We start from the raw sequence: 230686 nt of genomic DNA, 5'->3' as shown, positions 1-230686 counted from the left end.
TCATTGCCCGTGCCGATATATTCCGCCACCTGAAACAGCTGATCGACCAGATGCTGGATTTCGCGGTTTTTACAGCGAATCTGCTGAATCAGTAACAGCATCTGCTGCTGATCGGAAGTGTCCAGCAGCTGCTGGTTCAACTGATCCACCTGATAAATCCGCTGGATAATAAACTCCACCTGCTCGGCGCTGGCAAAAGCATAGGCTGCTTTATGGATGAACCACAGGCCAAATTCAGATTTGGAAAGTGGCGGATGAAACAGCGGTGACTGATCAGAAAAGGCCTTAAACATCAGCTCATTTTCCCAGTCCAGCAGACAACCGCGCTGGCGGTCTTTTTGCACGGCCACATCCTGCATGGCAGAAAACAGACGGTAGGTGTGTTTCATATCATTATGAATTTCTACCTTGGCCTCATAAGTGCGGCACATGATTTCTGCGGCCAGGCTCAGCACCTGAGTCATATAATCGGCAGCAGCCAGTACATCGGCCTGCGGGGTTTGCAGAAAAAAGACAAAACTTTTGCGCTGGATTTCGCGGATGCCGCGAATAATCAGCCAGGAGGGAACGCCAATACGCGCATGCACTTCCCCGACTTTCAGCTGCTTGGCGACAATGGCTTTAAAATCCTGCTTGAACGGAACCGCAAAACTGTCCAGCAGCCATTGCTGCAAGGCATTTTTCAGGCGGCTACGCACCAGTTCATCAGACAGGAAATAGGAGGCTTCCTGCTCCTGCATCATCTGTCGATAAAATTCGGCCACCAGCACCGTGACATGCTGTTGAATGAACTCGAAGCTATAGCTTAAATCGGTTTCAGAAAATTGCCCGCAAATCGCCTGCCACTGCGCTGCAAGTTCCTCTATACGCTCTTGGTTCATACAATCGGCTCACACAGATGAATTACAGCGCAGATTTTAACGCAGCTGTCACATAAGACAATTCTTTTGTGAATTAAATGAATATTCACTTAATAACAATCTGGATTTTCAAGCCTGACTTCACGACTTCAGCTTAAAAGAACCAGGCATAACCAAGACTGGTCTGATGCCAGTCCTGTTGATCCTGCTGCTGATATTCCCAGCCCAGACGAATCGCATGCTGCGGATTCAGCACATATTGCAGCTGGCTGTGTAGTCTCAAATTCCATTGCTGGGCATCTTCCCAGTATGGCAATTCCACTTGCAGCACACTATTCAGCTGCGGACTCCAGATATTCTGGCAGCCCAAGGTGGGTCCGACACCCACGCGCCAGCCACGACCCAGTGCTTTACCGGCCTGTAGATGGTTTTGTAGCTGGGCATAGCAAATATGCTCACGGTCGGCACTGGCCCAGCTATAGCCCATCTGGACCTGTAAATTGGCTACACCATGCTGTTCCTGAGTGCTGAACTGACCATGCTGATCGAGCGCTTCCTGGGTCCAGCCCAGATTAAAACCCCAGGACAATGGTGTTTTAAACGGCGTAATCGGGTTATAGGAGTTCACCGCCAGCACATCGAGCTGACTCAGTTTTAGGGTTTCATCCCGATATTGCAGCGCACCCTGTAAAAATAGCAATTGAGTCCCGGTACGAAAACCACCTTGCGGATCGAGCAGATCATGATAGGCTTGCCGATGCCCCAGTTCGATAAAGGACTGTCCCTGTACTTCACCGGTACTTAGCGTCAGGTTACGCGCATGATGGCCCTGGCTTGGATCAACGTTTGGGACGTCCGGCGCGCGGCGCTGCTTGTCGACCTGAAGCTGGCTTCGCAGGCTGAGTAATTGGCGTAAACGTGGCTGGGCAAAACCGGTTTCGACCTTGCGGGCTAAAAACTGCAGGTACAGATCATCGTAGGCCATTTCCAGTATTTTGGCCTGCTCTAATGCGGTATAAGACTGTAATAACGTATTTAAATCGGCAGATTCGGCAAAAGCCAGCTGATGTGCCGCTTGCGCCAGGTCTGTACCATGCTGGCGGGCTTGAGCCAGTAACTGGGTTTCTAGCGCCGGGCGATACACGGTGTCTTTGACCAGATCTGAATCTGCCAGCGCCTTGATGGTTTCAACTGGAATCGACGCCACTTTAAACTGTTGCTGTAAATTCAGCTCTGGACGGACCAGATCAATCAGGCCCAATAAACGATAGGCACAGTTATCACTGACAAAATAATAGGGAAAGCTGACGTGCTTCATTTCCCAGATATGTTCCACCAGAAAACGGGTTTCATCCGGGCTTAAATCCAGCTCATATTCCCATAAATCGCGGCTTTCCAGATCACCATATTCCTTAACCTTGCGGTAATACGGCATGAGGGAATATTCACCCGGATACTGTCCGGTCAGACCTTTCCAAGCATAGGACCAGCTTTGCTCACCCGGCACTGTGGCCGCATAATTTACCGCATAGGAAATCAGGTTCAGTTCCTGCTGATCTTTCGGATCCAGTCGCAGCAAGGTATGCCCGAACATGGAGCTGGGATTGCCCATAAAATCGGTGGCATAAATTAAAGTGGTTTTGTATGGACGAATCTGGCCAATCCATTCATCCAGTTCCGGACAGGCCACGGCAGCCAGTTCCGTCTGTGGAATATTCAGTTGTTGCACCAGCCAGCGGCTACGTGCCGGAAAACGGCATTGTACCGATTGATTTGGCTCGGCCTGCTGAAACAGCGCTGCAATATGCGCCTGTAATTCCTGATTTAAATCGGGTGTTTTGGCCTCTGTTAAAAAATAGCCGGCATAGCTGACAGTACTCTGCCCGGAAGTATTGGCATACATTAAGCGTTGCCAGGTATTTTGCTGTGCCAGTTGCTGCTGTTCAGCACGCTGGATATACAACTGTGCCGGCGTTGAAGATTCAGGAGAAGACGTCGCGGCATACGCCACAGGAGATAACAAAGCAGCACATACAAAAGCAAGAGGTTTCATTCAGCAGATCAATTCTTATTCGGTTCTTATATAGAGAAAAACCCTGCCAGAAGACAGGGTTTTATGGGATGCTTAATTAGACGTAGGCTTTTAAGATGTCGTCTTGTGCCATCACTGACTGTAAAGAAGCCAGCACTTCAACAGAAGTCTGGTTGTCAGCTGAATAAATTTCAGAGAAGTTTTGTTTGGTCACTGCAAAGAAACGTGCTTTGTCTTCTGCTTTAATGCTCAGTAATTCAGCCAGTACGTTCAGGCTTTCACCCTTGCCTACAGCCATATCACGCGCCAGCGTTTCGGCATTTTCATTGGTAAATGTCACCACTTGCGCAGTTACAGTACCAGTACCGCTACAGCCTAAAGTACCGAAGGTAATACCGAACAACTGGTTTGCAAAAATACCATTGGTTGTAGCAGCTAAAATTTTAGGCACTTTACCAGACTGACCTGCCCAAACTTGAGAACCAATACCACAGCCGGCATCAGCGTCTGCAAATGCTGCTGTTGAACCTGCTGCCAATACTGCTGCCAAAGCTAATTTTTTTAACATAAAAGTCTCCAGAATTTATTATCTGAGTTTGTTATTGTTTCACAATGTGTAATTTTTATTACACTGTTTAAAGATAACGCATCCGCCAGCGAACACAAAACACTTTATACCAAAGTGGAAAAATTATTTTTCTGTATCCTTTAAGTGCGCAGGTTTCAGTTGCCAGATGCCATTTGGCTGACGATCACCCAGAATTTTCAAGACCAGCACCAGACTCAGCAATAACAGCAGATACCAGGACCCCAACTTGCCCCAGCCAACCATATGCCAGCTGTCGACCTGACTTGGATACAGCCAGATCTGGTAAAAGGTGCTGATATTTTCTGCAATCCAGATAATAAAGGCCAGTAACAACAAGACCGGTAACATCGGCAGCTGCATCCGGTGATGCTGCAATTCAAACTGGATACGGGTTTTCCAGAATATCAGTACGCTCCAGGCAAACAGCACATAGCGGATATCCGGCACAAAAAACTTGCTCATAAAATTAATATAAGACAGCACCGCCAGACTCAGCATATTGGCAAAACCCGGCAAGCGAGTAAAAGATACCCGATACAAACGCAAGGACCGGGCAAAGAAACTGCCGACAGCCGAATACATAAACCCGGCAAACAGTGGTACGGTCATAATTTTAAATACGGCCGGCTGCGGATACTGCCAGGACGCAATCGCCGGATGGGTCAGAAAAATTTCCATAATCATCGCCAGCAGATGAAACAGTGCAATGACTTTGGCTTCGGCCCAGGATTCTAGCTTGAGATACAGCAGTAAAATCTGGATAAGGACCGCATAAAACAGCAAATAGTCATAACGGAAAAAACCGTAATAGTCCTGGCTACCCAGACTGGCGGTAAAAGCAAAAGCAATCAGCAATAAAATTCCAAATAAGGCAGCCGAAGCTGCCTTATAAGTGAATTCAAAACCTGATTTTAAAATTGTGATCAAGGTTGAATCCTAATATTGTTGCATCTTCTTAAAGGTACTTGGCACTGTATTCATGTACCGTATCAATAAAGACTTTCGGATTGGCCGGATCAACCCATTGGGTAATACCATGTCCTAGGTTGGCAATATAGCCGGTTTTTTCACCATGCGCATAGGCATCATCCAGCATGGCTTTGGTCGCCTTGGCGATTGAGTCCGGGCTTCCATATAACGTGGCTGGATCAAGGTTGCCCTGTAACGCAGCACGGCCATTCACGGTTTGGCGCGCCACATTTAATGGCGTGGTCCAGTCCAGACCAAAGGCATCGGCACCGGTGGCCACCATTGGCTCCAGCCATTGACCTCCGCCTTTGGTAAATAGAATGACCGGAATTTTACGGCCATCTTTTTCGCGTTGCAGACCCGCTACAATTTTTTGCATATAGTTCAGCGAGAACTCGATATATTCACGATGCGCCAGTGCCCCACCCCAACTGTCAAAAATCTGCACCGCTTGTGCACCAGCATCAATTTGCGCATTCAAATAGTCAATCACGGCGACTGCCAGACGGTCGAGCAAGGCATGCAGCACTTCCGGCTGGGCATACATCATCTGCTTGGTAAAGCGGAAATCCTTGCTTGAACCACCTTCAACCATATAAGTCGCCAGCGTCCACGGACTGCCAGAAAAACCAATTAACGGCACCTGTCCTCCCAGAGCCGAACGAATGGTCGACACCGCATTCATGACATAGTCCAGATCTGACTTGGCATTAAAATTCGGCAGATTGGCGACATCCTGCTCGGTACGCACGGTTTTATGAAACTTCGGACCTTCACCAGCTTCAAAGTACAAACCTAAGCCCAAAGCATCCGGTACGGTTAAAATATCGGAGAATAGAATGGCTGCATCCAGCTCATAACGGCGCAAAGGCTGTAAGGTCACTTCACAGGCAAATTCGGTATTTTTGCACAAGGAAAGAAAATCTCCGGCCTTGGCACGGGTTTCACGATACTCAGGCAGATAACGTCCTGCTTGACGCATCATCCATACCGGCGTGGTATCTACGGGTTCACGCAACAAGGCACGTAGAAAACGATCATTTTTTAAGGCCGTCATTTACTTTCCTAACTTCGACTGAATCTTGCATCCATCATATCAAAAAGGCAGAAATTTTAATAACTTCTTTAGTCTTTTAAAAATGCCGGACTGTAAAAGATAAAAGTGATATTTACACAAAACAGATACTGCATCTCCTCATTTTTTCTGTAATACTTGTGTAGTTTTTAAAATGTAAATGAATAATTCTTAAGGTTGACTTACATGTTCGTTCGCACAGTACTCGCCATGAGTTTAAGTTGCATGTTTGCTGGTACAGCCCTGGCTGCAACCACTGCTGAACAGCCGTTGAATCCTCAATTAATTAGCGATACAGCGGTTGAAGATCCGATTGATCCGCTTGCAACAGACGCATCAGCGGCAGTCGTACCTTCAGAAGTTGAAACGCAAATTACGCAACAAGAAGAACAAGATTTAAACAAGGCTTCAGCGACCCTTGAAGACCTGCAAAATGCCGAAGATACCCAGGCTGATATCGGCAGCGCACCGACAACTGCTGCGCCTGCAACGACTTCAGCCAGCACAGCGCCAGCCAAAGCCTCCTGGACTTTAGATGGCCTGAACAATGCCAGCTGGTATGAAAATATTGGCAAAGGCCAGTTCCCGGTCTATGCGCGCGCGCATGTGATGCTCAATAATGCTCATGCTTCTCCGGGTGCGATTGATGGAACCAGCGGTAAAAATACCCTGAAAGCGATTGCCTCTTTCCAGCAGATGAACGGGATTAAACCGACCGGTGTGCTAACGCAGGAAACCTGGGATGCTTTAATTGCCCGTCAGGGTTCAAAACCGGCTTTCGTGGAATACACCATTACTGAAGATGACCTGAAAGGTCCGTATGTCAAATCAATTCCGGGCGATTATGCACTGCAAGCCAAAATGAAAGGCCTGCACTACACCAGTGTCACTGAAATGCTGGGTGAAAAGTTCCATATGGATGAAAACTTCCTGAAAAAGCTCAATCCAAATGCCAACTTTAACAAAGCCGGTCAGAAACTGATTGTGGCCAATGTACGTAATGACCTGCCAGAAGATATCCACCTGATTGTGGCGCACAAAGGCGCTAAACAGCTGTATCTATTTAACAGCCGCAACCAGATGATCGCATCATTCCCGGCCAGTATTGGGAATACCAACACCCCTTCACCAACCGGTACCTATAAAGTGACTGGCGTGGCACCAAACCCGTGGTACAGCTACTCACCAAGTAACTTTATCCAGGGCAAAAACATGAAGCCGCTGTCCTTACCACCAGGTCCAAACGGTCCAGTGGGGAATATCTGGATTGGTCTGAGCAAAAAATCCTTTGGTATTCACGGTACGCCAAACCCGTCGATGATTTCTAAATCCTATTCGCATGGCTGTATCCGTCTGACCAACTGGGATGCCAACGACCTGGGCCGTAAAGTCCGTTCAGGGGTTACGGTTAAATTCCTCGAATAATCTACTTATACTCCATAAAAAGCCTGCCGATGCAGGCTTTTTTTGATTACGGAGGTTTGAATCTATGACGTTGCGAATCTGGAACGATATGTTGCATTCCATGCCTAGAACAGGCACCAGGTAAAACACTAAGATAGCCTCAAGCTCAAAAAGAATTAGAGGATTATCTGATGAACGCCTACTTACATCGTAGTGAAGAACGTGGTCATGTTAAAGCCGGCTGGTTAGACACCAAACACAGCTTTTCATTTGGCAGCTGGTACAACCCGAAATACATGGGTGTGAGTGTGCTTCGTGTGATTAATGATGACCGGATTGCTGCCCACAATGGTTTTGGTACCCATCCGCATGACAACATGGAAATTTTAACCTGTGTACTGGATGGCACCATTTCACATAAAGACAGCATGGGCAATGAACGGCATATCAGTGCGGGTGAATGGCAGCTGATGAGCGCCGGAACCGGGGTTCAGCACAGTGAAATCAACCAGGGCGATGTACCAGTGCATATGCTGCAAATCTGGATTCATCCAAATGTGCGTGATGCAGAGCCAAATTATCAGCAAATTAAACTCGACCCACGTGAACAGCCGAACCAATGGCACCTGATTGTTGGCCCGAACGAACAGGCTCCAATGCATATTCGCCAGCAGGCTGAAGTGAAAACCGCGGTACTTGAAGCCGGCCAAAGCCTAAACGTACAGGCGACCCAGCAGCTCAACTATGTGCATGTGATTCATGGTGAAGTGCAGATTGGTGAACATACGGTTAAAGCTGGTGATGCACTGTTATTCGCGGAACATGCGGATATTCAGGCAACCGAAGAAAGCCAGATGATCTGGTTTGACTTACCGGGCAAATAAGCCAATTTTTCTCTCCCATGGGTCATAATGATTTTGGCCCAATAGCCGTTCCATCGAGCGGCTATTTTTATATCTTAAAACTGGCCTTGATTGACTTTTACCTGAGTGTGAACAGCCTGTTTAAGCTGAACGCGTTACAACAAATAAAAAACCCTCTCTCTGAAAATAAACTGAAGAAAATCGGCCGATTGCCTGCAATCCGATAAAACCAGAAAAAACTGAAACTATTTACATTCTCATTGGTAAAAATACTCTACATGAGAAAAATTCTCAGTTATAATAACTGCATAAAAATCATCCTGTGAATTGACCATGAATGCTTACACTGCAGCTCAGGCCAATGTCTTGACCATTCGGCAACTGAGCAAACAATTCGGCTCTCGTTTTGCGGTGCATCAGGCCAGCTGGTCTGCACAGCGCGGACAAATTATCTGCCTGCTGGGCCATTCTGGCTGTGGCAAAACCACCATGTTACGTCTGATTGCCGGATTAGAAACCCCAAGCAGTGGCTCAATCCAGCTTGAACAGCAAATCCTGTGGAACGAACAGCAGCAGATTCCAGCCGAAGCGCGCAATATTGGCCTGGTGTTTCAGGACTATGCCCTGTTTCCGCATTTAAGCGTACTGGACAATGTCATGTTTGGCCTGAAAAAACTGCCCAAAGCACAGCGTCAGGCGGTGGCCGAACAGGCGCTACAGCATGTTTCGATGCAGCATCATCTGCACAGTTATCCCTATACCCTGTCTGGTGGCGAGCAGCAGCGCGTGGCCCTGGCCCGTGCCCTGGCACCTAAACCGCAGGTGCTCTTGATGGATGAACCTTTTTCCAATCTCGATCATCGCCTGCGTGACCAGATCCGGCAAAATACCATCGAAATTCTGAAGCAGACCGGCACCACCACAGTTATTGTTACCCATGATCCGGAAGAGGCGCTGCAAATTGCCGATCAGATTATCCTGATGCATCAGGGTGAAATTATTCAGATCGGTACGCCGAAAGCCCTATACCGGCAGCCAGCCACCTTATTTGCCGCCCGTTATTTTTCTGCCCTGAATGAAATTCCGGCGCAGCGTGTCGCGCAGCAATTACAGACCTGTTTTGGCGCACATCCCATCAGTGAAGCGCTGGCGCATCACCAAGAGCCAATCCGCTGCTGTTTCCGTCCACATCAGGTGCAGGTGTTTAGCCAGCCGACTACCGGTGCAATCCCGGCGACCGTGCTGTCCTCCAGCTTTATGGGGCATGCCGAACAGCTACGCCTGCAACTGGACCCCGAGACTATTATTCTGGCGCAGGTCAGCCCGGCACAGACCGCTTATCAGGAACAGGTTTATGTGCGCCTCGATCTGCAGCAGTGTTTTTTCTTCGCTCAAGATTCACAGCCGAAAGCCCATACAACCACCACGGCTGAAGTGGCCAACGCTTTTTAAATTGACAATAAGGAATGAAAAACGATGAAAGTAACAATCAAAATTCCACTGCTGGCCAGCGGCCTGCTGGCGCTGAGCGGTCTGGCGCAAGCCGCGCAGGTAAACCTGTATACCACGCGTGAACCGGTGCTGATTCAGCCCTTATTGAAAGAATTTACCGAAAGCAGCGGCATTAAGGTCAATACCGTATTTATTAAAGATGGTCTGCTGGAGCGAGTGAAAGCTGAAGGACGCCGTTCACCGGCCGATGTGATGCTGACCGTCGATTTTGGCAATCTGGTGGATCTGGTCGAAGCGGACCTCACCCAGCGCGTGAATTCCAAAGTATTAAATAATGCCATTCCGGCCAATTTACGTGCAGCCAATGGCCACTGGTATGCCCTGTCAATGCGTGCCCGTGCAGTCTATGCCTCCAAAGAACGTACCCCACTGAACGCCATTCATTATGAAGATCTGGCCAATCCGCAATGGAAAGGTAAAATCTGTATCCGTTCGGGTAGCCATCCCTACAATACCGCGTTAATTGCCGCCTATATTGCCCATCATGGTGAAAAAGCGGCAGAAACCTGGTTACGCGGCGTTAAAGCCAATCTGGCGCGTCCAGCCAGTGGCGGTGACCGCGATGTGGCGCGCGATATTCTGGGTAAAATCTGTGATATTGGTGTGGCCAATACCTATTATGTGGGCACCATGCGCAATGGCAATGCTGAACAGCAGCGCTGGGGCAATGCCATTAATGTGGTGTTACCGCGCTTTAAAAATGGCGGCACCCATGTCAATGTCTCTGGTGCAGTTGTAGCCAAACATGCGCCAAACCGCAAAGAAGCGGTACAGTTACTGGAGTTCCTGGCCTCAGATCAGGCCCAGGCCATGTATGCACAAAGTGGTTATGAATATCCGGTCAAACCAGGCGTGAAGATTGATCCGATTATCGCCAGTTTCGGCAAGTTAGATATTGATTCACTGCGTTTAAGTGAGATTGCTCGCCATCGTAAGGCAGCCAATCTGCTGGTTGATAAAGTCCAGTTTAATCACTAAACCTGAATCATCAGATAGCGCGGGCAGACTGCTGCTCGTGCTATCAGTCTTGTGTCCATGTCCAGCCTGTTGATCCCCCGATGACCCAGAAAAAATCTCCTGTAACTGCACTTTTTTCACTCAGTGGCCTGTTTAGCCTGCTGGCCTGTCTGCCTGTTCTGGCTTTGCTCTGGACGGCCTTACAGGGCAATAGCGAGATTTGGGACCATCTGCTGCAATATGTGATTCCTCCCACCCTGATTGAAACCGGCCTGTTGCTGTTTGGTGTCGGGATTCTGACGATTCTGATTGGTACCGGCAGTGCCTGGCTGGTCACGGCCTATCAATTCCGTGGCCGTGGTTTTCTGGACTGGGCACTGTTACTGCCCTTGGCCGTACCGACCTATATTATTGCCTATAGCTATATTGATATTTTGCATCCGATTGGTCCTGTGCAGACCCTGCTGCGGGACTGGCTTCAGCTAGAAATGCAGCAGCTCTGGTTTCCGAATATCCGCTCGCTATGGGGCGCGATTTTTCTGCTTAGTTTTGTGCTGTATCCCTATGTCTATTTAAGCACCCGTGCCATGTTCCTGATGCAGTCAGCCAGCCTGATTGAAGTAGCGCGCAGTCTGGGATTAAAACCGGAACAGGTATTTTTCCGGGTTGCGATTCCGCTGGCTCGCCCGGCCATTGCGGTTGGTGCCAGTCTGGCCCTGATGGAAACCATCAATGATATTGGTGCCACCGAATTTCTGGGCATTAAAACCCTGACCCTGTCAATTTATTCGACCTGGACCAACCAGTCCGATCTGGCCAGTGCCGCCCAGATTGCAATTTTTATGTTGCTGATCATTAGCCTGCTGGTACTGGTAGAACGGCTGGGGCGACGCAAACAGCGCTATATGAACTCGGCCCAGCGTAGCCGGCTGATGCCCGCCCAGCCAGTGACCGGCGCCAAAGCCTGGCTGCTATTCGGCCTAGGGCTGATTCCGGTGATTATTGGTTTTCTAATTCCGATCAGTCATTTACTGGTCGAATCTTATCAGCGTTTACAATATGCCGGTTTCTCTGAATATCTGCTGCAAGCCTCAATCAATACGCTTACCTTAGCCTGTATTGCCACTTTTGTGACCATGCTGATTGGCTTTATGATTGTGAGTACCGCACGGTTTAGCCGAAGCAGCTGGCTAAGCCGGGTTGCCAGTTTGGGCTATGCCATTCCGGGCACCGTACTGGCCATTGGCCTGATGCTGTCTTTGGGCGCGATTGATCACGCCGTAGCGGATTTTCTGGAATTCCAGCTTGGTCTGGATACCGGCCTGCTGTTTTTAGGCACCAGTTTCACCTTAATTTACGCCTATGCGGTACGCTTTCTAGCCATTTCAATTGGCGGGATTGAATCGGGGTATAACCGGATTCATGGTGTTTTTGATGATGCCGCACGTAATCTGGGCCAGAGCAAAGGCGGGATTCTGACCCGTATCCATTTGCCTTTATTACGTCCTGCACTGATTTCAGCAGCCTTACTGATTTTTGTGGATTGTATGAAAGAGCTGCCGGCCACATTGTTGCTACGTCCGCTGAATATGGAAACCCTGGCCACGCAGTTATATGCCGAAGCCTCACGTGGTACCTATGAAGAAGGCGCAATTGCAGCCTTATTGATTGTTCTGGTCGGACTGATTCCAGTGATTTTACTGGCACGGTTGGGGAAAACTGTACGTTAATCTGAACTAGATGAACTGGCTAAACTCTGCTTCAACATTGAGTGCAAGTTTAGCCTTCTCTCTTTTTATAGTGAAAATCGTTTAAAGAGAATAGCCTTATAAAATAGAGATCCACTTTTGATTTTCAATAAGCTTGGGATAAAGAATTTTATTCAGAAATAGTTTAGGCAGATAGTGCTTAGAATATTATCCTTAAATCCAATTATTTTTTTTATTATTCAATAATAACTAAGAATCAAGAATTAAAAACCAATTATTCATCCGTTTAAAAAAATAAAACGGACAATAAAATACTTGGATTGTTAAGAGAAAATGCACGTATCTCAATTACAGAAATTGCGCAGAAAACCCGAAATTCCCGGGCCACGGTTCAAAAGCGAATCGAGTACATGGAAGCGACTAGCATCATTACCGGCTATACGGTACGCATTAAACCGAACCTGAATCCGCAGCTTATTCAGGCCTGGATGAGTATTATGGTGGAAGGCAACAAGGCACAGGCCGTCATCAAGGAGCTACGTCTCGATCCGGCTATTCAGACCTTACATACGACGAATGGCAAATGGGATTTACTGGTAGAAATCCAGTCCGACAATTTGGTGAATTTTGATTTAATTTTAAGTCGGATCAGAAGTATTTCAGGGATTTATAACAGTGAAACCAATATATTACTGTCAACCTATAAAATTTAAATAATTGATTTTAATCTTCCTCTGTCGCATATACATTGCGACAGGTGAAAGATTATCGATGATTATTTTATAGAAAAGCAATCTATATAAATATTCGTTTTTCATATTTTATGGATTTTTATTTTTAGATATTCGAAGCAAAATAATATATCTTAAAGGTATTTATATAATACCTATAAAATATGTTTAGCTCTCCTCTTTAAAATAAATCAGCTCCATATAAAGAATATAAAAATAAAACGGAGCGCAATAAAAAAAGCCCTGACAATGTCAGGGCTTTTTGAATTTGGCGGAAGCGGTGAGATTCGAACTCACGGAGGACTCACACCCTCGTCGGTTTTCAAGACCGGTGCATTAAACCACTCTGCCACGCTTCCAATGGCGGCTATCATATAAAGAAAATTTTAACTTGGCAAATATTTTTCCAGATTTTCGCAACCGACTGTACAAAATAAAATCAAAATCGTTTAATTTGCTGAATTTTCAAACTTTTCATAGCGAATGTCGACAATATACCAGTGTTTTGCACCTGATGGCGTCTGCACTACTGCTTCATCATCCACACTTTTGCCCAGCAAGGCGCGCGCCATTGGCGAGTCAATTGAAATATGTTGTGGATGATGATCATAAATTTCATCAACCCCGACAATTCTTAGGGTTTTCTGCTCGCCATCATCATTTTCAATATCGACCCAGGCGCCAAAATAGACCTTGCCTTCCTGTTCAGGTGAAAAATCAATAATTCGCAGCTCTTCCAGTCGCTTGCCAAGGTAACGCACCCGGCGGTCAATCTTGCGCAGCAGCTGCTTGTTATATTGGTAATCAGCGTTCTCCGAACGATCGCCGAGACTGGCCGCCCAGTTCACTTTTTTGGTAATTTCAGGGCGTTCTTCATGCCACAAATGCTGAAGTTCCGCGACCAGTTTGTCATGTCCACCACGGGTAATTAAGCTCGATTTCATGGCCTTTAACAGCAGAAAAATATGCCTGTAGCTTACCAAAAACTGCTGCCTTCTCCCCAATTACTCCACTTTTAAAGTTTATAAAATATTTTTCCTAAATAGAATCATTTATTTATGAAACAGTTTTTTATTTTTTTATGGACAAAATTTGACAACTCAAATTTTGGTCTTTATTATGCGCACATCTTTTAATTGTGATCATTTTTTAACCTGTGTGGCGTAGCCACATTTTTTATCTTTCATCCCATGTCATTTTGAATGACGTCATGAGTGCCCACCCTCTTATTGAATTTATCAAACTTGAAAAAGTCTGAGGCCTTTTGCCTCCTGCTTTGTAGGGCATAAATTACTTGTAGCGGAGACAACATGCACAGTAGTTCAACTTCTGGGTCGAGGCTTGGCCTTCACTCCTTTTTCAACTCTCTCCCTTTAAAAGTCTTAGTATTAAGCAGTGCGTTAATTCCGTTTCATAGTATTAATGCAAGTAAAGCAGCGTATCAGTTTGATCGCGTGGTCAATCACAATAAATTGACCGTGGTTTCTGTTTCGAATCCGACCACCGTGTTTCAGAACAGTCAGCATCTGCATGGCTTTGGTTATGACCTGGTGCGCAACTATGCGCATAGCCTGAATGTCAAACTCGAGTTTAAAACCGTACCGGACAATGCGACAGCGTTGCAATGGGTGGCGTCAGGTAAAGCCAACTTTGCCATGACCACTGCCAGTATTCAGAGCATTGAAAACAAGCATCTGACCGGTTTTTCGGCCACCTGTGGCGATTTAAACACCTTGCAGAAAAATGGCCTAAACAGCAATTTAAACTGGGTATTTAAACATGCCGATGATCCGCTGAGCCAGACCGCCAGTGCCTTTGTCTGCCGTGGCAAACAAAGCGGTGCCATCAACCAGCTGGCCTCGTTCTATAACCAGAATGTGGTTAAGCAGGAATCCTGGAATACTATCCAGCGTGACTTAAGCAATCGCATGCCTTTATATAAGGCCAGCTTCCAGCGCACTGCGCAGCAGTATGATCTGGACTGGCATTTACTGGCGGCCATTGGTTATCAGGAATCGTACTTAAAGCCGAACTCTGTTTCACCAACCGGTGTTCGTGGTTTGATGATGCTGACCAACAGCACAGCCAAAGCCATGGGCGTCAGTAACCGTACCGATCCAACCCAGAGCATTCAGGGCGGTGCCAAGTATTACAACCTGATGCTGAACCGTTATAAGCATATTCCGTTTCCAGACCGTAACTGGTATGCACTGGTGGCCTATAACATGGGTCCGGGTGCCGTGAGCCAGATTCAGAAGCGTATTCAGGCCACCGGTAAAAACCCGAACAACTGGGTCAACCTGTATGCTTACTTAGACGGCAATAAAGCCAAGAACGGACGTTATCGTCAGGCCTTACAATACGTGACCCGTATCCGTGCCTATCTGGAACACATCAAGACCACGCCGCAGCTGGTGAATATTTAAATGCTTCACCGTTGATCTTCAAGGCAAAAAAAAGCTTACCTTCGGGTAAGCTTTTTTGTGTCGGGTCACAATCAGGTGGTTTGCGCCAAAACGTTTTTGAACAGGTCTTTTTGCTCTTGGCTTGGTTTTGCAGTTTGCAATGCCATTAATTGAGACATATCGCCTTGTACTTTGATTTTACCGGTCATGAAGGCTTGCATGGCTGCAGCCATATCAAACTCCAGGAACACTTTACGTAAGGTCTCAGCATCCATATTCAGGGTTGTTTTTGCATTTGCAGACAATCCTTTCTGGATTTTGCCACCGTCTAAAGCTAATTCTGTATTGCCTGAAGCATCCGTAACAACCAAATTAATTGCAAGATTCGCAAGCGCAGGTGGTAAATTTAAGTCACCAGCTTGAGCCGTCAGGTTCTCTACGGTTGCAAACCAATCATCAGATAAAAAAGCAGGCATGATTATTCCTCAATTTATTTGTTCATTTGTGTCGCCTGTCCAGACAACATTTTTGTGAAGCAATGATGCTTGTGACCTGTTATAGCATGTAATCATAAAAGATGGCTAAGATTTTTTGTACGATGCGTTCAAATTTTATATTTTTAATACAATATTGAAATAATTCAAATATATAAAAAAAGCACTGAACTGAAGTTCAATGCTTTTTTTGACTATTTAGTCAGCTGCATAGCCTAAATTGACCATGTTGATGCGGTTGGACTGACCATCTTCATTCTCGTGCGAATAACTGCCTTTAAAGTCAAACTCGCGCTCGCTATCGAGTGCTTCAAAGTCAAACAGCTCGCGGTCTGCCAGTTGCGATGGTGATACATTTTGCAATGCACCAAAAATACTGTGCAGACGTTTTGGATGGGCATTATCCCATTCACGCAGCATGTCATTGATAATCGCACGTTGCAGATTTTCCTGCGAACCACACAGGTTACATGGAATAATCGGGAACTGGCGCATTTGCGCGTATTTGATGATGTCTTTTTCTTCCACATAAGCCAGTGGACGAATCAGCATATTCTTCTTGTCGGAAGATAACAGCTTCGGTGGCATCGCCTTTAAGCTGCCGCCATGGAACAGGTTCAGGAAGAAAGTCGCCAGAATATCATCACGATGATGCCCCAGTGCCACCTTGGTTGCCCCAATTTCCTGGGCAAAGCCGTACAGTGAACCACGACGCAGACGCGAACACACTGCACAGTAGGTTTTGCCTTCCGGGGTCAGACGCTTGGTAATACTGTAGGTATCTTTTTCCAGAATATAATACGGGATATTATTTTCTTCCAGATAACGCGGCAGCACATCTTCAGGGAAGCCCGGCTGTTTCTGGTCCAGATTCACCGCCACCACATCAAAATGAATCGGGGCAATACGTTTAAACTGCAACAGAATATCCAGTAAGGTATAACTGTCTTTACCACCCGAAATACACACCATGACCTTGTCACCGTCTTCGATCATCTTGTAATCACGAATGGCATGACCCACCTGGCGACGCAGCTTTTTCAGCAAACGGTAATACGCAGAGCTGGTTGGCAGTTCTGGTTTAAAATTAAATCCTTGATCGGACTCAACTGGCGAGAACATAGACGAGATTTACCCATAAAAAAAATACCGCGCAATTTTAGCCGATTCAGTCCCGGCACGCATCAAAAGAATGTAATTTCCTGCTTGTCATTTTTTGTCATCTCGCTGTCTTTATTTTTATGCTAATTTGAACGTTTGCGTTCATCTTTTAAGCAAGATGCTTATCTTTTGGACTTTTCCACAGTTTTCCACAAAAGCTGTGGATAACTTTGTGGATTTAAAACAACTTGACAAGGTCACTTGCCTGCAATTGAAGGCTTCTATTTAAATTGATCATTTTTTAATCAATTTTATTTATAATTAAAATCAATGGTTTAAGTGTGTCAAGCAGACCAGAATAAAAAAAAATAAATATTTTTTTTGATTGTTCTGTCAGCAAACAGGGCTTGATTTTTACAAAGTAAACGGGGAAATAAATGTAAAGACTCTTTTCATCAATGTTTTTTTTGTTAAACTCAAACCACCTGTTTGGGAACAGTATGAACTTCGTTACCATAATGAATACGATAATGTATAAAAGATTACATTTTAAACAACTGGCTTTTTGGGGATGTGTGACGCTGCTTGCGGTTGCATCGCACAGTCATGCCGGACAGATTTATGTCTATAAAGACAATAATGGCTCTACCCTGCTGACCAATCGTAAAAGTTCAGACCAGTCCCTGAAAAAAGTCAAAGTGACGTATTATCCCGACAGCAATATTCATCGTTATAGCAACTGGGGCAGCTCTGAAGCATCGGTCTTACCAAGCTATAGCCGCAATAAAAATGCCTTTGACCATATTATCCAGCAGGCCGCGCAGCGCCACGGTATTTCGTCTGGGCTGATTAAAGCCGTCATGCACACCGAGTCCGGCTTTAATGTCAATGCTCGCTCTCCGGTCGGAGCCCAAGGCTTAATGCAGCTGATGCCGGCCACTGCCAAACGTTTTCAGGTTTCTAATGCCTACGATCCTTATGAAAATATTATGGCCGGGGCCAAATATCTGGCCTGGTTACTAAAACGTTTTAACGGTAATACATCCTTAGCATTGGCCGGTTATAATGCCGGTGAAGGCAATGTCGCCAAATACGGTGGCATTCCGCCCTTCCGTGAAACTCAGGACTATGTGCGCCGCGTGACCAGCCGTTATCACAATCTGTATGCCGGTGGTGTCAGCAGTAGCGATCAGGGACCGTTACTGGCCCAATCCAATACGCTTTCTTCTGGTTCGCATTTAACTGCAGCCCAGCCTGCACGCCCATCGCGTGAAATTATTGTTGCCGCAGATGGCAGCTTTACCGATGCACCGGTCCGCTCCTATGCCACGGCACATGCCTCTGCTGCAGCCCGAATCACCATTTCGGACTAAGACGATTTTTTGTTGATTTTCACGATTTTTTCTTGAATTTTTAATACATTCACCGCATATTTACTTGCATGATTTATGAATCAGATTACATTTTCATTTTAAGAGGATTTACTCAATGATGCGGATTGGTTTGTTCTTGCTAACCAACCTCGCGGTACTGGTTGTAGCTGGCATTATTTTGTCACTCTTCGGTGTCGGTAGTTACCATGGCGCGGGTGGCTTAAATCTAGGCAACCTGTTGGTCATCTGTTTTGTCTTCGGTATGGTCGGTTCTTTAATTTCCCTGTTCATGTCTAAATGGATGGCGAAAAAAACCACCGGTACAGAGCTGATTGACCCGAATGCCCCACGTAACCAGGCTGAAGCGTGGTTATTAAATGAAGTTGCACAATTGTCGCAACGTGCTGGCATTAAAATGCCAGAAGTGGGTATCTTCCCTTCTTATCAGTCGAATGCCTTTGCAACCGGCTGGAACAAGAATGATGCTTTGGTGGCGGTTTCAACCGGTCTGCTGGAGCGTATGAACAAAGATGAATTACGTGCCGTACTGGCGCACGAAATTGGTCACGTGGCCAATGGTGACATGGTTACGCTGGCGTTAATCCAGGGTGTGGTCAACGCCTTCGTGATGTTCTTTGCCCGTGTTGCCGGTGATTTCATTGATCGTAACGTATTTGGCCGTGAAGATGGCGAAGCACCAGGCATTGCCTACTTCGTGATTACCATTGTGCTGGATATCGTGTTTGGTATTCTGGCTTCGGCCATTGTGATGTGGTTCTCGCGTCAACGTGAATACCGCGCCGATGAAGCGGGTGCCCGTCTGGCTGGCAAACAGGCCATGATTTCTGCCCTGTTACGCTTACAGGCCGAATCTGAAATGCCAGATGCAATGCCAAAAGAAATGAAAGCCTTCGCGATTTCTGCCGGTCAGGAACAAGGGTTTAGTCTGGCAGCGTTATTCCAGACCCACCCGACCATTGAACAGCGTGTGGCGGCATTACAGCAGTTAAACCTGCCTTAATAATAATGCCCAACCGTTAAATAGACAAAAGCCTCCATATGGAGGCTTTTGTTTTTATGTGTGATAGATACTGGTTGGAATGATGACAGCTTACTTAAAGATTTAAACCCTGCATCCACTGCCAGACCCATTGCAGCCCGGCCAAGGTCGCCACCACCAGAATGATCAGGAACAACAGGCCTAATAAATCAGGAAGATGAATCCACAGCCAGGCCACCACAGGATTACGCCAGAATGCCGAATATTGCTGCTTCTGCTCCAGTTTTTCATGCAAGAAAGGATGCACCACATGATGGTCACTCTGGATATCATATTCCTGCCGGATATGATCATGCACAATATCCAGCGCCTTACGGCTAGGACGAATAAAAATATCAAAAATCGTCCCGGCAATCGGAATAAAGCCCACCACCGCATCCATAACCGCCAGCTTCATGACCGGATTCAGTTTGGCTTGTGGCACGCCGACCTGTTTGGCTTTATAAATTGCATAACAGGTCAGCACAAAACCGGCCAGATCGCCGGCCACCGGAATGGTACTTAAAGCCGCATCAGCGCCCACGCCCTGTTTGGTAAACGGAATCCGCACCACCGAATCCATCATATTGGCAAATTTGGCCAGATCACGCTCCAGGCGAATCACCTCTTGCCGGGAAAGTTTGGGTTTGGTGCTGTGCAGCTCTGTCATGAATCAACCTGATTTTTATCTATTTATGTCATGTTTTTACTATACTCGAGCGCACTGCTCAATCGTTTTACTGCTTTGTAAATACAGGCTAAAACAGCAGCTGTGAGGCAATAAACAGATAGACCACCACCCCGCTGGCATCGCAAATTGAGGTCACCAGGGGCGCCGACGCACTGGCTGGGTCCAGTTTCAGCTTATTGAGAATAAACGGCAGGCTCATGCCAACAAGACAGCCCATCAGCACGATGCCCAGCATACTTAAGGCCAACACCACCGCCACCATCAAATCGCCACGTACATAGCCCAGCACCGATACGGCCAGTGCCATGGTGCCACCCAGACAAAGCGCCACCAGACTTTCCCGCCCCAGCAGATAGAACCAGTCACGAAAATGCACATCGCCGGTGGCTAAAGCACGCACCATTAAGGTCGCCGATTGTGCCCCGGCATTCCCGCCGCTACCGACCAGCAAGGGCAAGAAGAACACCAGCACAATATGCGCGGCAATAATCTCTTCAAAATGGGCAATGCCAAAACCGGACAGCAAACTGCCAAATACCAGAAATACCAGCCAGAACACGCGCTGGCGATATAAAGACAGAATAGGTGCATTTTTCAGGCTTAGATTGGGCAAGGATTCAATCGCACCGGATTTTAAAATATCTTCGGTGGTTTCAGCCTCGACAATATCCATGGCATCATCATAGGTGACAATCCCGACCAGACGCTGCGCCTGATCAACAATCGGCAAAGCCAGAAAGTCATAATGCGCCAGCTTCCAGGCAATCTGTTCCTGGTCCTCATCGACCTGGCCCATCACCAGATCTGTGGTCATGAGGTTCTTCAGCTGTACCTCTGGCGCGGCCTGAATAATCTGCCGCAATGACACCACACCAAGTAAATGCTGCAGCGCATCGACAATATAAATCAGGTACAGGGTTTCCCGGTCTGCGGCCACCTGGCGCAACTGTTCAATCGCCTGCTGGATCGTCAGCTCAGGCGACAAGGTCACAAAATCCGAACTCATGATTGCCCCGGCAGATTCTTCCGGGTAAGCTGCCAGCTGCTGAATTTGATGACGTTTTTCCGGCGCCAGCTCGGCCAGAATCCACGGCTGTAGCGTCGGACTCAAACCTTTAAACAGATCGGTCCGGTCATCCGAATGCATGGCACTCATCAGCTGCAATAAGTCAGCCGGGTCCAGCTGTTCGGCAATTTGCGCCTGTACAGTTTTTGGTAAAAACTCAAAGATCAGCGCGGCCTGCTCCAGAGTGGGAATCAATCGGACCTGCGCTTCTAGCGACAGCTGTTCAATCCATCCCGCCAGATCGGCCGGATTCATATGCGCAATCAGGGTTTGTACCCGCTCTGGATGCTGCTGCAAAATGGCCTGTTCCAGTGCCTGAAGTTCAAAAGGATTCAGCATAAACTCTCATCATTATTCTTGGTTATTTTTTAAAACGTAAAGTGATTCACACCGCATCTGCGTGCTGCCGCAGTGTCCCTGAAGCAGCAGCATTTTTTTATGTAAGCCTGGTGGATCAGGCCTGTTTCAGTTTAAAGATCGAACGTACCAGCACATACATAAATGGAATAAAGATCAGCACCAGAACCGTACCGAAAATCACCCCACCCAGCACACTCACGCCAATTTCCTGACGGCTGACCGCACCGGCACCAAAGGCAAATACCAGTGGAATGACCCCGGCACCAAAGGCCAGCGAGGTCATCAGAATAGGACGTAAACGCAGACTCGCTCCTTCCAGTGCGGCTTCTACGGCACTGCGCCCCTGCTGCTGCGCCATCGAAGCAAACTCGACAATCAGAATCGCATTTTTACAGGACAGGCCGATGGTGGTCAGCAGCGCAATCTGGAAATAAATATCATTCGGGAAACCGGCCAGGTAGCTGAACAGGATATTACCACCAATACCCAGTGGAATCGCGCTCATCACTGCGGTTGGAATGGTCCAGCTTTCATACAGCGCTGCCAGACACAGGAAGATAAAACCAATTGATACCAGATACAGCAATAAAGCCTGATTGCTGGACTGCTTTTCTTCAAAGGACAAGCCACTCCAGGCCAGATCGACACCGTCCTGCTGGTCAACCAGCTGCTGAATATCCTGCATGGCCTGACCGGAGTTGGCACCGGCTGCGGTATCGGCTTCCATTTCCAGTGCGGTATAGCCCATAAACCGGTTCACCACTTCTGGTCCGCCACCCCAGCTCAGGGTAGAGAAATTACCAAATGGCACCATCTGCCCGTTGGCATTACGCACCGACCAGGCCTGCAAATCTTCCGGGGTGGCACGGAACTCGGCATCACCCTGCATAATCACCCGTTTAATCCGGCCACGATCAATAAAGTCATTGATATAACTGCCGCCCCATGCCGCCGACAAGGTACTGTTAATCGCACCTTGGCTCAGACCATTGGCCATGGCCTGCTTCTGATGAATATTGACATTCAGCTCGGCTTTTTCCGGATTGGATTTTTTATCCAGATTGGCAAAGCTGGAATAACGGTCTGCCTGACTGCGCAGGCTCTGGAATTGCTGCTCCAGATAATCACGGCCCTGCCCATTTAAATCCCGCAGCCAGAACTGCAGGCCATCGGTCTGGCCTAAACCGCGTACCGAGGCCGGCATCCCAATCATAATCTGCGCATCCGGATGACGCTGGAAATGCTGCATGGCCCGCTCACGAATTGCCTGCGCAGCATTGTCACTGCCCGGACGATCATCCCAGTGCTTTAAAGCAATAAAGCCCTGCCCCAAGTTCTGACCAGTACCGGAGAAGTTACGGCCATAGCGAATCATTACCAGATCAACATTGGCCTGTTCCTGCTCAATAAAATAGGCACGAATCGTTTCACCAACTTCACGGCTTTTTGACAGTGGTGCGCCTTCTTGCAACTTAAATTGCACCGTGAGCATGCCCTGATCTTCACTTGGAATAAAACTGGTTGGCAAGGCCCGATAAAACAAGGCAAATACCCCGATTAAAGCCACAAAAACCACCAGACAGATGGCGCGATGTTGCAGGGTCCAGCTTGAAGAACGCAGATAATGCTGTTTCAGATTTTCCAGTTTCTGATTGAACCAGGCGGCCCATCGGGCAGTTTTCTGCTTTGGCTTTAAAATTAAGGCGCATAAGGCCGGGGTTAGAATCAGCGCTACCAGCAGAGACAAGGACATCGCGGCCACCAGGGTGATGGAAAACTGACGGTAGATGACCCCGGTCGAGCCACCAAAAAATGCCATCGGAATAAACACCGCGGTCAGCACCAAGGTAATCCCGACCAGAGCCCCGCTAATTTCCTGCATCGACTGGATTGCCGCTTGTTTGGCTGAAAGCTGCTGCTCATGCATCAAACGCTCGACGTTTTCCACCACCACAATCGCATCATCGACCAGCAGACCAATCGCCAGTACCAATGCAAAAAGAGTTAAGGTATTGATGGTCATGCCCAGCACATACAGCACTGTCAGGGTACCTAAAATCACCACCGGTACAGTGATGGTCGGAATTAAGGTGGCACGCCAGTTCTGTAAAAACAGGAACATCACGATCACCACCAGAATAATCGCCTCGATAAGGGTTTTGACCACCTCTTTCATCGACTCTTTCACAAACGGCGTGTTATCGCGTGGATAGACGATCTTGTAGCCTTCAGGCAACTGTTTGGAGAGATGATCAATTTCCTGCTGGATTAACGCCGAGGTCGCCAGTGCATTGGCACCAGAGGCCAGGGAGATGCCCAGCGCAGCGGAAGGATAGCCGTTAATGGTATTAAAGGACTGATAATTTTCTGCCCCCAGCTCGACCCGCGCCACATCTTTTAAATAAATAAAACTGCCGTCCTGGGCCGACTTTAAAATTACATTTTCAAATTCTTCGACAGTTTTTAAACGTGAACCGGAGGTGACTTTGGCATTTAAATACTGATCGGTTGCGGTGGGTAAATCGCCAATACTGCCGGCTGCCACCTGGGTATTCTGGGCTTCAACAGCGGCCCGAATATCGCTTGGCATTAAGGCATACTGTTTCAGTTTTAAAGGATTCAACCAGATTCGCATGGCATATTGCGAACCGAAGACATCCACCTCACCCACGCCTTCAATACGCGCCAGATCCTGTTCCAGATGGGTCATCATATAATCGGACAGTTCAATATTGGAACTGTGACCAGAGCTGTCATACAACCCGATGACCATATGGGTATCACCCAGAGATTTAAACACATTCACGCCTTGGCGCTGTACATCTTCAGGCAAACGGTTAATGGCGCTATTAATCGCATTTTGCACCTGTACCTGTGCAGTATCTGGGTCTGTGCCATTTTCAAAACTGATGCTGATACGGCTGCGCCCCGAAGAATCACTGCTCGAGCTAAAATACAGCAGATGATCCAGCCCTCGAATCTGCTGCTCCAGCACCTGGGTCACGCTCTCCTCCACTGTTTCTGCCGAAGCCCCGGTATAAGTGATGCTCACGGTAATGCGCGGCGGGGCAATATCCGGATAACGCTCGACCGGCAAACCTAAAGTGGAAAAAATACCAAACGCCATGACAATAATGGCCAGGACTCCAGCAAAAATAGGACGTTCAATAAAAAATTTTGACAGCATAGATTTGGTCACATGATGGGGTTGAGCCAAGATTTGGTTGAGCACTTCTGAAGGCGCTTTACCCTAGCAAATTTATATTGATATTCAGTGACTAAAGCCCAAAATACAAGAAAATATTACATAAAGATGTGCTGAACGAAAAATAAGGAGAAAATGTGGAGATAAAAGATTTATCTCGCTCTAGCATCATTTACATTGTCGCTCTTTTGCAACCTGTCATGAGAATGCAAGTTTTTCCTTCAACACTACGCATGCGTCAAATAAAATAACAGCATCATCAGAGGACCGCATGCTAAGAAAAACACTGATACTGACCAGCATTCTCACTTTAACTGCTTGTAATAGTGATGATCGTGATAATCAAACGCATAATCCCACTCCAACGCCGACACCACCGGCCTATGTTGAACCTGAAATTATTATTGTCGGACATCGAGGCGCTAGCGCCTTGCGTCCTGAACATACCTTGGAGGCTTATCAAAAAGCCATTGAGGATGGTGCAGATTTTATTGAGCCTGATCTGGTTCCAACCAAAGATGGTTATTTGGTTGCTCGTCATGAAAATGAAATTGGCAGTACGACCAATGTCAGTGAACTGCCACAATTTGCAGATCGTAAAACCACCAAAATCATTGATGGAGTCAGCTTAACAGGCTGGTTTACCGAAGACTTCACCTTAAGTGAACTGAAGCAGCTGAAAGCCCGCGAACGTATTCCAGATATTCGCCCACAAAACACTCAATATAATGATCAGTTTTTAGTGCCGACGATAGAAGAAATTATTGAACTGGCTGATCAGCACTATCAAAAAACAGGAAAAATTATTGGGCTGTATATTGAGACTAAACACCCAACCTATTTCCAGGATTTAAATCTGGCCATGGAAGACCGTTTATTGAGTAGCTTGGCGAAATATGAATATTCGCGAAGTATTGCCCCGGTCTATCTACAATCTTTTGAAGTTAAAAATCTGCAATATCTACGCAGTCAGCTAGATCGTTTAAACACCTTGCAACATGCAAAAATCATTCAGCTCTACAGCGGACAGAGTTCTCAGCCTGCTGATGCACTAAAAGCAGGTCTGGGGACTACTTATGGTCAATTGGCCAGTGCAGAAGGACTTAAAACGGTTGCGCAATATGCTGATGGTGTGGGACCAAGTAAAACCTATATCGTCAGTAATCAGGGAGTAATCACCAATTTTGTGAGTCTGGCACATGCACAGGGCCTGAAAGTACATCCTTATACCTTGCGCCCAGAAAATGAATTTTTACCTGATCGCCTCGATTGTAGTCCAAATCCTGCTGAGAAGTGTGAAACAGGGGCGTTGGCCGAGTTTGAAATCTTCTTTAAAGCCGGTGTTGATGGTGTCTTTACAGATGATCCTGGACTAGGACGTCAGGCTGCAGACCTGTTTTTAAAACAGTAAAAATTCTCATATATTAAAAAAGACGCGGCATGCGTCTTTTTTCTACTCTCAAACAAAACAGCCTATACGATATGCTCAAAATTTACGGTAATGCCCATCAGTAAATGAATTAACTCGGCCTGTGAATTACACTGGGTTTTTGCATAAATATTCTTAAAATAGGTACGCACCGAGCTTAACGTCAGCTTGCAATGCTCTGCAATCTCTTCAAATTTATAACCATTAATCAGCACCTCACATAACTCAACTTCCCGATTCGACAAGTGATACTGCTGCTTTAAATAATCTTTGGCTAAATAATATTTCTGCCCGGTTTCAGTCACAAAAACCGCGACATAGGCCTGTTCTGGTAGTCCTTCAGTATTTTTTAGCTGGCTTAAATTAAAAGGAATCACCGTTAGCATTAAGGTACTCTGATCAGCTGCTGTCAGCTCAATCACCCCGCCTGGTTCTTTATTCCATTGACTTAAGTCCGAACCAGCCCCCTCAATGAGCTGATCGAGTTTGGCCTGAAAACCGCGTCCTACCTTTAAACGATTATAACGGTCCAGCTCAATCAGACTGGAGCGATTGAGTGTTTCCTGAGCTTTACTGTTGGCATAAATTAAACAGGACTGCTGATCGAGTAGCAGCACGCCTGTTTTTAAGTGATCTAGAATATGACCTAAAGCCAGTTTCTGCTGCTTGGCCTGACAAAGCTGCCGATGAATTTGTAGTGCCCGGCGTAAATGCTTACCGATCCGCTTAAGAAATTCATGCTCTTCCGGACTATAAGGCTGAGCATCGGGCGCCCGGTGAATACCCAAGACCGCCCAACGATGTTGCCCCTGATCAAGTAAAACAGCTGCGATATGACAAATCCCGGTTGGTTCCAGACAGCGCTCATAAAAGATATATTCATCTGTGCCTGGCATCTGGCCATAGGACTGCAAGTTTTGTTCAATAGTATCCCCCACCCCGATTTGCTGCCATAACGGCGCATGCAGTTTCATATCAATGACTTTAATCCGTTCGTCCTGATAGGCATCAATACAGGCTTGCGGAATATGATAAGTATGCACAAAGTCATAACTTGGACTCAATTGGTCCAAAGCGGTAAAAATCGCGGTTTTACTGTTGGTGTAGTGCACAATGGCTTCAATTACTTGCGGCCATAAACGTGTATCCATCGCGGCATCATAAATTAACCCAATGATCTGGTGTTCTTGTTCTTTCATCTCTCCCCCAGCTTAATCATTAAGCCCTACCAATTTAATACAAAAGCTCATCATACATTTAATTATTTTTGAACCATTTATCTATTTCTTACTTTTTTATGCATTAAGTTTAGTTTTACTGCATTGTGTTTTTTATTGACCTGCATATAAAAAAATCCCCGCAATTGCGGGGATTTTTATGATCGAATGACCAGCAGATGTATTACATCATGCCGCCCATACCACCCATGCCGCCCATGTCAGGCATTGCTGGTTTTTCTTCTGGGATTTCAGTGATCATGCACTCAGTTGTGAGCATTAAGCCCGCAACAGATGCAGCATGCTCAAGTGCAGAACGGGTTACTTTCGCTGGGTCAAGAATACCCATTTCAAGCATGTCGCCGTATTCACCAGTTGCAGCGTTATAACCGAAGTTACCTTCACCATTTTTCACAGCGTTGATCACAACAGATGGTTCATCACCTGCGTTTGCCACGATTTGACGAAGCGGCGCTTCGATTGCACGGCGCAGGATGTTGATCCCTACGTTTTGGTCATCGTTGGCACCTGTTACACCGTCAAGTGCTTTGGCAGCACGTACCAGTGCAACACCACCACCAGCAACCACACCTTCTTCAACTGCAGCGCGAGTTGCATGAAGCGCGTCGTCTACGCGGTCTTTTTTCTCTTTCATTTCAACTTCAGTTGCAGCACCGATCTTGATCACTGCTACACCGCCTGCCAATTTAGCAACGCGTTCTTGAAGTTTTTCTTTATCGTATTCAGAAGTCGATTCTTCGATTTGCGCACGGATTTGTTGAACACGCTCAGCGATTTGGCCTGTGTTACCCGCACCATCCACAATCACGGTGTTTTCTTTAGATACAGTTACTTTGTGTGCCGTACCTAAGTGTTCAAGCGTTGTTTGGTCTAACTGCATACCGATTTCTTCAGAAATCACAGTACCGCCAGTCAAGATCGCGATGTCTTGCAGCATTGCTTTACGACGGTCACCGAAACCAGGTGCTTTCACCGCACATACTTTGATGATGCCGCGCATGTTGTTGACAACAAGCGTTGCAAGCGCTTCACCTTCAACATCTTCAGCGATAATTAATAGTGGCTTACCTGTTTTTGCAACCGCTTCAAGAACCGTAATCAGTTCACGGATGTTGCTGACTTTCTTGTCTACCAGCAGGATGAACGGGTTTTCAAGTTCAGCAGTCAATGTATCTTGTTTGTTGGCGAAGTATGGAGAGATATAACCACGGTCAAACTGCATACCCTCTACAACGTCAAGCGCATCTTCAAAGCCTGAACCTTCTTCAACAGTGATTACGCCTTCTTTGCCCACTTTTTCCATTGCTTGTGCAATTAAAGCACCTACAGTGGTGTCAGAGTTTGCAGAGATCGAACCGACTTGTTCAATTGCTTTCGAATCAGATGCAGGTTGTGCAGTTGATTTGATTTCAGCCACTAAAGTTTTCACCGCGATGTCGATACCGCGTTTCAAGTCCATTGGGTTCATACCCGCAGTCACTGACTTGATGCCTTCGTTCAGGATGGCTTGCGCCAATACAGTTGCAGTTGTGGTACCGTCACCTGCAATGTCATTGGTTTTAGAAGACACTTCACGAACCAGTTGCGCCCCCATGTTCTCGAACTTGTCTTTTAACGTGATTTCTTTCGCAACAGAAACACCATCTTTAGTGATGTGCGGTGCGCCGAAAGAACGGTCGATCACCACGTTACGGCCTTTAGGACCTAACGTTACTTTCACTGCATCTGCAAGAATGTTGACACCCGCAATCATTTTGCTACGAGCTGAATCACCAAATTTTACGTCTTTAGCTGACATGATTTACTCCAATTTTAAATCTTAACTAAATCTGATAACCATTGAGTTAGTGAGAAATTAGCCTTCTAAAACAGCTAAAATGTCAGACTCTTTCATAATAAGCAGTTCTTCACCGTCTACTTTTACAGTGGTGCCGGCATAGGTACCAAACAATACTTTATCGCCAACTTTCACATCTAATGCACGTACGCCATTGTCTGTGATTTGACCATTACCAACTGCAATGATTTCACCCTGAGCAGGTTTTTCAGCAGCAGAACCTGGCAATAAAATGCCGCCAGCAGTTTTTGTTTCTTCTTCGACACGACGAATTACTACACGGTCATGTAATGGACGAATGTTGCTCATAAATAACTCCATCAGACTAAGTCTTCGTTAGATAACTGATGACGACTTATTTATTCCTTTGGTCATCATCAAAATGAATTTTAGATGTCACTTTTGTGGGGATGGAAAAAAACGCTTCAAGGGGAAAAATGAAAAAAAATCTGTTTTTTGTCTTTTTTTTCGCCAGCCATCAGACCACTGTCGCTTTATTCCCCATATTTCTAATACGGTTCAAATTTTTGTGTGCGTTCATTAAAAAAATAGGCCTGAATTTCACCGCTGTCATGAATCACATTAAAGCTGTTATTAAAACGATGATGCAGACGATAAGACAGCGCCGTGCCGGCATGAATATCCAGCACCGGATGACTGGCCTGCAAATGATAAATCTGGTTTAAATCATAGACTGCGGACTGATGCAGATGACCATGCAACAGCCCGAACAGGCCATGCTGACTCCAGCTTTCCAGCGCCATTTTGCCAAGCATTGGACAGTCTTTTACCCCATGCGGATCATCCGGCGGGGTATAAAACGGTTGATGCGCAGCAATCAGCTTGATTTTATGCGCCGGCGCCGCGGCCAGAATCTGATCGACCAGCTGGATTTGCGCCAGCGAAATATGCCCGCGGGTATGGTAACGCCGCCGGATACTGTTTAAACCAATCAGAAAAAAATGCTCGGTTTCCAGCACAGTTTCCATCTTGCCAAAAAACAGCTGATAACGCGCAAATGGATTGACAAAACGGGTCCATAAATCGAATAGCGGAATATCATGATTGCCCGGCACCACCAGATACGGCCGCTCCAGGCTGTCGAGAAACTGCTTACAGTCATAAAACTGTTTAAAACGCGCACGCTGGGTTAAATCACCACTGACCACTATCGCTTCAGCCTGATGCTCCAGGCAAAATTGCCGGATGGCTGCCATGCAGGCCGGCTTTTCGGTGCCAAAATGCAAATCAGACAGATGCAGAATCATAAGGCACCATCATATTTAAGGCATTTTTTTCCACTGTGACTTTTAGCGGTGGTCGCATCCGGACAATTTCACCATCAATGGCCACCTGCATGGTTTTTAGTTGTGCATGAATCACCACCTGATCTGCAGCAAAAGTATATACATCGGGTGCTTGTTCAATTTCCCCTTTCACCAGCTGCCATAAAATTTTAAACAAGGTCAACTTATCGCTTTTCGCCACCACAATGCCGGCCACCTTGCCCTGTGCCACCGCTGCAGCAATACGCAAATTCATCTCCGACAATTGCAGCTGGTTATTGCCAAAAAATACCAACGGAGTTTTCACCGGAAACAGCTTGCCATCGACTTCAACTTTTAATTTCAGCTCCTTGCGATGGCGAATCAGCACATCCAGACCGGAGGTATAGGCATGTAAAGGAAAGCGACCCAAATAGCGGTTATACAGCTCCCGTTTCTGGATAAATAAAGGATATAGCCCCAGGCTGGCATTGTTTAAATAGATGTGTTCATTGATCCGCGCGAGATGTGCCTTGCGTGGCCGGCCGGTTGCAATCACATGCGCCGCCTGAATAATATCCACCGGAATATCAAATACGCGGGCCACATAGTTAAAGGTACCTAAAGGTAAAATGCCCATGGGAATATCGGTATGAATCAGTTTGGCCGCCACGGCATTCAAGGTGCCATCTCCCCCTGCGGCCACCACCACGCCATAATTGTCCGGGTCCTGATGACGTAAAAATACCTGCGCCATTAACTCATCAAAACTGGCATACTGTTCAATATCAAAGGACTGGATTTCAAAACCGTATTGGGAAAAAATCTGGATCAGCTCTTCATACACCTCGGTTTTATGGGTCGCATGAAAGCCTGATTTTTTGTTATACACAATAGACAATGGCTTGAATTGTTCAGACATTTTGTCCACATCTTTAAAGCATTTGTTCTAATTTCAGCCAATTAAGTAGAAATTTAAAGCACCTTTATGTAAAAATCGAATTACCACCATTTATTTAATCAATAATGATTCTCAGAAAAAATTTAGATATAAATTATTGTTTTTAGAAGAAATAAATAAATTAAATAATATACATAAATATAAAAAATAAATAAGACCACCTTTTATTTAAAAATTATCTTATTGTTTTTTATAAACTTATTATTTAGATTGCATTAACTACCAAAATAATCCCTTTAGTCCTTTAGTCTTATTTTTTTCGTCATTTTGTGCTTTAATACAGCCACTTTTTTTTCATATTTCATCTGAGCGGTTCATTTCGTCTCTCAGATTGTACTTTGTACAACAGTTTGTACACATTTTAGATAGGCCTCACCATGACCCAAGTGAACGCACCAGAATTCGTTCGTCACCCTAAGCTTATTGCTTGGGTGGAAGAGATTGCTAAATTAACAAAACCAGCAAAAATTGAATGGTGTGACGGTAGCGCAGAAGAATATCAACGTTATATCGACTTGATGATCGCTAACGGCACAATGCAAGCGCTTAACCAAGAAACTCACCCTGGTTCTTATCTTGCAAACTCTGATCCTTCTGACGTAGCTCGTGTTGAAGACCGTACTTACATCTGCTCTGAAAACCAGGAAGATGCCGGTGCGACCAACAACTGGGAAGCGCCTGCAGTAATGCGCGAAAAATTGAACGGTTTATTTGACGGTTCAATGGCAGGTCGTACGCTGTATGTGGTTCCATTCTCAATGGGTCCACTCGGTTCACACATTGCACACATCGGGATCGAGTTAACTGACTCTCCTTATGTTGCAGTCAGCATGTCTAAAATGGCTCGTATGGGTAAAGCTGTTTATGACGTATTAGGTACAGATGGCGAATTCGTTCCATGTGTACACACTGTAGGCGCTCCACTTGCCGAAGGTGAAAAAGATGTTGCATGGCCTTGCAACAAAGAAAAATACATCGTGCACTATCCAGAAACACGTGAAATCTGGTCTTACGGTTCAGGTTACGGCGGCAACGCATTGTTAGGTAAAAAATGCCTGGCGTTACGTATTGCATCGTTCATGGGTCGTCAACAAGGCTGGTTAGCTGAACACATGCTGATTCTTGGCGTGACCAATCCTCAAGGCGAAAAACACTACATCGCAGCGGCATTCCCATCTGCATGTGGTAAAACCAACTTCGCGATGCTGATTCCACCAGCTGGTTATGAAGGCTGGAAGATTGAAACTGTAGGTGACGATATTGCCTGGATCAAACCAGGTGAAGATGGTCGTCTATACGCAATCAACCCTGAAGCTGGTTTCTTCGGTGTAGCACCTGGTACAAACACCAAAACTAACCCGAACTGTATGGCGACGCTGCACAAAGACGTGATCTATACCAACGTTGCTGTGACTGACAATGGCGAAGTATGGTGGGAAGGTCTTTCTAAAGAAGCACCTGCCAACCTGACCAACTGGAAAGGTCAACCACATACTGGCGAAGAAAAAGCAGCGCATCCAAACGCGCGTTTCACCGTATCTGCAGGTCAATGTCCTTCAATTGATGCTGACTGGGAAAATCCAGCAGGTGTTCCAATCTCTGCATTCATCTTCGGTGGTCGTCGTGCAGACACAGTGCCTCTAATTTCAGAAGCATTTGACTGGGTTGATGGCGTGTATAAAGCGGCAACCATGGGTTCTGAAACCACTGCTGCTGCGGTTGGTCAACAAGGTATCGTTCGTCGTGACCCATTCGCAATGCTGCCATTCGCGGGTTACAACATGGCGGACTACTTCTCTCACTGGTTAGAAATGGGTGAGAAAGTGGGTGCGAAAGCTGAAGCTGCAGGTAACAAACTGCCTGGTATCTACAACGTGAACTGGTTCCGTCGTGATGCTGAAGGCAACTTCGTATGGCCTGGTTTCGGTCAAAACATGCGTGTACTTGAGTGGATCATTGACCGTTGTGAAGGTCGTGCAGATGCTGTAGACACTCCAATTGGCCGCGTTCCAACTTACGAACAGCTGAACTGGACTGGTTTAGATTTCTCTAAAGAGCAATTTGAAACTGTGACAGCACAAGACAAAGATCAATGGATCAAAGAACTGGAAAGCCACACTGAGTTATTCAACAAACTGGGTGAGCGTTTACCAGAAGCGTTGAAAAAACGTCAAGCTGAGCTTTTAGAAGCGGTTAAATCTGCTTAATTGCTGATTAACATGAAAGAGGTCGCGAAAGCGGCCTTTTTTATTGCCTGCCTATACACGCTACATTTTACCGGCAATAAATTTCAACACATCATTGAGGAAAGCAGTCGTCCCCAGGTCGGGCTTTTATGGCATACTTGAAAGCATAAATTAGAGATCATGAGCCATAATAGCAATGCACAATACTTATAAACTTTTAGGTCTTGCCTGTACGGTTACCCTGCTCACTGCCTGCCAGAGTGGGCCACGCGAATTTAATGGTAATGTCGGTTATCAGATCGAAAGCCGCACTGACAGCACGGCCACCCTGGCTTACACCCTTGCAACACGCAATAATCAGCAATTAGATGAACAGCGCCTACAACGTGCCTGCCAGAAAGTGCTGGCCAGCAATAAAGTATTTAAATTAAATATTCTCAGCGTCAATGAAATTGCCAACCCGGCAGCTGGTAATAATCTTGCTGCTCCAGGACGTCAAATTGGCGATACCCGTGCCACCTTTAGCCTGTCGAATACACCTGGCCTGCACAGCAGCGAAAATCCAGCCACACGTGATGCCCTCACTGCCCGCCCAAGCACTTTAACTGTGGTGCGCTATACCTGCTCTTAAGCCTGCAAGCCAATAAAAAAGACGCTGTTTACAGCGTCTTATAAAAACTGACATTACGAAATTCGGGCGACTCATCTAAATCGGGCCAAGTGGTGGCACTAAGCTCATCCAGCTTTTCATATTTGGGATGGCTAAAGTTTTTCACCCGGCTGTCTGCCACCCACACCTCCGGGGCAAATTTTAAAAACTCATCCAGGAAAAAACGGTTGCATTGATCGTACAGCACATCCGCTGCGAGTAGTACATCAACCTGCTCGGCTTTGTAGAGATCATCCAGATATTCCAGTTCGACATCATTGAGTTCGGCATTGACTCGACAGGCATCCAGACTGACCTGATCAATATCACAGCAGATCACCCGCTTGGCACCTGCCATTTTCGCAGCAATCGCCACCACACCTGAACCTGCGCCAAAATCCAGCACCACTTTATTTTTCACATGATGTGGTTCAGCCAGCAACCACTGCGCCATCGCCAATCCTGAGGCCCAGCAGAAAATCCAGTACGGCGTATCATTCCAGATCCGGCGGATGACTTCATCATCGAGTTTATCGGTGGGAAAAACCGGCGGAATCAACCAAAGTGAAATCGGTGTTTCAGGCAATTGCTGTGCCTGCAGTTCACAATGTGGAATCACATCATGCAAAGCACTTAATAGATGTTCAGGGGCTTTAGGAAATTGAAAGGTGCAGCTCATTGGGTTTTTATTCTTTATGTATTTCAGCAAAAATCTGATTTAGAGGTTTTACCCTCATCCCAACCTTCTCCCTGAGCCGTATACGGCGCAAGAGAAGGAGTATCCATTATTTTTACAATGAATTTTCCCTCTCCTGAGCAAGATTTAAAGCACTGCTTTTAAATCGAAGCGCAAGAGAGGGTCAGGGAGAGGTCAATTTATTAACCCAAAGCCTTCTCAGCCGCTTCTACGGTTTGACGAATCAAGGTTGTAATCGTCATCGGACCAACACCACCTGGCACTGGTGTGTAAGCAGAAGCGATGTCTTCGATACCAACGAGTTGGATATCACCAACACCGCCGCCTTCACGTAGGTGGAAGCCCGCATCAACGACCACTGCACCTGGCTTAATCCAGTCTTTCTGAATCAGTTCAGCTTTACCAACTGCGCCCACAATAATGTCTGCCTGCTTCACGAATTCAGCCAGGTTTTGTGTGCGTGAGTGACAGGTGGTTACAGTTGCATTGGCTACTAGCAGCATCGCCGACATTGGTTTACCCAGAATAGCCGAACGACCAACCACCACTGCATGTTTACCCGCGATTTCGATGTTGTTTTCTTTCAGAATAGTCATGATGCCCGCTGGTGTTGCCGAACCATAGGCCGCTTCACCCATCGCCATACGACCATAACCCAAACAAGTCACACCATCGACATCTTTTTCAAGTGAAATGGCATCGAAGCAGGCACGCTCATCAATTTGTGCCGGTACCGGATGCTGTAACAGGATACCGTGTACATCAGGATTGGCATTGAGTTTTTCAATTTCAGCCAGTAACTGCTCAGTGGTGGTTTCCTGTGGAAGCTCGATTTTTAAAGAGTCCATACCGACACGGCGGCAGGCATTCCCTTTCATACGTACATAAGTTGCAGATGCACCGTCGTCACCTACCAAAATAGTCGCCAGAATTGGGGTACGACCTGTTTTCGCCTTTAATGCTTCTACGCGTGTTAACAAGTCAGCTTCAATTTGCTTTGCTAATGCACGACCATCCAAAACTAATGCCACGGCACATCTCCAAATGTTGATAGGAATCAATTTTGCAAATAATACATGATAATTTAGGCAATTTTCTTTCATATGCCGAATTTATGTGCATATGCGCGATTTATAGTATTGTTTTTTTTCCAGAGCTTGCTAATATGTGCATCACCAAGACGTGGCGGGGTGGCAGAGTGGTCATGCAGCGGACTGCAACTCCGTGGACGCCGGTTCGATTCCGACCTCCGCCTCCAATCTTGGTAAAAATGCCCGAGTGGTGAAATCGGTAGACACAGGGGATTTAAAATCCCCCGCCCTCAAAGCGTGCCAGTTCGAGTCTGGCCTCGGGCACCATTTTAACAGATCTTAAAATGGTGCAGTAAAGAATCCAGCGTCAAGCTGGTTTTTTTATGCCTGCAATTTAGCTTCTGCGTTGACCCTGTCCATGACCCCACAACAGCCCCTGCTTTTTCTACAACAGCTACAACAACACCATCCGGCTGCATTTAAACGCAATTTTCTGCTGTATGGCGCAATAAAAATCAAAGGCATGCTGGATGAGTGGAAAGAAATCCTCCCCTGGGTGCTGGCCCTGCTGATTTTTATTCCGCTGTCGATGGTCCTTGCAGATGTGATTCAGCAGCACTTGCCACAGTTTGATGCCGCACAAAGCAAAAGTATGGCAATTTTAGCGCTCATGTTGCTGTTGATGCTCACGACACCCTATGTGATTTATCAACTCAAACACAGTGCAGCGGCCTTATATCGCATGCTCCGCCATACCCCAATCAAACTGGCGATCGTGATTTTAGTGCAGGCGCTAAATGTCTATTACTGGCAAAGCGTGCTATTGCAAGGGATACTGTTCTTTTTTGCCCTGAGTTTTGGCTTTGTACGTTTTTATAAAGAAAACCTGCTTCGTCATGAGGCTACACCAGAACAGCAATACTGTTTGCAGCAGATTCGCCGTGCAGCGTACTGGTCATATCGTCAGCTTCGTAATACCCACCTAAAAATGTACTTTTATCCCAAAAGTTCGGCACGCTATGCAGACCTGGCGGTACAGCGGATGAAATATGCCAATCTGCATCAGCAAATCATGCAGGTTGAACACAAGTTTGCGCAGCAGATTAAATTTATTGATCTGGACAGTTATCTCAACGAAATTAGCCAATAAAAAAACCGGGACAATCCCGGTTTTTTATAGAAACAGGGTTTAAGCACTGGCCGGCAGGTCTTTAATTTCCACCAGAGCCGGCGTGTATTGCAGACGGTGATAACGCGCATCATCCAGTTGATAATCTGCTGCTTTGACCGTGTTCACGAATTTCCACTCGGCCAGCATCTCATCTGCCGTAAAGCTGACGGTCAGATAACCTCGCTGATTCAGGTTGCAATAACTCAGCTCATCAATCAGGGTATTAAAGGCAAATTCAAATTCGTATAGCTTGGCCGCCGGAATCTGCAGATATTTTTCCATCCCCGGAGAGGACACCGAACTGGTGGCCAGCTCCACCCCGACAAAGTTCTGCTGGGCATCATACAGCTGTGCAGACCAGGCATTATGAGTATCGCCCGCCAGCACCACCACTTTTTTACCCAGTTGACCCAATATGCTATACAGTGCTTCACGCTCGTAAGCATAGCCATCCCAAGCATCCAGATTATACGGCACCACGGTCAAAATACGGGCCTTTTCCTGTGCGGTTAAAGTGGGATCGCCCTGTAAATAACGGCTTTTCAATGTGACCAGTTCTACCAGCATCCGCTCGACATTGGCCAAGGTCTCTACGGTTGCCTGACCACTGGTGATTTCCCCGAGCACCTGCAAGATTTCCGCCGGAATCAGCATTTTCGCCATCAGCACCTGTTGCCCCAGCACATTCCAGGTGGCCTGAGATTGAGTCAGCTGCTGGGCCAGCCAGGCAAACTGAGTACGTCCAAGCAAGGTACGGTTACTGTCAGTTAAATCTGCGCTAAATCGGGCGGCATCCAGACCGGTCGCGGTTAAATAATTGGCATAATCCAGCTGCTTGTGACGTGCTAGTACCCGCGTATCCAGCATATTCAACTGCACCAGCTGACCGAAATTAAACTGGCGATAAATATTCAGATGGTCATTTTCAGAGACCGGACGAATTGGCATCCACTCAAAATAGGCCTGCAATGCAGCCAACTTGCGTGCAAAGAAATCACCTTCGTTGTCCTGATGATTCTCCGCCCCTTCCATCCAGATGTCATTGGTTAGCTCGTGGTCATCCCAGATTACAATAAACGGATAGCGCTGATGCACCGCCTGTAAGTCGGTATCCCCACGATATAAGGCATAACGCTTGCGATAATCATCTAAACGGATAATTTCCTTATTGTTATCTGCGGCCAGGGTACGTCCCAGTTTTTCCGCATCTTCAGTGGCATAACCATCGGCGCCATATTCATAAATATAATCACCCAGATGGATGACCACATCCAGATTTTCCTTGGCCATTTCCTTATAGACATGGAAATAACCGGCCGGATAGTTGGAGCAGGAACAGACCGCAAACTTTACAGCAGCAGTATCAAGCGGCAAGGTTTTGGTCTGGCCCACCGGTGAGCTTTGCGCGCCATAGCGGAAACGGTAGAAATAGGTCTGATTGGCTTGCAAACCGTCTGCATCAACTTTGACGGTAAAGTCCTGCGCCTGTGTGGTTAGCACTTTGCCCGTATTTACAATGTGCTGAAACGCCTGATCGGTCGCGATTTCCCATTGTACTTCCAGACGCATGGCCGTATCTTCGGGGCTAAGACGGGTCCATAGAATCACCCGGTCTGCCAATGGGTCACCACTGGCCACACCATGTAAAAATTGTATTTGTGGCGCATCAGGAGATGAATGCTCTGGATCATCATCGCCACAGGCAGTTAAGCTGAGTGGCAAAGACAGTGCCCCAAAACCTGCAATGGTTTTTTGAATCAGTTCGCGACGGTTCATGTGCGTTGTCATACGGTTTTCCTGTTGTTTTTATTTGCACTACCTTAGAAAACCGAGGTTTAGCTTTGATCTCATTTTGATGAATAAATGATGACAGTCGACATCCAGCCTGCTTCGAGTTTAGGCTAATACAATGATTTGCTTAAAAAGAAAGCAATTGTAAGCAAATTTACTTGCCAAGTTTTCCATCCTCCTCTATTATTGCGCACATGCCCGAGTGGTGAAATCGGTAGACACAGGGGATTTAAAATCCCCCGCCCTCAAAGCGTGCCAGTTCGAGTCTGGCCTCGGGCACCATTTTAATAGATCTTAAAATGGTGCAATAAATTACCCAGCGTCAAGCTGGTTTTTTTATGCCCGAAATTTAATAAAACAGATTGAATAGAAAGAGAAGAAATATAAAAAGAAGAATGAAATATCAGGTCACCCTACTCACCTTGCCAAGCTGTTTTTCAAGCATTTATGCCGCCGATGAATCAAGCATTTAATATGATCAAGAAACGCCCGTACAGCAAAGCAACCTGCTGAGTAGGTCTTGCAGGTAGATGAGAGGACTAAAGCATATCCGAAACAGAGCTGCTATTTACTGTACACCCTGTAAGATTGAGCGATAGAATCATCTCAAACCCAGATCACCCCATTATAAAAAAAGAGAGCGGCTTACCACTCTCGATTCGATACCAGCTCTTCCATTTCCAGCTCAAAATAGCCAGCATCTTGCAGCACCATCATCATCGCTTCGGCAATATAATCTGCCGCAGTATCATCCAGTGAGGAATCCAGATCTTCAAATTGTGGTTTCATCTTGTTGATGACACTTACCGTTTCATGGGCGAAGTGATAAATATCCGCCTCGGACAAATTCGGCTTGGCGACTTTTTTCGCAAACTGTTCAATGGACTGTTTGATTTCAGCGACCAGAATATCGGGATAATAGTCATCGTCAAACATGGGGAGAAGTAAATCTGTAAACATACAGGCACTCAAAACTACAAAAGGTCAAATTCAAGACAGGCTATATAGCACAAAGCCCCTGAAAAGCCAAACTGAGCGAGATTTGAATACCTATATGATATAAAGCAGGCTGGTATAGAGCAGCCCTTAAGCCAATTGCATCGCCTGCCAGATTTTAATGGCATCGGCGGTAGCTTTCACATCATGCGCGCGCACCATACAGGCACCCTGCTGAATACTCAGCAAATGCGCAGTAGCTGAACCAACTGCACGTTGCTGTGGCTCTGCGGCATCCAGCACACTGCCAATAAAACGTTTACGCGACAAGGCAGATAAAATTGGATAACCCATGTCAGTCAGTTTATGGAACTCATTTAGCAATTGCAGATTTTGCTGGGCATTTTTGGCAAAACCAAAGCCCGGATCAATCATAATGTTTTCAGCCTTGACCCCGGCATCCAGTGCATCCTGAACCCGTTGCGAAAGCTCACGAATGACATCTGTGGTGACATCCTCATATTGATCCAGATTATTCATAGTGGTTGGCTCACCGCGCATATGCATGATGATCACCGGAATATCTAATTCTGCCGCAGTTTCCAGCGCCTGAGGACGGGTTAAAGCCCGCACATCATTCCAGATATGCGCACCGGCCGCTACTGCCGCACGAATCACCTCTGGCTGTGAAGTATCAATTGAAATCACCACATTTAGTTTGGCCAGCTCCTCGACCACAGGCACCACCCGGCGGATTTCTTCCTCAATTTCCACCACCGCTGCGCCGGGACGGGTCGATTCACCCCCCACATCAATGACGGTGGCACCTTCAGCAATCATCTGTTTGGCACGGGCAATCGCCTGCTCTTTTTCATTGTGCTGCCCCCCGTCACTAAACGAGTCGGGGGTTACATTCAAGATTCCCATCACATGCGGCTGAGACAGATCCAAAGTTAAAGCTCCAAAGCTCCATTGACGCTGGGGTAATGGCATCAGCTGCATGTTTTTCTCCTCATTCACAATAAGGCAAATATTGTCTTATGGATAATTTAGTAAAGTAAAGCCTTAGATGTCAAACTGCGGCTTATTTGCATATTGCAACAGCTTGGACAGTCGGCTTAATTTCACAAAAGGGATCATTTTTTTCGTCCGACAAAACAGCTGATAGATCCCCTATTAAAGACAGGAGATTATGACTGGCCTTGATAACGCCCCGGCCGATGATTGAGGGCCAAAAAGATACCCATAATCACCGCTGCCAAGATAGACCACAACACCTGCTGATATGGCATCACCCCAAAAGCCAATGCAACGACCACACAATCAATGGCCATTTGTACCTTACCGGCACTGATGCCAGCTTTATCTTGCAAATACAGCGACAAGATGGTGGCGCCACCCAAACTCGATTGATGCCGGGCCAAAAACAGAATACCGGTTCCCAGCATTAAGCCGCCAGCAATGGCGGCAAAAAGTGGATGCAAATAATGAATGTCCAGATATTGCGGCACAATATAGGTCAATAAAGAAAGTAAGGCCACACAAATAAAGGTTTTCAGCGTGAAGCTTTTGCCCAGTCTGCGCCACGCAAACCAGTAAAACGGCAGATTAATCAGAAAATACAGCAAACTAAACGACCAGCCAGTTGCATAGTGCAGCACAAAAGCAATCCCTGCGGTACTCCCGGTCAGCAGACCTGCCTGTTCATACAGAATCAGGGTAATTCCGACAAACAGCGTTCCTGAGAACAGTGCTAGGCTGTCATCCATATAACTATGTTTAAGCGGATGCATCGATGGTAGAGGCGCAGCTTTTAGCGCGCTTGGATTAGATTGGTTATTCATGTTGAGAATCCCCTGTTCACCCTGTACTTGTGGTCTGTGGTGAATAGCATGTGTGTGCTTGTGGCACGTGGTATTTTTATTGCGTTTTTAATATGACAAAGGATAAAAATTTCTACAATCTTTAATTGTTGTCTTTTCTCCTGTCCGGGTTTATGGCTTGCATAGACCTTTCATCTAACCAATTGGGTCAGGTACCCATAAATACATGCAAATTTCATGCATAAAAAAACCACCCCAAGGTGGTTTTCTTAAAATATTCTTAGTTGGCTGGCAATGGTGGTGGTGTGCTTGGACCATTGCTTGGAGTTACATCAATCACCGGATTTTCTGCAACATATACTTTTGGTGGCTGTGGTTCACGACCTTCCATAATGTCACGAATCTGCTCACGATCAATGGTTTCCCAATCCATCAGCGCTTTTACCATAGCATGGGCAATATCTTTGTTGTTTTCCAGGATATCCCAGGCCACTTTATATTGCTCATCCAGAATGCGGCGCACTTCACGGTCCACTTCCAGCTGCGTCGCTTCAGAAATGGTCCGGCTACCCAGGCTGCCCATGAAGGATTGCTGTGAATCATCTTCATAAACCATCACACCTAGTTTGTCCGACATACCGTATTTGGTCACCATGGCACGCGCCATTTTGGTTGCACGCTCAAAGTCGTTCGATGCACCGGTAGATTGCTGATTAATGAAAATTTCTTCAGCAATACGACCACCAAACAGGATTGAAATTTCTTTCAGCATCTTGTCTTTGTAATGGCTGGTCTGGTCAAACTCAGGCAACTGCCAGGTTACACCCAGTGCCCAACCGCGCGGCATAATAGTGACTTTATGCACAGGATCCGTACCCGGCAGCATTTCCGCCACAATAGCATGACCTGCTTCATGATAAGCCGTCGCACGACGCTCTTCTTCACGAATCACCATCGATTTACGTTCAGGACCCATATACAACTTGTCTTTAGCATCTTCAAAGTCATGCATGTCGACCGTGTTCTTGTTACGGCGGGCAGCAAACAGTGCCGCTTCGTTCACCAGGTTGGCCAACTGCGCACCCGAGAAGCCTGGTGTACCACGTGCAAGGACTTTTACATCCACACCTGTGGTTGAAGGCAATTTTTTCAGGTGAACATTCAAAATTTGCTCACGACCTTTAATATCGGGTAAGCCCACCATCACCTGACGGTCAAAACGACCTGGACGCAGTAAAGCTTTATCTAATACATCAGCACGGTTGGTGGCGGCAATGACAATAATACCTTCATTACCTTCAAAACCATCCATTTCGACCAGCATCTGGTTTAAGGTCTGCTCACGCTCGTCATGACCACCACCTGTACCTGAACCACGGTGACGACCGACCGCATCAATCTCATCAATAAAGATAATACATGGCGCGTGGCGTTTCGCCTGCTCAAACATGTCACGGACACGAGAAGCACCCACACCCACGAACATTTCTACGAAGTCAGAGCCTGAAATACTGAAGAATGGCACTTTGGCTTCGCCAGCAATGGCTTTTGCCAGCAAAGTTTTACCAGTACCCGGAGGACCAACCATTAACACGCCTTTCGGAATGGTTGCACCCAAACGTTTAAATTTGGCCGGATCTTTCAGGAAGTCAACAATTTCAACCACTTCCTGTTTGGCTTCATCACAACCTGCAACATCGGCAAAGGTTACTTTAATCTGGTCTTCAGACAGCATTTTCGCTTTGGACTTACCAAAGCTCATTGGGCCGTTTTTACCACCTGCACCGCCACCCATGTTGCGCATAAAGAACATGAATAACAAAATGATTAAAAGTACAGGGAAACTAGCAATGAGTAGTTGCATCAACAAACCTTGACGTTGAGGTGCAGTACCTTCAACAACAACGTTGTTTTCAATGAGGCTCGGCATGAGTTCAGGATCTTGAACCGCCGGACGAATACTTTCAAATGGTGAGCCATTCGCTTTTTCACCACTAATTCTTTCGCCATCAATTGTAACTTTTTTAATTTGACCAGCATCCACCGCCGCAACGAACTCGGAATAGTTCATTGACGTTGGCTTATCACTGCCATTGATGTTACTGAAAATCAGAATCAGTACACCAAGTATAATTAGCCACAATACGGCATTCTTGAAGAGATCGCTCAAAGCTTTATTCCCATATCAATCTAATTTGATCATGCCCTTTACAGGGTGACCTTAATGTTAAAGCTGAAGATCAGCCTACAAAACTCTTAAAAACGTACAAAATGCACAATTTTTAACGGCTTGGCAAGTAAACTTTATTTGAATGCCTTCTTCCGGCCCTGTCCGATCAAAAACACTTCTTTCGAACGTGCACGAGAAGCTGCCGGTTTTGCAGTCTTTAATACATCGAAGCTGTCGACGACCTGCTTGCGAAATTCATCGAAGCCAGAACCCTGGAACACCTTCACGACAAACTGTCCGTTTGGCCCCAGCACTTTTTGCGCAAAGTCCAAAGCCAGTTCACATAAATAGATTTGTCGTGGCTGATCTACCGCTCTATTACCTGATGTATTGGGGGCCATATCGGAAATTACAACGTCTACAGTCCGGCCATTTAAAATATTTAACAATTTTTCAAAAACTTCTTCCTCTCGGAAGTCACCTTGCAGGAAGGTCACATCTGGTAAGGCATCCATCGCTAAAATATCCGATGCAATCACCAGCCCTTTGTCACCGACCAGTTTGCCGGCAATTTGCGACCAGCTGCCGGGCGCAGCACCCAGATCGACCACCGTCATGCCTGGTTTGATAATTTTATATTTTTCCTGAATCTCTAGCAGTTTATACGCAGCACGTGCACGATAACCTTCCTTCTGAGCTTTTTTCACGAAAGGGTCATCCAGGTGCTCTCTCATCCACGCACGACTACTTTTGGATAATTTCTGGTTGGTAATGCGTGTTGCCATAACTCTCTAAATATTAAAAACCTTCTAATTTATAATTGTACGTGAAAATTGCCGCGCTTGCAGTACAGATGTGTATTTAAATGGATGTAGAGGGTGCGATTTTTTCTATTATTTGCATCGATTATTTGCGCAGATTTTACAGCGTTTCAAATTGGGATTTGCTATACTAAGCCGTTTTTAAAATCAGGTTATTTTTATGGCGGCTTTATCTATTCAGGAACGCAAGCGTTTACGTCAAATCGGTCATGCACTCAATCCGGTTGTGATGATTGGCGGACAAGGGCTTACTGAAAATGTCATTGAAGAAACCACGCGTGCGTTAAATGACCACGAACTGATTAAAGTTAAAATTAGCGGTGAAGACCGTGAAGCACGTGCAGCTATAATTGAAGCAATTGCAGAAGCGACCGGTGCAGAAGTGGTACAGACTATTGGTAAAATTGCCCTGCTGTATAAAAAAGCCAAACCGCAAAATCCTAAATTATCGAACCTGGTTCGTCACGCGCATCTGGCAAAATAATTTTTCCTTATGGCAAGTTATGAACTGAGTGCTTTTGATCGCCGTTTTCAGGCCATCTCCCTGGTCGGGGCGATTGAGCAGCAAAGCCCGTTTAACCTGAATATTGGTTACTGGCTGCGTGATCCGAACCAGTATGTGCAGTGGCCCGATTTGGTGTCTGCGCATCCGCGTCAGGATTTTCTCTGGCAGAACACCTGTTTTGAGGTGTTTATTGGCGTTCATGGGGAAGATTTTTATCGTGAAATTAATCTTTCTCCCTCTCAAGCCTGGCAGGCCTATCAGTTTGAGGAATATCGCTATCCGGAAGACATGCCGCCGCAAGCCGCCTATGATATTGAGCTCAACCAGCTAAAACGCACCCATTATGGGCTGAATGTCTGTCTGGACTTGGGCGAATTCATGGCCAAGCATAAATTAAAGTGGTCGGATCTGTTTATTGGTTTAACTGCCGTGTTAAACACCTCTGAAGGTGAACACTATTACGCCATGCAGCACAGCAGCCCACAGGCCGATTTTCATAACAAGCGCGATTGGCTGCATCAGTTCTAGACATTATGTCAGGACTGAAACGCAGTATAAAAAAAGTGAGGCACATGACCTCACTTTTTTTATTGCCTGCATCGCACGCACCCGCTACAACACGCCTTAGCTTTTAAGGGTGGTGTCGGTTTCAGAAGCAGGTGCCGCCTCTTTTGCTGGTACAACTTTTTTCCAGGTTTCCAAGGTATGTTCTTTGGAACGCTTGAAGGTTTCGGTTAACTGATCTTTATGCTTGACTGAAATCTGGCTGACATCGGCTTTAAGCTCTTTGCCAATTTTATTCAAATCTTCAATCACCGCATTAAACTCGGTTTTCACAAACTCTTTCAGTTCACCAAGATCTTTTTGTGAGCTGCCAAAATGCTCCTTGAGCGATTCAATTTTCTGCAGCAGCTCTTTCTTGAGCTGACCGAGCTGCTCCTGCACGCTGCCATTAAATTTTTTCGCTTCAGTCTGCAGTTTTTCCTGGGTCTCCCCGACTGCTTCAGTAACCTGCTGTTTGGCCTCTTGTGCTGCCTGTTCAAGCTTTTCAGTGCCTTCTGCCACCACGTCTTTTAAGGAGTTTTTAGCCGCTGGCTGTTTTTGTTCTGCTGTCATTGCCGTTCACCCGCCTGTTATTAGGAAAGACCACAGCATAGTAGAAACAGATAAAATTTAAGTTTTGATTTGTTAGACAATTATTAAATGCTTACATTTCTGTGACATTGCGTGACAAACATGCTTTTGCACCAAAAGAATACTTTTTTATTGAATATTCCGCTTCAATAACGTGGACTTTTTCAGAGTTGGTGCGTATAATGCGCTGTTAAGTTCAAGCGAGCAGATGTGAGGAGGGTAGGTTGTATAGTAGCCTTCCTTTTTTTTCGTCTACTCGCTTTTTTACAGCCTAAATTTCAGGAGCTTTGGTTTGAGCACCCCCGCCATTTTAGCCCTTGCCGACGGTACGATCTTCAAAGGAACGTCAATCGGTGCATCGGGTAGTACGACTGGTGAAGTCGTTTTTAACACTGCCATGACTGGCTATCAAGAAATTTTGACTGACCCGAGTTATGCACAGCAACTTGTGACTTTAACTTACCCGCATATTGGTAACACAGGTTGTAATGAAGAAGACGCAGAATCTGGTCGTATTCATAAAGTATGGGCCACCGGATTAATCATTCGTGATTTGCCTTTATTGCATAGCAACTTCCGTTCTACACAGTCTTTAGCGGATTACCTGAAGCAACACAATGTGGTTGCCATTGCCGATATCGACACGCGTAAACTGACTCGTATTTTACGTGCAAAAGGTGCGCAAAACGGTTGTATTCTGGCTGGTGAAAATATCACTGAAGAAGAAGCAATTGCAAAAGCACGTGCATTTGGCGGCTTAAACGGTTTAGACCTTGCAAAAGAATGCTGTGACCCGAACGGTTTTGAATGGACCGAAGGCTCATGGGAGCTTGGCAAAGGCTTTACTCAACCTGAACTTAAATTCCATGTGGTTGCATACGACTACGGTGTCAAAACCAACATCCTGCGTATGCTGGCAGACCGCGGCTGTAAACTGACCGTTGTGCCTGCACAAACCCCTGCTGCTGACGTACTTGCGTTAAATCCAGATGGCGTGTTCCTGTCGAACGGCCCTGGCGACCCAGCTGCTTGTGATTATGCAATTGAAGCTGTAAAAACTATTGTTGAAACCACCAATCTCCCTGTGTTTGGTATCTGTTTAGGTCACCAGATTCTTGCTCTGGCTTCTGGCGCAAAAACCATGAAAATGGCGCACGGTCACCACGGTGCGAACCATCCTGTACAAAACATCGAAGATGGTACAGTGATGATCACCTCGCAAAACCACGGCTTCGCAGTTGACGAAAGCAATCTGCCAGCGGTCTTGCGTGTTACCCACCGTTCATTGTTCGATGGTACTAACCAAGGTATCCACCGTACAGACAAGCCGGCATTTAGCTTCCAGGGTCACCCTGAAGCCAGCCCAGGTCCACACGACTGTGCCCCACTGTTCGATCATTTCATCGAACTTCTTGAAGCAGCTAAGAAGTAATTAAGGAGCAAATAATGCCAAAGCGTACGGATATTAAAAGCATCTTAATTATTGGTGCTGGTCCTATTGTTATCGGTCAGGCCTGTGAGTTTGACTACTCGGGTGCTCAAGCCTGTAAAGCGCTGCGTGAAGAAGGTTACCGCGTCATTCTGGTAAACTCGAACCCAGCGACCATTATGACTGACCCGGCAATGGCGGATGCAACCTACATCGAGCCAATCACCTGGCAAACCGTTGCAGCGATCATTGAAAAAGAACGTCCAGATGCAGTACTTCCGACCATGGGCGGTCAAACTGCGTTGAACTGTGCGCTTGCACTTGATGCCAACGGTATTTTAGAAAAATACAATGTTGAGCTGATTGGCGCGACCAAAGAAGCGATTGAAAAAGCAGAAGACCGTAAACTGTTTGACGAAGCAATGCGTAAAATTGGTCTGGAATGTCCAAAAGCTGCGATTGCGGAATCTATGGAAGAAGCGCTGGACATTCAGGCGCGCTTCGGTTTCCCTGTGATTATTCGTCCATCATTCACCATGGGTGGTTCTGGTGGCGGTATCGCGTACAACCGCGAAGAATTCCTTGAAATCTGTGAACGTGGTTTCGACCTGTCTCCGACTCACCAGTTATTGATTGATGAATCACTCATTGGCTGGAAAGAATACGAGATGGAAGTTGTTCGTGACAAAAACGACAACTGTATTATCGTCTGTTCAATCGAAAACTTTGACCCAATGGGCGTGCATACTGGTGACTCCATCACAGTTGCTCCGGCACAAACATTGACCGACAAAGAATATCAACTCATGCGTAACGCGTCTTTAGCGGTACTGCGTGAAATTGGTGTAGAAACCGGTGGTTCTAACGTTCAGTTCGGTATTAACCCGAAAGATGGCCGTATGGTTATCATTGAAATGAACCCACGTGTATCGCGTTCATCTGCCCTTGCGTCTAAAGCAACAGGTTTCCCGATTGCGAAAATCGCAGCGAAACTGGCAGTGGGTTATACCCTGGATGAGCTGAAAAACGACATCACTGGCGGTACAACTCCTGCATCGTTCGAGCCATCAATTGACTACGTTGTAACCAAGGTTCCACGTTTCAACTTCGAAAAATTCCCGCAAGCAGATGCAACACTGACGACTCAGATGAAATCTGTGGGTGAAGTAATGGCAATTGGCCGTAACTTCCAGGAATCTGTCAACAAAGCCCTTCGTGGTCTAGAAGTCGGTGCTTCTGGTTTTGATGAAAAAATCGAAGTGGGTACTGAAGGCGCACGCGAGAAAATCCTGCAAGAACTTAAAGTTCCAGGCCCAGAGCGTATCTGGTACGTGGCCGATGCCTTCCGTCATGGCTTCACTTTAGACGAAGTATTTGAAGCGACCAAAATTGACCGCTGGTTCCTGATTCAGATTGAAGACATTATCAATACTGAAAACCAGATCAAAACTTTAGGTTTCGGCGACTTAAACGCAGACAATATCCGTGCGTTCAAACGCAAAGGTTTATCGGATCTGCGTATCGCCAACCTGATGGGTATTTCACAAAAACAATTCCGTAAACACCGCTGGAACCTGGGCGTGACTCCGGTTTACAAACGTGTGGATACATGTGCGGCAGAATTCGAATCTGATACCGCTTATATGTATTCAACTTACGATGAAGAATGTGAATCGAATCCATCTGCGAAAGACAAGATCATGGTCATCGGTGGTGGTCCTAACCGTATTGGTCAGGGTATCGAATTCGATTACTGCTGTGTACACGCGGCGCTTGCGATGCGTGAAGACGGTTATGAAACCATCATGGTGAACTGTAACCCTGAAACGGTTTCTACTGACTATGACACCTCAGATCGTCTGTACTTCGAACCAATTACTTTGGAAGATGTGCTTGAAATCGTGCGTACCGAGAAGCCTAAAGGCATTATCGTACAGTACGGTGGTCAAACACCGCTGAAACTGGCGCGTGCGTTAGAAGAGGCTGGTGCACCAATCATTGGTACATCTCCAGATGCGATTGACCGTGCCGAAGACCGTGAACGTTTCCAGCAAATGATTCAACGTCTGCAACTGCGTCAACCAAACAACAGCATCGTAAAATCTGCTGAAGAAGGTATTGCTGAAGCGGCGAAAGTGGGCTATCCACTGGTGGTACGTCCATCATACGTACTAGGTGGTCGTGCGATGGAAATCGTGTACAACGAAGAAGAATTGAAGCGTTACTTACGTGATGCCGTTCAAGCGTCGAATGATGCCCCTGTTCTTCTTGACCGCTTCCTGGATGATGCGATTGAAGTTGACGTAGACTGCGTATCTGACGGTAAAGATGTGGTGATCGGCGGGATCATGCAGCACATTGAACAGGCGGGTATTCACTCAGGTGACTCTGCATGTTCGATTCCACCTTACTCGTTATCAAACGAAGTACAGGACGAAATGCGTCGTCAAACCGTAGCGATGGCCAAAGAGCTGGGCGTTATCGGTTTAATGAACGTACAGTTCGCGGTAAAAGGCGATGACGTTTACATTCTGGAAGTGAACCCACGTGCTTCTCGTACCGTGCCGTTCGTATCTAAGTGTATCGGTGAATCATTAGCGAAAATTGCTGCACGTTGTATGGCGGGTCAATCTCTGGAGTCACAAGGCTTCACAACCGAGATTATTCCTGAGCACTTCTCTGTTAAAGAAGCGGTGTTCCCATTCAACAAGTTCCCGGGTGTTGACCCAATCCTTGGCCCTGAAATGAAATCTACAGGCGAAGTAATGGGTGTGGGTAAAACTTTTGGTGAAGCATTCTACAAAGCTGTGTTAGGCTCGAATGAACGCTTACCAGGTTTGCCAACCGAAGGCGAAATCAAGCATGCATTCATTTCAGTACGTGATTCTGATAAACCACGTGCAGCAGGTATTGCCAAACAGCTTGCAGACTTTGGCTTCAAAATTATCGCTACCGGCGGTACTTATGATGTGATCAAAGCCGCAGGAATTGAATGTGAACGTGTGAATAAAGTAACTGAAGGTCGTCCGAATATTGTGGACCGCTTGAAAAATGGCGAAATTCACCTCATTATCAATACCACTGAAGGCAAACAAGCGCAGCAGGATTCATTCTCAATCCGCCGTTCTGCCCTGCAAGGTAAGGTCTATCATACGACTACCCTGAATGGTGCCGATGCGGTATGCCAAGCGTTAGCCATTAAATTGCCGATGGATGTTTATCGTTTGCAAGATTTAAGCAAAGGTTAATTGTCTACCGAGAAGTCCCGTCACCTCTCGGTGGCGGGCTTTTTTTCATTTATAGAGCTGTATTTTTCTAATATTCAACTTGAGGGACAACAATGCAACGTTATCCTATGACTCCTGAAGGCAAAGTCGCCTTAGAGAAAGAATTACACCAGTTAAAAACTGTTGAACGCCCACGTATTACTGCTGCGATTGCAGAAGCACGTGAACACGGCGACCTAAAAGAAAATGCAGAGTATCATGCAGCACGTGAGCAGCAAGGTTTCTGTGAGGGGCGTATTCAAGACATCGAAGGTAAACTCGGTGCTTGCCAAGTCATTGATGTAAAAGAACTTGAGCAAAATGGTCGTGTTGTATTTGGGGTAACAGTAACCATTGAAAACCTTGACACAGAAGAACGTAAAACTTACAAAATTGTAGGTGATGATGAAGCAGATTTTAAAATTAATAAAATCTCTGTGAACTCTCCTATTGCTCGTGGTCTTTTAGGTAAAAATGAAGGCGATGAAGCAAAAATTGTAACACCACAAGGTGAAGTTGAGTACGAAATCGTCAGCGTTGAATACATCTAATCCTTAGATGGTTTGACATCCCAAAGCCCCTCTTCTGAGGGGTTTTTTTATTATCTTTCAAACAAAAGTTCACAAAAAAATTACAGCAAATGTATATGCTTTAATAGTCAATATTTTTCTATAAATTTTAAAATGCAGCTTATTTGGTTCCGTCAAGATTTAAGAATTCATGATCATGCAGCTCTTTGGCATACTCGCGAAGCTGGCCCTTGCATTGCCTTAGTCGTGCTATCGCCAAAACAATGGCAAGTGCACAATGATGCGCTAATTAAAATTGACTTCTATTTAAGACAACTGAATCATCTAAAAAATGAACTTGCCACGTTAAATATTCCACTTGTTATTTTAACTATTCCATTATGGAAAGACCTGCCAAATCAATTATTAAGCTTATGCCAAAATCATAATATTCAAGCTGTTCATGCCGATATAGAATTGGGTGTAAATGAATTAAAACGCGATGCTCAAACTCAACAGCTATTAGAAAAGAATAATATTCGTTTTGAGTTGTATCATGACCGAACTATTTTCCCTGTTGGAAGCATTCGTAATAAAACTGGTCATCCATATCAAGTATTTGGTGCATTTAAAAAGCAATGCTATGAGAAACTCAGCATAAGCTTGCCACAATGCTACCCAACTATTGAGGTTCAAAAACCAATTCCACAGCACAATGACTTTACAAGAGAAGTTCCACAATTAAGTGATATTTACTCAGATTCAGAAGAAAAAGTAATCAGCGAAAACCTACAAAATCTTTGGCAAATTGGTGAGCATCATGCTTGGGAACTTTTAGATGAGTTTATTGAAAATCAAGTTGAGTATTATCATATTGAACGTGATTTCCCGAATTTGAATAGCACGAGTAAACTTGCAGCTTATTTAAATATTGGCATTCTTTCTATTCGCCAATGTTTACAAGCTTTGTTTCGCCACAGTCACGGCTGTATGGAATTTGAAAACAATGGGCAACAAATTTGGTTAAATGAACTCCTTTGGCGTGAGTTTTATCAGCATATTTTATTCGACTACCCTCGCGTATCGAAAAACTTACCATTTAAATTAGACACTCAACGCATTGTATGGCGCAATGCTCCTGAAGATTTACAGGCTTGGCAGCATGGGCAAACAGGTATCCCAATTGTAGATGCTGGCATGCGACAGTTACTTGCAACGGGTTGGATGCATAACCGTGTTCGTATGATTTGCGCGATGTTTTTAAGCAAAAATTTACTGATAGATTGGCGTTTAGGCGAATCATGGTTTATGCAGCATTTAATTGATAGTGATTTGGCTGCCAATAACGGTGGATGGCAGTGGTGTGCATCTACAGGAACAGATGCTGCACCGTATTTCCGTATTTTCAACCCTGTAAGTCAGTCGCAAAAGTTTGATGCAAATGGCGATTATATTCGTCAATGGGTACCTGAAATTTCACATTTAAATGCGAAACAAATTCACGAACCTTATGCGAAAAATCCACAACTAAAATTGGATTATCCAAAGCCGATTGTAGATTTAAAAAGCAGTCGTGTTCGTGCAATTGAGGCCTTTAAGCATTTGAGTTAACTTCGGCTATAATGGCGTTACGCTTGTTCTTTGATTGCTCTTATGGCTGAACCCTTAATTAATTCCCCTGTTAAGCATTGGTGTGAATTCGAATTTATTTCTAAAACTATGAAAAACCCTAATATTCACATTAAGGGAAACTATTCTTATTATTCTGCTTATTGGGATCAGGGTTTTGAGCGTTGTGTTGTGCGTTATTTGCATGACAAGCCTTCTACGCCTGAGAAGCCAATTGATCAGCTTTATATTGGCAATTTCGTGTGTTTTGGGGCGGAATGCGTGATTATGATGGGCGGTAATCAGTTACACCGAACTGACTGGATTTCTGCCTTTCCGTTTGATACGCGCAGTTTTGTACCTGCTGGCGATACTGTTATTGGTGATGGTTGCTGGATTGGCTCACGTGCCATGATTATGCAAGGCGTGACGCTGGGTGAAGGTGCAATTGTGGCAACTGGTGCGGTCGTAACAAAAGACGTTCCACCTTATGCCGTGGTGGGAGGAGTTCCTGCCAAAATTATTAAATATCGCTTTCCACAAGAAGATATAGAAAAACTGCTTTCCCTTAAAATTTACGAGATGGATGAAAAGCAGTTTTTAAAGATGCGGGAACAGTTACAGACAGAGGATGTTGCTGCTTTGGTTGATTATTTCAAAGACTGCTGATTATTCCCTTGGACTTTTGCTTAGGCCAAGCATCAGGTCAAAACTTTCATCTAATCGATATTAAAACTCAAAAAACCTGAGCTAAACACATTCTAAAGCCAGACTTAATGAAATAAGCCTTCAACTTTAGTGTAAACTGCTGATTAATTACTCAAAAACATGTTAAATTAGAAAGGCTTAAACTTCCTTAAAAAAATAATTATCCCTATGAAATTACTGGGTTTTATTATTTAAAAATAAGCGCTAAGATAAGATTAAGGCAATAGAAAGTGTTCCCTCAATTTTTTATTGTTGAATGACACAATAAGGAGAAATAACGATGGCATTTCAACACATTTTAGTTCCAGTAGACGGTTCTGAAACTTCTTACGCAGCAGTTGCCAAAGCAGTCGAGCTTGCCAAAGCTTTCGGCAGTAAAGTAACTGTTGCACAGGTGTTAACACTCGATCCATATATTGCATCAGAATACATTTCAGCAGGCCAGACCAATGACCTGATTGAACGTGCGCGTGTGTCTATTCTCAAAACACTGGATGAAGCCAAAGCAAAATTCCAGGAACAAGGTGTAGCAGTTGAGTCTCGTCTGCTTGAAGGTCAAGTGATTCATCGTGAAATTGCACGTGCTGCAACTGAAATGAATGCAGACCTGATTGTGATGGGTTCTCATGGCCGTACCGGTTTGAAAAAGTTATTCCTCGGTAGCGTCGCGCAAAGCGTACTGGGCGAAGGTAATGTTCCTGTACTCATCGTACGTTAATCTTTCCTCCAGAAAATTCCCTGTACCTGCGGGTATGGGGAATTTTTTATTTTTAGGGCTGCCATTGATACTGCTTTAAGCTCACCTTGTTATTCAGGACCACTACACCCTCCTGTATCAGTTTTAATGCCTGTATATTTTCACCGTACGTATTGATTTTGCTTAGGCTAATTTTCCCTTGCGCATTTAGCACCCGATGCCATGGCAACACATGCCCCGGTGCCAGATGTTTCAGTACATAACCCACCAGACGCGCATGTTTCGGCAAACCGGCCAGTTTTGCAATCTGACCATAGGTGGCAACTTTACCAGGTGGAATCTGGGCAATCACCGCGGTGATATAAGCGGCCAACTCCTGACTGGGACGTGCTGGAATAGACATAAAAAGAATCTTAGAGTGTTGAAATCTATTGGGATGAAAAGCTGTGCTGGTTAGAAAAGCTAGGCTTAAAAAACTAGAGGACATGCAGTTGCACATCCTCCTGTATTCACCTTGAGTTAAAAAGCGGATGCAACGCTTTAGATGGCTTGTCCAAAGGTATCGCAATCATTCATATTGCCCGACTTCAGACCAGTATTAAACCATTGCACGCGCTGGGCACTGGTACCATGGGTAAAGCTATCCGGCACTACTTGTCCACTCGAACGTTTCTGCAAATAGTCATCACCAATTTTATGTGCGGCATCCATCGCTTCCTGTACATCGCCCTGTTCCAGGAATTGAGTACGCTGATGGTTATGATGCGCCCAGACACCGGCCAGACAATCGGCCTGAAGTTCCTGACGAACCGATAACTGGTTGCCTTCGACCTGACTGGCACGCTGACGCATCTGCTGTACCTGTCCGGAAATCCCCAGAATGGTCTGAATATGATGGCCGACTTCATGTGCAATCACATAAGCCTGGGCAAAATCTCCAGCCTGATCCTGACGCGATAATTCGGTCTGGTTCTGCTCGCCGGAAATTCCCATCTGGGTGCGCATATCTTTAAAGAAACCAGTATCTAAATAGACTTTCTGATCGGCCGGGCAATAAAACGGCCCCATGGCAGCGCTGGCATTGCCACAGGCGGAACTGACCGCGCCATTAAACATCACCAGTTTGGGCGGCACATATTGCTGATTCAGCTGCTCGGCAAACACCTGCGTCCAGGTATCTTCGGTATCGGCCAGAATAGTGCCAATAAACTCCATCGATTCCTGCTGCTCCGGCGTCGGATTTTCCAGACCTCGTGTTTCCGCGCTCTGCCCCTGATTGGTCACCTGCTTGGTGGCCTGATAGGCTGTTTGCGGATCGACCCCAAAAAACTTCCAGGCCACAAAAGCCACCACCAGACCCAGAATACTGATCCCGCCGGCTTTGGCACCTCCACCACCGCGACGATCTTCTACATTGCTACTGACGCGACGACCTTTCCAACGCATAGCAATCTCCTTATTATTTTTATCTCTTGGCTAGAATTTTACATAGTTTAAGAGGCTTTGGAACGTGGCCAGACCTTTTTCACCAGACCAATTAGCGCCACCACAATCAAACCGGCAATAAAGCCCACAGCAAAATTGATCAAGGTTGGAGTAAGCGCACCAAAAATACTGCCGATATTGGGAATTTCCTGCACGTATTCCACACTGTCTTCGGTAAAGTGATGTACCAATGGAATAGCGTGGTTGATAATCCCGCCGCCCACCAGGAACATGGCCAGAGTCCCGACAATCGACAGGATTTTCATCAAGATTGGCGCAAAGGCCAGTAAGCCGCGCCCGACCGACTGTTTAAAATTAGAAGCCTGTTCCGAGAGATGCAAACCAATATCATCAATCTTGACAATAAATGCCACTAACCCATAGACCCCAATGGTCATGGCGATGGCAATAATACTCAGCACTGTGACTTTTACACTAAAGGCCGCGGTAGCTACAGTACCCAAGGAAATGACAATAATCTCTGCCGAGAGAATAAAGTCGGTCCGGACTGCCCCTTTGATTTTTTCATTTTCAAACGTGGCCAGATCGGTTTCGGTTTTAATTAATTCCTGCTGCGCTTCTTCGGCAGTTTTGGCTTTTTTCTTGTGCAAGGAATGCAGGACTTTTTCAACCCCTTCATAACATAAGAATAAACCGCCCACGACCAGTAACGGGTTAATCAGCCACGGCGCCACCACGCTAATCAGTAGAGCTAGAGGCACCAGAATCAGTTTATTGACAAAAGAACCTTTGGCCACGCGCCAGACCACCGGCAGTTCCCGCTCCGAACGTACACCGCTGACCTGCTGGGCATTCAGGGCCAGATCATCACCGAGTACACCGGCCGTTTTCTTTGCGGCCATTTTACTCATGACCGCCACATCATCTAAAACAGTGGCAATATCATCTAATAATAGTAATAAGCTACTCGCCATAATTTTTATCCTTATCGTGTTCTAGGCTTATTCTAAGGAGAAATCTTCCAAAACTCTGTATTTACTTCATTAATAAATCTTTAAAATTTCCAGACAATTGTTGATTCTGTTCGGCTTATCCCGTGACATTCAAAAATATTATGCCGTACAATGTAGCCCAATCATCGGTATAGAAATGTCGTAACAACGACTTGGAAGAGATAATGAGTAATCAAGATAATCGTCCTGTTATTTTGACTGGCGACCGTCCAACCGGACAACTTCACCTCGGTCATTTTGTAGGTTCTTTACGTTCACGTGTAGGTTTACAGGATTCTCACCATCAACATCTTTTACTTGCCGATGCTCAAGCCCTGACTGATAACGCCGACAACTTTGAAAAAGTACGTCGTAATATTATTGAAGTGGCGACCGATTACCTGGCCGTGGGCATTGACCCGACCAAAACCACCATTTGTGTTCAGTCTTGCCTGCCGGCCTTGAATGAACTGACCATGCTGTATTTAAACTTTGTCACTGTGGCACGTTTAGAGCGCAACCCGACCATTAAATCTGAAATTCAGATGCGTGGTTTTGAACGTGATATTCCAGCTGGTTTCCTGTGCTATCCAGTTGCCCAAGCGGCCGATATTACCGCGTTTAAAGCGACTGTAGTGCCCGTGGGTGAAGATCAGATTCCTATGATCGAACAGACCAACGAAATTGTACGCCGCATTAACCGTCAGGTAGGTCAGGACCTGCTGCCTGAATGTAAAGCACTGCTGTCGAATGTTGGCCGTTTACCTGGTTTTGATGGTAAAGCTAAAATGTCAAAATCATTGGGCAACACCATTGTGCTCGATGCCACTGACAAAGACATTAAAAAGGCGGTGAATGCCATGTACACCGACCCGAACCACCTCCGCATTGAAGATCCGGGTCAGGTTGAAGGCAACGTGGTATTTACCTACCTAGATGCTTTCGATCCGAACAAAGAAGAACTGGAAGAATTAAAAGCGCATTATCGCCGTGGTGGTCTGGGTGATGGTACCGTGAAAAAGCGTCTGGAAGGCATTTTAAAAGAGCTGATTGGTCCAATCCGTGAACGCCGTTTAGAACTGGCCAAAGATCCAGATTACATCATGGATATCTTAAAAACCGGTACCGATAAGTGCCGTGATATTACTCAAGCCACTTTAGATGAAGTTAAAGCCGGTTTAGGGGTGTTCCGCTTCTAACCCCCCATGCTGATCTTGAAAAGCCTTTCCTCGCGAAAGGCTTTTTTATGCCACGTTTACAATGATGGAGAAAATATGGAGAGAAGTGTCACACAATTTTTATAGAAGCAACAATCTTTAACATGAATTTACCTGAACGCTGCTGAACCTAGCCCAACGCCGGCGTATTCTAGTCAGATGTTCTAGGAGCAATCCTAATTCATAACATTTCTCCTTTACCGAAACTGTGCAAGCAGATTCGTTGTTCTACGCAATGATCACCCCAATCATTGCGTATTTTTTTGCCTAAAATATGCAGGTTTTTTAGACAAAAACGCGGCCTAATGCTATGCTAGGCGCATTCAATAATAATATATATTTTGAATATCAATAATTTAAACACAACAGAACAATAGAGTATTCAGTTATGTGGGATTTGCTCACTCACCCTTCCAATCTGATTTTTAGTGTCTGTATCTGCCTGCTGTTTTTCTTTGCCCTGCTGGAAGTGTTTCTGTTACTGGCCGGTGGCGGCAGTCAGGGCATTCTGGACCAGTTTCTGCCGGATGACTTAATTCCGCATAAAGATGTGGAAGTGAATATTGATGGTTCTAGTGGCCTGTTGATCCAGTTTTTAGACTGGCTGTACATTGGCCGGGTACCGCTGCTGATCTGGCTGATTATTTTCCTGACCTTATATGGTCTGTCTGGCCTGATTTTACAATCGGTACTGTTTCAATGGACTGGACAATATATTACCGCCTGGATAATGGCACCGGCCTGTCTGTTTCTGAGCATGCCCCTGGTGCGTTATAGCGCCATGCTGATTGCCCGCATTTTACCGCAAGATGAAACCACCGCCATTTATAGTGACGAGCTGATTGGCCGCACAGCCACCATTATTTTAGGTGTGGCTACTCCCAATTCTCCGGCAGAAGCCAAAGTGCAGGATCAGCATGGTCTGACCCACTATATTCTGGTAGAACCGGAACAGGACGAAAGTTTTCAACAGGGTCAATCCGTAATTTTAACGGGGAGAACCAAAATTGGCTTTTATGCCATGCATTTAAATTAACAACTGAAAAACACAAGAGATAACAATGTTAAGTTCAAATATGTATAACGTCTTGATTATTGCCGGAATTATTTTCCTGGCCTTATTTGTGATTGGTTTAATCCTGGCCCGCCTGTATCGCCGCTCTAGCAAGGAAATTTCCTTTGTGCGTACCGGTTTTGGCGGTGAGCATGTCATTCTCGGCGGGGGGGCGATTGTGTTACCGGTGCTGCATGAAATTATTCCGGTCAATATGAATACCCTGCGTCTGGAAGTGCGCCGTGCTGAAGATCAGGCCCTGATTACCCGCGACCGTATGCGTGTCGATGTCATGGCCGAATTTTATGTGCGGGTTAAACCGACCGCTGAATCTATTGCCACCGCAGCACAAACGCTGGGGCAAAAAACCATGTCCCCGAATGAATTAAAAAATCTGGTCGAAGGCAAATTTGTCGATTCTTTACGTGCCGTAGCCGCAGAAATGGCGATGGAAGAACTGCATGAAAAACGCGTCGACTTCGTACAGAAAGTACAGCAGGTGGTGTCGGAAGATCTGTTTAAAAACGGTCTGGAACTGGAAACTGTATCTTTAACCGGACTGGATCAGACCAGTTTCCGCTACTTTAACCCGCAACAAGCATTACAAGTAAAAATGGAAATATTTTTTAAAATATTGTTTTTATTATATTTTATACAAAATAATTCCATATTTTGAAATTTCCATTTTTTCTCCGTTTTTTCTCCATTTTTTTCTTTAAATAAACAAAAAATTCCATTTTTCCGTTATAGAGCACCGCTCTATATTACGGTATCTAAAGATAAATTTTTCAGAAAAAAATCAATATAATTATATTATATTTTTTTTGAAGGCACTTTCTGAAATAAAAAATATATTATTTTTCGATCTTGTACATGCTACATATAACTTATTCTTTGTAACGTTTGGAAGCTCATTAAGTTTTTGATTTTTGTACAGATCATAAGATTTTCGATTGAGTATAATACAAACATCATTATAACAATCTAAGCCTTTTGAATTACCCCAGTTATTTGAATAAATCGAATAAATATGATGCTCTTGATAAAATAGTTTTACTGTATTATTACATTTTATAATTTCCTTAATCTTATTATCATTATTAATTTCTAAAATTTTAGATAAATTTGTATTATTCGCAAATATTTGTATTCATAAATTATTAGTAACAAACTCACATACATTATTTGTACATCTAAAACTTTTTGACAAAGAAGTAGTATCAACAATAAAACCAGATTTAGTAAATGTAGAAATATACTTATTATAATCTAAAAACAAATTCTTATTAGTATTACCATCCACACTTGTATCAAATGTATGTTGATAAAAATCTCCAACAAATGTAACTTTTAAATTTAATCTTGAAAATGTTTTTATAAAATTAAAATCATTACCACCAAAATCCTGTACTTCATCAATATATAAATAATCAAAATACTTCTCTAATCTAGAAAATATTTCATTATTACCATCTAAAATCATTAATAATTTTGATATTCTATTTGAATATAGATAACCATTTGAAGTCACATAATGTAAAATTTTATTTTTTGGGATTTTATAATTTGGATTTTGTTTATAAACAATGCCTTTGATTTTAATATTACATTTAATTTCAATAGCCCTATAAAATAATGGTTTAAAACAAAATGAATATAAAAAGCTAAAATATGTATAAATTTTAATATTTTTTGGAATATAACCAAATTTCTGAACAATACGATTTGTAATATTTTCTATATTTGAAATTGTATAAGAAATAATAATCGTTCTTTTATTAAGATCAAGATCATTAATAATTAGAGAAGTTTTCCCAGAACCTGCGACAGAAAGAATTACTCGCTTATCCATCCAATAGCTTCCTTAATATATTGAGGAATAGTAAATTTTCCTTTAAATTCATTGTCACTATTTAAAGCATTTAGAATTTTTAAGGCTGAGCTAGACTTATTGGATAACATATGATTTTTAACACAATCTATCTTTCCATGTTGGTTAATTAAGCTATCCAAAATATCTTTGTTATCTTCATACAGGCAAACTTCAAAAGTATATAAATCTGGATTTTCTTCTGAAAAAACTTTTATATTACTTTCATTATATTCTGAATATTTTGATATAACATTTTTTTGATGGTCAGAATCATTATCAGTAATAACCACTGTCTTTATACTTAATAATTTTGCTATTTCCAAATATCGCTTAAATGATAAACCACCAACGGAAATTATATGAATATTGAATTTCTCTGGTGTATAACCTGTTAAAATTTTAAAAAACTCTTCAAATATTATATATTCAGCATCACCTTCAACCAATATAACCTTATTAGAAAGTATGAATTGTAATACATTATTATTGGGTGCCTTAGTAAAAAAATCAGCCGTTTCTTTATCTAACTTGTTTAACAACAAAACATTAGTATTATTACTATTTAACAGAATACTATTTCTTAAATTTAATCTACTAGCAATTAAATTATTATGAGTTGTTATAATAATTTGGGTATTGGTTGTAGAACTAATTTTTTCTATAAGTTTTTTCATATTAGAATGACTAAGATGATTCTCAGGCTCTTCTAGCATTACAAGATCAATAGCTTGGTTTTTATTACCTTTATTTAATATAAAATCTGCTTTAATAAAACATTGCTTACCTTTACCTCTATGTTCTAAAGGGATATTAGATTCAAGAATTGTAATATTATTTTCTAAAGAATATTTAGAACCACCTTTTAAAGAAAAATTATAATTTTCATCACCATGATTAAATAAATATTGAGAATTAAAATCATTTTTTTGACTAGAGAAGTGGTTCCTCAACTTAGTTCTATCTTTTTCTTCAATAATAGAACCATATACTTTTTTTACATATTCATTAGTAGCATATTCACTACTAATACTGGAGTGATCTAAAAGAACATAATTTAATAATTTCTTATATTTTGAATATGAACTTGCTGCAAATGTAGAAAAAGTACATTTATAAAACTCAAATGGAAAAGCACTTTTATTACTTAATGATTGTGTTATAAATTCATAATAGTCTTCATTCGGAGCACAACATAGTTTTATGCCATAAGCAGAAACATTCTGAAGATTATCCTTACCATCGAAATCTGGATTTTCATCTAACCCATCAATATACACATCAATTTGCATAATAGGTAAATCAGAGATCGTTGGATTATCTAATTGAAGAAAACTTTCAACTACATCTTTATTAAATAAAGCATCTAGTCCAATTGATTCGATCTTATTTCTGCTAGCATTGAGGACCAGGTCAATTGCAGTCAAGATGGTACTTTTTCCACTTTCATTATCACCAATGATCAAATTGGTTGACTCTGATAAATTGATACTAAAACTTTGAAATCTCTTGAAATTTTTTATTTCAATCTTACTAATATACGTCATGTTCAATAGATAAAATCTAATAATTTTAAAAATAAGATAATATTTAATTATTATTTTGTCACTACATAAGCAATTGAAAAATATAATTTAAATTTATTAAATTAAAAAAATATTAAAAATCAATTATTTAATAAAACCTATTACTTGAAAGGTAATAGGTTTTCTTTTTTTATATAATTTTTTAACTCATCCTTCAGTTTTTTATTTTCTACTATTAGAGAATTTACTTGTACTAACAATATGTTATAACGTTTTTGTAAATCAGTATACTCATCTTTAGTTTCATTCAATTTCTCTTTTAATTCTTTTTTAGGAAGGCTAGAAGGTGTATTTCCCAAACCTTTTCTTTCAATTTCAGCCTGTTTGATTTTAGACCTTAACTCATTTAGCTCTAGATTATCATTTCTAATTGAACTAGGATCTCTACCAGCTTCTATAGAAACAGTTGCCTTATTAATTTTATATTTAGTATTCTGCAACTTGGGATTTGTAGGTTTATTATGAATCAATCTTTGTAATGCAGCCTCATAATTTTCAAGCATTTTAGACATTACTTTTCTCCAAATTTGATCTTTTAGTTAAAACATTATCAATTGCTTCAATTTCTATTAAAAATTGTTTGTAAGGAATCGAATCCTTATCAAATTTTGAAAGTTGTTTCTCATAATTTGCTTTTGCTTTCTCTAAAGCTATTACTGAATTGTCATCAAAAATAGCCTCGCTACAAGTTACACAAGCTGTTGCGTAAGCAAAAGATAATTTATTGCATTTATCTGTTTTTGCACATCCACCTAAATGAGTCTTTTTATAAGAAATGCGCCCATCTTTTATATATTTTTGGGTTATTTTTCGATCAGTATAAAAGATAGGAATGTCATCAGAGCTTCTTAATATTTCATGACTCGTACCTTTTGCTCCGAATAGTATTGATTTATTGTCAATTACATTTTCACAAAAGGAGTTGAATTTTAAAATTTCTAATTCATTTTGATATGAGTTAATAAATTCTGAATCAAAATTAATATTTTTAGCATTATGATAATTATTACTATAATATAATGTCATATCAAAACTAATATGTTTTAACTGTTTTTTTAATGCTGGTAGTTTTACAATACTACTCCTACTACAATATACAGCTAAACTTCTTCTGAATTGATGATATTTAAAGTTCCAATCTTGACCAACATTAAGCTCATATTCATCTTGCCAATCTATTAATAAATTAAAATTATTCAGCTCTTCTAAATCATTTTCTTCAAAAACAATAGGCTGAATCAGTTGATAAATATTTTTAGAGAGTGTAGCTGTTGCTAAAGTTGGAAATGAATAAAGTGGATGCTTACCTACTGGATGTTTTTGTTGATTAAAAATAGGAAATAAAGGATATTCCTTAAGAGGAATATTTTTATTATTTTCCTCAATATAACCGACATCTATTAATATTTTATGAATTTGAACAATAGCTTTAAGTGCATCTATTATAGGTATAATTTGCTTAGAAGTAACCCAACTGCAAGCGACTAATCCAACTCTTGTGAGTTTATTAGTATACCCATTTAATATATAAACTTCTTTACCATCAATACTATTTTCTATAATCTCTAGACAATTATATGGTAAATTTGATAGTTCCCCTTTACGCATCCCACTAAAACAAGATATAAAAGCACTGCCTAGCGATTGAATATATAAAAAATGACTTATAATATTTGGTCTAATTTTAATAGAATACTTTGATAAGTAATCACTAAGTTTAGTCGACATTTTGAGACTACTATATGGAACACTTACCCCTCCATTTGGTGCTCTTCTATAAAATCTTTCGTTACTAACAAAATCTATAAGCTCATCCTTAATTTTATTAAAATTATCAAAAAATTCTGAAGATTTTCTTATAAAATCAGAAAGTATGTTTGAGGGTATTAGAATAGTTTGTTTTGGTAATTTTGATGACTTTTTCTCTAATAGCCTCACTCTATTCAGACTCTCATTTGAAAATCCAAAATCATCTAATTCATAAAAACTTCCCGTTAATGTAATTAATTCAAATATATTTAGATATTTTCCTACATTCATTTTACTGTCAAAACTTAATGAATCTATTATTGCATTAAGACAAAACTTATTTTTTTCAATATTACTGAAGTCTGCATTAAATTTTTCACATATTTTAACTATCTTTTTTAACAATCTATATTTAATAAGTATAGTTTTAAAAGACAAAGAAGCAGTATTTTTAGCACCAATATTAATATAATAATACAAACACAATTTTAAATAATATATTGAATTTTTACTTAGTGATTTATCAAAATTGAAATCTATAACTGTTGTTTGTGTATAGGAAGAAATATAATTTCTAAAATCCCATATATCATCAGTAAAATAACTTAATGGTATATTATCTTCTGTATATGTAACAATAATAGAATCGTCAGGTAATTTTGACTCGAATTTAACTGTATTTAAATTCATGAAATTATTTTTATGCATAAAAATCAACCCCCAAATCTATAAATAAATTCATTAAGTTTTCCCAATGCTCATCTAGATAGCCTTCGTCTACTTCTTCCTTAACCATAGAAATAAGAGGAATTAAATCTTTATTTTGATCTATTATATATTTTAGTATTTCGTCTACACGATATTTTACTATCTGCATTTCATCATTTTTATCTGGATGTAAATCAATAATTTTTCTTAATGAAATTAATTTTCTTATATCTATTTCATCTGTATGTAAAACATAATGTTCACAAAATAGGCATGATGCAGGATTAGAGCAATTTGGTAATTCTATGCTATCATTGAATCCAATAGCTCTTGTAGGTTCATTAGTCCTGCAATGACCTGCTAATGTATTGCTACATTCCACATTAGTTACAATAGGAATAACTTTTTCTGTATTACGGTTTTTAAAGATTATTTGACCATAAACCTCATCAAAGAATTCAGATAATTGTGTATAAGTTTGCTCTTTAGTCGCTTCTGAGTAGTGTTTAATACTCACTGCATTACTATGCCCCATACGTTCTGCTGCAACTTGAATCCCCTCATTTAAATTTTTAATAATATTGGAATTACTACGTCTTATATCTCTAGGGTTTATCCATGATTCTTCATCAAAAAAAGAACTATACCAACTCCTAAATAACTCTATATCTTTAATGCTAAATGGGCTTACTGTTCCTTTTAATGTAACTTTAGTATTTAATGTGAATCCAAAAAAAAGGTCATCTTTTATGAATTCTTGCTCTTCTTGCACGAATTGATTTATAACGAATTCTCTAAACTTTACATAATCCTGCAAACCTTTAACCATTTTTTTAGTTAGAGGAATTTTAATCTTTTTATATCCTGCACGACCTTTTATAGTCATTAGTTTATGGTGTGTAGTGTCATTTTTTAATGATTTCAGGTCTTTTACCTTCATTTGGAATATCGTAGATCTGTTACAACCCGAATCTAGTATTAACCACATAGCAAAGCTTGCTATAGCCAAATTAATGACTTTTAATCTTTCTTTGCTATTAGATTCATTAGCTTTTAAAATTGAATTTTCATAATTGTTGTAGCTCATTAATAGATAATAAGGTAAATCATCTTCACTTTTTTTAAAACGAATAGGTAATTGTTCAACATTTTCTATTCGCTTAGCATTTATAACTGTTTCACGTCTGGTAAGGAATCTTCTAGTTTTATTATCAAGAAAATAATTAGCGTATCTACCTTTTGGATTTTTAATCATATATTCATATTGATTAATATCATATTTATCATCTTTTATATTTAATCTGATAGGAAATAAACCATTATTAATAATAAAATCTGAGAAAATGTAGAATATCTTTTTGCAATGACTCAGAAATATACTATAGTCTAAATCATTGTATACTTTGGGTTCTATATTTGCTGCACTAAAACCTTTTATTTCCGTATATCTTTCTTTAAAAGCTTTACCATCTAAATCACAATTCGCAGCTATTAAATCAAAGCAAATTTTTTGCTTTTTTGCATATGTATACGATGAAGTAAAGCTTGGTCTACTTAATCCAGATCTAACTTTATCTACTAACTTTGCAGTATAATTTTCATAAATAATATGACAATGATCAAGATCGTTAAATTTTAATTCAATGCTTTTCTCTTCACTCAAATTATAAAGATCATCAATTGTTAATTTTAATCTACTTAATATTGTATAAGTACTATTAATCGTAAGACTTAAATAATTTTCACTTAAATAGTTTTTTAAAGCTTTTGCTATATGTTTATTAAAAGTAGACTTATCTACATATGAATAATGTTTAACTCTATTAATCCTAGTACGTCTTTTATAACACAATGCCCCTACATCAAAATATGCATCCTCATTTCCCATTTTACTAATTAATACTAAATTCTCTATAGATCCATCTTTAAAAGTGTATTCACTAAAATTCTCTATTTTAATAAATACTACATTTCTTTCTTCAAATTTAATTTGGTTTTTAATATCCATTTAATAATCGAACCTATAAGTATCTTCAGTATATTTTTCACTTACATTTGCATACGCTTGATTAAGCGCATAGTAATTAAGATAATTTTCTGTTATTAACCTACTTGAATGTCCCATTCGCTCTCTAATTTCATTCAATATACTACTTTGATCCAACTTATTAAATCTTTCTAATTGATGTAATAAGTTCAGACCAAATGTTGCTCTTAAATCATGAATACTAAATTTACCGATTTCCTCTCTATTTTTTTCCATTAACTGCCATATATCATCTAAATTTTTCCTTATAGATTCTCCTTTCCTTTCTACAAACATACCATTTGTTGGATATTTCCTTAATTTTCTATCTTGGATTTCTTTTTTACTTGTATAAAAAGAATTTCCAAATTTGCTTAAAAAAATATAGTTATTGTCTTTTTTATAATAACTTTTTGATGCTCTTTCTTCCCATTCAACTGAGTTTATATAATTTTCTAATTGTTCAATTATCCAAATTGGGAATAAGATTTTATATTGTTTATCTTGCTTATTATCTATTGTGGTTCCTTTGCCCACAATTATTCCTTTATATTTATTTTTAACAACTTTTCCTTTTTTTAATTCCTGAATATCATTAGTTCTCAATGTACAAATAGTTTGTAATCGTGCACCAGTATTTATCGCAATAATACATATTAATTGAAATACCCTGCTTCCATATTTTTTTAGATACCTTCCAAATATTTCTTGTTCTTCTGGGCTTAAAGGATGCAATTGTCTACCATCTTTTATTCCATCAGATGATTGTTCACTGCTAGGGTTTCTTTTGATTCTAAGATCTGTTGATTCTTTTTCTGTTTCTCTTATAAAGCCTTCATTTGATGTATACCAAATTCTTAAGTTAAATGTTTTAAAAAGTCTTTCCTTTAATACTTTGTAAAGTCGATTATTTATTTCTTCCTTTGTAAATAATTTATTTGCAAAGCAAAATTTATAAAAAGCAATAATTCTATTTATTCTCTGACTTTTAGTTGTTGAAGTTAGATCATCTTTATTAATTAAGTATTGTCTATAACGATACGTAACTCTGAGTTCCTTCTCACTTGGTACATGCAACATATCAATTTCATGAGCTTCTATAAATCGAAGAAAATCTAATAAATCACCTGCAGCAGTTTTTATTAGTTTTGTACTTTTATCCATGCTAAGCAAGTGATTTAGATATAAAACAGCTTTATCCCAAATAGTTCCATCACTTTTAATAATTACAGGGAAACTTGGTGCATAGCTGTCCTTTAGCTCAATAAATATTTCTTTATCGCAATCATATGTATGGAGTCTATACTCATGAATTATATTCTGAGTTGCTATGCTTCCTTTTTCATCATATTCATTATTTGAAGCTTTCAATTCACAATCCCATAATTCCATATTTAGTTTAGTATACCTTGTAGTTCCATATACTCAAGTATACCTTGCCGCAAAATGCTTTCGATGCCGAAGGTCTGACCAAATTAACCGAAACCATTGAAGACCGTCGTCGTAAACGTAACGACATTGAACAGGATGCCGACTTAGCCATTAAAGCCAAAAACCTGGAAGCCGAACAGGCGCGCCTGCAGATTCTTCGTGAAGAAGAATATGCCAAGTTACAGCAAGAACGTGAAATTTCGGTACGCCGTGCTGAACAGCTGGCGGAAATTGCAGCCCAGGAAGCAGCCAAAAAACGTGAAGCGGAAGAAGCCCGCATTGCTGCTGAACGTGAAATTGAACTGAAACGGATTGGCTCAGCACGTGATGTCGCCAATGAAAATATTTTAAAAGAACAGCTAGTCCAAAAAGCCCAAGTGGAACAGAAGAAAACCATTGAGCTGGCCGAACAGGACCGCGCCATTGCCATTGCGGAAAAATCCCGTGCCGAATCTGAAGCCAAAGCGCAGGCCGATTTAGCCCGTGCTCAAGCGGTAAAAGCAGAAGAAGAAGTGATTACCGTACGTGAAACCCAGCGCGCAGAACGTGCCAAGGCAGTCGAGCTGGTGGCTGCCAAGCAGGCCGCTGAAAAAGATGCGATTGCCATTACTGTTGCTGCTGAAGCGGGCAAACAGGCGGCGGTCGATGAAGCGGAAGCGGTGCGGATTACCGCAGAAGCCAATGCAGAACAGCTGCGTTTAAAAGCGCGTGGTGAAGCCGATGCCAAAGTCCTGCTGGCACAAGCGATGGAAAAACAGTATCAGGTTGATGCTGAAGGTACCCGTGCAGTCAACGAAGCCAATAACATCCTGTCGACGGAACAGGTCGAAATGCAGGTACGTCTGGCCATGCTGAAATACCTGCCAGAAATTATCCGTGAAAGCGTCAAGCCAATGGAAAATATTGATGACATCAAGATTCTGCACGTCAATGGTTTAAATGGGATGGGCAGCGCACATGTCGATGGCAGCGAACACGGTCATGGTCAAGTGGCCCTGTCTGATCAGGTGGTGAACAGTGCCCTGCGCTATCGTTCGCAAGCGCCGTTAATTGACAGCCTGATGAGTGAACTGGGTATTCATGGCGGTGATATTAACGGTCTGACCCAAAGCCTGAAATCTCAGCCGAAAATCAATCAGGAAACTTCATCAACTTAAATGAGGTGAATAAAAAAACGCAGCTAAAGCTGCGTTTTTTTATGGCTGTTTTTCAATGTTCTATGATGAAGACAGTGACTGATGAACTTCAAATTTTTCCAGCTGTCCATCTTGATCATAATGTAAGGTCAGATTTTTGGCCTGCTGCAAATACGCCATTTCAGTTGTGTCGACCTGAAAACTTTCCGCCAGCTGCTCAGTCTGAATATGCTCCGGAAAAGCCCGGCGCTCATTATCACGAAAACGCAGCCAGTTATACACAGCCCAGATCAGCAGAATCAGAATAAACACCATAATCGCCAGCCCCAGATAAAACAGGCTGAACGAGCTTTGCGGCGCCGACATCACAAACAGCTGCTCATATACGGTATAGCCCTGAAACAGCCACAGCAACATAGTGATCAGAGGCAGGAATAACCAGATCCAGGCCAGCCAGCCCAGAAAGAATAGTCCATAGCCTGCGGCCTTGTTACGTACATAGCGCGGCTCATCAATATATTCTGGTAGCTCCAGCTGAGCTTCATCCTCAATCATTTTAAATTTAGCCATGCTCGTGCTCCTTGGTAAAACCACGGTCCGGGCTGACCCAGCGTGCACGTTTCTGCTTTTTCAGCAAAGTTTTTGGCACAGACACCACCGTGGTCAGCGCAGTAATTAGCCAGAAAAAAAGCGGATACCAGATCACCCAGAAATAGGTTCTCAAGGTACGGTTTTTATCATATTGATGATCGATCATTAAGCTGACCAGAAACTGCAGCAAACAGGTCAGGCCCAAAATCACCCCGTACCACTGCGGCAGAATCGATTGAATTGCCCACTCGCCCGGCAAGGGGAAAAACAGCCCATAAAAATACAGCACAAAGATGCCCATAATCACATAGGCCCATAGCACGCTGATGATCGATTCAATCACAATTGGCCACATCCGCCTAAGGCGCCATTTAAACAGTTTTGGCACATAGGCAATTAGCACTTCAATCCCGCCTTGTGCCCAACGTAAGCGCTGTTTCCATAACCCTTTGAAGGTTTCCGGCATATAGATATAACACAGGGCTTTGGGGACATACTGCAAATCCCAGTGGTCAAACTGCAAACGCCACGAAACATCAATATCTTCCGTAATCATGTCATCACGCCAGTAGCCAATCCGGTCCAGCGCGGTTTTACGAAAACCGGCAATCGCACCTGATACGGTAAAAATCCGGCCATAGGTGCGCTGCGCGCGTTTAATCAATCCAATAATCGAGGAAAACTCACCAACCTGAATTTTACCGAGCACACTGGAACGGTTAATAATCCGTGGATTACCGGTAACCGCCCCGACACGCGGAAAGCTGGTCAGCTGATGCATCATCCAGAATACCGCGTGTGGATGCAGCAGCGCATCACCATCAATACAGACCAGAAATTCATAGCGACTAACCATTGCCCCGGCTCTTAAGGCATAGGCTTTGCCCTGGTTTTCTGCCAGATGGACCACCCGTAGCTTCGGATATTGCGTGGCCAGCTCATCCAGAATTGCTGCAGTCCGGTCCTGACTGCCATCATTGACTGCAATTACTTCAAATTCCGGATACTGGCTTTGCATGGCAAACTTGATGGTACGTCTGACCTGCTCTTCTTCATTGAAGCAAGGAATGATAATACTGCAGCCTTCATCGCTCGGTTCAGGGAAATGATCCTGACGGTATTCCCGTTTAAAATAAAACCAGATCCCGCCTGCAATCCACAGCCATGCCATCAGCAGAGGATATAAAAATGCAAAACCAAAATAAAAATCGTTAAAACTCAATTTCGAGAACATTTCCATCATTGCGGCTCTCCCTGTTCCAGGACATAGGGATCACGATAACTCAGCGGACTTGCATTCAGGCTCAACGCCCGGTACAGGTGCTGATGCACGGCCTGCCCATGGGTCGGCTGATAATTATCAATACCAATTTTTTGAATGCCCTGACGTCTCAGCTGCTGATACATCTGCTGATAATGTCGCCACTCTGCTGCAGTGCTGTCCGGATTGATCTGCAAGTTAATCATCAAATGCTGCTTTTCACGCTCATTTAACTGGTTTAAAGCCTGATGCAGATGTTTGATGGCTTGGGGGGATGCCAACGGATCGACAGCCAGATACAGGAAATCGGCATGATCCGGCAGTTGCTGCAGCAGTTTTTTCAGTCCGTCAAGTGGCTGATTCTGAATCTCCAGCTTTAATGCAGTCTGATAGTTATTACTGATATTGGCATAGTATTTACCCTGGCTTTTGGTCCGGTTCTTGATGCTCAACACCTGTTGCAGCTGTGCCTGACAGCTTGCATTCCATTCGACCTGAAATACGGCGCAATGTAGCGCATCGCCGGTTTCAATCATCAGCCCTTCAATCGAGCTGTTGTTTTTCACCAGATCTGCGGTCAATTCTGCCAGATCATAACCTTGCCGGGTTTCCAGACTCAGCGGCATTTCCGCATATACCCGATTAGCAATCCGGGTCCGGGCCTGCCATACCACCCGGTTCAGCAAATCCTGAGCCACCGGCAAGCTTCGATTCGGAAAATAAGCCACATCAATTTTACCATCGGCATTCTGATCGGCCACCGCATTCAAAACCAGTGTATTGGATTGAAAGGCATTAACCTGATTAAGCAGCTGACTCAGATGTGCTTCTGATGCGGTGATATTGCTCCCCGCCAGATCTGCCAGGTTAATGCGTAATAAACTTTTGCGCTGCTTATGCGGCGCCCGGCTATTCATTAAGAAGTCTTTGATTTCACCAAACACTTCTTCAGGTGATGGGTTTTCCGTAATCAGGGCACGCTGATAGGTGGTATCGGCATCGGCCAATGTCAGTACGCTGCCCAGACTAAACGACATTGGTAGACCGGCTTCACGGGCCAGCGCTTCAGTTTCCTTGGTCACCGCACCATACGGCCAGAAAATGGCACGGGTATTGATTCCCAACTCACGATCCAGAATCTGCTTTGATTGACGCAAGTCTTTTACCACTCGCTTCGCATAGGCGCGATCAGATTCATAACGCTGCTGGGCCGGGAAATATTCACGGGTAATCGCGGCTGGCTGCTGGTTTAGCTGCGGATTGGCAATAATCCCGTGATGCAAGTCATCACTGTGTGAGGCAAACTCGACCAGACCGGATTGCTGCATTTCACGCATCTGCGGCCAGTTCATCAGGTTGCCCTCTCCATAGGCTTCATAGGCATCTTTGGTATTGCCATTAATCCAGCTGGTCGGAATAGCAAAAACAGCCGGAACCTGATGCAGTTTTAATAAGGGGAAAATATGGCTATAGCTGCTGAGCGCGCCATCATCAATAGTTATTAATACTGCTTTTTCCGGTAAGGCTGTCTTATGCTGACGGGCCTGCCAGACATCTTCTAACCGAATAGGCTGCCAGCCATGTTCCCTGATCCATTGCAGGAACTGGGCAAAGTTATGGGTGCTGATGGCGTATAGATCACGGTCACCCTGTTTGGCAACGTCATCACGCACATCATGAAAAGTTAAGGTAACAAATTCATAGGCCTGCGCATCAAGCGGCGCTGTAGTTGCTGCTGGCGCTGTGCTGGTCTCGGCCTGCACGGTCAAAGGAGAATAAACACATGCAGCGATACAGGCACTCAGGAGTAAAGCGGGTTTCATTTGCATTAGAATCGTCCTTCAAAGCCGAATACTGCATAGGTTTTTTCTTCTGTTTTGCCATCGTACGGATGGCTGCCCCAACCAATGCCATAGTGCAGTTTCCAGGTTCGTGACACACGCCAGTCATGGCGATAAAACAGGTTATATATCGGCTCATTGGAATAATCTTTCTGTCCAAATGTGCCCAGCGTCAGTTCAAAATGCTGATTAAAATGTTGCTCATAACGACGCCAGGTCATCCAGTCATGTTCCAGTTTCAGCTCTAAACTATGGCTGGATTCAGGATTAAAATAATCCACGGCGACGGGCTTATTTTTTCCATAATAGCCGCTGAGCGTGGCACGACTCAGATGATGCGGGGCCTGATAAAACTGCTGGCTAAAATAGGCCTGATATTCCTGACGGGTGTTGCCATCATCAATATCGGTCAATTGAAATTGTGCACCGGCTTTACGCGACTCGTTGGCCTGCCAGTTGAGGCCAGCCCGATACGACTGTCCTTCATGTGCTTTGGCCACTGCCTGCAACGGAATATCGGCCTGGGTATTCACCGCCAGATGATATTGCCAATGATCATTTAACCAGTGTGACCAGTCCAGTGCAGCGCCCACACGGTCTTCATCTAAAGATTGAGACAGCAACAGGCTGGCATACTTGCGATCTTTGGACCAGGCCACACCCAGACCTAAACGCGGATCATCCAGGGTGCCATCTTCATAACGCCCCTGCCGATGCTGATGGTCAATAAAAACCTGATAATGTTCATTCATCCATGGACTGTTAAGACGGGTCCAATGGGTACGCTCTTCTGAACCTTTTAAACGGTTCAGTAACTGTTCCTGATCGGAACGACTTTCAGAAAAATAACTTTCATGCTGAATGCTGAAATGATCGCGATCCTTTAATTCTTTGCGGCTTAATTGCACACCGGTATCATCTGCAGCCGTCTGTAACAAGGCCTGATTCAGCTGACGCCAGCCCCTAATATCATTCAGGGCTTGGGCATTTTGCATCTGGTTAATCTGGGTGATTTGACTGACCTGATCCAGGCCATTCCACTGCTCCAGCGTTTGTTGGGAAGTCAGTGGTTTTTCACGCCAGCGCTGAATTTGTGCCAGATTGTTCTGATAGGCCAGATTATTCGGTGCAATTGAAACCAGGGTTTCAAAATACTGCTCGGCTTTGGCATGTTCATTGCGGTAAGCATAGTTCAGCCCTTTTAAAGCCAGATACTGCTCCCGGTCTTCATGAGTATTGCGGTCCACGCCTTTGGCCTCGCTATAACGATAACGCGGTAACTGACGGTCCATGTCCTGAATCAGCTGATCGGCCTGCTTGAATTTTTCCTGTTCGATATAGGCATAATACAAACCGGCATACACCGTATAGTCTGCATAGTTCTTTTCCTGAAACAGGCTTAAATACACCGGTTCAGCCAGTTCCGGTTGTCGGGTGGCCAGATAGGCATCGGCAATGGCATGGCGTACATAAGCCGGCCAGTTTGCAATTGGCTGATGCTGCTGTTGCACAATTTTCAAGACCTGCTGATGACGCTTAGGCTGTCCCAAGGCATACAGATAATCGGCATAGAATGCGCGCTGCAGTTCGGCGTCAGCTGCCACCTGTGATTCATGTGCAGCCATATCGACCAGTACCGCATCCAGCTCGGTATAGGCTGTTGCATATTCACTGCGCAGTTGTGCCGTTTTATAGGCCTGTACTGCATTCTGAATCCGGGTAGAAAACTGGTGCTGTTTGACTTGCAATAATAAACGAGGATGGCTCTGTGCTAACTGTTGTTGCAGCAGATAGTGCTCTGCTGCCTGATGCTTGCCATTAAGCATCAGCGCCAGCACATATTGTTCATGGCCTGCAATGCTGCTTTGCTTTTTTAATCCGGCTTCGGCCGCCTGCAAGGCTTGTACCGGCATATTCAGGATACGATAGGTATAAGACAACAGACTCAGGTCATCGGCACTAAGCTGTTGCCATTGCAGGTTTTTCAGCAATGTTTTAGCAGCTGCTGCCTGACCCGACTCGGCTTCCAGTACCGCGTGCCAGACTTTGCCGCTGGCTTGGGCATTTAAAGGCTGAAACCGAGCCAGATACGCTTTGGCCTGAGCGTACTGCTTGGCATCACGGAGCACCTTGATGGCGCTGACCTGGGCATAGGCAGGAAAGGTTTTAGGTTGAATCTGCTGCGTTAGGCGGTATAAATCCTGTGGATGTACCGCAGGCTGACCATAGGCCAAAACCAGATAATCCGCAATTAACTTTTGATCTGTGGGAAATTGAGCTAATAACGCCTGCAAGCGATTGAGTCCAGAAACCACCTGTCCGGACCGCACCATCTCCACCGCGTGCTCACGTTGCTGATCAAGCGTATTGGCATGAGCAGAAGAAAAAAATAAAAAAGAGCAAAGCGACAGACACTGAATCGGCATGATCGTTGTTATTTTGATCATATAAATTCTCAAGTTTCTGATAATTATTATTCGACATTCTATTAAAGTGTGATGCGAATCACAATTACCAAAACAATCATTTTATTTGTTTTGTATGCTTAACTTTTTCCTCAATAGAAGCGTCATCATTATCTATGTTCTTTGCCATAAAAAACCCCAAGAACTGGGGTTTTTTAGTCAGGTAGGTTTTACACCAAACCTTTGTCCTGCAATACTTTCAGCATGGTTGAACCGAGCTCGGCCGGGCTACGGGTATAAGCCATTCCGGCACGTTCAAAGGCAGCAAATTTCTCCTCTGCGGTTCCTTTACCGCCAGAAATAATCGCACCAGCATGGCCCATACGTTTGCCTTTTGGTGCGGTTACACCGGCAATATAGCCCACCACAGGCTTGGTCACATGCGCCTGAATGTATTCGGCTGCTTCTTCTTCGGCTGTGCCGCCAATCTCACCAATCATGATAATGGCTTCAGTTTGAGGATCGTCCTGAAACAGCTTCAGACAGTCAATCTGGTTCATGCCCGGAATCGGATCACCGCCGATGCCGATACAGGTTGACTGGCCCAGACCCAATTTGGTAGTTTGCGCAACCGCTTCATAAGTCAGCGTTCCTGAACGCGAGATAATCCCGATTTTCCCTGGCTGATGAATATGACCTGGCATAATCCCAATTTTACATTCGCCCGGGGTGATAATACCCGGACAGTTCGGGCCGATTAAGCGTGTACCATTACCATTGGTTTCTAAATAGCGTTTGGCTTTTAGCATATCTAGGGTCGGCACACCTTCGGTAATTACCACAATCAGTTCAATACCCGCATCGACCGCTTCAACAATCGAGTCAAGTACAAAAGGTGCGGGTACATAAATCACCGAAGCATCAGCCTGAGTTTCACGGACCGCCTGCTTCATGGTGTTAAATACTGGCAGGTCTAAATGGGTTTGACCACCTTTACCTGGAGTTACACCGCCGACGACACGTGTGCCATAATCCAGTGCCTGGGCCGAATGGAAGGTTCCGTTTTTACCAGTGAAACCCTGAACCAATACTTTTGTGTCTTTATTTACTAATACGCTCATGATGCATCTCCTTAAGCTTTTACTGCAGCAACAATTTTTTCTGCAGCATCGGCCAGGCCATTTGCAGAAATTAAGGTCAGGCCAGATTCATCCAGTAATTTGGCCCCCAGCTCAGCATTGTTTCCTTCCAGACGTACCACCACCGGCACGCTGACATTGACTTCCTGAACTGCTGCAATAATCGCCTCCGCAATCATGTCACAACGTACAATCCCACCAAAAATATTGATTAATACTCCCTGAACCGAATTGTCAGCCAGAATAATTTTAAATGCTTCAATCACGCGCTCTTTGGTTGCGCCGCCACCGACATCAAGGAAGTTGGCCGGTTGACCACCATACAGTTTGATGATGTCCATGGTCGCCATGGCAAGACCGGCACCATTGACCATACAGCCAATATTGCCTTCTAGCGCTACATAGTTCAGATCGAACTCAGAGGCTTTCAGTTCGCGCTCATTTTCCTGACTCTTGTCACGCAGCGCAGCCACTTCCGGCAAACGGTACAGCGCATTGGAATCAATACCAACTTTGGCATCGACGCATAAAATTTCGCCGTTTTCACGTACAGACAGCGGGTTAATTTCAAACAGGGCAAAATCATTTTCAATAAAAGCCTGATAGGCTGCAGTCATGATTTTGACAAACTGGTTGATTTGTCCATCTTTTAAGTTCAGGGCAAACGCAACTTCACGTGCCTGAAATGGTAATAAACCGACTAGAGGATCAACTTCAACTTTAATAATTTTTTCTGGGGTTTCTTCTGCGACTTTTTCAATTTCGACTCCACCTTCGGTTGAGGCCATAAAGGTCACGCGACGGCTAGAACGATCCACCACGGCACCCAAATATAATTCACGCTCTACCGGATAGACATCCTGGGCCACCAAAATACTGTTCACCGGCTGGCCATTGGCATCGGTCTGATAAGTGACCAGTCGAGTACCGATCAGCTGATTGGCATACTCTGCCGCTTCTTCAGCCGATTTCACCACTTTCACACCACCCGCTTTGCCGCGACCACCTGCATGCACCTGAGCTTTCATCACCGCAAATTTACCGCCGAGTTGCTCGAAAGCTTGCACGGCTTCTACAGCTGTAGTTGCCAAAATGCCTTCTTGCACTGGCATACCATATTTTTTTAATAGCGCTTTTGCTTGATACTCATGTAGATTCATTGACTAACCTTTAACTACTTCTTTTATTCAGTTATCACCACCAATATCAAACCGAAGTTTTAATATTGCTTTCCTTGTGTGGTGTTTTTCCTATGCTCTTTACTTTTAGATGATTATTCCCATAAATACAACCATTAAATGTAAAAAGAGCGGCCTAAGCCGCTCTTTTTAGTGTTATTTACGTTTACGCTGAATCGCGTGAATCGCACGCCCATCTACAGCTAAAGCGGCTTCATGCACCACTTCAGAGAATGTTGGATGACCGAAAGTCATCAATTGCAAGTCTTCCACAGAAGAAACAAACTCAAGCGCAATCATGCCTTGGTGTGCGATATCAGATGCATTAGGACCCACAACGTGCATACCTAAAAGACGGTCTGTTTTCGCATCAGCAACGAATTTCACAAAACCAGCCGTATCACCAGCTGCCAATGCACGACCATTCACCGCAAACGGGAATTGGCCTGCTTTCACTTCATGGCCTTTTTCTTTGGCTTGCTCTTCAGTTAAGCCCACCCAAGCTGCTTCTGGATGGGTATAGATTATGCTGATGATGGTGTCATAGTTCACTTGAGCAGCATGACCGTGGATACGCTCCACTGCCATTACACCCTCTTCCATTGCCTTATGTGCAAGCATTGGACCGCGTACCAAGTCACCAATCGCATAAACACCTTCAACAGAAGTTGCACACCAATCGTTTACTTCAACTAAGCCACGTTCAGTCAGTTTAATACCGCAATCATCTGCCAATAAACCTTCAGCATAAGCACGACGACCCACACACACGATCAGCTTGTCGAAAGTCTGTTCTTTCTCTTCGCCGCCTTGGGTGTATTTTACAGTTACTTCACGACCGTTGACTTCAGTGCCAGACACTTTCGCGCCTACACGGATATCCAGACCCTGTTTGGTCAGCAGTTTCTGGTAGTCTTTTGCCAGCGCTTTATCCGCCATTGGCAAGAAGGCATCCATTGCTTCAAATACAACAACTTCAGCACCTAGACGACGCCATACTGAACCAAGCTCCAGACCGATCACGCCGGCACCAATCACACCTAAACGCTTCGGTACTTCAGGGAACTCAAGCGCGCCAGTAGAGTCAACAATAATGTCTTGATCAACAGGAGCTACCGGAATGTTCACTGGTACAGAACCAGACGCAAGAATTACGTATTTTGGTTCTAGAACCTGAGTTTCACCTTCGTGAGGAACAAACTCAACTTTCTTACCCGCCAGTAATTTACCAGTACCTTTTAACCATTCGATACCATTGCCTTTCAGTAATTGAGCAACACCACCCGTCAATTGATCTACAACTTTGTCTTTATGTGCCAACAAAGTGTCTAGATCAAATTTAACTTCACCTGTGGTGATACCATGTTCAGCAAGTTCGTGAACGGTTGCTTCATAGCGTTGGGAAGAGTCAAGCAGTGCTTTAGATGGGATACAGCCCACATTTAGACAGGTACCACCCAAAGATGGCTTACCTTTGTGAATACGTTTTTCGATACACGCAACTTTAAAGCCAAGTTGAGCCGCACGAATTGCCGCTTCATAACCACCTGGGCCACCGCCAATAACAACAAGATCAAATTGTTGAGACATTTTTAACTCCAATCAATCTCTCTAAATCCCCCCTTTTGCTCAAGGGGGAACCTTTCCCCTCTTTTTTAGAGGGGTTAGGAGAGATTTTTAATTAATAAATTATAAGTCAAGGATAAGTTTAGCTGGCTCTTCTAACAATTCTTTGATTGTTACAAGGAAACCTACCGCTTCTTTACCATCGATTAAACGGTGGTCATAAGACAGCGCTAAATACATCATTGGCAAGATTTCAACCTGACCATTGACTGCCATAGGACGTTCCTGGATTTTGTGCATACCCAGAATAGCCGTTTGTGGCGTGTTTAGAATTGGCGTAGACAGCAGTGAACCGAAAGTACCACCGTTAGTAATGGTGAATGTACCGCCAGTCATGTCTTCAATCGCAAGTTTGCCTTCACGCGCTTTCGCAGCATAAGCACCAATGCCAGATTCAACTTCAGCGTAGTTCATACGGTCTGTATCACGTAATACAGGAACCACCAGACCACGGTCAGAAGATACAGCTACACCGATGTCATAGTAACCGTGATAAACGATATCGTCGCCATCAATTGATGCGTTTACTGCTGGGTAGCGTTTTAGCGCTTCAGTCGCTGCTTTTACGAAGAATGACATGAAGCCAAGACGCGCACCGTGGCGTTTTTCAAATGCGTCTTTATATTGCTTACGCATTTCCATGATTGGTTTCATGTTCACTTCGTTGAACGTCGTCAACATTGCAGTTTCTTGAGTCGCTGCAAGTAAACGTTCAGCTACACGCTTACGTAAACGCGTCATAGGAACACGTTTCTCGATACGCTCGCCTACTGCTGCAGTTAAAGGCGCAGCTGCTGGTTTCGCCTGGTGGTTGGCCACATCTTCTTTAGTGATGCGACCGCCACGGCCTGTACCTTGTACGTCAGCAGCGTTGATACCGGTTTCAGTCAATGCTTTACGCACTGCTGGTGCCTGGTCCGCAACAGGTTGAGCACGCTCAACTACAGGTGCTGCACCTGCTTCAGTTTTCGCAGCCGCCTGTTCAACTTTCTCTTCAGACTGAACTGCTTGAGTTTGCGCAGCGCCAGATGCAGCACCTTCTTCAAACTGTGCAATCACTTCATTTGAAAGTACAGTATCGCCTTCATTTTTAATGATTTGAGCAATCGTACCGTCTGCAGGAGCTACAACTTCCAGAACAACTTTGTCAGTTTCGATGTCACAGATCACTTCATCACGTGATACTGCTTCACCTGGTTGTTTGTGCCAAGTCGCGATTGTTCCATCTGCAACTGACTCTGGAAATACCGGTGCTTTAATTTCGGTTGCCATTACTTCGAATCTCCTGTTATTCAGCTACGATCGCAAGCGCGTCATTGATGAGCTGAGCTTGTTGTTTTGCATGCAAATATGGTGAACCACACGCTGGAGCGGCAGAAGCCTCACGACCAGCAAAGCTGATACGAACCTGTTTACCAGCTTTCATCACGTCATCATATAGACGCGGCGCGATGAACAACCAAGCACCTTGGTTCTTCGGTTCTTCCTGAGTCCAAACCAGTTCTTTCACGTTTGGATAGGCTTCAAGAATTTCCGCAATGCGTTGTTCTGGGTATGGATACAACTGTTCAATACGAACAATTGCCGTGTTGTTCAATTCTTTTTCACGACGTTTTTCAAGCAGGTCGTAATACACTTTACCACCACAAAGTACCAGACGGGTCACGTCGGCCTTGTTGATGTTGCTGTCGATTTCGTCAATCACAGTCTGGAAAGTACCAGTTGCCAGCTCATCAAGAGATGAAGTTGCCAGTTTGTGACGCAGCAATGATTTCGGTGACATCACAATCATTGGCTTACGGATTGGACGAATTGCCTGACGACGTAAAGCGTGGAAAATCTGTGCTGGTGTAGTCGGAGTAATCACTTGCATGTTATCTTCAGCACACAGCTGTAAGAAACGTTCTAAACGTGCAGATGAGTGTTCCGGACCCTGACCTTCAAAGCCGTGTGGCAGTAACATGGTTAAACCACATACACGTTCCCACTTGGTTTCACCAGAGGCGATGAACTGGTCAATCACCACTTGCGCACAGTTAGCGAAGTCACCAAATTGTGCTTCCCAAATGATCAGACCGTGTGGAATCGTGGTCGCATAACCATATTCAAATGCCAGTACCGCCATTTCAGACAATAGCGAGTCATATAAAGCAAAACGCGGCTGGTTTTCTTTCACATGGCACAGTGGAATATAAGTTTCGCCATCAACCTGGTTGTGCAGTTTGGCATGACGGTGCGAGAAGGTACCGCGACCTACGTCTTCACCAGTAATACGTACCAGGTAACCCTGATCTAGCAGTGTTGCATAGGCTAGAGTTTCAGCAGCACCCCAGTTCAGCGGCATTTCGCCGGTCTGCATTTTCAGACGTTCGTCAATCACTTTAGACACCTGACGCTGCATCACGAAACCTTCTGGAAGTTTACGCATGCCTTCACCAAGCTCTTTTAAGCGCTCAGCCGGGAAAGTGGTATCCCATACATCAGTGTATTCATGGCCCAGGTACGGCGTCCAGTCCACAAACATTTTCTTGTTCGGTTCAAGAACCAGTGCATTGGCAACGTGATTACCTGCTTCAAGATCGGCACGGTAGTCTTCAACCATTTGGTCTGCAGCAGCGCGATCTAATACGCCCTGTTGTACCAGCTGGTCTGCATACAAAGTACGTGTAGTGGCTTTCTTGTTGATGACCTGATACATCAGTGGCTGGGTTGCAGATGGCTCATCCGCTTCGTTGTGACCACGACGACGGTAACAGAACAGGTCAATCACTACGTCTTTACGGAAAGTATGACGGAAGTCGTGTGCCAATTGCGTTACGAAGATTACCGCTTCAGGATCATCACCATTCACGTGGAATACTGGCGCCTGAACCATTTTCGCGATGTCGGTACAGTATTCTGTAGAACGCGCATCACGTGGATCAGAGGTAGTGAAACCAACCTGGTTGTTAATTACGATGTGCACAGTACCACCCACGGTATAACCGCGTGTTTGTGACATCTGGAAAGTTTCCTGGTTCACGCCCTGACCTGCAAATGCAGCATCACCGTGTACGATTAATGGCAATACGTCATCGCCACCAATGTCTTTACGACGTACTTGACGGGCACGTACCGAACCTTCAACCACAGGTCCAACAATTTCAAGGTGCGACGGGTTAAACGCCAATGCCAAGTGAACTTCGCCACCTGGGGTCATTACGTTAGATGAGAAACCTTGGTGGTACTTAACGTCACCCGAACCTTTCTTGTGTAAAGATTTACCTTCAAACTCGCCAAACAGGTCAGCCGGGTTTTTACCCATGATGTTAACCAGCAAGTTCAGACGGCCACGGTGTGGCATACCAATCACGACTTCTTTACAACCAACCGCACCGGCCCGTTGAATTAGTTCGTTAACCATTGGAATGAAAGATTCACCACCTTCCACACCAAAGCGTTTTGCACCAACGTATTTATTACCTAAATATTTTTCCAGACCTTCAGCGGCAGTTAAACGCTCAAGGAAGTGTTTTTTCTGTTCTGCATTGAAGCCATACTGACCACGAGCACTTTCAAGGCGCTGTTGAATCCAGCGTTTCTCTTTGGTGTCAACAATGTGCATGTACTCTGCACCAATTGAACCGCAGTAAGTTGCTTCCATCGCTTCAACCATTTCGCCCAGCGTGGTATCTGTTTTACCAATCGCCAGGTTGCCTGTGTTGAATACGGTATCTAAATCAGATTTGGTTAAACCGTGCGCAGCAAGATCAAGATCTGGCACTTCTTCGCGTTTTGCCAAACCTAGCGGATCTAATTTTGCTTTTTGGTGACCACGATTACGATACGCTGCGATCAGTTGCAGGACGCCTATTTGACGACGTTCATGCTCAGAGCTTACCGCGCTTTGAGCCACAGACTGAATACGATTTGAGTTGCGACCCAATAAAAGGAATTGCTCACGTACATTGCTATGAGGTTGATCACCTTTTGGGAATTTATCGAAGTACACTCTCCAGTCTTCACCAACTGACTCTGGAGACGTTAAATACTGCTCATAAAGTTCTTCAATATACGCTGCACTATCAGCGGAAAGTTCAGTGTCAAGACGCAGAGCGTCAGCAACTTCTTGCATTTGTGGACCCATTTCCTATTGCAAAAACATTTTTCAGGATGCTTTTTAAGCAAAACCCATGATTGATAATGTCAAATTGGTAACATGACATTCGTCCCCATTCGACAACTGTCATGAGGCGTTATCACTACATTAGGACTACCCAATGTGAATAATGAATCATAACGCCCTGATTGGCATCATCACTCATTTTATACTCGGCCAAAACCGAGCAATTTTTTTGCAAATCGACTTAGAAAAATTAATTCGGCAAATTAGCTTTTCTAAATAGGTTTACTCTAATTTCTGGCTTTCTACATCTCTTTAAATGTTGAAAAAATGTACATAAATTCAACCTCAATTTTTAAATATAGAAGTTTATTAATCGTAACATGATCTCCAACTCTCAATTGATTTTTTTGACGTATACCTCCTATAAATTGGCGAAATACAAGAAACATATTTTGCTCTAACATATGGTGCTTTATTTAATAATTAGAAGCAATTAAGACCAAAGTCCAACGGCTTCTTTATTCCATAAAACAAAAGAGAGCACATCTTTCAATCTGCCCTCTTCAACTTGCATTATATAATAACATCTTGCACCACTTTTTGCAGTCTCATGCCCCATTTCTGGGCGTATTAAAACAAAATACCATCACTCTATTACACTTTTGTAGAGGATTGATTTAAAACTATTCACCTGCACTTTTCATACCCAGTTTGTATGCAGCAATGCATCTCATCAGACCAACCCCACTCAAGTGTTCAATAAAGCAGCATAAAAAAAGCACATCCGGAGATGTGCTTTTTTGAGTTCACCAAACTGGCGTTCAGATTAACCTGCAGTATCCAGAAGCATGTTACGGATGTGACCGATTGCTTTGGTTGGGTTCAGACCTTTCGGACAAACTGACACACAGTTCATGATGCCTTTACAACGGAACAGCGAGAACGGGTCGTCAAGACGCGCCAGACGCTCTTGAGTTGCAGTATCACGTGAATCGATGATGAAGCGGTAAGCATTCAACAGCGCTGAAGGACCCAGGAATTTGTCCGGGTTCCACCAGAATGATGGGCATGAAGTTGAACAGCATGCACATAAAATACATTCATACAGGCCATCTAGGTGCTCACGGTCTTCCTGAGACTGTAAACGCTCTTTTGGTGGCGCAGGCTGGTTGTTGATCAAGAATGGCTGAATCTTGTTGTACTGGTCGTAGAACTGATTCATATCAACAACTAGGTCTTTGATCACTGGCAGACCTGGTAATGGACGAATGGTGATTTCATTTGGTAAATCGTTCAGGTTCCAAAGACACGCCAAACCGTTTTTACCATTGATGTTTACACCATCAGAACCACAAATACCTTCGCGGCAAGAACGACGGAACGTTAAAGTTTCGTCTTGTACTTTCAACGCCAAAAGTGCGTCAAGCAACATACGATGCTTATCAGTCAATTCCAGCTTGAATGTTTGCATGTACGGTGCTTTATCCTTATCAGGATCATAGCGGTAGATATGAAATGTACGAGTACCTCTACTCATCTTGTTTCTCCTGATTAGAATGTACGTGGTTTAGGTGGAATAGCTGCAACAGAAAGCGGCTTGTAACGTACTGGTTTGTACTCAAGACGGTTGTCTGCAGAGAACCACAGAGTGTGCTTCATCCACTCATCATCACGACGACCATAAGAATAAGTCGGGTGATCTGGTGGTAATTCAAAGTCTACAACAGTGTGCGCACCACGACACTCTTTACGCGCAGCAGCAGAAATCAAGGTTGCTTTTGCGACTTCGTATAGGTTTTCAACTTCTAATGCTTCTACACGTGCAGTGTTGAAGACTTTAGATTTGTCTTTCAGGTGGATATTGCGAACACGTGGTTCAAGCGCAAGAATCTGTTTCACACCTTCTTCAAGCAATGCTGAAGTACGGAATACACCTGCGTGATCCTGAACGATGTTACGAATTGCATCCGCAACTTCTTGAGCGTTTTCACCTGAAGTTGATTCGTCAAGTTTACGAATACGGTTCAGCGTGTTTTCAAGTACAGTTGTAGGTAGTGGTTCGTACTCGCCATCGTGCTGTTTAGTTACATACTCAATGATATGTTGACCAGCCGCTTTACCAAATACCACCAGGTCAAGCAGTGAGTTAGTACCCAAACGGTTTGCACCGTGTACAGATACACATGAACATTCACCAATTGCATAGAAACCTTTTACAGGTTTCGCAAAGTCACGACCTTCCGCATTTGTAGAATATGTGTCAGTGTCTTTGTCGTAGTTGGCAACCAGTGGAGTCGTTTCACGAGATTCTGGAACAACAACCTGACCATGAATGTTGGTCGGAATACCACCCATTTGGTAATGGATTGTTGGTACAACCGGAATTGGCTCTTTAGTACAGTCAACGTTCGCGAATTTCTTGCCAATCTCGAATACAGATGGCAGACGTTTCATGATCGTGTCAGCACCCAGGTGCGTCATATCCAGCAAGATGTAGTCTTTGTTCGGACCACAACCACGGCCTTCTTTAATTTCCTGGTCCATAGAGCGTGATACGAAGTCACGTGGCGCCAAGTCTTTTAAAGTTGGAGCATAACGTTCCATGAACGGTTCGCCAGAATCGTTACGAAGGATACCACCCTCACCACGACAGCCTTCCGTTAACAATACGCCTGCGCCCGCAACACCTGTTGGGTGGAATTGCCAGAATTCCATATCCTGTAATGGAATACCTGCACGAGCAGCCATACCAAGACCGTCACCCGTGTTGATATACGCGTTAGTAGAGGCACGGTAAACACGACCTGCACCACCAGTAGCGAATAGCGTCGCTTTAGCTTGGAATACCGCAATTTTACCTGTTTCCTGGTCAATTGCAGTTACACCGAGTACGTCGCCTGCTTCGTTACGGATTAAGTCAAGTGCAATCCATTCAACGAAAAATTGAGTCCCCATTTTCACGTTGCTTTGATAAAGCGTGTGAAGCAGCGCGTGGCCTGTACGGTCAGCAGCAGCACATGCACGTGGCACAGCTTTTTCACCGTAGTTTGCAGAGTGACCACCGAATGGACGCTGGTAAATTGTACCGTCTGCGTTACGGTCAAATGGCATACCCAAGTGTTCTAATTCATAAACCACTTGTGGCGCTTCACGCGTCATGAATTCGATCGCGTCTTGGTCGCCTAACCAGTCAGAACCTTTAACTGTGTCATAGAAGTGGTAGTGCCAGTTATCTTCTTGCATGTTACCAAGAGATGCACCAATACCACCTTGCGCCGCAACCGTGTGCGAACGTGTTGGGAATACTTTGGTCAGTACTGCAACTTTCAAACCCGCTTGAGCAAGTTGGTAAGATGCACGCATACCTGAACCACCACCACCAACGATGACTGCGTCAAAAAATTGGTGTGGAATATTTGAATAATCTTCTTTAGGGTTAATCGCGCCCATGATATCTTCCTATCAATTCGCCCAGAAAATCTGGATTGCCCAGATTGCGTATGCAAAAACAGCAATAATCACTGCTGAAGTCAGCACTAGGCGTAAACCTGAAGCTGAAGGACCCATCTGACGAGTAGTCACGTAATCTGTGAATACCTGCCACATACCAATCCATGCGTGTGCAACAAGAGATAAGACTGCCAATAAAGATAAAATCTTCATTGGTAATGTCATCATAAAGCCGTACCACTGTTCAAAGTTAAATCCGCCATTCAGCAGAATCCAACCAAATACCACAACGGTATAAACAGCAAGAACAACAGCACTTACGCGTTGGATAAACCAGTCGCGAGAACCTGAACCCGTTAAACCTGTAGCACTTTTCATTAGAGAACAATCCATACAAAGGCTGCGAGAATACCAATCGCAGACAAGACTAATGCGATAGTAGCTGCAACACGACCACTTTGCAGTTCCTCTGCAACACCAAGGTCAGCAAGTAAATGCTTGACACCAGCGATGAAGTGATAGATTAATCCGGCTACAAATACCCATACGATAAAGCGGACAAAGAAACCGTTAAAGATTTCCTGTACTTCTGCAAAACCTTCTGGCGAAGACAAAGACTTGTCTAATAACCAAAGAAGTACCGGTACGAGTAAAAATACGATGACACCTGAAAGACGGTGTAAAATTGATGCAATAGCCACAGGTGATTTTAAGTTTACTGATAAAACTTGACCCATGGACAAATTGACAGGTCTGTTGCTTTTCACAGCGGGCATCCTGTAAGTAAAAACTCCATCCGGAGTTTGTTGGAATTAATTCGAAGGAAAGCTGGCATTGCTAGGCATTCGAATGCCTATATTCAAAACGACACTGAATTATAAAACGTCAACTATTAAAATACAAACAACCGCACTGGGCTTTTTGAACAAAAAATCCTTAAATAAGAATCATTAACAAATAGGTAATTTATGAAACACATCAACCGGATACATCTTTAAGGCATCATCTCACTGTTTTTTATTAATTTATTTTATATTTCTGCTATTGGTTTTAGCTATAATTGCAATTTTCACCGGACTGAAATATTTAGACTAAAGCAGCACAGTAAATGTCTAGACACTATATTGTTGAATCTTTTCACTTTATCTTTGGGTGCCTGAATATTTTTTCCTTGAATATTTGCTATCAGGCAAACAACATGAAATATTTTCAGCGCCCTGCCCGTGCTTCCCGCTTCAGGCCGGCATTTGGATTTTGAGTCTTGCAAAAGCTGACAGATTGCTCTGACTTTACTTGCAATTTCAGCGCATCAGAACAAGTTAACTGGCTGAATGGCTGATTTAATCAGCTATTTTTTAACCAGTTAAACCTAAAAAAATGACAGACTTAGCGCTTTTATTTATGAATAACAATGCAGCAGCAGAACCAGCAAAGCCCAGCTAAGTTATGAAAAACAGATACATTTCGGAAAGCTTAAAATTCCAGCAGCCTGGCTTTTCAAGAGCTTTTAACGCTAAAAAATTGCTTACAATTAAAGCATTCCTATTATTTTTTTCTGCACCTGTCCGGGAATTTGACTTATTATAGCGCGTCGGTGCTGTGATTTTACTCAGTTTTTCATACGAATATTTTTTGACTAAGCTGCTGTGTCAGCGTCACTTTTTATCCATAAGTATAATTGACAAAATTTCAGTACACACTAATCTTATAGCAAATTTTCGATCCGTCTGATTCGCGCATTAAAAGATTGATACTACGAGTCAGATCAACATTCACCAGGACAGGAGATCTATTGAATGTCTGAAGCAACTGGCAAGAAAGCCGTTTTACAGCTTGATGGCAAAGAAATTGAATTACCAATTTACAGCGGCACATTGGGCCCAGATGTAATTGACGTTAAGGATGTGTTGGCTGCAGGTCACTTTACTTTTGATCCTGGTTTTATGGCGACAGCTTCTTGTGAATCTAAGATCACATTCATTGACGGTAACAAAGGTGTTCTGTTACACCGCGGTTACCCGATTGATCAATTGGCGACTAAAGCTGATTACCTGGAAACTTGCTACCTGTTATTAAACGGCGAGCTTCCAACAGCTGAGCAAAAAGAAGAGTTTGACGCGAAAGTTCGTAACCACACCATGGTTCACGACCAAGTTAGCCGCTTCTATAACGGTTTCCGTCGTGATGCGCATCCTATGGCGATCATGGTTGGTGTTGTGGGTGCATTATCTGCGTTCTATCACAACAACCTGGACATCGAAGATGTTAACCACCGTGAAATCACTGCGATCCGTTTAATCGCGAAGATTCCTACTTTAGCAGCTTGGAGCTACAAGTACACTGTTGGTCAACCATTCGTTTACCCACGTAACGATTTAAGCTACGCTGAAAACTTCCTGTACATGATGTTTGCTACACCTGCAGACCGTGACTACAAAGTGAACCCGATTCTTGCCAAAGCAATGGACCGTATCTTCACTCTTCACGCTGACCACGAGCAAAACGCGTCTACGTCTACAGTACGTTTAGCGGGTTCTACCGGTGCTAACCCTTATGCTTGTATCGCTGCGGGTATCTCTGCACTTTGGGGTCCTGCGCACGGTGGTGCGAACGAAGCAGTTCTTAAGATGCTGGATGAAATCGGCACTGTAGAAAACGTTGCTGGCTTCATGGAAAAAGTGAAGACTAAAGAAGTTAAACTGATGGGCTTCGGTCACCGTGTTTACAAAAACTTCGACCCACGCGCGAAAGTAATGAAAGAGACTTGCGACGAAGTTCTTGGTGCATTAGGTATCAACGATCCACAATTAGCGTTAGCAATGGAACTTGAGCGTATCGCGCTTTCTGACGAATACTTCATCAAGCGTAACCTGTATCCAAACGTAGACTTCTACTCTGGTATCATCCTGAAAGCGATTGGTATCCCGACAGAAATGTTTACTGTGATCTTCGCGCTTGCACGTACAGTTGGTTGGATCAGCCACTGGTTAGAAATGCACAGCGGTCCTTACAAGATCGGTCGTCCTCGTCAGCTTTACACTGGCGAAGTTCAACGCGACATCAACCGTTAATCCGGTTCGCGTTCAACGACGAAAAAACCACCCGTTTGGGTGGTTTTTTTATGGACATTCAAACTAAATGCGCGTTTCGACCAGACCGAGGCAACGCCAATATTCAGCGCAAAAGTACGTTAAGCTACCTGATAATGCTCCAGATCTAGGCGCTGTAAACGTCGCTTTAACTCGGCCAGTGACCACGGCCAGGCGGCAAAGTTGCGACCATTCTGGTCCAGATAATAACTTTGACAGCCGCCACGGTTAAACACAGTTTTCTGCACATGAGTCTGTACTTTGGCATTGTGGTATTTCAGCACATCCGGCTTGATTTCAATGCGCTTTAAGCCCTTGGCTTTCATTTGCAATAAACCACTGACAATATAGTCCAGTTGCGCTTCGGCAATGCCAATAAAGGAATCATAGGCCAGAATATTCGGCCCGAGCACCAAAAAGGCATTGGGTAAATGCTGGATACTGGTGCCCAAAAAGGCTTCGGGTGAACTGCTCTGCCACAGCTCGGAAAGTCGTTGGCCTTGGGCATTCTGCACACGGCGACCAATCGGTGGATGTGACACCTCAAAGCCCGTTCCCCAGATAATCACATCGACCTCATGCCGGTCACCATTGGCGGAAATCACCGTATTGCCTTCAATTTCCACCAAGCCATGCGGAATTAAAGTGCTATTCGGGGCCTGCAAGGCCGGATAATAATCATTGGCAAACAGTAAACGCTTACAGCCGACCGAAAAATTGGGGGGTAACCGCCTGACGTAAAGCCGGATCTTTGACCTGTAATTTTAACAGCTGCCGGCTGAGTACATTCACGGGCTCCAACAAAGGTGGATGACGCAGGCCAAAATTAATCAGATTCAAAGATTGCGATACCGCACCGCGCCAACGCTGCTGGATGACCGGAAACTTGGCCAGTGTACTTTTCATCATCTGATTCAGAGGCAGATCAGGCTTTGGCAAGACCCACGGCGCTGTACGCTGGAAAATATATAACTCTTTGGCCAGAGGCTGAATTTTCGGAATAAACTGAATGGCCGAGGCGCCGGTGCCAATGACCGCAATGCGTTTACCACGCAGGTCATAGGCATGGTTCCAGCGTGCCGAATGGAACATTTCGCCCTTAAAACTGTCGATGCCTTTAATTTTCGGCAGTTGCGGCTCGGTAATCGGGCCGGTAGAGAAAATCACGGTTCTGGCCCGGTATCGCCCTTTGCTGGTGTTGAGCCCCCACATCTGTTCAGTCTCATTCCAGCGTGCATCTTGCAGTTCATTATGAAATTCAATCTTGGCATATAGCTGAAAACGGGTCGCCACATCTTCCAGATAACGCAGGATTTCCGGCTGCTTGGCAAATAAATGACTCCAGCCATGACTTGGCGCAAAGGAAAAAGAATATAAGGCCGAGGGCACATCACAACCACAACCCGGATAGGTATTGTCCCGCCAGGTGCCTCCTACCCGACCGGCTTTTTCCAGCACCAGATAATCCTGATAGCCAGCCTGATTCAGTTTATAGGCCGCTGCCAGACCGGAAATACCCGCCCCAATAATAATGGTGTCATAGACCCGGCCTGGCATAGTAGTTGATCTACCGCGCTGCTCAGTTGTTTGAGAATTTGGCTGATTGGCCCCTGCCCTTGCTGATGCTGCACTGGCACTTTTGGCTTTTCGACTAGGCTTTTTGAGCACAAGATCGGCCGGCTCAGCGACCGTTTGCAACGTGACTTGATCATCTTGTTTCATTTTTTTCTACTCAGGATTTTTGTACATATTTATTGAATAATGGATAACCCACACCCAGCAGCTTGGTATATAAACGCGGCGCGGCACGCTTGAACCACCAGAACAGTTTGGCATCTGGCTGTGGAATGGTATACAGCTCGCCCCGGTCTAAATTGTTTAAGGTCTGCGCTACCACCTGCTCACAGCTGACAAAGGCATAATGGGTCAGCAAATGATCTGCCAGTCCCGAATAATGCGCAGGCAAACGGCCATTTTTCATGATATTGGTCGGCACCAGCGTTGGGCATAACACATTGATGCGAATATTGGCGCCACGTAACTCGGCAGACAGGGTTTCAGACAAGGCCAGTACGCTGGACTTGCTGACGTTATAGGCGGTCATTTCCGGCGCTGCGGTATAACCAGCAGCCGAAGCGACATTAATAATCGCACCACCACCCTGCTGTTTCAGTTTCGGTACGAAATAATGACAACCATGGATCACGCCCCATAAGTTGACCTGCATACACCATTGCCAGTCGGCCAGGCTGACTTCATCAAACTTGCCACCCAGCCCCACACCGGCATTATTGATCAGCAAAGTCACCGGATGGCCCAACAGCTGTTCAGACTGTTCAGCCAGTTGCTGCACCTGCTCGGCCACACCCACATCACATTGCAACGCAAAGGCCGCAGTCGCAAACTGGTGTTCAATCTGCTTGGCGGTTGCTTGAGCCGCCGCCAGATTGATATCGGCACAGATCACGCTGCCACCAAGCCTGGCCAGTTCCAGCGCAAAACTGCGTCCAATCCCACTGCCTGCACCGGTCACCACCGCATAGGCCTGCTGGCTCAGTCGCACTTTTTTTGCAAATAATCCCATCATCCTTCTTCATCCTTACACTTTGAGCGCCGGGGTAAATTCCTTGACGAAATACGGCGTTAACACCCCGCTTTCCGGATGCAGCAAACGTTCCTTGTAATAGGCTAAAAAGGCCGAAGTATCATGGTCATTCGGATGAAAACCGGGACGCAGATAATCCAGAATATGCGCCCAGCTACTGCCATACACGCCATCTTGCAGACCAAAAATCAGCTTGATGCTACGCGGCAGGTCTTTCCAGTAACTCAGGCTAAACAAATTAGACGGTTTGCGATAAAACGGCACCAGCAGCGAGGCAATGGAAATCAGCACCAGGATGGTGATGAGCGCCGGGAAGAAACCGGCAATGCGCAAGCCATAACTGTTGGATAAAGACTGGAACACATCATAGGCAATGTCTTTGTGTTCCGATTCTTCCAGCATGTGCCACATCCAGATGGCACGCTGCTTTTCATCATGCGACTGGAAGAAAATTTCCTCATGATTCATCATGTACTCGGCCAGCACCGCGGTGAAATGTTCAATGCCAGCCATCAGCGACAGTTTCATCGGCTGTGGCAAACGGTTAAAGCCGTGATCAAAGACAAATCTGGCCCAGGAACGGAACAGCTCAACCGGCAGATCGGCATCCCGAAAGGCATCATTCAGCTCTTCATGCAATCTGGAATGTAGCGCCTCCTGGCCAATTAGGGAGGTGACCCGCTGTTTTAGCACGGGATCATTTAACAGCTCACGATGATAACGCGCGGTGTCAATCACCAGATCTTCGCCATAGGTCAGGAAAATCGACAGCGAGGCAAAATAGGCACTGGCCAGTTCGGCATTCAAGTAAAATTTGGGATCTATTTCTTCGGCCTTAAAGTCGAATTTCATATGCCGGATTGGGAGGGCAGCCGACTGTTTCTCGGCATCAAAAGGTGTCGCGCTGAAAAAATGGCGAACAGGCTGAGGTAAAAACTGAGCAATCTGCATGGCTATTCTCTTTGTTTTGTCCATTTGAGCCAGGTCAAGACACCGTGGTCATCGACCTGAATGAGACCAAAACTAAGCCAGCCCTGCATTGAAACCAGTTGCCAAAATCGTCATAAAATTGGCAAATCGTGACTTTAAAAATATTGTCTGACAATTTGCTCACACTTTTTTCCGCAGAGCTCATTTCCTTGTCAATTGGGGTCAGCGCCTATTTGGACACTCTGTCACTGCGGTTACTGGGCAGATAACGCACTTTGCGTTCTTTGGACTGATAAATCCACTGATGATCGAACAGGCCCTGATTCAGATGTTCAAAACGGAAGTTACCAATCGCTACCGCATAAAAACCGGTGCCCTGCTGTTTCTGCTGCTCGACTTGGGCCATCAGTTCTGTCGGTAACTGCCCCATGATGAAATCGGACACCACCAGCACATCGGCATTGTGAAAATTTGGCTGGGCCAGCATCGACAGGGCATGTTCGATGGCGGGAATAACATCGGTGCCGCCATGAAAAGACTGGCTAAGAAAGTGAATCAGATCATCCAGCGAATAGCCTTCGAGTAAATTCAGGCTGGTCAGCTGGGTCGAGAAGTTAATCAGATACATCGGACGTTTGGCTTTCATGGCCTGAATCGCCAGATACAAACTCATGGCTTTGGCAATCAGCTCCGGCTGGCCGTGCATGGAACCGCTGGTGTCCAGACACAAAATCATCGGGCCTTTTTGCCCCAGACGCTTATGCCGTGCTGTTTGATCCTGAATTACCCGACTGCTGTGCTGACCTTGCAGGTTAAAGCTCATCAGGTTGGATTCCAGATATTTCAGGTCAAATAAAAGCGCCAGATCGGGATCGGCCAGTAAGGCCAGCTCGCTCGGCAGCGCCAGATTCAAATCCTGCGCCAGCTGAATACCGGTAATTTCTTCATGCCAGTGCTGCTCCAGCAATTCCAGCTCCTGCTCTGGCCGATGCTGCTGCACGGCCTGGCGCGGATAATGTGCAGGCTGGGCAGAACCGATTTTCTGGCACAAGGCTTGCAGCTCACGATCCTCCTGCAAATAGCTGGCCCATTGCTCAAACTGCTGGATATCCTGTGGTTGTAACTGGCCTCTGGAATAGTCAATAAAAATACCGGTTTCGATGCCGGTGGCATCTTTGTATTTGGCCAGTCGCTGCATCTGGCTGAGAAAATCACGAATCTCATCCAGAAAAGCATCCCGCTGCAAGGCCAGCTGCTCAAATTCCCAATGAGCAATGGCTTCGGTCAGTTTACGTTGCCATTTTTCTGTTAATAACTGTGCCTGTAGCTCGCGCTGTCCGGCAGAGAAAGTAGCGCTTTGAGTCCAAAACGGGCTTAAATCAGGCAGCCCCAGCTGAGCCTGAAAATCCTGATATTGCACCTGCATCTGCTGAAACTCGGCGCTATTGATGGAGGGCTGCGCCAGCCAGTGTTCCAGTTGTTGCTGCACTTCCCTATAAGGATGCTGCTGATCGAGACTGGATTTGGCCTGATAGGCCCAGGCCCGGACTTTATCATCCAGATGCTGACTGACTTTCTGATCATCCAGCCAGTGTTTTAAGGAGGAATCGGCCAGCTCCTGATACAGCTGTCCGGTCAACTGCTCTAACGCTGTATGCTGACGCTGATGCTGCTGCAGGTCTAGCCTTGACATAGCTGTTCCAGCCGCGCGCAGTCTTGCAGTTGCAGCTGATAGCGCTGTAACTGCTGCTGCACATGCTGTTGTAACTGGGCACTGTCGGCGGCGGCAACAAAGACTGAAGCAAAATGTGCTGACTGGGCATTAAAACGCTGCTGTAACAGGGCTAAATCTTTGCTCAGTGCATTTTGTAGCTGGGCAAGCTCTCCCCGCAACTGCTGCACCAACTTTTCATCAATGACACGGCGTGCGCTGCCTTTCGGGTATTTAATATACGGTGTGACCACTTCTTCCAGCCCATAATAGCCGCCTTTTAAGGTACAGAGCCGGCCGCCATTAAAGTTACACACGATGCCGCGAATTTCCTCACCGGAAGCATCCACAGCAAAGAAATCCTGTTTGCTGTCCATTTTATTTAATAACAGATACAGCACTTTATCCTGATAATGATGATCCAGGTGAGTCACTGCTCTTAAGTACTCCTTGTCCTGAATCAGATAGCTTTCATAGACATCATCGGTATAGTAAAAAGCGTTCAGCATCTGCTGTTCCAGCTCGTCTTTGCGCTGAATTAGTGACTCCAATTGCAAATCGGCATGCAAGCCAATCTCCAGAATGGCCTGATCAATCAGCTTGTGCATCTCCCGAATATCTTCCAGCTGATTCCACAGGCAGGATTTCAGAAGATACAGATCACTGACCAAGACCTGCGGCCGGCCATTTAAAAATGCCGCAGCTTTGAGCAGATAGGCTACACGTTGCCAGCGCCGGTCCGAAATATAGACCGACAAGCCATCGACATGCTGCTGTAAATACTGGCGAATCAGATCAATCACCTGTAATACCAAAGCTGGCAGCTCAATTTCATGAATCTGTTCGCGCCATTCGGCCAGCTCGGCCTGGGTAATTTTAAGTGATTCATCAAGCTGTAAATGAGCACTGCCCGGTTTGGCTTGTAGCAGCTGATGAAAATTGCCGGCCTGCTGAATGGGTTCGACCACCAGACGCAAAATAAAACGGTCATACAGCGCATCCAGTCCCTGATTCGGTTCAGGAATTTCATTGGATGCACCAATCAGCACACTTAAGGGCACCTGCTGCAGCTGCTCGCCATTTTTAAAGACTTTTTCATTCACCAAAGTCAGCAAGGTATTTAAAATGGCCGGGCTGGCCTTCCAGATTTCATCCAGAAAAGCAAAATCGGCACAGGGCAGATAATGCTCGGTTTTACGGATATAGTGATCTTCTTTTAAGGCTTTAATTGACACTGGGCCAAAAATTTCTTCCGGGGTACTAAAGCGGTTCATCAAATATTCAAAATAGGCATCGACCTCAAAAGCGGCTGCAACCCGTCTGGAAATCAGGCTTTTGGCCGTGCCCGGCAAGCCGTATAAAAAGGTATGACTGCCAGCCACAGCAGCCAGCAAGGTTTGTGCGATCACCTGTTCACGTTCATACATCTGCTGGGACATTTGCGAAATAAGTGTATGAATACGTGCTTTCATCGAATACCTGAACCTGCGCGAAAAACTGCATTGTAACGGTTTGCGGAAATGAAGAAAAACCGGCAAGCCACCGCAGATGAAATTTTTGCTACATATCTGCCTGCCAGTTTTGTTATAACTGGGAAAATTGAATGGCCCGACCTGATCTTTCACCATGCTGTTATTGAAACTGTTACCGCTGCTACTGCGCCTGCTTAAACTGGAGCAGTTTCGCTGCCGGGCTTTAACCCCGGGCGAAATTGCGTTGTGCCAGCGCGTATTCGGGCAGCTGATTGATTACAGCCGGGTCAGCATCATGAATCATCCTTATTTGCCCTGGCAACCGGCGCATATTCTGATGGCGCCGCAAGGTTATATTCATGTGCGTGATCCATTGTACCGGGAAGATTATAGCCAGGCACCGCTTGCCTTTCAGGCGGTGCTGATTCATGAAATGACACATATTTACCAGCATCAGCAGCAGATTAATGTGCTGCTGAAAGGTGCGCTGCTGCAAACCGCTTTTTATCTGTCTGCCGGGCGGTATAATCCCTACCGTTACCAGCTAATTCCCGGTAAGCCGTTTTTTGCCTACAACATTGAACAGCAAGGCGATATTGCCCGCGATATTTTTTTAAACAAGATTGACAATATTATTCTGCATCCACCGGCCTAAACTGCGCTGCAATAGCGCTTTCATGTTGCAAGCTGCCGGTTTTTTGTGCCATCAGGCCTGATTCACCGAACCCATGCTTTTGTTACTCAAGCTTACTAAATAAAGCATTATGCGCCTTCTCTCACGGCGCGAATTGCCGCTACTATGCAATTATCCTGAATATGCTCTAGCATCTGAATTAATTTAAGATAAAATAAACCCGTCTGATTTTTTGCATTGCAAAATAAGATTTTATCAAGTCGTATGCGTATTACTTTTTATACTTGAGCCAGTCGGCAGTACTTTTTAGTATCAGAATGCACCGCTGCCCGATCACCATAATTACAAGCGGCAGCCCGTGTATTCAAAACCCTATAGGAATAGGACGTAAATTAATGAAATCTTTTAAAATTGCCCTTGCACAGTTCTCTCCATACATTGGCAATCTCGAAGCAAATGCGCAAAAAATGCTTGAACAAGCAAATGAAGCGAAAAAACAACAGGCTGACCTGATCATTTTCCCAGAGCTTTCTCTGATTGGTTATCCAGCAGAAGATTTGCTGTTACGCCCAAGCCTCAAAAAACGCACGCAAAAGGCCTTTGAACAGCTCAGCCAGATTAAAGACATCGTCGTGGTATTTGGTTTTGTCAATGAAACTGAAGATGGCCAGCGTTATAACTCGGCTGCGGTAATGAAAGATGGCCAGATTCTGGGTATTTATAACAAGCAGAATTTACCGAACTACGGCGTGTTTGATGAAAAACGTTATTTTAACGAAGGTCATCAACATCTGGTCTTTGAATACTTGGGGCATAAATTTGGCGTACTGATTTGTGAAGATGTCTGGTCTTTAGCCACTGTACAGCAACTGGCCCAGCTGAATGTAGAAACCGTGCTGGTGCTGAATTCATCGCCATACGAAGTTGGTAAACCACAGCACCGTATTGATACCATGACTGCGCTGGCCAAACAGCTGAATCTGAACCTGGCCTATGTCAATCAGGTTGGTGGTCAGGATGATCTGATCTTTGATGGCACCAGCTTCCTGATCAGCAAAGACGGTGAACTGGCTTTACGTGCGCCAACCTATCAGGAAGGCCTGTTTGTGGTGGAGTATGAAGCCGAACAGCAGCGCTATAAAACGGGCGAACAGGCGGCAGCCCTCGACACCATGGCTGAAATTTATCAGGGTCTGGTGCTGGCAACACGTGACTATGTACAACGTTCAGGTTTCCCAGGCGTAATTCTGGGTTTATCTGGCGGGATTGACTCTGCACTAACCTTGGCCATTGCGGTTGATGCCCTGGGTGCAGACAAAGTACAAGCGGTGATGATGCCGTATACCTATACCGCGCAAATTAGTGTAGAAGATGCTGCACAGCAAGCCAAAACCATGGGTGTGACCTTTGGCATTGCCGAAATTCACTCGATTGTGAACAGCTTTATGCAAACCCTGTATCCATTCTTTGGCAATAGCCCGGTTGATACCACCGAAGAAAACCTGCAGGCCCGTGCCCGCGGTACGTTGCTAATGGGCTTATCCAATAAATTTGGCAACCTGGTCCTGTCGACTGGTAACAAATCTGAACTGTCAGTCGGTTACTGCACCCTGTATGGCGATATGGTTGGTGGTTATGCAGTTCTCAAAGATGTCTACAAAACCATCGTGTTTGAACTGGCCAAATACCGGAACAGTATAAGCGAACAGCCGGTGATTCCGGAGCGTGTAATTAGCCGTCCGCCATCAGCTGAACTGAGCCCGGACCAGAAAGATCAGGACTCTTTGCCACCGTATGATGTGCTAGATGCGATCCTGTATGCCTATATTGAAGAAGACCTGAGCCAGGACGATATTATTGCCAAAGGCTTTGATCAGGCTGTGGTTGAAAAAGTGGTGCGTCTGGTTGACCGCAATGAATACAAACGCCGTCAGGGCGCAATTGGTCCACGCATTACATCACGTTCTTTTAGCCGTGAACGCCGTTATCCATTAGTCAATGGCTGGAAACCGGGCCTATAAGCTCCTGATCTGATCCATCCTAAAAACCTCAAGCCAGTCTTGGGGTTTTTTATTGTCTGCTGGAATGAGGCTACTTAGAATACGCATCTTCCCCTGCCATCTAAACCGATCCTATATTTTTGAGTTCTACGTCATTCAAAAAAACCAATATCAATGAATCGTCTAGGTTGACTAAAAACAGATAGACAACGGTCTATGTTTAACCCTATGTTCAAGATATGCATGAGCTAAAATTGGATGCAATGGATTTCATATGACACTAAGAAATACCCTGCAGACTTTAGAACAGATTTATCATTATTTAACTGAACGTCCGCATTTTCATCGCTATAGCCAGTATGAGCGCCTGAACGCGTTTTTCGCCGAAATCCATGATACAGGCAGTATCGAGTTTGAAGCTGGGCAGTCTTATCTGTTTAAAGGTATATTTAATGGCAAGCCTAAAGTGATTGATGGTTCTAAAGCGCCGGCCCTTGCGCATAAACAGGAATTCTTAAGCTGGGTACAGCAACAGCTGAATTCCTAAGCCAGCATTTTATTCATCGCTGGTATCTAAATTGCGCGGAGAGTTTGCACAACATTTTTTTGGACTTTTTGAACAGACAAAAAAAGAGACCAAGCTGAGAGCTTGGTCTTTTAAAATGGTGGCTATGACGGGACTTGAACCTGTGACCCCCGCATTATGAGTGCGGTGCTCTAACCAACTGAGCTACATAGCCGTAAACTGTGTGCGCATTATCTAAAGTTCGGACTTTATCGTCAAGATATTTATCTACTCAAATGAACACTGTTTAAGCAAAACATGACGTTTTTATTAATTTTTAACCGGATTTGCAATTTTTTACTTGGGTCAGACCCTTTTCGCTGCCTATGATGAAACTTTCCAGGATCAATCACTTGAACACAATGCAGTTAAAAATATGGATCAGTAGTCTGCTAGTTGCGACATTATCGGGCTGTCAGCTGGTTGCCCCACTCATGGTGGACTATAACGGGGTACGCCGCGATGTCGCAGAATTTATTAATGGTCATCTCTGGTTCACCATTCCGCAAAAACGCATTCTGGTCGAGTATGCCAAAGGCCAGCAGAAGATTTTAACCGCAGATCGCCTAAGTCCTGAAGCACAACAGGCGCTTGCACAGGAACGCTATGAAGGCCGTTATTGTGCTGCACAAAAAATTACCGTGTCCAAACTGGATCAGGTCGATGAGAAAATTTTTGTCTATGCCGACCAGCAGCAACGCTGGCAACAGATTCAACAGCTACAGCAGACGCTGAAGCTGGATGTGCAGCAGCTCAACTGCGAGCACAGATTTTAAAGACAAAAAAAAAGATCACATAAGGATGTGATCTTTAAAAATGGTGGCTATGACGAGACTTGAACTTGTGACCCCCGCATTATGAGTGCGGTGCTCTAACCAACTGAGCTACATAGCCGTAAACTGTGCGCGCATTATCTGCTGTAATGTTTATAACGTCAAGCCCTTCTACAGGCTAATTGTACAAAATTTGGTGAAGTGAACCGATAAGCCGGGTTCTGTCGAGAACGATCATTCCTCTAGGCGTACAATCACTCATACGCTCAAGCGACCTACCCGAATCCAGTACGGGCCGTACCTCAGGATTCCTATTTGGTCTTGCTTCTGGTGGGGTTTACCATGCCATGAACTGTTACCAGTCATGCGGTGCGCTCTTACCGCACCCTTTCACCCTTACCTTCGATTTCTTCCGAAAAAGAAACCTGAATGAAGGCGGTCTACTCTCTGCTGCACTTTCCGTCGGCTCACGCCGCCCAGGCGTTACCTGGCACCCTGCCCTATGAAGCCCGGACTTTCCTCCCCTGCTTTAGTCACGGAGACCTCCACAGCAGCGATCGTCTGGTTCACTTCGAGGGCGCATCTTAACAAATAAATGCACTAATTGCTCGTGCTTTTTTGATCAATCAGTTTTTGATACTTTTCCAGCAATTGTTCCTGGGTTTCGACATGATGGGGATCATGCGGAATACAGTCCACCGGACAGAATAACTGACACTGCGGTTTATCATGATGCCCGACACATTCGGTACACAGCGCCGGGTTGATTTCATAAATCAGCTCGCCCATGAAAATAGCCTCATTCGGGCACACAGGTTCACAGACATCGCAGTTAATGCATTCATCGGTAATATATAAAGACACGCTACCAACCTTGTTGATGTTTGCGTTCAAAGGCTTCGACCACGGTTTGCGGTACAAACTTGGTCACATCTCCTTTTAAACGCGCAATTTCACGCACCAGCGTAGATGAAATAAACGAATATTGCTCTGACGGCGTTAAAAATACCGCTTCAAAATTGGTATCCAGCTGACGGTTCATATTGGCCAGCTGAAACTCGTATTCAAAGTCAGACACTGCACGTAAACCACGCAGTACCGCCGTGGCCTGCTGTTCGCGGAAGAAATTCACCAGCAGGCCATCAAAGCCGACAAATTCCACATTGGGTAAATGGCTGAGTGAGGTTTTGGCCAGTTCTACCCGCTCATCTAGAGTAAACACCGGATTTTTATGATGACCAATGGCAATTGCGACCACCACTTCATCAAACATTCTGGCCGCCCGTGTTACTAAATCGATATGACCATTGGTGATTGGATCAAAGGTCCCCGGATAAATCACGCGAGTTTTAGACATCCATTTTTACTCTAGTTGGTTTTGTAGAGCCATATTTTAGCAAAAACTTGATTTATTGGTGAATAAACTCGGCCAATTTCACAAAAATCCTGCGATAGTGCTGTAATTCAGCGCTGATTTTGGAATTGTCAGCATGCCTGTGTTTGGGGCACAATAGGCCTAACGTTGGAAGTGACTCATTATGGCGAAAGCAACTGTAGTTAAAAAAAATACCAGTGGCACGATTGCACAGAACAAACGTGCACGCCACGATTATTTTATTGAAGAAAAATTTGAAGCCGGACTGTCCCTGCAAGGCTGGGAAGTCAAGTCTTTGCGTGCCGGTCGTATGAGCCTGACCGAAAGCTATATCACCTTTAAAAATGGTGAAGCCTTCTTATTTGGCGCCCAAATTCAACCTTTACTGTCGGCTTCGACCCATGTGGTGCCTGAAGCGACCCGTACCCGCAAGCTGTTACTGAACCGCAAAGAAATTGCCAAACTGCTCGGTGCGGTGAACCAGAAAGGTTATTCCTGTGTGCCGCTAGTCTGTTACTGGAAAGGTCCGCTGGCCAAACTGGAAATTGCCCTGGTGAAAGGGAAACAGCTGCATGATAAACGTGCCACTGAAAAAGACCGTGACTGGCAGCGTGATAAAGCCCGTTTAATGCATAAATAAGCATGTTTGAACACAAGTGCTTGATGTAAAAATGCCTCCAACATGGGAGGCATGTTTTATTGCATCATCGAAAATCAGGCTGAGTTCTGTTTTAAGCCCACCAGATAAGCGCCAAACTTCACCGCTGTTTCCAGGTCACCTTCTGGCGGGGTGACCTCAACGCTGGCATTGTCAGACTGGGTCATTAGGCCCAGAAAGCTCGACATCCGGTTAATATCATGCGGGCTACGGCCAGTCGGCATAAACGGCAAGCCCGACCATAACATGCCATGCTGCATGGCAAATAAATTGATCTGCTGTAACACCGCCAGCTTGTCACCGCTTAAACCACCACCATTGGTAAAGCCTGCGGCAATTTTGCCCTGCCAGCTTCGCGCCAGCCAGCGCTTTGAAGATTGTTCCATAAACTGTTTCAGCGCCGAAGTCAGACTGCCCATATAGGTCGGACAGCCCATGACCAGAATATCGCTCTGATCCAGCACATCCCAATCGACCTCGCTCACTGCCATTAAATGTACCTCAGCTCCGGCTTTTTCGGCGCCCTGCACAATATGCTGTGCCACCTTGGCGGTATGGCCATAGGGACTATGATACACAACACAGACTTTTACTTGCGACACAGATGTTTGATCAGTAACAGACATGGAAACTTTAAAAACCCAATAATTCAGTCAAGTTTAGCATTGATCAGCGATAAAAACGAATGTTGCCATGCGTCCGGTTTTGGCCTGACGACGATACGAATAATACTCCTCGGCCTGCCGATAGGTACACTGATCACCACCTAAAATGGTGGTTACCCCCTGCTCGGTCAGGATATAGCGGGCAATCGCATATAAATCGGCATAGAATTTTCCGGCCTGTTTCCCTGCCTGAAAGGCGCTGCTTAATGCGGGATATTTCTCACAAAATACCTGCTTTACTTCGGCCCCTACCTCAAAACACGGCTGGCTAATGGCCGCGCCTAACCAGGCCCAGGTCGGTGGGTGCTGCATGGCGGCAATGGTATTTTCAACAATACCCTGTGCCAGACCTTTCCAGCCGGCATGTAAATTGGCCACTTCAGTGCCATCCTGATTGCCCAGCACAATGGGCAGGCAGTCGGCGGTCATCATCATTAAGGCATGGCCTTTGCGCTGCGTGACCAGTCCATCGCCTTCCGGTGCATTAAAATGCAGCTCATCATTTATCACATGACACAAGGTGCTGTGGGTCTGGTTCATCCAGCTGATTGTATTAACACCGTATTCGGCCAGCTGTTCCAGTAACAGCATACGATGCTGCTGCACCCGTTCCGCTGCATCCTGCACATGCAAGGCCAGGTTAAAACCGGCCAGTTCCGGTACTTGCGCTGGCAAGGCCTGCTGATGCTGAATCCGCGTTTGCGCCACATAAACCTGTGCCGGTAATCCCTGAATAAATTGCATCTCAGCTCCTGTGTTCACTTAAAAGCGGCGTTGAGATCATACTTTCTCAACGCCGCAGAACGGTTTAATAGGCAGCGTTTTCGCTACGCAACACATCCACCAGCTGGCTGAAATCTTCCGGCCACGGCGCTTCAAACATCATGTCCTGTTTGGTACGTGGATGCACCAGCCCCAGTTTGGCCGCGTGCAGTGCCTGACGTTTAAAACCGCGCAAGGTTTCATTCAGCAGCTCGGAGGCTCCAGCCGGCACACGCACACGTGGCATATACACCGGATCGCCAATCAGACCATGACCAATATAGCTGAAATGAACCCGGATCTGATGGGTACGGCCGGTTTCCAGACGCGCCTGAACCCGGGTGAAATGCTGGAAACGCTCTTTCACGTTATAGTGGGTCACGGCGTCTTTGCCGCCCGGAAGCACTGTCATTTTGACACGGTCGACCGGATGGCGCTTGATCGGTTCATCAATGGTGCCGCCGGCAATCATATTGCCATATACCACCACGTCATAAATCCGGTACACCGACTTGTTGGCCAGCTGCTTGCTCAGATCAAACTGCGCTTCCAGATTTTTCGCCACCACCAGCAAACCGCTGGTGTCTTTATCAATACGATGTACCAGCCCGGCACGTGACAATTCTGCCGATTTTGGATAATGGAACAGCAAGGCATTGACCAGTGTGCCGGTAATATTGCCCGCACCAGGATGCACCACCATACCAACCGGTTTATTAATCACTAAAATATCATCATCTTCATAGACAATATCTAAAGGGATGTTTTCAGGCTGACTGTTGGTCTGTGCTTCAAGTTCAACATTTAAACTTAACAGTTCATTGCCTTCGCACTTGTACTTTGGTTTGACAGTGTTACCATTCACCAACAAATGGCCATCTTTTAGCCACTGTTTCAGTTTTTCACGTGAAAAATCACTCCAGATCAGAGCTGCAACCTGGTCGATACGTTGCCCCAGATAGCTTTCATCCAGTTGAAATTGCAACGATAAACGTGTTGCAGTTGGGTCTGAAGTATGATTATCTGCATCCTCAGAATCATCAAGTAAATTGAAGTCAGTTTCAGGGATGTTGGAATTGGAAGATTGTGCTTGAGACATTTGATCATTCAGACAAAAGTGGTTTAATAGCGCAATTGTAGCTCATTGCCCGTAATAACAGAGGAATTTTTATGTCGCTACCACGTTATAAAATTACCATGCTAGCTCTTTCACTTGGCGTTGCATCTGCAATCGTGGGCTGTAGCAGTAATCCAAAAAAAGAAGTGGTCGATACAGGTCCGCAATCTAGCGAACAAGTTTATATTCAAAAAGCAGAACGAGCACTGGAACGCGGGCAATATACCGATGCTATCCAGCATCTTGAAGCATTAGAAACCTATTATCCTACCGGTGAATATGCCCAGCAGGCACAACTTGAGCTGCTGTATGCAAAATTCCAGCAAAAAGATTATGAAGGTGCAGTCGCACTGGCCGACCGTTTTATCCGGATGAACCCGCAGCATCCAAATGCTGACTATGCCTACTATGTGCGCGGCGTGGCCAATATGGAACAGAACTATGATGGTTTAATCCGTTATACCTCGTTAAAACAGGCGCATCGTGATGTCAGCTATTTAAAAGTGGCTTATCAGAACTTTGTCGATTTCATTCGCCGTTATCCATCAAGCACCTATGCTGTGGATGCTGCACAACGTATGCAGTTTATCGGGCAAGAGCTGGCAGAAGCGGAAATGAATGCGGCACGTTTTAATATTAAACGTAAGGCCTGGGTCGCCGCGGTGGAACGTTCACTCTGGGTAATCGAACATTATCCGCAAACCCCACAGATTCCGGAAGCAATTGCCACCGCAGCCTATGGTTATACCCAACTGGGTGACCGTGCCACTGCACAACAGTATATTGACCTGTTAAAACTGAACTATCCAAATCTGGTTAAAGCCGATGGCTCTGTAAACCTGCGTGCTGCACGGAATGAAGGTAGCTGGCTAAACCGTGCGACTTTGGGTATTTTTGGTCGTGAAGCACAGGCCACCACCGAACAGCAGCAAAAACTGGCCAACCAGCAGGAAGAACCACGTAGCTGGACCAACCGTTTAAGTTTTGGTTTGCTGGACCGTCCTGAAAAACAGGAAAACAGTGAAGCGGCCGAGTAAACATAATTAACATCCATGACTGTCTTAAATTTGATTTAAACATTCCATTGGATACGCGGATGTGGCAGGGATGCCACACGTTCCCCATCACAACAAGGATGTTGTGTATGGGGAACAAAGACTTTTGCCTACTTTGGGTCTTTCCAAAGTAGGAAATTCTCCATACAAAGCCCTTAACAGGCCGAATGAAAATAGAGGCCCAACACACTTAAAATAAAATTTGTCTCTTCCTTTTATTGTCCTAACATAAGTACAGCTTTGAAAAATAGCGAGTAAGGATAGAGCTTTTAACCTGTTTTTCAATTTTGCAAAATATAAAGCATACGTTACTATACTTGCCCTTTTATCTTGGCCACTTGCCTGAACACGCAAAACCGGATAGAAAGGAAACAATACACTGTAATCTCTATACCCTGTCGATCTGTTCGACCTACCGCTTAACCGACCCGATAAAAACAGTATGGCTATTCCTCAACACACGATTGATCAGATTCTGGATCGGACCGACATTGTCGATCTGATTGGTCAGCGCGTGAAACTGAAAAAAACCGGGCGGACCTATTCGGGCTGTTGTCCATTTCATCAGGAAAAAACCCCGTCTTTCCACGTTTATCGCGACAAACAGTATTATCACTGCTTTGGCTGTCAGGCCAACGGCAATGCAATTCGCTTTTTAATGGACATCGACAGCCGTAACTTTGTCGATGTCATGAAAGAGCTGGCCAGTCAGACCGGTATCGAGCTGCCAAAAGACAATCAGGACAGCAAAAAACTGGTCTATAAACGCGAGGCCAAAAAACCGGCGCCACCGGCCAAAACTGCACCCGCGCCAGCAACACCCGCACCGACCGAAACTGATCAGGCGCCTGCTGCACATTTTGATCCTTTTGAGCAGTTCCAGCCAGCAGATGATCCCTTTGCTGGTTTTGAACAGTATCCGGATTTTGATCAGGAGCCGGTGCAGGAAGGCAACCTGTTTGATCTGCTGGAAAATGTGGCACAGTTTTATGAACAGCAGTTACCGCACAGCCAGTCGGCACAGCAATATTTTCGCCAGCGCGGTTTAAGCGCACAGACCATCCAGTTCTGGCGTTTGGGCTATGCACCGGAAGACTGGCAGCATCTGGAAAAAGCCTTTCCGCAAGATATTGAAGGTTTAAAACTGCTGGGGCTGATTCGTACCAGCGATTCCGGCCGTGATTTTGACCTGCTGCGGGACCGGGTGATTTTCCCGATCCGCGATCACAAAGGGCGTGTGGTCGGTTTTGGTGGCCGTGCGCTCAATGACGAGATCAAGCCGAAATATATCAACTCGCCCGATTCGGAAGTCTTCCACAAAAACCAGCTGTTATATGGCCTGTACGAAGGCCGCAAACAGAAAGCCCAGGACTGGCTGATGGTGGAAGGCTATATGGATGTGATTGCGCTGCAGCAATATGGCATTTATGGCGCCGTGGCAACGCTGGGTACTGCCAGTAATACCGAACATCTGAATATTCTGTTTAAGCAGAACTCGCGCATTACCATTGCCTTTGATGGTGATGCCGCCGGTCAGAAAGCAGCGCGACGTACGCTGGAAATTGCCCTGCCCCTGCTGAATGATGGCCGTGAACTGAAGTTTTTTGTTTTGCCGGATGATCATGACCCGGACTCACTGATCCGCCGTGAAGGTATTGAAAATTTCCGCCGCCTGCTCGATCAGGCACCGCTGCTGTCTGATTTTGTGTTTGCGCATTTAAGTCAAAACCATGATATCAGCAAGCCCGAAGGCAAAAGTCAGGTGATGGGCGAGTTAAAACAGCTGACTGAACTGTTACCGAAAACTGGCTCTTACCGTTATCTGCTGCAACAGTTTTTCCGCGAAAAACTCGGCTTTAACCGCAAATGGCAGCCACATACCAATAATGATGCCTCACTCAGCTTTAGCACCAAGGTTGATGCCGAAGAATATGTGGTGGCGATTCTGATCAACCATCCGTATTTATATATTCATTTTGAACCGTTACGCGCACTGATTCCGGCCGATCAGTTACTGGCCAAAATCCTGCAAATCTTTAACGGAATTTTTGATGAATTACCGGATGATCCAGAACTGGCCAAATACTATGTGCTAGGCGCCTGTGCGGCTTATCACTACGAATTACAGCGCATTTTACAGCAAGCCAATGTCGGCGATTACACCACTTCGCCAGAGAAAGCTGACAAGCTGGCCGAAGATTTTTCCATTAAACTGCAATACCACTTCTTGCAGCAAAAAATCCGCTCGAAGAAATTTAGCAGTATTGAAGAAATGCGTAATCTGAAACATCAGATTTATCAGATTGATAAAAAACGTTCCCTGACTTTACTTGAAGAATAAGCGGCGTTAAACACCACGCTGAACCATCACAATGGCTTAGCGTTTAGATTTACGCCGTTTGGCACTGACCTGCTGCAGTTCGCTTTGCAGCATTTCAAAGTATTCCGGATCTTCGGCTTTGGCCGCCTGACGCAGCACAATCGAGGTGGGATGCAGCAATTTCTGGGTCAAACGGTAAGAAAATTCCTGTAACACCTGTGCCGCATTTTCACCTTTGGCAATTCGCGCCATCGCCAGTTGCAGTTCTTCCTGACGTAACGTTTCACCCTGCTCACGATAAGCCTGAATGGTACTGCCGGCACTTTTGACCTTTTGCTGGGTTACCAGTTCGGTCGCCAACTGATTCACCATCACCTCGGCTTCTACCGCGGCCTGACGACGCTGTGCCAGATTCTCATCAATCACGCTTTGCAGGTCATCGACACCGTATAAATACACACCATCTAGTGATTCGACTTTCGGGTCGATATCACGCGGAACAGCCAGATCGACCAGCAACATCTGCTGGTAACGACGCTTTTTCAGCGCGGCTTTGACTTCTTTATAGCCAATCACCTGATGCAGGCTGCCGGTACAGCTGGAAATCACATCGGCGCGATGCAAATGTTCTGCCAGCTGTTCAAATTCAATAATTTCAACTTCTACCCGATGGGCAATTTCCTGGGCCAGATTTTCAGCACGGGCGCGGGTACGGTTACAGATCATGACCTTGGCCACGCCCATTTCCGCCAGATGTTTGGCCACCAGGCTGTTCATTTCACCTGCCGCCACCACCAGCACGGTTAGTTTGTCCGGATGGCTAAACACCTGTAGCGCCAATTGCGCTACCGCATAGCCCATAGACACCGCATGACTGCCGACTGCCGTTTCAGAGCGCACCCGTTTGGCCGCATAAAAGGCGTATTCAAAAATATGGTTTAAATCTTGCGAAACAGTGTGGGCATCTTTGGCCAAAGATAAGGCCGATTTGACCTGCCCCAGAATCTGCGGTTCACCGAGCATTAGGGAATCGAGGCCGCTGGCAACGCGCATTAAGTGAGTGACAGCCTGCGCATTTTCATAGCGATAAACGTGATTTTGTAGTTGTTTGACATCCAGACCATTTACCTGGGCGAGCCAGCCCAGCACCGTGTCTGCATGGTCAGACATGGCGTACACTTCAGTTCGGTTACATGTAGAAACCACCACCATGTCATTTAACAGGTGGCTCTGGCTTTGTTCGGCAAGTAATTGAGTTAACTTTTCAGGGTTAAAAGCAATTTGCTCACGCAATTCTACAGAGGCGGTTTGATGGTTGACACCCAATGCAAAGAAAGACATATCAGATCATCATTTCGCTAAATTTATGCTATTGTGCAATAACGGTGTCATAAAAAGCATTACTTGGATCAAGAAAAATTGCGTCAAACAACCAGCCGGCTTAGCGGCGCGACAATTAAGCAATATTCTACCACAATCTTACTCGTGGGTAGCATGGCTTCTAGTGCTCATATTAGAGCATCTGGAGATTTTTTCCATGCACCTACAAATCTGAATGCCATAAAACAAAGCATGGTGGCGGAATTTGCCCTCGCCTCAAATGACGTGGCCACCGCCTTACATAACTATACTGTACTGGCAATTAAAAGTAATTCAACCAGTATTAAACAGCGCGCACTGAATATTGCACTGGAACACAATGACTTAAATGCAGCTTTGGACATTGCCACCCACTGGGTGATTCAGGAACCGGAAGATGTTCCAGCCCTGTTTTATCTGGCGCATATTGCCCTGAAAGCGCATGAATATGACCTGGCCGCTGAAACCCTGGACAAGATTCTGGCCATTGATGCCACTGCCGATTTAGAACAGATTCTGGCCGGTATTGCCCCGGAGTCGCCAGAAGATCGTGAGTTTCTGATTCAGGCACTACGCACCAGCAAAGAAAAAGATAATCCCTCAATTCTGATTCTGATTGCCGGTTTAAAAGCCCAGAATGGCCAGTTAGAAGAAGCGCTGGAAACGGTCAACCGGGTGCTACGCAAACGTCCGAAAGTGACCGGTTATATCCTGCTCAAAGCCAGCCTGCTAAGTGCGCTGCAAGACTCGAAAGCTGCCCAGGAATGGTATGCCAAATCCAGCCGCAAACATAAAAACAATCTGGAAGTACGTCTGGCTGAAGCCAAATATCTGTTAAAAACCAATCAGCCGGAATTGGCCCTGACCAAACTGGAAGCGATGCTGGAAAAATGGCCAAAGGAAGATGAAGCCCTGTTTCTGGCTGGTCTGACCAGTATTGACTTGAAGCAGTATGAAAAGGCCGAGAAATATCTGGTCGAGTTGCGTTATTCCAACCAGTATCAAAATGAAGCCTATTACTATCTGGCGGTCAATGCCGAGCGTAAACAGCATTTTGAAACCGCCAAAGCCTATTACCGTCTGGTCGATGGCAGCCTGTATACCGTTTCGCGGCGCAGCATGATCAATATTTATAGCCAGCAAAGCCGCCAGCATGAAGCCTTACGCTTTTTAACCCAGGAACGGGTCAATTATCCGCAGCATGCCAGTTTTTTATATCAGGCTCAGGCGGAAATTCTAAAGCGCATGAACAACAAGACTGCCGCCTTAAGACTGCTGGATGAAGCCATCCGCAATTTACCCGATGATCCGGAACTGCTGTATTCAGAAGTGTTGCTGCTAGACCCTTATCAGGACAAAGACAAACTGGATCGTTTACTGAAAAAGCTGTTACAGGTCGAGCCGAACAGTCCGACTTATTTAAATGCCTATGCCTATACCCTGGCGCTGCAAAACCGCCGGCTGGATGAAGCACGCCAGTATGTGGAACAGGCACTGGAATTCGCCCCGGAACAGGCCTCAATTCTGGATACTTTAGGCCTGATCAGCTATCTGCAAAATGATTTTGACACCTCTGCCCAGGTGCTGGAAAAGGCTTTTGCCTTAAGTGCAACAGTCAAAATTGGGGTCCGTTATGCCAAGGCGCTGTATATGCAGGGCAATTTGACAAAATTTAGTCAAGTTTTACAACAACTCCAACAAAAATATCCAAATGATCCGCAATTAGAACAGCTTCATTCGTTATTGTTACCGCAACACAGCCCTCAGAGTTAATACGCATGCAACTTATTTCCAAACTCAGTCTTAGTCTTGTCACGGTCAGCACCCTGGTGCTGGGTGGTTGTCAGCAGTTCACCCAACCGCAAACACCCGCAAGCCCAATGGTTGAGGCAGAAAATCAGTTTCATCTGCAAGGAAAAATCGGGGTACGCACACCACAGCAGTCAGGCAGCGCCTTTTTTAACTGGCTGCAACAGCAGGAACAGTTTGATATTGAACTAAGCGGCATTTTAGGCGTCGGTAAAACACAGATTTCCGGCCAGCCGGGACAAGTCACACTGAATAGCGCCAAAACCGGCACTATTCAGGCAGCAACAGCCGAAGAACTGCTGCAGCGGGCCACCGGCTGGCAAGCGCCAATCAGTCATATCATTGACTGGGTGCAAGCACGTCCGGCCACTACACAGGCCAAAGTCGCTTACGATAGCCAGCGTCGTCCAACCCAGTTTCTAGAAGATGGCTGGACCGTTGATTTAAGCTATAACGAACAGGCGCGTTTGCCAAACCGTTTAATTTTAAAGCAAACATTTGAATCCGGTCAGGAGAACCGTATTACAATGGTGATCCAAAACCGTTAATTTTGTGCTGTCATGATTCGTGTTCCCTCACCTGCCAAACTGAACCTGTTTTTGCATATTACTGGCCGCCGTGAAAATGGCTATCATGAACTGCAAAGCATTTTCCAGCTGATCGATCTCTACGACTGGCTTGAATTTGAGCCATTGGATACAGCCGAGATTCAGATCGACGGTTTAAATTCAGTCGATCTGGAACAGAACCTGATTTATCGGGCGGCGCAGATCTTAAAACCTTTTGCCCAAGCGCCGACCGGTTTACAAATCCGGCTGGACAAACAGATTCCTATGGGTGCCGGACTTGGTGGTGGCTCATCCAATGCCGCCACCACCCTCATTGTGCTGAACCAACTGTGGCAATGTGGACTCAATTCTGAGCAGCTGGCCGATTTAGGGGTGCAACTGGGCGCCGATGTGCCGATTTTTGTCCATGGCCGCAATGCCTGGGCAGAAGGTATTGGTGAACACTTAACATTCATAGACTTAGAACAAAAACAGTACATAGTGCTAAAACCTGACTGTTTTATCAGCACTCAACTGCTTTTTTCACAAAAAACGTTGACAAGAGATACGAAGCCATCTAAATTTTGCGCCTATCAGTTGAAGCCATCTGATTTCGGAAACAACTTTGAGCCACTGGCCAGAGCCTTATATCCTGAAGTCGATGAAGCCATGCAATATCTGGATCAGTTCGGAGTTGCCAAGCTTACAGGTACAGGTGCCTGTGTTTTTATTGAAGTGACTTCAGAAATGAAGATTGATGAGATTCTGGCTCAGGCACCATGTAAAGCTTATCTGGTCCACAGTTTAGCCGAATCACCATTAATTCATTTCAAAGTTGAATAGGGGTATCGCCAAGTGGTAAGGCAGCGGGTTTTGATCCCGCCATCCGTTGGTTCGAATCCAGCTACCCCTGCCATCTTACAGTCATCAAATTTAGGGGTATCGCCAAGTGGTAAGGCAGCGGGTTTTGATCCCGCCATTCGTTGGTTCGAATCCAGCTACCCCTGCCATTTTCTCGAAAAAGACAGAGCATTGGTTTGCTGTTCTGCTGTTAATTTACCTTGACATCGACCAGCAAAAATATTAAAGTTCTGCCGCATTAGGGGTATCGCCAAGTGGTAAGGCAGCGGGTTTTGATCCCGCCATTCGTTGGTTCGAATCCAGCTACCCCTGCCATCTATTTCCATACATTCCAACCGCCAAGGGTGCTTCATGCCCAATCTTGTCGTTTTTAGTGGAACTGCGCATCCACAATTCGCCCAAAAAGTCGTAAGCCATCTTCACATTCCTTTAGGTGCTGCCTCAGTCGGTCAATTTTCTGACGGTGAAATTGCTGTAGAAATTACCGAGAATGTACGTGGTAAAGACGTTTTCATCGTTCAGCCTACTTGTGCCCCAACCAATGATAACCTGATGGAAATCCTGGTGATGGCAGATGCATTGCGTCGTGCAAGTGCTGGCCGTATCACTGCCGTGATTCCTTATTTCGGTTATGCCCGTCAAGATCGTCGTCCTCGTTCAAGCCGTGTGCCAATTACTGCAAAAGTGGTTGCAGATATGTTGACCACTGTCGGTATTGACCGCGTGGTGATGATTGACCTGCACGCTGACCAGATTCAAGGTTTCTTCGATATTCCTGTAGACAACATTTACGGTACACCAGCGCTGCTTGCTGACTTACGCCAGCAGTCACACGACAACCTGATGGTGGTTTCACCTGACGTGGGTGGTGTCGTACGTGCCCGTGCTGTTGCCAAGCAAATGGGTGATATCGACCTTGCGATCATTGATAAACGTCGTCAAAAAGCCAATGAATCACAAGTGATGCATTTGATTGGTGATGTGAAAGATCGTGACTGCGTCATCGTGGATGACATGGTCGATACCGCAGGTACCCTGTGTAAAGCAGCAGATGCACTCAAAACTTTTGGTGCGCGTAAAGTGGTTGCTTATGCTACTCACCCGGTGCTGTCTGGTAAAGCGATTGAGAACTTAAAGAATTCTGTGATTGATGAACTGGTTGTTACTGACACCATTCCATTGTCAGAAGAAGCTCAAAACCTTGGCAAGATTCGTCAGGTTTCAGTCGCAAGCATGGTTGCTGAAACAATTCGTCGTATTAACAACGAAGAATCTATTAGCGCAATGTTCGATTCTTATCTATAATAGTGCGCTAAATTTTCAAAAGCCCTGCTTTATGCAGGGCTTTCTATCACCAGATCGGTCGCAGGTCTGGTTTATTTAACCTGAAATAGGATGTCTATCATGGCAAACTTCGTATTAAACGCTCAAGCGCGTGAAGCAGCTAACCAAGGGAAAGGTGCGAGCCGCCGCCTTCGTCACGCTGCTCAAGTTCCAGCTATCATTTATGGTGGCGACGCTGAGCCAGTAGCAGTAACTTTAGAACTTCGTGAGCTTGTAAAAGCTTTAGAAAGCAATGCTTTCTTTGAAGAAGTTGTAGAAATCAAAGTAGGCGACAAAGTTGAAAACGTGAAAATCCAAGCGTTACAACGTCACCCTGCTAAAAACACACCAATGCACGCTGACTTCAAACGCGCATAAGTGTTAATGGTGTAAATTAGTGTCAAATATTTCACTGATTGTTGGTTTGGGCAACCCAGGTGCTGAGTATGCCCAAACCCGCCATAATGCAGGCTTCTGGTTTGTTGAACGCCTTGCAGATCAATATGGCATCTCTTTAAAAGCTGATCCGAAATTCAAAGGCATCAGCGGTCGCGGTAATATTGAAGGTCAGGACGTTCGTCTGCTATTACCAACAACCTTTATGAACCGTTCCGGTCAAAGTGTTGTGCCCTTCGCCAAATTCTATCAAATCGCCCCTGAAGCCATGCTGATTGCCCATGATGAACTGGATATGAATCCGGGGATTATTCGCCTGAAAACTGGCGGCGGTCATGGTGGTCATAATGGTTTACGTGACATCGTTCCGCACACCGGTCCAAATTTCCACCGTTTACGCATTGGTATTGGTCATCCGGGGTCTAAAGAACGTGTTTCCGGTCATGTGCTCAGCAAAGCCCCAAGCCAGGAACAAGGCTTGATGGATGATGCTCTCAGCCACGCGCTGTCTCGCATGAAATTACTGGTCAATGGTGAGATTCAGCAAGCCATGAACCAGATCAATGCCTATAAACCCAACGAATAACCTAATAATTGTTGAACAATCCTGCTTGCCATCTGGCAAAATTGGGCGCAAAATGCGCTCGTCGGCTGATTCGGTCGCAGTGATTGATTCAACCATAAGATAAAGATCTTAGGTCCACTAAGGAGACGCTAGCCATGCTATCTCGTTTATTAAAATGCAAAATTCACCGTGCTTTCGTGACACATGCGGAACTTCATTATGAAGGTTCATGTGCAATTGATGGCAAACTTATGGATTTAGCTGGCATTCGCGAATACGAAGAAATTCACGTCTGGAACGTAACCAATGGCAAACGCTTTACCACTTATGCGATTCGTGGTGAAGACAATTCAGGCATCATTTCAGTCAATGGTGGCGCAGCACATCAGGCAGATGTCGGCGATATCATCATTATTGCGACTTTCGGTGATTTCACTGAAGTAGAAGCCAATGCGCATAAACCACGCCTGGTATATGCCAACCCGGACAACACCGTGAGCCACACCGCTAACTGTATTCCGGTACAAGTCGCTTAAGACCTAAGATCATCATACGAAAAAGCCCGCACATTGCGGGCTTTTTTATGGCAGAAATATAAGTCATGGGTTACTTAAAACAGATACTGCCCTGCTGTGCTGATTAGTCCATACAGCGCAATCAGAATTAAAAGAGCACCACACAGCGCCAGTACCGGCCGATAACCGCGTGACAGCGTTAAACGGTAAAAACCCAAATACAACAAAGACAAAGTCAGAAAATCCAGTACAATCCAGCTGGCGGTCAGCAGGATTAAGCTGTTATTAAAATGATCGGTGACCTGAATAAATTGCGGGAAAAAGGCACTAAAAAACAGAATATCTTTCGGATTGGAAATCCCGACCAGAAAACCCTGCCGAAATCCGCCTACAGCGCTGGCCGTCTCCTGTTTCGGTCCGGCCGCTGCCCGGCTTTCCTTGAGAATGTCCACCCCCAAATAGGCAATATAGACACAGCCTAGCAGCTTAATTAAATCCAGCCAGAAGGCCTGAATATTGAAGATGCCTTTTAAAATCAGCACCGAGCAGGCAATTAACAGCAAAGAAGCTAAATTAGTCCCGACAATGGTCTGAAACGCCCGCCGGTAACCACCTTTGAGTCCGGCATCAATCACCAGCATCATCACCGGGCCTGGGGTGGCAATCATGATCACCACCGCCAGACAGTACAACAGATATTCAGCCATATTGATCATCTGTGGTACTCCTGCGCTACTCTTGCTTAAACCTTAGGATGAAAAACTAGTCATCCTCTTCCAGACTGACTTTTAATAAATGCTGGCTAATGCCATCGGCACGTAAAAATGCCAGGTCATAACTCGCAGTCGCCAGTGCCAGTACCCGACGCTCAAATTCCTGCCACAGTGGTTTAACCTGCGCGGCCTGAACACCAAGACCACTATCATCGGCCAGATGCTTGTTTTTTTCACATAATTTGAGCGCATGATATAACTTGCGGCCTGCGCTGGCATCGGGACGTAAACGCACCCGCTTTGACAGGACAAAATGCTCTACCTGCGGCAAGCGGGCAAATGGCAACATTGGTACCAGAATCTGGTCCAGCTGGGCATCCAGACGCTGCCAGACAGCCGTTTGCTGTTCGGGGGTATAGCCATTCCAGCGTATCACTTCATGATTAAAACGACGACAACCACGACACACTGAATCACCAAATACCGTAGAGCAGCGGCCTGCACACGGGGTCAATGAGGCGATTCGACGATCCGTACTCAAAATATACTCCAGAAAAGCGCAGTAATGCCGGCCTGAATGCGGCCGTATTACTTTTGGTAAAATCATAGGCGAGGATAGGCATCATAGCCGACTCTATCGCAGATTTAAAACCATATTTCTGTTCTGGATTTCTCGCTATCTGGGCACTTTCACGCTAAAATATGCCCCTCAAATTTTTTATATCACATTGGAGTACTCCATGAACGCTACTGTAGAACAGCTTGCACCTGTAGAACAGCAAGCGACCTCTGGTTGGGTTGTTGCCGCACTTTATCAATTCAAAGAAGTTCAAGATCCTGCGGATCTACAACAACGTCTTTTAGACTTGGTAAACAGCATCAACCTGTGTGGTACTCTCATTGTGGCGGGTGAAGGAATTAATGGTACGGTGGCGGGCGACCGCGAAGCCATTGATCAGGTGCATCAGTTTCTTTTAAACGAAGGCTTTACCGCGATGGAATATAAAGAGTCGCACAGCGCCGACAAGCCTTTCCGCAAAATGAAAATCAAGCTGAAAAAAGAAATTGTGACTTTGGGTGTAGAGGTCAAACCACGTGATCTGGTCGGCCATTATCTGGACCCGAAAGAATGGAACGAACTGATTGCACGTGATGACGTGATTTTAATTGATACCCGCAATGACTATGAATACAAGGCCGGGACTTTTAAAGGCGCGATTGATCCACAAACTGAAACCTTCCGTGAATTTCCAGACTATGTGAAAAAAGAACTGGAACAGCACAAAGACAAGAAAATTGCCATGTTCTGTACCGGTGGGATTCGCTGTGAAAAATCCACTTCGTTATTGCTACAAGAAGGCTTCCAGGAAGTTTATCATCTGAAAGGCGGTATTTTGAAATACCTCGAAGAAACCCCGGCAGAAGAAAGCCTGTGGGAAGGTGAATGTTTCGTATTTGATGGTCGTACTGCGGTTACGCATGGTGTGGAAGAAGGTCAAAATACCAAGTGTCATGCCTGTGGTTGGCCTTTACTGCCAGAAGAAGTGGCAGAACCAAGCTATGAACACGGCGTATCTTGTAAATACTGTATTGATAAAACCACAGAAAAACAGAAAGTCGGCTTCCGTATGCGTCAATCTCAGATTGCAGCGGCAAAACGCAAACGTCTGTAATAATGTAAACCAGTACAAATAATTTTACAAAAAGCCCTATTTATAGGGCTTTTTTTACGTCTATTCACATACCAGAATCAATTCAATACCAAAGCACCCTCTGGTACTAACAGAAGCCAGTCATGCTTAGGCTAAACTCCAAATCACAACAAAAACAATGCAGTTTTATTTTGACGTACAGATTCTCACCCATAGACAAGGATTGACTTATGCAAAGAACGATAACAACACGCTATAAACACCAATTCCGTACTGCCTTACTGCAACGAGCGCATCAGCAGCAAGATCTGCAATTGCACCACCTGAAACAGCAGCTTGAACAGCGTTCACACTTGTTTATTGTGGGGTTTGGCACCGTGCTCGGCGCGATTCTGGCAATGTTTATTGCCTATCACCTTTCCAATATCTGGAGTGGTTATCTGATTGTCGCTGTCTTGCCGCTGCTGGTGGCGTATGGGCTTCGAAAAGTCTATGTGCATACCTTGTCGCATACCACTGAGGAAGATTTTTAGTTACGTTTCAGCTCTTTACTGAAAAACCAATCCTCTTTAGCATGAAGGTCTAATTTTTAGGCCTTCTTGACTTTATGAACCTGACCGAATGGATTATTTCCATTATGGAACAGCTGGGCTACTTCGGTATTGCCCTGCTTATGTTTCTGGACAACGTATTCCCCCCTATTCCTTCCGAAATTATTATGCCTTCTGCTGGTTATTCGGCCTCACAAGGTGAATTACTGTTTGTTGGTGTCGTGGTTGCCGGCTGTTTCGGTTCGCTACTGGCCGCGGCCTTGCTGTACTGGGTCGGCTATAAATTCGAACATGATGCGATTTTCCGCTTTGTCGACCGCTACGGAAAATACCTGTTCCTAAAATCGGCCGATGTCAAAAAATCACTGGACTGGTTCGAGCAGTATGGGCATCGCATTGTCTTTGCCGGACGCATGATTCCGGCGGTACGCTCTTTAATTAGTATTCCCGCCGGCATGAGCCGGATGCCCTTCTGGAAATTCATGTTCTACAGCAGCCTCGGCACCATCATCTGGACCACTTTTCTGGCTGCTGTCGGGTTTTATTTTGGCGAAAATCAGGCGCTGATGCAGAAAATTTTTAGCCAGGTCGGCTATGTCATTATTGCAATTGTGATTGCGATTATCGGCTGGATTCTATACCGTAGGTATATGCGTAAACGCGCTTCGTGATGTGCATTGGCCGAGCTACAGGCCAAACTTGGGGATTCAATGAAACACTATTTGCTGCATTTGGCTGCGGTCTACAGCATTGCGCTGGTCCTGCTGACCATGGTTCTGGTTTATGGTTTAAATCTTGGGGTATTAACCCTTTTTCCAACACTGGTGGTGGTCGCGCTGATCAATGCCAAACATTTTGTAAAACGTGAAAAACGCCTACCGACCTCAGATGAAAGAATTCAGCTGATTTGGGGCAGCAGTACCGTGGCCATCATTATTGGCAGCCTGTTTATCTTTTTTATGGTGCTGATGAACCCCTATGCGGAGCAGATTATTCAATCGGCTGAGAAAATGGGACTGGCCCTCATGGCAGTGTTGATGCTATGTATGGTCGCCATCCATGGTGCAGTATTTTATGCCGCCTATGTCTGGTATGCCGCTTATTGCGCCAAACAGTAGTTAGCAATTTCAAACACTAATCAAATATGCTTTAGAAATTCTGTTGTGCAGATGGGTGGCTTCCGGACAGCGCATCTGCACGGAAAATTTAACTGTATGTAAGTAAGCCCTGCTTTTCGTCACCAGAAACCGACATAAGTTATTTATCTTAACGTGAAAGGTGCAATTCTCCTGCCCGCGCCGGGTGCTGTTTGATCTAAGTTAAAACTCAAGAGATCCGCTTGATCTTAATTTTTTGATTCATTTTACTTAGATCATCATCAGACCCAAGAGGATGCAGACATGACGAATCCAGAAATAGAAACCCAGCGCCAGCAGGAACAAAAACGCGAACAGGTCAAACAGCTGCCAAAACAGCAGCAGCAACAGCTGAATGCCAACCCGAAAACCGGTGAAACCGGCACCCATCCGGTGGGCACCGGTGTCGGTGCGGTCGGCGGTGCAGCCACAGGTGCCGCAGTCGGAGCCACCACCGGCCCGATTGGCGCAGTGGTCGGAGGCACCATTGGTGCCGTGGTGGGTGGTCTGGTTGGTAAAACCGCTGCAGAAGCCGAAAACCCGACCGAAGGTGATGAAGATATTTACTGGCGTGAACACAGCCAGAGCCAGCCTTACTATACCAGCCTGCAAAACACACATCCGGACTTAAGCTATGAGCGCGATTATCAGGCCGCCTATCGGGTCGGTTATGCCCAGCGCTCACGCTATGAACCGGGTACACGCTTTGAAGATGTAGAACCCGATTTACGCAGCGAATGGGAGTCCACCAAGGGCGATACCCGTTTGGCCTGGGAAGATGCCAAACATGCGGTGCGTGATGCCTGGAACCGTATGACCCGCTAATGTGATCCGGCTATAAAAAAACACCTCCGAGGAGGTGTTTTTTTATTTATTCGGTTTGCATCAGTTTGGAGTGTGATACATCAAATACAGTTCATTAAGGTTGTCCGGAATTTCTTCCGCCAGCTCATCCATTAACTGACCATTACGACGGAAGCTTTCCATTTGCGGGTCTTCTTCATCAATGCCGCTAAACACCATGATTGGTAAAGTCAGATCTACCAGCTGTTCTTCAAATTCTGGCGTGAACCAGGCTTCTTCATTCAGGAACATGGCATCCACAAAGCCCACACTCCAGTCGCCCAAACTTGATTCTACATCTGCTTCTTCAATTTCGAATGGAAATTCAATACCTTCTTCATTGGCCAGGTTTTGACGAATGGATTCGAGCCAGGTTTTCACCTGCGCTACGATTTCTGCCGGCACTTTTTTCTGGTTGCCTTCAAACAGTTCATCCAGCCATTGGTCAAATTGCGGGCCGACTGCAATGGCACACAAAAAACCATGAGTGGCAGCAAAATCTAGACCGTATTCGTTCTGGTCACCATCTAGATATTCACTCAACAGGTCTAAATCTAAAGCACTCATCTTAAATCCAAAAATCGTCTATACAAGGTATAGCATAGCATTTTCCGAAGACTTTACTGAACCCAAATTTCAGTCATCTTCGTCGTCAAAATCATCTTCGTCGAAGTCATAATCAAAATCCTTGAGATCACGCTCCAGTCGACGCTGTGCCAGCAGATCATCAATCAGGCGACGTTTTTCTAACGATTCTTTCGCACTGATTTTACCTGCCGCTTCATCGAAGCTGACATCATCATCACCGTAGTTATCATCTAGTTCAAAATCTGTTGAAGACACTAAAACTACCTCAGAATGAAAAAATGTGAATGGGTTTAGCCGCTATTTATCTGCCTTTGAAAAAGTTGTCAAGTTTTATTTATATATTTTGTTTTTCCCGACTATTTTTGGCTTGTATTTCGCGCTAAAATTTGTGTATTTATGAAGACCTTATCTGAATAAGTATAGTTTAAAGCATATGACAAGAATATTTCGCGGACAAAACGGATGCCAGACTTGAAAACCGGGCAAGATGCCCCATATTCCTATTCAGTTTTGCTTTCAAACATTTTTATAAAATCATGCTTGATTGATCAAATCAGAAACTTTTACAGCAAATTGTGCTATCATGCACGGTTTTTCACTGCCACAGATTCAACGAAGAGTAAGCAAAGATGAGCGATATGACTTCCCCTACTTCGCAAGTAGCGGCTCTGATTAGCCGAGGCAAAGAGCAAGGTTACCTAACTTATGCCGAGGTTAACGATCATCTCCCAGACTCAATCACGGAAAGCGAACAGATTGAAGACATCATCCAGATGCTTCAGGACGTGGGCATTCCTGTGCATGAACGTGCACCTGAATCTGATGATGCGATGTTCGAAGACACCACAGAAGCTGCAGATGAAGTCGCTGAAGAAGAAGCAGCGGCAGTACTGGCTTCTGTAGAAAATGAGCCTGGCCGTACCACGGACCCTGTGCGTATGTATATGCGTGAAATGGGGACCGTTGAGCTGTTAACGCGAGAAGGCGAAATTAGTATCGCGAAACGTATTGAAGAAGGCATCCGTGATGTGCTGCATTCAATTGCGTACTGGCCAAATGCCGTTGAAGTGGTTCTACAAGAATACAAAGATTATGAAAATGGCGAACGCCGCCTGGCCGATCTGCTTTCAGGTTACTTAGATCCTGAAACCGATGAAGAAATTCCGGAAGTGCTGGAAGATGAAGCCGTGCTCGACGATGAAGAAGAATCGAGCAGCAAGAGCACCAAAGATGTCAAACTTGATGACGACGATGAAGAAGAAGAGTCAGAATCGGATGATGATTCTGAAGCGGATTCTGGTCCGGACCCTGAAATTGCCAAAGTACGTTTTGCCGAGCTGACTGAAGCCTGGAATAACACCAAAAACGTCATTGCAAAGCATGGCCGTAACAGCAAAGAAGCGGAAGCTGCGTTACAGGCTCTGGCCAGCGTGTTCATGATGTTCAAATTTGCGCCGCGCCTGTTTGATATTATTTCAGAAATGATTCGTGGCACGCATGACCAGATTCGTGCAGCAGAACGTGAAGTAATGCGTTATGCAGTACGTCGTGGCCGTATGGACCGTACCCAGTTCCGTACGACTTTCCCGGGTCAGGAATCTAATCCGGCATGGTTAGACGAACAGATTGCCAAAGCTCCTGCAGAGATGAAAGGCTACCTGGAAAAAGTGCGTCCTGACGTACTGGCCTTCCAGCAAAAAATTGCCGACATCGAAAAAGAGTTGGGTCTGAATGTTAAAGACATTAAAGACATTGCCAAACGTATGGCGGTGGGTGAAGCCAAAGCACGTCGCGCCAAGAAAGAAATGGTCGAAGCCAACTTGCGTCTGGTGATCTCGATTGCCAAGAAATACACCAACCGCGGCTTGCAGTTCCTGGATCTGATTCAGGAAGGTAACATCGGTCTGATGAAAGCGGTAGACAAGTTTGAATACCGTCGTGGTTACAAGTTCTCGACTTATGCGACTTGGTGGATTCGTCAGGCGATCACACGTTCGATTGCCGATCAGGCACGTACCATCCGTATTCCGGTACACATGATTGAAACCATTAACAAGATTAACCGTGTTTCTCGTCAGTTGCTGCAGGAAATGGGCCGCGAACCGACACCGGAAGAACTCGGTGAACGTCTGGAAATGGACGAAGTGAAGGTACGTAAAGTCCTAAAAATTGCCAAAGAACCGATTTCCATGGAAACGCCAATTGGTGATGATGAAGATTCGCATTTGGGTGACTTTATTGAAGACAGCAACATCACCTCTCCAGTCGATGCAGCGACTTCAGAAGGCTTAAAAGAAGCAACACGCGAAGTGCTGGAAAACCTGACTGAACGTGAAGCCAAAGTCCTGAAAATGCGTTTTGGTATTGATATGCCAACCGATCATACTCTGGAAGAAGTCGGTAAGCAGTTTGATGTGACCCGTGAACGGATCCGTCAGATTGAAGCCAAAGCCTTACGTAAATTACGTCACCCTTCCCGCTCTGAACACCTGCGTTCATTCCTGGAAAACGACTAAGTCAGCAGCGGCTTGAATTGGGATCAATCCATCCCCATTTAAGTAGCAATGCCAAAACGCCTGCGCCTTGCAGGCGTTTTTCAATCTTTTGAGGTAATTATGATTGACCGCACTCCCTCTCGTGAATTACAAGAGCATCTTTGGGTTTTTCCGATGGATTACCCGATTAAACTGATTGGTCTGGCCGGTGCAGAGCTGCGTCAAGCGGTGAACGATATTTTCGTGAAACACTTCCCGGACTTTGATGGCGACAAAATGACCGTGACCCCGTCGCGTACCGGTAAATACCACTCGATTACCGCACAGCTGCGTTTCGAGGAGCTGGAACAGGTGCATGCGGTCTATGCCGATTTAGCTGCCTGCCCGCTGATTAAAACCGCGCTTTAAGTTTCAAAAAAACACGCTTCATGCGTGTTTTTTTATGGCGTGCCGTGCAAGCGCAGTAATTTAAAGCAGGCACACTCCTATTCCTATTCTGAATCATTATAATTCACATCAGCAGATTTCATTTTTAAGGACGCAGCCTGTGACCGATGCGCTTCAAAAACCGACCCTCATTATCCGTCAGTATTCGCAATTAACACCGTATCAAGACCGCTTTTTAGAGATGAAGCAGTTGACTGAACAGCGTGATGCCAATACCCCCGATGAGCTCTGGATTTTGCAGCATCATGAAGTGCTGACCCAAGGTCAGGCCGGCAAGGCAGAACATATTTTGATTCCCAGCCATATTCCGGTGGTACAAACCGACCGTGGTGGACAGGTGACCTGGCATGGTCCGGGCCAGCTGGTGGCGTATTTCCTGTTTGACCTGAACCGTTTGGGCTGGAATGTCCGCACGCTGGTATCGTATGCCGAAAACCTGATGATTGCGCTGCTCAAAAAATATGGTATTGAAGCTTATGCCAAAGCAGATGCGCCGGGTGTCTATGTCGCGGAGCGTAAAATTGGCTCATTGGGCTTTAAAATCCGCAAAGGCCGTAGTTACCATGGACTAGCGCTGAATATTGACTGTGATTTGAGTGGTTTTCAAACCATTAACCCCTGTGGGTATGCTGGTCTGGAAATGGTGCGCATTCAGGATTTAGTCCCAGACTACCCATCGTTTGAAACTTTATGCCGAGATATCATTGAAACTTTAGAGCACAGTGGTTACTTTAGTGAGGTTCAAACCATTCAAGCCTAAATGACTTTACTTTTGAATAAGAAATAAATTAGAGTATTTACTCTAAATTCAATAATAGATGTTAACAAAGGGACTCAGCGAGTGATTTCAAGCAAAACCGTGAAGCCCGCTTTGCAACAGGCCTATGTCAAACTCATGATGGATGTGATTGGCAGAGGTCTGGTGATGGCAAGCCAGGTCGATCAAGAAATAAAACAGGAAGTTGCAAAGTTTCCCGCAAATTTTATCCTGTCCATGAAAGTGTTTCCCAATGGACCTGCGTTCATTGCCCGGGTGACTGAAGATCATCAGCTCGAACTGCTGCCTGAACTGGATGGCAAACCCGATCTGGTCATTACCTTCAAGCATCTAACCCATGCCTTTTTGGTGTTCTCGTTTCAGGAAAGTACGGCACAGGCCTTTGCCCATGACCGCATGATTGCCGATGGCGACCTGTCTTATGCCATTCGTCTGGTGCGTTGCCTGAACAAAATGGAAGCCCTGATTTTGCCTAAACTGCTGGCAGAGCTGGCCGTCAAACAATACCCATCCGAACTTAGCTTAAAAGAAAAACTCAGCGGAGCTGCCCATATTTACCTGAAAGTGGCTCAGTCCTATTTCCAACGGAGTGCATAACATGGCGAAGCCTTATTACGAATTTTTTTGTCCAGTCAAAGTCATTGCCGGCAATGCCGCACTGGAACACATTCCGTTTGAATTGGTGACTTTAGGCGCGAAACGCCCGCTGATCATTACTGACAAAGGCGTCCGTGGTAACAACCTGCTGGCCCCGGTTGAAGCGGCTTTTGAATCAACCGATGCTGAAATTGGCTATATTTTTGATGATGTGCCACAGGATTCAAGTCTGGACACGGTACGTAAAGCCGCGCAGCTGTATCGTGACCACAACTGTGATGCCATTATTGCAGTGGGCGGTGGTTCGGTAATTGATACCTCCAAAGCCACCAATATTCTGGTGACGGAAGGCGGCGATGACCTGCTCAAATATTCCGGCGCGCACAACCTGCCAAAACCATTAAAGCCCTTCTTCGTGATTCCGACCACATCAGGCACCGGTTCAGAAGTCACCATGGTCGCTGTGGTGTCAGATACTGAAAAGAATGTCAAAATGCCATTCGCTTCTTATTACCTGATGCCACATGCCGCGATTCTGGACCCGCGCATGACCCAGACCCTGCCACCGCATTTAACGGCAATGACAGCTATGGATGCCATGACCCATGCGGTTGAAGCTTATAGCTGCATGGGCTCGAATCCGATTTCGGATGCCTATGCCACCGCCGCGATCAAGAAAATCAGCAATAACCTGTTTAAAGTGCTGGATAATCCAAGCGATGCCTATGGCCGTCTGGAACTGGCGCAAGCTTCGACCATGGCTGGTATTGCCTTCTCCAATTCGATGGTGGGTCTAGTGCACTCTCTCGGACATGCCTTAGGTGCAGTGGCGCATCTGCCGCATGGACTGTGCATGAACCTGTTCTTGCCGTATGTGCTGGAATACAACAAAGATGTCAATGGCGACAAAATTGCCGAACTACTGCTGCCATTGGCCGGCCCGGATATTTATGCCCAGACTCCGGCGCATCTGCGTGCCGATAAAGCCATTGCTACCCTGCTGACCATGCGCGACCGTCTGTATGCTATGACCAAATTGCCACGCACCTTGAGTGAAACCGGCAAGGTTACAGAAGCGCAGCTGGATGAAGTGGCAGAAAAAGCCCTGAACGATGGCTCGATCATTTACAACCCGAAAGAAGCTAGTCTGGAAGATTTGAAATCTATCTTAAAAAAGGCTTGGTAATTTCCAGCAAATAGGCGAATATAGCCAAAATTTCTAGAAGCCTGATGTTTTTTTAAGCATCAGGCTTTTACTATACCCAAGAAAAAGTTCTTGTTTATTCAGATGATTGGCATATTTTCTGCTAAAAATTTCTGAAAAAGTTACTGACAAAAGCAACCATTTTGGAGTAGATTGGCGGACTTTTGTTTTATTGATAGGGGGGATCGTTCGTCTCAAACGATCCTTAGGAACATGACTGATCCTTGATCAACGATTAAGAGGATAACGCCGTTGACAAATATCTCTGGGACTCAATCGGCAGCTAAACTGCAAAAAACGCTAGGGCTCTGGCACATCATTATTATTGGTTTAGCATATATTCAGCCAATGACCTTATTTGACACTTTCGGTTTAGTATCGGAAGAAAGTCATTTTCATGTACCCACATCGTATATTTTTGCCTTGGTTGCAATCTTGCTGACCTCGTTAAGCTACGGTCACATGATTCGCCGCTACCCATCTTCGGGTTCTGCCTATACTTATGCGCAGAAATCAATTCACCCTAATGTCGGCTTTATGGTGGGCTGGTCGTCCTGGCTCGACTACCTGCTGTCGCCAATGGTGAATATTATTCTGGCCGTGATTTATCTGGAAGCGCTGTTCCCGGATGTCAATCATTGGGTCTGGGTCATTGTGCTGACCGCGTTTATGACCGGCATCAACCTGCGCGGTGCGCGTTTTGTCGCCAACTTCAACAGCCTGATTGTATTTATCCAGCTCCTGGTCATCGCGATCTTTACCTGGATGGTATTTACCAAACTACAGGCCGGTTTTAATGCCGATGGCCCGATTAGTGCTGAACAGCGTTATCAGCTCTGGAGCCTTGAACCGTTCTGGAATGAGCTGACCTCAGTCGGTGCGCTGATTACTGGTGCTACCTTACTATGCTTCTCCTTCACCGGTTTTGACTCCTTAAGCTCGCTGGCAGAAGAAACCAAAGATACCGAAAAGACCCTGCCAAAAGCGATTTTCCTGACTGCGTTAATTGCCGGGATCATCTTTATTGTCAGCACCTACTTCATGCAGATTTACTTCCCGAATGAACCGGGCAGCTACTTCAAGAATATTGCTGAAACTCAGCCAGAAATTCTGATGCTGGTGGGTGGTTCACTGTTCCAGTCCTATGTACTGACCTTCGCAATTGTAACGGTGATGGCTTCGGGTATTTCTGCACATGCCGGTGTATCCCGTTTGATGTACGTGATGGGCCGTGATGGCGTGATCAACAAGAAAATCTTTGGTCATATCAGCCCACGTAACTTCACACCGTCTTATAACATTCTGATTGTGGGTGCGGTGGCCTTAACTGCAGGCTTTATGGATCTGGATTTCGTGATTTCCCTGATCAGCTTTGGTGCCCTGACTGCATTCAGTTTCGTCAATCTGTCAGTCATTTCACGCTATGCGCTGCGTGATGGACGTACCCGCAACGTTAAAGATATTCTGAACTTTGTGGTGGTGCCGCTTTGTGGTTTTATTGCGGTGTTTGCACTGTGGCTTGAGGTTGATGAAACATCATTGAAATATGGTTTATGGTGGGCAATGGCCGGTATTTTATACCTGGGTTATAAAACCAAAGGCTTTAAACACCCTGCGCCACAACACAATGAATTTGACGATAAACTCTAAGTTTAAGTCATTTAAAAAGGTGCTTCGGCACCTTTTTTTGTTTTTCTACGTTTCAGGTCAGGTTTTGACGGCTTGATCCTGCTCACTGAAAAATAATTCATCATAAAAAAACCAAGATCAGTGATCTTGGTTTTTTTATTCATCTTGATGGTCTGCCCTAGCTTAAAGGCTGAAAACCCTGCTGACGCCAGGCTTCATAAACAATAACTGCTGTGGCATTTGACAGGTTCAGACTGCGGGAGTTTTCTGCCATCGGCAAGCGAATCCAGTGCTCTTGTGGGAACATCAAACGCACATGCTCAGGCAAACCGCGGGTTTCTGGTCCCATCAACAAGGCCACAGGACGGTTTAAATCCGAAGTATGCGGGGTTTCTGTACCCTTGGTGGTTAATGGATACACCGCATCCACGCCTATGCCTTTGCTGGCCAAATTGGCCAGACAGTCTTCAATTGAATCCCACAGTTGCATCCGTGCCCATTCGTGGTAATCCAGACCGGCACGTTTCAGCTTTTTATCATCCAGCTCAAAACCCAGGGGCTTGACCAGATGTAACTGAGCACCAGTATTGGCACAAAGCCGGATAATATTACCGGTATTGGCAGGAATTTCAGGCTCATATAACACAACGTGGATCACTTTTTACTCACTATCTGGTTGATTTAAGCAATTAAACTTTCTTGATGGGACAAGGATGCTGTCAGGGTTAAAGCGCTACGCAGTATTGCCCTTTTGCATCTCCGGCAACCATGATTCATCATAGCCGCCACTTGACAGGCGTAGCCTTCGTCTTGCGCTCGGGCAACGCAGTGCGTTGCTTTATCCTCTTTACTCAGGCATAGCCTTCGTCTTGCGCTCGGGCAACACGTTGTGTTGCTTTATCCTCGCTCATGCCATTGCAGTTGTTCGCGCAGCTTCACCACTTCACCAATAATGGTCAGAGTGGGTGCCTGAATTTGATGTTCAGTAACTTTAGATGCAATATCTGCCAAAGTCCCGACCACCACTTTCTGCTCCGGTGTGGTGCCTTTAGACACCAAGGCCACTGGCATATCCGGACGCTGGCCATGGGCAATCAGTTTCTGACAAATTTTTTCCAGTCCCACCAGTCCCATATACAGCACCAGAGTCTGGTTTTCATAGACCAGCTCGCTCCACGGCAGTTCCGGTGAACCTTCTTTTAAATGCCCGGTCAGGAAACGTACACTTTGTGCATAATTGCGATGGGTTAAAGGAATGCCGGCATAAGCTGAACAGCCCGATGCTGCGGTAATGCCCGGCACCACCTGAAAAGCCACACCTGCAGCAAACAGTTCTTCAATTTCTTCACCGCCACGACCAAAAATAAACGGATCACCGCCTTTTAAACGACAAACACGTTTACCTTCCTGCGCATACTTGACCAGCAAGGCATTAATGCCCTCTTGTGGCACAGCATGGTTGGAACGTGCTTTCCCAACATAAATTTTTTCAGCATCACGGCGGCACAGCTCCATAATCGGATCAGACACCAGACGGTCGTAAATCACCACATCGGCCTGCTGCATCAAGCGTAGTGCTTTTAAGGTCAACAGTTCTGGATCACCCGGACCGGCACCGACCAGATACACTTCACCTTTTGGCGTGGTCCATTCCTGCAAAGCCTGTTCAATCAAACGATTGGCTTCTTGCAGATTGTCATTAAAGACCTGCTCTTTGAGCGGACTGGCATACAGGTTTTCCCAGAAAATCCGGCGTTCATCCGGATTCTGGATTTTGGCCTTAACCGCAGCACGCCATTGACCGGAAAAACTCACCAGTTTGCCCATGCCATGCGGAATACTGGTTTCCAATTGGGTGCGAATCTGGCGCGACAACACCGGCGATGCACCATTCGTGGCCACTGAAATCAGCAAAGGCGAACGGTCGACAATAGCCGGCACCATAAAGCGGCAATGTGGCGGATCATCCACACTATTGACCAGCACATTTTCAGCTTCACAGGCCTCAAACACCTGACGGTTGATTGCTGCATCATCAGTGGCGGCGATCACCAGACGATACTGGCGCAGCGGAATTTCAGTATTGAAGGCAGCAGCCTCATAGCGCCCCTGGCTCTGCTGGACCAGTTCCAGTAAAGCGGCATCAATGTCCGGCGCCACCACATCAATAATAGCGCCTGCTTTTTGCAGTAAACCGGCTTTACGGTAGGCAATATGGCCGCCACCGACAATCAGACAGCGTTGCTGTTGCAACTTTAACGAGATTGGAAAAATATCCACACACTACCTCAGTAATTTAGTTCAGATTGTCTTAAGCAAATTTTGTGCACAAATTGGTGCATCCTGTACATCGACCTGAATTTAGTCGATATATTCTGCACCACCCATGTACGGACGTAGCACTTCAGGCACTTCAATTGAGCCATCCGCGCGCTGATAGTTCTCCATCACGGCCAATAAGGTGCGTCCAACCGCCAGACCTGAACCATTCAAGGTATGTACAAATTCAGTTTTCTTCTGGTCGGCACGATAACGCGCTTTCATACGACGCGCCTGGAAATCACCCATGTTGGAACACGAAGAAATTTCACGATAGGTATTTTGACTTGGCACCCACACTTCCAGGTCATAGGTTTTGGTCGCACCAAAGCCCATATCACCACCACACAGGATGATTTTACGGTACGGCAAGCCCAGCGCCTGCAAAATGCCTTCTGCATGACCGGTCAACTCTTCCAGTGCCTGCATAGAATCTTCAGGTTTAACGATTTGCACCATTTCTACTTTATCAAACTGGTGCTGACGGATTAAACCACGCGTATCACGACCATAAGAACCAGCTTCACTGCGGAAACATGGGGTATGCGCAGCATATTTCAGCGGTAAACGGTCCGCATCAATAATTTCGTCACGGACAAAGTTGGTGACTGGCACTTCCGCGGTTGGAATTAAATAGAACTCTTTTTCACCTTGCAGCTTAAACAGGTCTTCTTCAAATTTTGGTAATTGACCGGTACCGCGTAAAGAATCGGCATTGACCAGGTACGGTACATAGGCTTCGGTATAGCCATTTTTCAGGGTATGCGTATCCAGCATAAACTGGGTTAAAGCACGTTGCAGACGCGCCAATGGCCCTTTTAAAACGCTAAAGCGAGAACCGGTCAGCTTGGTCGCGGTTTCAAATTCTAGACCACCCATCCATTCGCCTAAGTCGGTATGATCTTTGATTTCAAAATCAAATTCGCGCGGTGTACCCCAGGTCAGGATTTCCACGTTATCAGCTTCATCTTTACCTTCCGGCACAGATTCATGTGGCAGGTTAGGAATAGTCAGTGATTTGGTTTCAATTTCCGCCTGTAATTCATTTAAAGCCACTTCGGCTGCTTTAATTTCATCACCAATGGCTGACATACGTGCCATGATTTCTGAAGCATCACCACCGGCTTTTTTAATCTGACCGACCTGTTTGGCACCGGCATTACGTTCGGCCTGTAGAGCTTCCGTTTTGGACTGGATTTCTTTACGGCGAGCTTCCAATGATGCCCATTCTTCTACATTGAGTTGCACACCACGTTTTGCCAAGGCTAAATTTACAGCCTCAATATTATTTCTGAGTAATTTCGGGTCGATCATAGCCAATCTTTTGTAAAGAAAAAAACTGGCTATAGTGTAAGCGCTTCGGGTTAAAAAATACAGTAATCCGCTTCACGGCTGGGGCTTATTACAGCAATCTGGCGCAGTTTTTTCACAATTTACTGGGTCGGATACTTCGGCAAACTTGGCAGATATTCAGCTTTAATCAGTTTGTCCACCGCATAATACGGCAGCTCCAGTTCCGGCATGCCTTCTGCATAGGAAGCCAGCTCATACAATGGATAGACAAACACCAGCCCATTGGCGCCATAATAAAAATTGTCACTCAGTCGCAGTTTGTCACGCTGGATGTCGTGCTCATTCAGCCAGTTGTAATTATGGTTAAACAGTTCTTGTACCAGTTTGGCTTCACTATTCGGCAGCAGAATATCCTGCAAGGCCAGACGTTTCTTGCTGTTTAAATCAAAGGTCACAAATTCCTGATGATGCATACCATGCGCCGCCCCGGCCGGATAACTATAGCTTTGCATGCTAAAGGTAGCCAGACGGCCATGCTGGCCAATATAACGTACATAGGTAGAACTCAGGCTAAGACGGTTAGGCTCCTCTGTGCTATTGGCCTCTGATGCTGACGATGCTGACGATGCTGACGATGCTGACGATGCTGACGATGCTGACGATGCTGACGATGCTGACGATGCTGACGCAGTAGAAGCGGCATCTTCACTAAATGCAATCGGGTCAGCCTTTTTAATCCGCTGCATAAAATACGCATTGATCCACGGCACATTGGTATTGACCGTCTGAATATCGTATTCGGTACAGCCCTCTTCATCACAGCGCTGCTGCTGTTTCAATTCCACCGGCACCACTTTGGCCTGAATCACGGGAATGGCAGCTGCCTGAGTCTGACTTTGCTCGGCCTCCACCTGAGGTGCGGCATCCTGCTTCGGCTGACAGGCGCTTAACATTAATGCCGTGGTCAGTGCGATGGTCGTGGTGAGCAGATTTGATTTCAGATGTTGCATTGCATTTCCCCTATGTTCATGCTGCAATTTTCAGCAGTTTTCACCCCGCAAAGGCGTTGTATACGCTCAATTTAGCTATTTACCACTATATAAAACTCCTGCTGTTCGATCCTAGAGCAGTTCTGTAACCTGCAATAGAAAATGAAAAATCAACCAAAAACCATCCGCAGCGGTACATACCAAAATTTATAATATTCCATTAAAATTCATAATGATATTTTTAAAATAAAATCAAATCCTGACTGGACCCTAATCGTGCATCTGCGGCCCATTCAACGGGAAAAATAAATTATCCCAAGATTTATCCACAGAAATTGTGGATTCTTTCACAGAGCAAAAGCAGACAGACCAGCCGTGATTCTGGTTAACCCTTATTTTTGGTTAATTTTTAACCATTTTCAGGGAGGGCAATTTTTATTGCCATTTCATGCATGTCCGCATGACCTAACTCGCTCAATTGACTTTCCGTTCAATCCTGTCATTGGACGATTATTCACCTAAAAATAAAGGAGCCATTAAAATGGCTCCTCTATGTTTTTGCTTTCACAGATAAAATCTTTTTAAGAAATGATCAGCACCCCTTATTGATCAATAATATCCGTGCCTTTTGGCGGGGTGAAATTAAAGGTCGAGTTGGCAATGTTCGGGTTCACCTTCACATTGTTAAAACGCACATAGGTGGTTTGACCTAAAGAATCTTCCAGAATCATCAGGCTTGGTGCTTTGTTGGCACCGAAACTGATGGTCAGACTCTGGAAAGCACCGTCATCACTTTTTGGATACAGGGTGTAATAGGTTTTGCCTTTGTTTGGCTGGGTCACCCGGTATGACTGCATAATCTGGTTGGTATTGCCCGATAATAACAGTGCTGGCGTATTGGCAACCTGCTCATCCAGGTTTTGACGCACGGCCTGCTGCAAGTCCGGGTCATAAATCCAGACGGTTTTCCCTGAGGTCACAATGGTCTGTTTGGCCGGACTGGTGGTTTCCCAATAGAATTTACCCGGGCGCGCCACTTTCATTACGCCTTTAAATTCCTGATTCATATGCTGGGCAGTCAGGCCCTTGTTTTTAGGCGCTTTGCCACTGGTTTTGGTGGTCTGCTCGAAGTTGGCGGTCATACTTTTAATATGACTCAATTGTTTGACCAGATTGGCAGTGGCTTGCTGCTCCGATGCTGCCACAGGCGCAGCATACACAGTCGTACTCATCACTGGTGCCAGCGTTGCAGCACCCAATGCCATAGCACACATGGTTTGACGAAGCATTTTCATAGATTCACCTTTTATTGTTGCATATCGCAATGTATTCATGGATTCATCTTAAACCAAATAAAGTGCCTAAATTTAGAGGAAATAAGAAGTTTTGTATGTTTATTAATATCAAATGTTCTTTTTTATCCATCATCATGAAGATCAGGGTTGCTCTCTTTCCCGATGCGACATGCATAAAAAAACCCACAGAAGACTGTGGGTTTTTGTTCTATTGAATCTTATTCAACAGATACGTAGCGACGGCCAAATTGACCTTTCACTTCGAATTTTACTACGCCGTCAGCAGTAGCAAATAAAGTATGGTCACGGCCCATACCTACATTTGCACCAGCGTGGAATTCTGTACCACGTTGACGAACGATGATGTTACCTGCAGTTACAGTTTGACCACCGTAAACTTTAACACCTAACATCTTAGGATTCGAATCACGACCGTTCTTAGTAGAACCACCGGCTTTTTTAGATGCCATGTCTCATTACTCCTAGTGATTAGCCTGAAATACCAGTAATTTTCAACTCGGTGAACCATTGACGGTGACCTTGTTGCTTACGGTAGTGCTTACGACGACGCATTTTGATGATGCGGATTTTGTCGTGACGGCCATGGCCAACCACTTCTGCAGTTACTTTAGCGCCAGCTACAACTGGAGCACCGATTTGAATGCTATCACCGTTTACAAGCATTAATACGTCATCAAACGTAATGGTTGCGCCAGTTTCAGCTTTCAATAATTCAACTTTAAGGGTTTCACCCTCAACTACACGGTGCTGTTTACCACCGCTTTGGATTACTGCGTACATAATGTACTCCAAACATGCCCGTGTCGTCGTGCCGGTAAAGGGATATACCGATCTTAAAACGAACGCCACTGGGGTTATACAAGGGCAGAGATTTTAAGGGATAACGCTGCAAACAACAAGAGATTTAGCCAAAATATTGCATCAGCCGGCTGTTTATTTTATAAACATGCAACGAAAAGCAACAAAAATGGTCAAAACCCTACATTTTTCATTGATCTAATCAAATTGCTTGTTAGAATCGAAAACGCCAGCATGCTGATGCTATCACCGCTGCCTGTCACCGGGAGGCCATCAGCGCCAGCACGAACAGGAAAGCAGACCATTGCTTCGTACTTCATAACGACAACTACAATGGCCGCACCGCAGATTGCAGATTTCCTGTCCAGACGTTTTTCATTGTTACACTATATCGTTGTTACTTGACACAATTGAGGTTCTCCTTCACATGACCATCGACTTTAAGCAAGATATTCTCGCGCCTGTTGCTTCCGATTTTGCCGCGATGGATCAGTTTATTAATGAAGGCATTACCTCAAAAGTCGCACTGGTTATGGCGGTCAGCAAGCATGTGGTGGAAGCCGGCGGCAAACGTATGCGTCCGATTATGTGCTTACTGGCGGCCAAAGCCTGCGGCGCAGAAGATCTGGAACAGGCGCGCAGACTGGCGGCGATTATTGAAATGCTGCATACCGCAACCCTGGTGCATGATGATGTGGTCGATGAATCCGGCTTGCGTCGTGGTCGTCCAACCGCCAATGCCACCTGGAATAACCAGACCGCCGTATTGGTCGGTGACTTCCTGATTTCACGTGCCTTTGACCTGCTGGTCGATTTAAACAACATGACCTTGCTGAAAGATTTCTCGACCGGTACCTGTGAAATTGCCGAAGGTGAAGTACTACAGTTGCAATCACAGCATCAACCGGACACCACCGAACAGACGTATTTAGATATTATTCACGGCAAAACCTCGCGCCTGTTTGAACTGGCCACCGAAGGTGCCGCCATTTTAACCGGCAAGCCGGAATACCGTGAACCATTACGTGTCTTTGCCGGCCATTTTGGTAATGCCTTCCAGATCATTGACGATATTCTGGATTACACCTCAGATGCCGAAACCCTGGGTAAAAATATCGGCGATGACCTGATGGAAGGTAAACCGACCTTGCCTTTAATTGCCGCCCTGAAAAATACCAGTGGTGCGCAACATGAAATTATCCGCCGCAGTATTGCTACGGGCGGAACCTCCGACCTGGCGCAGGTTATCGAGATTGTACAGACCTCTGGTGCACTGGATTATTGCCAGCAGCGTGCCACGGAAGAAACCGAAGCCGCAATTGCGGCCTTAAATGCCTTGCCAGATACAATCTATCGTCAGGCCTTGGTCAATCTGGCCAAGCTGGCCCTGCACCGAATTCAATAAATAGCTTCATCCTTGCCTATGCATATAAAATTTTATGACCTATTCCTGAACATGCAGGATCAGCTGGAAACCATGCCCGCTGATCTTGACGAGCAACTGCTCATTGAGCTGGTCAACCGCATTCGACCAGCCAACACCGAAAATAGCGAAGAAATACAAGAAAAGTTTCAGGCCTTTTTACATGCCCTACTGATTACGCCCAATGCCGCCAATACCCTACAAAGTTTTGTGCTCTGCTTAATCAGCCAGTACAAACAGACCAGCCTGTATGCTGATACCGGCATCCTGTCTTTAGATGGTTTCTGGAGCCAGCTGTTCCAGCGCCTAGGGGCACATTTTTTACCGCTGATTAATGATCAGAGCCAGCTGCAGGACTTGCTGCGCCGCATTTTCCATCAGCGCAGTGATAAATACTGGCTGGATGATATTGAAGATCAGCAGTGGCAGCAGCTGTTTCGCCTGCTGAATCAGGGCCATCGTAATCAGGATGATAAAAAACTGATTCGTCAGGAAATCATTAAAGCCATTACCGTGCTGTCCTATCGGGTCAGCGGAATTGGTTTATATCCGGAATTTATTAATGCCCATCCGGAACTGACCGAATACGAGTCACCATTTTTAGTGCAGAACCGTGAAATCAACGATTTCATTGTGCAATATAAAAACCTGCATCAAAGTGCCGACAAATTTGAAGCGGTAATTCCACCGGATGCCTCACAGGCGCTGGTGATGATTGACCAGTGCCGTAACGTCAGCCATAAAATTCGCCGGGCCACCAAACGGATTGGGGTCAGTGTCAGCCTGACCTATTTGCTGTCCTTACTGGAACAGTGTCTGGACCGGATTGAACTGCTGCTGAACCTGATTGTTGAAGAAGATGATGTGCGTTATAGCGCCATGGGCGAGCTACTGGTCGATATTACCACCGCGCTGTATAGCGAACGCAGTGTCCGCTCCCTGCTGGCTACCAACAGTGAATTGATGGCCTTGCAGGTGACTGAAAATGCCAGTAAAACCGGTGAACATTATGTAAGTACCGACAAGGCCGGCTTTCTGGAAATGTATAAATCGGCTGCCGGGGCCGGGGTGATTATTGCCACCATGGCCACCCTTAAGGTGCTGGCGGCACGTTTAACCTTGGCGCCGCTGATGCAGGCCTTTATTAACAGCATGAACTACTCGCTGGGCTTTATGCTGATTCATGTGCTGCACTTTACTGTGGCCACCAAACAGCCGGCGATGACCGCTGCCGCACTGGCTTCGACCGTACAGCATCGCAAAGGCTCGAAAATGGCGCAAATTGCCGAGCTGGCCGCGCTGATTATCAATATTATCCGGACCCAGTTTATTGCCATTCTGGGCAATATCTCGATTGCCATTCCGGTAGCCGCCCTAATTGCCTTTATGTGGGATGCGGCGTTGCATGAGCCTTTAATGAACCATGCCAAAGCCAGCAAAATGCTGCATGACCTGAATCCGTTTACCTCTCTGGCAATTCCACACGCAGCCATTGCCGGTGTGTGTCTGTTTTTATCGGGCCTGATTGCTGGTTACTTCGATAATATGGCGGTGTATCGCAAAGTCGGACCACGGCTACAGGCGCATGCCAAACTGAAAAAATGGATGAGTCAGGAACGGCTGGACCGTTTTGCCGCCTATATTGAACGGAACTTGGGTGCACTGGCCGGTAATTTCCTGTTCGGGGTTATGCTCGGCAGTATGGGCACAATTGGTTATATTCTGGGTCTGCCTTTAGATATCCGGCATATTGCCTTTGCCTCGGCCAACTTTATTCAGGGTTTGATGAACGTCAACGGTAGTCCGGAAATTGGCCTGATTATTGTGTCTTTCCTGGGTGTACTGTTAATTGGCCTGACCAACTTATTTGTCAGCTTTACCCTCACCATTATTGTGGCCCTGCGCGCACGTCGGGTACGTTTTGAACAGTGGAAACCATTGGCCAAACTGGTCATGACCCATTTCCTGACCCGGCCCAGTGACTTTTTCTGGCCACCGAAGCAACCTGTTGAAGTTGAAGAACAATCTGGCCCGGCCAAGGGTCATCATTAAGGAATTTGTTAATTTATTTTGTCATGTGTTAAAAAGAATTGAAAAAGAAATTAGCATAATTTATACAGGCTTGAAATGAAGTGTACTGGCGAGTACACTTTAATCCATTACCGGACTGCGCTCGGATCAGCTAAACTAACCAGGATTTCGGCATGCCTAATTTTTTGCTTTATCTCGGTGGTTTGTTGTGTTTTTTCAGCGTGTTAATGCTTTATGTTCCAGCGCTCACTGCCCTTGATTCGGCAATTGTAGACTGGTTCAGCCAGCACCGTAACGAGATGTTGAATTCACTAATGACGGGATTATCTGTCGTTGGTGGCATGCCATTTGTATTATTTTTATCCAGTCTTTGGTGTCTGTATCTGGCCAGGCAGAAGGAATATGCAAATATCGTGCTGGTCAGCATTGGACTGATGGGGAGTTTTGCCACTGCCTGGATACTCAAGTATCTGATTGCAAGAGAGCGCCCGCCAGAAATGTATCATCTGGTCAATAGCTATGGTGCCTCATTTCCCAGCGCACATAGTTTTTATGCCGCAACGCTGGGCTGTCTTGCAATTTATGTGTCAATGCAACATCCCGCACATAAAGCCATTGTAATATGTGCTGTTATGTGGATGTTGCTGATGGGAATTTCAAGAGTGTATCTTGGCGTACATTTTCCCTCAGATGTCCTGTCAGGCTGGAGCATAAGTTTTATCTGGATCACGCTGCTCTATCTGATCTTGATCAAGTACAGCCAGCGCAAACCAATGAATAATTTTTAGATAGATAAAAATCTAATTGAGGTGGAAGAATGATGTCTGCAAAGCTTTGGGCCCCTGCCCTCACTGCTTGCGCATTGGCCACAAGCATCGCGCTTGTGGGTTGTAGCAAAGATCCAAATGATGCGCAGCAAGCTGCAGCCCAGCAGCAAATGCCTCCAACAGAAGTTGGGGTCATTGTTGTACAGCCACAAAGTGTCGAGCAGTCTGTTGAACTTTCCGGCCGTACCACTGCCTTTGAAATTTCTGAAGTTCGCCCGCAAACCAGCGGTGTGGTGCAGAAACGTCTGTTTACCGAAGGCAGCTATGTACGTGAAGGTCAGGCCTTATATGAAATTGATTCACGGACCAACCGTGCATCGGTGGATAGCGCCCGTGCAGCATTGGCACGTCAGCAGGCCAATCTGAACGTTTTACGTGTCAAAGAAGGCCGTTATCGTCAATTGGTGGGCAGCAATGCCATTTCCAAACAGGAATATGATGACATTGTGGCGCAGGTGAAACTGGCAGAAGCAGATGTCGCGGCCACCCGTGCCGAACTGCGCAATGCAGAAATTAACCTGGGTTACTCAACCGTACGTGCGCCAATTTCAGGTCAGACCAACCGTTCTACCGTGACTGCAGGTGCGTTAGTGACTGCCAGCCAGCAGGAACCGCTGGTGACGATTCAGCGTCTGGACCCGATTTATGTGGATATCAACCAGTCAAGTGCTGAACTGCTACGTTTACGCCAGCAACTCAGCAAAGGTGATTTAAACAGCAGCAACAACACCACAGTCAAACTGAAACTGGAAGACGGCAGCTATTATCCGGTTGAAGGCCGTCTGGCATTCTCCGATGCCAGCGTTAATCCGGATACGGGTACCGTGACTTTACGTGCAGTATTCCCGAATCCAAACCATCTGTTATTGCCAGGCATGTTTGCCACTGCACAAATTGTGCAAGGGGTAATTCCAAATGCCGTGCTGATTCCGCAAGCTGCCATTACCCGCACCCCAACCGGTCAGGCCATGGCGATGCTGGTCAATGCCAAAGGTGTGGTTGAAGCACGTCCAGTAACCACTGCAGGCATTCAGGGCAAAGACTGGATTGTGACTGAAGGTCTGCAAACCGGTGACAAAGTTATTGTAGAAGGTATTGCCAAAGTCAAGCCGGAACAGAAAGTGGTAGCCAAACCATATCAACCGCAAGCTGCCGCGCCACAAGGTGCCCAGCAACCTGCTGCATCAGATAAGGCAAAACAACCAGCAGATCAGGCGGATGCTCAGGCTGAACAAAAAGCTACTTCAAATACATAAGGGGTAGACTTCAATGGCTCAATTTTTTATTCATCGCCCGATTTTTGCATGGGTGATTGCACTGGTGATCATGTTGGCGGGTATTCTAACCCTATCCAATATGCCCATTGCCCAGTATCCGACCATTGCGCCGCCAACGGTCACCATTTCTGCGACTTATCCGGGTGCTTCGGCTGAAACAGTTGAAAACACAGTGACCCAGATTATTGAACAGCAGATGAATGGTCTCGATGGCTTGCGTTATATTTCATCGAACAGTGCCGGTAACGGTTCTGCATCTATTGCGCTGAACTTTGAACAAGGCGTCGATCCTGACATCGCCCAGGTTCAGGTACAGAACAAATTACAGTCTGCCACTGCCCTGCTACCGGAAGATGTCCAGCGTCAAGGGGTGAGGGTCACCAAATCAGGCGCCAGCTTCCTGCAAGTTCTGGCCTTCTATTCGCCTGATGGCAGCATGTCAGCAAATGACATCAAAGACTATGTTAACTCCAATATTTCTGAACCCTTAAGCCGTGTGGCGGGGGTCGGTGAAGTTCAGGTGTTTGGTGGTTCCTATGCAATGCGCATCTGGCTGGACCCAGCCAAAATGGCCAGCCTGCAAGTCACCCCAAGTGATATTGCCACAGCCATTCGTACCCAGAATGCCCAGGTCGCTGTCGGTCAGTTAGGTGGTGCACCCGCCATAGAAGGTCAGGTGCTCAACGCAACCGTAACGGCACAAAGCCTGCTGCAAACCCCAGAACAGTTCAGCAATATCTTCCTGAAAAATACTGCTTCAGGTGCACAGGTGCGTCTGGGTGATGTAGCTCGTGTAGAACTCGGTGCAGACAACTATCAGTTTGATTCCAAATTCAACGGCAAACCTGCCGGTGGTGTTGCGATTAAACTGGCAACTGGTGCCAACGCGCTGGATACCGCCCAAGCCGTTGAAGAGCGCTTAAAGCTGTTACGTCCAAACTACCCGCAAGGGATGGTCGATCAGCTGGCCTTTGACACCACACCATTTATTGAATTGTCGATTAAGAGTGTTGTTAAAACCTTAATTGAAGCGATTATTCTGGTATTCCTGGTGATGTTCCTGTTCCTGCAGAACTGGCGCGCCACTATTATTCCAACCATGGCCGTACCGGTGGTGGTCTTGGGGACCTTTGCCGTCATCAACATGTTCGGCTTCTCGATTAACACCCTGACCATGTTTGCGATGGTTCTGGCGATTGGTTTGCTGGTCGATGACGCGATTGTCGTGGTGGAAAACGTGGAACGTGTCATGGTCGAAGAACATCTCGACCCTGTGGCAGCCACTGAAAAGTCAATGAAACAGATTTCTGGCGCGTTAATCGGGATTACCTCGGTGCTGTCTGCGGTATTCGTACCAATGGCATTCTTCGGTGGTACGACCGGGGTGATTTATCGTCAGTTCTCGGTGACCCTGGTCACGGCAATGGTACTGTCGCTGATTGTAGCCTTAACCTTTACCCCTGCCCTGTGTGCGACCATGCTGAAACAGCATGATCCGAACAAGCCAGAAAGCAACGGTCTGTTTGCGCGTTTCTTCCGCTGGTTTAACCGCAGCTTTGACAAGCTGTCGGTGAAATATCAGGGCGGTGTGAACCGTATGACCCACAGCAAGATTTTCTCCGGAATTATTTACGGTGCAGTGCTGGTTGTGATTGTGCTGTTATTCCAGAAACTGCCATCTTCATTCCTGCCGGATGAAGACCAAGGTGTGGTGATGACACTGGTGCAATTGCCACCAAATGCCAGTCTGGAACGGACTGACAAAGTAGTCAGCACCATGACCAACTACTTCCTGGAAAATGAGAAAGAGCATGTCGAGTCTGTGTTTAGTGTGGCCGGCTTCTCCTTCACTGGGGTTGGACAAAACGCAGGTCTGGCCTTCATTAAACTGAAAGACTGGTCAGAACGTACTTCGCCAGAATCTCAGGTCGGTGCGATTATCCAGCGTGGTATGGCACTGAACATGATTGTTAAAGATGCCTCTTACATCATGCCACTGCAATTGCCTGCCATGCCTGAACTGGGTGTGAGTGCCGGCTTTAACCTGCAGCTGAAAGATGCCAGCGGTCAGGGTCATGAAAAACTGACCATGGCACGTAACATCATTTTAGGTGAAGCAGCCAAAGATCCACGTCTGGCCGGGGTTCGTCCAAATGGTCAGGAAGATACACCACAGTACCGCGTGATTGTGGACCATGCGCAGGCCGGTGCCTTGGGCGTGAGTATTGCTGAAATTAACAGCACCATGGGCATGGCCTGGGGTGGTTCGTACATCAATGACTTTATCGACCGCGGTCGTGTCAAGAAAGTCTATGTTCAGGGTGAAGCAGGCTCACGTATGATGCCGGAAGACCTCGATCAATGGTATGTACGTAATAACCGCGGCGAAATGGTACCATTCTCGGCCTTTGCAACCGGTGAATGGACTTATGGTTCACCACGTTTAGAGCGTTATAACGGCGTATCCTCCATGAACATTCAGGGTACACCAGCGCCTGGCGTCAGCTCGGGTGATGCGATGGTGGCCATGGAAGAAATTATTGCCAAGCTGCCAGACATGGGCTTGCAAGGTTTCGACTATGAATGGACCGGTCTGTCACTGGAAGAACGTGAATCGGGTGATCAGGCGCCATTCCTGTATGCCCTGTCGCTGTTAATCGTCTTCCTGTGTCTGGCAGCGCTGTATGAAAGCTGGTCAATTCCGTTCTCGGTATTACTGGTCGTACCATTAGGTATTGTCGGTGCCCTGTTCCTGACCTTCAGCGGGATGGTGCTGTTCCAGAACCCGAACCTGTCGAATAACATCTACTTCCAGGTGGCGATTATTGCGGTGATTGGTCTGTCTGCGAAAAACGCGATCCTGATTGTCGAATTCGCCAAAGAGTTGCAGGAAAAAGGTGAAGACCTGTTTGAAGCCACTTTACATGCGGCAAAAATGCGTTTACGTCCAATTATCATGACCACTTTAGCCTTCGGTTTTGGTGTACTGCCGCTGGCCCTGTCTTCAGGTGCAGGTGCAGGTAGCCAGCACTCGGTCGGTTATGGTGTTCTGGGCGGCGTAATCAGTTCGACCTTGTTGGGTATCTTCTTTATCCCGGTATTCTACGTGTGGATTCGAAGTATCTTTAAATACAAACCAAAACAACAAAATCATCAGGAGCATGTATCGTGATGCAAAACTTATGGTCTCTTACAGGCCGTGGTATTGCGGTTTCTGCCCTTGCGCTTGCTTTGACAGCCTGTCAGAGTATGCGCGGGCCAGAGCCGGTTGCTCAGGCGAATATTCCGAGCAGCTATAGCAATGCTTCCGGAAGCTCTGTTGCAGAACAGGGTTATAAAGATTTCTTTGCCGATCAGCGCCTGCTACAGGTGCTGGATCTGGCCTTGACCAATAACCGTGATTTACGTACTGCGGCGCTGAACATCCAGCGTGCCCAGCAACAGTATCAGATTACTGAAAATAACCAGTTACCGACCATTGGCGCCAGTGGCAGCGTGTTACGTCAGGACACCATGAGCAATCAGGGTCGTGGCCCAAGCACCTCCTATAACGTAGGTTTAGGGGTCACCGCCTATGAGCTGGATTTCTGGGGTCGGGTCCGTAGCCTGCGTGACAATGCACTGGATAATTTCCTGGCCACCCAGAGCGCCCGTGATGCCACGCAAATTGCCCTGATTGGTCAGGTATCTCAGGCCTGGCTCAGCTATTCCTTTGCCAATGCCAACCTGAAACTGGCCGAGCAAACTTTAAAGGCCCAGCTTGAATCGTATAACCTGAACAAAAAACGTTTTGACGTTGGCATCGACAGCGAACTGCCGGTACGTCAGGCGCAAATTTCAGTCGAAACCGCGCGTAATGATGTAGCTAACTATAAGACTCAGGTGGCGCAGGCACAAAACCTGCTGAATCTGCTGGTGGGTCAACCGGTTCCGGCCAATCTGCTGCCGGCACAGCGCATTACCCGCATTACCTCCAATACGGCAATTGGTGCCGGCTTACCAAGTGATCTGCTGGTAAACCGTCCCGATGTCCGTGCAGCAGAATACCGTCTGTCTGCCGCAGGTGCCAATATTGCCGCAGCGCGTGCCCGTCTGTTCCCGACCATCAGCCTGACCGGTTCCGCCGGTTATGCCTCGGCCGATTTAAGTGACCTGTTCAAATCAGGTAACTTTGTCTGGTCAATTGGTCCAAGTCTGGATATTCCAATCTTTGACTGGGGCACACGTCAGGCCAATATCCGCATTTCAGAAACCGATCAGCAGATTGCGCTGTCAGATTATGAAAAGTCGATTCAGACCGCTTTCCGTGAAGTGAATGATGCCTTGGCAGTGCGTGAAAATATTGGTGACCGGATTGCCGCACAGCGCCGTCTGGTGGAAGCCACCAATACCACCTATCGTCTGTCGGAAGCCCGTTTCCGTGCCGGCATTGACAGCTATCTGACCGTATTGGATGCACAGCGTGCCTCTTATGCAGCCGAGCAAGGGCTGTTATTGCTGGAACAGGCCAATCTGAACAATCAGGTGGAACTGTACAAAACCTTGGGTGGCGGCCTGAAAGCCAACACTTCAGATCAAGTGACCCAGCAGCCGTCTGTGGCAGAACAACGCCGCGCTGCTCAGCAATAAGATTGTCTGAGTTGCAGCGTCAAGCATCAGGGTGATTTCATTCTTATCGCTTGATAATCAAGCCAGTGAGCCTCGCGCTGACTGGCTTTTTCTTTGCCTGATGATGTGCCTGGATCATCCATTAAATAAAAGTAGCTCGATAGAGTGATGAGCAAAGCAAAGAAATCCTGTTTTGCTTGTAGTGACTCGCCAAAGGACTGGATGCACATCTGCCCGTATAAAACTGTAAAAGAGATGTTTTGATTGCATTTTGCCCGCAGTTTTTCTATCTTCATCAGCAATCTATTGTTATTGGTCATCACATGTTACTGAGTAATTTGGAATCTGTACCCGGACACACCATTCGCCAGCAAATTGATGTGGTATATGGCAGCACGGTACGCAGCAAGCATGTCGGCCGTGACCTGCTGGCCGGATTGAAAAATATTGTCGGTGGTGAGCTGACAGCCTATACCGAACTGCTGGAAGAATCGCGTCAGGAAGCCATGAACCGGATGATCGACAAAGCGCGCAGCATGGGGGCCAATGCGATTGTCGGAATCCGTTTTTCTACTTCCAACATTGCCCAGGGTGCATCTGAACTGTTCGTTTATGGCACGGCGGTGATTGTCGATCCAATCATGCCAAAACTGCCTGATCCCTTCCCTGCGCAGGACTAAGTCATGGATGGATTGCTCCTGCAGCTGCTGATTTTTGCGGTCCTGTTTGCCGTTGGCTTTGGTTTTGGCCGTTATAACGAACGCAAGCATTTTCAATATCTGGCTGAACAGGAACAGCGACTGGCCTATATCCAGCTCGACAGCAGCCGCTTTAAAAGCACTGACCTACCCGGCCAACTGGTCAGCAGCAATGTGGTGATTTCACATGATTACTTTAAATATGCAATTGCCAATGTGCAGAATTTACTCGGTGGCCGCCTGACCAGTTATGAAAGTGTGGTGGAACGTGCGCGCCGCGAAGCAATTGTACGCTTAAAGCTGGAAGCCGAGAAAATGGGCGCCACCCAGATTTTAGGTCTGCGTTTAAGCACCACCGAACTGGGGATGCAAGGTGGGATGGTGGAAGTGTTTGCGTATGGGACGGCCATCAAGAAATAAGCTGATGGCCTGATCTGTCTTCATCTCGTCAAATGCTCTGGAACGTATTACTTCACCTTCATTTTACGGATCATTTTATACAGCGTACTTGGCGACAGACGCGACACCCAAACCCCCAGTTTTTCCTTGGCGCCACCGACCACAATATATTCCTCACCCGCCAGCAAGGCACTGACCGTGCTCTGGGCAAACAGGTCCGGCTCCAGACCGTTTTCAATCGCTTCATCCTGATGGCCCTGCGGTTTGCCTTCGCCATTTAAGGCATTAAAAGATACATTGGTTTTGACAAAGCCCGGGAAAATTACCGAAACCTCGACGCCATCTTGCGCCACTTCCGCACGCAAACTGTTGGCCCACATATGAATTGCGGCTTTGGCCGCCGAATAAGAGGCACGATACTGGGTGCCGAGCAAACCGGCGACACTAGAGACAAATGCAATCCGTCCCGATTTCTGGGCAATAAAGGTCGGTAACACGGTTTTGGTCAGGAACACCTGCGAGAAATAATCGACTTCCATAATGGCACGTTCTGTCTGCATGGTGGTGTCCTGAATCAGCGCGCGCTGGCTAAGACCGGCATTGTTAATCAGCCAGTCTATCCGGCCTTTGGCCGCTAACACCTGCGCATAAGCATGCCGTACCTGTGATTCATCGGTAATATCGGCACAAACTGACACATGACGTTCCGGGTTCAGTAAAGTCACGCGCACCTTTTCCAGTTCTTCATAACGGCGTGCGGTCAGAATGACGTCGGCACCTTGCAAGGCACATTCTTTGGCCAAGGCTTTGCCCAATCCGGAAGATGCCCCGGTAATCCACACCACTTTTCCTGTTAAATCCTGCTTGGCCATGAATCTGTCCCTCTATACGTTCATTTGTTGTGATGAATATCAGTGTAACCGCGCTCTGGCTGCGGGTCATTGCCCACAAAGCCCAGAAAATGATTGAAATACTGTTCCGTTATGCGGGTATCAAACTGGGTGCCGAGTTTTTCCAGCCGCTTATAGCCAAGCTGGGTGGTCAGCTGAATCACCCCGGTCAGGGTTTTATCGACCATAAAATTAAACTTCAGCATTTTCTTTGGCTCGCGGACCAGACTGGTCACGCCCTGATCGACAATCTGGGTAAAAGCCCGAAAGGCTGGCTGGATATAGGCACTATTGCCCTGCCGGATTTGTTCGACACAACCCAAGGTTTCTTTAATCAGCACATTATCGACCGGATAGGCCACATAGGCCTGCCCCTCTTTTTCATAGGTTTTCTGTTGCAGATAATTCACCATCGGCACCAGACGGTCATTGCCAAAAAATGACACCGACCATGGCATATATTTTTGCACGGTATCCATCACCTGCTGCACAATCTTTTCCGATTCACGGTCGGGCGAGCTGCTGGTCCGGGCAATTTCACCAAACACCTGATCGACAATTTCACAGGAAATATGTGACAGCACCTCGCCTAAAGGCTTGGCCAGACTGTGCGGATTACCCTGGTTAAACTGTTGATGTAACTGCTGAAAACGCTGATAGGTAGCTGGGCTTAATTTTAGTGCGATTGAATAGGTCATTGTTGTTCTCGCTTTTTTTCGTCGTTGTTCTGCGAACTTTGCGCATTGTTATTTGCCTACATCATACGACGAGTAAGTGCAGATGCCAATTGCTTAAACAAGCCAATGATTCAGGCTGCCTAAGTCGCCATTTTTTTTGCTACAATAGATGCAATTTTTTATCTACTTTTGATCTGTTCGAACTATGACTGATTCAGCGCAAAATATTGCTACAACTTACGATCCGACCGAGATCGAGAAAAAATGGTACCAAACGTGGGAAGAGCGCGGTTACTTCAAGCCGTCTGAAAAAGGCGAGTCTTTCTGTATCATGATTCCGCCACCAAACGTCACCGGTAGCTTGCACATGGGTCATGGTTTTAACAATGCCATCATGGATGCATTAACCCGTTATAACCGTATGTCAGGTAAAAATACCTTATGGCAACCGGGTACCGACCACGCAGGTATTGCAACGCAAATGGTGGTAGAGCGTCAGCTCGGTGCGCAAGGCATTAGCCGTCATGACTTGGGCCGTGAAAAGTTCATCGAAAAAGTATGGGAATGGAAAGAACAATCTGGCGGTAACATTACCCGTCAAATCCGTCGCCTCGGTTCTTCTGTCGACTGGTCACGTGAACGCTTCACCATGGATGAAGGTTTATCAAACGCAGTGAAAGAAGTGTTTGTAAAACTTCACGAAGAAGGCTTGATTTACCGCGGTAAACGCCTTGTAAACTGGGATCCAAAATTACAAACTGCCCTATCTGACTTAGAAGTTGAGTCTGATAAAGAAGAAGCAGGTTCACTGTGGCACTTCAAATATTTCTTTGAAGATAAGTCACTTCGTACCCATGATGGTAAAGATCACATCGTGGTTGCAACCACGCGTCCTGAAACCTTATTAGGTGATACCGCAGTTGCTGTTGCTCTAGATGACGAACGCTATGCACACTTAGTTGGTCAAAACCTAATCCTACCAATCACTGGTCGTGCTGTTCCAATCGTTAAAGATGAATATGTCGACAAAGAATTCGGTACAGGCTGTGTAAAAATCACCCCTGCCCACGACTTCAATGACTATGAAGTAGGTAAACGCTGCGAGTTGCCAATCATCAACATCTTCAACAAAAATGCTGAAGTGTTGGCTGAGTTTGAATACATCGCGAAAGCGGGCGAGCAAATTTCTAAAACCATTCCTGCCCCTGCAGACTACATTGGTTTAGAGCGTTTTGAAGCACGTAAAAAGTTAGTCGAACAAGCAGAAGCTGAAGGCTGGTTAGACCAAATTCAACCATACACCTTGAAACCACCTCGCGGTGACCGTTCAGGTGTCATCGTTGAACCGTTATTGACGGATCAATGGTATGTAAAAATTGCACCGCTTGCGAAACCTGCGATTGAAGCGGTTCAAGACGGTCGTATCAAATTCGTGCCTGAGCAGTACAGCAACATGTATATGGCGTGGATGAATAATATTCAAGACTGGTGTATCTCGCGTCAATTGTGGTGGGGTCACCGTATCCCTGCTTGGTACGATGCAGAAGGTAATGTTTACGTGGGTCGTAACGAAGAAGAAGTTCGTGCGAAAAACGGTATTGCCCCTGAAGTTGAATTGAACCAAGACGAAGACGTATTGGATACATGGTTCTCTTCTGGTCTTTGGACATTCTCAACTTTAGGTTGGACAGGTGACGAAGCGAAAGACAAAGAAAACTATTTCTTAAATACTTTCCACCCGACTGATGTATTGGTGACAGGTTTCGACATCATCTTCTTCTGGGTTGCTCGTATGATCATGCTTACGATGCACTTCATGAAAAATGAAGATGGCACGCCACAAGTACCATTCAAAACTGTGTATGTACACGGTTTGGTACGTGATGGCGAAGGTCAGAAGATGTCTAAATCTAAAGGTAACGTGCTTGACCCATTAGATTTGATTGATGGTGTTGATCTTGAAACTTTAGTACAAAAACGTACCACAGGTTTGATGAACCCGAAACAAGCGGCGAAGATTGAAAAATCGACCCGTAAAGAATTCCCTGAAGGGATTCAGTCTTACGGTACAGATGCGGTTCGTTTCACATTCTGTGCGCTTGCCAACACCGGTCGTGACATCAAGTTCGACATGAAGCGTGTTGAAGGTTACCGTAACTTCGCCAACAAAATCTGGAACGCAACCCGTTTCGTAATGATGAACTGCGAAGATCAAGTAATTGGTCAAGACGTTCGTCAAGACCTTTGGGAATTGCCTGAGCAGTGGATTGTCAGCCGTCTACAAAAAGCGGAAGCTGCGGTTCAACAAGCCTTTGCGACCTATCGTTTAGACTTGGCTGCACAAGCGATTTACGAGTTCATTTGGAATGAATACTGTGACTGGTATGTCGAGCTGACGAAACCGGTTCTGAATGACGAAAACGTATCGGTTGAACGTAAAGCTGAAGTGCGTCGTGTGCTTCTTTCTGTAATGGAAGCCTCTTTACGTTTGGCACATCCGTTGATGCCTTACTTAACAGAAGAAATCTGGCAAACACTTGCGCCGAAACTCAACATTTCTGGCGAAACGATTATGCTCACACAGTACCCTGTTGCTGACCAAGCATTAGTGAATGAACAAGCTGAAGCAGATATGCAATGGCTGCAAGGTTTGATTGGTGCGGTACGTAACATCCGTGGTGAAATGGGCCTAGGTAATGCGCGTTTGTTGCCTGTTCTTCTTCAAAACACGACTGATGCGGAAAAAGCACAAATCGCACGTATTGAACCGTTGTTTAAAGCATTGGCGAAAGTTGAAAGCATTACTTTCCTTGCAGATGCTGAACAACCGCCATTGTCTTCTTCATCTGTAGTGGGTCATGTATCTGTATTTGTTCCAATGAAGGGCTTAATTGACCCGAAAGCAGAATTAGGTCGCCTACAAAAAGACTTAGACAAAGTTCAAAAGCAGCATGACCAAATTGCGACTAAACTTGCAAATGAAGGTTTTGTAGCAAAAGCACCTGCTGCTGTGGTTGAAGGCGAGAAAGTGAAACTTGCTGAGTTTGCTGACCAGTTAGCGAAGATTAAAGCGAATATGGAGCAGATTGCGGCGCTTTAATTGTGTTGTTAATTTAATCACATTTGTAGTATAAAGGGCTGATTATTCAGCCCTTTATTTTAGAAAAATGTCCTCAATTCATACCATCTTTTTTAATGAAAAAATACTCTTTTTAGAAGGTAAAAACTTAATTATTACAGGTAATAATGGTGCAGGTAAAACCAGATTTCTTAATCATTTAACAGATAATCTAAAAGGTAATTCTAATACGGATAATAAACCTCTAAGAGATAAAATAATTTCAGAAATTAATTTTGGTATTATGAATTTTCATTCCGCCCTAGAGTTTAAAAAAAGTGAGAATGAACACCTAAAATATATATTAAATAGTGAAATGCATACTCAAGTAGAATATATTTTTTCAAAAGAAATAGCAGAATTCAAAAAACAGTTAAAAAAGAAATTTGATAATTTCAATAAGAATAAAGATAATTACTTTAAAAACAACTCAAATAAAATTAAAAGTTCAGAAAACGGTAAATTAGTTATAAAAATATCCAAAGAGTTGGAGAAGAAAAATGAAAAATATTTTTATTACTATGCGCCAGAACATATTGAAAATTATGTTAAAAATTTAAACTCTATGATTGATTCATATATTGCAAATAAAAAAATAGTTGAAGTTGCTTTACATTCTTGGGATAAAAATTCAATTTATTTTTTTGACTCTTCTCGTGTTTCAAGAAAAGATATTTCAATAGATCAATTCAAAACATATGATGAATTTTTAAAATCTGGATCATTGACGGATATTGAGGGTGCCCTTGAAGCTTATTTATTATTTCAAAAATTAGAGCTTTTATCATTAATCAAACACAGGAAAGCTAGTGGTACTAAAATAAAGCAAATTAATGAAATTGAAAAATGGTTTATAAAAGTTGAGAATGATCTAAAATGGATTTTAGAGAACAATACCACAGAATTAATCTTCACAAAAAATGGGAATAGAGTTCTAATTAAGCAAAGTAGAACAACCTTTTCACTTGATGATTTATCTTCTGGATTTAAAGCCATTTTTAATATTTACGCAAACTTATTGATGCGGGCACAAATACAAAAAATTGCACCTGAACATTTAAAAGGAATAGCAATAATAGATGAAATAGATGTTCATCTCCACATCACACTTCAAAAAAAGGTACTTCCTTTCTTAATACAAGCATTTCCAAACATTCAATTTATTGTAAGTACACACTCACCTTTTGTCATAACATCACAAAATACTAATACTGTTGTTTTTGATCTAACTACTAATGAGCTTATTGAAGAAGATTTAAGTCGTTATTCTTATGAATCTGTGATTAAAGGTTTATTCCATGTAGAAATACAGTCTGAAAAATTAGAATCAGAAATTAAAGCCATAGCTGAAATTTTAAATAATGAGCCAAATAGTTATGAAAAACTTAGGAATGTTTTAAGAAATATTACTCCTTTTGTAAAACAAATAGATGTTGAGTCAAAGTCTTTTTATTTCAGAGCACTAAATCACTTATTAGATAATCAAGAACTAGGAGATCTTGATGTTTAAAGTTACACGTTCAGATAAACCTGAAGATTGGACAAATTCTGATTACACAGATCCAGTTGTAGTTAAACAATTGAAAAAAGATTTTTTGTCTAAATGTTATTTATGCGAACAAGCGGATTTCGGTAATGTTAATGTAGAACACTTTGTACCACATCTTAATAAAAGTGAAGAGTTAAGAACGGATTGGAATAATCTTTATTATGCTTGCTCTCACTGTAATGGTATTAAAGGCTCAAGACATAAGGAATTACTCGACTGTTGTGAAGAAAGTCATAATGTAGATACTGCTATTTCTTTGGAAGCTCCAAGTGTTCCAAATGGAAAAATTATCTTAACCAATACATTAACTAATGATTCTGATTTGTTTGAACTCACAAATAAAACCATAGCTTTATTAGAGCAATGCTATAACAATGCAAACAGTGGTAATCAACAAATAAGCCATCAATATTTGAAAGAAAAAATTCTTGAAGAGCATGCTTATTTGCAAAACTTACGTTTCGAACTTAAAAAAGGCTTAAATCGCTTAATACAAAGAGAAAAAGATGATCTAGTAGAAAGAATAAGTAATATGCTTAAACGAGCCTGTAAATAATTTTGTGTAATTGCTTTTCATAAATTTAAAGGTGATTGCTTAAGCGGTCACCGAATTCAATAATAAAGCGGCTCATGGCTAAACGCCAGTCGCGAATAGGCATATTCCACTTTTTAGACGCTGCATCAATTGCCAGGTAAATCACTTTACGTACAGAATCATCCGTTGGAAAGACTTTACGCTTTTTGATCGCCTGACGTATTACGCTGTTTAATGATTCGATCGCATTGGTGGTATAGATGGCTTTGCGTATCTCGGCTGGATAAGCAAAGAAGGTATTTAGATTCTCCCAGTGTGTACGCCAGCTTTTGCTGATCTGTGGGTACTTGTCATCCCATGTTTGGGCGAATTGATCCAAGGCCATCAAGGCTGCCTCTTCAGTAGGTGACTGATAAACGGTTTTTAAATCCTGAGTGACGGCCTTGTAATCTTTCCATGATACGTATTTCAAGCTGTTACGCAGCATATGGATAATGCACAGCTGGATATGGGTTTGCGGGTATACGCTGTTAATGGCATCAGGAAAGCCTTTTAGTCCATCCACACAGGCGATCAGAATATCCTGCAACCCTCGGTTTTTAAGCTCAGTCAGGACATTCAGCCAGAACTTTGCACCTTCATTCTCAGCCATCCACATGCCGAGCAGTTCTTTCTGTCCATCAAGATTAATGCCTAAGGCAAGGAATACAGCCTTGTTGATAACACTGCCATTATGACGGACTTTAACTACAATACAGTCCATATAGACGATGGGATAGAGTGCATCCAGCGGACGGTTTTGCCATTCAGCGACTTGCTCCTTAACAGCATCAGTCACCTTGGAAATAAGCGTTGGCGATACATCAGCATCGTACATTTCTTTGAAAGTAGCCACGATTTCACGGGTAGTCATGCCTTTGGCATAAAGGGATAGAATTTGGTTATCCATTTGCGTGATACGAGTCTGATTCTTTTTAATTAGCTGTGGCTCAAATGTGCCATCACGATCTCGTGGTGTGGTGATCTCAATCTCACCATCATCGCTCAGCACGGTCTTACTGGAATAACCGTTACGAGCATTTGAACCGTTCTTACGAGCATTCTTTTCATGTCCGAGATGTTCGGTAAGTTCGGCATTGAGAGCCGTTTCAACAGTGAGTTTAGTCAACAATCGGGTGAATTGATTGAGATCGTCTTCTGTTTTGATTCCTTTAGCAAATTCTGCTGCAAGGTCTTTTAGTTTTTGTTCGTTCATCATGTTGCCTGACTCCGTTGTGAATATGAACATAGCAAATTCAGGCAATTACACAATTTAATTTACAGTCTCGCTTAAACCGAACTATCCCTTTTCTGCTTTTTGGAAAAATTACGTTAAGAATGACCCTTTTCTATCTGAATTCATAAATCAATAGCCCTCACCCCAACCCTCTCCCATAGGGAGAGGGAGCGTCATTTGATTTAATGCCTGTATGAATTTCACAATGGAGTTCCCTCTCCTTGTAGAAGAGGGTTAGGGAGAGGTATGTTTTAATTCAAAACATACTCGCCACAAATCCTCCAACGCCGCATCCGTGCCCCAAACCCTCATGATTCCAATAACGAATAATGGTTAAATCCAAAGCCTCTAAAAACTTCGTCCGTTCGACATCATATTTAATTGCATCATCTGTTCCATGCTGACTACCATCTAGCTCAATCACCAAACCAATTTCATGGCAGTAAAAATCCACAATATAAGGTTTGATCACATGCTGACGACGAAATTTAAGATTCATAAATCGCTTGACGCGAAGTATTTGCCACATGAGGTGTTCTGCATCAGTAGCGGTGTGGCGCATGGATTTGGCGAAGGCGAATAATCAGCGGGTTAAAGTGCATAAAAAAGCATCGTCAAAATGACGATGCTCTGAATGACAATCAATGCTAAAAATTACTCAAATGACCAACTAAATGCTCTGCTTTTCAGTAAAATTTTTAAGTAATCAAAATCCTTATAATCATTTAAACGCTTTTCATCTCTTAACAGTTTTGCTTGAATATCTGCTAAATCGCGTTGATATTTTTTTGTCAAATCAACAGGTTTAAAACGCTGTTTGTAAAAACCAGAGCCGATCCAATCAAACGAATAAATAATATCATCTATTTCAAATTGCAATTTCTCTATTTGCTCTTCCAACAATAAATTATAAGATTTCAAATGCTCATTCGCGATTTTTGTTGCCTGTTCCTGATCACCTTGCGCTGTAAAAACACGCAATTTCAAAAGAGTAAGCAAATCTTTTTCCTCTAATGCAGCATTTGCTTGCTGTAATAATTCGGTTTTTTCAATGCGCTTTTGTTCATCTTGCTCTCGATCAGGGTGAATTAAGGCAGCAATTTTTGAATAAATGCTTTTTAGAGATTGCCCTGCCATTTTTTTCGCTTCTTCAAGCTGTGTTTGCTTCTTTAGAATTTTCTTTTTTTCCTTTTCAGCAAACTTTTGATATTCATCACGCTCATCTTCATTAAGCTGATTTTGAATAAAATTTGCTTCTTCTCGATCTAATTTATCTTTTACTTTTTCCATAAACGCGTCGAGATTATTGAGATCCAAATCAAAGTCAAGCCAAGCTACGGGTACCCCGATTTGGTCTGCTATCATTTCTTTTATGGCTTGTTTTTGCATCATTTCATCAGCATCATGCGCTTGATGCGAATGATCATTTACATGAGAGCTGACTTCTTCAGCATCAGCACTTTCTTCTATCAGCTCATAATGTTGAGCAATGATAAGCGTCAACTCATGTTGTTGTTCAGAAAGATTCGGATTATTAAGCAGCTGACTCGCTAAAATTGAAATTTTTTCATCTAAACGCACTAAATATGTTTTTGCGATTTTATGCGTATTTTTATATTGCCAAAGCGTCTCTAATTGAGCGAACAAAACGTGGTGCCACTGACGATATAAAGGTAATAGCTCATCTCTTGCATCCTCTTGAACTTGTTTTTGCGCTTGTTGCCAGTCCGCCAATACCATTTGTAATTGCTCAATTTTCTCAAGCAATCGATTAAACTTTTTTTGTTGTGCCGATAATTTTTCACTCGTTTGATAAATGCTTAAATCTAAATTGCTCATTCACTGACTTCAACGCTAATCTCAATTTCTGTAATATTTTAGCATAATGAATAGCATACAAACTTTTTGCTTAGTTCAAAAAAACAATATTCTTTACAAAACCCCATGCTCCAACAACATCCCTAGCCCACTCTCTTTCCCCATAAAACTCAGCCGTTGCTTCTCCGCTTTTAACTGATGCTTCACGTTCGACACATCCGCATCAATCTGTTTATACAACTGCTCAATATTGAGCTGCCCTTTGGACTTTTGCACCGCCATTTTGGCTTTATTTGACCATACAAGCGAGTTAATCAATTCCTGCATCTGCTGTTTTAAGGACTGGCTTTGTGCTTCTAACGCCTGTTGGTAAAACTTGAATTGTTCTGTGCTTAAACCTTTGTTTGAACCGTTTTTACTTTGCTCAACTTCAAGCTGAAGTTTCAGTAAAAAGAATAAATCTTCCTGTTCGTATGCTTCATTGGCACGTTGTAAAAGCTCGGTCTTTTCCTCTTTTTTAGCTTCATCGGGCTCACGATCAGGGTGAATGATGGAAGCAATCTTGAGATACACAGTTTTGAGTGATTGATTCACCATCTTTTCAACTTGCGCTTGTTTTTCTTGCTGACGTTTTAACTTGGCTTGCTCACGTGCTTGTTGGTATTGATCATTATTCCAATCTTCAAATACATCATCGGCTTGGACTGTTTCAGTTTCAGGCTCATCAAAAGTGTCTATATTTTTCTTCTTGTTTTTTTTCTTGCTGTATTCATCTGCCTGCTGATAATAGACATGCATTTTTTCCACTTCATCTAATTGCTTTTGACTCAGCAAATGTGAACCTTGTAGTAACCGCGCTAAAGTTTGGATTTTATCTTCCACCAATGCTGTATTTGATTTCGTGAAACTATAACTACTTAGACCATTCCAAAGTGTCTTCATCTGTTCATACAAAGTGCTATATAACTCACGATACGCAGGCATCAGCGCCTTTTGACTATAGGCACGAATGTCATCTTGGGCATGTTGCCATGCAAGCAATAACTGTTTCTGCTGTTCAATCTCATCAATTAAACGATTCAGCTTCTGATGCTGTGGTAAGACTTCAAGCACCATGTTTGGCATAGTTTTCAGCGCAAAAGGCATAGGGAAGATAAAGCAAAAGAGAAATTATACCTGATTTATGTGAAAGTATTTTTTGACTCATCTCAGTAAAACTGAAGCAAAGCAAAATCCTGAGCAAATAAGCCTTAACATTACATGGCTTCAGATCAGGTAATTTTTTGAATTAACCAAGTCACTCAAATCATTGCAGTTTATTACGCAACTATAAACATTCAGCCGCCGCAATTCATGCATAGTATCAACAAAGACCAACAGATTATAAAAAGGACATTCACATGGATTGGGCCAGTATTTTTATTCATGACACCACCTGGGCTTTTGCTGCTGAAATTAGCGTGCGTGCCATCCTCATGTTCAGCATGATCATTATTTTTTTACGTCTGACTGGAAAACGTGGTGTGCGCCAGCTGTCAATTTTTGAACTGGCGATTATTCTATCGCTGGGTTCAATTGCCGGCGACCCGATGTTCACCGAAGATCTGCCGCTGATTCAGGCCCTGCTAATCATGAGCATCGTGATTTTCCTGTATCGTCTGGTGACCTGGTTAATGATGAAATACCAGCCCTTTGAAGATCTGCTGGAAGGCAAGTCGCTGTATATTGTCGAAGATGGCGAGCTGGTCTTAGAAAAGATTAAACGCGGTAAAATGTCGCACGATGAATTCTTTGCCGAAATGCGCCAGCAAGGGGTCGAACATCTGGGACAGGTACGAGTCGGTTTACTCGAAAATGATGGCAAGTTTAGCATCCTGTTTTTTTCCAATGATCAGGTGCGTTACGGTTTGCCCCTGTTTCCCAAAGCCTGTCAGGAAATTACCGAAGTCAAACCGCATACCCATTACGCCTGCGTATACTGTGGCTATACCGATTTTTTGCAAAGTGCCGAGCAGATCTGCCCGCGTTGTGACAGCTGTCACTGGACTGAAGCCATCAATACCCTGCGGGTAGATTAATCGCGTGTTTTAAATCTCTGTGCCGGTTCATCCACCTTCGCCCAACCGTTTTATCTCAACTTTGGTCATATCTTGGTCTTTAATGGCCCAAGACTGGCACAGTTCCTGCTGTATTTTATTCATGCTTTTTGCTGCTATTTATCTAAAAAGTGGTTATTTCATAACGGTTTATCATTAACAAAACGGTTAAAAATTTCGCTTGAGCAATGCTGGAAATCTCGCTTAAGATGAAGCTATGCCGTTGTGCAGAGATAATTAAAACAATCTCATTTGCTTCATTACCTGATAAATCAGTTCCAGGATTGGAATTGCCATGAATAACAGCAAATGACCAATAATCAATACAAAAGGATTTTTGTACATGACCTCTAAACGCACCCTCACCTCCCTGTTTTGTGCCAGCGCATTCATGCTTGGCCTCAGTGCTTGTAGTGACAATAAAGCTCCAGCTGATGCCAATAGCAACACCAATGCCGCTGCCTCGAGTTCAGGCACCTTAGAGAAAATCAAAAAGTCCGGCACCATTGTGCTGGGTTATCGTGACTCATCCATTCCCTTCTCCTATATTGCCGATACGCCAAATCAGCCGGTCGGTTATGCGCATGACCTGCAACTAAAAGTGGTGGAAGCGCTAAAACAGAAACTGGAGATGCCAGATCTGAAAATCCGCTACAACCTGGTTACCAGCCAGAACCGGATTCCACTGGTCTCTAACGGGACGGTCGATTTAGAGTGTGGCTCGACCACCAACAATCAGGAACGCCAGCAGCAAGTGGCTTTCTCGGTCGGTTTCTTCCAGGTAGGTTCACGTTTACTTACGGCCAAAGATTCCGGTATTCAGGATTTTGCTGACTTAAAAGGCAAAAAACTGGTCACCACCGCCGGTACCACTTCTGAACGTTATATCCGCCAGCATGAAAAAGAACTCGGTATTGGCGAAATTATTTCAGCCAAAGACCATGCCGAATCCTTCCTGATGCTACAAAGTGGCCGCGCCGCTGCCTTTATGATGGATGATATTCTGCTGGCCGGTGAAAAATCCAAAGCCACCGATCCAGACAAATGGGTGATTGTCGGTACGGCGCCAATTCAGGAAATTTACGGCTGTATGCTGCGTAAAGGCGATACTGAATTTAAACAGGTGGTGGATGATGCCATTAAAGCCACCTATAGCTCGGGTGAAATCAACCAGATGTATAACAAATGGTTCCAGCAGCCAATTCCACCGAAGAACATCAACCTGAACTTTGAAATGTCCGATCAGCTGAAAGACCTGATTGCCAATCCGCACGATCGTGATCAGTAACACTCCAACATAAACCGGCTCAGGTAAACACGGATGCTTTACCTGAGTTTTTGAGGAGGACGTATGAATTATAGTTGGAACTGGGGTGTCCTGTTTCAGTCGACCGGCATTGGCGACAGTACCTATCTGCACTGGATTCTCGCCGGGCTGGGCTGGCTGCTGGTGATTGCCATTGTGGCCTGGAGTATTGCCATGCTACTGGGCAGCATTTTGGGGATTATGCGAACCCTGCCCAGCAAAACCGCCCGCACGATTGGCACCGCCTATGTCACCATTTTCCGTAATGTACCGCTGCTGATCCAGCTATTTATCTGGTTCTATGTGGTGCCCAATTTCCTGCCAGCACCCATCAAAAGCTGGTGGATGAATGATCTAGGCGCGCATACTTCGGCACTGATTTCAGCCAGTATCGGGCTGGGACTGTTTACCGCAGCGCGGGTCTGTGAACAGGTGCGCACCGGTATTGAAGCCCTGCCACGCGGACAGATCAATGCCGGTTATGCCATGGGTTTTAGTACCGCACAGTTATATCGCTATGTAATTTTACCGCAGTCATTTCGCACTATTTTGCCGCCGTTAAGCTCGGAGCTGACCAACTGCGTTAAAAACACCTCGGTCGCCTCTCTGGTCGGGGTGGCGGAAATTATCTCGCAAATGAAAACCATCAGTGAGTACACGCAAAACACCATTGAAATTTATACCATTGTCACCGTTATTTTTATTGTGATTAATATTTGCCTGATTCAGGGCATGAACCTGCTGGAAAAACGTTTACGTGTTCCCGGCCTGATTGCAGGAGAAAAATAATGGAATGGCTCACTGCATTTTTAAATGATTTACAACTGTCCGGGCCAGCGCTATGGCATGGTTTTACCATTACCTTAAAAGTGCTGGTCATGGCGACCATTGGCGGTATTCTAATTGGCACCCTGCTGGCGTTAATGCGCCTGTCTTCTATTCGCGTACTGAATCTGTTTGCACAAGGCTATGTCAATCTGTTCCGCTCGATTCCCTTGCTGCTGGTGCTAATGTGGTTCTATTTTGCGGTACCATTTTTCTACACCGCCCTCACCGGGAATTACCTGACCATTGATACTGCACTGGTGTCGAGTATCGTGGCCTTTATGCTATTTGAGGCGGCCTACTTTTCTGAAATTGTCCGTGCCGGGATTCAGTCCATTCCCAAAGGCCAGACTGCGGCTGCCTATGCGCTGGGCATGACTTATGGCCAGTCGATGCGGCTGATTATCTTACCGCAGGCCTTTCGCAAAATGACCCCGCTGCTGTTACAGCAGACCATCATCCTGTTTCAGGACTCCACCATGGTTTATGCCATTGGCCTGCTGGATTTCTTCCGTACCAATTATGTCCGCGGCGATTTAATGGCGCTGCTGACCCAATATATTCTATTTGCCGGGCTGGTGTATTTTAGCGTGAGTTTAATCGCCACCTATGCAGTGAAAAAACTACAAAGGAGGCTGACGGTATGACCGAACCCAAGATTATGATTGACCTCCAGAATGTCAGCAAATGGTATAAGGATTTTCAGGTCCTGACCGATTGCAGCACCCAGATTCGTCAGGGAGAAGTGGTGGTGGTGTGTGGACCATCGGGTTCGGGAAAATCGACCTTGATTAAAACCGTAAATGGTCTGGAACCGTTTCAAAAAGGCCAGATTCTGGTTGATGGGATTTCGATTAGCGATCCGAAAACCAATCTGAACCAACTGCGTAGCCGTGTTGGCATGGTGTTCCAGCATTTCGAGCTGTTTCCGCATTTAAGCATTACCGAAAACCTGACCATTGCCCAGATCAAAGTACTGGGCCGCTCGGAAACTGAAGCCAAACAGAAAGGGCTGGCCTATCTGGATCGGGTTGGTTTAAGTTCACAGGCCAACAAGTTTCCGGCGCAACTCTCTGGTGGGCAGCAGCAGCGGGTTGCCATTGCCCGCGCCTTAAGTATGGACCCGATTGCCATGCTGTTTGATGAACCAACCTCGGCGCTGGACCCGGAAATGATTACCGAAGTACTGGACGTAATGGTCGAGCTGGCGCGTGAAGGCATGACCATGATGTGTGTGACCCATGAAATGGGCTTTGCCCGCCAGGTCGCCAACCGGGTGATTTTTATGGATCAGGGTAAAATTGTCGAAGACTGCACCAAAGATGAATTCTTTAATACCCAGCGCGGTGAACGTGCCCAGCAGTTCCTAGATAAAATCCTGCATTAATCCATACGACCAAACATCCCAAATTAAGAAGCAGATCAGATGATCTGCTTTTTTTTCGTATTCGATTACTCCAGCACCAGACGCGCATTGGTCGGCTGTACCGGCCGGTTATTCGGATGTTCCATCAGCTGTGAAAAAGCCTGAATCTGCTGTCTCGAGGCCTGCTGAATCTGTTTGAAGACAATCCAGCGCACGCCTTCGGTACACGGCGGCGTGGTTAAAGAGCCGTTAAAATGATAATAATCCCGTTGCTCCGGTAAAAATGCCGCGGCTACATCCTGATGGTTTAAAATAATGGCCTCACCGGGTTGCTGCGGTAATTCCTGCCACAGCTGTTTCAGCTTCGGATTTTCCTGACCTTCCTGAAACATAATTGCCAGCACCGCCAGTTCACCCGCAGGTGTGGCATGTACCAGATGCATCTCCATCGCAAAACTTTGCCCCTGAATGGTGTTTTCACTTGGACTATGCAAATGGAACTGCTTGAGCTCAAAGACTTTCTGGTCCAGTTCCAAATAATTCCCCTGTTCAAAATTGACCTGAACCGTGCGCTGGTTATTCACAATGGTTTTAGCCTTGGCCGCATAGTTCAGTTTTAACGGCGGCAACTGCGCCGGTGTGGTCTGGGCAATATTAATAGGCGCCTGATTCATGCCAGCGCAGGCCTGATATTCCGGTTTTAACTGGCTCCATTTATCCGGCGCAGTCTGTGCCGCATAGCTCCAGTCAAAATGACTGCCCTCGGCAGCAAAAGCCATATTCATACTCAAAAGTGCAGTCGCTGCAAAAATACTCCGTTTCATTCTTCAACCTTGAAAACACATCATCAAAAGAGCCTTGATCATCCGTAACCTGCGCCGGCAGGACAAAACCAAATCTTCCAACTGTTTATTGCTTTTGTATCTGATTGGAGCGGTTTTTGAGCGTTATAATTCAGCCTGATGGCCTGATAATGACTTGTCCGGTGCATCGACTTATCAAGTTGTACTGATCAATCACGACGTTGCCGCCCAAACCCACCTTGGTTTCCAGTTCGATGGTGATGCTTTTTTATAAGTCCGGTACTAACAGTTTTCTGGCTGCTGGATCAGCGACTTATAAAACTGATGACACTCTGCTGGAATCAACCGGCAACAACATGAGGTATTGAAGAAGTAGATCAGCGATTCTGCTGGCGCTGGCCGATTTTTTAGCTCAGCTTTAGCATGGAATTTTCGCGGTCTTACTAGGTATGTTAAGTTTTCTACCGGGATGGATTGGCCTCGAATTTTAGCTGCACCAGCATGAAGCATGATTGACGTTGTGATTTAGCCAACGCCACTTGTCATTGACGAGTTGATCACAGGATTCATCACTAAAAATGGAATATCTAAACCAAACCAGCTGATGAGTATCTTGCTTAATGAACTACTCGGAGCTAAAGCAACCGAGTTTCCGTAGTGCAACCTAAGTTGCACACATCTCTTTTGACGCTTCATTGGTACTGCGAAAAAGGGCTTTAACACCCTTAGTCGTCTTACGAACACCTCTGCGCCCACTAGATGACAAATGATTGTCATCCAACAGCGTTCCACTGTCTAAAATTAAATTAATCGCCCTGTTCTTAATAACAACTGATGCATTGTGATCTGCATTGTCAATGTGTCCACAACTCACGCATTTAAACTTGTCTTGGCTTTTGCGATTGTCGGGGTGAGTGTGACCGCATAAAGCGCACTCTTGACTTGTATAAGAAGCATTGATGGTAAATACCGCTTTACCTAGCTTAACTGCTTTGTAAGCTAGGAATGATGCAATTCTATGCCAACCCACGTTCAGGATAGATTTGTTTAAGCCTGCTTTGGCTTTAGCCTTATTAGGAATAAATCGACCTGATTCATCGATCTTTGGTAAAGGCTTTTTAGTCATGCTCTTGGTATTTAATTTTTCAAAGATAAATACCTTAGCTAAACCATTAACTAGGCTATGACTTGTCTTATGAGCAAAGTCCTTGCGAATATTGGCTTTCTTAGAGTGATGCACCGCAATTCGATGTTTAGTCTTAGCTCTTCGGTTTGAGCCTTTTACTTGTCGAGCGAGTTTTCTTTGCAGTCGCTTAATGTAGCGATCTGCTTTTGTTAAATGATTCTTTTGTTCTTTAGAGAAATCAAATTCTTCATAGCCTGCATGAACAGGAATGGTGACACCACGATCTATACCAACCACTATTTTTTGTAGTTGTTCTTCGTCCATGCCCTGCAAATGATCTAACTGTCTTTTGGCGTATTTTTTAGCATCGAATTTCTTACCGTCAAACTCTTGAATCTCAACACCATCTTCATAGCAGAAAGAAACGAAATATTGACCACGCTCTTTGCGAATATAAAGGGATTTCGGTTCTTTAAAGTTAGCATGAGCCTTAAAACTTAATGAGCCTATATTAAATTTTTTACCACCGATATATAGCTTGCGCTTATTTCTTTCCGTGCGAAACTCGAATAAATCAGAGGTTAAATGAATCGAACCTTTATCTGTCTTCTTTTTACGTTTTGGTCGCCCACATAAACCTTTAATAGATTTTTTGAGTGTGTTGTACCAATTAACGGTTGAGTTCTTTTGTATTGTACTAGGGCAGTTTGCAAGCCATGAACTAATCTCATCTGATTTAAAGTGAGCGTATTTTTGATCTTGGGTTTCATAATAGTGATCAAAAGTTGCAAACTTACGGGCAAATCCTCGAAAGTATTTATCCTCATCGCATTTGGCATTCCAAACGAAACGAGCACAACCCATCCACTGACTTAAAATCAGCTTTTGATGTTGTGTTGGGTATGCTCTTAATTGGATGCCTGTTAGCAATTGAAAAACCTCTAGGTGTTGAGGTTATTTTAGCTTAAAATAAGGTTAAAGTAAATCTAGTATGAGGATAAGATGTACGAGTGGAGAACAGGTAGATCATGCATTTATAAAAACATTGTTCATTTAGTATTTGTTACAAAATACAGAAGAGATGTATTAACAAAAGACATGCTTTCCTCCCTAAAAGAGATTATGGAAGAAACCTGTTTGCAAATGGATTGTGAGCTTATTGAGTTTAATGGTGAAGATGATCACATCCACCTGCTTGTAAGTGTTCATCCAAAGCACTCAGTTTCCAACCTAGTTGGAAAACTGAAAGGGAAAAGTTCTTATGTTTTAAGGCGTTCATTTTGGGATGAAGTTAAGGAAAAACTATGGGGCAATCACTTTTGGTCGCCTAGTTACTGCGCTGTATCCTGTGGTGGCACAAGTTTGGATGTAGTGAAAAAATACATTGAAGAACAAAGAACACCAACGTCAGAAAAAAATGCTAAAAAGTCCATGTCATTAAAAAAGAGCTAACTCGCCCTTAAAAGAGCGAGAATGCGCTCTTAGTTTTGTTCAAGCGCCTGCAGCTGATCTGAATATTCAAAAGTCAGTCTTTCTGATCAGGAGCATCGATCTATGAGTTGATTGAACAGGAATTCGACAGTCTGCACGTCAGCGCCTGCATCTGTCTTAAATATGTCATAAACAGCCACTACACTGCTTGTCATCGGGATCGCACACCACTCCCTGCCCATATTCAGGGTCAATTCCAAGAAAGTGCCCTCCTCACTGTATAACATCAGCACAGCCACTATTCATTCAGCAAACGGCTGTGGGTCAAGGTGGAAGGCCATTATTTTTAATAAACTAGTTACGACTCCAGCGATTCCCTCCAGGATCGCTTTTTTTCTTTTTTAAGGGTTTATTTGTGCTGAACCGCCTCATCTTTGGGCAGGCTTCTGGCCCAGACCAGAATCGGAAGCAGACACAGCAGCGCAATCCCGCTAATCATCATTAAATAGCGTGCATAACCAAGCTGATCGCCCAGTATGCCGCTGAGGCTATACAGCCCACCACTGACGGTAGCCATCAGCGCCACCTGAAAAGTAAAATCGGTACCGGCCAGCTGTTTGCGGCTATAGTGCATCACCAAAGTGAGCATCACCACCAGCAGCATCGCCGAAATACCATCTTCCAGCGCATTAATCAGATAAATCAGCCACAGTGCTACCGCCTGCTGCTGTTCATACTGATAGGCCAGCCAGCTATAGGCGGCTAAAGCCAGAACTTTCAACACTGAAAACAGCACTAAAGCCCGAGCACGTGACATCACCCGGAGCAATAAGCCGGCCACACCTGCACCCAGTAACGCGGCAAACGCCCCCAGCATGGTCACATAAATACCAATCTGGGAAAAGCTCAGGCCCAAATCGACCATTAACGGTTTGAGTAATGGGCCAGACAGACCATCGGCAATTTTAAAACTGAGCAGCACCCATAACCACAGTGCCAAGCTGCGGCTCTGGCGAAAATAACCCAGATACTGGCGCACGACCTGCCAGGAAAAAGGCGTGGTCTTCTGCGCTGTTTTGGCTGCATGTTGCGGTTCACGATACAGTAAAATTGGCAAGGTATTTAAAAATACCAGTAGCGCCAGCATCAGAAACGTGGCCTGCCAGTGCAGCCAGTCCAAAGCCCAGAGCATGGCGCCCCCACCAACAATAAAGCCCAGCCGTGAACCAATCACCTGAAAGGTATTGCCCCAGTGCTGCTGCTGGCCAGTTAAAATATTCACCGCCAGTCCATCGGTGGCGATATCCTGCGTGGCCCCAACCAGATTCATCAGCAACAGCCCGAAAAAAAAGCCAAACAAATACAGCGGTTCATTCAGGGCCTGAATCGGGATAAATGACAGCCCGATTAACACCACGACACTCAGCAACTGAGTCGGAATAATCCAGGAACGGTAATGGCCCTGAGCGCTGCGGCCAAAGCGATCCACCCACGGCGCCCAGAAAATTTTAATCGACCAGGGCAACATTAACAGGCCAAAACCGCCAATATGCGCCAGCGATACCCCTTGCGCCCTTAAGATCACCGGCAAGGCATGGGTCATAAAGCCCACCGGCAGACCTTGCGCCCAATACAGGGAAAACAGCAACAGATAAAGATTCGGCATAGCAGCGGACATTCCTTTTTATTTCAGGCCAAGCGGATGGCTCCAGGCAAAACTGCTCAAACAAAAGCGTATTTTTGCTCTGCTTCCCCATTGAATAAAGTCGCAATATTTTGTAAAACTTGGCTGAGTTTCAGTAGGATAATACATAAAAACAATGACCAAGCAATTTCCTGTTTTACCTGATCAAGTACCTGGCCGCGGCAGCGCCCTGAGTCGAGGCTTTTTTAAATCGCTCTTTTTGGCCCAAGGCTGGCAGCTGAAAGGCGAATTTCCCAACCTTCCCAAAGCGGTGGCAATTATATCCCCGCATACCTCCAATATTGATGCCTGGCATGGCTTCGCTGCTTTGCTCGGACTGGGGCTAAAAGTCACCATTTTTGGCAAACATACCCTATTTAATACACCGTTAAAACCGCTGCTGGAGTGGATTGGGGTGGTGCCGGTAATTCGCCATGCGCCGCAGGGCCATACCCAGCAGATTATTGAAATTATCCGGCAACGTGAACAGATCTGGGTCGGCATGGCGCCGGAAGGCACGCGCAAACAGGCCGAGCAGATTCGCAGCGGTTTTTATCATATTGCCTATGGCGCACAAATTCCGATTGTGATGTTCTCTTTTGATTATGCGCATAAGACCATTCATATTCTTGGTGTGTTTCATCCGACCGGGCATTATGAACAGGATTTAGACGCGATTTATCAGCATTATGAAGGCAAGTTTTCTGCCAAAAATCCGCACTGGCTGGCCAAGCCGTTACAAAAACGCTGGCCCAAAGACTAGCCAAAACCGTATTTTTTTGCTGAGATGTGCGCATATTTTGTTGAATTAATCTCCTATCGAATCATGAAATTACTGCAATTTTCGACAGCCGGCCTGTTATTGCTGGCACTTTCCGGCTGTGATCGGGCGGTACAAACCCCAGTGACTCCAACGCCTATTCAGGCGCGTGAACCGGTGGTGGCCATTGCCTTAGGGGGTGGCGGTGCCAAAGGTTTTGCCCATATTGGCGTACTGAAAGTTTTAGAATCACACGGCATTAAACCGAAAATTGTAACCGGCACCAGTGCCGGCAGTTTTGTCGGCAGTCTTTATGCCAGTGGTAAATCACCGTATCAGTTACAGCAACTGGCCCTAAACTTTAAAGAATCTGATATTCGCGACTTAACCCTGAACCGTCAGGGCTTTGTGCTGGGCCAGAAACTGCAGGACTATGTCAATCAGCAGGTGGGTAACAAAGCCATCCAGCAGTTCCCGATTCGTTTTGCTGCGGTCGCCACCCGTCTGGACAATGGCCGTAAAGCCGACTTTATTAAAGGCAATGCCGGTCAGGCGGTACGTGCCTCCTGCAGCATTCCAAATGTGTTTGTGCCGGCGACTATTGCTGGCACCAAATATGTCGATGGTGGTCTGGTCAGCCCGATTCCGGTCAAAACCGCCAAAGATATGGGCGCCGATCTGGTCATTGCAGTGGATATTTCCGCGCGTCCAACCGGTAATACGCCCATGAATATGTGGGGCCTGCTCGATCAGACCATCAACATTATGGGCCAGCAGAGTATTCATGAAGAACTGCGCCAGGCCAATGTGGTGATTCAGCCTAAAGTTGGTCATATTGGCACACTGGATTTAAAAGCCAGCAACCAGACCATTTTAGAAGGTGAAAAAGCTGCCCAGCTGAAAATCCGCGCCATTGAAAAAGCCATCAGCGACTTTAAAAAATCTCCAGCCGCTTTGGCGCCACCACCCAAAGCCAAATTTTAACATCGGGGATTTTTTCATATCCAAGTCGGTTGTCATCTGCTACATTGAACAGCATACAGATTGATCTATATCAATGATTCTTTTTACAATCATTCGCGACGAGTCGATGTATGGAATTTGTTCTTGAACCCTGGCACTGGTTTGTTTTAGGCATTTTGCTGATTCTTTCCGAGCTGCTGCTGCCGGCTTTTGCTGCACTCTGGTTTGGCGTGGGCGCGCTGATGGTGGGCGTTTTATATCTGCTGTTCCCGATGATGGGCACCACCACGCAGCTGGTGATGTGGATCATTTTATCGGTGCTGTGTACCCTGCTCTGGTTTAAATTTATTAAACCACTGTCGATTGATAAAACCAAAGCCGGCCTGTCACGGGAAGCCACCATCGGCCAGATTGGTATGGTCATCCAGACCAATCTGGAGCATGATGAAGTGAAAGTCCGTTTTCCGATGCCGGTGCTCGGTTCTGATGAATGGAACTGCCGCACTCTAAGTCCGGTGCAGGTCGGTGATCGTGTGCGTGTGGTCGATATTCTTGGCAATGATCTGGTTGTGCAGTTGCATAGCCTGCAGAATGACAACGAAAAACAGTGAGTAATATAAAATGAATGCTGGCTCCATTATTGTTTTAGCCCTGCTGGCCTTTGTGGCCATCACCATTTTTAAAGGGGTGCGTATTGTTCCACAAGGCTATAAATGGATTGTGCAACGTTTGGGTAAATACCACACCACCCTAAGTCCGGGTCTGAACTTCGTAATTCCCTATGTCGATGAAGTGGCCTATAAAGTCACCACCAAAGACATTGTGCTGGACATTCCGTCTCAGGAAGTCATCAGCCGCGATAACGCCGTCCTGCTGATGAACGCGGTGGCCTACATTAACCTGACCACGCCAGAAAAAGCGGTGTACGGGATTGAAAACTATTCTTGGGCCATTCAGAACCTGGTACAAACCTCGTTGCGTTCTATTGTCGGTGAAATGGATCTGGATGATGCGCTGTCCTCACGTGACCATATTAAGGCACGTTTAAAAGCCTCGATTTCAGATGATATTGCGGACTGGGGTATTACCCTTAAAACCGTTGAAATTCAAGATATTAAACCATCCAACACAATGCAGTCAGCAATGGAAGAACAGGCGGCAGCAGAACGTCAGCGTCGTGCCACCGTAACCAAAGCCGATGGTGAAAAACAGGCAGCCATTCTGGAAGCCGAAGGCCGTCTTGAAGCTTCACGCCGTGATGCCGAAGCACAAGTGGTGCTGGCCGAAGCTTCGCAACGTGCTATTGAAATGGTCACGACAGCAGTCGGCGATAAAGAAATTCCGGTGGCCTATCTGCTTGGTGAACAATATGTGAAAGCCATGCAGGATATGTCGAAGTCGCCAAATGCCAAGACGGTGGTATTACCGGCCGATATTCTGAATACCATTCGTGGGGTCATGGGCCGACAAAACTAAGCACCTTTTTAGCCAAAAATAGACAGCCTGGATGCTGTCTATTTTTATTGCCTGAAAGAAAAATCAGTATTTCATGCAAAATTATGGTTAAATTTCGCCTTCATTTTTTGAATCTTTCAGGACTTGTGAGTATCCATCAAGAATTTGCATGGAACGCATTGAGGCCATAAGTCCTTTACTGTCCAACATACTATATGGATACCGTATGAGCTCCCTAAATCCGACCTTAATCACCTTTCTGTTTTATATTGTCGCCATGATCGCGATTGGTCTGATGGCCTATCGCGCAACCACCAACTTTTCAGACTATATTCTGGGTGGCCGCCGTTTAGGCAGCTTTGTCACGGCCCTGTCTGCTGGCGCATCGGATATGAGTGGCTGGTTATTGATGGGTTTACCGGGAGCAATTTACCTGTCCGGTTTATCTGAGGTGTGGATTGCCATTGGCCTGATTATTGGTGCCTGGCTGAACTGGTTACTGGTTGCGGGCCGCTTACGGGTACATACCGAAGTGCAGCACAATGCCCTGACCTTACCGGATTATTTCTCCAATCGTTTTAATGACCAGAAAAAAGTGCTGCGTATTGTATCGGCCTTTGTGATTCTGATTTTCTTTGCGATTTACTGTGCCTCTGGCATGGTGGCCGGTGCGCGCTTATTCGAAAGTATGTTTGAAATGTCGTATAGCACAGCCTTATGGATCAGTGCCATTGCCACCATCAGCTATGTTTTTATTGGCGGCTTCTTGGCGGTGTCCTGGACAGACACCATTCAGGCTGGCCTGATGATCTTTGCCTTAATCCTGACGCCTATTGTCACCCTGCTGACCTTTTCTGATTTATCTCAAGTGACGCTGGCACTGGAAGCTGCGCGTCCGCAAGCCATGAATCTGGTCGGTGATTTAAGTATTGTTGCGATTATCTCGTTACTGGCCTGGGGCCTGGGTTATTTCGGTCAGCCGCATATTCTGGTGCGCTTCATGGCGGCAGATTCAGTGAAGTCAATTCCAAATGCACGCCGTATTGGCATGACCTGGATGATCCTGTGTTTAGGCGGTGCGGTGGCGGCCGGTTTCTTTGGTATTGCCTACTTCCAGCAACATCCGGAACTGGCCGGGGTGGTGAATGCCAACCCTGAAACCGTGTTTATGGAACTGACCAAAATCCTGTTTAACCCGTGGGTGGCTGGTATTGTCTTGGCGGCAATTCTGGCTGCGGTGATGAGTACCCTAAGCTGTCAGCTGCTGGTCTGTTCAAGTACCCTAACTGAAGACTTCTATAAATCGTTCCTGCGTAAATCTGCCTCACAAAAAGAACTGGTCTGGGTTGGCCGTTTAATGGTGTTACTGATTGCCCTGCTGGCAATCTGGATGGCCGGTAACCCGGAATCGAAAGTTCTGGGCCTGGTGGCTTATGCCTGGGCTGGTTTTGGTGCCGCATTTGGTCCACTGATTATTTTGTCTTTATTCTGGAAACGCATGACTTTAAATGGTGCGCTGGCCGGCATGATCGTGGGTGCGGTGATGGTGATTCTCTGGAAAAATGTCTGGGGCGATACCGGTATCTATGAAATTATTCCGGGCTTTGTCTGCTCGTTCATTGCCATTATTGTGGTGAGCTTGCTGGGCAAAGCGCCAAGCAGCAGCATTACTGAGCGTTTTGATGAAGCAGACCGCTTGTACAAAGAACAGACTCAATAATTGCTCCATGCAAAAAAAATAGCCAGTGACATCACTGGCTATTTTTTTGCAACTCAATTGATCAATTCAAAGACTGGACAGAAAGAGAGTACGCGGACCATTTTAGATGGTAACGATGGCTGACAATCTCTGACCCAACTCTCCCACCAAAGAACAGCAACCGCCCCTTGCTTGCTGTTCTTTAGCTGAATCTTTGAAGCAGCGTTTAAGATTCCAGCCCTTCTTTATTGCCCTGCTTTTTACGCGACTTGCTAAAGCGCTGCGCCGGCCAGGACATAATAAAACGTGCACCGCCCAAAGTGGTGCTCTGATCCACCTCAATCTTGCCGCCAAACCAGTAGGCAATCCGGCTGACAATCGACAGGCCCAGACCATACCCCCCAGAGGCACGGGTACGGCTATCATCTAAACGGGCAAAGGCTTCAAATACGCGGCTCCGGTCTTCTTCTGGAATGCCCGGCCCATCATCTTCCACACAGACATAAGCCACGCCTTGTGCAGTCACGCCACCGCTGACCAGTACCTTGTGGTCACAATAACGCACCGCATTCCCGACCAAGTTCTGCACCACGCGGTGTAAATAACGGCGCTCGGCATCGACTTCCAGACTGGTCGACATGGTTTGCAGCTGAATGTCCTTACCGGTTTTCAGTGCGTCGGTTTCATTAACCACCTGATCCAGCACCTCAAACAGCACCACTTTTTTAATTTCTAACGATGGCATGCCCTGCTCCAGTTTGGCATAGGTCATGATCTCGTCAATCAGGGTATTCAGTGCTTCAATGTCTTTATCAATCATGTCCAGCTGCTGAATCCGGTATTCATAATCATCTTCTTCAGCCAACATTTCCATCCCAAAACGAATCCGCGCTACCGGGGTACGCAGTTCATGCGATACCGCGCGCATCAGCTCGCGCTGGGCTTCAATCAGACGCTGGATATGATCGGACATGCTGTTATAGCTGGAGGCCAGACTGGCCATTTCATCTGAACCGTCAATGGGTAAACGCAGGTTTAAATCGCCGGTTTTCATGCGGTTCAAGGCAAAATTTACTTCACGGATTTTGCGCTGCATCGGCAGAATCAGGCCATAAATGCCCAGACTCAGAATAAACAGACTCAGCAAGGTAATCCCGGCCGCCAGCTGGAATGGCATCCAGTTAAACAGCGGAACCGGACCAAGTACCAGCACCTCGGACGGCGAATTCGGCATTGGCGAAATAATGGAGATGGTGGTGCCACGTACGCTGGCATTATCCCGATACAGGATAATGCTGTGGTCCAGCCTTAAACGGCCAATTTGCTCGGAGTCGAGCGGTAAATCGGCAATGTTCTGAATGTCGATAGGATAAGAAAACTGATCCTGGATACGGGCCAGATATTCTTTTTCCTGTCCCGGGAAATAGACCAGATAATCCAGAATAAAGATCGGCAGTGCCTTCATTTGCCGTTCGGTAATTTCATCGGCCTTGATATACAGATAATGTTCCGGGTCATTTCTCAGGCCCATAATAATATAGGCTGTGGTCGTTTCTGCATCGTAACGTACCGCAGCCCTGCGCTCTTTGATCCGTTTCAGTTCGGCCCGTGACAGCTCGACCTTATCGGCAGCAATATAATAGATGGGCAGTTCCAGCAAATCCGAGGCATCTGAAATCCAGTCCTGCTTTTGCTGCTCATTGGGTTGTCGCGCCACCCCTTCACTAATGATATAGGCCATACCATCGGTCAGGGATTCACGATATTCTTGCGCGCGCTGATAGTTAATGATCTGAACCAGCAAATAGCCTAACACGGCCACCAATGCCACCAGAATTACCAATCCTGCATAAATCCGCAAGAATATGCTGTGTTTGAACACGAAAAACAGTCCTATCTCAGATACGCGCGACGATTATATACCATTCGTTTCTTTGACAAATAAGTATCCTTTGCTGCGTACAGTTTTAATACGCTTTGGATTTTCCGGGTCATCGCCAATTTTTGGACGGATGCGCGAAATACGCACGTCAATTGAACGGTCCTGACCGTCATATTCAATACCGCGCAGGCGCTCGAAAATATCTTCACGCGACAGGATACGGCCAGCATTCGAAGCCAGTAACCAGAGCAGGTCATATTCTGCGCTGGTGAAATCGACCAGTTCACCATTCAAGGTTACCGAGCGGCCACCATTGTCGATGACCAGGTCATCAAATTCGATACGCTGTGCCACTTCATCTTCAGGGGCTTTGTCAGTACGGCGCAGCAAGGCACGAATACGCGCCAGCAGAACACGTGGCTGAACCGGCTTGGCGACATAGTCATCTGCACCCATTTCCAGACCCAGAACCTGGTCCATATCTTCGGTACGTGCAGTGAGCATCAGAATCGGTTGATGATAATGTGGACGAACCTCGCGGCAAATGGTCAAACCGTCTGCACCCGGCAGCATTACATCCAGCACCACTAAATCTGGCTGCTCCGCGATAATACGGCGGATGGCACGGTTCCCATCTGGCTCAACACCCACTTCCAGTCCGTTACGGATCAGGTATTCCTGAGTTAAACGTGCCAGACGCTCATCATCTTCAACAATTAAAATTTTTGGTAACTTTTCTTCTTGGCTCATGAACTGCCCCTTTATTTGATTAAACGTATTCTATCCTTTTAAAATCCGGTAGATACGTCGAAATATATTCTGCAATATACACACGTTTACATTGTAAACAAGATGCTATTCACTAAACTGATACATCAAAGTAGCTTTTTGTTATATTTTTATTAATTATTGAATTCCTTATACTTTTCTCTTTTTAACTGAATTCCATGAATTCAACAACATAAATCTTTTTAAAATGTACAATTTTTTTGCAGCTTTTGGCCATTGATCAGAATGTGACTGACTGTTCAAAGAGATTTTTAGTTATCCACACGTTTATCTATAAGCAGATTATGCCGGCTTTGTTATGCTATGCCCTTGTCCGATAAGGCTTATAGCCGAATGGACAAATCGGGGATTTTTTTGCAAAAGATTTTATCCAAAAAACGCCAAAAATTTTAAAGAAAAGTCAATATTGATCTACCCTAAAATTTCCCGTATCTTGTGTTCAATTCAATTTTAAACCACTAAGTCTTGTGTTTATTCCTCAAACACTGTGGCCTATTTTTTGCCCGGTTCAATGGTCTATAAACATAACAATAGATGACAATGGAGCTATGCTGACATGAGCGTAATCACATCCACACCCGGTCAACTTCAGGTGATTAAACGCACCGGTGAAGTGGCCCCTTTCGATGCAGAAAAAATCTCTGTAGCGATTGGTAAAGCTTTCCTGGCGGTTGAAGGTCAGCAAAGCGCCGATTCCAGCCGTATTCATGACCGTATCGAACAACTGACTGAAATGGTTCTGAACACGTTTAAGCGTCGTTTACCATCAGGCGGCACCATTCACATTGAAGAAATTCAGGACCAGGTTGAGCTTGCGCTTATGCGTACAGGCGAACAGAAAGTTGCTCGTGCTTATGTCATCTATCGCGAACAACGTTCTGAAGCACGTAAGCAGATGGGTGCCAACCATCACCCGACCTTACAGATCACTGACAGCCAGGGCCAGTTAAAGCCACTGGATTTAAGTGCATTGACAGCAACCGTCACCACTGCAGCTGAAGGTCTTGAAGGCATTGATGTTCAGGCCATTGTCGATGAAACCGTGAAAAACCTGTACAACGGCGTAAAAGAGTCAGACATCTCAACCACCATGATGATGGCGACGCGTACCCGTATTGAACAGGAACCAAACTATACTTACGTTACTGCGCGCCTGCTGTGTAATGACTTAGTGGCAACAGGCCTGGAGTTCCTGGGTCTACCAGTAGAAACCCCTGAAGGCGAAGCTCTGGAAACCTTCCTGAAAAAAGGTATCGAGCTGGAGCTGCTGTCAGAAGACCTGCTGAACTTTGATCTGGCAAAACTGGCCGCTGCCATTCAGCCAGAACGTTCTAACCAGTTTACGTATCTTGGTTTACAGACGTTATTCGACCGTTACTTCATCCATAAAGATGGTATCCGTTTCGAATTGCCACAGTTATTCTTCATGCGCGTTTCTATGGGTCTGGCGCTGAACGAAGACAACAAAGAAGAACGTGCAATTGAGTTCTATAACTTGTTGTCGAGCTTCGACTACATGGCTTCTACGCCTACCCTGTTTAACTCAGGTACGCTACGTCCGCAGTTATCTAGCTGTTACCTCACCACCATTGGTGATGACCTGTACGATATTTATGGCGCAATGCGTGATAACGCAATGCTGTCTAAATGGGCAGGCGGTTTAGGTAATGACTGGACTCCAGTTCGTGCCCTGAACTCTTACATCAAAGGGACCAACGGTAAATCACAAGGTGTGGTACCGTTTCTGAAAGTCGCAAACGATACTGCGGTTGCGGTGAACCAGGGTGGTAAGCGTAAAGGTGCGGTCTGTGCCTATCTTGAAACCTGGCACTTAGACATCGAAGAATTCCTGGAACTGCGTAAGAACACCGGTGATGACCGTCGTCGTACCCATGACATGAACACAGCGAACTGGGTTCCTGACTTATTCATGCAACGTGTGTTTGAAGATGCAGAATGGACCCTGTTCACGCCATCTGAAACACCAGACCTGCATGATCTGACTGGCCAGGCCTTCACTGAGCGCTATACGCATTACGAAGCGGTGGCGAAAGAACAGAACCTGCTGCATAAGAAAGTACGTGCCAAAGACTTATGGCGCAAAATGCTGTCGATGCTGTTCGAAACCGGCCACCCGTGGATTACATTCAAAGACGTATGTAACCTGCGTTCACCACAACAACACGTGGGCGTGGTGCACTCATCCAACCTGTGTACAGAAATTACCCTGAACACCAGCAAAGATGAAATCGCGGTCTGTAACCTGGGTTCAATTAACCTGGTACAGCACGTTCAAGGTGGCAAGCTGGATCATGAAAAACTGGCACGTACCATCAAAACTGCGGTACGTATGCTCGACAACGTGATTGACATCAACTACTACGCGGTACCACAGGCGAAAAACTCGAACCTGCGTCACCGTCCGGTAGGTATGGGTATCATGGGCTTCCAGGATGCACTGTACGAAATGGGTATTGCCTACGGTTCTGATGCAGCAGTTGATTTTGCTGATGAATCAATGGAAGTGATTTCTTACTACGCAATTCAAACCTCAAGTGATCTGGCGGTTGAACGTGGCACCTATGAAACCTTCAAAGGTTCATTATGGGATCAGGGTATTTTACCAATCGACTCTTTAGAGCTGGTAGCGAAAACCCGTCCTGAGCGCATGTTTGAAGTTGATCGTACCCAACGTCTGGACTGGGACACTTTACGTGCCAAAGTTCAAAAAGACGGTATGCGTAACTCGAACGTGATGGCCATTGCACCAACAGCAACTATTTCTAACATCTGTGGCGTGTCTCAATCGATTGAGCCAACCTTCCAGAACCTGTATGTGAAATCAAATCTGTCTGGTGAGTTCACTGTGATCAACCCTTACCTGGTACGTGCATTGAAAGAACGCGGCCTATGGGATGCGGTAATGGTCAACGACCTGAAACACTTCGAAGGTTCAGTACAAAAGATTTCGCGTATTCCTGAAGAGCTGAAAGCCATCTTCGCGACTGCGTTTGAAGTTGAGCCGCGCTGGATTGTGGATGCTGCATCTCGTCGTCAGAAATGGATTGATCAGGCACAGTCACTGAACCTTTACATCTCTGGTGCAAATGGTAAAAAACTGGACATCACTTATAAGATGGCTTGGTTACGTGGTCTGAAAACGACGTATTATCTACGTGCTTTAGGTGCAACATCGGCTGAGAAATCAACCATTAACACGGGCGCACTGAATGCAGTTAAGCCTGCAACCGTTGCGGCTCCTGTAGTTGCAGCGCCAGTGGTTGAAGAGAAAAAACCTGAAGCGCCTGTAGAGGAAGAAGGTTTCACTCAAGCAGCGCCAGTGCCACAAGCATGTTCAATTGATAATCCTGATTGTGAGGCTTGTCAGTAATCTGACGGGTTTCTAATCCACCCCGACCTTCCTTTAATAAAGGAGGGGGAAAGTCCCCCTTTTATAAAGGGGGATTTAGGGGGATTACGAAATTTAGGCAATAAAAAAGCCCTCTAGCGTCGACCAAAACTAACTAGAAGGCTTTCAATCTCGAAGTGATACCAAGATGGTCACAACGAGGCTGGCATATGAGAATGCGTGAGCGATTCTATCATTGAATTAGTTTATGAGCCAGTAAGAGTCATCTTGATTTTGTATCAAGGAGTACTGAGCATGGCTAATAATCAAAAAGCAGCTCGAAGTGCTATCACTGGTCAATACGTTACTTTGGAATATGCTAAAAAGCACCCAAAGACCACGATTGTTGAAACAGTGAAGCCAGCAAAATCATCTAAAAAATGATTTAAACGTGAATCCTAGTTTCGGCTAGGATTCACAAACTAAAAGTAAAAGGAAAACCTATGCCCCATATGACTCACAATTACATGTTAGGACTTGTGGCATTGATCCTTTCCTTTGCCGTTACCTTTTACGCACCGCTTGCTTATTTCTGGTTTAAATTTCGCCAGCAACAGCGTAAACAAAATAAGTAGTTTTATTTAGACGAATTACTTCTTTTGATTATGTACTAATACAAAATCAAATCTAGATTGAAGATTACGAAAGATAAAGAGTAATTGGAGATTTAGAAGGGATTTGAGAAAAATGTTGGGGATATTGGCGTATCCCCTCCATCAATCTCAGATAACCGAGAACACGGTTGGCTGAAAACTTTCCACTACGAAAGTAACGAAATCTTCGTTTACTTTGAGTTTTGAGTCAACTGTTAATTCTCATTTTTAATCTAAAACATTGTTTTTAGGAGTTTTAAAAATGAAAGCTAATTTTCAATTGTTTTTCACTCAAGTAGCAGGAGATTTTTATGCATTACATGTGCTTAAGTTACGATCTACACAATAAACCAAGTTCAAACTATTCCAAGATTTATCAAGCTCTTGGAAAGTATGAGCATGAAAGATTACAGAAGTCTATGTGGTTGTTGAATACAGCTAAAACGACTGATGAAATCATGAATGATTTTAGGCATTGTGTTGATTTGAATGACCATCTTATTGTCTTTCCGATTGACCAAAATTTGTTAAACATTTTAAAGGAATAGGAACCCCCCACCATTTAATATTCATATTAAATGGTTTTGAAATAGAGACAGGAATATAATCTAGTCTCTATTTCAAATGGGGTTCACCTTTTATACTTAAGGAGAATCCCATGTCTATCCTAAGTTGGGACGATTTCGAAGATGATTCGCAAAAACCGGCTGCTCCTGAACACCAGCCTACGCCCGTCGAACCGCAAAAAGCGGCTAATCCGCAAGTGGTACCTGCTGCAGAGCAACCACAGACGCATGTGGCAGCTGCACAACCCGCTGCAACCCCTCGAAGCGGATCAGCAAATTCAACCGATTCGCTGGCAAGAGCATCTGCTTCCCTAGAACAGCTTGACGTGGCGCCTGGCCTGGAAGAGCTGGAAATGGGTGCAGGACGCGTACAGGTTGATGACAAACGTATGATCAACTGCCGCGCTGACTTAAACCAGCTGGTGCCGTTCAAATACGAATGGGCTTGGCAAAAATATCTGGATGGTTGTGCCAACCACTGGATGCCACAAGAAATCAACATGAACCACGACATCGCGTTGTGGAAGTCTGAAAATGGCTTGACTGAAGATGAACGTACCATCGTGATGCGCTCACTGGGCTTCTTCTCGACTGCTGACTCACTGGTGGCCAATAACCTGGTTCTGGCGATCTACCGTCACATCACTAACCCGGAATGCCGTCAGTACATCTTGCGTCAATCGTTTGAAGAAGCGATTCACACGCATGCTTATCAGTACTGTATCGAATCTTTAGGCATGGATGAAGGCGAAGTCTTCAACATGTACCGTGAAGTACCATCAGTCGCACGTAAAGCAGCTTGGGGCCTGAAATACACCCAATCTTTAAGCGACCCGACTTTCAAAACCGGTACCCCTGAAAACGACCAGATTTTGCTGCGTAACCTGATTGCATTCTACTGCGTACTTGAAGGCATCTTCTTCTACTGCGGTTTCACGCAAATCCTGTCAATGGGCCGTCGTAACAAGATGAATGGTGTGGCGGAACAGTTCCAGTACATCCTGCGTGATGAATCAATGCACTTGAACTTCGGTATCGACATGATCAACCAGATCAAGATCGAGAACCCGCACCTGTGGACCGCCGAGTTCCAGCAAGAAGTGATTCAAATGATTCTTGAAGGCACCATGCTTGAGATTGAATATGCGCGTGACACCATGCCACGTGGCGTATTGGGCATGAACGCCGGCATGATGGAAGAATACCTGAAGTTCATCTGTAACCGCCGTTTAAGCCAGTTGGGCTTACCTGAGCAGTTTAGCGGTGTGACCAACCCGTTTGCCTGGATGTCTGAGATGATGGATCTGCGTAAAGAGAAGAATTTCTTCGAGACGCGTGTAACGGATTATCAGACGGGCGGTGCGTTGAGCTGGTAAAAGTTTATGATTAAACCCTCCGAAGAGGGTTTAATTTTTTCAGCACTATAAATAAGCTGAATTCATCTGCGAATAAAAAATATAAATTCGCACCCTCTTGAATACAAAAAAGACGCGATACGCGTCTTTTTATAAAAATTCTGAATCTTTAAGCCGGAATACGTAACACCTGTCCAGGGAAAATATCATCCGCATCTTTTAACAAAGGACGGTTGGCTTCAAAGATTTTATTATACTGATTAGCATCACCATAAAATTCTTTTGAGATTTTAGACAGGGTATCGCCTGATTTAACTGTATAGAATTTACTTTCTGGTTCTGGCGTTGCCACAGTCATCTGATCATCCACTTGCGCGACATGATCAATATTTCCCACCGCTAGTACAATTTTCTCACGATCGGCCTGGCTTTGTACCTGCCCTTTAATCGTGGCTAAATCGGTCTTGCCATTGTAGTTCACAGAAAGGCCCGTAATTGGTAAGCCTAAAGATTTAATATGTCCCAATAATTTATTGGCCATTTCCTGTGCAGACGGTTCTGCTGGCGCCGCCGGTGCTGCCGGTTGTTGCTCTGCCGGGGCAGTGTTTTTCTTACCAATACCTTTTACAAAATCAAAAAGTCCCATTGTTATTCTCCAGCTTTTATTTGATGTAATTGATTTTTATCAATCATTTGGAATTGCGTGCTTTCTTTTTATAACGAAAAAATACACAGGAGAGCGTTGCGCTTGGTTAGATAAAAGTAAGCTTATGTAATTTCGGCCGGCCATAAAAAAACCACCCAAAAGGGTGGCTTTTCTTAGCATCTGCTAAAAATCTTTAATTAACCAAGTTTTTTAGTCACATAGTCAATTGCAGATTGAACAGTTGTAATTTCGTTTGAATCTTCATCAGGAATTGTGATGTCGAAATCATTTTCGAAAGACATTACAAGTTCAACCAGGTCCAGAGAGTCTGCTCCTAAGTCATCCATGAAAGATGCTTCGTTTTTAATCTCTTCAGCTTTAAGACCAAGTTGTTCAGCAACCGCTTGTTTAACGCGTTGTTCGATATCGCTCACAGGAATTCTCCTCATTGCTTGTGGCGTTTTTAATGCCGTTAGTTTAATTGAATCTATAAGTTTTTGAAAGTTTATACATGAGCTTAATTCATGTATAAACCACCATTTACATGTAACACTGTACCAGTGATGTAACTTGCTTTGTCAGAAGCCAAGAAACTCACTGCATTGGCGATATCTTGTGGATCACCTAAACGGTTTAATGCCACTTGCTCACTCATTTTTTTGCGAATTTCTTCACTTAACTGTTCGGTCATTTCTGTTGCAATAAAACCGGGTGCAACAGAGTTAACCGTAATTTGACGGCTGCCCATTTCCTTGGCCAGGCTGCGGCTAAATGCCTCAATCCCTGCTTTGGCCGCAGAGTAGTTGGCCTGTCCCGGATTGGCAAAGTGTGCCACCACTGAACTAATATTAATAATGCGACCGAAACGCGCTTTGGTCATGCCTTTCAGTACACGTTTAGACAAACGGTAAACGGCTTTCAGATGGATGTTGAGGATATCATCCCAGTCATCTTCAGACATACGCAGTAACAAATTATCTTTGGTAATACCAGCGTTGTTCACCAAGACCAGTACCGGACCATAGTTTTGTTCGATGTCCGAAATGAGCGCATCAATTGCCTCGCCATTACGAACATCCAGGACTTTACCCGCACCCTGTTCACCAAAGCCTTTGCTTAGTTTTTCTGCACCTGCTTCAGAAGTTGCTGTCCCAACCACAAAATAACCGTCTTGAATAAGCTGCTGAGCGATGGCTGCACCAATCCCTCGGCTTGCACCTGTCACCAATGCGACTTTGCGTTCTTGTGTCATGCAATTTTCCCTTCAGCCACTAAAATGGCATTTAAGGCATCCTCCAGACGACTGTTACTGTCAATCGGGAATGCTTTTTCTATGTGAGGTAAGCGTTTTGCAAGGTTCGCCAATACGTTTCCTGGACCACATTCAACAATGTACTGAATGCCCTGGTCTTGCAGGTACTGCATGGTGTTTGTCCATTGCACAGACTGATACAATTGAGCAGTCAAAGCCTGACGCAATTGAGCAACATCAGTTGCTACAGCTGCGCCCACATTTTGTATTACAGGAATGCTTGGTAGCTCAATGGCAGTTTGTTCCAAAGCTTGTGCGAACTGTTCTGCAGCCGGTTTCATCAGTGAACAGTGCGATGGCACTGACACCGGAAGCGCAATAGCTTTGGCTGAATTTTCTTTGGCGAGTGCGATGACTGCATCTACCGCTGCTTTATCGCCAGCAACTACCACCTGACCTTGGGCATTGTAGTTGGCTGCTTCAACTGAACCGGTGCCTTGTGCGGTAGCTTGCGCACACAGTTCAATCACTTTGGCATCTTCCAGACCCAAAATGGCCGCCATAGCGCCCTGGCCTTGTGGCACAGCTGACTGCATGAGTTTGCCACGTAAATTCACCAGCTTCACGGCATCACCCAGTGATAACGCACCCGCCGCCACCAGCGCGCTGTATTCGCCCAGAGAGTGGCCTGCCAGATATTTGGGTGCTACACCACCCAGCTCCAGCCAGACACGCCACAATGCAATACTGGCGGTCAATAAAACCGGCTGGGTAAATTCTGTTTGATCTAAACCCTCACCACTTTGCGCAATGTGCCATAAATCAAAACTGATTGCGGCCGATGCTTCCGCAAAAGTTTCACGCACACCAGCAAACTGTTCTGCAAGTTCTGCCAGCATGCCGACTTTTTGTGAACCTTGTCCAGGAAACACAAATGCAGTTTTTGTCGCTTGCTCGAATCGTGTAGCAGACATATAAAAATCCTTTCGTGTAGAGCTGTTTTAAACAGGGTACGCCCCTTCAACAGTTCTTTTTTATGTAAGCTGATCGTTGGTGCGAAAATTTAACACTATTTTTCGGGTGAAGTAATTGCGAAAAACAACAAAAAAAGGGAGCTTACGCTCCCATTTTTTCCACTAAGCTTGACGCTTAATGCTTGTCAACAATTATTCAGCATCAGCTGCTTTAGCGAATAATTGACGACCACGGTAGATACCATCTTTAGATACGTGGTGACGACGATGAGTTTCACCAGTAGCTTGGTCTACAGTTAATGCATTCTCGGTTAAAGCGTCATGTGAACGGCGCATGTCACGGCGAGAGCGACTTTTACGGTTTTGCTGAACGGCCATGATGGCTCCTTACAAAGATCGAAAAAATGGATCAGAACAAATTCAGTTGTCTTAACGCAAAATTATAACATAATTTTTAGTTAAGTTTACCCTTCAAACTTGCCAAAACATCAAACGGATTATCCCGTTTTTCTTCGACATCGTTCTGAACGGCAGGTTGATGCTTGTGTTCGCAAGCGTCATGCTTAGGCGACAAAGGCAGCAACAATAACAGTTCATCTTCTATAAGTGCGAGTAAATCAGCCGTCGCCGGTGAATCATAATCACCTTTGCTGGTTGCTTCACTTTCACCCAGAACAATGAAATCAGCATCCTCATCCAAGCGCTCTATCAGTGACTCATCATCTACAAGCGCTAAATGGAAGTCTAAAACAAGGTCAATTTCCACAGTATCCAGACAGCGCTGGCATTCCATTGGAACTTGTGTTTCAACGTGACCATCTAGCCATGCAATGCGATGATAGGCATCCATTGATAGCTTACAGTCTATGTTAATCAATTGATCATCAATTGATCCAACAGCTTCACGAGCAATACGAGCAAAGCGAGACAATGGCAGGGTACCTGACCATGTAAAGCCCTGTTCAGCCCATTTAAACGGCTCAATCTGTGCCGGAAAGGTATTTGCTGACATAATTAAGGCGGCAATTCTACAAATTCATCAGTACTCTGTCAAAGATTAAGATACAATTTTGTACTTATTTAGACAGACCAATTGGGTAAATTAAGTCATGCATCTGTTGCAGCCGCAAACAGAAGTGAATGTTTCATCACTCGTTAGCACACTTTCAACGCTCGATTCTGACATTTCACCTGACCAAGTGCAACTCTCGGACTGGTTGAAATTATCGACAGAATCAGAATACGTCGATTGGCTCATCTTACACTTTAATCACTGGTTTTCCCACCACAATGTCAACCTGGTGCGTGGTGATTTTGAACCGGAGTATTTTCCCGCCACCGCAGACACCCCTGCCCGCATCCAGTTTGCGCATGGTTTCTTTAACAGTGCCCTGCATGAAATCAGTCACTGGACCATTGCCGGTGAGGAACGCCGTAAACAGCCCGATTTAGGCTACTGGTATGCTCCGGATGGCCGCACAGCTGAGCAGCAGGCCCTGTTTGAGCAGGTCGAAATCAAGCCGCAAGCGATTGAATGGATGTTTGCCACTGCATTTGGACGCAAATTCCGGGTTTCTTTAGATAACCTGACCGGTGAAGGCGGCGATGGTGCCTGCTTTAAAGACAATGTTTATGCCCAGGTACAGCGTTATTTTCGTGGTGAAGCCAAACTGCCACGCGATGCCAAACGCTTTATTGACTGTATCTGTTTATGTACCCGGCATGGCAAAAGCTTACATAGCGATGAATTTGCAAGAGAAATGCTTGATTAAATTACATAAATCAACGCTCTGGATATACAGAGCTTTGTACAATGGTCTGAAAAGCGAATCATCATCAGATCAGGAGAAAAGAATATGCTGCATTTAAGAGTTCATCCTGAAAATCCTCAGCCCCGTTTAATTAGTCAGGCAGTAGAACGGATTCGTGCCGGCGATGTGGTGGTCTATCCTACCGATGCAGCCTATGCGATTGGCTGCCAGATTGGGAATAAAGCAGCCATGGAACGGATTGCCCAAATTCGTGGTCTTGGCCCTAAACATCAATATGCAATTTTATGTTGTGACCTGTCCGATATTGCCACTTATGCCAAGGTCGATAATGCCATGTATCGCCTGCTAAAAAACAATACCCCGGCAGTAACCACTTTTATTTTACCGGCCACCAGTGAAGTGCCGCGCCGTCTGATGCACCCAAAAAAGAAAACCATTGGCCTGCGTATTCCGAGCAATCCGGTTTGCCAAATGTTACTGAAAGAGCTGGATGAACCGCTCTTGACCTCCACCCTGATTTTACCGGGGCAGGATGATCCGCTGGATGATCCTTATGATATTGAAATGCAGCTTGGTAAACGTATTGATGTATTTATTGATAGTGGCCTGGGGACTTTAACCACCACCAGTATTGTCGATTTATCTGGTGATCAGCCGGAAATTATCCGTCGTGGTATTGGTGATGTGAGTGCGTTTGAATAACAGCGCTCAGCGCCATCTCAGGAGGAAAAGGTATGGATTTATTTTATCTGTTGCTCAACCTTCGCGAGTTTCCCAAAAGCCAGCTAATCTATGCGACCCAACCCTGGTCTCTGGAAGCTGAGGCTCTGCTGCTGGATGCAATACCCAACCCGGCTGTCGTGTTCTCTATCGAACAACAGGCATATCATCTGCTGTCGAGTGTTGAAGAGGCCTATATCCTGTCCTTAAGATTAGGCCACCAGAACCTGTGCAGCCGTGAAATGTGTCAGCAACTGCTGGAACAGCTTGAGCAATCCGCTTTATCACGTGTTTGATCTAAGGTGAGTTTTTCTTGCTAAAACCCTCATCTATATGCGCTTTCAGGCCCTGTCTTCTACTGTATTGAACGTGATTTTTCCTGCTTTTTCGCTGCAGAATTGCCATCTACTTTTGCTTTTTTTCGCTTTTAGTCATTTGGGTAATTTATTTCATAGTCAATTTCCATTAAACTACGCGCAATTAACTCCATGCTTTCTTTTCGATGTGAGATCGAATGTAAAGCTCTTTTCATGCCTTTGAAAATTCGCGTGGCCTAAAACTGTAATGAATCAATCTGTGCATCCTGCTATGGACCAAGTCCCGCACATCCGCGTTTTGGATGAGTGGCAAGAGACGATTCCTGAGGATTTATATATTCCTCCTGCAGCATTTGAAATCCTGTTAGAGCATTTCGAAGGCCCGCTCGACTTTCTGATTTACCTGATTCAAAAAAACGGCTTTGACCTGCTACAGGTTGATATCGCACCGATTGCCTCTCAGTATTTGGCTTATATGGATGCGATGAAATCCCTGAATATTGAGCTGACCGCAGATTATATGGTGATGGCTGCCCTGCTGGCCGATTTAAAATCGCGTTTGCTGCTGCCGAAACCCAAAGCCATCAGCGAGCTGGAAAAAGATCCAAAGCAGGAACTGATTGACCGGCTGGAAAATTATTTACGCATTAAACAGGCGGCTGAACGTCTGGGGCAAATGCCGGTGTTAGAGCGTGATACCTTTAATACCCATGTCAGTCTGGGCCAAGTGGCGTATAGTAATGAGGGTCATGAGGCCAGCTTGTTACGTGATGCGCTATTTTGTGTATTTAACCGCCCTGAACCGGTGATTCACCAGATTCAGCAGGAACCGGTGTTACTGGAAGAACGGATTGCCTATATTGAAGCAAAGCTGCAAAGCGGTGAAGTGCTAGCGTTTGCCGAGCTGCTCAAGCCGAGCCAGGGCCGTATGGGCATGGTCGTGACCTTTATGGCGATTCTGGAACTGACCCGTCAGCAAAAAGTGGCAATTGTTGCCAGTGGTGTCGAAGCACCGCTGGCCATTCAGGGAGCACAGGCCTAATGTCAGAGCAAACCCTTAACATGTCCAGTGATGAACAGCATCATGAAGTGCTGATGCAGCTAGAAGCCATTATTTTTGCCAGTGATGCACCGGTATCGCTGGCACGTCTGAGAGAAGCATTTCAGGCACGCTATAGTAAGGCAGAATTAAAAGTCTTTTTACAACAACTGGCCATGCTGCAACATGGCCGGTCTATTGAACTGGTTGAAACTGCGCAAGGTTTCCGTTTTCAGGTACGGGCCAAATATCGTACCCTGATTGCACAGGCCTGGCCGGAACGACCAACCCGTTTATCCCCGTCTTTACTCGAAACACTGGCTGTGATTGCTTACCATCAACCGGTGACCCGAGCAGATATTGAACAGATTCGCGGAGTATCAAACAACAGTCAGATTCTCAGAACGTTGTTTGACTGGAACTGGATTAAGGAATCCGGTTTCCGGGAACTCCCTGGAAGACCCGCGTTGTTAGTCACAACGCCACAATTTTTAAATGCATTTGGCCTGACCTCTGTCGGTCAATTGCCTCCCCTGCAGGATGCCAAGGAAGCTTTCATGCACCTCGATGCCCAGGCACCGAGATCGTGAATAGGTGAACTGTTGATGATAATTTCTAAGGTTATGCTGTCATGAGTGAAAAATTGCAAAAGGTACTGGCACGCGTTGGTTTGGGTTCTCGCCGTTATATGGAAGAAGTCATTGCCGCTGGTCGTGTAAGTGTCAATGGCCAAGTGGCCCAGGTGGGTGAGCGTATTGAACCAGGCGATGAGCTTCGTATCGATGGTCGTAAGGTCAGCTTCCAGATTGAAGATGAAATCCGTCGCCGTGTGCTGATTTACTACAAACCGGAAGGTGAAATCTGTTCACGTAACGATCCGGAACAACGCCCGACCGTATTTGATCATTTACCATCAATCGCCAATGATCGCTGGGTCATGGTCGGCCGTCTGGATATCAACTCGACCGGTCTGTTACTGTTCACCAATGATGGCGAACTGGCAAACCGCCTGATGCATCCATCCAATGAAATTGAGCGTGAATATGCGGTCCGTGTAATGGGTGAAGTCACGCCACAAATCCGTAACAACATGCTGCGTGGTGTGGTACTGGATGATGGCCCGGCCAAGTTTGAATCCTTCTCTGAAATTGGTGGTGATGGTATCAACCGCTGGTATCAGGTGGTGGTAAAAGAAGGTCGTAACCGCGAAGTACGTCGTATTTTCGAATCTCAGGGCTTAAAAGTTAGCCGCCTGCTACGTACCCGTTATGGTACCGTGATTCTGCCACGTGAACTGCGTACTGGCCGCTGGATGGAGCTGGACAAGAATGACATCGACAACCTGACCAAAGCGGTTGAGCTGAAACCACGTCAGGGAACCGGTCTGTACGGTATGGCTAAACGCCGTAATGAACGTATGCAGGAAAAACCGATGGCAGCGCGTCGCGGTGGTTTCTTGCGTCAGCAGCGCCGTGACAATGAAGCAGCGCCAACATCTTCAACCCGCGGCCCGCGTGATGATAACTTTGGCAATCGTGAACGTCGTGAAAACCAGAATGGCACACACTTTGCCCGCCGTGATAACCCAAATGGCAACAGCTTTGGCCGTCAAGAGCGTGATGAACATGCGCCACGCAAACCATTTGGCAACAAAAGCTTTAGAAAGTTTTAAGCTGCCTAGCAAAAAGCCACTCAATTGAGTGGCTTTTTTTATCACAGTTTTAATCCAAAACTGGAATCTCAATCCATTTTGCCTCTGGAAAATGCCGAGCCAAATAGGTTTTTAAATACTCAGCGGTATCTTTAGAAATCAGCGGATCTTGTGATTCATCTTTCAGGTTATAGGCCAGCGCATACAGCGACAGCCCTCGCGCCATCAACGCTTCCAGACTTAATAAGGTATGGTTAATGCTACCCAGACGTCCTGAACTGACCAGAATCACCGGATAGTGCTGCTCGGCAATATAATCAATCGTTAACATTTCCGTGGTGAGCGGCACCATCAGGCCACCAGCGCCTTCCAGTAGTACCACATCAAAACGCGCTGCAAGTTGCTCTGTCGCCTGGCGGATGTTATTGAAATCAATCTCACGGCCATCAATTTTGGTGGCCAGATGCGGCGATGCCGGATAAGTGAAAATTTCGGGCATGGTCAGTTTGCTGTCATCTTCAGGCAACCAGCCACAGCCCATCATCTCCCGATGTTGCTGGATATCTTCCGAAATATCAGTATTGCCAGTCTGAATCAGCTTTTGGGTGATGGTTCGCTGTCCTTCAGCACTCCAGACCTTAGCCAGATAACCGGTGGTATAGGTTTTGCCAATTCCGGTATCAATTCCACTGACAAAATAGATCTGTGCCATTAGCCTGTGCTCCGTGCAATACAATAAATCGGATGGTAACTGAGCAGATATTCCTGCTGGCCGGCCACATTCAGCCGGGAAAACTGCCGATAGGCCTGATAAAACTGCTGCAAACTGTGTTTGGTCCAGCGGTGCCCGGAAGCGGTACCCGTGACCCCGGTGGCTTTTAAATGCTGCAACACCTGGCGAGGATGTTCAAAAGCCAGGGTTTTGACAGTTTCAGACAAATACACAATTTCGAAGCCTTGTGACTCCAGACAGCGGCGCAGTTCCGGCAGGCTGAAATAATCCAGCCCCTGCCCGGTCAGGGCTTTAATTTCCTTGAGATTGTCCGGACCAAAACTAGAAAAACATAAATAACCCGAAGGCTTTAAAGCATGGGCGATTTTGGCAAACAGCTGCTGCAGATTCTGCATCCATTGCAAGGCTGAACTCGAGATCAGCATATCCAGCTGTTCTGGAAAAGCGATCTGCTCGGCATCGCCAATCCACCATTCGGTTCGGGAAGTAGAAAACAGTTGCTGCTGGACTTCCGGATACAGGTCATTGAGCAGCAACTGCTGCACCTGAAAGTGCTGCTCCAGCGCACGGGTTAAAGCCCCCGTACCACAGCCAATTTCAAACACCCGTCCCAGTTTTCGACTGGTTAGATGTGACTGCATCAGCCGAACCAGTTGCTGGCAAATCTGCTGCTGAATCACCGCATGCTGCAAATAGCTGTGATGCGCCTGGGCAAAACGCCGTGCCACTTGTGATTTATTTACAGACATCGCTGACTTGTCCATCATAACAGCGCCACGCATTGCGCCAGCTCACTGGACTGAATCTGCGCGGTCAGGCAAATCCGCAGCCGTGAACTGTTTTGCGGTACGGTCGGCGGACGTACCGGCATGATATAAAACCCAGCCTGCTGTAGCTGCTGTGCCTTTTGTACGGCTTTTTCCGATTCGCCCAGAATTACCGGCACAATCTGCGAGGTCGATGGACAGGCATAGCCTTTGGCTTCAACCTGCACTTTTAATTCCTGGCTGATCTGCTGTAAATGCTGGCGCTGGGCTTGCATCTGCAACATCTTCTGGAACATAAACCGGGTCCAGGCCATATTCAGCGGCGGCTGCGCGGTACTGAAAATCAGCGGGCGCATGTGGTTAATTAAATAGTCACGGATTAGCGGATGGCTAATCAGATATCCACCGACTGATGCCAAGGTCTTGCCAAAAGTCCCCACCAGAAAATCAACCTGCTCCAGCACCGCATACTGCTCCGCACAGCCCAGTCCCTGCTCTCCACGCACACCAATAGCATGTGCTTCATCAACATACAGCATCACTTTCGGATAACGCTGCTTTAACTGCACCAGTGCCGCCAGATCGGTTTCATCACCATCCATACTAAAAATGGATTCGGTCACGACTATAATCCGTTCAATTTGCGCATCATCATGATACTGTTCCAGCAGCCGGGCCAGATGCGCCAGATCATTATGCCGGTAGCGCACCGCCTTGGCAGAAGATAAACGGATACCATCAATCATGCTGGCATGGACCAGCTTGTCAGCCAGAATCAGGGTTTTACTGTCGGCCAGTGCCGGTAAAATCCCGATATTCATATGGTAGCCACTGTTAAACAGCAAGGCGGCTCGGCCAAAGGCCTGACTCAGACTCGTTTCCAGCTGCTCATATTCCGGGAAGTTCCCGGTCAGCAAACGCGACGATGAGGCGCTCATACGGCGCTCGGTGACAGGAGTTAAATCAAAAAATTCTTCACGCAAGCTGACATCGCTGGCCAGCCCCAGATAATCATTACTGGACAGATTCAGCATGCGCTGCCCGTGAATCTGAATCATGCGGCCATGTTGCAGATTGGACTGAAACTGGCGCAAATTGGCAGTGCGTTTTAACTGTTCCAGCTGCTGGGCATAATGGTCGAGCAAACTCATGCGGCATTCTCCTGCATCTGGCGAACCACCTCGGTCAACTGGGTCAGCAAGTAGTGCAGTTCATCTGCTGAAATCACATACGGCGGCATCACATAAACCAGTTTGCCAAATGGCCTCACCCAAATGCCCCGCTGTACAAACTGCTGCTGCAGGCTTTGCATATCGACTGGCGTAGTCAGTTCAACCACCCCAATTGCGCCCAGCACCCGCACATCCTGTACATGGCTCAGCTGAGCCAGTGGCGTTAAAGCCTGTTTCAATTGCTGTTCAATCTGCTGAATCTTGGCCTGCCAGTCCTGTGCCAGCAAGACTTGAGTACTTTTCAGTGCCACCGCACAAGCCAGCGGATTGGCCATAAAAGTCGGGCCATGCATAAACACGCCAGCTTCCCCCTGACTGATGGTGTCTGCCACCTGCTTGCTGGTTAAAGTTGCCGACAGGGTCATATAACCACCCGTCAGTCCTTTGCCAATACACATGATATCCGGCTCCACTCCGGCATGTTCCCAAGCAAATAACTTGCCGGTACGACCAAAGCCGGTGGCAATTTCATCAAAAATCAGCAGCAGACCATACTGCTCGCATAAACGCTTGGCCTGACGCAAATATTCAGGATGATAAAAGCGCATACCGCCCGCGCCCTGTACAATCGGCTCTAGAATCAGTGCGGCCAGTGTATGCTGATGCTGGGCCAAAGCCTGTTCCAGATCGGCAATATCGTCCGGGTTCCAGTCTTCATCAAAGCGGGTTTGTGGTGCCTGTACAAATAAGCGATTCGGCAGACTTGAACCAAAAATCTGATGCATGCCAGTGACCGGATCGCAGACCGACATCGCATTCCAGGTATCGCCATGGTAGCCGGAACGCGGAGTAATAAAATTGGTTTTTTGTGGCTGGCCTTGCGCAGTCCAGTACTGCACCGCCATTTTTAACGCGACTTCAACCGCCACTGAACCGGAATCGGCATAGAAAATCTTATCCAGACTCGGTGGAGTAATTTGCAGCAGTAATTTGCCCAGCTCAATGGCCGGATCATGGGTCAGACCGCCAAACATGATATGTGACATCTGCTGTAACTGGTCGGTCACAGCCTGATTCAGTTCAGGATGGTTATAGCCATGAATAGCACACCACCACGATGACATGCCATCAATCAGACAGCGGCCATCTGCGAGTTCAATGGTCGCACCATAAGCCCGCTTTACCTTGAAGGTCGGCAGCGGCTGGGTCATGGAAGTATAAGGATGCCAAAGATGTTGCTGGTCAAATAAATCGGTCATCCCGGACTCCCTGTCTGGTTTAAAATCTGCATGAGCTCGATCTTACTCCCGCCACACAGAAAAAGAAATTGCGGGAATTATCATTTCCGCTGAAGGGTCAGGAGAGTTGCTTTAAATAGTCAATAATTTTCTGTGTAACCACATCTGTTTCAAACAACGGGATGCCATGCGAGCCAGAAATCACTTCCACCTGAAGATTTGTTGCAGCTAAATTCTGTAAATCTTCTGCAACTTGGCAAGGAACCAGCTGATCTTCATGTGCCAGCAAATGATATTGTGGAGCCGGATAATTTTTTAAGATGGTCACCAGATTAAGCTGTTCCAGCAAAGCTAATCCCTGTTTTAACAAGGTTAGAGATTGCGGCTGGATTAAACTTTGTAATTTCTGTAAATCCTGCCGGCTCTGGGCACTACCCTGACAGACCAGATAACCAAAACGTTTTAAGGTCGCGGCCGCATCTTTGGCAAAGCCCTGTTTAAACTGCTGAAAAGTCTCGGGAACCATCCCGTGGGGCCACGCGTCTTGCGCAACAAAACACGGATTCGAAGCCAAAGTAATGAGCGCTTGCGGCGCCTGTCCGGATTGCGCCAGTGCATCGGCCAGTAAGGTTGCCAGCTGCCCACCCAGAGACCAGCCCATCAGCACGCTATAGCCTTTGGCCCGTTCCAGCTGCTGCTGGAACTGTACCGGATCCGCCGCATTAAAAATGTTCAGGACATCGACCTGAATGCCGTGTTGCATTAGGCTATGTTGTACAGGCTGTAACAGGCCGGTTCCTCCGCCCCATCCGGTGATCAAAAGTATACGCTGCTGCATTGTGCTGTCCTTGTTTCCATCTAGTCGCAGTATAGTAAAAATAGCGACGCCTGCACTGCATCAAAATCGCCAAATCTCGACCATAAAAAACCCGGCCAGTGCCGGGTCAATGTTGGGTTGGGCTTACATTTGCGATTGAATGTAGTTCTGCAAACCAATGAGTTCAATTAAACGCAACTGTTTTTCCAGCCAGTAAGTATGGTCTTCTTCGGTATCTGACATTTGCTGACGCAGCATGTCACGGGTGATGTAATCGCCCTTGTCTTCTGCCAGCTTAACACCTTGGGCCAGTTTTTCACGTACCTCATACTCTAGCTTTAAATCGGCTTTTAAGCAGGATAGTACGTCGGTACCAACGTCAATATCATCACGTTGCATATTCGGAGTGCCTTCAAGGAACAGAACCCGGCGAATCAAGGCATCGGCATGTTGTGATTCTTCCTGCATCTCATGGTCGATGCGTTCATAAATCTTGCTCAGGCCCCAATCTTCATACATACGCGAGTGAATCAGGTATTGATCACGAGCAGCCAGTTCGCCACCGATCAACATATTTAAATAGTCTACGACTTCTGGATTGCCACGCATTTTCATTACTCCCTTACGAATACGCTCATTATGGCGAAAGCCAAGCCAAGTTGCAAAAGATAATTTGTGTAAATATATGATTTTTATATAATTAAAATGAGAAGCATGTGCATTTACAGTTCTGGATTCAAACTTTTCCACATAAAAAAGAATTGCTTGCGCACATTTGTCTGATTTTTCATCAGCCCAAACATACAAAGCGGCAAATTTAGAATTTTGTAACTATCAAAAACGGTTCTTATTTCTGCGGTTTTTACGATTTTACTGCTGTGCTTTCTCTGTTTTGATCTATCACCAGATTCAGGCAGCAACCGCTCAATCTAGAGAGCGGTTGCCTGTTGTTCTGTTAGCCCTGGGTCTGGCCATATTCAGCCATCAGGCTCAGGAACTGATCTTCATTCATGACCGGAATACCAAGTTTCTCCGCCTTCTCCAGTTTGGAACCGGCTTTTTCACCCGCCACCAGACACTTGGTTTTACTGGAGACACTGCCACTTACCCGGGCGCCGAGCGCCTGTAGCATTTGAGTGGCTTCATCACGGCCCATTTTGCTTAAAGTACCGGTAATGACCCAGCTTTCACCATTTAACGGCTGACGGGTCGGCGCCAGCGGTGCATCCCAGTGAATACCGGCCGCCAGTAAACGGTCCAGCACTTCCAGGTTATGCGGTGCCTGGAAAAAGTCCAGAATCCATTCTGCGGTAATATCGCCGACATCCGGGGTTTTCTTGAGCGCCTCCAGATTGGCAACACGTAAGGCATCCAGCGTCTGGAAGGTATTGGCCAGCATCCGCGCGGTGGTTTCGCCGACACCTCGAATCCCCAAGGCATAAATAAAGGCGCCCAGCGTGGTTTTTTTACTGCGTTCAATTGCATCGAGCAGGTTTTGTACCGACTTCTCGCCCATTTTTTCAATCTTGAGCAAGGCCTCACGATGTTCATGCAGATGGTAAATGTCCGAAACATCCTTGAGCAGATTCAGATGCAGTAATGATTCTACCCAGCGATCACCCAGACCCTCAATATCCATGGCCTTACGCGAAACAAAGTGACGGATGGCCTCAATCCGCTGCGCTGCACAGTACAGACCACCGGAACAGCGTGCCAACGCTTCGCCTTCCGGCATCACCACCGGCGAATCACACACCGGACAGCAGGCAGGTAGCTGTACGGTTTCAGCCTCCGCCGGACGAAATTCCGGCCAGACTTTTTCAACTTTTGGAATCACATCACCACTGCGATAGACACTAACCGTATCGCCAATCCGCACATCTAGACGATGGATTTCACCAATATTGTGCAAGGTGACATTAGATACCGTCACCCCACCCACTGCCACCGGATTCAGGCGTGCCACCGGGGTCAAAGTACCGGTACGGCCCACCTGCCAGTGAATATTTTCAACTGTAGTCAGCGCGGCGACTGCCGGGAATTTATAAGCAGTGGCCCAACGCGGTTCGCGGCTTAAAAAGCCAAGCTGCTGCTGCTGTTTCAGGTCATTGACTTTAATTACCAGGCCGTCAATTTCAACACTCAGCTGCGAGCGTTCCTGATTGATCTGCTCATAGACTTCTTGCACGGCCTGAATGCTGTCACAAACAAAATGACGCTCACCCACAGCAAAACCAAGCTGATGTAACCAGTCCAGGCTTTCGGACATGGTGTTCAGGCCATGATGCGGCACGCACTGGGCAATGCCATAGGCATAAAACGCCAGTGGACGTGAGGCCGCAATTTTCGGATCCAGCTGGCGCAAGCTGCCGGCCGCAGCATTACGCGGATTGGCAAAGGTCTTTTCACCTTTGGCTAGATTAGCAGCATTGAGTTTTTCAAAACCCGATTTGGGCATCAGCACTTCACCGCGTACTTCCAGAAACTCCGGAATGCTGTACTCCGCTGAAGATAAGATTTTCGGCAGGTTGCGAATGGTTTTAACATTGTGAGTAATATCTTCACCGGTTTCGCCATCGCCGCGGGTCACGCCGCGCACCAGCACGCCATTGGCATACCACAAGGAAATCGCCAGCCCATCAAATTTCAGCTCGACATCATATTGAATGGTCTGGTTGGGTAAACGCTCTTCGGCGCGGCGGGCAAAGGCAAACAGTTCATCCTGGTTAAATACGTTGCCCAGAGACAGCATTGGTACCGCATGGGTGACGCTTTCAAATTTGCTTAAAGGCTGTCCACCGACTTTATTGGTTGGGGTATCGGCCTGAATCAGATCGGGATATTGTTGTTCTAAGGCTTTAAGTTGATGAAACAGCTGATCATACTCACTGTCTGCAATAACAGGCTGATCCAAGACATAATAGGCATGATTATGCTGGGCTAAAATCTGGATCAATTGGCGCATTTGCGCCACCACATCTGCATGTTGAGTCATACGTTCACCATAAAAAAGGGCGGTGATCCCGCCCTTAAAAAATTTTGTCGCTTGGCCGTATTATAGAAACCGGAGGCTGTGGTTTCAATTCAGTTATGCCAGCGAAGCCTGACCTGCGCGATAATCAATCGCCTGATGACGCCAGTGTTCGCGTAATTGCGGGGTTAATTCCAGATGGTTCTGGTCATACACGGTGCCATCAATTTCACGGGCAATCAGACCGGAAATGCTGATCATGGTATCAAAGGCATTTTGCACATCGCTATGTGGCAGGGCCAGGAAAAAGGCCAGACCTTTGACCTGTTCATTCGACAGGGTTTCCAGATCAAAACCGTCGGCGCCGTTGTCGGTAATTTGCAGCACTGAGAACAGCAGTTTGGAACCATCTTCGTTATAACGGTGGAAGCAGGACATTTCACCAAAGCGCAGACCATATTTAAGCAGCACTTTAAGGGTTTTCTCCCCCGATAAAATCCGGCGTTCCGGGAAAATATTCAGGGCAATAAATGATTCTGCAGTGGCCAAAGCGCTTTCATCATCTACCAGTTGCTGTTCATGCAGATGCGCATCCAGAATACTGCTTTCTTCTTCAAATTCACGAATATCGGCTTTTTCAATCTGGCTGTTGAGGCTAAATTCAGCTGGCACAGTTTCCGTTTTTTCGGTATCTACCCCAGCTTGAGTCTGTTCAGTCGATGCCGATTCAGGCACAGATGCAGCAGCATGAGCTACAGCAGTCACGGCAGCGGTAGTAGATGCATCAGTCTGGGTGGTTTCGGTAGAAGCCTGTTCTGCCAGATTTTCTGCCTTTGCTTCTACCTCATTTTTAGCTGCAGGTTCAGCATCTACAGATGCTACGGCCTGCGCTTCAGTTTTCGCCTGCGCTGTTTCGTTCGGCTCAGTCAGCTGCGTTTCGGTCATGGCCTGTGGCTCAATTTTGCTGTTTGGCTCGACGGCAGCAAGATCGGCATCGCCTAACGTCGGTTCTACGCGCTGGGCCGGTTCAGTCTGCAACTGATGACGGACATGACGCGGAATGATCGGCTGCTGGCTATCGGCATTGACCTGCAGCTCGGAGTCCAGCGAAGGTGCTGCATCGGCCGGTTTTTTCAGGATCATTCTTAAACCGAAACCCATAATAATGAGCGCGATAATAATCCCAATGATTGTGGTGATTTCCATGTTATGCCTCCGCGACTAGACCGTATTCTGTAGCATCTTCTAGATTTACGCTGACTAATTTTGATGTTCCCGGTTCAGGCATAGTAACACCTAATAAATCGGTTGCCATCGTCATTGCCAGCTTGTTATGTGTGATATATATAAATTGCACCTGTTCGGACAGTTCCTGGACCAGGTTACAGAAACGTCCGACATTGGCATCATCCAGCGGTGCATCGACTTCATCCAGCACACAAAACGGTGCCGGATTTAAACGGAAAATGGCAAAGACCAGTGCCAGTGCGGTCAGTGCTTTTTCTCCACCCGACAGCAGCGCCAGTGAGCTGTTGCGTTTACCCGGTGGTCTTGCCATTAGTTTTACACCCGATTGCCAGTCATCTTCAAGACTTAAACTGGCTTCACCACCATTAAACACTTTGGGAAACAGCGCCTGCAGTTCGGTATTAATCTGGTCAAAGGTGGTCATAAACAGCTTGCGCGTTTCCTGATCAATACTTTTCATGGCCGCCTGTAACTGGGCCACGGTTTTTTCCAGATCTTCAATCTGATGGCTCAGTTCGGCATAACGGGCTGAAACTTCTTCATATTCTTCTGAAGCCGCCAGATTCACCGCACCCAATTTATCAAACTGCGCCTGGGCTTTTTCTAGCTGCTGCTGATGGGCCGTTACATCAATGTTCAGCCCCGGAATCAGCTCGCTGTTTAAGGCTTTCAGCTGTTCGGAATAATGCTGCAAGTCAGATTTGGCCGCTTGCCAAGCCAGACGTTTTTCTTCCAGCTGGCTACGCAGTTTTTCATCCTGCTGCTGCTGTTGATGGCGCTGCTCGGTCAGCTGCTGCTGTTTGCTCTGAATCTGGTTCAGTTCCAGCTGCCATTCATTCCAGGTCTGTTGCAGTTTTTCCGTCTGCTGCTGCTGCTCGGCAAACTGGCTGGCTAGTGCCGGCAATTCCAGCTGCACCGGATCGACAAACTTTTTCGCCTGCTCCATTTGTGCTGCAATCTGCTGATGCTGGGTCTTTAAAAAACCACCATCTTTTTCCAGCAGTTCCAGCTGCTGTGTGGCCTGCACCGACTGGCGTCTTAACAGTTCCAGTTCCTGTTGCTGTTGCTGATATAGCTGCTGCGCCTGCTCCAGTTGTGCCGTTAATTCTTCCAGCTGGAATTGCAGGGTTTTATAGTTTGGCAGCGCCTGTTCCAACTTGAGACTCAGCGCATGCAGATCAATTTCCAGATCATCTTTTTGCATGGCATCTTCTTCCAGCTGCTCCTCCAGTTGCTGCAGCTGATGCTGTAATTGCTGCTTCTGCACGGCAAAGGCCTGCGCGGCGCTCTGGATTTTGGCAATCTGCAGATCCAGTGCCTGCAATGCCTGCTGCTGCTGTTTCAACTGCGTATGTTGTTCAGTAAGCTGTTGCTGCAGCTGCTGGCACTGCTGTTGGCTGATGTTAAAGTCCTGTTCGGCCTGTTGCAACTCGGCCTGTTTCTGGCTCAGTAGCCCATCAATCTCTTCCAGACGGATGCGATGGCTTAAAGCCCCCTGCGCCGATAGTGAGGCTTCATCAAACAGTAAACCAATTACCCAGTCCGGCCCGACCTGATAGCCATCTAGAGTTAGAATGCTCTGCCCGGCCTGTAACTTTGGCTGTAATTGCAATGCCTGTGCCAAATCATCAGCCAGTGCCACCTGTTGCCATAAAGAAGAAGATGGCGATTCAATCCAGTCCGCCAGACAGCTTAAATTTGCCAGCTGAATCGGTGCGTGCTGGGCAGCAGGTTTTAACTGACGCGCCAGACTGTCCTGAAAGTTGTCATCTGCCTCGAGCATCTGCGCATTCAGCCATTTGGCCAGAAACTTCTCAATTAATGCCGCATGCGGTTTGGCAGCATCGTTCAGGGTTAGCACCTGCATTAAGGCGGTGTGCTGTAACTGCTGTTTGGGGCTGTTTTTAATCAGTAGCTGATTCAGGTTTTTCTGCTCGGCCTGGAGCACCTGAATTTCCGATTTCAGTTCAGTACTGCTATTTTTATGCTGATTCAGCAGGCTGTGTGCCTGTTGCAGCTGCTGCTGTTGCGCCTGAATCTGCTGCTCCAGTTCGGCCAGCTGCTGGCTTAACTGAGCTTTGTCCTGGTTCAGCTGTTCGATTTCATCTTGCTGGGCCTGACTTTGCAGCGAGCTGCTCTGCTGCTGCAAGGTGTCTTTTTGCTGTTCAATCCGGCTGATATTTTTTAGCAACTGTTCGCTCTGGGCCAGCATTTGCAGTTTTTGCTGCTGCTGTTTTTCCACCTGCGCCTTAATCTGCTCAAACTGCTGCTGCACCTGTTGCTGCTGGGCTTTGAGCTGCTGCACAGCCTGTGCCTGCTCTTGCGTGCTTTGCTCGGCCTGTTGCAGCTGCTCGGTATACTGTTCCTGCTGGCTGAGTACTGTTTCTAGCTGCAGATCAATCAGCTGCAGACGTTCTTTGGTCTGGGCTTTCTGTTCCTGCAACTGAGCCAGCGTACTGCTGTTTTGCTGGACCAGCGACTGTTTCTGCTCCAGGGTCATTTTCAGCTCAGCCAGTTTCTTTTCAGCCTGCTGCCATTCATTCTGTAATGGTGTCGATTGCTGAATCAGACGCTGGAACAGCTCACTGGTATTGCCCAAATCATGTTCCAGCGTGCTTAGCTCGGAACGGGTCAGCTTGAACTGTTCGCCCAGTTCGGTCATCTGCACAGTATATTCCTGCTGCAAACGGCTGCTCTGCTCGCACTGGAACGATAAAATTTCAATTTTGATGCTGCGAATCTGGCTTTCTAAAGTCTTGTACTGCAGCGCAGTTTCCGACTGGCGTTTTAGGGTTTTGAGCTGGCCTTTCAGTTCACTAGCAATATCTTCCAGCCGCGATAAATTCTGGCTGGTATGGTCCAGATGCAGCATGGTTTCACGGCGACGGGCCTGATAACGCGATACCCCGGCCGCTTCTTCAATAAATACCCGCATCTCTTCCGGTTTGGCATCGACCAGACGGTTAATCATGCCCTGTTCGATAATGGCATAGGAGCGTGGCCCCAGACCGGTGCCAAGGAAAATATCGGTAATATCACGGCGCCGGCATTTGGTGCCATTTAAAAAATATTCTGACTTGCCATCGCGGTTGACCTGACGACGCACCGCCAGTTCGGTATAGGCGTTATACGCGCCACCCAGCTTGCCATAGGTATTGTCAAAGCGCAGTTCGACACTGGCCATGCCCACCGGTTTACGCTTGGCGGTTCCGGTAAAAATCACATCCTGCATGCTGCCGCCACGCAGCTGACGCGCGCTGGATTCACCCATGACCCAGCGAATGGCATCAATCACATTGGACTTGCCACAGCCATTGGGGCCGACCACGGCCGTCCGGTTGGCTTTAAAATGTAAGGTGGTACTATCGGCAAAAGATTTAAAGCCGGAAAGTTTTAAGCTGCTTAAACGCATAATGTCCCGATCAACGGCGTGAGCGGCGTGCCCAGGCCAGTTCAATTTGTTTCATACGGGTCAGAGATTCCAACACCAGATTGCGCAAGTGTCGACAAAAATCATCCATAAATAAAGAGGCTTGTTGTGATTTTCGGATTAAAATTGCATCAATTACCAGTTTAAATAGATCAAACGATTCCTGTAACTCCCGACGTGACGTATTCAGGGTTAAAAAATAGCTGCGCCGTAACGACGGCAGCAACTCTTGATAGAATTTCATCAGGTACAGATTGGCCACCATATCCTGCTGCCGGGCCAGGGTCTGGAAAATCAGGTCATAAAATTTTTCGGTATGGCCCTGCCGGTATTCGGCCTCAATCTGCTCCATCAGCTTTTGCAGCTGTTCAATTTCATGATGGCGCCAGGTTTCTGCAATGCGCTGTACAATCTGCCCCAGCAGCAGGCTGCAGGTATCAAACAGGGCACGCACCTGCTGGGCCGACATTTCCGACACAATCGCGCCGCGCCGCGGAAAAATTTCAATCAGATGGGTGCGTTCCAACAGCAGCAGTGCCTCACGCACCGAACCGCGACTGACATCCAGCTCTTTGGCAATACGCAGTTCCTGAATGCGCTCGCCCTCTACCAGCTCGCCACTAATAATCTGCTCGCCGATATGTTTTGCAATCTGTTCAGATAGACTGTCTGTTTCTTGTTGTTGCATACTGTTCCTGTGTTATTTTTATACCATGCGCGCAGTTGCAGCGGGTCTTTCTTATTGTCTTTTTTACTGGCTTAGCGACCAAATTTCCATGACATTGTCCGACAATTTTCTGTCGCTATAGCCAATTTTCAACCACACCATCAAGCGCTTAAAAATAAGCGCTAAAGCCTTGGTAAATAAAATACAGACCGACGGTGGTCAACAAACCTGAAAAACATTTTTTTAGCATGGCCGGTGACAAAATATGTGCAACTTTTGCGCCAAGCTTGGCGGTCATAAAGCTCATCACGCTAATGCCAATAAAGGCATATAAATGTACATAGCCCCAGGTATTCGGCACGCTCACCTCAGACTGCTGGCCAAACCAGACAAAACCCAGAGCGCCGGCAATAGCAATCGGCAAGCCACAGGCTGCAGAAGTGGCAACTGCTTTTTGCATCACCACACCACAACGGTTCAGGAACGGTACGGTTAAGCTGCCGCCGCCAATCCCGAAAATGGCCGAGGCAATCCCAATTCCGCCACCGGCCAGCATTTGCGCACCGGTTGAAGGCAACTGACGTGAAGGATCAACCGGGGTATTTGAACCGCGGAACATGCGATAGGCCACCCACACCGCAAAGAACCCGATTACCAGCTGCAAGCCCTGCCCCGACATTAAATCGGCAATCCCGGCACCAAAAAATGCACCCAGAATTAGGCCGGGTGCCAAATTGCGAAACACATTCCACATCACCGCACCTTTTTTATGGTGCGCCGTGACCGAACTGATGGAAGTTACGATAATGGTCGCCAGTGAAGTCCCGACCGCCATATGCATAATCACGCTAGGATCATAATTCAGCTGGGTAAATACAATGTACAAAATTGGCACAATAATTAAGCCACCGCCCACCCCGAACAGACCCGCAGCAAATCCGGCAATTGCGCCAATCAGTAAATATATGATTAACTCCATAAATTATATTCCACTATTCTCAGATTCATATGGATGTAGAGACTCGACAGTTACAACAACAGCTCAGCGAAGCCGGACAGCTTCCTGAAGTCCTCATTTTAAAACCTGTGACTACATCAACCAATGATGATGTACGCGAGATTGCTCAAAAAGGAATACAGAGCGTTCTGGTCTGTAGCGCCCGACAAACACAAGGCAGAGGACAACGCCAACGGCAATGGGTGTCCCCAGAAGGAAACGTCTATTTAAGCACATTGCTAAATTTACGAACACCCGTAGATGGCCGTTTAGCCCTGGAAATTGCCTTAAATATTTTGCAGATGCCCAGCCTGCGCAAGCTGAACCTGCAGGTAAAATGGCCGAATGATTTATATAGCCCGCAAGGCAAATGGGGCGGTATTCTGATTGAGCCCCTGTCGACCCAGCAGGTCATTGTCGGGGTGGGGATTAATCTGGCGCCAATTCCGGCCGAGCAGATTGATCAGCACGCCACCTCTCTGGCCGAATTGGGTCTAAATGATATTTCCCGGATTCAGCTGATTGCCGAGCTGTATCTGGCCATTCAGCAGGCACAAGAATGGTTTAACCATAACAGCTATCAACTGGCTTCACGTTTTAATCATCATGCCGCTTTTCAGCAACAGCCGGTAGAATTTGAACATCATGGCGGTGTGGCCCAGGGGTTGTTTTTAGGCATTCAGGATGATGGCGCAATTCAGATTGAAACTGCCTCTGGCGTTGAAGTGTTTTATCAGGGCCGTTTACGCCCGCAGATGCCGGGACAGTGAGCGCAGCACATGAAAAATTTATGGTTAGATATTGGCAATACCCGGCTCAAATACTGGATTACCGAACATCAGCAGATTGTAGAACATGCCGCTGAACTGCATCTGCAATCTCCGGCCGATTTACTGCTGGGCCTGATCCAGCATTTTAAAAGCCTGAACCTGACCCATGTCGGGGTATCTTCGGTACAGGACCAGAAAAACAATGAACGGATTCAGCAGATTTTAAAATTCCTGAATATTCCCGTGATTTTTGCGCGGGTACAGGCCGAATATGCCGGTCTGAGCTGCGGCTATGATATTCAGCAGCTGGGGATTGACCGCTGGTTGCAGGTGCTGGCCGTGGCTGAAGCCGACAAAGATTTATGTGTGATTAGCTGCGGCACCGCGCTGACCATTGATCTGACTCAAGGCCATCAGCATCTGGGAGGTTATATTCTGCCCAACCTATATTTGCAGCGTGATTCTTTAATCCAGCACACCAAAGGCATCCGGATTCCAGAAGCGGCCTTTGATGACCTAAGCCCCGGCACCAATACCTTGGATGCTGTGCATCATGGTATTTTACTGGGACTGCTCAGCAGTATTGAATATGTCATGCAGCAATCCCCGCGGCAACTGGTGCTGACTGGGGGGGATGCGCCGCTGTTTGCCAAATTCCTGCAGCATTACCAGCCCTTAGTCGAACAGGACTTATTGCTGAAAGGTTTGCAGCGCTATATCCAGCATTACTCCACAGCAAATGAGTCTACACCGCTTATTCCACAATAATATGAGGCAGAATTGCCTGCCAGACTTCCACCAGTTCGGTACAGCCTTGAGAGTCAATAAAATGTCCTTGATGCTGTGCCTCAATGGCTTTGGCATCCAGGCTACGTGCCTGCTCCAGACTAAATTTTGGCAGCACCCGGTCATCGCCAGCTGAGTAAATCACCACCCGATGCGCAATCTGGCGTTTTAGCAAGTCAAAATCAATTTTACAGGCATCAATAAAAGGATTGACCTCGTCCAGCCGGCCCAAACGGCCATTAAAGCCGGCCACCAGCACCACCTGTTTAATTTTCTGGGTTTTCAGTTTCTTGGTCAGAAAGTGCAAAGTGGCAATACAGCCCAGACTATGGGCAATGAAAATGGTATTTTCGTCAATCTCATCGACCTGCTCATCCATTTGCCGCTTCCACACTTCCAGAGTTGGCGTTGGCGATGGATCGAGTCTTAACACTTTCAGACTGGCTTTTTGCTGGTCGGCATATTCCTGAATCCAGGGAAACCAGTTTTCATCCGGACTGGCGGTATAACCATGTACCACATAAATTTGTGCCATTGTTGTGCTCGCTGTTCGTTTCTGATGCACATCAGTGTGCCCGAAACAGCGCGGCTTTCGGGTAAGCGTCTGTTGGGTTTTCTTAAAGATCACTGCAACACGCTCGCTTGAATAGCTTAAAAATGGAGAGCAACAAAAAGGCGCACCCGGCGCCTTGTTGTTTTGAATCCCTTATTTTTTCGGTTCTTTACCACCGAACAGCGGGCCCATACCGCCGCCACCGCCAAACTGCTTTTGCAGATTGCCCAATGATTTCATCATTTTTGCCATACCCGATGGATTGGCAAATTTCTTCATCATTTTGGCCATTTGCGCATGCTGTTTAATCAGTTTATTGACCTCAGACACTTCCATACCACAACCGGCCGCAATACGTTTTTTACGGCTTGGGTTCATCAGGTCCGGATTACGGCGTTCTTTGACGGTCATCGACTGGATGATGGCTTCCATCTTTTTCACCTGCTTCTCAGGGTTCGCCTGTGCAATCGCATCCTGAATACCAGAGTTACTCATGCCCGGCAGCTTGTCCAAGAAGCCCATCATACCGCCCATTTTATTCATTTGCTCAAACTGCATCAGCATGTCTTCAAAGTTGAAGCTGCCGCCTTTTTGCAGTTTTTTCGCCATTTTTTCGGCTTTTTCTTTGTCGATTTTGCGTTCAACTTCTTCGACCAGAGAAAGCACATCACCCATGCCCAGAATACGCTGTGCCACACGTTCCGGATGGAATGGCTCGAGGGCATCGAGTTTTTCACCCATCCCCAGGAATTTGATTGGCTTGCCAGTAATGGCACGCACCGACAGCGCCGCACCACCACGCGCATCACCATCCGTTTTGGTGAGAATGACACCGGTTAATGGCAAGGCATCATTAAAGGCTTTGGCAGTATTGGCCGCATCCTGACCGGTCATGGCATCAACCACGAACAGGGTTTCAGTCGGGTTAATCGCTGCATGCAGCGCTTTAATTTCGTCCATCATGTCATCATCGACATGCAGACGACCGGCGGTATCGACAATTAACACATCGGCAAACTGGATTTTTGCCTGCTCAATGGCACGATTGGCAATATCAATCGGGCGTTCATTGGCATTCGATTCCAGGAAAATCGCACCGACATCCCCGGCCACTGTTTGCAGCTGTTTAATTGCCGCTGGACGATAAACGTCGGCAGACACCATCGCCACTTTTTTCTTTTGACGTTCCTGTAAGAAACGTGCCAGCTTGGCTGCCGTGGTGGTTTTACCCGCACCCTGCAAACCGGCCAGAAGCACCACCACTGGTGGTTTTGCTGCAAGGTCAAGACTCTCGTTGGCCTCGCCCATCATTTTGGTTAATTCGTCATAAACGATTTTAACGAATGCCTGACCCGGTGATAACTGTGTCATCACTTCCTGACCTAATGCCTCTTCCTTAACTTTCGCGATGAATTCACGAGTTACAGGTAACGCCACATCGGCTTCAAGAAGTGCCATACGTACTTCACGTAACGTATCTTTAATATTGTCTTCGGTTAGCTGCCCTGAGCCAGTAACATTTCTTAAACTCTGCGTGAGTCGTTCTGTTAAGGTATCAAACATTGCAAAATCCGCTTAAAATAGCCATCAGCAAAAAAATGTTTCTTAAAATAGAAAATTTATGCATAAGATGCTATAGGATACTGTAGTTCGCATCGAATTTATATAAATGAATATTCATCATCCTGAAAAAGGTTTGACATGAGCAGTCTCCCCTTGGTTTACACGATTCTGGCATTAATCGCTTATACCACTTCGTTCTGGTATTTATTTATGCATTTAATGTCCAAGCGTGCTCCAAACCATTGGTTTATTGGTATTGTGCTGGGCTTGGGTTTATGTTTGCACGCCGCTGTGCTGTATAACGACATGCTGCTGCCGATGGGCATTAACTATAACGTGTTTAACCTGATGTCCTTTACCTCAGGCTTAATGCTGTTATTAAGTGTGCTGTTTAGTACTTACCGGCCGGTGATTGCGCTAAACCTGATTGGGATTCCAGTGGCCGCAACCGGCCTGATTCTGGGGCATTCCTTTAGCGGTTTAAACCTGTTTGTCGAAAACAATTCTTTAGGTCTGGATATTCATATCCTACTGTCGTTATCGGCCTATGCGGTCTTGCTGATGGCCACCATTCATGCGGTCTTGCTCTGGTTTCAGAACCGGGAGCTGAAAAACAAACAGAAACGCCGGATTTGGGTGAATTTGCTGCCGCCGTTTCAGGCCATGGAAGAGCTGCTGTTTGATATGCTGATTGCCGGCTTTATCCTGCTGACGCTGGCATTGGGTTTTGGTTTCCTAACCATTGATAACTTCTTTGCTCAGCACTTAGCGCATAAAACTGCCTTTAGTATTATTTCCTGGTTTATCTATGGCGCGCTGCTGTTGGGTCGTTATAAATTTGGCTGGCGTGGCCAAAAAGCCATTCGCTTTACCATTATTGGCTTCTTCTTGCTAGCGCTTGGCTTTATTGGTTCCAAGTTTGTGTTACAGATGATTTTGGGCAAGTAAGATTCTTTTGTTCAGTTTGCCTCATTAAAAGCGTGGAACAGTGGTTAAATAATAAGCGTGGAACATGATAAATTATTTAAAAAGCCCAAGTATCCGTACCTGAGCTTTTTACCATACGATAAAACTATGATTTATATGGAATAAAAAATAGTTGTTATTCCTAAGTAGAAATGTCCTACCTAATAACCAAATAGAAATGTCCTATATGGACAATTCCAAGTCAAGCACAGGATTTAGATTTCGTTCTTTGATTGCTATTTTCTGTGCACGTCTGCTTGGCATCTTTTGAGAACGATTGCGTTTGTTTTGTTGTTCCAGTTCTTCATGCTGTTGTTGGATATGATTCAGAACAGCACCCAACCGTTTATTCTCAACAATCTCTCGCTGATTCAGCTGACTTAATTTATCGAAGAGGCTGTAATTGATCTTTCGGCCATCATGCATGAGGGCTACAGTACCATCCGGGTATTCCAGGAACTCAAGATACTTACCGATCAACCTTTGATTTTCTTCGGTGTTTTCCAGGAGATATACGCATTTATCATAAGTAATCGTCAGGCTATTCGTGACTCTGCGGGGTTCACGCCAAGTAAAAATATCATCTAATTCTTCGGCTGTTTCAGTGATAGGCCGATGTAGATCCTTAGGATTAAAAGCCATCTTGGCGAACTTCTGATTGAACTGCTCAATGAAGCAGGGTAGCCAGGCATTAGCTTGCTCAATCGAGCTGATACCTTCCAGACGCATCTCCTTGATCAGACGGTCCTGAAGGGTTCTGTTGGCACGTTCCACACGGCCTTTGGCCTGTGGTGAATTGGCGAAGATGATATCGATATTCAGGGTACTGAGTACGCGTCCAAACTGGGTAATCTTGGTGTCTTTCTTGCTGCTTTGATTCACCCTGAAGACTGAATGTTTGTCGCTGTAAAATGCCAACGGCTTACCATGCTGCTCAACATACAAGCGTGTTGAAATCATATAATCAAAGGCTGATTCTGATTCACAGAAGCGTAAATGCTGCAATTTTCCTGTAGCATCATCGATAAACACCAGCAGACAGCATTTAGCAGCGCGTCCTTCAAACCAGTCATGATATGAGCCATCAATTTGGATCAGTTCACCAAAGCAATCCCGGTTGTAACGAGGCTGATACGGGCGTTTTAGGCGCTTGGATCGAGGAATCCATAAGTCAGCTGCAATCATCCAGGAACGCAGGGTTTCTACTGAAAGATCGAATCCATGTACGGTGGTGAGCTTTTCATGCGCTAAAGTGGGTCCGAAACCATGGAGTTGATCAGAAACAATATTGAGGCACTTGAGTCTGAGTTCTTCAGGAAGTTTGGAATTGCTGATTTGGCCACGACCGGCATGGGCTAATGCAGCGGGACCTTGAGCTTTGTATTTCTGCAGTAAGCGTCTGATCTGACGTTCTGAAATATGAAGTAGCTGAGCAGCCTGGGATTGAGTTATGCGTTGATCGCAGATTTCCTGCAAGACCGACAATCGTTTAAGTTCTTTATCCGACATAGACACCAACATATCAAACCGTCCGCTAACGAAATTGCAAAAGTGCATATTCTAAAAGCGGACATTTTTACTTTGGAGAAACCGGACATTTCTATTTTGGAGTTACAATAGTATTTCGTATAAGGTGTATTATGTTAATTTTAATAGTATTACTAAAGATCAAATTGAATGAGCAAGATGTTAAAGAAGCCTTCCGAAAGACAAAAAATACAAGAGATATTGGATAAAATAGAGGATGACTCATTTACTCCATCAGATATAGATTTAATTTTAATAAAACTAAGAGAATATTCTAAGCCTAAAAGTTTATTTCAAGAAATTTCACATTTTGCCGCACATAATGAAATAAGAGATCAAGGCAATACTTTCTATCATATGAATGGTTTCTTCAGCAGTATGTTATTTCATACGAAGCATAGCTTTGATGGAAAAGAACCCTTAGATTTTAGTAAACCAATACCAGGCTATGTTATTGAAAAAATAAAGTTTAACATTTACTTATCTAAGGATACTTTTACAGAAAAGTACAAATGTTCTCTAACTCAATTTGAAAGTAAATTTAATAATGTATTTCAGAAGATCAAGGGAACAAATACCTATAAATTAAAAGGAACTCTTAAAGGTACAGTTCGAAAAGTAACAGAAGATATGTTGCAACTTTTGATTAGCCAACCACTCTTTACACAAGAACAGATAATTGAAGAATTCATCAACGTTTTAAAAGAAAATCAGTTTTCCATTGATGAAAATTTATATAAGTTACGTTGTGAAAAAATTATTCTATTTATAATTTTTTTAATGCATGGTACCGAATATAGTATTACAGAAGAAATAAAATCTATATCTTTTATTGATATAAATCAAGAAGATGATTTAAGAATATTGAGCCTCAATGCTCATGTACCAACTCCATATAAAGATACTCTCATAACGTGTGTATATCCTCTAATCTCAACAAAGCTAGACTATTTGTATCATTGTTCTGAGAAAATCATTCAATCAGGAATTAATGAGAAAAATAGAGATATGTTAATAATTAAAAATAGAAAATTAGATTTTTAGTTAACTATTAGGTGAGATCCATTAATAATCTACTCGTAGACAACACCAAAATAACTGGACTTTTCCACCAATTTACCTTCTATTTAACATAATGGATATTATACGAAGTGCACTTGTATATTAATATAAATATCAAAGACTTAAAAATTTCGCTCTAGCCAAAAAATGCACAAAAAGCCGATTTTGAAACAAGTCGGCTTTTTTATGAGCAGTTTTAATACTTCTTGCCAATAAAATTGTTTAAAAAATAGTCAATTTAGCAAACAGTGCCCATTTCGTGCGGATCCAGGTTGTGAAACTATCCCCAATTGCTGTGGATAAAATTTAGGCTATTTTGTAGGTTAGAACGCACAAGAATATCGGCTATTTGCGGCTATTCTGAAAAACTGGAGCTTTCCTATGATGAACTCATCAGGAACAGGAAGTTCCATAACATAAAACAAAAATTATAAGTTATTGCACATGGACCAGAGGGTACAAAAGCACAGCAAGTAACAATAGAAACCCCCGGCAGGATACCGGGGTTTTTTTATTATCTAAACTCTTTAGATCAGAGTCGGATGAGCATCTAGAATACGAATTAAAGTCGCTGCAGGACCAGTCGGATAGCGACGGCCTTGTTCCCAGTTTTGCAAGGTTCTCGCACTGATATGTAAACGTGCAGCAAACTCTGCCTGGGTTAAGCCAGTTTTCTCACGTACTTCTTTAATATCCGGCAATTCAAGCGCTGTGACTCGACTTGCCTTTATCTCATTACGTTTGATGGCACCAGCTTCTTTGATTGAAGCAACCAGGTCATCAAATAAGTTGTTATCCATGAAATTGCTCCTTCACTAATTGACGTAGGATCGAAGTCTCTTTGTCTGTCAGATTATCCTTCGTAGACTTTGGATAAGCCACTAGGAAAAATATCTGATCATCTTCTGTGACCCAGTAATAGATCACACGGATACCGCCACTTTTACCTTTATTACCTTGAGCACAGCGTACTTTACGAATGCCACCGCCATTCTTGATTAAGTCACCTTTATCAGGCTGTACCAAGAGATCTTGCTGGAGCTGACGATACTCTTCATCACTTACAAGCTCTTTGATTTGCTTGGTAAAAATACTGGTTTCAATGAATAGCATAGGTTTGAGTACGTCAATGGCGTATAAGAATTTTAGCAGTTTTAGAATAAAAAAACGAGAGCTGTGAACTCTCGTTTCGCATAAGCAAAGGCTTACAAATATAAATATTAGGTATAAAAAACCCGCATGATAGCGAGTAGGTCCTGATATTTCATTCAGACTATAGATTTTATAAAAACTATATTTCTAGATGATTTTAAATATTTTTCCACTTAAGGTACTTTGAAAAAGCATTTCAAAACTAGGTCGAATATCTTCACCATCAACGGTGATATGTTTTATATTCAAATGAGATTGTGTGTTGGCAAACTCATGATCCACTGTGGCTTGAATAGCGTGTTTAACGCCAAACTGGTCTTTTACGCTGAGAGTCTGTTTAAACATATATATTTCCTTAAAAAAATTGCAGTGGAAATCCCACATAAATTATTGATGTTTAAAAATTTATCGCTAAGCAACTTTATGATTTAATTTAAATAGCTGATTTAGAGAAGTGTAAAATGTACGGCCATCCAAATTTAAATCAACTTCGATTCCAGATTCCAGTAGAACTCTTTTACCTACTTCGATTTGTTTTAAACCTTGACGTGTATTTTGCATTTTATGTAGAGGAATTAATGAAACAATAATTTCAGTACCATTTTTAGATTTTGCAATTAAATCATTTACTTTTAACAACTTATATCCTATTTTTTAGAGATTTTTTCAATTTTGAAAACATTTTAAAGCATAAAAAAAGCACTTATGAGTGCTTTTTATTACTGCTTATTATTACTTAGATAGCAACAATATTTACAGCATTCGGTCCTTTTTGACCTTGAGCTACACTGAATTCAACTTGCTGGCCTTCAAATAAGGTCTTGAAACCTGAACTCGCGATTTCGCTGAAATGAGCAAAAACGTCTGGACCTGATTCTTGTTGAATGAAACCAAAACCTTTAGTTTCGTTAAACCACTTAACAGTACCTTTAACAACATTTGAGTTTGACATAATATATCCTACTAATTTTTAATAATTTTTTAGTCATTTTATTGACTGATTAATAACTTTGAAAATAATAAAGAATGAGACTTAAAATCTAAAAAACGAAGGATTATGACTAAAACTGCGATACTTAAGGAAGATTTACCGAAACAAGACTTTTTTTCTAGTTAAGTTAAATATACAGTAAAAATAAAAATAATCAAGTTTTTTTATATAAATATTAATTTTTCTTATAAAATCTATATTTTTTCTTTAAAAATTAATTAAATTCAATAACTTATTTATTATATTATTTAATATTTTCTTTAACATAAAACCTCTTATACGCAATATAAAGGCTAAGCTTTATCTCACTCCACAATACTTCAAAGACCTTTTCCTAGACATCTTAGTAAAAAAAACGTATAACACCGTTTTTCAAATTAACAGGTGAACGCGTTGAAACTTGTGCTTGCACCCATGGAAGGCTTAACCGATCCGATCATGCGTGATGTCCTCACGTCTGTCGGCAGCTTCGACTGGTGTGTGACTGAGTTTATTCGGGTCACCGACTCAATCCTGCCCGATCATATCTATCACAGCTATTGCCCGGAATTATTGAACGGCGGTAAAACTGCGGCTGGCACTCCGGTACATGTGCAGTTTCTGGGCAACAACCCGGACATGCTGGCTGCCAATGCGGTCAAAGTTGCAGCCATGGGCGCACCAGCGATTGACCTGAACTTTGGCTGTCCGGCCAAAACCGTAAACCGTCATCGTGGCGGTTCAGTGCTGCTAGATGAACCTGAGGTGGTACATGAACTGGTCAAAGCTGTGCGCGATGCCGTGCCGGCACATATTCCGGTTTCTGCCAAAATGCGCTTAGGCTATATGGATCGCAACTTCATGCTGGACAATGCCCATGCCATTGAAGATGCAGGCGCCTCCTGGGTCACGGTCCATGCGCGCACCAAAGCCGATGGCTATACTCCACCGGCCTTTTGGGACCAGCTGGCCCCGATTCGTGAAGCCCTAAAGATTAATGTGATTGCCAATGGTGAAATCTGGACCAATGCCGATGCCAAACAATGCCAGTTAGAATCGGGATGTGAAGATTTAATGATTGGCCGTGGTGCCGTCACCACCCCTGACCTTACCCAATGTATCCGTCAGAACTCCGATGCACCCTTACTCAGCTGGCCAGATTTGCTTGATTTACAAATTCGCTTTATTCACGGTCCGGCCAAAACCGAAATTGGTATGCTGGGGCGTTATAAACAATGGCTGGGCATGATGTCAAAGCATTACCCGGAAGCCAAAGCGCTGTGGGATGAGATTAAACGTATCAAAAAGCTGGATGAAATTATTGCCACCCTGCAAGCCTCGCAACACACGGCACTCTAAACCAAACATTGTCGCGGCTGTTTACAGGGCTTGTCTAACAACTGTTTGATCACTTTTGTGTAATCATCTTGCAAGCCGCAGTTTAAAAACTCCGGCTGATGACATTGCCCTGAAAATTCAGACAATCTTCTACCCGAGTCCGCTGAACCGGCGCCAGTTGCGCCAGATCAAACCAGCGATATTCGGCATGTTCATCGCTTAGCTGAATCTGTGCATCTTCCGGTACATGACAGCGAAAAATAAAAGCATGGGATTGCACCGCTGCATGAAAATACACACCCGACAAATACCCCACCTGCACCTGACAGCCAATTTCTTCCTGACATTCCCGAATTAAGGCCTCGTGGATGGTTTCCCCCATATCCAGCGCGCCACCCGGTAAGCCCCAGGCCTGATCGGCATAGGTAGCTTTAAGTAACAGCACCTGCTGCTGGGCATTACAAATTACCGCATGCGAACTTAAGCGATAAAAATCATGAAAGGCCAACGAACTGCTCTCCCCTAGTTTTAAACGATAACCTAACGGCCAGATGCAAACAGCCGTATGTGGACAAGGATGCAATCATTAGGAATCTGTCACCACGGCCTGACTTAAATCGGGCTGGCCCAAACGCAGGATTTCCTCCAGCTTCTGTTTGCGCAGACGTTCGCTGCTTAAGGTTTCCTGTAAATCCAGCGCCAGTGCTTTCAGCAAATCCAGATCTTCTTCAGACATCTGCCGCACCTGCTTGTCCAGAATACATAAGCTGCCTATGGCCAGCCCCTGTTTGCTTTGAATGGGTACCCCGGCATAAAAACGGATTTTCTGTCTGGCCAGATGAGGATACTGCCGGAAGCGTGGATCACGCTGAATATCTTCAATGACCAGCGCTTCATTCTGATAAACCAGATGGGTACAAATCGATTCTTCACGGCGCTGCGCTGCGTGGATCGGCGACTCCACCGCTTCTGCCAGCGGACTGGCCGGAGTATGCACCTGCCCGGCATCGACCAGCGAAATCTGGGCATATTTCACATCAAAGGCCTGCCGCGCTTCTTCAATATACTGGCTGTAAATTGGCAGCAATTCCGACTGCAATAAATCCAGTTCATGCAAAGCTTGTAAACGTTCAGCCTCATTGTCATGCATCAGTGCCGCCGCCGGGTTTTCCCCTTGTGCCATCAGCAGCATATCCATATTCAGCATCAGTTCATTCACACTATTTACCACCGCTTCCGGCTGAAACAGACGCTCAATCTCATCACGCAAATGCGTCGACTGATTGCCCAGCAAAGCAAACACCAGTTTGATCTGCGGTTTTAGTGTACGTATCCGGTGATTCAACAGGCGGATTTGCGCCATCGGTTGCTGATGGAAAATAGTGATACAGATGATGTCGGTCGATTCCGGCACGGCACTCAACACATCCGAGCGCGATTGAATCAAGGCATCGGCATGGCTACAGGCAGCAATCTTTTTCAGGTTCAGGCCATGGGCCAGCATGGCAGAGGCCAGCACATCCACCTCCCAACGTGCCCCCAGACACATGACTTTGGGGTTGTTCAGTTCGGTCTGTAGCGGATATTGCTGCTGAAATTCATGATTAAACCGTTTTAAACCCTGATGCATGCGCAAACGGTGTTCGGCGCTGGCCTCGGTATTATGGACCTGCGAAAACAGGCAAATCGCAGGAATCGCCACTTCATCATAGAAATTATTGATTTTCCGGACCAGCGCTTCTTCATTCGTTTTTTTCGGCAGCTCCTGCTGGATATATGCATTAGCCACATCCAGCGCATCATGTACTTCATCGGCCACCAAACGCTGATAAAAACGTTCGGGCGGTGACAGCACCGGGGCACTGCCAATTAACACTTTGACAAAGCCCAACGCCGGAATATAGTGCGACAGCACCAGCAAACAGGCCGTTAACGGTGTTGATAAAATCAGACCAATTGGTCCCCAGATTAAGGTCCAGAAGGTGGCAGCCAGAATAATCGACAAGGTAGTCAGGCCGGTACTTTCGCCATATAACCACGGCTCAATGATGTTATTACTGATCAGCTCCAGCAGCAGAATCAGGCCCAGCGTCCAGAGGAACATATTCCAGCCTGGATCCACCGCAAAAGCCAGCGTTAACGGGAACACCGCAGAAATGATCGGGCCGACATAAGGCACAAAGCGCAGCACCACCGCCAGCATGCCCCACATGATGGCCGCAGGCACGCCAATAAACCACAGTCCGGCTGCCATCGGAATGCCATAGGTGACATTGACCAGCAATTGCATGCGCAAATAGGTACCAATGCGCTGGCCGGCTTCATCCAGCACATCGGTACCAATATTCAAATTACCGCCAAGCAGACGCAACAAGCGGTCATGCAGATCTTTACGGCTAATTAAAATCAGCACCACAAATAAAAATACGATACCAATGGTGGCAATCGGGCTTAAAATCTTGCTGCCCCACTCCATGGCGGCATCGGAAGGACTTTGCTCCAGTCCGACCACCTTGACATTCTGCACACCCTTTTCCTGCTCGACCTGATTGATGCCTTCAAACGAGCTTTCCACCGTATCGAAAGTGGTTTTGGCCCCATCCCAGGCACTAGGGCCAGAGGTTAGCGATTTCACCGTATTCAGTTTTTGCTGAATGGTGTCCTGATATTGCGGTAATTCTTGACTTAAATCTTTGAGCTGAAAACCCAGATAACTGCCCAGTCCAGCCAGCACACTAATGGTGAAAATCATAACAATGGCAATCGACGGCAGCTGTGGCAGTCCCCATTTTTTTAACCGTGACACCAGAGGTTCCAGCAAAAATGCCAGCAAAATAGCCAGTGCCAGCGGAATCAGCACATCCTGACCAAAATACAGCGCCGCAATAATCACCGCGCTAATCACAAAACCGGCCATCACCCGGACAATATTCTGGGTTTCAATATCCCGCTTGACCCAACTGGCGGCAGATTTTTCCGGCTTCCAGTGATGGGGACGCGGTGGCTGCGCTTCTGGCTGGAGCAGACCCGGTTTATTGTTCTGTTTTCGCATGGCTGGGCACATCCTGTTGCTCTTTATTTATTATGTACGAGCTTCGGTTATTTATTTCAAATAGATTCCTGTAAAAAAACGCCTAATTTCAGCAAGAAACAGTACAGTAGATGAAGATGGGAAATATTGAAAGCAGTAAAATGGCACATACACCGCTGTGCCATTGCAAGAGAAAAATATTAAGGATGAATGATGGCTTTGCTGTAAATATCCGGGTCCATTTCCAGAATTTCGACACACAGTTGCAACGTCAATTCATTCTGTGGCGGCAGATAATCCTGCAACACCTCCAGCACGGTCCGGGAAATTTCCTGCTTTAGGGCGGTACTACGGCCTTTTAAAATCGAGATTTTGGCATGCACATAGGCCTGTGCGCTTTCATCCAGTCCAATCACATAGTCCTGCTGGCAGATGGCGCGACTTTTAATATCAGAGGCATTACCAAACAGGCCATTCTCGACCAGCGTCCGGTTGATACGACTGAGCAAAGGCTTCATTTCAAGCGCCTGCAGCTGATCTGAATATTCAAGATGGATATGTGGCATCAGCCTTCTCCCGATATGGTGCAGATGTGATCTTAAAAATTCAGGGTTTTACCCTGCTTCAAAGCAAGATAAAACCCAAGAGAAACAGTGCGATTATGCTTTTTTCACATATTCCGATTTCAGTTTAATTGCGCCAATACCATCTACTTTACAGTCAATATCATGACCATCTGATGCTTCTGGCAATAGGCGGATATTTTTCACTTTGGTACCCACTTTCACCACAGAAGATGAACCTTTAATTTTCAGGTCTTTAATCACCGTCACGGTATCGCCATCGGCCAGTACATTACCATTGGCATCTTTAATGATGGCGCCGGCCTCGGCTTCTGCCTGCTCCCCTTCTTTCCATTCATGTGCGCATTCAGGACAAATCAGCAAGTCACCATCTTGATAGGTATATTCGGACTGGCATTTTGGGCAATTCGGTAAAGACATAAAAACCTCGAAACGAGCAAAATAAAAAATATAAAGGTCTACTATAACATTTATATTTTTCATCACGTTAAAATCCCTAACCGGTTTAGGGATTAATAACAATATTTGTGTTATTTGCCCGGGTGTTCCAGCAGCTGTTTAAACACCTGCAGATGATTATGCTGTTCGTTTTCTGCTGCGGTTAACAGGGTAATTGGTCCCTTCTGCGCCAGTTGCCGGATTTCCTCCACCACGTCCAAATGCTGCTGCAACTCTTGCCGATAACGCTGCTGAAACTCGGGCCAGTGCCGCTCAGTATCTTCATGGAACCATTTACGCAGTTCGGTCGAGGGGGTTAAATCCTTCGGCCACAGGTCAATCTGGGCATCGGCTTTTTTGATCCCGCGCGGCCAGATCCGGTCCAGCAGAATCCGGGTACCGTCCTGCTTGCTTACAGCCTGATAAATACGTTTGGTAGCAATGGGCATGGTTTTACTCATCCGGAATGTCAGGGGTCACCAGCAGGCTGAGTAAATCCAGACATTCCTGCCAGCCCAAATAACAACCATCGACGGGAATGGCATCGGGCAGATTGTCCTGCTGAATCCAGACTTCGGTTCCGACCGATACCGCCTTAAACTCAATCGTGACCTGAATCAGTCCGGGTAAATCTGGGCTATCAAACTCATCCTGATAACGCAGTCGCTGCTCGGGAATCACTTCCAGATACTGCCCGTGAAAACCGTGGCATTTGCCCGTGCTCAAATTACAAAAGGCAATTTTATATTGACCGTTGACCACGGGTTCAAACTGTTCAATCTGCACGATAAAACCATGTGGCGCCATCCATTTGACTAAAGCATGCGGATCGACAAAGGCCCGATACACCCGTGATAATGGCGCCTGAAATATACGGTGTAACTGTACGCTGTGTTGCATGACATCACCTGTTGACAGCGAATAATTTTCAGTCTACGCCTTCTGCCTTGGGCCTGTGTATGACTTTGGTTGAAGCGAGCGTAAAGCAAAAAAGCATGCGCTCCGGCATGCTTTTTTGTACTAGAAAATGGGGTTAAACTGGATAGTTTTCTTCTTCGTCTTCATCATCATAGACATAGGCCATGCAGCCCCAGCCATCATATTCACCCTGGAACTGGTTGGCGATTTTGGTGAACCATTCTTCTAAATCAACAATATCGGCATAGGCCGGTTCCATATAAACATAAATGGTAATAATCCATTCGGTCACACCAGAATCATCATCCTGAAATAAAGAGATTTTTTGTTCTTCATTTAACAGAAATAAGGCACAACGTTCAGCCTGTTCCTGGTCGGTAAAGGCAATTGAATATTCAATTTCATGTGCCTCGTCCAGATCATCACCATCTTCATGCATTTGCCAAAGTACGTTGCCGTTGTCGTCATCTGGAAATTGTTCATAATCGCGTGACATTGTTTTGTCCTTGTTCTGTGTTGTTGTTCTAATGGTCAGCTTACCCTAATTTTGTTGCAGTTCCGAGATAGAGCGCTTAATTTTTTTCTGTTCTATCATCCTGATCTCTATCCGGATCGGCAATCCCCTGTTTTGGGGAGAGCACTCCAAATCGGATCAACTGCTTAAAACGGCACCTGTCCATGAATTTCAACCGCGGCACCGCTTAAAGGCTGAGTAAAAGCCAGATAACTGGCATGCAAGGCCATGCGTTTTAGGGGACTGCGTGCAGGTTCTGGATGATACAGCTTATCGCCGGTAATTGGATGGCCGATATACTGCATATGCACGCGCAGCTGGTGTGAACGCCCGGTAATTGGAGTCAGCAATACCCGGCTGATATCTGTCTCTGCATTATAGTCCAGTCCCTGATATAAAGTCTGTGCCGGCTTACCCAGTTCAAAATGCACCATCTGACGCGGCCGGTTTTCCCAGTCAGTAATTAAGGGCACTTCGACTTTGCCCTCACCGTCGAGTTTGCCCTGTACCAGGGCAATATAGTGCTTGGTCACGGTGCGCGCCTGAAACATTTTACTCACTGCTACTTCTGCATCGCGATGTTTGGCAAACATCAGAATACCCGAGGTGGCCATATCTAAACGATGGGTAATTTTGGCCTGTGGATAGCGCGCCAATACGCGTAAATAGGCACTGTCCTGATGCTCCGGCAACCGCCCCGGCACCGACAGCAAACCTGCTGGCTTTTCAATCACCACCAGATCATCATCTTCATAGACCAGGACCAAAGGCTCTTGCGGCGGGCAATATACAAAGTTGTCGTTTAAAGGCATGACGGTACGGCCTGGGAGTCGAAAGCGGGCAAAATATCAAGCGGCCAATCTGCTGTCAATCTATTGAGAAGATAGATATTTAATCTGGAAGCTACTGGAGAGAAATAGTTTTTATTCTCTGGTTTTTCGAGTTTGATTTTTATAGTTCATTGTTCTGGTCATGCACGGAATTTTTAGGGTGTCAGGGAAAACTTGCTGTTTACTTCAACTATCATCACGTTGTACGTCATGATCTTATAGCCTATAAACTTCTGATCTATAGCGTCCTAAGCCGAATCGAGACCTTTTGGGTGAGTACTGCACTCGCGTTTTGCGCCGCTGACAGCATGCTACTCTTTTCGATCCCGTCACACCCTTGAGAGATATAGTAGTCAAAGCCTGCCGAAATTGTTTTCCGAAGATCAGCCAATTTAAAATATTTTCAGGAAATTTTCCCAAATAAAGCACACTCACAAGAAATTTTTATACCCTAGGTTAAATTCTTCATTTTATTTTGCAGAAAATGGCGATTTTAAGAGAATTTATCTAAGTGATTATGATGGCTCAAGACAGTGGCTGCATCAGTTGGATTAAATTACCGCAACCATCTTCCAGCACGGCAATTTTCACATTACCAGCCAGCATCGGTGCTTGAGTAAAAACCACGCCTAGCGCGAGTAAACGCTGATATTCTGCCTCAAGATCGTTGACCTGAAATGAGGTATAAGCAATACCATCTGCCTTAATCGCGGCTTTAAAGGCTTTCGCTGCGGGATGTACATCTGGTTCTAGCGACAGTTCTACACCATCTGGCTGCTCGGGAGAAACCAGCGTCAACCAGCGATATTCACCCACCGGGACATCCTGTTTTAGCCGAAAACCAAGTATCTGAGTATAAAACTGCAAGGCTTTTTCCTGATCATCGACTATAAGACTGGTGACATAAATTTTCATTGTTCTGCTCGGTAGTTTTTATTTTTTATAGCATAGCTGCTTTCAGTACCCTGTAGGATTCTGGCAAATAAGGTTGCGATAACTGAAAGGAAAATGAAGGTGATTTAAACGAATATAGTGAAATAGGAATAACAAAAAGATAAAGAAGAATAGAGATGTTGAATTTTTTATTTTTAAGGGAGCGGGAAATACTTCAACTATTAAAACTTGGTAAGTTCTAACTTTTTGCCTATAAACTTCTGATCTATAGCGTCCTAAGCCGAATCGAGACCTTGTGGGTAAGTACTACACGCACGTGATACGTTACTGGTAGCAATCTACTCTTTTCGATCCCCTTTCACCCTTGAGCAATAGAATAGTCAAAAGCGGATGGGATTGTTTTCCTAAGCTACGGCGTTTTTTCATCTTTTTGATATTTTTTCTCACATCAAACGGCTTAAATAGAATTTTTTATTTTCAGGCTGTCATAATCATGATTCTTTTTCATGATTCTGTATTTTTCTGGAATATTCAGGCATAGATTATTCTGCCCGGTTCATGACATCACAGATCTTTAATCTTGAGAGGTGAGCTGTTTAAAATAACTGCCCTTGAATGAGCTGGGCGCTAAACCACCAGCCACTTAAGGCTGACATGCCACAGAGCAAATTGGCCAAGACTTTATTCAGTTTAGATAAGGTCGATTGATAAATTTTGATATTGAGCATGTAAGCCAGCACGGCATAAACCACCCCAATGGCACCACCAAACAGCACCAGCAGTAACGGCCAACCCGCCAGCAGATGCGCCTTGACCGGCAATTGAGTATAAGAATCGGCAGCTTGAGAGTTTGACATGGCTTTGCTCCTGATGATTTTTCTTTAAAACCAGCATCCACCCGAAAGTGGATGTGGCGCTCCTAGGAAGCATCATGAAGCAAAAAACAGGCCAGTTATTTATTTTAAATACAGCCAGCGAGTATAACGGTTGATATAGGCATTCAGCCCATCGCCATATTGGGCCAGCTGTTTCATATTCTCGACATGCTGCACACCGGCGCTGGCATAGCTATAAGTATAGACCCTGCTATTTTTACGGAACTGAACTCGAATAAACTCGTGACCAATTTCATAACTGGCCACGCCAGAGTCATGGTTAAGGTCAAGATAATGTTGCAAAGACTGCACCTGAAATATGCTATATGTCTTATTCAATATGGGGATTAATGGCTATTTTTTAAACAGATTTAAGTAATAAACACCCAAATTTTTATTATTCATTTTCACTAAGATACAGCCTTAAACCTACTCAATTTTATCTTGATTTTGTGCTTTCTTTTTGTAGGGCTTCAACCGTTCTAACACCCTGAAAATTCAGCATATTTTTATTGATCCCATTAAAAAACCCTATCGTGTGATAGGGCTTTCATTCAAAACAGAGGGTAACTGTTTGAGTGCTGTTGCTTAGGCATTCTTATTGTTAAATTGATTGCCTTGGCATTTGGTACACGGGGGTAAACGGTCTGTACCAATTTCTAAGTAAACGCGATGTCCGCATTGGACACAAAAATAGAAGCCTGTTCCTGGCTTGTCGCCTGCAGTTACCATCTTTGTTCTCCGTATGATTTAGAAATGGTCTATTCAGTATAACCAATCTGTGATGATTGTCTATTGTCCATTTCGACGAGTGATGATGGCGTTTGGGCGAAGGATAATTTTGATAGAAAATTAAGCTGGCTTTATAGAAATTTAATAAGAAATTTTTCCAATTTGAGTTGTAGATGCTAATTAATTTGGTATTAAATCCCGCAATCAGGAAAAGATTTTTTTATTCTTATTTAATTTTTAAAATGATCCTAGACAGTATTGTGGACAGTCGGTCCCTCTAAACTCTTAAAATGTTTCTGTTCAAATGCTTCTGGGCTTAACCAGCCGTTTGCGGAATGCCTTCTGACCCGATTGTAATAAATCTCAATATAGTCAAACAAGACAGCAGTCGCCTCTTTTCGAGTGGCAAACACACTGCCATGTATCACATGACCTTTCAATGTATGAAAGAAGCTTTCGGTCACTGCATTATCCCAACAGTTCCCCCTGCGTGACATACTTTGAATACAGTTATTCGTTAATAATAGCACCCTAAAATCACGACTACAGTACTGTGAGCCTGAGAAGCACTGCTTCGCAAGGGAATGCACCATGACACCCGTTGGATAACCCTGACGAGCCATTGCACAATTAAATGCATCACACACCAATTGACGGTCTATTCGATGGCTGGTTTGCCAACCCACAATACGACGACTAAATAGATCCAGCATCACACATAAATACAGCCAACCTTGCGTGGTATGGATGTAGGTAATATCCGTTGTCCAAACCTTGTTAGGCTGAATGACTGTAAATTGACGCTCCAACAGATTTGGTGCTGTAGGCAAACGATGGTTTGAATCTGTCGTATGCTTGTATTTACGTGCAATCCTGCTACGTAAACCAAGCTTTTTAAGCATTCTTCCAACGGTTCGTTCGCTCATGCTGTAACCTAAATCATGCATGTCATGTACCAATGAAGGTGCACCCAATCGTGCAGGATGCTGCCAATATACGGCTTTTAAATCATTATATTTTTGCGCTGTATTGGCCTGGCGTTTTCGCCAGGCATAATAGCCTGAAGTGCTGACACCCAGGCATTTACAGACAGAAGATACAGTGACTCCATTCACAGCTAGATCTTGAATTACCGTGTACTTTTCTTGGAATGATCTGTCAGAAAGTACACATGCGCTTTTTTTAAGATGTCATTGGCTTCCCTGAGCTGTTTGACTTCTTTCTCTAATTCCAAGATCCGCTGTTGTTCTGGTGAAAGTTGACGTTTGCTTGAACCTGCCGGATTGGTTTCACGAATCCATTTATCTAATGTTGAATAACCCACACCTAATTTCTGGGCGATTGCAGCTACAGACTCGTGTAAGTTTGAAAGTGCATAATCAATTGCTTGCTGTTTAAATTCAGGACGGCTTTGTTGCATAAATATGTAAGCATCTGATTTAAATAAATTTAATTTTGGATCAAAAAATAATCAAAACTTCTAAAATCATATAGTTATGAAATCTTTGTGCAACAAAGCCATTCAGGACTAAAACGTTTGGCCATTTCTTGTATCTCCAAAGTTAACGTTACGTTATCTTTAGAGGGAAGTACTGTCCATTATTTTGGCTAGGATCAACTAGCAATTTCTGCTTCTATATCGCTTGTTTTTGTCCCATCAGATAAGTTACCGCTAAATAAAATAAAAGTATCACCTGCCTGTATTTTATTTCCACCATATTCATTTAAATCACTACTAACATTAGCGACAATTTCAAAGAGTTCTGAAATAGTTTTTGGTGTATTTAATTGTAATTGTGCTTCACCTACTGTTAAACTCATTGCTCTTCCCCTAATGTTAGCTTTCCACCTCGCTGATTATCTTTCTCTAACTCCATAAATGCATCTATCAATTTAATTTTAAAATCATCGCTAATATTTTTTATTTCTTTATAATCAACCCTATTAATACTTTCTAAAACCCCACCATAATAAGCACTTTGTATTAACAGTTTAAATATCTGACCATTGTAATAATAATAATATCTATTTGATGTTTGAGGAACACCAGAACCTGCTATTAAAAAATCTCCTGTCACTTTATCCACAACCCAGCCAGGACTATGTACTTTATCAAGAGCACTTGATCTTCTCCTTAATAAATTAATATGATTATCTTCGAACTTTTCAAATGTAGATGTGATTATATCAATCGCTTCATCTGTCATCGGTTCTTTTTGAAATGCCATCTTTATTTCCTCTTTCTTATATCTGAAAAATTTTATTAGTTTGATTTGGCTTTGTTGCACAAAGCTGTTCTTAAGGACTCCTTCGAATCTTCTCTGTAAGCACCAATAAAAAACGCCCCAATGTACATTAGAGCGTTTTTAAACAATTTCAATAACTTTAATCTCCCCCTAACCCTGAGCCATACATGGCATAAGAAAAAAAGAGAAACTCCCTCCTTTCTTAAAGGAGGGTTGGGGAGGATTCATTTAATAATTAAGCCACATTCCCTTCCAAGAAGTCCTGCGCAAATCGCTGTAACACCCCACCCGCTTCATAGACAGATACTTCTAGGAAAAAATTTATTTTTCCCTCATTCAACAGCAATACCCTGAATAAAGGATTCCTGCCCAACCACTCAAAAAACCTATAAATAAAGCCACTAAAGTATAAGATACGATCAAACAAAATCGAAGAATGGCTTTTTTTTCAATTTTTAAAATAACCCATATCGCACAAACATAAAAACATGCATTCAATAGTGCTAAAAGATTTGGGATTCCTTCTAAAGAAGAAGGCCAATGATATGACTTACCTATAATATACCCAGTAAAAAAGGTAAACCAAAAAGGGAAGGATAGAATAAGTAAAATAACTCCCCATTTTATGGCTTTGTTTTTATTTATTAAATACATATCAAAATTCAAACACTAAAAATTTAATCTGATTTTGCAATATTTATGGTGTTTTTAATTTAAATACTTTAGACGAAATTAAATATCCTAATCTCCCCTAACCCCTCTTTTAAAAAGAGGGGAAACTCCCTCCTTTATCAAAGGAGGGTTGGGGTGGATTACTTAAATATTCCCTTCCAAGAAATCCTGTGCAAAGCGCTGTAATACCCCACCCGCTTCATACACAGAAACCTCTTCTTCCGTATCCAAACGACAAGTTACTGGCACTTCCAGAATCTGGTTTTTACCATCAGCGGTGGAACGCTCAATCACCAAAGTCAACGTCGAACGTGGCGCGATATTACCAATCACGCTATAAAGTTCAGTACCATCCAAACCTAGAGTTTTACGGTCTGTGCCCGGCTTAAACTCAAGCGGCAATACACCCATCCCAACCAGGTTAGTTCGGTGAATACGCTCAAAACCTTCTGCCACAATCGCTTCAACACCAGCAAGGCGTACACCTTTAGCCGCCCAGTCACGGCTTGAGCCTTGGCCGTAGTCTTTACCGGCAACAATAATCAGCGGCTGTTTACGATTCATATAGGTTTCAATCGCTTCCCACATCCGCATTACTTCGCCTTCAGGCTCGACACGCGCTTTGGAACCTTGCTTAATGGTACCGTCAGAACGTACCACCATTTCATTAAACAATTTCGGGTTGGCCAGCGTTGCACGTTGTGCCGTCAAGTGATCACCGCGGTGGGTGGCATAGGAGTTAAAATCTTCCTCAGGCAAGCCCATTTTCGCCAGATATTCACCTGCCGCCGAATCCAGAATAATTGCATTAGATGGTGATAAATGGTCAGTGGTAATGTTATCGCCCAAAATTGCCAGCGGACGCATATTGGCCAAAGTACGCGGTGCAGCCAGCGCGCCTTCCCAATATGGTGGACGGCGAATATAAGTACTTTGCGGACGCCAGTCATATAGCGGACTTGCCGCCTGCTCCACTTCGCCCAAATCAAACATTGGAATATAGACTTTCTGGAACTGCTCAGGCTTCACCGAAGTTTTGACCAATGCATCAATTTCTTCATCCGATGGCCAGATATCTTTCAGATAAATTGGATTACCGTTCTGGTCGGTGCCCAACGCATCTTTTTCGATGTCAAAACGAATGGTTCCGGCAATCGCATAAGCAACCACGAGTGGCGGAGATGCGAGGAAAGCCTGTTTTGCATACGGATGAATACGACCATCAAAGTTACGGTTGCCCGACAGCACCGCAGTCGCATACAGGTCACGGTCAATAATTTCTTGCTGAATCTTTGGATCAAGCGCACCTGACATCCCGTTACAGGTGGTACATGCATAAGCCACAATACTAAAACCGAGTTTTTCTAAGTCTTTCAGTACACCGGCTTCTTCCAAATACAGCGCAGCCGCTTTAGACCCCGGTGCAAATGACGACTTCACCCATGGTTTTCGTACTAAACCAAGTTCATTGGCTTTACGTGCCAGCAAACCTGCCGCAACGGTATTACGTGGGTTTGAGGTATTGGTACATGAGGTAATCGCGGCAATGATGATGGCACCATCTGGCATCAAACCATCGGTACGCTGTTCAACAATACCGGCAATGCCTTTTTCTTTTAAGTCACTTGTGGATACACGTGCATGTGGATTGGATGGCCCTGCAATATTACGGGTTACCGTTGATAAGTCGAAACGCAGCACACGTGGATATTCCGCCTGTGTCATGTCGCTTGCCCAAAGCCCAATTTCTTTGGCATAGGTTTCAACCAGTTTGACTTGTTCAGGCTCACGACCGGTCAGGGTTAAATAGTCGATGGTGTTCTGATCAATATAGAACATCGCAGCGGTTGCACCATATTCAGGGGTCATGTTGGAGATGGTGGCACGATCACCCACTGACATGCTGTCCGCACCTTCACCAAAGAACTCTAAATAGGCACCGACCACACGCTCTTTACGCAGGAATTCAGTTAACGCCAACACGATATCTGTTGCAGTAATGCCCGGCTGACGCTGACCAACCAATTCCACCCCAATAATGTCCGGCAGACGCATCCAAGAAGCACGGCCAAGCATCACGTTTTCAGCTTCTAAGCCACCCACACCGACTGAAATCACGCCTAGCGCATCGGTATGCGGGGTATGCGAGTCTGTACCCACGCAGGTATCCGGGAATGCTACGCCATCACGGTTTTGAATTACCGGTGACATTTTTTCCAGGTTAATCTGGTGCATGATGCCGTTGCCTGCCGGAATCACATCGACATTTTTAAAGGCTGTTTTGGTCCATTCAATAAAATGGAAACGGTCTTCATTACGACGGTCTTCGACTGCACGGTTTTTCTCAAATGCATCCGGATCAAATCCACCGTATTCCACCGCCAGTGAGTGATCGACAATCAGCTGGGTTGGCACCACCGGATTGACTTTGGATGGATCACCGCCCTGATCGGCAATGGCATCACGCAGACCGGCAAGATCGACCAGTGCCGTTTGCCCCAAAATATCATGACAGACTACACGTGCTGGATACCATGGAAAATCATGCTCCTGCTTGCGTTCAATCAGCTGGCGTAAGGACTGCTCTAAAATGGCTGGATCACAACGACGCACCAACTGCTCGGCCAGCACTTTGGAGGTATAAGGAAGTTTGGCATATGCGCCTGGCTGAATATCTTCAACGGCTTGTCGCACATCATAATATTCTAGCGGGGTGCCTTGCAGCGGTTTACGGTAGTTGTTATTCATAGCGTACCTGCCTTGTTCTGACTTCTTCTTTCAAAGTTTTGTTGTTTAACATTCATGCTGCTTGGCATTGTACGCTGTCCGAAGCCTATTTCCCAAATTTCATATATTTCATAAACTTAAGTTAAAAATAATACATTTTTGAAAAATTTGGTTACATCTAATAGAAAATTCTGGCCAGAAATATGATTTTTTTTGAAAAATAGCGCAAAATTAACCTCATTCTTTAGTATTAGATACGGTTTCGAGATTAGAACATGAGTAATCTGACTTTCTCTGCATTCACTTTAAACGGTGTAGATGCGCAAAAATTCTTACAAGGTCAAGTCACGGTAGATGTCGAAAAACTGCCGCAAACCGAAACCCGTTATACTGCAATTTGTAGCCTGAAAGGCCGTATTCTGTTTGGTTTATGGCTGACCAAACAGAATGCTGAACAGTTTGAAATTGTAGTAACGGCCGATCAAGCTGAAGACTTTGCCAAACACATTAAAAAGTTTGGTGCTTTCTCGAAAATGAAACTGGAAGAAGCCGGTCAGGTTTATCCGGTCGTAAACGGTTTAAGCACCCAGTTCACAAGTACTGAACAGGATATTCAAGCATGGCAATTACAGGCGCTTGAAAGTGGTCAGGCCTGGATTCAGGCCAGCACCGCGGAACTGTTCCAGCCACAGGAACTACGTTTGCATCAACGTGAAGGCATTCATTATGACAAAGGCTGTTATTTGGGTCAGGAAGTGATTGCCCGTTTATGGTTTAAAGCCAAGCCAAAACACTGGCTGCATCTGATTCAAGGTACAGGCGGTGCTCCGGCTATCGCCAGCAAACTGAACAATGATGTAGAAGTGGTGAATAGCCTGACTATTGATAGCGGTTATCAAGCTTTGGTGGTAGCAAAACCGGATGCCTTAGCCGAGATGGATGTAACGGTTCTGGATTTACCTGAAGCTTTAAGCGGTGATGTGGCGCGGCCGCAATAAGAACAGAATTCAAATCAACAACCTCTCTAAGAGAGGTTGTTGATTTCAAGCCGATTATTTTTGATTCGGATAATCGTAATCACCCCACTTACTGGTTTTCAGTCCCATTCCATGTAAGGCCTCTAATAACTTAACTGCAGCACGCACCCCATCAATAACCGGAATATTGATTTCTCTAGACACCTGTTCAGCCATTTCAGCCATTCCGCCACAGCCTAATACAATTGCTCCAATTCCATCCTGCGCTTTTGCTTCACGACAACTTTCAAGTAACTTGGTATAAGCAAAGTCCTTATCATTTTCCAAGCTCAATACCGGTAAATCGATACAACGGATCTGTGCACAGTGTTGAGCAAATCCGTATTGCTGCAATAAATGTTCAGCAATAATTTTTGTACGCGGCAAAGTCGTCACAATTGAAAACTTGGTAGCAATGAGAGTTGCCATATGAAAAGCCGATTCTGCAATACCAATGACAGGGGCTTCTGCAATTTCACGGGCAGCATGTAAAGCTGGATCTCCAAAGCATGCAATCACATGGCCATCTACATTGCTCTGCTTCCCTTGTTGAATCAACTCAAGTACGCCTATGGCAGCAATTGCTTCATCATAGTGCCCTTCAATAGAAGCAATACCCTGCTGCGGAGAAACCGCAATAATATCTACATTTGGCCCAGCTACCTGCTGTGCAGCAATGCCTATGGCCTGCGTCATTTCGATACATGTATTCGGATTAATGACCTGAATTTTTACACTCATCGCTTATTTTCACTTTGATTTAATTAAAAATAATTCAAAAACTAGAATTTATTGTGGGACTCATCTTCAAACTATAAGCAAGAAGTACACCACTACACTCTATAAGACGAATTCTTTCAAAGACTTAAAATAAATATGATCTAACTTGGCATAAATTCTGCTCAATCCAGCAAAAGTAAACGCCAACGGATAACTATGAATAATTCAAATTACAGTCCTAAACTCAGCAATGAAGACTTGATACCCGCAAAACAAAATTGGACGTGGTACAACATTTTTTCTTTCTGGATGTCTGATGTCCACAGTATGGGTGGCTATCTGGTTGCAGCCAGCTTATTTGCTCTTGGACTTGCCAGTTGGCAGGTTTTCGTAGCACTTATTGTAGGTATTGTGATTGTCCAGATTGCAGCCAATTTAGTTGCAAAACCCAGCCAGGTTGCAGGTGTACCTTATGCTGTGATTGCCCGTCAGTCTTTTGGCGTATTTGGTGCCAATATTCCAGCGTTAATCCGAGGCATTATTGCTGTGGCCTGGTACGGTATTCAGACCTGGCTTGCATCTAATGCCCTCATGC

The 230686-nt window shown here is 45.3% G+C and carries 210 protein-coding genes, 9 tRNA genes, 1 other RNA gene and 6 pseudogenes (2 of these 226 only partly in view); 97 read left to right on the top strand and 129 right to left on the bottom strand.

Translation table 11 applies throughout. The features are described 5' to 3' along the window. The 5 genes from P253_RS01410 to hemE form a co-directional block, all read right to left on the bottom strand. A protein-coding gene (locus P253_RS01410) for a diguanylate cyclase (protein ID WP_005176471.1) crosses the window boundary here: on the bottom strand, positions 1-881 show its 5' portion. Its footprint begins 481 nt before the window's first position; only the first 881 of its 1362 coding nucleotides appear in the window; its start codon is at positions 879-881; its stop codon lies beyond the left edge, outside the window. A 133-nt stretch (positions 882-1014) separates the two neighbouring features. After that, the gene (locus P253_RS01405; protein WP_016659972.1) at positions 1015-2913 is read right to left on the bottom strand and encodes an Lnb N-terminal periplasmic domain-containing protein; all 1899 of its coding nucleotides are present in this window, start codon (positions 2911-2913) and stop codon (positions 1015-1017) included. Between the two features lie 76 nt (positions 2914-2989). Continuing rightward, on the bottom strand, positions 2990-3460 hold the full coding sequence (locus tag P253_RS01400) for a DUF3015 family protein (protein WP_016659971.1): 471 nt from the start codon (positions 3458-3460) through the stop codon (positions 2990-2992). Between the two features lie 123 nt (positions 3461-3583). Beyond that, positions 3584-4408: a DUF817 family protein gene (locus P253_RS01395; RefSeq protein WP_016659970.1), complete on the bottom strand. Its 825-nt coding sequence runs from the start codon at positions 4406-4408 to the stop codon at positions 3584-3586. Positions 4409-4436: 28 nt separating this feature from the next. Next, positions 4437-5507 (bottom strand): uroporphyrinogen decarboxylase, encoded by a 1071-nt coding sequence (gene hemE, locus P253_RS01390; protein WP_005176463.1) that lies wholly within the window; start codon positions 5505-5507, stop codon positions 4437-4439. 204 nt (positions 5508-5711) lie between these two features. Between hemE and P253_RS01385 the strand changes: the two genes are divergently transcribed. The 6 genes and pseudogenes from P253_RS01385 to P253_RS01355 form a co-directional block, all read left to right on the top strand. Further along, positions 5712-6950 (top strand): L,D-transpeptidase family protein, encoded by a 1239-nt coding sequence (locus P253_RS01385; protein WP_016659969.1) that lies wholly within the window; start codon positions 5712-5714, stop codon positions 6948-6950. Positions 6951-7120: 170 nt separating this feature from the next. After that, a complete protein-coding gene (locus P253_RS01380; protein WP_016659968.1) occupies positions 7121-7813 on the top strand; it encodes a pirin family protein in 693 nt (230 codons plus the stop codon). Between the two features lie 312 nt (positions 7814-8125). Beyond that, a complete protein-coding gene (locus tag P253_RS01370) occupies positions 8126-9244 on the top strand; it encodes an ABC transporter ATP-binding protein (protein WP_016659967.1) in 1119 nt (372 codons plus the stop codon). A gap of 24 nt (positions 9245-9268) precedes the next feature. Continuing rightward, entirely contained in the window at positions 9269-10282 is a 1014-nt protein-coding gene (locus P253_RS01365) for an extracellular solute-binding protein (RefSeq protein ID WP_016659966.1), read from the top strand. An 80-nt stretch (positions 10283-10362) separates the two neighbouring features. Then, positions 10363-11991, top strand: a complete 1629-nt coding sequence (locus P253_RS01360) for an ABC transporter permease (protein ID WP_016659965.1) — start codon at positions 10363-10365, stop codon at positions 11989-11991. A 272-nt stretch (positions 11992-12263) separates the two neighbouring features. Further along, positions 12264-12683, top strand: a pseudogene (locus P253_RS01355) (Lrp/AsnC family transcriptional regulator); the annotation flags it as partial. A 287-nt stretch (positions 12684-12970) separates the two neighbouring features. Here the strand turns inward: P253_RS01355 and P253_RS01350 are convergent. After that, positions 12971-13060, bottom strand: a tRNA-Ser gene (locus tag P253_RS01350). Positions 13061-13150: 90 nt separating this feature from the next. Further along, positions 13151-13645: a transcription elongation factor GreB gene (gene greB / locus P253_RS01345; RefSeq protein WP_005176376.1), complete on the bottom strand. Its 495-nt coding sequence runs from the start codon at positions 13643-13645 to the stop codon at positions 13151-13153. A gap of 366 nt (positions 13646-14011) precedes the next feature. Between greB and P253_RS01340 the strand changes: the two genes are divergently transcribed. Then, positions 14012-15127 carry an MltF family protein gene (locus P253_RS01340; RefSeq protein ID WP_005176374.1) on the top strand — a complete coding sequence of 372 codons (1116 nt, stop codon included), beginning with the start codon at positions 14012-14014 and terminating at the stop codon, positions 15125-15127. Between the two features lie 71 nt (positions 15128-15198). On the opposite strand, the gene P253_RS01335 is transcribed toward P253_RS01340, so the two are convergent. Together P253_RS01335 and ttcA are read right to left on the bottom strand one after the other, a co-directional pair. Further along, complete coding sequence (locus P253_RS01335; RefSeq protein ID WP_016659963.1) at positions 15199-15582, bottom strand: SCP2 sterol-binding domain-containing protein; 384 nt, start codon at positions 15580-15582, stop codon at positions 15199-15201. Between the two features lie 216 nt (positions 15583-15798). Next, on the bottom strand, positions 15799-16722 hold the full coding sequence (gene ttcA, locus P253_RS01330) for a tRNA 2-thiocytidine(32) synthetase TtcA (RefSeq protein ID WP_005176370.1): 924 nt from the start codon (positions 16720-16722) through the stop codon (positions 15799-15801). A 509-nt stretch (positions 16723-17231) separates the two neighbouring features. On the opposite strand from ttcA, the gene P253_RS01320 reads away from it, so the two are divergent. After that, positions 17232-18074 (top strand): lytic transglycosylase domain-containing protein, encoded by an 843-nt coding sequence (locus tag P253_RS01320; RefSeq protein ID WP_034597413.1) that lies wholly within the window; start codon positions 17232-17234, stop codon positions 18072-18074. A gap of 115 nt (positions 18075-18189) precedes the next feature. Further along, a complete protein-coding gene (htpX, locus tag P253_RS01315) occupies positions 18190-19095 on the top strand; it encodes a protease HtpX (protein ID WP_005176364.1) in 906 nt (301 codons plus the stop codon). A 94-nt stretch (positions 19096-19189) separates the two neighbouring features. Here htpX and P253_RS01310 read toward each other — a convergent pair whose 3' ends face one another. The 3 genes from P253_RS01310 to P253_RS01300 form a co-directional block, all read right to left on the bottom strand. Then, positions 19190-19783, bottom strand: coding sequence for a DUF4112 domain-containing protein (locus tag P253_RS01310; RefSeq protein ID WP_005176362.1), 594 nt, complete (start codon positions 19781-19783; stop codon positions 19190-19192). An 88-nt stretch (positions 19784-19871) separates the two neighbouring features. Further along, complete coding sequence (gene mgtE, locus P253_RS01305) at positions 19872-21209, bottom strand: magnesium transporter (protein ID WP_016659961.1); 1338 nt, start codon at positions 21207-21209, stop codon at positions 19872-19874. Between the two features lie 115 nt (positions 21210-21324). Further along, complete coding sequence (locus tag P253_RS01300) at positions 21325-24417, bottom strand: multidrug efflux RND transporter permease subunit (RefSeq protein ID WP_016659960.1); 3093 nt, start codon at positions 24415-24417, stop codon at positions 21325-21327. A 289-nt stretch (positions 24418-24706) separates the two neighbouring features. Between P253_RS01300 and P253_RS01295 the strand changes: the two genes are divergently transcribed. Then, entirely contained in the window at positions 24707-25846 is a 1140-nt protein-coding gene (locus P253_RS01295; RefSeq protein ID WP_016659959.1) for a glycerophosphodiester phosphodiesterase, read from the top strand. A gap of 62 nt (positions 25847-25908) precedes the next feature. Here the strand turns inward: P253_RS01295 and P253_RS01290 are convergent, their stop codons facing one another. From P253_RS01290 to P253_RS01270, 5 genes are all read right to left on the bottom strand, one after another. Beyond that, complete coding sequence (locus tag P253_RS01290; protein WP_016659958.1) at positions 25909-27063, bottom strand: LuxR C-terminal-related transcriptional regulator; 1155 nt, start codon at positions 27061-27063, stop codon at positions 25909-25911. 202 nt (positions 27064-27265) lie between these two features. Further along, positions 27266-28900, bottom strand: a complete 1635-nt coding sequence (gene groL, locus P253_RS01285; RefSeq protein ID WP_016659957.1) for a chaperonin GroEL — start codon at positions 28898-28900, stop codon at positions 27266-27268. A 57-nt stretch (positions 28901-28957) separates the two neighbouring features. Beyond that, entirely contained in the window at positions 28958-29248 is a 291-nt protein-coding gene (locus tag P253_RS01280; protein WP_004810787.1) for a co-chaperone GroES, read from the bottom strand. Between the two features lie 200 nt (positions 29249-29448). Continuing rightward, a complete protein-coding gene (locus tag P253_RS01275) occupies positions 29449-30207 on the bottom strand; it encodes a metallophosphoesterase family protein (protein WP_016659956.1) in 759 nt (252 codons plus the stop codon). Next, positions 30188-31126 carry a diacylglycerol/lipid kinase family protein gene (locus tag P253_RS01270; RefSeq protein WP_016659955.1) on the bottom strand — a complete coding sequence of 313 codons (939 nt, stop codon included), beginning with the start codon at positions 31124-31126 and terminating at the stop codon, positions 30188-30190. Before P253_RS01270 ends, P253_RS01275 begins: the two co-directional genes overlap by 20 nt. 416 nt (positions 31127-31542) lie before the next feature. Here P253_RS01270 and P253_RS01265 point away from each other — a divergent pair, with 416 nt between their 5' ends. Together P253_RS01265 and P253_RS01260 are read left to right on the top strand one after the other, a co-directional pair. Further along, positions 31543-33372, top strand: a complete 1830-nt coding sequence (locus P253_RS01265; protein WP_005176337.1) for a phosphoenolpyruvate carboxykinase (GTP) — start codon at positions 31543-31545, stop codon at positions 33370-33372. Between the two features lie 175 nt (positions 33373-33547). Next, positions 33548-33982: a hypothetical protein gene (locus P253_RS01260; protein WP_016659954.1), complete on the top strand. Its 435-nt coding sequence runs from the start codon at positions 33548-33550 to the stop codon at positions 33980-33982. Between the two features lie 28 nt (positions 33983-34010). Here the strand turns inward: P253_RS01260 and P253_RS01255 are convergent, their stop codons facing one another. Together P253_RS01255 and folD are read right to left on the bottom strand one after the other, a co-directional pair. Further along, a complete protein-coding gene (locus P253_RS01255) occupies positions 34011-34679 on the bottom strand; it encodes a class I SAM-dependent methyltransferase (protein ID WP_016659953.1) in 669 nt (222 codons plus the stop codon). A gap of 200 nt (positions 34680-34879) precedes the next feature. Beyond that, positions 34880-35728: a bifunctional methylenetetrahydrofolate dehydrogenase/methenyltetrahydrofolate cyclohydrolase FolD gene (gene folD, locus P253_RS01250; protein WP_016659952.1), complete on the bottom strand. Its 849-nt coding sequence runs from the start codon at positions 35726-35728 to the stop codon at positions 34880-34882. A 153-nt stretch (positions 35729-35881) separates the two neighbouring features. Here folD and P253_RS01245 point away from each other — a divergent pair. From P253_RS01245 to P253_RS01235, 3 genes are all read left to right on the top strand, one after another. Next, positions 35882-35955 (top strand) — tRNA-Cys (locus tag P253_RS01245). 14 nt (positions 35956-35969) lie between these two features. Continuing rightward, a tRNA-Leu gene (locus tag P253_RS01240) sits at positions 35970-36055 on the top strand. Positions 36056-36146: 91 nt separating this feature from the next. Continuing rightward, a complete protein-coding gene (locus P253_RS01235) occupies positions 36147-36878 on the top strand; it encodes a hypothetical protein (RefSeq protein ID WP_016659951.1) in 732 nt (243 codons plus the stop codon). Between the two features lie 39 nt (positions 36879-36917). Here P253_RS01235 and P253_RS01230 read toward each other — a convergent pair whose 3' ends face one another. Next, a complete protein-coding gene (locus P253_RS01230; protein ID WP_016659950.1) occupies positions 36918-38687 on the bottom strand; it encodes an alkaline phosphatase D family protein in 1770 nt (589 codons plus the stop codon). A 199-nt stretch (positions 38688-38886) separates the two neighbouring features. Between P253_RS01230 and P253_RS01225 the strand changes: the two genes are divergently transcribed. Next, a tRNA-Leu gene (locus P253_RS01225) sits at positions 38887-38972 on the top strand. A gap of 363 nt (positions 38973-39335) precedes the next feature. Here the strand turns inward: P253_RS01225 and P253_RS01220 are convergent. The 5 genes from P253_RS01220 to rlmE form a co-directional block, all read right to left on the bottom strand. Then, the gene (locus tag P253_RS01220; RefSeq protein ID WP_016659949.1) at positions 39336-39650 is read right to left on the bottom strand and encodes a DUF5713 family protein; all 315 of its coding nucleotides are present in this window, start codon (positions 39648-39650) and stop codon (positions 39336-39338) included. Between the two features lie 126 nt (positions 39651-39776). Next, entirely contained in the window at positions 39777-40628 is an 852-nt protein-coding gene (folP, locus tag P253_RS01215; protein ID WP_016659948.1) for a dihydropteroate synthase, read from the bottom strand. A 188-nt stretch (positions 40629-40816) separates the two neighbouring features. Further along, positions 40817-41470: a YitT family protein gene (locus P253_RS01210; protein WP_016659947.1), complete on the bottom strand. Its 654-nt coding sequence runs from the start codon at positions 41468-41470 to the stop codon at positions 40817-40819. A gap of 259 nt (positions 41471-41729) precedes the next feature. Further along, complete coding sequence (gene ftsH / locus P253_RS01205) at positions 41730-43619, bottom strand: ATP-dependent zinc metalloprotease FtsH (protein ID WP_005176319.1); 1890 nt, start codon at positions 43617-43619, stop codon at positions 41730-41732. 134 nt (positions 43620-43753) lie between these two features. Continuing rightward, positions 43754-44404 (bottom strand): 23S rRNA (uridine(2552)-2'-O)-methyltransferase RlmE, encoded by a 651-nt coding sequence (gene rlmE / locus P253_RS01200; protein ID WP_016659946.1) that lies wholly within the window; start codon positions 44402-44404, stop codon positions 43754-43756. 196 nt (positions 44405-44600) lie between these two features. On the opposite strand from rlmE, the gene yhbY reads away from it, so the two are divergent. Together yhbY and P253_RS01190 are read left to right on the top strand one after the other, a co-directional pair. Next, positions 44601-44924, top strand: coding sequence for a ribosome assembly RNA-binding protein YhbY (yhbY, locus tag P253_RS01195; protein ID WP_016659945.1), 324 nt, complete (start codon positions 44601-44603; stop codon positions 44922-44924). A 9-nt stretch (positions 44925-44933) separates the two neighbouring features. After that, a complete protein-coding gene (locus tag P253_RS01190; protein WP_016659944.1) occupies positions 44934-45473 on the top strand; it encodes a DOMON-like domain-containing protein in 540 nt (179 codons plus the stop codon). A 96-nt stretch (positions 45474-45569) separates the two neighbouring features. Here P253_RS01190 and P253_RS01185 read toward each other — a convergent pair whose 3' ends face one another. Continuing rightward, positions 45570-46061 carry a hypothetical protein gene (locus tag P253_RS01185; RefSeq protein ID WP_016659943.1) on the bottom strand — a complete coding sequence of 164 codons (492 nt, stop codon included), beginning with the start codon at positions 46059-46061 and terminating at the stop codon, positions 45570-45572. A gap of 310 nt (positions 46062-46371) precedes the next feature. Between P253_RS01185 and carA the strand changes: the two genes are divergently transcribed. From carA to P253_RS01155, 6 genes are all read left to right on the top strand, one after another. Next, positions 46372-47511, top strand: a complete 1140-nt coding sequence (gene carA, locus P253_RS01180; RefSeq protein ID WP_016659942.1) for a glutamine-hydrolyzing carbamoyl-phosphate synthase small subunit — start codon at positions 46372-46374, stop codon at positions 47509-47511. Positions 47512-47525: 14 nt separating this feature from the next. Continuing rightward, the gene (gene carB / locus P253_RS01175; RefSeq protein ID WP_016659941.1) at positions 47526-50756 is read left to right on the top strand and encodes a carbamoyl-phosphate synthase large subunit; all 3231 of its coding nucleotides are present in this window, start codon (positions 47526-47528) and stop codon (positions 50754-50756) included. A 92-nt stretch (positions 50757-50848) separates the two neighbouring features. Further along, the gene (greA, locus tag P253_RS01170) at positions 50849-51325 is read left to right on the top strand and encodes a transcription elongation factor GreA (protein ID WP_016659940.1); all 477 of its coding nucleotides are present in this window, start codon (positions 50849-50851) and stop codon (positions 51323-51325) included. 132 nt (positions 51326-51457) lie between these two features. After that, positions 51458-52894 (top strand): cryptochrome/photolyase family protein, encoded by a 1437-nt coding sequence (locus tag P253_RS01165; RefSeq protein WP_016659939.1) that lies wholly within the window; start codon positions 51458-51460, stop codon positions 52892-52894. A 42-nt stretch (positions 52895-52936) separates the two neighbouring features. Beyond that, positions 52937-53560 (top strand): CatB-related O-acetyltransferase, encoded by a 624-nt coding sequence (locus tag P253_RS01160; protein WP_005176296.1) that lies wholly within the window; start codon positions 52937-52939, stop codon positions 53558-53560. A 319-nt stretch (positions 53561-53879) separates the two neighbouring features. Continuing rightward, positions 53880-54317 (top strand): universal stress protein, encoded by a 438-nt coding sequence (locus tag P253_RS01155; protein WP_005176293.1) that lies wholly within the window; start codon positions 53880-53882, stop codon positions 54315-54317. Positions 54318-54369: 52 nt separating this feature from the next. On the opposite strand, the gene P253_RS01150 is transcribed toward P253_RS01155, so the two are convergent. The 3 genes from P253_RS01150 to P253_RS01140 form a co-directional block, all read right to left on the bottom strand. Then, complete coding sequence (locus tag P253_RS01150; protein ID WP_212749378.1) at positions 54370-54699, bottom strand: MGMT family protein; 330 nt, start codon at positions 54697-54699, stop codon at positions 54370-54372. A gap of 137 nt (positions 54700-54836) precedes the next feature. Beyond that, positions 54837-55742, bottom strand: a complete 906-nt coding sequence (ypfJ, locus tag P253_RS01145) for a KPN_02809 family neutral zinc metallopeptidase (RefSeq protein WP_016659937.1) — start codon at positions 55740-55742, stop codon at positions 54837-54839. 47 nt (positions 55743-55789) lie between these two features. Further along, a complete protein-coding gene (locus P253_RS01140) occupies positions 55790-56716 on the bottom strand; it encodes a DUF808 domain-containing protein (protein WP_016659936.1) in 927 nt (308 codons plus the stop codon). A 203-nt stretch (positions 56717-56919) separates the two neighbouring features. Between P253_RS01140 and trpS the strand changes: the two genes are divergently transcribed. The 3 genes and pseudogenes from trpS to P253_RS01125 all read left to right on the top strand — a co-directional run. Next, a complete protein-coding gene (gene trpS / locus P253_RS01135; RefSeq protein WP_005176282.1) occupies positions 56920-57933 on the top strand; it encodes a tryptophan--tRNA ligase in 1014 nt (337 codons plus the stop codon). A 406-nt stretch (positions 57934-58339) separates the two neighbouring features. Beyond that, positions 58340-58987, top strand: coding sequence for a YqiJ family protein (locus P253_RS01130; protein WP_016659935.1), 648 nt, complete (start codon positions 58340-58342; stop codon positions 58985-58987). Between the two features lie 25 nt (positions 58988-59012). Next, positions 59013-59618, top strand: a pseudogene (locus P253_RS01125) (flotillin family protein); the annotation flags it as partial. Positions 59619-60155: 537 nt separating this feature from the next. Here the strand turns inward: P253_RS01125 and P253_RS01120 are convergent. The 6 genes from P253_RS01120 to P253_RS01095 form a co-directional block, all read right to left on the bottom strand. Continuing rightward, positions 60156-60857 carry a UvrD-helicase domain-containing protein gene (locus tag P253_RS01120; protein WP_016659933.1) on the bottom strand — a complete coding sequence of 234 codons (702 nt, stop codon included), beginning with the start codon at positions 60855-60857 and terminating at the stop codon, positions 60156-60158. Next, positions 60842-62422, bottom strand: coding sequence for an ATP-dependent nuclease (locus tag P253_RS01115; protein WP_016659932.1), 1581 nt, complete (start codon positions 62420-62422; stop codon positions 60842-60844). The genes P253_RS01120 and P253_RS01115 overlap by 16 nt, the downstream gene beginning before the upstream one ends. Before the next feature lie 140 nt (positions 62423-62562). After that, entirely contained in the window at positions 62563-62973 is a 411-nt protein-coding gene (locus tag P253_RS01110; RefSeq protein ID WP_016659931.1) for a hypothetical protein, read from the bottom strand. After that, positions 62966-64918, bottom strand: coding sequence for a hypothetical protein (locus tag P253_RS01105; protein WP_016659930.1), 1953 nt, complete (start codon positions 64916-64918; stop codon positions 62966-62968). Before P253_RS01105 ends, P253_RS01110 begins: the two co-directional genes overlap by 8 nt. Further along, positions 64911-66926, bottom strand: coding sequence for a site-specific integrase (locus P253_RS01100; RefSeq protein ID WP_016659929.1), 2016 nt, complete (start codon positions 66924-66926; stop codon positions 64911-64913). The genes P253_RS01105 and P253_RS01100 overlap by 8 nt, the downstream gene beginning before the upstream one ends. After that, positions 66927-68336, bottom strand: coding sequence for a site-specific integrase (locus P253_RS01095; RefSeq protein ID WP_016659928.1), 1410 nt, complete (start codon positions 68334-68336; stop codon positions 66927-66929). A 35-nt stretch (positions 68337-68371) separates the two neighbouring features. Here P253_RS01095 and P253_RS01090 point away from each other — a divergent pair. After that, positions 68372-69532: pseudogene (locus P253_RS01090) on the top strand (flotillin domain-containing protein); the annotation flags it as partial. Positions 69533-69592: 60 nt separating this feature from the next. Here P253_RS01090 and pgaD read toward each other — a convergent pair. From pgaD to sdhC, 13 genes are all read right to left on the bottom strand, one after another. Then, positions 69593-70081 carry a poly-beta-1,6-N-acetyl-D-glucosamine biosynthesis protein PgaD gene (pgaD, locus tag P253_RS01085; protein WP_016659926.1) on the bottom strand — a complete coding sequence of 163 codons (489 nt, stop codon included), beginning with the start codon at positions 70079-70081 and terminating at the stop codon, positions 69593-69595. Next, positions 70074-71342, bottom strand: a complete 1269-nt coding sequence (gene pgaC / locus P253_RS01080) for a poly-beta-1,6-N-acetyl-D-glucosamine synthase (RefSeq protein WP_370670865.1) — start codon at positions 71340-71342, stop codon at positions 70074-70076. Before pgaC ends, pgaD begins: the two co-directional genes overlap by 8 nt. Beyond that, entirely contained in the window at positions 71342-73192 is a 1851-nt protein-coding gene (pgaB, locus tag P253_RS01075) for a poly-beta-1,6-N-acetyl-D-glucosamine N-deacetylase PgaB (RefSeq protein ID WP_016659924.1), read from the bottom strand. Before pgaB ends, pgaC begins: the two co-directional genes overlap by 1 nt. Then, positions 73192-75651: a poly-beta-1,6 N-acetyl-D-glucosamine export porin PgaA gene (gene pgaA, locus P253_RS01070; protein WP_016659923.1), complete on the bottom strand. Its 2460-nt coding sequence runs from the start codon at positions 75649-75651 to the stop codon at positions 73192-73194. The genes pgaB and pgaA overlap by 1 nt, the downstream gene beginning before the upstream one ends. 188 nt (positions 75652-75839) lie before the next feature. Beyond that, positions 75840-76730 carry a succinate--CoA ligase subunit alpha gene (gene sucD, locus P253_RS01065; protein ID WP_005176265.1) on the bottom strand — a complete coding sequence of 297 codons (891 nt, stop codon included), beginning with the start codon at positions 76728-76730 and terminating at the stop codon, positions 75840-75842. An 11-nt stretch (positions 76731-76741) separates the two neighbouring features. Then, a complete protein-coding gene (gene sucC, locus P253_RS01060) occupies positions 76742-77908 on the bottom strand; it encodes an ADP-forming succinate--CoA ligase subunit beta (protein ID WP_016659922.1) in 1167 nt (388 codons plus the stop codon). Between the two features lie 174 nt (positions 77909-78082). After that, entirely contained in the window at positions 78083-79516 is a 1434-nt protein-coding gene (lpdA, locus tag P253_RS01055) for a dihydrolipoyl dehydrogenase (RefSeq protein ID WP_016659921.1), read from the bottom strand. A 99-nt stretch (positions 79517-79615) separates the two neighbouring features. Further along, positions 79616-80824, bottom strand: coding sequence for a 2-oxoglutarate dehydrogenase complex dihydrolipoyllysine-residue succinyltransferase (odhB, locus tag P253_RS01050; RefSeq protein WP_005176259.1), 1209 nt, complete (start codon positions 80822-80824; stop codon positions 79616-79618). A gap of 16 nt (positions 80825-80840) precedes the next feature. Continuing rightward, positions 80841-83666 (bottom strand): 2-oxoglutarate dehydrogenase E1 component, encoded by a 2826-nt coding sequence (locus P253_RS01045; RefSeq protein ID WP_016659920.1) that lies wholly within the window; start codon positions 83664-83666, stop codon positions 80841-80843. A gap of 817 nt (positions 83667-84483) precedes the next feature. After that, positions 84484-85194: a succinate dehydrogenase iron-sulfur subunit gene (locus tag P253_RS01040; protein WP_005176256.1), complete on the bottom strand. Its 711-nt coding sequence runs from the start codon at positions 85192-85194 to the stop codon at positions 84484-84486. A 14-nt stretch (positions 85195-85208) separates the two neighbouring features. Next, positions 85209-87107, bottom strand: coding sequence for an FAD-binding protein (locus P253_RS01035; RefSeq protein ID WP_005176254.1), 1899 nt, complete (start codon positions 87105-87107; stop codon positions 85209-85211). A 12-nt stretch (positions 87108-87119) separates the two neighbouring features. Further along, complete coding sequence (sdhD, locus tag P253_RS01030; RefSeq protein WP_005176252.1) at positions 87120-87485, bottom strand: succinate dehydrogenase, hydrophobic membrane anchor protein; 366 nt, start codon at positions 87483-87485, stop codon at positions 87120-87122. Next, positions 87485-87883, bottom strand: a complete 399-nt coding sequence (gene sdhC, locus P253_RS01025) for a succinate dehydrogenase, cytochrome b556 subunit (protein ID WP_005176242.1) — start codon at positions 87881-87883, stop codon at positions 87485-87487. The genes sdhD and sdhC overlap by 1 nt, the downstream gene beginning before the upstream one ends. A gap of 1020 nt (positions 87884-88903) precedes the next feature. On the opposite strand from sdhC, the gene gltA reads away from it, so the two are divergent. Beyond that, positions 88904-90178 carry a citrate synthase gene (gltA, locus tag P253_RS01020; protein WP_005176240.1) on the top strand — a complete coding sequence of 425 codons (1275 nt, stop codon included), beginning with the start codon at positions 88904-88906 and terminating at the stop codon, positions 90176-90178. Positions 90179-90297: 119 nt separating this feature from the next. Here gltA and P253_RS01015 read toward each other — a convergent pair. From P253_RS01015 to P253_RS00995, 5 genes and pseudogenes are all read right to left on the bottom strand, one after another. Beyond that, positions 90298-91753: pseudogene (locus P253_RS01015) on the bottom strand (flavin-containing monooxygenase). Positions 91754-91928: 175 nt separating this feature from the next. Continuing rightward, entirely contained in the window at positions 91929-92780 is an 852-nt protein-coding gene (locus P253_RS01010; RefSeq protein ID WP_035363054.1) for an SDR family NAD(P)-dependent oxidoreductase, read from the bottom strand. A 15-nt stretch (positions 92781-92795) separates the two neighbouring features. After that, positions 92796-93752, bottom strand: a complete 957-nt coding sequence (locus P253_RS01005) for a metal-dependent hydrolase (RefSeq protein WP_016659915.1) — start codon at positions 93750-93752, stop codon at positions 92796-92798. Positions 93753-93960: 208 nt separating this feature from the next. Further along, the gene (locus P253_RS01000) at positions 93961-95424 is read right to left on the bottom strand and encodes a VWA domain-containing protein (RefSeq protein ID WP_005176227.1); all 1464 of its coding nucleotides are present in this window, start codon (positions 95422-95424) and stop codon (positions 93961-93963) included. Then, the gene (locus tag P253_RS00995; protein ID WP_005176226.1) at positions 95412-96914 is read right to left on the bottom strand and encodes an AAA family ATPase; all 1503 of its coding nucleotides are present in this window, start codon (positions 96912-96914) and stop codon (positions 95412-95414) included. Before P253_RS00995 ends, P253_RS01000 begins: the two co-directional genes overlap by 13 nt. 154 nt (positions 96915-97068) lie before the next feature. Between P253_RS00995 and P253_RS00990 the strand changes: the two genes are divergently transcribed. The 3 genes from P253_RS00990 to P253_RS00980 all read left to right on the top strand — a co-directional run bounded on the left by P253_RS00990 (position 97069) and on the right by P253_RS00980 (position 100095). Then, on the top strand, positions 97069-97569 hold the full coding sequence (locus tag P253_RS00990; protein WP_016659914.1) for a hypothetical protein: 501 nt from the start codon (positions 97069-97071) through the stop codon (positions 97567-97569). A gap of 374 nt (positions 97570-97943) precedes the next feature. After that, the gene (locus P253_RS00985; protein WP_005176221.1) at positions 97944-99569 is read left to right on the top strand and encodes an NAD+ synthase; all 1626 of its coding nucleotides are present in this window, start codon (positions 97944-97946) and stop codon (positions 99567-99569) included. Between the two features lie 253 nt (positions 99570-99822). Beyond that, complete coding sequence (locus P253_RS00980; protein WP_016659913.1) at positions 99823-100095, top strand: hypothetical protein; 273 nt, start codon at positions 99823-99825, stop codon at positions 100093-100095. Between the two features lie 116 nt (positions 100096-100211). Here P253_RS00980 and P253_RS00975 read toward each other — a convergent pair. After that, a tRNA-Met gene (locus P253_RS00975) sits at positions 100212-100288 on the bottom strand. A 187-nt stretch (positions 100289-100475) separates the two neighbouring features. On the opposite strand from P253_RS00975, the gene P253_RS00970 reads away from it, so the two are divergent. After that, positions 100476-100889 carry a hypothetical protein gene (locus P253_RS00970; protein ID WP_225876425.1) on the top strand — a complete coding sequence of 138 codons (414 nt, stop codon included), beginning with the start codon at positions 100476-100478 and terminating at the stop codon, positions 100887-100889. 41 nt (positions 100890-100930) lie between these two features. Here the strand turns inward: P253_RS00970 and P253_RS00965 are convergent. The 4 genes from P253_RS00965 to coaD form a co-directional block, all read right to left on the bottom strand. Beyond that, positions 100931-101007 (bottom strand) — tRNA-Met (locus tag P253_RS00965). Between the two features lie 73 nt (positions 101008-101080). Then, positions 101081-101459, bottom strand: an RNA gene (rnpB, locus tag P253_RS15300) — RNase P RNA component class A. Between the two features lie 27 nt (positions 101460-101486). Next, positions 101487-101750, bottom strand: coding sequence for a YfhL family 4Fe-4S dicluster ferredoxin (locus P253_RS00960; RefSeq protein WP_034597403.1), 264 nt, complete (start codon positions 101748-101750; stop codon positions 101487-101489). A gap of 1 nt (position 101751) precedes the next feature. Beyond that, positions 101752-102243: a pantetheine-phosphate adenylyltransferase gene (gene coaD / locus P253_RS00955; protein ID WP_005176208.1), complete on the bottom strand. Its 492-nt coding sequence runs from the start codon at positions 102241-102243 to the stop codon at positions 101752-101754. A gap of 181 nt (positions 102244-102424) precedes the next feature. Here coaD and smpB point away from each other — a divergent pair, with 181 nt between their 5' ends. Further along, positions 102425-102901 carry an SsrA-binding protein SmpB gene (gene smpB, locus P253_RS00950; protein ID WP_005176206.1) on the top strand — a complete coding sequence of 159 codons (477 nt, stop codon included), beginning with the start codon at positions 102425-102427 and terminating at the stop codon, positions 102899-102901. A 74-nt stretch (positions 102902-102975) separates the two neighbouring features. On the opposite strand, the gene P253_RS00945 is transcribed toward smpB, so the two are convergent. The 3 genes from P253_RS00945 to rluD all read right to left on the bottom strand — a co-directional run bounded on the left by P253_RS00945 (position 102976) and on the right by rluD (position 105445). Next, positions 102976-103545 carry a flavodoxin family protein gene (locus P253_RS00945; protein ID WP_005176197.1) on the bottom strand — a complete coding sequence of 190 codons (570 nt, stop codon included), beginning with the start codon at positions 103543-103545 and terminating at the stop codon, positions 102976-102978. A gap of 33 nt (positions 103546-103578) precedes the next feature. Continuing rightward, positions 103579-104328, bottom strand: coding sequence for a peptidoglycan editing factor PgeF (gene pgeF, locus P253_RS00940; RefSeq protein WP_005176194.1), 750 nt, complete (start codon positions 104326-104328; stop codon positions 103579-103581). A gap of 64 nt (positions 104329-104392) precedes the next feature. Next, positions 104393-105445: a 23S rRNA pseudouridine(1911/1915/1917) synthase RluD gene (gene rluD / locus P253_RS00935; protein WP_016659911.1), complete on the bottom strand. Its 1053-nt coding sequence runs from the start codon at positions 105443-105445 to the stop codon at positions 104393-104395. Positions 105446-105516: 71 nt separating this feature from the next. Here rluD and P253_RS00930 point away from each other — a divergent pair, with 71 nt between their 5' ends. Together P253_RS00930 and P253_RS00925 are read left to right on the top strand one after the other, a co-directional pair. Further along, positions 105517-106500 carry an outer membrane protein assembly factor BamD gene (locus P253_RS00930; protein ID WP_005176190.1) on the top strand — a complete coding sequence of 328 codons (984 nt, stop codon included), beginning with the start codon at positions 105517-105519 and terminating at the stop codon, positions 106498-106500. A gap of 460 nt (positions 106501-106960) precedes the next feature. After that, positions 106961-108859 (top strand): DNA primase, encoded by a 1899-nt coding sequence (locus P253_RS00925; protein ID WP_016659910.1) that lies wholly within the window; start codon positions 106961-106963, stop codon positions 108857-108859. Between the two features lie 36 nt (positions 108860-108895). On the opposite strand, the gene hemA is transcribed toward P253_RS00925, so the two are convergent. Then, positions 108896-110179, bottom strand: a complete 1284-nt coding sequence (gene hemA, locus P253_RS00920) for a glutamyl-tRNA reductase (protein WP_016659909.1) — start codon at positions 110177-110179, stop codon at positions 108896-108898. A gap of 78 nt (positions 110180-110257) precedes the next feature. On the opposite strand from hemA, the gene P253_RS00915 reads away from it, so the two are divergent. The 10 genes from P253_RS00915 to panD all read left to right on the top strand — a co-directional run bounded on the left by P253_RS00915 (position 110258) and on the right by panD (position 116235). Further along, complete coding sequence (locus P253_RS00915) at positions 110258-111970, top strand: tetratricopeptide repeat protein (RefSeq protein ID WP_035363052.1); 1713 nt, start codon at positions 110258-110260, stop codon at positions 111968-111970. 5 nt (positions 111971-111975) lie between these two features. Further along, positions 111976-112554: a lipoprotein insertase outer membrane protein LolB gene (lolB, locus tag P253_RS00910; protein WP_016659907.1), complete on the top strand. Its 579-nt coding sequence runs from the start codon at positions 111976-111978 to the stop codon at positions 112552-112554. A 12-nt stretch (positions 112555-112566) separates the two neighbouring features. After that, positions 112567-113397 carry a 4-(cytidine 5'-diphospho)-2-C-methyl-D-erythritol kinase gene (gene ispE / locus P253_RS00905; protein WP_016659906.1) on the top strand — a complete coding sequence of 277 codons (831 nt, stop codon included), beginning with the start codon at positions 112567-112569 and terminating at the stop codon, positions 113395-113397. Beyond that, positions 113396-113470: transfer RNA gene (locus P253_RS00900), tRNA-Gln, on the top strand. The genes ispE and P253_RS00900 overlap by 2 nt, the downstream gene beginning before the upstream one ends. 19 nt (positions 113471-113489) lie before the next feature. Beyond that, a tRNA-Gln gene (locus P253_RS00895) sits at positions 113490-113564 on the top strand. A gap of 91 nt (positions 113565-113655) precedes the next feature. Beyond that, positions 113656-113730 (top strand) — tRNA-Gln (locus tag P253_RS00890). Between the two features lie 36 nt (positions 113731-113766). After that, positions 113767-114720, top strand: a complete 954-nt coding sequence (locus P253_RS00885) for a ribose-phosphate pyrophosphokinase (RefSeq protein WP_005176171.1) — start codon at positions 113767-113769, stop codon at positions 114718-114720. A gap of 99 nt (positions 114721-114819) precedes the next feature. Further along, the gene (gene rplY / locus P253_RS00880) at positions 114820-115116 is read left to right on the top strand and encodes a 50S ribosomal protein L25 (RefSeq protein ID WP_005176167.1); all 297 of its coding nucleotides are present in this window, start codon (positions 114820-114822) and stop codon (positions 115114-115116) included. Positions 115117-115135: 19 nt separating this feature from the next. Further along, positions 115136-115720, top strand: coding sequence for an aminoacyl-tRNA hydrolase (pth, locus tag P253_RS00875; RefSeq protein ID WP_016659905.1), 585 nt, complete (start codon positions 115136-115138; stop codon positions 115718-115720). A gap of 134 nt (positions 115721-115854) precedes the next feature. After that, positions 115855-116235: an aspartate 1-decarboxylase gene (gene panD / locus P253_RS00870; RefSeq protein WP_005176160.1), complete on the top strand. Its 381-nt coding sequence runs from the start codon at positions 115855-115857 to the stop codon at positions 116233-116235. A 74-nt stretch (positions 116236-116309) separates the two neighbouring features. On the opposite strand, the gene P253_RS00865 is transcribed toward panD, so the two are convergent. Beyond that, positions 116310-116927 (bottom strand): LysE family translocator, encoded by a 618-nt coding sequence (locus P253_RS00865; protein ID WP_171066735.1) that lies wholly within the window; start codon positions 116925-116927, stop codon positions 116310-116312. Positions 116928-116976: 49 nt separating this feature from the next. Continuing rightward, a complete protein-coding gene (locus P253_RS00860) occupies positions 116977-117468 on the bottom strand; it encodes a DUF1289 domain-containing protein (RefSeq protein WP_035362917.1) in 492 nt (163 codons plus the stop codon). A gap of 199 nt (positions 117469-117667) precedes the next feature. On the opposite strand from P253_RS00860, the gene trhO reads away from it, so the two are divergent. The 5 genes from trhO to P253_RS00835 all read left to right on the top strand — a co-directional run bounded on the left by trhO (position 117668) and on the right by P253_RS00835 (position 121091). Then, on the top strand, positions 117668-118600 hold the full coding sequence (gene trhO, locus P253_RS00855; protein WP_016659902.1) for an oxygen-dependent tRNA uridine(34) hydroxylase TrhO: 933 nt from the start codon (positions 117668-117670) through the stop codon (positions 118598-118600). Between the two features lie 209 nt (positions 118601-118809). Continuing rightward, on the top strand, positions 118810-119112 hold the full coding sequence (locus P253_RS00850) for a hypothetical protein (protein ID WP_016659901.1): 303 nt from the start codon (positions 118810-118812) through the stop codon (positions 119110-119112). 74 nt (positions 119113-119186) lie between these two features. Further along, a complete protein-coding gene (locus tag P253_RS00845) occupies positions 119187-119801 on the top strand; it encodes a DedA family protein (protein WP_005176142.1) in 615 nt (204 codons plus the stop codon). Between the two features lie 39 nt (positions 119802-119840). Beyond that, positions 119841-120248: an ABZJ_00895 family protein gene (locus P253_RS00840; protein WP_005176141.1), complete on the top strand. Its 408-nt coding sequence runs from the start codon at positions 119841-119843 to the stop codon at positions 120246-120248. A 282-nt stretch (positions 120249-120530) separates the two neighbouring features. Beyond that, the gene (locus P253_RS00835; protein ID WP_016659900.1) at positions 120531-121091 is read left to right on the top strand and encodes a glycine zipper domain-containing protein; all 561 of its coding nucleotides are present in this window, start codon (positions 120531-120533) and stop codon (positions 121089-121091) included. Positions 121092-121151: 60 nt separating this feature from the next. Here P253_RS00835 and P253_RS00830 read toward each other — a convergent pair whose 3' ends face one another. Both P253_RS00830 and P253_RS00825 read right to left on the bottom strand, forming a co-directional pair. Then, the gene (locus P253_RS00830; protein ID WP_005176137.1) at positions 121152-121676 is read right to left on the bottom strand and encodes a YecA/YgfB family protein; all 525 of its coding nucleotides are present in this window, start codon (positions 121674-121676) and stop codon (positions 121152-121154) included. A gap of 69 nt (positions 121677-121745) precedes the next feature. Beyond that, positions 121746-121952, bottom strand: coding sequence for a PA3496 family putative envelope integrity protein (locus P253_RS00825; RefSeq protein ID WP_005176134.1), 207 nt, complete (start codon positions 121950-121952; stop codon positions 121746-121748). Positions 121953-122326: 374 nt separating this feature from the next. On the opposite strand from P253_RS00825, the gene rpoD reads away from it, so the two are divergent. The 6 genes from rpoD (at position 122327) to P253_RS00795 (ending at position 128868) form a co-directional block, all read left to right on the top strand. Then, on the top strand, positions 122327-124213 hold the full coding sequence (gene rpoD, locus P253_RS00820) for an RNA polymerase sigma factor RpoD (protein WP_016659899.1): 1887 nt from the start codon (positions 122327-122329) through the stop codon (positions 124211-124213). A 99-nt stretch (positions 124214-124312) separates the two neighbouring features. After that, a complete protein-coding gene (locus P253_RS00815) occupies positions 124313-124600 on the top strand; it encodes a YbeD family protein (protein WP_005176130.1) in 288 nt (95 codons plus the stop codon). Positions 124601-124739: 139 nt separating this feature from the next. Beyond that, positions 124740-125399, top strand: a complete 660-nt coding sequence (lipB, locus tag P253_RS00810) for a lipoyl(octanoyl) transferase LipB (RefSeq protein WP_005176127.1) — start codon at positions 124740-124742, stop codon at positions 125397-125399. An 81-nt stretch (positions 125400-125480) separates the two neighbouring features. Then, positions 125481-126014 (top strand): hypothetical protein, encoded by a 534-nt coding sequence (locus P253_RS00805; protein WP_005176124.1) that lies wholly within the window; start codon positions 125481-125483, stop codon positions 126012-126014. A gap of 1 nt (position 126015) precedes the next feature. Further along, on the top strand, positions 126016-127200 hold the full coding sequence (locus tag P253_RS00800) for an iron-containing alcohol dehydrogenase (protein WP_016659898.1): 1185 nt from the start codon (positions 126016-126018) through the stop codon (positions 127198-127200). Positions 127201-127470: 270 nt separating this feature from the next. Continuing rightward, positions 127471-128868, top strand: coding sequence for an APC family permease (locus P253_RS00795; RefSeq protein WP_005176119.1), 1398 nt, complete (start codon positions 127471-127473; stop codon positions 128866-128868). A 157-nt stretch (positions 128869-129025) separates the two neighbouring features. On the opposite strand, the gene P253_RS00790 is transcribed toward P253_RS00795, so the two are convergent. From P253_RS00790 to rplU, 7 genes are all read right to left on the bottom strand, one after another. Further along, positions 129026-129505 carry a tRNA (cytidine(34)-2'-O)-methyltransferase gene (locus tag P253_RS00790; RefSeq protein ID WP_005176117.1) on the bottom strand — a complete coding sequence of 160 codons (480 nt, stop codon included), beginning with the start codon at positions 129503-129505 and terminating at the stop codon, positions 129026-129028. 239 nt (positions 129506-129744) lie between these two features. Next, positions 129745-131127 carry a siroheme synthase CysG gene (gene cysG / locus P253_RS00785; RefSeq protein WP_016659897.1) on the bottom strand — a complete coding sequence of 461 codons (1383 nt, stop codon included), beginning with the start codon at positions 131125-131127 and terminating at the stop codon, positions 129745-129747. An 81-nt stretch (positions 131128-131208) separates the two neighbouring features. Beyond that, positions 131209-132480 carry a serine--tRNA ligase gene (gene serS, locus P253_RS00780; protein ID WP_016659896.1) on the bottom strand — a complete coding sequence of 424 codons (1272 nt, stop codon included), beginning with the start codon at positions 132478-132480 and terminating at the stop codon, positions 131209-131211. Positions 132481-132599: 119 nt separating this feature from the next. Next, entirely contained in the window at positions 132600-133469 is an 870-nt protein-coding gene (locus tag P253_RS00775) for an RsiV family protein (protein WP_016659895.1), read from the bottom strand. A 581-nt stretch (positions 133470-134050) separates the two neighbouring features. Then, positions 134051-134743, bottom strand: coding sequence for an outer membrane lipoprotein periplasmic chaperone LolA (gene lolA, locus P253_RS00770; RefSeq protein ID WP_016659894.1), 693 nt, complete (start codon positions 134741-134743; stop codon positions 134051-134053). Positions 134744-134961: 218 nt separating this feature from the next. Further along, entirely contained in the window at positions 134962-135213 is a 252-nt protein-coding gene (gene rpmA, locus P253_RS00765) for a 50S ribosomal protein L27 (protein ID WP_005176106.1), read from the bottom strand. A 19-nt stretch (positions 135214-135232) separates the two neighbouring features. Further along, positions 135233-135544, bottom strand: coding sequence for a 50S ribosomal protein L21 (gene rplU, locus P253_RS00760; RefSeq protein WP_005176105.1), 312 nt, complete (start codon positions 135542-135544; stop codon positions 135233-135235). Positions 135545-135989: 445 nt separating this feature from the next. Between rplU and sdsA the strand changes: the two genes are divergently transcribed. The 6 genes from sdsA (at position 135990) to adeK (ending at position 145749) form a co-directional block, all read left to right on the top strand. Further along, on the top strand, positions 135990-136967 hold the full coding sequence (gene sdsA, locus P253_RS00755) for an All-trans-nonaprenyl-diphosphate synthase (protein WP_005176094.1): 978 nt from the start codon (positions 135990-135992) through the stop codon (positions 136965-136967). An 18-nt stretch (positions 136968-136985) separates the two neighbouring features. Beyond that, on the top strand, positions 136986-139037 hold the full coding sequence (locus tag P253_RS00750; RefSeq protein WP_016659893.1) for a site-specific recombinase: 2052 nt from the start codon (positions 136986-136988) through the stop codon (positions 139035-139037). Positions 139038-139189: 152 nt separating this feature from the next. Further along, positions 139190-139804 (top strand): phosphatase PAP2 family protein, encoded by a 615-nt coding sequence (locus P253_RS00745; protein ID WP_005176089.1) that lies wholly within the window; start codon positions 139190-139192, stop codon positions 139802-139804. Between the two features lie 29 nt (positions 139805-139833). Further along, the gene (locus tag P253_RS00740) at positions 139834-141099 is read left to right on the top strand and encodes an efflux RND transporter periplasmic adaptor subunit (protein WP_016659892.1); all 1266 of its coding nucleotides are present in this window, start codon (positions 139834-139836) and stop codon (positions 141097-141099) included. 13 nt (positions 141100-141112) lie between these two features. Next, on the top strand, positions 141113-144292 hold the full coding sequence (locus P253_RS00735; RefSeq protein WP_016659891.1) for an efflux RND transporter permease subunit: 3180 nt from the start codon (positions 141113-141115) through the stop codon (positions 144290-144292). Next, positions 144292-145749, top strand: a complete 1458-nt coding sequence (adeK, locus tag P253_RS00730; protein WP_005176082.1) for a multidrug efflux RND transporter AdeIJK outer membrane channel subunit AdeK — start codon at positions 144292-144294, stop codon at positions 145747-145749. The genes P253_RS00735 and adeK overlap by 1 nt, the downstream gene beginning before the upstream one ends. Positions 145750-145775: 26 nt before the next feature. Here the strand turns inward: adeK and P253_RS00725 are convergent, their stop codons facing one another. Further along, the gene (locus P253_RS00725) at positions 145776-146048 is read right to left on the bottom strand and encodes a hypothetical protein (RefSeq protein WP_034597392.1); all 273 of its coding nucleotides are present in this window, start codon (positions 146046-146048) and stop codon (positions 145776-145778) included. Between the two features lie 3 nt (positions 146049-146051). On the opposite strand from P253_RS00725, the gene P253_RS00720 reads away from it, so the two are divergent. Then, the gene (locus tag P253_RS00720; RefSeq protein WP_005176080.1) at positions 146052-146408 is read left to right on the top strand and encodes a YbjQ family protein; all 357 of its coding nucleotides are present in this window, start codon (positions 146052-146054) and stop codon (positions 146406-146408) included. Between the two features lie 3 nt (positions 146409-146411). Further along, on the top strand, positions 146412-146846 hold the full coding sequence (locus P253_RS00715) for a YbjQ family protein (RefSeq protein WP_005176078.1): 435 nt from the start codon (positions 146412-146414) through the stop codon (positions 146844-146846). A 47-nt stretch (positions 146847-146893) separates the two neighbouring features. Here P253_RS00715 and P253_RS00710 read toward each other — a convergent pair whose 3' ends face one another. Together P253_RS00710 and P253_RS00705 are read right to left on the bottom strand one after the other, a co-directional pair. After that, positions 146894-147697, bottom strand: coding sequence for an SDR family NAD(P)-dependent oxidoreductase (locus tag P253_RS00710; RefSeq protein ID WP_016659890.1), 804 nt, complete (start codon positions 147695-147697; stop codon positions 146894-146896). 20 nt (positions 147698-147717) lie between these two features. Continuing rightward, entirely contained in the window at positions 147718-148413 is a 696-nt protein-coding gene (locus tag P253_RS00705) for a hypothetical protein (RefSeq protein WP_005176074.1), read from the bottom strand. A 184-nt stretch (positions 148414-148597) separates the two neighbouring features. On the opposite strand from P253_RS00705, the gene P253_RS00700 reads away from it, so the two are divergent. The 3 genes from P253_RS00700 (at position 148598) to P253_RS00690 (ending at position 153615) form a co-directional block, all read left to right on the top strand. Then, positions 148598-151492 (top strand): valine--tRNA ligase, encoded by a 2895-nt coding sequence (locus tag P253_RS00700; protein WP_016659889.1) that lies wholly within the window; start codon positions 148598-148600, stop codon positions 151490-151492. A gap of 67 nt (positions 151493-151559) precedes the next feature. After that, the gene (locus P253_RS00695; protein ID WP_016659888.1) at positions 151560-153020 is read left to right on the top strand and encodes an AAA family ATPase; all 1461 of its coding nucleotides are present in this window, start codon (positions 151560-151562) and stop codon (positions 153018-153020) included. Beyond that, on the top strand, positions 153013-153615 hold the full coding sequence (locus tag P253_RS00690; protein ID WP_016659887.1) for an HNH endonuclease: 603 nt from the start codon (positions 153013-153015) through the stop codon (positions 153613-153615). Before P253_RS00695 ends, P253_RS00690 begins: the two co-directional genes overlap by 8 nt. 25 nt (positions 153616-153640) lie before the next feature. On the opposite strand, the gene P253_RS00685 is transcribed toward P253_RS00690, so the two are convergent. The 4 genes and pseudogenes from P253_RS00685 to P253_RS00670 all read right to left on the bottom strand — a co-directional run bounded on the left by P253_RS00685 (position 153641) and on the right by P253_RS00670 (position 157834). Next, complete coding sequence (locus P253_RS00685; RefSeq protein WP_031974690.1) at positions 153641-154849, bottom strand: IS256 family transposase; 1209 nt, start codon at positions 154847-154849, stop codon at positions 153641-153643. A gap of 255 nt (positions 154850-155104) precedes the next feature. After that, positions 155105-155432, bottom strand: a pseudogene (locus P253_RS00680) (endonuclease domain-containing protein). 92 nt (positions 155433-155524) lie between these two features. After that, positions 155525-156709, bottom strand: coding sequence for a hypothetical protein (locus P253_RS00675; RefSeq protein ID WP_016659885.1), 1185 nt, complete (start codon positions 156707-156709; stop codon positions 155525-155527). A gap of 93 nt (positions 156710-156802) precedes the next feature. Continuing rightward, complete coding sequence (locus P253_RS00670) at positions 156803-157834, bottom strand: J domain-containing protein (protein ID WP_016659884.1); 1032 nt, start codon at positions 157832-157834, stop codon at positions 156803-156805. Positions 157835-158088: 254 nt separating this feature from the next. Between P253_RS00670 and P253_RS00665 the strand changes: the two genes are divergently transcribed. The 5 genes from P253_RS00665 to P253_RS00645 all read left to right on the top strand — a co-directional run bounded on the left by P253_RS00665 (position 158089) and on the right by P253_RS00645 (position 162302). Beyond that, positions 158089-158766 carry a DUF421 domain-containing protein gene (locus P253_RS00665; RefSeq protein WP_016659883.1) on the top strand — a complete coding sequence of 226 codons (678 nt, stop codon included), beginning with the start codon at positions 158089-158091 and terminating at the stop codon, positions 158764-158766. 361 nt (positions 158767-159127) lie between these two features. Further along, positions 159128-160072, top strand: coding sequence for a transporter substrate-binding domain-containing protein (locus tag P253_RS00660; protein WP_016659882.1), 945 nt, complete (start codon positions 159128-159130; stop codon positions 160070-160072). 63 nt (positions 160073-160135) lie between these two features. Then, complete coding sequence (locus tag P253_RS00655) at positions 160136-160879, top strand: amino acid ABC transporter permease (protein ID WP_005176049.1); 744 nt, start codon at positions 160136-160138, stop codon at positions 160877-160879. Beyond that, positions 160879-161562 (top strand): ABC transporter permease subunit, encoded by a 684-nt coding sequence (locus tag P253_RS00650; RefSeq protein WP_005176046.1) that lies wholly within the window; start codon positions 160879-160881, stop codon positions 161560-161562. The genes P253_RS00655 and P253_RS00650 overlap by 1 nt, the downstream gene beginning before the upstream one ends. Positions 161563-161576: 14 nt before the next feature. Continuing rightward, entirely contained in the window at positions 161577-162302 is a 726-nt protein-coding gene (locus tag P253_RS00645; protein ID WP_171066734.1) for an amino acid ABC transporter ATP-binding protein, read from the top strand. Positions 162303-162367: 65 nt separating this feature from the next. Here the strand turns inward: P253_RS00645 and P253_RS00640 are convergent, their stop codons facing one another. After that, a complete protein-coding gene (locus tag P253_RS00640) occupies positions 162368-163105 on the bottom strand; it encodes a carbonic anhydrase (protein WP_016659880.1) in 738 nt (245 codons plus the stop codon). Positions 163106-163748: 643 nt separating this feature from the next. Next, positions 163749-165140 (bottom strand): RNA-guided endonuclease InsQ/TnpB family protein, encoded by a 1392-nt coding sequence (locus tag P253_RS00635; protein ID WP_016658436.1) that lies wholly within the window; start codon positions 165138-165140, stop codon positions 163749-163751. A 72-nt stretch (positions 165141-165212) separates the two neighbouring features. Here P253_RS00635 and tnpA point away from each other — a divergent pair, with 72 nt between their 5' ends. Beyond that, a complete protein-coding gene (tnpA, locus tag P253_RS00630; protein WP_016658435.1) occupies positions 165213-165662 on the top strand; it encodes an IS200/IS605 family transposase in 450 nt (149 codons plus the stop codon). A 388-nt stretch (positions 165663-166050) separates the two neighbouring features. On the opposite strand, the gene P253_RS00620 is transcribed toward tnpA, so the two are convergent. Further along, entirely contained in the window at positions 166051-167307 is a 1257-nt protein-coding gene (locus P253_RS00620) for an MFS transporter (RefSeq protein WP_016659879.1), read from the bottom strand. A gap of 154 nt (positions 167308-167461) precedes the next feature. Between P253_RS00620 and P253_RS00615 the strand changes: the two genes are divergently transcribed. The 5 genes from P253_RS00615 (at position 167462) to putP (ending at position 172223) form a co-directional block, all read left to right on the top strand. Next, positions 167462-168088 (top strand): 1-acyl-sn-glycerol-3-phosphate acyltransferase, encoded by a 627-nt coding sequence (locus P253_RS00615; RefSeq protein WP_005176034.1) that lies wholly within the window; start codon positions 167462-167464, stop codon positions 168086-168088. 63 nt (positions 168089-168151) lie between these two features. Then, a complete protein-coding gene (locus tag P253_RS00610; RefSeq protein WP_016659878.1) occupies positions 168152-169069 on the top strand; it encodes a patatin-like phospholipase family protein in 918 nt (305 codons plus the stop codon). A 110-nt stretch (positions 169070-169179) separates the two neighbouring features. Beyond that, positions 169180-169659, top strand: a complete 480-nt coding sequence (locus P253_RS00605; protein ID WP_005176030.1) for an NfeD family protein — start codon at positions 169180-169182, stop codon at positions 169657-169659. A 10-nt stretch (positions 169660-169669) separates the two neighbouring features. Then, complete coding sequence (locus P253_RS00600; RefSeq protein ID WP_005176027.1) at positions 169670-170524, top strand: SPFH domain-containing protein; 855 nt, start codon at positions 169670-169672, stop codon at positions 170522-170524. A 205-nt stretch (positions 170525-170729) separates the two neighbouring features. After that, positions 170730-172223, top strand: coding sequence for a sodium/proline symporter PutP (gene putP, locus P253_RS00595; protein ID WP_016659877.1), 1494 nt, complete (start codon positions 170730-170732; stop codon positions 172221-172223). Positions 172224-172428: 205 nt separating this feature from the next. Here the strand turns inward: putP and bfmS are convergent, their stop codons facing one another. Beyond that, positions 172429-174084 carry a sensor histidine kinase BfmS gene (bfmS, locus tag P253_RS00590; protein WP_016659876.1) on the bottom strand — a complete coding sequence of 552 codons (1656 nt, stop codon included), beginning with the start codon at positions 174082-174084 and terminating at the stop codon, positions 172429-172431. A 33-nt stretch (positions 174085-174117) separates the two neighbouring features. Further along, a complete protein-coding gene (gene bfmR, locus P253_RS00585; protein WP_005176018.1) occupies positions 174118-174834 on the bottom strand; it encodes a response regulator transcription factor BfmR in 717 nt (238 codons plus the stop codon). A 595-nt stretch (positions 174835-175429) separates the two neighbouring features. Here bfmR and P253_RS00580 point away from each other — a divergent pair. From P253_RS00580 to P253_RS00570, 5 genes are all read left to right on the top strand, one after another. Further along, a complete protein-coding gene (locus P253_RS00580; protein ID WP_016659875.1) occupies positions 175430-178264 on the top strand; it encodes a ribonucleoside-diphosphate reductase subunit alpha in 2835 nt (944 codons plus the stop codon). Between the two features lie 273 nt (positions 178265-178537). Next, positions 178538-178666 (top strand): hypothetical protein, encoded by a 129-nt coding sequence (locus P253_RS16035; protein ID WP_255209521.1) that lies wholly within the window; start codon positions 178538-178540, stop codon positions 178664-178666. Between the two features lie 59 nt (positions 178667-178725). Continuing rightward, entirely contained in the window at positions 178726-178857 is a 132-nt protein-coding gene (locus P253_RS16100) for a hypothetical protein (protein ID WP_016659874.1), read from the top strand. A 329-nt stretch (positions 178858-179186) separates the two neighbouring features. Continuing rightward, on the top strand, positions 179187-179423 hold the full coding sequence (locus P253_RS00575; protein ID WP_016659873.1) for a hypothetical protein: 237 nt from the start codon (positions 179187-179189) through the stop codon (positions 179421-179423). Positions 179424-179533: 110 nt separating this feature from the next. Then, positions 179534-180817 (top strand): ribonucleotide-diphosphate reductase subunit beta, encoded by a 1284-nt coding sequence (locus tag P253_RS00570; RefSeq protein WP_005175999.1) that lies wholly within the window; start codon positions 179534-179536, stop codon positions 180815-180817. Positions 180818-180965: 148 nt separating this feature from the next. On the opposite strand, the gene lysM is transcribed toward P253_RS00570, so the two are convergent. The 6 genes from lysM to P253_RS00540 all read right to left on the bottom strand — a co-directional run bounded on the left by lysM (position 180966) and on the right by P253_RS00540 (position 184680). Continuing rightward, the gene (lysM, locus tag P253_RS00565; protein ID WP_005175989.1) at positions 180966-181442 is read right to left on the bottom strand and encodes a peptidoglycan-binding protein LysM; all 477 of its coding nucleotides are present in this window, start codon (positions 181440-181442) and stop codon (positions 180966-180968) included. Between the two features lie 197 nt (positions 181443-181639). Continuing rightward, positions 181640-181876, bottom strand: coding sequence for an acyl carrier protein (gene acpP / locus P253_RS00560; RefSeq protein ID WP_001279871.1), 237 nt, complete (start codon positions 181874-181876; stop codon positions 181640-181642). 83 nt (positions 181877-181959) lie between these two features. Next, positions 181960-182694 carry a 3-oxoacyl-ACP reductase FabG gene (gene fabG, locus P253_RS00555; RefSeq protein WP_016659872.1) on the bottom strand — a complete coding sequence of 245 codons (735 nt, stop codon included), beginning with the start codon at positions 182692-182694 and terminating at the stop codon, positions 181960-181962. After that, positions 182691-183668: an ACP S-malonyltransferase gene (gene fabD / locus P253_RS00550; RefSeq protein WP_016659871.1), complete on the bottom strand. Its 978-nt coding sequence runs from the start codon at positions 183666-183668 to the stop codon at positions 182691-182693. The genes fabG and fabD overlap by 4 nt, the downstream gene beginning before the upstream one ends. Positions 183669-183860: 192 nt before the next feature. Continuing rightward, positions 183861-184046 carry a 50S ribosomal protein L32 gene (rpmF, locus tag P253_RS00545; protein ID WP_005175977.1) on the bottom strand — a complete coding sequence of 62 codons (186 nt, stop codon included), beginning with the start codon at positions 184044-184046 and terminating at the stop codon, positions 183861-183863. A gap of 76 nt (positions 184047-184122) precedes the next feature. Beyond that, positions 184123-184680: a YceD family protein gene (locus P253_RS00540; RefSeq protein WP_005175975.1), complete on the bottom strand. Its 558-nt coding sequence runs from the start codon at positions 184678-184680 to the stop codon at positions 184123-184125. Positions 184681-184777: 97 nt separating this feature from the next. Here P253_RS00540 and P253_RS00535 point away from each other — a divergent pair, with 97 nt between their 5' ends. From P253_RS00535 to rluB, 6 genes are all read left to right on the top strand, one after another. Next, a complete protein-coding gene (locus P253_RS00535) occupies positions 184778-185440 on the top strand; it encodes an elongation factor P hydroxylase (protein WP_016659870.1) in 663 nt (220 codons plus the stop codon). Between the two features lie 84 nt (positions 185441-185524). Then, positions 185525-186142 (top strand): L-threonylcarbamoyladenylate synthase, encoded by a 618-nt coding sequence (locus P253_RS00530; RefSeq protein WP_016659869.1) that lies wholly within the window; start codon positions 185525-185527, stop codon positions 186140-186142. 32 nt (positions 186143-186174) lie between these two features. After that, entirely contained in the window at positions 186175-186456 is a 282-nt protein-coding gene (locus P253_RS00525; RefSeq protein ID WP_016659868.1) for a hypothetical protein, read from the top strand. Positions 186457-186724: 268 nt separating this feature from the next. Continuing rightward, positions 186725-187519, top strand: a complete 795-nt coding sequence (locus tag P253_RS00520) for a segregation and condensation protein A (protein ID WP_016659867.1) — start codon at positions 186725-186727, stop codon at positions 187517-187519. 20 nt (positions 187520-187539) lie between these two features. Next, entirely contained in the window at positions 187540-188106 is a 567-nt protein-coding gene (gene scpB, locus P253_RS00515) for an SMC-Scp complex subunit ScpB (protein WP_370670886.1), read from the top strand. 41 nt (positions 188107-188147) lie between these two features. Next, positions 188148-189188 (top strand): 23S rRNA pseudouridine(2605) synthase RluB, encoded by a 1041-nt coding sequence (gene rluB / locus P253_RS00510; RefSeq protein WP_005175954.1) that lies wholly within the window; start codon positions 188148-188150, stop codon positions 189186-189188. Positions 189189-189237: 49 nt separating this feature from the next. Here rluB and bioD read toward each other — a convergent pair whose 3' ends face one another. From bioD to P253_RS00455, 11 genes are all read right to left on the bottom strand, one after another. Continuing rightward, complete coding sequence (gene bioD / locus P253_RS00505; RefSeq protein ID WP_016659865.1) at positions 189238-189879, bottom strand: dethiobiotin synthase; 642 nt, start codon at positions 189877-189879, stop codon at positions 189238-189240. After that, positions 189879-190682 (bottom strand): malonyl-ACP O-methyltransferase BioC, encoded by an 804-nt coding sequence (gene bioC, locus P253_RS00500; protein ID WP_016659864.1) that lies wholly within the window; start codon positions 190680-190682, stop codon positions 189879-189881. The genes bioD and bioC overlap by 1 nt, the downstream gene beginning before the upstream one ends. Further along, positions 190664-191818, bottom strand: coding sequence for an 8-amino-7-oxononanoate synthase (locus P253_RS00495; RefSeq protein ID WP_016659863.1), 1155 nt, complete (start codon positions 191816-191818; stop codon positions 190664-190666). Before P253_RS00495 ends, bioC begins: the two co-directional genes overlap by 19 nt. After that, the gene (bioA, locus tag P253_RS00490; RefSeq protein WP_016659862.1) at positions 191815-193098 is read right to left on the bottom strand and encodes an adenosylmethionine--8-amino-7-oxononanoate transaminase; all 1284 of its coding nucleotides are present in this window, start codon (positions 193096-193098) and stop codon (positions 191815-191817) included. Before bioA ends, P253_RS00495 begins: the two co-directional genes overlap by 4 nt. Before the next feature lie 97 nt (positions 193099-193195). After that, on the bottom strand, positions 193196-193915 hold the full coding sequence (locus P253_RS00485; RefSeq protein WP_016659861.1) for an alpha/beta fold hydrolase: 720 nt from the start codon (positions 193913-193915) through the stop codon (positions 193196-193198). A 123-nt stretch (positions 193916-194038) separates the two neighbouring features. Next, positions 194039-194503, bottom strand: a complete 465-nt coding sequence (gene ftn / locus P253_RS00480; protein ID WP_005175934.1) for a heteropolymeric bacterioferritin subunit Ftn — start codon at positions 194501-194503, stop codon at positions 194039-194041. A gap of 346 nt (positions 194504-194849) precedes the next feature. After that, on the bottom strand, positions 194850-196889 hold the full coding sequence (ligA, locus tag P253_RS00475) for an NAD-dependent DNA ligase LigA (protein ID WP_016659860.1): 2040 nt from the start codon (positions 196887-196889) through the stop codon (positions 194850-194852). Between the two features lie 93 nt (positions 196890-196982). Beyond that, entirely contained in the window at positions 196983-198071 is a 1089-nt protein-coding gene (locus P253_RS00470; protein ID WP_016659859.1) for a cell division protein ZipA C-terminal FtsZ-binding domain-containing protein, read from the bottom strand. Between the two features lies 1 nt (position 198072). Further along, positions 198073-201525: a chromosome segregation protein SMC gene (smc, locus tag P253_RS00465; protein WP_016659858.1), complete on the bottom strand. Its 3453-nt coding sequence runs from the start codon at positions 201523-201525 to the stop codon at positions 198073-198075. A gap of 10 nt (positions 201526-201535) precedes the next feature. Then, positions 201536-202231: a GntR family transcriptional regulator gene (locus P253_RS00460; protein WP_016659857.1), complete on the bottom strand. Its 696-nt coding sequence runs from the start codon at positions 202229-202231 to the stop codon at positions 201536-201538. Between the two features lie 148 nt (positions 202232-202379). After that, positions 202380-203189: a sulfite exporter TauE/SafE family protein gene (locus tag P253_RS00455; protein WP_005175920.1), complete on the bottom strand. Its 810-nt coding sequence runs from the start codon at positions 203187-203189 to the stop codon at positions 202380-202382. 29 nt (positions 203190-203218) lie between these two features. On the opposite strand from P253_RS00455, the gene P253_RS00450 reads away from it, so the two are divergent. Further along, a complete protein-coding gene (locus P253_RS00450; RefSeq protein WP_016659856.1) occupies positions 203219-203977 on the top strand; it encodes a biotin--[acetyl-CoA-carboxylase] ligase in 759 nt (252 codons plus the stop codon). Between the two features lie 9 nt (positions 203978-203986). Continuing rightward, positions 203987-204745: a type III pantothenate kinase gene (locus tag P253_RS00445; protein ID WP_016659855.1), complete on the top strand. Its 759-nt coding sequence runs from the start codon at positions 203987-203989 to the stop codon at positions 204743-204745. On the opposite strand, the gene P253_RS00440 is transcribed toward P253_RS00445, so the two are convergent. Then, positions 204732-205298 carry an RBBP9/YdeN family alpha/beta hydrolase gene (locus tag P253_RS00440; protein WP_016659854.1) on the bottom strand — a complete coding sequence of 189 codons (567 nt, stop codon included), beginning with the start codon at positions 205296-205298 and terminating at the stop codon, positions 204732-204734. The genes P253_RS00445 and P253_RS00440 overlap by 14 nt on opposite strands. A 171-nt stretch (positions 205299-205469) precedes the next feature. Then, a complete protein-coding gene (ffh, locus tag P253_RS00435; RefSeq protein ID WP_016659853.1) occupies positions 205470-206879 on the bottom strand; it encodes a signal recognition particle protein in 1410 nt (469 codons plus the stop codon). A gap of 138 nt (positions 206880-207017) precedes the next feature. On the opposite strand from ffh, the gene P253_RS00430 reads away from it, so the two are divergent. Continuing rightward, positions 207018-207827: a cytochrome C assembly family protein gene (locus P253_RS00430; protein WP_016659852.1), complete on the top strand. Its 810-nt coding sequence runs from the start codon at positions 207018-207020 to the stop codon at positions 207825-207827. 201 nt (positions 207828-208028) lie between these two features. Here P253_RS00430 and P253_RS00425 read toward each other — a convergent pair whose 3' ends face one another. Further along, on the bottom strand, positions 208029-209354 hold the full coding sequence (locus tag P253_RS00425; RefSeq protein ID WP_001280601.1) for an ISNCY family transposase: 1326 nt from the start codon (positions 209352-209354) through the stop codon (positions 208029-208031). A gap of 168 nt (positions 209355-209522) precedes the next feature. Here P253_RS00425 and P253_RS00420 point away from each other — a divergent pair, with 168 nt between their 5' ends. After that, positions 209523-210416 (top strand): hypothetical protein, encoded by an 894-nt coding sequence (locus P253_RS00420; protein WP_063454780.1) that lies wholly within the window; start codon positions 209523-209525, stop codon positions 210414-210416. 545 nt (positions 210417-210961) lie between these two features. Here P253_RS00420 and nadS read toward each other — a convergent pair. From nadS to P253_RS00395, 5 genes are all read right to left on the bottom strand, one after another. Next, complete coding sequence (gene nadS / locus P253_RS00415; protein ID WP_005108769.1) at positions 210962-211234, bottom strand: NadS family protein; 273 nt, start codon at positions 211232-211234, stop codon at positions 210962-210964. Next, positions 211227-211547: a type II toxin-antitoxin system RelE/ParE family toxin gene (locus P253_RS00410; protein ID WP_004755868.1), complete on the bottom strand. Its 321-nt coding sequence runs from the start codon at positions 211545-211547 to the stop codon at positions 211227-211229. The genes nadS and P253_RS00410 overlap by 8 nt, the downstream gene beginning before the upstream one ends. Positions 211548-211733: 186 nt before the next feature. Next, the gene (locus P253_RS00405) at positions 211734-211931 is read right to left on the bottom strand and encodes a hypothetical protein (RefSeq protein ID WP_000476222.1); all 198 of its coding nucleotides are present in this window, start codon (positions 211929-211931) and stop codon (positions 211734-211736) included. A 66-nt stretch (positions 211932-211997) separates the two neighbouring features. Further along, positions 211998-212225: a hypothetical protein gene (locus P253_RS00400; protein WP_000921865.1), complete on the bottom strand. Its 228-nt coding sequence runs from the start codon at positions 212223-212225 to the stop codon at positions 211998-212000. Positions 212226-212322: 97 nt separating this feature from the next. Next, positions 212323-212538, bottom strand: a complete 216-nt coding sequence (locus P253_RS00395) for a cold-shock protein (protein WP_000071892.1) — start codon at positions 212536-212538, stop codon at positions 212323-212325. A 432-nt stretch (positions 212539-212970) separates the two neighbouring features. Between P253_RS00395 and P253_RS00390 the strand changes: the two genes are divergently transcribed. Next, positions 212971-213915: a tRNA dihydrouridine synthase gene (locus P253_RS00390; RefSeq protein WP_174428840.1), complete on the top strand. Its 945-nt coding sequence runs from the start codon at positions 212971-212973 to the stop codon at positions 213913-213915. Between the two features lie 82 nt (positions 213916-213997). On the opposite strand, the gene P253_RS00385 is transcribed toward P253_RS00390, so the two are convergent. From P253_RS00385 to acnD, 18 genes and pseudogenes are all read right to left on the bottom strand, one after another. Then, on the bottom strand, positions 213998-214402 hold the full coding sequence (locus P253_RS00385) for an NUDIX hydrolase (RefSeq protein WP_005175886.1): 405 nt from the start codon (positions 214400-214402) through the stop codon (positions 213998-214000). A gap of 78 nt (positions 214403-214480) precedes the next feature. After that, on the bottom strand, positions 214481-216946 hold the full coding sequence (locus P253_RS00380) for an AI-2E family transporter (protein ID WP_016659849.1): 2466 nt from the start codon (positions 216944-216946) through the stop codon (positions 214481-214483). 179 nt (positions 216947-217125) lie between these two features. Next, entirely contained in the window at positions 217126-217491 is a 366-nt protein-coding gene (locus tag P253_RS00375) for a 5-carboxymethyl-2-hydroxymuconate Delta-isomerase (protein ID WP_016659848.1), read from the bottom strand. A 93-nt stretch (positions 217492-217584) separates the two neighbouring features. Next, the gene (locus P253_RS00370; RefSeq protein ID WP_016659847.1) at positions 217585-217929 is read right to left on the bottom strand and encodes a zinc ribbon domain-containing protein YjdM; all 345 of its coding nucleotides are present in this window, start codon (positions 217927-217929) and stop codon (positions 217585-217587) included. A gap of 110 nt (positions 217930-218039) precedes the next feature. Beyond that, a complete protein-coding gene (locus P253_RS00365; RefSeq protein ID WP_016659846.1) occupies positions 218040-218396 on the bottom strand; it encodes a DUF488 domain-containing protein in 357 nt (118 codons plus the stop codon). Between the two features lie 4 nt (positions 218397-218400). Further along, the gene (locus P253_RS00360; protein ID WP_016659845.1) at positions 218401-218847 is read right to left on the bottom strand and encodes an SRPBCC family protein; all 447 of its coding nucleotides are present in this window, start codon (positions 218845-218847) and stop codon (positions 218401-218403) included. A 133-nt stretch (positions 218848-218980) separates the two neighbouring features. After that, positions 218981-219361, bottom strand: a complete 381-nt coding sequence (locus tag P253_RS00355) for a ribonuclease E inhibitor RraB (protein WP_016659844.1) — start codon at positions 219359-219361, stop codon at positions 218981-218983. A 164-nt stretch (positions 219362-219525) separates the two neighbouring features. Next, positions 219526-220191 carry a pseudouridine synthase gene (locus tag P253_RS00350; RefSeq protein WP_016659843.1) on the bottom strand — a complete coding sequence of 222 codons (666 nt, stop codon included), beginning with the start codon at positions 220189-220191 and terminating at the stop codon, positions 219526-219528. 543 nt (positions 220192-220734) lie between these two features. Beyond that, positions 220735-221124 carry a VOC family protein gene (locus tag P253_RS00345; protein ID WP_016659842.1) on the bottom strand — a complete coding sequence of 130 codons (390 nt, stop codon included), beginning with the start codon at positions 221122-221124 and terminating at the stop codon, positions 220735-220737. A 575-nt stretch (positions 221125-221699) separates the two neighbouring features. Continuing rightward, positions 221700-221960: a hypothetical protein gene (locus P253_RS00340; protein WP_016659841.1), complete on the bottom strand. Its 261-nt coding sequence runs from the start codon at positions 221958-221960 to the stop codon at positions 221700-221702. 99 nt (positions 221961-222059) lie between these two features. Continuing rightward, positions 222060-222281, bottom strand: a complete 222-nt coding sequence (locus tag P253_RS00335) for a hypothetical protein (protein WP_016659840.1) — start codon at positions 222279-222281, stop codon at positions 222060-222062. Positions 222282-222566: 285 nt separating this feature from the next. After that, on the bottom strand, positions 222567-222710 hold the full coding sequence (locus tag P253_RS15330; protein ID WP_075167893.1) for a zinc ribbon-containing protein: 144 nt from the start codon (positions 222708-222710) through the stop codon (positions 222567-222569). A 248-nt stretch (positions 222711-222958) separates the two neighbouring features. Then, a protein-coding gene (locus tag P253_RS00330; RefSeq protein WP_155757077.1) for an IS3 family transposase occupies positions 222959-224130 on the bottom strand; the annotation gives its coding sequence in 2 pieces (ribosomal slippage) (positions 222959-223899 and positions 223899-224130; 1173 coding nt in all). 194 nt (positions 224131-224324) lie between these two features. Next, the gene (locus P253_RS00320; RefSeq protein WP_016659837.1) at positions 224325-224531 is read right to left on the bottom strand and encodes a hypothetical protein; all 207 of its coding nucleotides are present in this window, start codon (positions 224529-224531) and stop codon (positions 224325-224327) included. Beyond that, positions 224528-224938 (bottom strand): dynein light chain family protein, encoded by a 411-nt coding sequence (locus P253_RS00315; RefSeq protein WP_016659836.1) that lies wholly within the window; start codon positions 224936-224938, stop codon positions 224528-224530. The genes P253_RS00320 and P253_RS00315 overlap by 4 nt, the downstream gene beginning before the upstream one ends. 253 nt (positions 224939-225191) lie before the next feature. Next, positions 225192-225266, bottom strand: a pseudogene (locus P253_RS16095) (hypothetical protein); the annotation flags it as partial. A gap of 26 nt (positions 225267-225292) precedes the next feature. Then, on the bottom strand, positions 225293-225610 hold the full coding sequence (locus P253_RS15710) for a hypothetical protein (RefSeq protein WP_155757076.1): 318 nt from the start codon (positions 225608-225610) through the stop codon (positions 225293-225295). Between the two features lie 162 nt (positions 225611-225772). Continuing rightward, a complete protein-coding gene (gene acnD / locus P253_RS00310) occupies positions 225773-228376 on the bottom strand; it encodes a Fe/S-dependent 2-methylisocitrate dehydratase AcnD (RefSeq protein WP_016659835.1) in 2604 nt (867 codons plus the stop codon). A gap of 254 nt (positions 228377-228630) precedes the next feature. Here acnD and ygfZ point away from each other — a divergent pair, with 254 nt between their 5' ends. Further along, complete coding sequence (gene ygfZ, locus P253_RS00305) at positions 228631-229353, top strand: CAF17-like 4Fe-4S cluster assembly/insertion protein YgfZ (protein WP_016659834.1); 723 nt, start codon at positions 228631-228633, stop codon at positions 229351-229353. A 54-nt stretch (positions 229354-229407) separates the two neighbouring features. On the opposite strand, the gene P253_RS00300 is transcribed toward ygfZ, so the two are convergent. Further along, on the bottom strand, positions 229408-230112 hold the full coding sequence (locus tag P253_RS00300; RefSeq protein WP_016659833.1) for an aspartate/glutamate racemase family protein: 705 nt from the start codon (positions 230110-230112) through the stop codon (positions 229408-229410). A gap of 195 nt (positions 230113-230307) precedes the next feature. Between P253_RS00300 and P253_RS00295 the strand changes: the two genes are divergently transcribed. Further along, a protein-coding gene (locus tag P253_RS00295; RefSeq protein ID WP_016659832.1) for an NCS1 family nucleobase:cation symporter-1 crosses the window boundary here: on the top strand, positions 230308-230686 show its 5' portion. 1067 nt of this gene lie beyond the right edge of the window; the window shows 379 of its 1446 coding nt (coding positions 1-379); it begins with the start codon at positions 230308-230310; the stop codon falls past the right edge of the window.

Origin of the sequence: Acinetobacter indicus CIP 110367, from assembly GCF_000488255.1 — a bacterium.
GTDB lineage: Bacteria > Pseudomonadota > Gammaproteobacteria > Pseudomonadales > Moraxellaceae > Acinetobacter > Acinetobacter indicus.
Note: the sequence above shows the minus strand (reverse complement) of the source record. Positions and strands in the feature narration are given on the sequence as shown.

Excerpts from the sequence above, each read along its gene's own strand:
- pgaA (WP_016659923.1), bottom strand. The coding sequence starts at position 75,651 with ATGATCAAAATAACAACGATCATGCCGATTCAGTGTCTGTCGCTTTGC.
- P253_RS00675 (WP_016659885.1), bottom strand. The coding sequence starts at position 156,709 with ATGAGCAATTTAGATTTAAGCATTTATCAAACGAGTGAAAAATTATCG.
- P253_RS01385 (WP_016659969.1), top strand. The coding sequence starts at position 5,712 with ATGTTCGTTCGCACAGTACTCGCCATGAGTTTAAGTTGCATGTTTGCT.
- scpB (WP_370670886.1), top strand. The coding sequence starts at position 187,540 with ATGTCCAGTGATGAACAGCATCATGAAGTGCTGATGCAGCTAGAAGCC.
- P253_RS00660 (WP_016659882.1), top strand. The coding sequence starts at position 159,128 with ATGACCTCTAAACGCACCCTCACCTCCCTGTTTTGTGCCAGCGCATTC.
- rpmF (WP_005175977.1), bottom strand. The coding sequence starts at position 184,046 with ATGGCCGTTCAGCAAAACCGTAAAAGTCGCTCTCGCCGTGACATGCGC.
- lysM (WP_005175989.1), bottom strand. The coding sequence starts at position 181,442 with ATGGGACTTTTTGATTTTGTAAAAGGTATTGGTAAGAAAAACACTGCC.
- P253_RS00340 (WP_016659841.1), bottom strand. The coding sequence starts at position 221,960 with ATGTCAAACTCTCAAGCTGCCGATTCTTATACTCAATTGCCGGTCAAG.
- P253_RS00370 (WP_016659847.1), bottom strand. The coding sequence starts at position 217,929 with ATGTCTTTACCGAATTGCCCAAAATGCCAGTCCGAATATACCTATCAA.
- pgaC (WP_370670865.1), bottom strand. The coding sequence starts at position 71,342 with ATGGAAATGTTCTCGAAATTGAGTTTTAACGATTTTTATTTTGGTTTT.
- rluD (WP_016659911.1), bottom strand. The coding sequence starts at position 105,445 with ATGTCTCAAGCACAATCTTCCAATTCCAACATCCCTGAAACTGACTTC.
- P253_RS01300 (WP_016659960.1), bottom strand. The coding sequence starts at position 24,417 with ATGCTGTCAAAATTTTTTATTGAACGTCCTATTTTTGCTGGAGTCCTG.
- P253_RS00485 (WP_016659861.1), bottom strand. The coding sequence starts at position 193,915 with ATGCAGCAGCGTATACTTTTGATCACCGGATGGGGCGGAGGAACCGGC.
- P253_RS01095 (WP_016659928.1), bottom strand. The coding sequence starts at position 68,336 with ATGGAATTATGGGATTGTGAATTGAAAGCTTCAAATAATGAATATGAT.
- P253_RS01405 (WP_016659972.1), bottom strand. The coding sequence starts at position 2,913 with ATGAAACCTCTTGCTTTTGTATGTGCTGCTTTGTTATCTCCTGTGGCG.
- pgaB (WP_016659924.1), bottom strand. The coding sequence starts at position 73,192 with ATGCAAATGAAACCCGCTTTACTCCTGAGTGCCTGTATCGCTGCATGT.
- lolB (WP_016659907.1), top strand. The coding sequence starts at position 111,976 with ATGCAACTTATTTCCAAACTCAGTCTTAGTCTTGTCACGGTCAGCACC.
- P253_RS00530 (WP_016659869.1), top strand. The coding sequence starts at position 185,525 with ATGCTGCATTTAAGAGTTCATCCTGAAAATCCTCAGCCCCGTTTAATT.
- bioA (WP_016659862.1), bottom strand. The coding sequence starts at position 193,098 with ATGACCGATTTATTTGACCAGCAACATCTTTGGCATCCTTATACTTCC.
- fabD (WP_016659871.1), bottom strand. The coding sequence starts at position 183,668 with ATGTCTGCTACACGATTCGAGCAAGCGACAAAAACTGCATTTGTGTTT.
- P253_RS00930 (WP_005176190.1), top strand. The coding sequence starts at position 105,517 with ATGTCGCTACCACGTTATAAAATTACCATGCTAGCTCTTTCACTTGGC.
- P253_RS00445 (WP_016659855.1), top strand. The coding sequence starts at position 203,987 with ATGAAAAATTTATGGTTAGATATTGGCAATACCCGGCTCAAATACTGG.
- P253_RS01365 (WP_016659966.1), top strand. The coding sequence starts at position 9,269 with ATGAAAGTAACAATCAAAATTCCACTGCTGGCCAGCGGCCTGCTGGCG.
- trpS (WP_005176282.1), top strand. The coding sequence starts at position 56,920 with ATGAGTAATCAAGATAATCGTCCTGTTATTTTGACTGGCGACCGTCCA.
- sdhD (WP_005176252.1), bottom strand. The coding sequence starts at position 87,485 with ATGAAAAGTGCTACAGGTTTAACGGGTTCAGGTTCTCGCGACTGGTTT.
- P253_RS01105 (WP_016659930.1), bottom strand. The coding sequence starts at position 64,918 with ATGCATAAAAATAATTTCATGAATTTAAATACAGTTAAATTCGAGTCA.
- bioD (WP_016659865.1), bottom strand. The coding sequence starts at position 189,879 with ATGGCACAGATCTATTTTGTCAGTGGAATTGATACCGGAATTGGCAAA.
- P253_RS00300 (WP_016659833.1), bottom strand. The coding sequence starts at position 230,112 with ATGAGTGTAAAAATTCAGGTCATTAATCCGAATACATGTATCGAAATG.
- P253_RS00885 (WP_005176171.1), top strand. The coding sequence starts at position 113,767 with ATGCCCAATCTTGTCGTTTTTAGTGGAACTGCGCATCCACAATTCGCC.
- smpB (WP_005176206.1), top strand. The coding sequence starts at position 102,425 with ATGGCGAAAGCAACTGTAGTTAAAAAAAATACCAGTGGCACGATTGCA.
- P253_RS16100 (WP_016659874.1), top strand. The coding sequence starts at position 178,726 with ATGCCCCATATGACTCACAATTACATGTTAGGACTTGTGGCATTGATC.
- P253_RS00575 (WP_016659873.1), top strand. The coding sequence starts at position 179,187 with ATGCATTACATGTGCTTAAGTTACGATCTACACAATAAACCAAGTTCA.
- P253_RS00520 (WP_016659867.1), top strand. The coding sequence starts at position 186,725 with ATGAATCAATCTGTGCATCCTGCTATGGACCAAGTCCCGCACATCCGC.
- smc (WP_016659858.1), bottom strand. The coding sequence starts at position 201,525 with ATGCGTTTAAGCAGCTTAAAACTTTCCGGCTTTAAATCTTTTGCCGAT.
- P253_RS01160 (WP_005176296.1), top strand. The coding sequence starts at position 52,937 with ATGGCTGAACCCTTAATTAATTCCCCTGTTAAGCATTGGTGTGAATTC.
- P253_RS00845 (WP_005176142.1), top strand. The coding sequence starts at position 119,187 with ATGAACCTGACCGAATGGATTATTTCCATTATGGAACAGCTGGGCTAC.
- P253_RS00470 (WP_016659859.1), bottom strand. The coding sequence starts at position 198,071 with ATGGAAATCACCACAATCATTGGGATTATTATCGCGCTCATTATTATG.
- tnpA (WP_016658435.1), top strand. The coding sequence starts at position 165,213 with ATGTACGAGTGGAGAACAGGTAGATCATGCATTTATAAAAACATTGTT.
- P253_RS00620 (WP_016659879.1), bottom strand. The coding sequence starts at position 167,307 with ATGCCGAATCTTTATCTGTTGCTGTTTTCCCTGTATTGGGCGCAAGGT.
- P253_RS01335 (WP_016659963.1), bottom strand. The coding sequence starts at position 15,582 with ATGCCTGCTTTTTTATCTGATGATTGGTTTGCAACCGTAGAGAACCTG.
- P253_RS01000 (WP_005176227.1), bottom strand. The coding sequence starts at position 95,424 with ATGTCAAGGCTAGACCTGCAGCAGCATCAGCGTCAGCATACAGCGTTA.
- acnD (WP_016659835.1), bottom strand. The coding sequence starts at position 228,376 with ATGAATAACAACTACCGTAAACCGCTGCAAGGCACCCCGCTAGAATAT.
- P253_RS01310 (WP_005176362.1), bottom strand. The coding sequence starts at position 19,783 with ATGACAGAGCTGCACAGCACCAAACCCAAACTTTCCCGGCAAGAGGTG.
- P253_RS00995 (WP_005176226.1), bottom strand. The coding sequence starts at position 96,914 with ATGAAAGCACGTATTCATACACTTATTTCGCAAATGTCCCAGCAGATG.
- P253_RS15710 (WP_155757076.1), bottom strand. The coding sequence starts at position 225,610 with ATGTATTTAATAAATAAAAACAAAGCCATAAAATGGGGAGTTATTTTA.
- P253_RS01010 (WP_035363054.1), bottom strand. The coding sequence starts at position 92,780 with ATGGGATTATTTGCAAAAAAAGTGCGACTGAGCCAGCAGGCCTATGCG.
- greB (WP_005176376.1), bottom strand. The coding sequence starts at position 13,645 with ATGAAATCGAGCTTAATTACCCGTGGTGGACATGACAAACTGGTCGCG.
- sdhC (WP_005176242.1), bottom strand. The coding sequence starts at position 87,883 with ATGCCCGCTGTGAAAAGCAACAGACCTGTCAATTTGTCCATGGGTCAA.
- P253_RS00850 (WP_016659901.1), top strand. The coding sequence starts at position 118,810 with ATGCAAAGAACGATAACAACACGCTATAAACACCAATTCCGTACTGCC.
- P253_RS00345 (WP_016659842.1), bottom strand. The coding sequence starts at position 221,124 with ATGAAAATTTATGTCACCAGTCTTATAGTCGATGATCAGGAAAAAGCC.
- folP (WP_016659948.1), bottom strand. The coding sequence starts at position 40,628 with ATGCAGCTGATGCCATTACCCCAGCGTCAATGGAGCTTTGGAGCTTTA.
- gltA (WP_005176240.1), top strand. The coding sequence starts at position 88,904 with ATGTCTGAAGCAACTGGCAAGAAAGCCGTTTTACAGCTTGATGGCAAA.
- P253_RS01045 (WP_016659920.1), bottom strand. The coding sequence starts at position 83,666 with ATGCAAGAAGTTGCTGACGCTCTGCGTCTTGACACTGAACTTTCCGCT.
- ttcA (WP_005176370.1), bottom strand. The coding sequence starts at position 16,722 with ATGTTCTCGCCAGTTGAGTCCGATCAAGGATTTAATTTTAAACCAGAA.
- P253_RS01380 (WP_016659968.1), top strand. The coding sequence starts at position 7,121 with ATGAACGCCTACTTACATCGTAGTGAAGAACGTGGTCATGTTAAAGCC.
- P253_RS01155 (WP_005176293.1), top strand. The coding sequence starts at position 53,880 with ATGGCATTTCAACACATTTTAGTTCCAGTAGACGGTTCTGAAACTTCT.
- P253_RS00840 (WP_005176141.1), top strand. The coding sequence starts at position 119,841 with ATGAAACACTATTTGCTGCATTTGGCTGCGGTCTACAGCATTGCGCTG.
- P253_RS00645 (WP_171066734.1), top strand. The coding sequence starts at position 161,577 with ATGATTGACCTCCAGAATGTCAGCAAATGGTATAAGGATTTTCAGGTC.
- P253_RS00980 (WP_016659913.1), top strand. The coding sequence starts at position 99,823 with ATGACACTAAGAAATACCCTGCAGACTTTAGAACAGATTTATCATTAT.
- P253_RS15330 (WP_075167893.1), bottom strand. The coding sequence starts at position 222,710 with ATGGTAACTGCAGGCGACAAGCCAGGAACAGGCTTCTATTTTTGTGTC.
- P253_RS01120 (WP_016659933.1), bottom strand. The coding sequence starts at position 60,857 with ATGGATAAGCGAGTAATTCTTTCTGTCGCAGGTTCTGGGAAAACTTCT.
- P253_RS00700 (WP_016659889.1), top strand. The coding sequence starts at position 148,598 with ATGACTGATTCAGCGCAAAATATTGCTACAACTTACGATCCGACCGAG.
- nadS (WP_005108769.1), bottom strand. The coding sequence starts at position 211,234 with ATGGATAACAACTTATTTGATGACCTGGTTGCTTCAATCAAAGAAGCT.
- P253_RS01270 (WP_016659955.1), bottom strand. The coding sequence starts at position 31,126 with ATGTCTGAACAATTCAAGCCATTGTCTATTGTGTATAACAAAAAATCA.
- P253_RS01265 (WP_005176337.1), top strand. The coding sequence starts at position 31,543 with ATGACCCAAGTGAACGCACCAGAATTCGTTCGTCACCCTAAGCTTATT.
- rluB (WP_005175954.1), top strand. The coding sequence starts at position 188,148 with ATGAGTGAAAAATTGCAAAAGGTACTGGCACGCGTTGGTTTGGGTTCT.
- P253_RS01290 (WP_016659958.1), bottom strand. The coding sequence starts at position 27,063 with ATGAAAGAACAAGAACACCAGATCATTGGGTTAATTTATGATGCCGCG.
- sucC (WP_016659922.1), bottom strand. The coding sequence starts at position 77,908 with ATGAATCTACATGAGTATCAAGCAAAAGCGCTATTAAAAAAATATGGT.
- P253_RS00495 (WP_016659863.1), bottom strand. The coding sequence starts at position 191,818 with ATGAGTTTGCTCGACCATTATGCCCAGCAGCTGGAACAGTTAAAACGC.
- P253_RS01260 (WP_016659954.1), top strand. The coding sequence starts at position 33,548 with ATGCACAATACTTATAAACTTTTAGGTCTTGCCTGTACGGTTACCCTG.
- adeK (WP_005176082.1), top strand. The coding sequence starts at position 144,292 with ATGCAAAACTTATGGTCTCTTACAGGCCGTGGTATTGCGGTTTCTGCC.
- P253_RS00745 (WP_005176089.1), top strand. The coding sequence starts at position 139,190 with ATGCCTAATTTTTTGCTTTATCTCGGTGGTTTGTTGTGTTTTTTCAGC.
- hemE (WP_005176463.1), bottom strand. The coding sequence starts at position 5,507 with ATGACGGCCTTAAAAAATGATCGTTTTCTACGTGCCTTGTTGCGTGAA.
- P253_RS01320 (WP_034597413.1), top strand. The coding sequence starts at position 17,232 with ATGTATAAAAGATTACATTTTAAACAACTGGCTTTTTGGGGATGTGTG.
- P253_RS00600 (WP_005176027.1), top strand. The coding sequence starts at position 169,670 with ATGAATGCTGGCTCCATTATTGTTTTAGCCCTGCTGGCCTTTGTGGCC.
- ypfJ (WP_016659937.1), bottom strand. The coding sequence starts at position 55,742 with ATGCGTTGGAAAGGTCGTCGCGTCAGTAGCAATGTAGAAGATCGTCGC.
- pgaD (WP_016659926.1), bottom strand. The coding sequence starts at position 70,081 with ATGGCTAAATTTAAAATGATTGAGGATGAAGCTCAGCTGGAGCTACCA.
- ffh (WP_016659853.1), bottom strand. The coding sequence starts at position 206,879 with ATGTTTGATACCTTAACAGAACGACTCACGCAGAGTTTAAGAAATGTT.
- P253_RS00655 (WP_005176049.1), top strand. The coding sequence starts at position 160,136 with ATGAATTATAGTTGGAACTGGGGTGTCCTGTTTCAGTCGACCGGCATT.
- P253_RS00360 (WP_016659845.1), bottom strand. The coding sequence starts at position 218,847 with ATGCAACACAGCGTACAGTTACACCGTATATTTCAGGCGCCATTATCA.
- rpoD (WP_016659899.1), top strand. The coding sequence starts at position 122,327 with ATGAGCGATATGACTTCCCCTACTTCGCAAGTAGCGGCTCTGATTAGC.
- P253_RS00970 (WP_225876425.1), top strand. The coding sequence starts at position 100,476 with ATGCAGTTAAAAATATGGATCAGTAGTCTGCTAGTTGCGACATTATCG.
- P253_RS01235 (WP_016659951.1), top strand. The coding sequence starts at position 36,147 with ATGACCCCACAACAGCCCCTGCTTTTTCTACAACAGCTACAACAACAC.
- hemA (WP_016659909.1), bottom strand. The coding sequence starts at position 110,179 with ATGTCTTTCTTTGCATTGGGTGTCAACCATCAAACCGCCTCTGTAGAA.
- P253_RS01275 (WP_016659956.1), bottom strand. The coding sequence starts at position 30,207 with ATGATTCTGCATCTGTCTGATTTGCATTTTGGCACCGAAAAGCCGGCC.
- P253_RS01220 (WP_016659949.1), bottom strand. The coding sequence starts at position 39,650 with ATGTTTACAGATTTACTTCTCCCCATGTTTGACGATGACTATTATCCC.
- rpmA (WP_005176106.1), bottom strand. The coding sequence starts at position 135,213 with ATGGCATCTAAAAAAGCCGGTGGTTCTACTAAGAACGGTCGTGATTCG.
- P253_RS00525 (WP_016659868.1), top strand. The coding sequence starts at position 186,175 with ATGGATTTATTTTATCTGTTGCTCAACCTTCGCGAGTTTCCCAAAAGC.
- groL (WP_016659957.1), bottom strand. The coding sequence starts at position 28,900 with ATGTCAGCTAAAGACGTAAAATTTGGTGATTCAGCTCGTAGCAAAATG.
- P253_RS01140 (WP_016659936.1), bottom strand. The coding sequence starts at position 56,716 with ATGGCGAGTAGCTTATTACTATTATTAGATGATATTGCCACTGTTTTA.
- rplU (WP_005176105.1), bottom strand. The coding sequence starts at position 135,544 with ATGTACGCAGTAATCCAAAGCGGTGGTAAACAGCACCGTGTAGTTGAG.
- P253_RS00460 (WP_016659857.1), bottom strand. The coding sequence starts at position 202,231 with ATGCAACAACAAGAAACAGACAGTCTATCTGAACAGATTGCAAAACAT.
- P253_RS00690 (WP_016659887.1), top strand. The coding sequence starts at position 153,013 with ATGTTTAAAGTTACACGTTCAGATAAACCTGAAGATTGGACAAATTCT.
- ftn (WP_005175934.1), bottom strand. The coding sequence starts at position 194,503 with ATGCGTGGCAATCCAGAAGTCGTAGACTATTTAAATATGTTGATCGGT.
- P253_RS00450 (WP_016659856.1), top strand. The coding sequence starts at position 203,219 with ATGGATGTAGAGACTCGACAGTTACAACAACAGCTCAGCGAAGCCGGA.
- P253_RS00320 (WP_016659837.1), bottom strand. The coding sequence starts at position 224,531 with ATGAGTTTAACAGTAGGTGAAGCACAATTACAATTAAATACACCAAAA.
- P253_RS00350 (WP_016659843.1), bottom strand. The coding sequence starts at position 220,191 with ATGCCTTTAAACGACAACTTTGTATATTGCCCGCCGCAAGAGCCTTTG.
- P253_RS00830 (WP_005176137.1), bottom strand. The coding sequence starts at position 121,676 with ATGAGTGCTTTAGATTTAGACCTGTTGAGTGAATATCTAGATGGTGAC.
- P253_RS00705 (WP_005176074.1), bottom strand. The coding sequence starts at position 148,413 with ATGACCTATTCAATCGCACTAAAATTAAGCCCAGCTACCTATCAGCGT.
- P253_RS01400 (WP_016659971.1), bottom strand. The coding sequence starts at position 3,460 with ATGTTAAAAAAATTAGCTTTGGCAGCAGTATTGGCAGCAGGTTCAACA.
- greA (WP_016659940.1), top strand. The coding sequence starts at position 50,849 with ATGCAACGTTATCCTATGACTCCTGAAGGCAAAGTCGCCTTAGAGAAA.
- P253_RS01295 (WP_016659959.1), top strand. The coding sequence starts at position 24,707 with ATGCTAAGAAAAACACTGATACTGACCAGCATTCTCACTTTAACTGCT.
- P253_RS00355 (WP_016659844.1), bottom strand. The coding sequence starts at position 219,361 with ATGTCACGCGATTATGAACAATTTCCAGATGACGACAACGGCAACGTA.
- bioC (WP_016659864.1), bottom strand. The coding sequence starts at position 190,682 with ATGCGTGGCGCTGTTATGATGGACAAGTCAGCGATGTCTGTAAATAAA.
- P253_RS00315 (WP_016659836.1), bottom strand. The coding sequence starts at position 224,938 with ATGGCATTTCAAAAAGAACCGATGACAGATGAAGCGATTGATATAATC.
- P253_RS00395 (WP_000071892.1), bottom strand. The coding sequence starts at position 212,538 with ATGTCAAACTCAAATGTTGTTAAAGGTACTGTTAAGTGGTTTAACGAA.
- P253_RS00670 (WP_016659884.1), bottom strand. The coding sequence starts at position 157,834 with ATGCCTTTTGCGCTGAAAACTATGCCAAACATGGTGCTTGAAGTCTTA.
- bfmR (WP_005176018.1), bottom strand. The coding sequence starts at position 174,834 with ATGAGCCAAGAAGAAAAGTTACCAAAAATTTTAATTGTTGAAGATGAT.
- P253_RS00720 (WP_005176080.1), top strand. The coding sequence starts at position 146,052 with ATGTTACTGAGTAATTTGGAATCTGTACCCGGACACACCATTCGCCAG.
- yhbY (WP_016659945.1), top strand. The coding sequence starts at position 44,601 with ATGGCGGCTTTATCTATTCAGGAACGCAAGCGTTTACGTCAAATCGGT.
- P253_RS00420 (WP_063454780.1), top strand. The coding sequence starts at position 209,523 with ATGAGCAAGATGTTAAAGAAGCCTTCCGAAAGACAAAAAATACAAGAG.
- P253_RS00605 (WP_005176030.1), top strand. The coding sequence starts at position 169,180 with ATGGAATTTGTTCTTGAACCCTGGCACTGGTTTGTTTTAGGCATTTTG.
- P253_RS16035 (WP_255209521.1), top strand. The coding sequence starts at position 178,538 with ATGGCTAATAATCAAAAAGCAGCTCGAAGTGCTATCACTGGTCAATAC.
- P253_RS00710 (WP_016659890.1), bottom strand. The coding sequence starts at position 147,697 with ATGGCCAAGCAGGATTTAACAGGAAAAGTGGTGTGGATTACCGGGGCA.
- P253_RS00430 (WP_016659852.1), top strand. The coding sequence starts at position 207,018 with ATGAGCAGTCTCCCCTTGGTTTACACGATTCTGGCATTAATCGCTTAT.
- P253_RS01255 (WP_016659953.1), bottom strand. The coding sequence starts at position 34,679 with ATGAGCTGCACCTTTCAATTTCCTAAAGCCCCTGAACATCTATTAAGT.
- P253_RS01370 (WP_016659967.1), top strand. The coding sequence starts at position 8,126 with ATGAATGCTTACACTGCAGCTCAGGCCAATGTCTTGACCATTCGGCAA.
- P253_RS00610 (WP_016659878.1), top strand. The coding sequence starts at position 168,152 with ATGAAATTACTGCAATTTTCGACAGCCGGCCTGTTATTGCTGGCACTT.
- P253_RS01130 (WP_016659935.1), top strand. The coding sequence starts at position 58,340 with ATGTGGGATTTGCTCACTCACCCTTCCAATCTGATTTTTAGTGTCTGT.
- P253_RS00375 (WP_016659848.1), bottom strand. The coding sequence starts at position 217,491 with ATGCCACATATCCATCTTGAATATTCAGATCAGCTGCAGGCGCTTGAA.
- ligA (WP_016659860.1), bottom strand. The coding sequence starts at position 196,889 with ATGACTCAACATGCAGATGTGGTGGCGCAAATGCGCCAATTGATCCAG.
- P253_RS00405 (WP_000476222.1), bottom strand. The coding sequence starts at position 211,931 with ATGTTTAAACAGACTCTCAGCGTAAAAGACCAGTTTGGCGTTAAACAC.
- P253_RS00440 (WP_016659854.1), bottom strand. The coding sequence starts at position 205,298 with ATGGCACAAATTTATGTGGTACATGGTTATACCGCCAGTCCGGATGAA.
- panD (WP_005176160.1), top strand. The coding sequence starts at position 115,855 with ATGCTATCTCGTTTATTAAAATGCAAAATTCACCGTGCTTTCGTGACA.
- P253_RS00580 (WP_016659875.1), top strand. The coding sequence starts at position 175,430 with ATGAGCGTAATCACATCCACACCCGGTCAACTTCAGGTGATTAAACGC.
- P253_RS00990 (WP_016659914.1), top strand. The coding sequence starts at position 97,069 with ATGCTGTTATTGAAACTGTTACCGCTGCTACTGCGCCTGCTTAAACTG.
- P253_RS00365 (WP_016659846.1), bottom strand. The coding sequence starts at position 218,396 with ATGCCCATTGCTACCAAACGTATTTATCAGGCTGTAAGCAAGCAGGAC.
- rplY (WP_005176167.1), top strand. The coding sequence starts at position 114,820 with ATGGCAAACTTCGTATTAAACGCTCAAGCGCGTGAAGCAGCTAACCAA.
- P253_RS00985 (WP_005176221.1), top strand. The coding sequence starts at position 97,944 with ATGAAATCTTTTAAAATTGCCCTTGCACAGTTCTCTCCATACATTGGC.
- P253_RS01040 (WP_005176256.1), bottom strand. The coding sequence starts at position 85,194 with ATGAGTAGAGGTACTCGTACATTTCATATCTACCGCTATGATCCTGAT.
- ispE (WP_016659906.1), top strand. The coding sequence starts at position 112,567 with ATGATTCGTGTTCCCTCACCTGCCAAACTGAACCTGTTTTTGCATATT.
- P253_RS01280 (WP_004810787.1), bottom strand. The coding sequence starts at position 29,248 with ATGAGCAACATTCGTCCATTACATGACCGTGTAGTAATTCGTCGTGTC.
- P253_RS00665 (WP_016659883.1), top strand. The coding sequence starts at position 158,089 with ATGGATTGGGCCAGTATTTTTATTCATGACACCACCTGGGCTTTTGCT.
- P253_RS00570 (WP_005175999.1), top strand. The coding sequence starts at position 179,534 with ATGTCTATCCTAAGTTGGGACGATTTCGAAGATGATTCGCAAAAACCG.
- P253_RS01230 (WP_016659950.1), bottom strand. The coding sequence starts at position 38,687 with ATGACAACGCACATGAACCGTCGCGAACTGATTCAAAAAACCATTGCA.
- P253_RS00815 (WP_005176130.1), top strand. The coding sequence starts at position 124,313 with ATGATTGACCGCACTCCCTCTCGTGAATTACAAGAGCATCTTTGGGTT.
- coaD (WP_005176208.1), bottom strand. The coding sequence starts at position 102,243 with ATGTCTAAAACTCGCGTGATTTATCCGGGGACCTTTGATCCAATCACC.
- P253_RS01210 (WP_016659947.1), bottom strand. The coding sequence starts at position 41,470 with ATGAATAACCAATCTAATCCAAGCGCGCTAAAAGCTGCGCCTCTACCA.
- P253_RS01110 (WP_016659931.1), bottom strand. The coding sequence starts at position 62,973 with ATGTCTAAAATGCTTGAAAATTATGAGGCTGCATTACAAAGATTGATT.
- P253_RS00740 (WP_016659892.1), top strand. The coding sequence starts at position 139,834 with ATGATGTCTGCAAAGCTTTGGGCCCCTGCCCTCACTGCTTGCGCATTG.
- P253_RS00685 (WP_031974690.1), bottom strand. The coding sequence starts at position 154,849 with ATGAACGAACAAAAACTAAAAGACCTTGCAGCAGAATTTGCTAAAGGA.
- carB (WP_016659941.1), top strand. The coding sequence starts at position 47,526 with ATGCCAAAGCGTACGGATATTAAAAGCATCTTAATTATTGGTGCTGGT.
- P253_RS00650 (WP_005176046.1), top strand. The coding sequence starts at position 160,879 with ATGGAATGGCTCACTGCATTTTTAAATGATTTACAACTGTCCGGGCCA.
- P253_RS01190 (WP_016659944.1), top strand. The coding sequence starts at position 44,934 with ATGGCAAGTTATGAACTGAGTGCTTTTGATCGCCGTTTTCAGGCCATC.
- rlmE (WP_016659946.1), bottom strand. The coding sequence starts at position 44,404 with ATGGCAACACGCATTACCAACCAGAAATTATCCAAAAGTAGTCGTGCG.
- P253_RS00800 (WP_016659898.1), top strand. The coding sequence starts at position 126,016 with ATGGCGAAGCCTTATTACGAATTTTTTTGTCCAGTCAAAGTCATTGCC.
- P253_RS01360 (WP_016659965.1), top strand. The coding sequence starts at position 10,363 with ATGACCCAGAAAAAATCTCCTGTAACTGCACTTTTTTCACTCAGTGGC.
- P253_RS00835 (WP_016659900.1), top strand. The coding sequence starts at position 120,531 with ATGACGAATCCAGAAATAGAAACCCAGCGCCAGCAGGAACAAAAACGC.
- pgeF (WP_005176194.1), bottom strand. The coding sequence starts at position 104,328 with ATGCAATTTATTCAGGGATTACCGGCACAGGTTTATGTGGCGCAAACG.
- P253_RS01035 (WP_005176254.1), bottom strand. The coding sequence starts at position 87,107 with ATGGGCGCGATTAACCCTAAAGAAGATTATTCAAATATTCCACACCAA.
- lpdA (WP_016659921.1), bottom strand. The coding sequence starts at position 79,516 with ATGTCTCAACAATTTGATCTTGTTGTTATTGGCGGTGGCCCAGGTGGT.
- P253_RS00715 (WP_005176078.1), top strand. The coding sequence starts at position 146,412 with ATGGATGGATTGCTCCTGCAGCTGCTGATTTTTGCGGTCCTGTTTGCC.
- P253_RS00775 (WP_016659895.1), bottom strand. The coding sequence starts at position 133,469 with ATGCAACATCTGAAATCAAATCTGCTCACCACGACCATCGCACTGACC.
- ygfZ (WP_016659834.1), top strand. The coding sequence starts at position 228,631 with ATGAGTAATCTGACTTTCTCTGCATTCACTTTAAACGGTGTAGATGCG.
- fabG (WP_016659872.1), bottom strand. The coding sequence starts at position 182,694 with ATGACACAAGAACGCAAAGTCGCATTGGTGACAGGTGCAAGCCGAGGG.
- mgtE (WP_016659961.1), bottom strand. The coding sequence starts at position 21,209 with ATGCTGAATCCTTTTGAACTTCAGGCACTGGAACAGGCCATTTTGCAG.
- sdsA (WP_005176094.1), top strand. The coding sequence starts at position 135,990 with ATGACCATCGACTTTAAGCAAGATATTCTCGCGCCTGTTGCTTCCGAT.
- P253_RS00615 (WP_005176034.1), top strand. The coding sequence starts at position 167,462 with ATGACCAAGCAATTTCCTGTTTTACCTGATCAAGTACCTGGCCGCGGC.
- serS (WP_016659896.1), bottom strand. The coding sequence starts at position 132,480 with ATGATCGACCCGAAATTACTCAGAAATAATATTGAGGCTGTAAATTTA.
- P253_RS00540 (WP_005175975.1), bottom strand. The coding sequence starts at position 184,680 with ATGTCAGCAAATACCTTTCCGGCACAGATTGAGCCGTTTAAATGGGCT.
- P253_RS01150 (WP_212749378.1), bottom strand. The coding sequence starts at position 54,699 with ATGTCTATTCCAGCACGTCCCAGTCAGGAGTTGGCCGCTTATATCACC.
- P253_RS00425 (WP_001280601.1), bottom strand. The coding sequence starts at position 209,354 with ATGTCGGATAAAGAACTTAAACGATTGTCGGTCTTGCAGGAAATCTGC.
- P253_RS00725 (WP_034597392.1), bottom strand. The coding sequence starts at position 146,048 with ATGACCAATAACAATAGATTGCTGATGAAGATAGAAAAACTGCGGGCA.
- P253_RS00535 (WP_016659870.1), top strand. The coding sequence starts at position 184,778 with ATGCATCTGTTGCAGCCGCAAACAGAAGTGAATGTTTCATCACTCGTT.
- trhO (WP_016659902.1), top strand. The coding sequence starts at position 117,668 with ATGAACGCTACTGTAGAACAGCTTGCACCTGTAGAACAGCAAGCGACC.
- P253_RS01185 (WP_016659943.1), bottom strand. The coding sequence starts at position 46,061 with ATGACAGCAGAACAAAAACAGCCAGCGGCTAAAAACTCCTTAAAAGAC.
- P253_RS01115 (WP_016659932.1), bottom strand. The coding sequence starts at position 62,422 with ATGACGTATATTAGTAAGATTGAAATAAAAAATTTCAAGAGATTTCAA.
- P253_RS00925 (WP_016659910.1), top strand. The coding sequence starts at position 106,961 with ATGGCTATTCCTCAACACACGATTGATCAGATTCTGGATCGGACCGAC.
- P253_RS01165 (WP_016659939.1), top strand. The coding sequence starts at position 51,458 with ATGCAGCTTATTTGGTTCCGTCAAGATTTAAGAATTCATGATCATGCA.
- P253_RS00455 (WP_005175920.1), bottom strand. The coding sequence starts at position 203,189 with ATGGAGTTAATCATATATTTACTGATTGGCGCAATTGCCGGATTTGCT.
- lolA (WP_016659894.1), bottom strand. The coding sequence starts at position 134,743 with ATGAAAATGCTTCGTCAAACCATGTGTGCTATGGCATTGGGTGCTGCA.
- htpX (WP_005176364.1), top strand. The coding sequence starts at position 18,190 with ATGATGCGGATTGGTTTGTTCTTGCTAACCAACCTCGCGGTACTGGTT.
- P253_RS00945 (WP_005176197.1), bottom strand. The coding sequence starts at position 103,545 with ATGTCTGTTACTGATCAAACATCTGTGTCGCAAGTAAAAGTCTGTGTT.
- P253_RS01005 (WP_016659915.1), bottom strand. The coding sequence starts at position 93,752 with ATGCAGATTGCTCAGTTTTTACCTCAGCCTGTTCGCCATTTTTTCAGC.
- P253_RS00750 (WP_016659893.1), top strand. The coding sequence starts at position 136,986 with ATGCATATAAAATTTTATGACCTATTCCTGAACATGCAGGATCAGCTG.
- odhB (WP_005176259.1), bottom strand. The coding sequence starts at position 80,824 with ATGGCAACCGAAATTAAAGCACCGGTATTTCCAGAGTCAGTTGCAGAT.
- P253_RS00735 (WP_016659891.1), top strand. The coding sequence starts at position 141,113 with ATGGCTCAATTTTTTATTCATCGCCCGATTTTTGCATGGGTGATTGCA.
- P253_RS00380 (WP_016659849.1), bottom strand. The coding sequence starts at position 216,946 with ATGCGAAAACAGAACAATAAACCGGGTCTGCTCCAGCCAGAAGCGCAG.
- P253_RS00695 (WP_016659888.1), top strand. The coding sequence starts at position 151,560 with ATGTCCTCAATTCATACCATCTTTTTTAATGAAAAAATACTCTTTTTA.
- P253_RS00640 (WP_016659880.1), bottom strand. The coding sequence starts at position 163,105 with ATGAAACGGAGTATTTTTGCAGCGACTGCACTTTTGAGTATGAATATG.
- putP (WP_016659877.1), top strand. The coding sequence starts at position 170,730 with ATGAGCTCCCTAAATCCGACCTTAATCACCTTTCTGTTTTATATTGTC.
- sucD (WP_005176265.1), bottom strand. The coding sequence starts at position 76,730 with ATGAGCGTATTAGTAAATAAAGACACAAAAGTATTGGTTCAGGGTTTC.
- P253_RS01340 (WP_005176374.1), top strand. The coding sequence starts at position 14,012 with ATGCACAGTAGTTCAACTTCTGGGTCGAGGCTTGGCCTTCACTCCTTT.
- P253_RS00410 (WP_004755868.1), bottom strand. The coding sequence starts at position 211,547 with ATGCTATTCATTGAAACCAGTATTTTTACCAAGCAAATCAAAGAGCTT.
- P253_RS01100 (WP_016659929.1), bottom strand. The coding sequence starts at position 66,926 with ATGGATATTAAAAACCAAATTAAATTTGAAGAAAGAAATGTAGTATTT.